The organism is Stenotrophomonas sp. SrG, assembly GCF_050031795.1.
Taxonomy (GTDB): Bacteria; Pseudomonadota; Gammaproteobacteria; order Xanthomonadales; family Xanthomonadaceae; genus Stenotrophomonas; species Stenotrophomonas rhizophila_A.
Genome location: NZ_JBNBBE010000001.1, coordinates 55,472 through 286,157, shown reverse-complemented (window position 1 = coordinate 286,157; position 230,686 = coordinate 55,472). Strand labels below are relative to the sequence as shown.

Here is a 230,686-nt window from a genome sequence, read left to right as displayed (position 1 = left end):
GATGGTCGGCGCCGCCTACGATTTCGGCAATGGCCAGGTGCGCTGGGACAAGGAGGGCACCCCCACCTACGTGAAGGTGTTCTACGGGCGTGATTCGGACGACGGCTGCCACCTGGTCAAGATCATGACCTTCAGCTGCGTCAGCCTCAACGATGACGATCCCACCGACATCTGGGGCATACACGTGGGCCGCCCGTTCGTGTCAGGCCTCAACGGCTGGCCGCTTGACCTGGTCGGCTACGTGGGCGTGCTGCGCCACGACGAGAAGGGGCACCAGCCGGATTCGTGGCAGATCGATGCCTACATGAAGGGCTTCTATTACGGGTTCCCGTGGTCGCACCGGGTCAAGACCCGGCTTGGCTTCGGCTTCGGCGTGTCCTACGCCGAACGCGTGCCGTATGCGGAAGTGCAGTCGCAGGCGCGGCGCGAGCGCAACACGTCCAAGGTCCTCAACTATCTGGATCCCAGCATCGATGTGAGCCTGGGCGACATCTTCGGCAGCGAGCGCTGGCACGAGCTGTATTTCGGCTTCGGGGTCTCGCACCGTTCCGGCATCTTTGGTTCGGCGCAGATGCTGGGCACGGTCGATGGCGGCTCCAACTACATCTACACCTACCTGGAAGGCGCGTTCTAGCGCCGCGCAGGGGAGGCTGCAGGATCCCGGTCCTGCCGGAACAGGAGGGCGATGGCGATGTACGCCACGCCCATGGCCAGCAGCGCCAACCCCACGCCCCAGGACGCGGAGGCGCGCCCGGCCCAGGCCACGCCGCTCACGCACACCACCGCGGCCACCAGCGCTACCAGCCCCGACACCAGGGAGATCCAGCGCTTGCCGCCCGGTGCAAACCGGAATGCCAGGCTGATCTGCGCAATGGCCTGCACCACCAGTACCGCGGCCACCGTGGTCGCCACGGCGTACGCGGCCCACTCGGGGTGCGTGTAGATGGCGATGCCGCCGATGATCTGCGCCGCCCCCAGCAGGATGGTCATGGCAAAACTGGGCAGGCCATGCAGCAGGAACGCTTCGGTCAGCTGCAATGCACCGGCGATTACCAATAGGCCGGCCACCAGCACCGTCATGGTGCGGACCATGAAGGAGGAGGCGTAAATGCCGAACGTGCCCAGCACCAGCAACAGCACGCCCACGATCAACAGGCGCTGCCAGCTGGACTTCATTGCCACGCCGATGGAGCCGGGGTCCTTGCCAAGTCGGGAAAACACGGTCATGACAGGCCACTCCTGGGAGATCGTCCAATTACCCGCCCGGCACGGTTATGCAGCAGTGAAACCCGGACCAGTATTTTCCGCAAACACATGGCCCTAACGTGTCCGCTCCTATACCAGCGCAACAACCGCCACGGGGGCGCAGTGCCATGTCGCAACGACTGACTGTCCGGATTCTGGGTGCCTTGGTTTCGATCGGCCTGGCCGCGTCGGCAGGCGCGCATTCGGCATTGCAGCAGGCACCGGAGGGCGATGCTTCCGCGCCGCCGGCGACCGGCGCGGCACCTGCCGCCACGCTGTTCACCAACGTGCGCATCTTCGACGGCACCCACGGCCGCCTTTCCGCACCCAGCAACGTGCTGGTGCAGGGCAACACCATCGCGCGCATCTCGGCCGGTGCGATCGACGCGCCCGGCGCGCGCCGCATCGACGGGCGCGGCCGCACCCTCATGCCCGGGCTGATCGACATGCACTGGCACAGCATGTTCGCCGGCATCCCGATCCAGACGTTGATGACGGCCGATACGGGTTACATCAACATCGTGGCCGGGGCAGAGTCCCGCAAGACGCTGCTGCGCGGCTTCACGACCGTGCGTGACGTTGGCGGGGCGGTGTGGGGCCTGAAGGCCGCCATCGACGCCGGCCATGCCGACGGGCCGCGTATCTGGCCTTCCGGCGCGATGATCACCGTGACCAGCGGCCATGGCGATTTCCGCGAGGCCTCCGACCTGCCACGCACCGTGGGCCAGCCCGGCTCACGGCATGACGTACTGGGTGACAGCGCCATTGCCGATACGCCGGACGAGCTGCGGGTGCGGGTGCGTGAGCAGCTGATGCGGGGCGCCAGCCAGATCAAGCTCACCGCCGGCGGCGGCGTCTCTTCGCCGCACAGCCCGCTGGACGTGGTGACCTTCACCGAACCGGAAGTCCGCGCGGCGGTGGAAGCAGCCACCGACTGGGGCACCTACGTCACGGTGCACGCCTACACCCCGGAAGCGATCCAGCGCGCCATCCGTGCCGGGGTGAAGTGCATCGAGCACGGCAGCCTGATGGACGACGCCACCGCCCGCCGCATTCGCGATACCGGTACCTGGCTCAGCACGCAGCCGTTCCCGCCGGAGCTGGCCAACGCCTTCCCGAAGGGCTCAGAGCAGTGGGAGAAGGCGCAGGAGGTGTTCGCCGGCACCGACCAGACCTACCGCTTCGCCATCAAGTACAAGCTCAAGACCGCCTTCGGCACCGACGTGCTGTTTTCCAGTGCGTTGGCCTCCCAGCAGAACCGCATCCTGGCCAGCCTGACACGCTGGTACACGCCTGCCGAGGCGCTGGTGATGGCCACCGGCACCAACGCCGAGCTGCTGGCGCTCTCGGGCAAACGCAGCCCTTATGCCGGGCGCGTGGGCGTGGTGGAAGAGGGGGCGCTGGCGGACCTGTTGCTGGTCGACGGCGATCCGCTGGCCGACATCAACGTGATCACCAATCCGGATGCCAACTTCAACGTGATCATGAAGGACGGCAAGATATTCAAGGACGAGCGCTGAGCGGATCAGCCACCGGTGTTCATGCTCATCCCACCGCCCGCCTTGAAGTACAGCACCAGGTACACCACGCGCCAGAAAATGAAGGCGTAGGCGCCGCACAGCAGGATCTGCAGGAGCAGGTGCGACTTCATGCGGCTCAGCCGCCACAGGCCGTCGCCCAGGTTCAGCAGCAGCAGGCTGACCCCGATGGTGACCACCACGTAGCCGGCCACGGTGGGGTTGACCAGGTCGAGGTCGCCCGGCCCCGCGCGAACGACCTCCAGCCCGGCCGCAGTGATCAGCGAGGACACCGCCATGTTGCGCGTGTTCTCGAAGATCAGCCGCAGCACGCCATTGTCGAACAGCTGAACGGCGATACGTCGGAGCAGGGCGGGCAGCATGGGGCATTCCTCGCGACGTGAACCGGACTCCGCACAGGGTTGTACCGGGCGCATGAAAAGCGCGTGGACGAACGGGCCAGTAGATTTACTGAGCGTGCCTGGCGGCAATGGATGTTCGCGCACGCGTCATCGTTGCTGTTAAGTAAGAGTACGCACGATGTCCCCGCGGCTTTACTGATGCGCCGGAACGGGCCCACCGCCAGACTTTGGTCAGGTGATCGCTAGTGGGGCAGGCCCGATGTCCAGAATGACTTCCAACCGCTCCTCCGCTGGCATGGTGCAGCTGCGTGGCCCGCGCCCGCCCGAGCTGTGCGGCATCTCCGATGTGTCCTCCGGCAGGTACAGCCGCCTGCCAGCCGCCCGGCTGGTGCGCTTCGGGGCCGAGGTGCGCGATCCGGAGCAGGGAACCCAGGCAGGCGATGTATGGGGCGACGCGTCGCGACAGGCCGGGCAGGCCACTGTCGCGAATGCCACGCTGGATGCGTCGTATCGTGGACAGGACTACCATGTGACCGCGTGGCAGCCGCAGGGCAAGCCTGCGTTCGTGTTCGTGGTCGCGTTGAGGGACCAGCGCTGGATCCAGCCCGATGTGGCCGAAGCGGCCGACTTCGACGAGGTGCTGCGCAATGCGGTGGCGTTTGTCGAACGTGTCCTGGATGCCCAGGCGGGATCCTGAGCAGCCCGACACGCCTGGCCGGGCTGAGCGGATTCGATACACTCTGGCGACGTCATGGCGCGGAGTCACCCATGCTGGCAGATGCACCTGGTGCGGTAGCGCGGGAGCTCCTGGCGCAGGACGGCGCCCGTGTCCTGGCAGCGTTGGCTGCCCCCGGCGACCAGAACGAAGGCATCCATGCGGCACGCAAAGCCATCCGGCGCATGCGGGCGGTGCTGGCGCTGCTGGATGAGGATGAATTCGAGCTCGAGCGGGAGGATCGCTCGCTCAGACGGCTCGGCAAAAGCCTTTCAGCGCTTCGGGATGCGCATGTGGTGGTCGAGGCGGCCAAACGGCTTCAGGCCTTGCACCCCGGTCCCGCGTGGGCAGCGGTAGTGGGCACGCTTGAGGAGAGGCGCGCGGGCATTCTGCAGCGCGCCGCGGCCGTCGACCCCCAATTTGCGCGCAGGCGCAGGACGATCGTGCGCGTTCTGCAGCGGCTTGAGGCCCAGCCATGGGAGCGCCTGCGACGGCGGCACGTTCGGGCCGCGCTCGCACGCAGCGAGCGACGGGTGAAGCGGGCCGCCTCCCGCGCGGCTTCGGACGGTGATGCCGAAGCCATCCACCGTTGGCGACGACGTGTGCGACGACTGCGCATGCAACTCGACGCCGGGCAGGCGCTGGGTGCGTTGGGCAGAGATGCCGAGGGCCACGTTGCCGGGAACGGGAAGGCGAAGGCACTGCACAGGACCAGTGACGAGCTGGGCTGGCTTCAGGACCTGCAGATGCTGCGGAACCTGGTCCGGCGGATGCCTGCGGAAGAGGGCAAGGCCGACGTGCTGCTGCTGATCGAGCGGCAACGCGACGAGGTCAGCCCCTGATCTGCGGTTCCCGCGCATTTGCGTGACGCATCACGCGAGCCACCTGCTGAACGCCTGAAAGGCGTAAATCGACCGCCGGTAGCTGCAGATTTCACCACAATGTCACCCATGTCACCTCAATGACATCAATTTTGGCGTCAATGTCACGACGGCGTCATGCACGGCGGCGGCGGATGGGGCGTTCTAGTGGCTTCTCACCCTGAGCCCGCCCATGCTTCCGACCTCACGCACCCTGCATCGCAAAGCGCTGACCGCTGCGCTTCTGTCCGTCCTCACCCTGCCGGCCTACGCCGGTGTGAACTGCCAGCTGGTGGATGGCAGCGGCGTTCCCCTGCCTCTCGACAGCACGGCAACCGGCGACCAGGCACTGGCCTGTGGCACCGGCGCCAACGCCAGCGGCACGGGCAGCACCGCGCTGGGCAGTTGGGTCGATCTGGACGGCGATGGCCTGGTCGACGCCAACGAAGTCACCTGGGGCAAGGGCGTGAACGCTACCGCCGTGGGCGCTGCCGCCCAGGCGCTTGGCGCCAACAGCACTGCCATAGGGGTACGCGCGCTCACCGTCAGCGATGGCAGCGTGGCGATCGGCAACCAGGCCGGCGCGGTGCATGCCGGCGCGGCGACCACGACCACCTCGCTCTACACCCAGGGCAGCCCGCAGCAGCAGTCCAGTACGACGGTCGCCACCACCCCGACCGGGAGCAGCGTCAACTCCGTGGCAATGGGCAGTGGCGCCCTGGCCAACGGCAGCAACAACATCGCGCTGGGTACCGGCAGCCGGGTGCGCGCCATCAACGGCAGCGTGACGGTCAGCCAGGACGCCAGCGGCGTCATCACCAAGATCGAGACCCGCAACGAAACGCCGGCACAGAACTCGATCGCCATGGGTAACAATGCCACCGTCAACGGCAACGGCTCCATCGCCCTCGGCAACGGTGCTACGGTCACCGGCGACAAGGGCAACCAGACCAGTTTCGTCAGCGACTGGGGCGGGAGCTTCGCGCAGCTCACCGCGGTCGAGTCGGCGGTCAACTCCATCGCCATCGGCAATGGCGCCACCTCCAAGGGCAACAACAACGTGGTGATCGGCGCCGGTGCGGCCACCGGGGGCGACACGCTCTATACCCCCTTCAGCCCGAACTGGCTGCCCGACCAGAACTCCACCGTCATCGGTGCCGGCGCCCAGTCGGTCCGCACCAATGGCACCGCCATCGGCTACACCTCCATCGCCTACAGCCCGTATTCCAGTGCGTTGGGTTACATGTCCTACGCCCTGGGCACCGGTTCGGTGGCGGTAGGGGGTTGGCTGGACTGGGGGCAGGCCTTCGGCAGTGCGCCGCGTGGTCCGGGCAACATCTCCAATGCCTACGGCAAGGCGTTCGCCACCAGCTTGGGCACTGCCGCGTTCGGCAGCGGCACCTATGCCTTCGGCAACTACGCCACCGCGCTGGGCCCGGCGGCCAGCACCGGCGACCGCGACACCGAGAACCCCGGCCCGACCAGCGTGATCCGCAACTACGACAGCACCGATGCCAAGGTGGTGTCCGGTTCGTTCGCCGGTGGCTTCTTCGCCCAGGCCGCCGGGCGGTCCAGCGTTGCGGTGGGCCGTGAAGCGGCGGCCGCCGATGCCGACGCCATTGCCATCGGCACCCAGACCATGGCCTACGGCGTGGCCAGCATCGCGCTCGGCGACCAGGCCACCGCCACCTGGCATCGCAATATCGCCATTGGCGAAAACGCGTATGCCGACGGTTACACCGGCACCGGCAACATTGCGTTCGGCCAGGATGCCAAGACCGCACCGGGTTCGAGCGGCGAGTCCAGCAACGCCATCGCCTTCGGCACCGGCGCGCTGGCGTCGGACACCTCCGCACTGGCCATGGGCACCGCGGCGCAGGCGGTCGGCCTGGGCAGCACGGCGCTTGGCTCCAACGCGCAGGCATCGGGCGTGTCCAGCGCGGCGGTGGGCGAGGGCAGCCAGGCCAGCGGCGATTCCGCTACCGCGCTGGGTACCTATGCCTACGCTGCGGGCGAATCGGCGGTGGCGGCCGGCACCAATGCATTCGCCACGGGCCAGTACGCCGTGGCCACCGGCTACAACAGCTACGCCGGCGGCGACGATGCCGTGGCGATCGGCAGCTACGCGGTGGTGGAAACCGCCGGCAGCGTGGCCATCGGCAGCGGCGCCACCGTGTACGGCCTCAACAGCGTGGCCATCGGCATGAATGCGTCCGCCGAGCAGGACAACGTGGTGTCGGTCGGCAGTGTCGGTGCCGAACGCCGCGTGGTAAACGTCGACAATGCCGTGGACGCGACCGACGCCGTGAACAAGCGTCAGCTCGATGCCGTGGTGGCCGATGTGGGCGGCACGATCGGCTCGCAACTCGATACCGTGGCCACCGCACTCGGCGGCGGCGCGGCGGTGAATGCCAGCGGCATCAGCGCGCCAAGCTTCGGCTTCCAGGGCGGGGCGTACACCAGCGCCGGCGCCACGTTCAACGCCATCGACGCCGCGTTCAGCGGGTTGCAGGGTCGCGTGACCGTTCTGGAAACCGCGGCTTCCGCAGTGCCGGCGCCGACGGCGTCGGAGGTGCCGATGGGCACGGGCGATGGCCTGGCCGTAGGCGCCGGCTCCAGCGCCGCGGACCCGAACGACACCGCGGTGGGCAGTGGTGCCCGCGTCGCTGCGGCCAACAGTGTGGCGGTCGGCAGCAATGCCATGGTCGACGCCAGCGCCGACAACGCCGTTGCCGTGGGCGCCGACAGCCATGCCAGCGCCAGCGGTGCGGTCGCATTGGGGCAGGGCGCCGTGGCCGATCAGGAGAACACCGTGTCGGTCGGCAATGCCAGCCAGCAGCGCCGCATCACCCAGGTGGCTGCCGGCACCGCAGGCACCGATGCGGCCAACGTCGCCCAGATGCAGGACGCCGATGCGGCCACGCTGGCCTCGGCCAACAGCTACACCGACACCACGGCCACCCAGACCCTCACCCGTGCCAATGCCTATGCCGATTCGCGACTGCAGGGCCTCAACGACAGCTTCGACCTGCTCCGCAATGACGTCAATGCGCGCCTGAACGCACAGGACAAGCGCCTGGACCGCCAGGGCGCGATGGGCAGCGCGATGATGAACATGGCCATCAACGCCGCCAATTCGCGCAGCCCGCGTGGACGCGTGGCCGCCGGCGTGGGCTGGCAGAACGGCGAGAGCGCGCTGTCGGTGGGCTACTCCAAGGCCCTGAGCGAACGCGTTTCGATGAGCATCGGCGGCGCCTTCAGCAGTGACGACCGTTCGGCCGGCCTCGGCTTCGGCGTCGATCTGTAATTCCCCTTTCCAGACTCCGCATACCAGGAATCCACTCATGCATTTCCGTCGCTCCGTTCTCAGCCTGCTGGTGGCCGCTGCCTGCGCGCCCGCATTCGCCGGCACCGTCGACCTGGCCTCCATTGAAGATGCAACGCTGTCGCCTCGTTTCATCGTGACCTACAAGCCCGGCACTGCCGAGCGCACCCAGCCTGCGGCCCGCCAGCGTTCGCTGGACGCCGCTGCCAGCCGTGCCCGCCCGCAGCTGGGCGCCCGCCTTGCGACCCAGCAGGGCAGCGCCGCACTGCAGGTGAAGAGCCTGCGCGCCACCTTCAGTGGCCAGCATGTGGTGCGTGCCTCGCAGCGGCTCGACCGCAGCCAGGCCGAAACCCTGATGCGCGCCATTGCCGCCGACCCCAACGTGGCATCAGTGCGGGTGGACCGCCTGATGCACGCAGCAGCCGTGCCCAACGACCCGGTGCTGAGCAGCCACCAGATGTGGCATTACGGCACCGGCGCCGGCGGCGCACGGGTCACCACCGCATGGGAATCCGGTGCCACCGGTGCGGGGGTAGTGGTGGCGGTGATCGACACCGGCGCCACCCACCATGCCGACCTGGAAGCGAACCTGCTGCCGGGTTACGACTTCATTTCCGATGCGTTCGTCTCGCACCGCGCCGACGACAGCCGCGTGCCGGGCGGCTGGGATATCGGCGATTACAGCGCGATCAACGAATGCGGCGACGGCTCGCCGGCCAGCAACAGCAGCTGGCACGGCACCCACGTGGCCGGCACGATCGCCGAAGTCACCAACAACAACGTGGGCGGGGCGGGCATCGCCTACAACGCCAAGGTCCTGCCGGTACGCGTGCTGGGTCGCTGCGGCGGCTATACCTCCGACATCAACGACGCCATCGTCTGGGCCGCGGGTGGCCACATCGACGGCGTGCCGGACAACACCACGCCGGCCGAAGTGATCAACATGAGCCTGGGCGGTGCGCACGCGTGCGACGCCGATACGCAGGCGGCGATCAACGCGGCAGTGAGCCTTGGCACCGTCGTGGTGGTGGCTGCGGGCAACGACAACGCGCCGGTCACCGACCACGCGCCGGCCAGCTGCGCCAACGTGATCACCGTCGGTGCCACCGGCTATTCCGGCCAGCGCGCCAGCTATTCCAACTATGGTGCCGGCGTCGACCTGGCCGCGCCCGGTGGCGCCGGCACTGAGGGAAGCCCGAACGGCTACATCTGGTCCACCCTCAACAACGGCACCACGGTACCGGGCAGCGACATCTACGCCGGTTACACCGGCACGTCGATGGCCACGCCGCATGTGGTGGGCGTGGTGGCATTGATGCAGAGCGTGGCCGCACAGCCGTTGACGCCCTCGCAGGTGGAGGGGCTGCTGAAGGCGACCTCGCGCGCGTTCCCGGTCAAGCAGACCCAGCCCAACGGCGCCGGCCTGCTGGATGCGGCCGCGGCGGTCGCGCGGGCGCGCAGCTTCGGTCAGCCGATCGACGGCATCCCGACCAGCCCCGGCACCGCGATGCTGCTGCCGGCCATGGACGCCGGCCAGCGGGATCTGTACGTGATCGACGTCGCCCCCGGCAAGGCACGGCTGGAGATCACCACCTACGGTGGTCGCGGCGAGCTGCAGCTGCTGGCCGGGTATGAAATGGACCCGCTGCCCAACCAGAATGCGGGCGCGTCCGCACGCCAGGGAGTGAACCAGGCGATCACCGTGCTCAACCCGGCGCAGGGCCGCTATTACCTGGCGGTGAGTGCGACCCAGGCAACCAGCGGCGCGCGGCTGCTGGTCAAGGTGAACTGATTGAAGCGGCGTGCGTTTCCCGCGCTGCTGGTTGGCGCGCTGCTGGGATGCAGTGGAGGCGTGCAGCCACCGGCTGGGGGTAGCGTGGCACCGACAACGTTGGCGTTGCCGGTGATCGCGCTGGACCAGGCCGATGATGGCCGGGTGGTGACAGTGGCACCCGGCCAACCGCTGGAGGTACGCCTTCCAGCGCATTCAGCCAGCGGCTACCGATGCTGGCTGAGGACGACGCCGGCAGCGGTTCTCGACCTCGAATGGGAGCCGGCCCGCGTGGCCGGCCCCCACACCTGGCGCTTTCACGGCCTTGCAGCGGGGCAGGGCGAGCTGCTGTTCGAATGCGGCCAGGAACTGGCCACCCGAAACCGCCGCATCTACGCGTTCCATGTGCGGATCGACTGAGCATCGGCGGCGTCTGCTGTCGTAGGATGGGGATCCCCCTTACGTAGACGAGGCAGGCCAGGTAGATGCGCCTTATCCGGTACCGATTTGGCGAGTTCGTGCTGGACCCTGCCGTACGCGAACTGAGCCGCGCCGGGCATCGGCTGCCGTTGCCACTCAAATCGCTGGAGTGCCTGGTCTATCTGGTGGCCAACCGCGAACGCGCGGTCGGCCGTGATGAGCTGGTGTCGGCGGTATGGGGACGTGCCGACGTGAGCGATACCGTGATCACCCAGACCATGCGCCGCGCGCGCAAGGCGCTGGACGACGCCGGTGACCGCCAGACGATGATCCGCACCGTGCCCGGATTCGGCTACCGCTGGGTAGCCGAGGTGGAAGAACTTGATCCGGCCGCGCCGGCCGTGACATCGACATCTGCGCCCGAGGCGATCGCCGACGTCGAAAGCGCCGATGCGCCCGCGCCCGTGGCGGTTGCCCTTGAGCCTGAAGCGGGCTCCGTCTCCCGGCGCCGCCGCATCTCACGCTGGCTGATCGTGCTGGCCGTGGCAGCCGTTGTCGTGTTGCTGGGCTTCGTAGCAGCGCGGATCATGCGTCCGGCGCCATCATCCACCGCTTCCACGGCTGCAGCGCAGATGCGCGCAACGGTGCTGCCGGTGCGGGTGGCCGAAGATGAGGCCGATGCAAGCTGGGTCCGGTTGGGGGCCATGGAATATGCCGCCGACCGCCTGCGCGGTGCGGCGCTGCAGGTGACCCCGACCGAGCAGACCCTGCATCTGGGTGCAGGGCTGGCAGAGAGCGGGGCGCTGGACACCGACGCCTTGAAACAACTGCTCGCGCGCAGCGACGCACGCTGGTTGATCGTGCCGAGCGCGCAGCGCAGTGGCACGCAGTGGCGGGTGCAGCTGCGCGTGCTCGACAGCGACAGCGACGTATCGGTCGAGGCGGTGGGGGATACGCCCCTGCAGGCCATGGCCGTGGCCACCGATGCCTGGCTGCACCGCATCCAGCGTGCGTCCCCCGACCGCGCCGCGCCCACCGCACTGCAGGAGCGCCTGCGTCGCATCGATGCCGAGCTTGATGCCGGCCAGCTGGACGCGGCGCGCGCGCAGATCCAGGCCACGCCGGCATCGCTGCGGGACAGCGCCGCGATGCAGGTGCGCGAAGGCCAGCTGGAATATCGTGCAGGCCGCATGGCCGACGCGGCGCGTCTGTTCGAGCGCGCCCTGGCGCAGCAGCCGGCCGCCCCGGCGGGCGTGCGCGCCAAGGGGCTGATGGGGCTCGGCGGAGTCGCGCTGCGCATGGGTCACCCGGACCGGGCCCAGGCGCATTACAGCCAAGCGCTGGCTGTGCTCGCCGACGACGACAGCAACCGCGATACCAGTCTGCTCGGCAACGCCTACAACGGTCGCGGCGTGTCCCAGGTGCAGCAGGGCAACCTGGAAGCCGCCGTGGCCGATCTGGGCCAGGCACGGATCGCCATGCGACGCACCGGCGACGTGGTTTCCGCGGCGATGGTCGGCGCCAACCTGGGGCGCATGGAGGGCATGCGCAACCATTGGCCGCAGGCGCTGCAGGAGTTCGACAGTGCCATCGACGTGTTCGAGCGGTTCCAGGTCAATGATTACCTTGCGGCCACCCTGGCAGCAAAAGCAATGGCGCAGCTGGAGCTGGTGCAGCCCGCACAGGCGCGGGCGACCCTCGCGCGGACCGACGCGCTGCGCGGCGCGCTGGAAGACCCGCAGTTGATTGCCGTGATCCAGAACGCGCGCGCCACCGTTGCGCTGGCCACGGGCAAACTCGGCGACGCCGAGGCCGCCATCGATGCGCTGGCGGCCACCACAACGCAGGACCCGTCGGTAACGCGCCTGCGCATGGCCTTGGCGGTGGCCCGTGGCGACGTGGCGGGGGCAGGGCGCTGGGCAGGCGATGCAGGCGCGCGACCGGAGGGCCAGGATGCAAGCGTTGCCACCATTGCCGTGCAGGCAGCGGCTACCTCGACAGACGCAGGTCGCTGGTTACGGCCGGAAGGTGCGGGCGGTGCTGCCGCACGACCGGACCCGGCCGACGCCTTTGCCCGAGCGTTCGTGCAGCATCGTTTCGGCGACCGCGCGGCGGCATTGCGTGATGCGCAGGCTGCGCTGGCCATCGCAAATCGCGATGGCAGCCCCAATGACCGGGTCAGGGCCAACCTGTTGCGGGCCCGCGTCCTGATGGATGCCGGCCAGATGGACCAGGCCACTGCGGTACTCGGCGAATTGGATGCCTACGCCGCTGTCGACTACCGCGTCGCCTGGCTGGCGGCTGCGCTGTATGGCAAGCGCGGTGACGCCGGTTCCGCACGGCAGGCCCGGCAGGAAGCGAAGACGCTTGCGGGTGAACGTGCTCCTGGCGTTGTTCCGCTTTTGTAGCGTCAGACGCAAGCAGCCGCCAATCCACGTAATTTTACTGGGTCGGGCTAGGTATTTAAACGCTGGTTGCCCTGTCCGAACCTCCTCAGGCTAGACACTCGCAAGTTGCGGCTGGATTGCAAACGCTTGCCGATTCGGCGCTCGCTGAGGGCGTCCAGTCGCCGTGGAAACACTGACTTTCCGGAGCGTTGTCATGCTGAGCGAAGAGGCTGCGATCCATTGGGTTGAATGGTCGGCTCTGGCGATCGAGTTGCTGGCGATCGCGCTGATCGTCGTGACCATCGTGGTGTCGACAGCGGTTTACGTGGTCGCCTTGGCCGTGCACCACAAGGACCGCGTGGAGAGCTACGAACGGTTCCGTCGCAGGCTCGGACGGGCGCTGTTGCTGGGTCTGGAAATACTGGTGGCGGCGGACATCATCCGTACGGTTGCGCTGGACAGCACCATGCGCGCGATTCTTTCCCTGGGCCTGCTTGTCATCATCCGCACCTTCCTCAGCTGGTCGGTGGTCCTGGAAGTCGAGGGGTTTTGGCCATGGAAGCGCCCCTTGGATCGCACGCCTGCGGGAGAGGAGAAGTAGCCATGGCGTGGGGCGAGCATGGGGATTGCTGGGAGCCTTTGGCTCCAATGTGCGTTCCTTATGAGCACAGTGCGCATCTTACATAATATACATTATGCGAAATACAGTGTATGGCGTAGTGTGCGCCCACGCGTCGCCGAACTCTCAGTTTTCTTGATCCTTGTCCTTTTGCTTAGGACCCTGCCCCTACTTGATTTAATTGGGAATTTTGGGGCGTTCAGGGACAAAATCCCACGCAAGTTGGCGTCGGGCGTGAGGCGCGATGTCAGCGATCAAGCCAGCGCTTTCTGAACGCCTCGCGCCCCGCAAGCTTGCGAGCGTCCGCACGACGGACGGCGCGCAGGTCCCACCGGTAGCAGAGCACTGCCAGCGGAAAGCAGGTGAGCAGGTAGACCCCAAACCCTAAAGGCTTTGGGACTGACACAGCGGCGAGCGCCTTCACCAACGGCGTTGCGTACAGCAGCGAAAGCGCCGTTATCAGAAGCAGCCAGCACTGGAAGAACATGTAGCGCGTCGTCCATCGGGTAAAGCGATCCGGGCTGTCAATGGATTCTGTCGAGATGCTGAGTGCCGCAATCCGCAGCCGCGTATAGCTGCCGAGCAGGCCGCAGATAACCATGTTGCCGGCATACACCGCATAGAAGTAACCAATGCTCATTTGGGCAGACCCGTTCTGGTTCAGCGTTCGCGCATGGACTGCGTGGTGTGCTGCTGCAGCGTGACTTACATCCCCGAGCCCGCAGCCGCGCTTCCATAAAGTATCTCAAAATACTTGAGCGGGCGACCGAGACAGTTCGGATTAACGAACAATGGGCGTGAGCCTGCGAGTCGACCCATTTCCAATCTTTAGGGCAATTCCCAGAACCAAGCAGTCCACGGGTGGTGCCGGCCGTGCGCAAACTGCGCTTCTACAGTTGATCTAGTGAAGAGCTTTGACCGTCCCTGCCCGCGCCAATTGCGCATCGCGTTGCAGCGCACGCCTAAGGCCCTGTGGTGGGCATGTCGTGGTGCCTACCGAGCATCCATATTCGTGTCCTCCGTCGAAGACGCGGCGGCACGCAAGCTGCGCACATTGAAGGCGATCACCCACAAACGGCAGCGCCAGGCGCGTCGATGGACGGACGCCCGGCCCTACCTGCACCTGGCGTTTTTCCCGCTGTGGGGCAACCCCCGCGCTTTCCCGGTCACCTCCGCAGTGCCGCTGTCCAAGCGTTTTTTGGCTGGCCTGGCGCTGGTCACGGTCGCAACTGGGCCATGGGTTGCCGCCTCCAGCCAGTTACAGTCCCTGTTCGTAGATATCAATGAAGCCAGGGCCGTGGCTGAAGTTGGCTAGATCGCCTTCGATCAACTGAAGTTCGCGCTTGAATTCAGCCCGCTGCTCTTTGCGGCCCTGGGTTGGCTCTTGATCGCCGTGACGGCCGCAATGGCCGTGCTGATGCACCGCCTGGAGGTGATGGTTACCCACCTGGATTGGCGGGCTCGGCCCCGCGTAGGCTACCGGTTCCATGTGGTGCAGATCAGCTCGCTGGCCTTGTATCTGGGTCTGCCGCTCCAGGTCATTGCGTGGTCGCTGAATCATCGCAGCGTTGCCGAACCTTTGTTCCATCATGTCTTCAGCTCGCCTTGGATCTGGTTACCTGCAGGCATGTGGTTGGCGGTGCGTCCGCTCGTGGCCAAGAACCGGGATGCCGTGCACCGACACCTTTACGGCAACGCGGGGCGGGCGCTGCTGGCGTCAGTGCTCTCCACACTGGTGTGCATCGGCGTGTTGGTGTTGATCCAGCTGTCGTTGCGGTAACTGCCGTCTCATCACCTTACGCTACTGGTCGCGATATCTCAGTCCGCTTTGATCTACACGCCGCTTCCAGCTGATCTCAGCCGATCTGTCCGCCCTCGGACAGAAGCGGACACGCACCCTTCCCTTGATAACGATCCCTTATCGCTGCACTGCAGATCATTACGGCCCTAGACGCTGAGGCTAGCGCTGGCGGCAGGCTCATATTGACAACGGCTCTTCGGTAGCGTGAATATCTTCACAGTAGCGGCGCCATCAGAACTGGCTGGTGAGCCCAAACGGGTGTCCAATCAGTCTTCAAGTTGATGCGGCAGTATTCTTGTCGGGGTACGACGGCTCAAGATCTTGTCAACCAAGGAAGGTAGGCACTTACATGGGGCGTAGAAGGGCTTCATCTGGCATGGACGCCCTGGTCGAGGTGCCGTGGGCAGTCGGCATCTTCGTTGGCATCCTCCTCTTCAGTGGCATTCGCTACGCCATCCCTTGGTGGTTCACGCGGCAGGACGGCGGGCTGGCTCATCGCCTCGCCAGCAGCTTCTTGCACTGGCTGTCGCCCTTGGCCTGGTTGTTGCTGGCAATGTGCTGGACGGCCGCCCTCCTCTCTTACCTCGGCGCACGACGTCGCCGCATCCTCCTGGACACGCGTACCACGCTGGAGAGCTTGGCTGCTACCGGTTGGCGCCAGTTCGAGCAGCTGGTGGGTGAGGCATTCCGGCGCCAAGGGTACGTCGTCGAGGAAGCGGGCTTGGGCGGTGCAGATGGCGGAATTGACCTTGTGCTCCGCAAAGATAGCCAGCGCGTCCTGGTCCAGTGCAAGCAATGGCGGCGGCGACAGGTAGGTGTGAGTGTTGTACGGGAAATGGCAGGGCTTCTTGCCCACCACCGTGCCGATGGGGTCAAAATCGTCTGCGTGGGCACATTCACACGCGGCTTAACTCAAGGTATTAGAAGGGCTTCGAACATTGCTGATCACCGAGGACGCTGAATGACAAAGAACGCACTTCCACAGTTTCTCGTTGATCAGATGGGAGATCTTGTTGAGCGGTTCACTACTGCTATCACCTCAATTCCTGTGGGAGACGACCGGCTTCCACCTGGCGATCACCACGGCACGGGGTGGCTCATTGATATCGATGGCCATCCTTTTATTTGCACATGCGAGCACGTAGCAAATTTTCAGAACGAGGGGGTGCTCGGCTATAGCTGTTACGGCTCGGCAAATGGCATTTCTGTGGGAAAAGAGTTTGAACTTCACCCGTTACCTCTGGACTTTGCCATCGCTTCACTGAATAGCTCATGGGGCATCATTTCCCATCAAGGCGTCTGCATTCCCCAAAGTATGATCGCCGCAGTGCACAGCCCAGTAGAGGGCGAGTACCTTTACTTCTATGGATTCCCGGGGAGCGAAGCTAAGGCGCTTTTTGAAGAGCATTACATTCAAGGAACGGGCGTGTTCATGCATGAGATCGAATTCGTTCAAAAGACCCTTGAAGAAGAGCCTAGAGCTGATCCGGAAATGCATATCTGCATGTCACTAAGTCCAGTGGACGCAATTCCATTGACCCCTGGCACACGGGAATTGCCACTTCCCCAAGGAATGAGCGGATCAGCTCTTTGGAATACGCGTTATCGCGAAGTCACGGATCAAGGAAAGAAGTGGGCTCCTGAAGATGCAAGGCTAACTGGCATAGTTTGGGGTGCCTCCCAAAAGACGGGAGTCGCAGTTGCGACTCCAATTGAACACTTTAGGCACCTGATGCGTATGCCCGTCTAGCTATTCGCCCAAGCAGACGCCGCTTCGCGGCGCGGCTTAACTCAGGTGTTGAACGTCCGCTCTTGGCCGCTTTGAGTCGGAAGCCGCCCTCACCTACCCACGATAAATCTTCCTAATCCCCTGCCCCGCCGATGTCCGCTTCCGGCCAGAAGCAGTCATTCAGCCGTCCCCTGATAGGTGACAACTCCAAGCTGAATTTAGCCACCCAACACTATGACTGAATGATTGTTCTTCCCGGCCTGAGTATTCACGATTGTGAGCTAATCGGTTACGCGGCGGTGAGTCATCAGACTGTGCGCTGCGTTTTAGCGGCCGGATACACATCCCTGTTTCCCAATCAACGCAGTTGAGAATTCCGCAATATTGTACGTTATGCCCCCTCGCCAAGCCCGAAAACTAAGATGAATAATACCAAGGAGAAGAAATTGAAACCCAACACATCAGCCAAAAAAAGGGCAGTTCGTAGCGATAAGTTCAAAATTCCGTTTGAGCTCAACGAGCAGCAGATCGGCATGAAACTCGAGCACTATTTCGGGATTCTGGAAATCTGTCTGGAGAGAAATCTTGAGCTTGAGTCGTCGATAGAAGCCAGGACCGGTGCAGATTACGAGTATCAAGGGCTACAAGCGCGCTATTATCTACAGGCTAAGGCCCCGGTTGCGCTTAAGAGCACCGAGATTGTGCCGATCGCGAAGGGGAAAGAGAATGAGGGGCTGAATGCGATCCGTGCATTCCGAAAAGACAACGACCTCGCCGAATTTCCGCATTCGTTTTGCTTCGGTCTGAGAAAACCAGCGAAGCATGCCAAGGTTCCCGACGAGTTACAACACAACTTGCTCTACGCCATGAATGCCCCAGGCAATAACAGTCACGCCATGTACGTTGCGCCGACCGTCCATAGCAAGGAAGAATATATGGCGCTACTGCGGGATGGCTCACATTTTAGTTCGCTCTATGACGGTCCGTTCTGGCGATTTAGAGACGAAAGAATAGTACTTGAAAAGTTGGCATCACATGTCATGATGAACATGCCATTTCTTCAAGCGCACATCTGCATCACCCCGCATGATAAGGTGACCACGCATGAGCATCATTATTCCTACTCGGCCCACGCGAACGACGTAGCATTTCATTCTCCAATCGTGTTAGAGAGTGCTTCACGGAGTCTCGCGGACTTTCTTGCGTCACAAGCTCGACAGATCGCGGGGTTCGAAACGCAATCGACTGAGTCAGTGCTTAATGAAATGAAGGAAGCTCTACCTGAGTCCGTCGTCCGAGCGCTGGGGGATTCGTCCCAACAGGATCAGCGACCGCTTGGCGCAATAAGGGAAATCGGCAAGATGCTTTGGGAGCAGTACGGAATCGTTCAATACTTGGTGATGAAACGCCGAGATGAATAGCGCTTACCAGTTGGCTCAGGCCCGAAAATTGGAGTAACGCAAAGGCACAGTTAGCACTCACACGACCCAATGAAGATGGCGACAACGCTGCCAATCAGTAGCGATTTCCGCACCGATCTAGTGTGAGGAGAAAGGGGTTCAGATACGCGGATGACGTTCGCTTCAAATGGATTCACCGCGACGCGCTCCAGCGCCTAACACCTGAGTTGAGCAGCGCCGCGGAGCGGCGTCGGCTTGGACGAATTGTTAGGCCAAGACGTGACGGCTATGGATTTGCAAGACGCCGTCCTTGTCTTCCCCTGCATTGATCAGGTCTTCCGCGATGCTCTGCAACGAGAGCTGATTGGCGAGGAACTGCTCCTCCGCCGTGTCTGAAGCATTCGCCGGCTGGATGTCTTGGAGCGCCTCGGTAGAGACCATGCAAATGATGCGGTTCTTGTCATTGCGCGCCTCGAAGTTGACTCCAAACGTGACGGGGTTGGTTGCCCATTTGCCGCTAAACGTGACTGCCATTGTCTCTTCCTGTTGCATCGGAAACGGTGATGTTTGATTAGGGCCTAACACCTGAGCTAAACCGCGCCGCGAAGCGGCGTCAGATTGAACGAATTGTTAGGCGCCAGCCCAGCTGAAGTAGGCGCCTGAAAAATTGTACGCCAATTGGAACATTGCCTCACGGTCCTGTTGGGATACCCCGAAGACAACGTGTTCAGCAATAGCGCGGCCGGATGGTATGGCTGCGCTAGCCGACCGCCCGCTTGGGCAAGAAGTGCGCCGAAGTGGTCTAGAAGAGCCGGAGAGTTGACCTGACCGCTCGTTAGAAGCACTGCGTGGAAGAGGGTTATGCCAGAGACGGCAAACGAGCACATGCCAGGAGCACACTCGATGCTGAAGCGTTCGAGAGGGCTGCCCAGCACCCGCGCTAAGATGGGCCCGCCACTGGCCTCTATTAGGTTCGAGCAAACCTCAAGCCATCGAGTGGAGAGCTGCGCGAGGCTAGACTCGGCGGAGTCCAGCAATTCTCCGTTTGGTGCTTAGTGGGCGAGCAGAAATGTGACCAAGGTGCCTAACTACTGATAGACCCCAATGTGGGTCGTATTTCGGATTCTGGGGACGTGGCCATGGTGTCCGTCAGCCGGATAATTCCTAAACGCAGCGCGTGTTTACGCACATGTTCGCGATCCAAGGAATTTGAAAGATTGAGGGTGTTGTCCGGCAGGGACGCCGCGCTCTCTTAAGGCCCTCGGAGACGTCCGCTTGGGGTCGAAAGCAGAGAATAGCACCGGGCCGAGCGCCGACGCAGTGATGATGTCTGCCTCCGGCCAGAAGAGGTCATCCGGCCTACCCTTGATAAACATCCCAAATCACACCCCGACCCCGGCTGCAACTTTCGGCTGGGTTCAGATGCGTGCCGTGGGTTCGTCATTGCAGAAGGTCGCTGCGGCGCCAGCGCAGCCATGGCCCGCGCAGACGCTGTCGCTGCTGCTCCTTCGCCGTGCATTGGTGCGCGGTGAAGCGTCCAAAAAAGTCATGGTCGCGCCCCGGGCGAGAGGCACCTGCTCTGCACGGGCAATGACACTTCTGTTGCCACCTACCGATTCTTGCTCCGCAAGTCGAATTCGCTGTGGGATGACAAATGAAGGATGTTTTTAGAGCGTATTAGCGCCACGCTCAAGGTCTCTGTGCGTGTGCCTGTTCCGCGTTGGTATTTGGCTGGGCGCATGTTGTCGTCGCGCCATCGGTACCGGCAATCGACCTTTGAATCGCACGACAGCACGTACAGCAAAGCTGGGTGATGAAGTCGGTCAGATTGACTGAATCATCAGAGGTTGCGAAAAGCCTGCTTACCATGAAGGTGGAGATACGTTTTGTACCTCTGTTTTGTGCTCTGCTCAGTCCCTTCGATCAGCAGAACGCCATCATCTTCATCAAAGCTCATTTCCTGCCAGGCAACCGAGAACTCGCCATGGAAGTCATGATCGGCGAGGTCGTCGATCTGAACTTTGTGGTGGTTCGTATCGTGAACGAATCGCACCAGGCAGGACTCGATGTCGATCAACACCTTCCCGCCGATCGACACAGAAACCGGCACCTGCGCATAGCAGATCTTGCCTCCAAACTTCAAGCCGTCTAGATAGCGCAGGGCGTCAATCAAAGCGTCCCTACTCATTTCTATCGCATAGTGGTTCAGCATGCTGGCCAGTGCCTCGAAGGAAATCGCAATCATAGCCAGCAGTCGTGAACGCTCGCAATTGCCCACTCGGCCCACAGCGCGCCACGCCTCACCGGCCAGCAACGGACCACTGCCCTACCCCCGATAACGCCTCCTTATCGGCACGTTGAAGGATGGCGCAGGCCCAGAAACGCGCATCCGCACTAGCAGCGTGGAACCCCCACTGCTGTTTCGCCGGGTGTGGGGAACGCGGGTTGGCCCGGCACTGAGTGATCGCGCGATCGCCCTGGTTATCCAGCGGCGAGCCGCGCTAGCTGGCCTTGAAGGCGATTTCGGCGGGCACAGCCTGCGCTCGGGCTTCGTTACCGAGGGTGCCAGGCAGGGCGTGGCACTGCCTGCGCTGATGGCCATGACCGATCACCGCTCGGTCGCCAGCGTCGTCGGCTACTATCAGGGAGGCAGCGCGAAGGACAATCCTGCGTCGCGACTGATGGAGTGAATATTGCCTCCTCCAAGGCGGCAGCGCGCAGGCGTCCAAGCACTGCGCAGCTCAGGGCGGCGCGGCGGCCTCCGTATGCACGCCGCGTGCAATCTGCCATCGGGCGACCCCATCGTCATCGAATGAGTACAGGGCTAGCCCGTCGATGCCTGGGGCTCTCCCTTGAATCAACATGAGCAGCGTGCTCACTCGCGTCTGCGAGGCGGCGCGCAGACGCCTCATCGCCTCCACATCGGTCGTCGACGCGTTTGGAGCCGTCTCGGGGTGGGTGTGCCACTCGCCCAGGTACAGCAAGCCCATTTGACCGTGCTCGTCGATGCAACGCTGTGCTGCATCCGGGTTAGAGCGATAGGAATAGCGACTGCGCGTATCCCCGGCGTGGGGCCCGGCGGCTCTGGTGATCAGCACTTCCCCGCCGGCAACGGTGCCAAACAGCTGGCCACCCGCCTCGGCCGCGCGCCAGTTCAGCTGGCGGAACTGGACTGTATGATCGAGCACGTTTTGCGCGATGCGCACGCACTGCGCATAGCCCGCAGTTGTCGCGAGATACATCAGTTACCACGCCCACGCACGCGAGATCTCCCCGTAAGACCTGTCAAACGCTGGATCAATGGTGCAGCGCGCACCGAGGGCGACCTCGCGGTTGCCGAGCCACGAGCGAACTACATTGCGCTCCACCTTTCCGAGAAGAACGTCCAAAGCCAGGCGGTGCGCGACGTTAATGGTCCCCATCATGTCAGCAGCGCTGTAGGGCTGGAATGCGACGCCGCAGCCCACCTCCACCGCCTGGCCCTCCCCGGGTGGCCAGTTCGATGTCAGTCGCATCCGAAACTGCGCATCGGCGTCGAGTGCGGGGGTGATATCGGTCGCATCGACGATCCCCACTGCGTGGCCGGCCACGGCCATTTCCTCAAGCCAGGTCCACAAAAACGCTGGTGGGCGTTCCAGTCCAATTCGCCAACGGTTCAGTGCGAGTTCGCCCGCGATCCCGATGCCGGCCGCGATGACCAGATCGCAACGTGACAGGGCCTCCAAATGCTCAGCATTGGCGTGCTCGATTGCGCCCATCCACGGGTCAACAGCCACCGCGCTAGGAAAGTCCCTGAGCAACTGCTTGGCCAGCGCAACCGACTTGTACTGACCTACCGCTTGCATGCCCAGGATGTGACGCCCAGTATTGCTTGAACTCAGGCGATCCATATCGACCAAGTGCAATGAACCGATGCCCGCCTGGACCAAGTCTCGCGCCAGATAGCCGCCCAGTGCGCCACAGCCTACGACGGCTACGGTCTTGCCACGCAAGGCTTCAGCATCCGCCCGCTTTCCGCGACCGTGTACTGCGCGGTAGTCCGCACGCTGGACGCTCCTGCGAACTGCAGGCTTGGCATTGAAGCTCCTCGCCAGCCACGCGGGAGGTCGAGGCCGGGACGGACGGAAGCCATTCTTGGCGGCCGCCGCGCTGATCCCTTCGATCTCCGCACATACGTAGACCGGCTCGCCTCCAATCTCGCAACCCAGTACCACAGGAAGCACACTGCCGGCTCGCATATGACGGGCAAGCGCGCCGGCCGCATCCAGCGCAATGACATCCCTGCCCGCCGCCGGAAACGCCGTAGGTACCATCGGCTGGTCCAGCCAGATCAGACGGGTGGTGGCCACCACATTCGGCGCTGACGTGCCTGTGCGTGACAGCCACTTGCGCAGCTGCTCGGGCGACTCAGCGTATACCAAGCCGCGCTTCGCATCTCCATAGTAGACAATGTCTCGCGACGTCGGCGCGTCTTCCAGGAGGGATCGGTAAGGCATTGATGACTCCTTACCGAGCTGGGACCAGTAGGCGATGAACTCTCGCCGGTGCTCGGCGTCGCGCTCCTCCTCACTCATGCCCAAGACCTGCAGCGCATCCTGAAGGGTGGTCAGGATCCGCGTCGCAGCACTGGACGAGTAGCGAAGTCGGCCCAGGCACAGAGCGCCCCTGGGGTCGATGTGGGGCCAATACGGCGCCGCAGGAGGGGTTCCCTGCAAGGCAACTGCGACAGGATCAGCAAAAGGGAACTGTGCGGTGATTCCGACAATCAAATGATCGATCGTCGGATGAGAGTGCCAGGCCTTCGGCACATTCACTCGCCACGCGGCAACCAGGCCAAAATGCGCCAAGGCGGCCTCTTCGCTCGGCTTGACCCGGCGCCATTCGTCCGCCCTTGCCTCTGCAAGGGCGGACTCGATTTGCTCGACGACGTTGGCAGAAAAGTCCAAGCCGCTGGCCTTAGCCGAACCGACCATTGCCGTCGTTCCTCACGTCAGAGCGCGCCTCAGCCGCAATGAAGAAGCCGCGGCTTGCCTCCGCTTTCTGCACGGGCTCAGGCAGCGCCTGGAAGTAGCTGCTGGCATAGACCTCATCCCACGCTTCGCGGGCCTCGCTTCGCGTGCAGTCATCCTCAAGCACCGCCAGTTGCTCAATTGCCCAGCCCAACTTGTCCCGGAAGAACCGCACCTTGGTATTGCCAGCCTCGGCGAGCTTTGACGCATTTACGGGATGGGCTACCTCTGTGGACCAGTCCAGCTGGGCCTTGATCGCCTTCCAGGTTTCAAGCAGCGCCTCGTCGTCACGGCCATCGAAACCCACAAAGTGATCGGAAACGAGTTTGGTGATGACAATGCCGCTGGTGGTCTCATCCTTCCAATCAGACCGGCTGCGCGCATACAACTTGGTGAGTCGGATGACCCGACGCATCTGATCGCCAGCCCCTGCACTCTCACCATTTCGATCGGCAACCTGCTGCTTGAACCAGCGCGTGGTGGCGCGCGCATCCGAAGGATCCCAGCTGCCATCGCCTGCCAGTTCGAACACCTCGCGAGTACCGCCCCAGCCATCGTCTTCCTTGCGGATGCGATAGACCGGCATGTCGATGTGGTAGCCCTGGTGATAAGCCTGCCGGACGCACTTGGGAAACACCTCTGCCGGATTGGCAAACCGCCTGTCGCGTGAGAGTGCCGTACAGACGCGCTCCTTGGCCTCCAGCGGCGTCAGAGCGAAGCCATGCTGATCGACAAGTGCCGCCTCGTCGAAGTACACCCCGTCGTCGATGTCGTAATCAAAGTCGGGGTCTTGGACCATCGTGTGCATCGCGTAGGAGCCTTGAGTGCACACCATCTTCGGCTGGGCATGCTCCTCTTCATCCAAGCCAATCTCAAGGCGACGACGCCCAGTATCCCGGCGCTCCCGCATCTCCGTACGCTCGTCGTTGCTGAGCGTTACTTCGTCGGCATGGAACTTGCTCATATCGCTACCGCAGTCAAACACGCTCATTTTCCTTCTCCTTGCTGCTCACAGAGGCCATCGGTCAGGGCGGCGCGGAAACGCGCCATTTCGCTGTCTTGCGTGAACGCCTGAGCCCACGCGTAGTCCACATCGGAAACCGCTTGGCGCCTGAGGGCATTCAGCACCTTGGGGCGAGCGTCATCCATGTTCTGGATGTACTTCAGCAGCTTCTCTGAGGGGCATTGCGCCGGCATGCGAAATGCCATGCTTCCATCCTTGCGCAACTGCAGGATCTTCTTGCTGATGTAGTCGTAGCCCACCGCCTGCGAGTTCAGGCTTGCCGATATCGCGCGGACGCCTCCGCGCCAGCCCAAGGCACCTCGATAGCGCTGGCGGTCGGTAATTTCTTCACCGCCTTGCGCGGGCAGCGCCCCGAGCATGAAAAGGTGGACGGGACGGTTCTCGCCAAGGTCATCCAGAATTTCCACAGCCTCTAACGCGCCAAGCGCTCCAGGGTTGTTGGCCCACAGCCCCCCGTCCGTGTACACGACCCGCGCCTGCCCATCTGGCTCATCCAGCTGCGCGAGGGCTCGCAGGATAGGGGCTGCCGTGGTCGCCATGCAGGCATCGACAAGCGTCCGTTTGTCATCGCGTCCATTGAGCCGGGCCAAGTGTCGTGTTTTGAACACCACGGCAGCGTGTCGCGCCATATCGATGGACGTCAGCGCCAGCCGGATGCCGCGCTCGTCATGCACGTCCCGGAAGGTCTTCTGGCCAAAGGTGTGCTCCAGCGCCGCCCGGAGCGCGGCTTCACCCCGGCGGATGCCAAGACCAAACAGCGGGACAGTCTGCCCCAGGACGGGAATGCGCCTCAGCCACTGAAGCGGAAAGATTTTCCCGCCGTGCTCCTGGTAGAGCTGGTCAACCTTGGACAGCGACTCACCTGCTGCCAAAGCGGACGCCACGATCCCGCCGGTGCTGGTGCCAACGATAAGGTCGAAGCAACGGCCTACGTCCAATTCCTCACCGACTTGGCCGCAAACGCGCGCGGCGAAGGTGCGCAGGTAGGCCGCCTGATAGACCCCGCGCATCCCACCACCGTCCAGGCACAAAACTCGAAATGGCTTCATTGCGTCCTCCGATGTCCCCTAGGACACAAGATGTGGAAGTCTTTGGCTGCCCCACCCCCTATGGGTAGTGGCTTCAGGGAATTTGCCGACGTGGTAGGCAAGCTAACATCGAGATGAATCAGAAGCAAGAAACTTTTCTAGGTGGTTTGGGGGATACTAGTCCTTTGGCCGGAAAGACGACCATGTCTGAACAAGTACCACCCCCATTCAGCTCAAAGACATGGAGTCAGCGGCAGCGCTACGCGTTCATAGAGAATCGGCTGTACTGGGAGGGAGAGCTAACCCGGTCGGCCCTGATGGAGCGCTTTGGCATATCAGGCCCCCAAGCATCCGACGATGTCGCGCGATATCTCGAACTGGCTCCCCAGAGCATTGAGTACGATCGGGTCCGGAAGGCGTACATCCCTACTCGCCACTTCCAGCCACGGGTTACCTTCCCTGATGCACGTCAGTACCTGACCCAGTTGCTCCTGCTGGCCGATGACGCGATTGCCTCAGGTGACTCCTGGCTTGGCGATGTACCCATCCATGCCGTCATGCCTCGAGTGCGCAGGCGGCTGGACACAGAAACGCTAAGGCCAGTTGTGTCTGCCATCAGGCACCGGCGAGCTATTGAGATTCGCTACCAGTCGATGTCGACACCGGATCCCGTGCTTCGATGGATTGCTCCTCATGCACTGGTCTACGACGGCGCCCGCTGGCACATCCGGGGCTGGTGCTTCAACAAGTCCCGCTTCACCGATTTCGTCCTGGCCCGAATTCTTCAGATCGGTGACAGCCGGGTGTCGCCGATGGACCCTAGCCTGGACCGTGAGTGGGAAGAATTTTTCACTATTGAGTTGTCGCCTCATCCAGACCTGTCCGAATGGCAACGTCAGGCCATCGAGATGGACTACGGAATGGCGGACGGAGTGATCGGAATACGAATGCGCCTGTGCATGACCTGGTACTTCGAGCGTCACTACGGCTTGGACATTCCTGTGGAGTGCCTTCCTGCGGCTCGCCGGCAGATTGTCATTCGAAATCGCGCTGAGCTTGATGCGCTTCGTCTGTCCTGCGCTACTTCAGACGACTGAGGTCAGGGTACCGGCACAGGCGCGATAGCCCCTGACGACGATAAGCGTCATGCGATGGCTGGGTACGTATCTCACCCCCTTCGGAGTATCTACGCCCACGGCAAATATGATGTCCGCCGCGTGCTCATCAGCTTCCACAATCTCAAGCGGGGCGAACGCGTTGGGGCTGTCAACTTCTCCGCCGGGCCTCCTTGAGCGCATTCTGCACTCTTCCCCGTATTGTAGCGACGCAATCCGCTCATGATTCGCGGAAAAGAAGTTCTGTACGTACGTCGAAATCGCTTCTCTGCCTCACCTATCAACACAGAACGGCCATGAATTCTTACCAAGTCCAACACGTCGACAGAGCTCGAGAAATTCTTGGTGCGCACGCTTCTTGCTCACTCGCCCTTTCTTGACTCCGTCTGGGGCAATACCGGTGGCGAGGTACTTCTCCAGCGCCATCTGAACATCAGGATGAGAGGAAAAAAGCGCCGAGAGCGCGCCGGTATATCCACCGACAGACTGAGCTGGCATCGCGCATACTGGCTTCGATCGCACAGGCTTCTGCTTGCGAAAACCCTTGAGGACGCCAGCCCAGCCCGCAATCCGACCGTCGCCCATAACCGCGATGCATCGATTGAGGTATCGCAGAACCTCAGCATTCTCAATGCCGAACCGAGAGGAAATCTCTGCAGTCGTGCAGCCACTCAAGTAAGCAACGAGAGCGCTCTTCCTTCGCTCGAACAGAGCTAGATTCGCCTGGTCCAGTTGGCTGGTATCGCAAGGCGGCCACTCATCGTAGTTCGCGAGGTCCGCCGGAAGCGTACTCCGATTGAAATTAATGCCCGTCGTCACGTTGACACCTGTAGAGCCTAGTGTGCACAGACCATGGTTGAACATCCATGTCTGACTCAAGCGATCGTGCACGCAGAGCCAGCACGGCAGCCCCTATTGCCACCGCCGGGTGCCATTGACGATAGGCTTGGATGATCTCCCCGAGTGACGCCTTGCCGCGTCGTCTGATCATCGATTCAACATCCTCTGCCAAGGCAGCGAGACCGGCGTCGCGACTGCGGTGGAATGCAGAGATTGCAGCTTGCCAGTTGCGGATTCGCATCTCGACTGGGCCAGATCACGTGTAGTGAGCACAGCGACTGAATGACCGCACTCGGCAGTCATTGCGTCAATATCTCGCCTGGCGCGATCCGAACCGTCGTCGATCATTCGCGCCTGAATGGATCCGTCCGTCAATGTAACAAATGCGTCAACGACGTATGGGCCGCCATCTAAACGCACCTCTAATCGCGGCTCGCAGTACTCTGCTTCTCGAACTTCCGCGTCACCCTCACAGTAGAAGAAGAGCTTCATCCTCAAGTCACCGCTCAGGGTGACCGGGCACTCAGCTCTCGGTGACTGCAGTGTCCAGAGGTTTGCCGAGTTGCTTGTACGAGCTTGACGCACCCCCAGCCGGCGCTGCATGGCATTGGTAGTAAGACTCATGCCCCTGCTCCAAAGAGACCTCCCTATGGGAAGAGCCCAGGGATCCAGACGATCCAAGCGAGGTTAATCCAGGTCACTTGCATAACGTCCGCTGAGGCCATCGCTTCAATGCAGCGTCGGCCAGGGCCCACAGCAGACGTTATGACGCTACTCCCGAAATACACATGCCGCAACCGCCCTACCTGCGTTGCCGCTGAACAACTAACAGATATACATGTGGATGACGAAGGGCGTACACATATACTTGTTTGCGACCCCTATTCAGTTTGTTAGGAATCTCAGCTGTGGATCGATAAGCTGTTGATATGAAAAGCGTCCCAGGTAACACCAATACGTGCTCCGCCAGTTGCCGCTGGAAGCCCATCCATGTCCAATGGATGGGCGCAAATGATCTTCATCCCCTGGTGTGGCAAAGATCGCCTGCTTACCTATGCCCACTACGCTGTCCCGCTTCACGGAAGTATTGGAAAGCCCTCATCCACGCGAAAGCAGCGAGGCTTTGATCGCACTGAGCACGACAGTAAGGATCGCAGAATAGGTCACCACTACTGCAATAAAAAACTCCAAAAAAGTAATCTTGCTGTGGCTGGCGAGCGAGCAGAAAAGCTTCCACGCTCGCTTAGCAGCGTTCTTCTCCACCAGTCGTATCCGCTTTCTTTCTGCCTTCATGAAATCGGAATCCGAGATGGCGTGTTGCATAAAGCTCTCAAAGCTTGCAATGAATGCCAGTAGCCAGATCACCACAAGGCACACTGCAAGGCCATAAAGGGCTAACGGCATGTTCGTTTTTGGTTCCCCAGCGGCCGTGAACAGTAAGATCGCAGTCGTCAGGAGAACAATCTGAGGCGTTAGGTTCCTGAGAAAATCGAGGAGGGCCTTTCCTCCGCTCGCTGTTAGCAGATTCATTGCGGCGACGTGATGGATGGAGCGTCATTAAAGCAGCTGCTAGTCGCATGAGCTGCGACTAGGCTACCGCGACCCTCCCCCGTAACGCATCCTCGCTGGTGACGGTTGCCCGTTGCTTGTGGCGCACGCGCCTAGGGTTGTCGGGTCGGATACCCTCGGCACGGCGCCGGCAACTCCGTTCCCGGACAGGTGCTCCCCCCTGCTCCGCGGATGCTGCGCCCTGCCCGCCCGATCTTCTGTGAACGAAAAGGGCGAAAACTAGGTAGGAAACTGAAATTCTGGACTATGCTTGCACTGACTTTTGGCGAACATGTTGGGGATGAACGGCACGCATCTCCAGGCGGCACACACATACCACTTGAAGCATCGAACGGGGTGCAGGATGTACCTGAAGAAACTGGATGTCCGCAATTTTAGGCGTCTCAAGACGGTTGTCATTGACCTAGCCTCAGATATCTCAATCTTCGTAGGCTCCAACAACAGCGGAAAGACTTCTGTTGGCCATGCACTGGAACTATTCTGTGGCCGAGGCCGCTTAAATATCCACGACTGAGGTAGAGCCTAGGATCGTGCGACCGCCGCCCCGGGCACTCGCCAGATCCCCCTGAGCCCTGCCCCGCCGATGTCTGCTTCCGGCCATAGTCGGAAGTTGAACGCATGAATCTAGCCGCGCCGCGTAGCAGCGTTGGCGCAAACACATTGCAAGCCCGGCCGTAGCCGGTCAAGAACGCGTCAGTTCAACAGCCAAGTGACACGCGGTGCCATTGTCTAGGTGGCTATCCAGGTTGTTGAAACTCTCAACCATGGATTGCGCAGTCGGCGGGGATCGGCGTACATCAAAGCTCTTCGATAGATTCAGCGTGAACACGTCGATATGCGGTGGCGCGACGTGGCGAAGGAAGGTGATCCTGCTGAAGCCGGCGTCAGATGGGGACGCGCAGATGTGTGCCATGACATCAATGTCACTCGGGTTATCTTTTGCGGTAAGAAAGCTCCCATAGACGAGCAATCGATAGACACTAAAGTTCTCATCTAGAATATCACGAAAGGCTTTAAGCTCAGACAGCAAGTTTACGCGGGTCTCATTGGTGCCATATTCGGCGCTTAATTCGGTAAGTGACATTGCTTTAATCATAGGGTTCAACGCCTGAATTAATCCGGCCCGCGAAGCAGGTTCGGTTTTCATGATTTATTGGACGCGAGTTCGGCGTGCACGCATCTACGATAGAGAGTCGAAGACAACACGATCGCCGCTTGAAGATGCAATGACACGCAGGTCGGAAACCGGGAAGCGAGATACGTTGCCTAGGGCTGGTTGTCCACCACCAGAATTTGCAGAAGACGCTATTGCCCACAAATCCGATGTGGTGAATCCGCTGGCACCGAGGATCATCCCGCTGCCGGATGATGCAATCGCCCTTAGATCTAAAACGGTATGCGACGTTTTCCTCCGTATCCAACTACCTAATTGCAGAATTACTCGCTCCGGGTACGCGCCTTATCCACAGCACGCCACATGGTGCGTTATTCCCTCGATACGGCCGATCTTAGTGCGATTGGGATCGGCCAACAAGCGTGCGTAGAGCCGAACCCTGCAGGGCATACAGCGGCGCTCCAGCCCAAGTCCACATTGGGTCGGGATCTGCCCGCCCCCACCAAATCAACGATCCCTGACCTTTAGAGCCCGATGATTGCGAGTATGGCTTGAAGTCGCGTTAAGTAAGGCCTTTCGCCCACCTATATCGCCCTGCAGCGCTGCCAGCCGCCAGACGGCGACGAAACCTGCACCCATCCATTGGAGAGCTTGCGCATCGCCTGCCCGCCAACACAAGCGCGCCCTGAGCGGGCTGCCTCATCAGAGCCAAGTGCGGGCAGTGATATGACGTCGTCGGATGGTCCGGGGCGACCTGCGCGCCGGGCTTCATCTTGCAGGGTTCGAGCTTCGATCCGGTCGCAGTATGGCTTCACGCCCGGGTGCGGGTGGCTCGGCCACCGGTAGTGCTGGCAGTTGAAAGGCGTGGTCGCGCTCGCCATTGAGTTGCGCGCCGCCTTCTTGGCAGCGGGCTGTGGTCGGGGTGCAGGACCCGTGGCCGTGTGAATCTGTGCAGCCGCAACCGACGACATCAACAACCCAGCCGTGAGCCCCAGCAAACGAACGTCCATGTTGCGTCCTCGCTTCTCCCGTACCGATTCTGCACGGATTCGGGCGACGCTCCTATAGGGTGTTCCCCGACACGTATAGACGCACTAGCAGTTGGTTTTCCAGGACGTTGAGATCGACTTGAACTGGTCGGAACTCGTGCGCCAAAGCATTTCCTTGTACTGCTCTCGGACCAGGCCCGATTCTCCTGTCGGCCGAATGTGGGTCAGCAGATTCGCGCGCCTGCCGACCAGGCTCGGTTGCAGGGGCATGACTCGCCACGCTTCCCCGCCAACCGAGATGTACTGCACGTATGGCGAGACTGGGCGACCCATGTTGTACCAAGTGCTGCACCACATGTAAGTGGCTGCGATCGACCACGTCGATGAAGCCGGGTCGTAGTCCATGACGACCGGGATCAGGAACGAGCGCCACACAGGAGGCCTGGCAGCGCCATCCACCTGCGCGATCCGCAGTGTGGTCTCCTTTGGTTTCCAGCCGGTTGCACGCATCGCGATATCGCGCGTGATGGTTCCCTTCGCGGTGCGCTTCACCACGATCAGCCGGCCGTCTGACAGCCGCACTTCCTCCTTCCACGACTCACTCATGCGACTGCAGCCGACTAATGTCAGCACCAGCGTGCATAGCACGATCACGCACAAAGCGTGGACCACCGCGGCGGTTGCCCTTGCAATATTCATCCTGAAGCCTCCTTGCATTGTCAGAGATCCCTCATCTGGCCATCGCGGACCGCAGGGTTCACGGTCAGGACTTCCGGTTGCGCGAACTAGAACTCCGCTTCCTTGCTGGCAGCAGGCTGCAGCACTTGCTGCCCCACATCATTGCCGATGCTTAGGAACCCGATCCCGCCCGACAGCCCTTGCGCTCGCATGGGTTGCGATTGGACGACCGAAGAATAATCCGCAAAGAAATCAGGCTTGCGCCATTGCGCGGAGATCGATTCGCGGCTGCCGCCCAGATCGTTGTTCCAAGTTACCGCTTTTTCCGCACTGGGTGAACCGAACTTGCGCTTGAGCAACTCCATCACACGCGGCTGCGCCTCGAACCCGGTGGTGTTGAAGCGCAGGGCGATCACTCGCCCGTTGCGCAGCAGAACCAAACCGCCCGCACCTTCCAGAGAAAAAGCGTCGCCTGCGCCCGCGCCGATCGCCATGCCGATGGGCGCCACCCACGCCGGGAACTCCTCCGTGGCGAAGACCAGGTAACCGTATTCGCCTGCCGCGAACTCGGTGTTGCCTACGGCCATGTTTGTCGTGCCGGGCGCGACGCACAACCCTGTTGCCGGCGGGGTGGCCTTCGGGGGTTCCGGCGGCGGGGTCATCAGCTTGTTGAACGCCCTCGCCCCTATCCCTTTGTTGCTTCTGGGGGCAGCTGGAGCAGGCACGGATATCTGGCAAAGGGGCAGCGCCAATGGTGCCCCTAATTTGATTCCGAAAATGTCAGGTTCCGCCGCAGAGACCGGGACGGTAGACGCCATGGACAGTAGAACGACAAGCGAACTGGCTGCTGCAGTGAAACGCATAGGGCAAATCCATCCTGGATCATGGTTGAGGGGGAGTATATCCCCTATGGGAGGCCTGATCCTGGCGACAAGCTTGGGATGGCCTCACCCCCAAGCTTCGAAGGGGAGAGCCCGGCTCTACGCTGCGCCGGGTGGCATCGCGCGCAGGATCGCCTCGACCCGGCGGTCCAACGCTTCGCGTTCGGCATCGGATCCCAACCGTCTACGTGTGGCCTGCTCGAAAGTGCCCTCATAACACCAGCCCTGCAGCAGACAAAGCCTGCTGGCAGGCGGGCTCTCTGGTCCGCACTCAAGGCCCATGCGGCATGCCGCGACCTGCCAGGCGCGACCCGCGAGCTCGCCGTCGGCTAGAGCCGTGTAGGGCTCGGCAACTTGCATGCCGAAGAACTCACCCATGGCATCACCCAAGGCGAACATCGCCGCAGGATCGTTGGACGCCAGCACCTCTTCCAGCAGGGCAGCCGCTTGCACCTTACTCAGTGGTGGCTGTGGATTGAAGACGGTCTCCGCGACCCGTGCAGGCAGATCGCCGCCTTGTGCCGCCTGCGCATACAGTAGGCGCATGTCTTCCCATTCGATCGGTGCCCCGTCCTCCACGGCAGCGCACTCCTGCAGAGCGTGTTCCAGCAGGTACCCCAACACGGTCGCCTTTTCTTCGGTCTCCGCGCTCCGGATGCTGCGCTGGATCCGCTCCTTGTACTGTCCGACGTTTGGATTGATGTACATGCACCTGTCGTAGGCCTGCGCGAGCAGACGCTGAGAGGCTGGGTCGCCCGCGTCAGCGCGCTGCTTCAGGGCCAGGAACCAGGCGCGCTGGGGGCTGGTCTTGGTGGAGTCAGGCCTTTGCGAGGAACCGGCTGTAATTGGCGGTGCGGGCTCGTGGGCCGGCGTCTCCGCTTGGGCGGTATGGGGGGGGAATGAGGTGGGCTTCCAAGTCAGCCACACGACCAAGGCCAGGGATGCTGCCGCCAGTGCCGGGAAAATGCGCTTTGCTGCCATGAACCCAGGTTCGTCCGTCGATCGTCCCTCATCTTAGCGTTTCACACGGAACGCCATTACGGCAGCCGGGGCGTCGCTGCCGGCGCCCCGCTTGTTGCCCTCTCACCCGGCCGGCCCCAGGCTCAATGCCGAGCCCGCGCATCCACAGCTAACCGCTTGGTGCCTACACTTGGCCCATGCCTCCATCCACGCACAACTCCACGCCCGTTATGAAGCTCGACTCGTCGCTGAGAAGGAACAACGTCGCAGAGGCGACTTCGGCGGGCTTGGCCATTCGACCGAGAAGAATCGGGGCGACGATTGATCTACGCATCTCATCAGGGACTCGCTCCATCATCTCGGTATCTGTGGGCCCTGGGGCCACCACGTTGATGCGGATTCCGCGGGGGGCCAGTTCTGCCGCCCATGTGCGTGCATACGAGCGAAGGGCAGCCTTCGTTGCGGCGTAGGTTCCGTAGTTTGCGATGCCGAGTGAGCTTGCTACCGACCCCATCAGCACCACCGCTGCGCCCTCTTGAAGCAAGCCAAGGGCTTTCTGAAGGCCAAAGATCTGGGCGCGTACGTTCACGGAGAAGTGTCGGTCAAAGTGTTCTTCGGTCACTTCGGCAAGTGATGCCGGCTCACTCAGGCCTGCATTCAGTACGAGGGCGTCGAGACGAGTGAACTGGCTGCCAACCTCTTTCATTACCCGATCGATGTCTTCACGGACGCTTGCATCGGCGACGATGCCACGGCCACCTGGACCTATCGCTGCGACGCCCTCCTCCACCTGTTTGCGGTCACGCCCGGTGATGAACACCGTTGCGCCCTCCGCGGCGATCCGAGCAGCCACGGCTAAGCCAATGCCCCTGGCGCCGCCAATGACCAGGGCAACCTTTCCTTCCATCTTCTTCATTCGTGAGCACCAGTAAAAACCAAGAGTGCTGCTAAGATATACGCTGGATATCAAGTATCAAGAACGCACCATGGCTAGCCTAGATATACCCGGTGATACCTGTTCGGCTGAGAGCTCTGCGAAAGTCCTCTCTGACATGGCGCAGGTTCGACCCATGCTGGAGAAGATCGCGGACAAATGGACGATCATGATTCTTACCGTGATCTGCCCAAAACCGTCCCGCTTCAACGAGATCAAGCGCCGATTGGACGGAATCACGCACAAGTCTCTCGCAGACGCGCTTAAGCGCCTCGAGCGACATGGTCTGGTAACGCGGACCGTAATGCCGACCGCACCAATTGGCGTCGAGTATGCGATCACCCCTCTTGGTCACTCTCTGAAGCAGCCCTTTGAAGCGCTGTGTAGCTGGGCCTTGAAGAACGGCAGTGAGCTTGAAGCCGCATGCACACGGTACGACCAAGGCAAGCATTGAACTTGCGTAAGCCTGCGGCTCCCATTGGCGTGTTGGGCCTGAACGCATTCGGGTCGGTAGCAATCTTGCTTAGTGCGCGCTCGCTGCATCAACGAATGCAGAGAGATCTCGGTTGAAGCGTGTGGGCTTCTCGAAGAAGGGCGAATGGCCTGACCCTGCATACAGTTCAACTGTGGCCCTGGGATAAAGTTCCTTCGCCCGCGCTGCGGAGGCGCTTGGCTGAACAAGCGCATCCTGCTCACCGTAGATGAGCAGTAGCGGCTTATGCATCGAACCAAGTCCTTTGGCAGCATCGATCGACATGCCGTGGACGGCGCTCTGCATCTCGCTTGATGCCATGGCCGCAGCGGCGATCGTGCGCTGGAACGTTGCGTCGTCAGGCGCCGTACTGAAACATAGCGCGACGAATTCCTTCTCGCCTTCAAGATGCAGTCGCAGGTCCGATGACGCCATGCCGCTGTAAACGGTGGGTTGAGCGACGAGTTGTTCCGGCTTGAGTTCGATGACCCCGCCTACATACACCGCGCCCGCAATCTGTCCGTCCCCAAACGCAGCCAGATAGTTGGTGATGACAGCAGCCCCGAGCGACCACCCTACCAGCACAGGCTCGCGTGCGCCGGAGTCCCTGATTACGGCCGCGAGGTCATCCGCCCAGCGACGGCCCTCGCGGTAAGCGCCCAGCTCCACTGGCTTGTCGGACAGGCCGTGTCCGCGCAGATCAAAGGTGATCAAACGATAGCGCTGCAACCCAGGACTATTAACCTGTTTGTCCCAACTGAGGTGACTACCCAGCAGCCCGTGCACAAAGATGATGGGCTGCCCCTGAGGATTTCCCGCCTCTTGAACAGCGATTTTGACTCCGTCCGGTGACTCAACTGTGTAAGCCCGGTTTGCGCCGTGCGCAAGCAGTGGTGCCAGCAACAGAGCGATGCAATAGAGCCAGGTGTATCGAATGGATGAGCCTGGGGAAAAGACCATGGATAACGAACCTCATTGAGCGGAACTCAGAGGCTAAACGCTGACACTAGTGTTAGAGTCAAGTAGACGTTTCCAGGATTTCGCGATGTCCAAGCAACCCAGTAATGACCTGATGAAGATTGGTGAGCTAGCCGAGGCTAGCGGCGTCAGCGTGCGTTCGATCCGCCACTACGATCAGCATGGGATGTTGGCATCTTCCCGATCGGGAAATGGCTACCGCGCGTTTCAAACGGTGTCGGTCAACCAGGTGAAACAAATACAGCGCCTTATTGCGGCAGGCTTCAGTTTAGAGGAGATCCGTAGCTTCCCGGAATGCATGCTATTGATCGAAGGTGCCTTGGCGTGCCCAGAAACCAGCGAGACACAGCGCAGGAGGCTGGCGATTCTAGATAAGCAGATCGAGATGCTGGACAAGCAGAGGTCTCGCTTGCGTGCCATGCTTGTAGCTTCTACGTAAGAGCCTGCGATGTCCGTCTTGGACGCCGCCGTTACAAGTCTGTTCCACGCCCGATACGCCCGCCCTTGCTGATTGACAGCCCTCCACTGCCCACTCGCCAAGGACATGGATCACACGCGGCGGCGTAGGGCATCCCGGCGTCTGGGCGATATGCCGTGCAGGATGGCGGTAAGTACACTCACGTGGACGCTACCGCCGCGCCGCTCGATCTCTCCAGATGTTGCACTAGCAGATGGTTTTCCACGACGTTGAGATCCACTTGTACGGCACGGAGCCCCGGCGCCATAGCATTTCCTTGTCCGATTCCCGGAGCAGGCGCGGCTCCCCTGTCGGTCGAAACGCGTGGGCCCTGCCGGCGGTTGCCCTTTCAATCTTCATGCTGAAAGCTCCCATCAACGTCATAGCATCACCATCTGGCTATGCGAACACGGGCCGGAGCCCTTAACGCTCCCGCAAAGCCTCTTGCCCGTGCTGTTGCAGCGGGCTCAGCAGGTAGTCGATTACCCGCCGCTTTCCGGTCTTGATTTCAGCGCTCAGCGTCATGCCTGCGCTCATGGCCACCACCACGCCGTCGATGTCCAAGGTACTGCCGTCGAGGCGAATGCGGGCAGGAAATACCAGGCCCAGTTGCTCATCCTGCGCCGCATCATGCGATACGCTGACGACCTTTCCGGTGAGATATCCATAGCGTGTGTACGGGAAGCTCTCGATCTTCACCGTTACCGGCTGGCCGGGACGCACGAAACCGATGTCCTTGTTGAGGACGCTGGCTTCGACTTCAAGCGCTTCCTGTGGTACGACGGCCAGCAATTCCTGCGCTGGCGTCACCACCCCGCCTACGGTATGAATAGCCAGTTGCTGCACAGTGCCGTCGACGGGCGCACGCAGCGTCATCAGCCGATCACGCTGGTCGGCCTTGGCAAGCTCCGGCGTGCCCTGCGCAACCTGCTGCTCGGCTTCGCGCAGTTCGTCCCGGGTCTGACGGCGGAAATCGGCAACCAGCACGCCCAGCTCTTCTTCGGCGGCGCTGAGTGCGGACTCGATCTCCCGCAGCCGATTTCGCTGGGTGGCCAGGTCGCGCTCGGCCGCAATGCGTTCCTGCTCGCGCAGCAGGTACTCGTGGCGGCCCACGTACCTGCCCTCGACCAAGCGACCGTAGTCCTCTGCCCGAACCTTGGAAATGCGTGCCGACTCGGAAAGCGGCGCGATTACATCGCGCGTGGTCTGCAATTCGGCGCGCCGCTGGCCGATCGTGGCCAGCAGGTTGTGGCGTTTGGCTTGCAGTGCGTCGAACTGGCTGTTGGCCAAGGCCTGCTCGGCGGCGAAGCGCTCAGCCGGCACGTCTGTCGCCGGGGCCAGCTGGGGCGTCGTGCCGGTGTCGATCGCCTTGTCCAGCGCCGACAGGCGCAGCGAGGCCAGGCGTGCCTCGGTCAGGGTCTTACGCACCTGCAGAAGTTCGGCGCCTGTCGCGGTGGCATCGAGCTCAATCATCGGCTCCCCTGCCCTCACCTTCTGGCCGTCACGCACGAGGATGCGACGTACGACCGCGGTTTCGGCCGGCTGCACGATCTTGGTCCGTGAATCGACCACCATCCTGCCGGGCGCCACTGCGACGATGTCGAGCTTGCCGATCCCTGCCCACAGCAGCGCCACCACGAAGAACGCGATGATGACCCGCATGGTCCAGCGCGCCGTCGGAGAAACCGGGGTTTCAATGAGTTCCAGGTGCGCCGGCAGGAACGCACGCTCATCTGCATGCCGCACCGGCGTGTCCATTTCGCGGCGCGACTCCCATGCAGCGCGAAACACGCCGAGATAGCGTTGCGCGAACGCCTTCCATCCTGCAATCGCATGCTTCATGGCGTTCCCGCCTGCAGCCGGTGCAGCCGTGCATAGTGGCCGTCGGGCCGATCGACCAGCTCGGCGTGCGTCCCAGTCTCGACAATGCTGCCTCTCTCGACGACCACGATCCGGTTGGCGTGGCGTACGGTGGAGAGCCTATGCGCGATGATGAGCACGGTGCGACCCTTGCATATCGAACGCATGTTGCTCATCACTGCGTGCTCGGACTCGTAGTCCAGTGCGCTGGTGGCCTCGTCCAGGATCAGGATGCGCGGGTCGGTGATCAGCGCCCGCGCGATCGCCACGCGCTGCCGCTGTCCGCCTGACAACCCTGCGCCGTGCTCGCCCACCACGGTGTCATAGCCCTCGGGCAGTTCGGCGATGAAATCATGCGCGCCGGCCAGTTTGGCTGCGTGGATCACCCGCTCCAGCGCCATGCCCGGATCGGCCAGGGCGATGTTCTCGCGAATGCTGCGGTTGAACAGGAAGTTTTCCTGCAGCACCACGCCGAGCTGGCGTCGTAGCCAGGCCGGGTCGGCCAACGCAAGGTCATGTCCATCGATCAGCACCCGGCCGCGCTCCGGCGTGTAGAGCCGCTGCACCAGCTTGGTCAGCGTGCTCTTGCCCGAACCGGAGCGGCCGACGATGCCAATCACCTCGCCTGCCTTGATCTCCAGCTCAATCCCGGCGAGCACTTCCGGCGCCTCCGGGCGGTAACGGAAATGCACGCGTTCGAAACTGACCCGGCCCAGGATCGGCGGAAGCGCCATTCGACTTCCCGGCACTTCGGTGCGGGTGTTGAGGATGTCGCCCAAGCGCTCGACCGAAATGCCGACCTGCTGGAAGTCCTGCCACAGTTGCGCAAGACGGATGATCGGTGCCGCCACCTGCCCGGAGAGCATGTTGAAGGCGATCAGCTGCCCGAGCGACAGCTTGCCCTCAAGCACCTGCTTGGCGCCGAAGAACAGGATCGCCACGCCCACCAGCCTCTGCACCAGTTGCACGCTCTGCTGGCCGATGGTTGCCACACGCGTGACCCCGAAGCCGGCGCTGACATAGCCCGCCAGCTGGTTGTCCCACGTGCGGGTGGCACGCGGATCGACCGCCATCGCCTTGACCGTACCGATGCCGCTGATCGTCTCGACCAGGAACGATTGGTTGTCCGCTCCGCGGGCGAACTTGTCTTGCAGGCGGCGTCGCAGCACCGGGGTAATGCCGGCCGAGATCAGGACGTACACTGGCAACGACAGCACCACGACCATCGTCAGCCAGCCGCTGTACCAGAACATCACTGCCAGGAAGACCACGGTGAACAGCAAGTCCAGCACTGAGGTCAACGCCTGGCCGGTGAGGAATGTGCGGATGTTCTCGAGTTCGCGCACTCGCGCGATCGTGTCGCCGACGCGGCGTGATTCAAAGTAGGCCAGCGGCAGCGCCAACACATGCCGGAACAGGCGAGCACCCAGCTCCACATCGATCTTGCTGCTCGTGTGCGCGAATACATAGGTACGCAAGCCGGTAAGTACGACTTCGAACACCGCCATGCAGACCAGGCCGATGGCGATCACGTCCAGCGTCGTCAGCCCGTTGTGCACCAGAACTTTGTCCATTACCACCTGGAAGAACAGTGGTGTCACCAGCGCAAATAACTGGATGAACAACGAGACGATAAACACCTCCAGCAGCATGCGCCGGTACTTGATGATCGCCGGGATGAACCATGTAAAGTCGAAACGTGCCAGCTGTCCCAGAACCGAGGCGCGCGAAGCGACCTGCAGCAGGCGTCCGTTGTAGCGATGCCGAAGCTCATCCAGCGAAATCTGCCGGGGACGGCGTTCAGCCAGGTCATGGATCAGCGCCTGCTCACCCTGGATACGGGCGATAAGGAAAGCGTGACCGCCAGTGTCCCATGCCAGCGCCGGGAAATTGGCCAGCGACAGGCGCGATGGTGCCAGCGTGGAGACCTTCGCCTTCAGCTCGAGCTTGCGCGCAGCAAGCAACAACGTGGTCTCGTCGAAGGCCTCGCCATTGCGGCCAAACTCATGCGCGAGCTGTGCGGCATCGGCAGCGACGCCGTGGAACTGCGCGAGCAATACCAGGCCGCGCAGGCCCAGATCGAATTGCGATTGGTCGGATGCAGCGCTATCGCCTTCGGCGCCCACGACCTTGAGTGCAGCGGTCCCCTGTTGCATAACGTCCCTGCTATGCGGGCCCGGCTGGGCCTTGTCTTTCAAGCATCCCTATAAATGGCGGCCCGTGTCAACACATGGCCGCAAACTGCGATCGACCGCTCACTTTCACGGCTCGCCAAGCCGCAACCTGGTACTCCGCGCCCTTGCTGGGAGCAGGCTGCAGCACTTGCCGCCCCATATTACTGCCTCCGCGAAGGCCCTCAAAAAAAGTACGTGACGTGCCAAGCCATGACCCGTAGCCGTTTGTATAGGTCAGGACAAGAATTGCACGAAACTACCGCGGTAGCCGCCTCGCCTGGCGGCTACCGGGTCCTGGGCCCCCAAGGGCCCTCCTGCACCAAGCGGCTAGAGCTCCATCACCGCAACCCCATACTTGTTGGTTCGTTGGCTCGCCGACCCGCTGTGTAGCCACGGTGCTGCGTTAACGAGCGAATCTGCACCAGCGTCGTTGGCCGGCGGCAGCACCGCGGCCTCGCTGCCAAAGCTTCCCATGCTGTCCACCAACTGCTGCACTTCTGAGCGCGGGTGTGGAGGTTCGCTGACGCGCGGAGGAGTGGGCGGCGCTGAGGCGACCAGGCGCGAATCCAGCGAAATTGGCTGGGCCTGCGGCGCGGTGAGGCTTGGCGCGGCTACGGCGAGTGCCGGGACTTCGCCCCGGTCGAAGGCGTCCATGGCCAGGCTCAGCGCGGCAGACTCCTGGATCGGCAAGGCAGCAGCGGCGCCGGCAGCCGCTGCCGCATCCAACGTGTTTGCTGCCTGCGTGCCTGCCGGCAACGGAGTAAGCTGCCCGGCTATCGTGGCGGCGGTGATGGCATACCCGCCATCACCGGGCTGGACGTAGCTGATGGCACGCTCACCTCCCAGGAAGTGCCCCAGCACTCGCATCTGCTGGTTCGCATTTCCATCCACCCGCACGATCAGGTCATCGCCGTCGCGGTGATACGCAATCCGACCGCGTGCGATTCCGTCCAGATAGAGCCAGTCGGTACCGCCACCGGTGTTGTCGATGGTGTCGGCACCCGAAGAGGCATTGTAGAAGTAGGTGTCATCTCCGGCGCCGCCGAACAGCATGTCGTCGCCGTCTTCGCCTACCAGCTGGTCAGCCCCCGCCCCACCGATCAGGATGTCTTTGCCCGAACCGCTGAAGCTGCCATTGCCGCCGGACAGGTAATCATCGCCATCGCCGCCCTCGAGCTTGTCATCGGCACCCATGCCGAACAGCGTGTCGTTGCCCGCCAGGCCCTTGATCAGGTCCCTACCGCTGGTGCCGACGATCTGCTCGCCTGCAGTGGTGCCGGTCTTGACCGAAGGATAGTCTGCATCGTTGCCCGTGCCTGGCGTACCCCCACCATTGTCGCCACCGCCGCCATTGTTGCTGACCAGGGCGTTGATGGCGGCCGTGTTCAAGGCCGAGCCGCTGGCAGGCTGCAGATAGTCGAGCGCGAGGTCGCCGCCAAGGAAGTGGTCGGTAATCGTGACGCGCTGGTTGGCACTTCCACCTACGGTGATCAACAGGTTGTTGCCCTCGCGGGTCAAGGCCAGCTGTGCAGTGGTAATGCCGTTCTGGAAGATCAGCCAGTCGGTGCCGCCGCCCACGTTACTGATGACGTCGGTGCCGCCGCCGTATACATACTGGTCGTCACCGGCGCCGCCGGTGAGAGTGTTGCTTCCATCTTCACCGCGAAGCGTGTCATTGCCGAGGCCGCCCTCCAGTACATCATTGCCCGAGCCGGTTCCATTGCCATTGCCGCCGGACAGGTAGTCGTTGCCCTCGCCACCACGCAGGGTGTCGTTGCCGCCCATGCCGAACAGCGTGTCTGCACCACCCAGGCCTTCGATCAGGTCCTTGCCGGCGGTGCCGACGAGCTGCTCGCCTGCGGCCGTGCCCTGGATGACCTGGTCGAAGCCGCTGCTGCCACCGGCGACGATCTGGTTGATCTGAGCCCCGGTCAGGGTAGTGCCGCCATTGGGTTGGACGAAATCGATGGCGGCATCGCCGCCAAGGAAGTGGTTGCGGACCCGCACGGCCGGCGTAGTGGACTGGTCGACGGTGATCAACAGGTCATCGCCATTGCGCGAGAAGCTCAGCCGCTCGCGCGTGACGCCGGCACCGAAGAAGATGGTGTCGCTGCCGCCGCCGGTGTTATCCACGATGTCGCTGCCGCTGGCGGCGTCCACCAGGTAGGAGTCGTTTCCGGCGCCGCCGATGAGTGTGTCATCCCCTGCTCCGCCACTGAGCGTATCGTTGCCACCGGCGCCGTTGAGCACGTTGGCCGCTGCATTGCCGGCCAGGTAGTTGGTCAATGCGTTGCCGGTGCCGTTGATGGCGCCGGTCCCGGTCAGGAACAGGTTTTCCACTTCCGCAGCCAACACATGGCTCGCCGACGCCTGCACCTGGTCGGTGCCGCCGCCCGCGGCTTCGACGATGCTGTCGTCGGCGTGGTCCACGATGTACACGTCATTGTCCGCGCCGCCTGCCATCAGGTCGCCGCTGGTGCCGCCGTCAAGGTAGTCGGCTCCATTGCCGCCATTCAGCTCGTCCTGGCCGTTACCACCCCACAACTGGTCGTCGCCGTCCGCGCCGATCAATGTGTCATCGCCGTCTTGGCCGGAGAGCCGGTTGGCTGCCGCGTTGCCGGTGATCTGGTTGGACAGGTCATTGCCATTGCCGGTGACGATGCCGTTGGCGAGTATCAGATGTTCTACGCCTGCCGACAGAATCAGGTTGCTTTCGAAGCGGCGCTCGACCGTGTCGATGCCCTGGGCTTCCTCTTCGATCACCCTGTCCTGCGCGGATTCGGTCACGTAATAATCGTTTCCATCGCCGCCGTATAGCCAGTCTGCACCACCACCGCCTTCGAGGCGATTGTTGCCGGCATTACCGCGAAGATCGTTGTCCAGCGCATTGCCGGTGGCGTTCCAGTCACCAGATCCGGTTAGTTCCAGGTTTTCGATGTTCTCCCCGAGCTGCCAGCTGAGCCCGGCGAGCACCGTGTCGCTACCCTCGTTGGCTTCCTCGACGGTCTGATCAAGGGCGGTGTCGACGACGTAGATATCGTCGCCGAGGCCACCCACCAGTTGGTCGGTGCCCGCGCCACCGTCGAGCCGGTTATCGGCGCTGTTGCCGGTGATCAGATTTTCCTGCTCGTTGCCGGTGCCCTCGACGGCTTCGACCAACAGGGTCAAGGCTTCCACGTGCGCGCCGAGCGTATAGCTGTAACCAGCGCTGTGCACCGTGTCGTAGCCCTCGCCCACGTACTCGATGATCTGCTGGGAGTCGTCGGTGACCAGGTAGGTGTCATTCCCCACGCCGCCGTACAGGCGGTCGTAGGCGCCGGCTCCGGTCAGGGTGTCATTGCCCTCTCCGCCATGCAGGTCGTCGCGGAACTCGCCACCCAGCAGTTGATCGTCGCCTGCGGTTCCCGACACTACATTGCGCAGATAGAGCGTCAGGCTGGAGTACGCACGCTGACCCCAGCTATCCACGCCCTGGATCTCGACATAGAGCTCGTTCCCGCCATTGGGCGGCGTGCCGGTGAGTTCGCCGGTGACTGCATCGATGTTGAGCCAGGCTGGGGCGTTGGCGCCCAGTGCGTAGGTCAGCGTGTCGTCAGGACTGTCGCTGAACATGCCGGCCGGCAAGGATGCGGCGAAGGCCGTGCCCCCGACCATCTCGAAGTCCAGATAATGAATCTGGGTCTGCGGCGGGTTGTTGGTGTACGGCAGCTGATGCAGTTCGCCCCTGCGAACGGTTCCGTCCGCGAATAGGAAGAAGAACCTGTCGGTGTTGCGGCGCAATACAAGTTGGTCACCCTGCTCCATCCAGTAGCTGCTGACGATCAGCTGATCGTTGGGGTCATCGCCCACCTGGACCACCAGGTCCAGCCCGTCGCGACTGAAGGTCACGTCATCCGGGTCAATACCGGCGGCGAGCCGTATGCGATCGATGCCGGATTCCTGCCAGGCGTCGACCGTGTCGCGCCCGTCTCCTCGCGCATAGTGGAAGTCATCATTGCCGTAGCCGCCGATGAGCAGGTCATTGCCCGTTCCGCCGTACAGATCGGCACCGCCGCTGCCTGCGCGCAACTGGTCGTTACCCTCTTCGCCGTACAGGTAATCGCGGCTGGCATTTGTCGAGGTGTTGGGCTCGCGTTCTCCACCATCGAGAGTGTCGTTGCCCGCACCACCTCGAAGTTCGTTGCTGAAGCCATTGCCGGTCAGCACATTGTCGCCGGCGTCGCCGCGCAGGTTGGCGTGGAAGGTGCCACCGCTGTGGGTGCCTCCGGTGTTCGCGTCGTACACCAAGTTGTTGCCCAGCTCGAGGTTCTCGATGTTGGTGTAGTCGGAGAGCTCGTACCACTGGTTCTGCGGCGTGCCGGGCTCTGGTGCTTCGATCACCACGGTGTCGCTGCCCTCGCCTGCCAGCTCTACGGCGGTGTCGTTGGCACTAAGGATGTAGCGGTCATTCCCCAAACCGCCATACAGCATGTTGGCGCCAGCCGACGTGCGTCCGTTCAATGTGTTGTTGGCTGCATTTCCCCAGCCGGTCCAGTCGCCATCCCCTACCAGCTCGAGAATTTCGATCTGGGACAGGTTTGCGATGGAGTAGGACAGGCTTGCGCGCACGGTGTCGATCGAGCGTGGCGCATCCAATCCCCAGTCAGCTTCAACGATGACATCGCCAAGGCTGTCGACCACATAGGTCTCGTTACCCTTTGTGCCGATCAGGGTGTCATTGCCGGCGCCGCCATCGAGCAGGTAGTAGTGCGAGTAATGGTCACCGTAATACGGGAGCGTGCCGAACTGGATGACGTTGTCGAGGTCATTGCCGATCAGCCTGCGCGGGATCTGGACGATCCACCCCGGGTACTCCGGGTTGTTCCAGTGCCACCTGTCAAAATTGAACACCGCGACGAGGTTTTCTACGTTGTCCGGGAGCGAGTACGAGTACGACTCGGCATAGACGGTGTCGATGCCTTCGTTTGCAAACTCGATGACGTTGTCGGGGGAGTTAGAGTATTGGTAGCCCTCCGAGATGTAGTATCGGTCGTCACCAGTTCCGCCCCTGAGGACATCGACCTCCTCGTCGGTATTCGAATTCGAATACAGCTGGTCGTTGCCCGCGCCTCCGTCGAGCACGTTCACCCCGCCCCCGGCGTCGAGAACGTCGTTGCCTTCGCCGCCGAACAGTTGGTCGTCGCCTTCCTGACCGAAGATCCGATCATTGCCGCCCAGCCCGTACACGATGTCGTTGCCGCCGCCGGCACTCAGGTTGTTGTGCGCGTCTGTGGCTGTGTAGGTCTCAGCATCGGCGGTACCGATCCAGGAGTGCTGGTTACGACGGAAGTCCTGTGCAGACAGCCAAGTGCCGTCATCGAACTCGATGATGTGGCTTCCGTTCTGGGAAGAGAGGAAGCCGTCCAGGACCAGTGCCTGGTAGGCACCGCCAACGAAGAACCCGATGATCAGGTCGTCACCTGTGATCTGGGTGCTCTGGATCATTGCGCTCGTCAAGCCGCCGCCTATGCGGATGATGTCACTGCCGGAGTCTGCAGCGCCGAGGTTCAGGATGCGGTCGTAGCCTCCATCGAAACCATAGTGGTAGATGTCATTGCCGAGGCCGCCATCCAACGTATCTGAGCCAAACCCGCCGTGGAGAACGTCATCGCCCGCTCCACCGAACAGCCTGTCGTTGCCGGACATGCCAATGAGCACGTCGTTTCCAGCACCGCCATACAGGCTGTCCCCACCTTCTCCACCGGTCATGGTGTCGTCGCCGCTGGTGCCGTGCACCAGCACAGGAATGTCCAGCAGCTCCTCAAGCGAAGCGCGGTCGGCCACATTGATTCCACCCACCGCAATGCCGCCGGCTCCGGTTGAGGCGAAGTAGTCGTGCACCACCACTGCGTCGGCGCCACGGTAAGTGATGATGAGGTCCAGCCCGTACGCCTCGTAGTGGAGGCCAGCCTGGTCGATGGTAGAGCCGAACGTGATGGTATCCGCGCCGGGGTTACCCGGCTCAAGGTAGATGTGATCGACGCCGAACCCGGCTTCAAAGTGGTAACGGTTGGTGCCGCTACCACCGAGCAGGACGTCATTGCCTGCGCCGCCGGTCAGCAGGTCGTCGCCCTCACCGCCGGCAAGTCGGTCGTCGCCCTCGCCGCCCTGCAAGTCATCGTGGCCGTCGTCGCCGTTGAGGATGTCATTGCCGAGGCCACCCAGGACCAGATCGTCCCCCTCCGCGGCGGAAACGACGTCATCGCCATCCTCGCCGTGCAGTGCGTCATTGCCGGTGCCGCCGTAGACGGAGTCGTTGCCCGATCCGGCGTAGACACTGTCGCTGCCATCGTCACCATCGATGGTGTCGTTGCCCGCTCCGCCGTAGATCGTGTCGTTGCCCGCTTCACCATCCAGGGTGTCGTTGCCATCACCGCCGTCAAGCACATCGTTGCCGATCCCGCCGAGCAGCAGGTCCACGCCCGCGCCGCCACTCAGGCGATCATTGCCGGCGCCGCCCTGCAGCTCGTCGTTGCCCAGCTCTCCCGCCAGCAGGTCATCGCCATCTTGGCCGAACAGGCGGTCGTCATGGTTTCCGCCAAACAGCGCGTCCTGTCCCACGCCGCCCTGCAGCTCGTCTTCGCCGTCTCCGCCGTGCAGGGTATCGTTGCCATCCTGTCCCCACAGCAGGTCATTGCCGGCACCGCCATCCAGATAGTCGGCTCCACCATTGCCCACAAGCTCGTCATCACCGCCTTCGCCGTAGATAGTGTCATTACCGTGGAACTCCGGGGCCACATCGCCGTTGGAACCGTCACCGAACAGGAGGTCGTTGCCCGAACCACCGCGGATGACATCATTGCCGCCGAGCCCGATGACAGTGTCAGCGCCGTCGCCGCCGTCAATAGTGTCATTGCCGTGCAACGAGCCATCTAGGCCGATGGAATCGCCGACGATGACGTCTACTCCATTGCCGCCCCGCAGGGTGTCATGGCCGCCGTCGCCATAGATCTGGTCGTCTCCGTCGCCGCCATCGATGAAATCGTCGCCCTCCACTCCGGTACTGGTGTAAGAGAAGCCCAAGCCGTAGTCGACGCGGTCGCCCTGCAGGATGTCGTCCCCTGCGCCGCCGTCGATGACGTCGTTGCCGCCTTGCCCGTAGATGCGGTCGTTGCCCGAGCCGCCTACCAGGGTATCGTTGCCCGATTTGTTGGCTCCGCTTGAGACCCGGGTGGAGAGGTACTGCCAGATGCCGCCGGCCGCCGCAAAGTCGTCCCCAAATATGAGGTCGTTGTCTTCATCGCCGCGGATGTAGTCGTTGTCAGCGCCGCCGATGAGCAGGTCGTTGCCGGTGCCGCCACCGATGATGTCATCGCTCTCGCCGCCGTAGGCGATGTCTGACCCGTCGCCAGCGTCGATATCGTCTTCACCACTAGGCAGCAGCTCAGGGTTGGTTTCCACCCATGGGGTTTGCCCCGTGTTGTACGCCGCACTCACCTGGAAGTTCATAAGGTTCTGCGTTGCATCACCGATGACGGCGGTTCCACCGTCGACGTGGGTGAACCAGCCTTTGCCGTAGCTGAGCACGTCGGCGCGTGCTCGGGTATCGTCGTACCACTTGTCCAGGTCGGCCGGTACGGTCCACGCCGCAAGCAACGGCTCACCGAGGATGACATCGTCGCCCAAGCCGCCGATGAGGCGGTTAGTGCCCGGGCCGCCCAGAATCAGGTCGTTTCCGTGACCGCCGTCGACCCAGTCGTCACCGTAGCCGCCGTCCACGGCGTCGTTGCCGCCCAGCGCGCTGATGACGTCGTTGCCGCTGGGCACCTCGTCCGGGTCCCCGTCGTGACCAACCTGGTCATCGTCGTTGGAGAGGGCGTACGGATTTTCCGGCGTGCCTGGCTGGCCAAGTCCGGGAAGCGTAATGGCGAGGTCGCCGTTGGACCAGTTCCGGACAATGATGCGCGCGCCGGTTTCGCGATGGGTCAGGATGAGTGACGAGGTGTCGCCGGTCCCGACCACCTGGAGACGGAATGCCCTGTCCTGCGTTTCCCAGCCGAGGCCGTCGCGGGAGACATGGTTCACCGAGAGGTCGCCGATCGCCACGTTGTCGAATGTGATCTTGCCGAGGCCGTCGGTGTCTACGATGACATCCTCCCACCCACCGATGAAGTCGGTGGAGTGGAACTCGTAGGTATCGAAACCGATGCCGCCCTCGAGTCGATCCGATCCGCGGCCGCCTTCCAGCGTGTCATTCCCCGCACCGCCGTTCAAAATGTCGTAGCCCTGGTAGCCACGCAGGGTGTCGTTGCCTGCACCGCCGCTCAACCTGTCCACCAGTTCGGCGCCATTGAGGGTATCGTTACCCGAGCCGCCGATCAGCAGGCTGGCGTAACTCTGGAGGTACTGCGCGCTCAGTTGGTCGTCGCCGGAGGTGCCGAACCTGAGGTAGTCGCCCATGGCCGGCAGGTAACTGCCGCCGCCATGCTGGATCTGTGCAACGATGGAGTTGTAGGCATCTTCGCGGAGATCATCGGGCTCCTTGGCGAACTCGAAGAAATCTTCGATCAGGTCATTGGCAATGGTGCCGCCTAGAATGCCAGCCAACGCACCGATCACCGCGATGCCGGCAATCACGGGCCAGGTGACTACACCCGCGGCGACCGCGGAGGCGGTGAGGACGCCGGTGACGACCATGTTCACGTTACTGGCCGCAAGCACGGCTGCAGCGGCGGACAGGTCACCCTCGGCTACTTTCTGACCGATTTCGATATAGTCGAGCCCGTCGCCGATGATGCCAAAGACCTTCTCGGCGCCCCCCAGTGCGACCTTCTTGGCCTGGTCGTCCAGTGAGCTGATCACACCACCGGCGAAATCCTTCAGCGATACCGCAGGATCCGCGTCCCGGTCCAGCACGGCCAGCTGAGCCTGCGCGTTGGAGATCATGCCCTGGCACCACGCCTGCAAGTCTGTCCTGCCCTCCGACCCGAATCGGGCCTCGTAGGTCTGGAGCAGCTCGATGTTCTGCTCCAGCACTTCTACGTAGAACGAATACACGTCCGCTGGCGCCAGGGTCTGGGCGCCATCGGCAGGCGTTGCACGGTCCAGTGCAAGCTTCAGGGTGGCGGCCAGCGCAGCGGAAATTTCCGTCAGCAGCATCGCCGTGACGTCATCGGGTCCTTCAGTTGCCATCATCGTTTCCTTTCGGTGATTGAACGTAGGGTTGCGCGCAGTCGCCGCTGGGCTGCGTCTTTCATCCAGGCACGCACTTTGCTATTTCGTAATGCGGGCATTCACGGGTTGCGCCCCACCGGCAACCGAATGGTCTGGCTCAAAGGAGCGGCCGATGCGGCAGTGTTCGCGCATCGGTTGTCGGGCATCATCCTCAACGCCCTGCCAACCCCTGATACATAACATCCGTGCTATGGAGCCCTATGCTGGGCCCGCCGCGGAGCATCTCTTGAGGCAAGGGAGAATGTCAATCGAGCGCAGCAGAATGTGATGGAGTGCACACCTTATCGGTGCCCCAGTGTCCTTTGCTTCCCCAGCGAACAATGAAAGTCTGATTGTTATGGTTCCGTGAAGCCTAGTCCGACCGTTCCAACTGCGCTCTACCGCACCCATACGGCGGGTTCGCCCATGGCCCGTCGGCTTCAGTGACTGGCATGTCTTTCTAGCAGTTGGTTTTCGACGACGCTGATATCCACTTGTACCGGTCGGAGTCCTGGCGCCAAAGCATTTCCTTGTACTGCTCCCGGATCAGACCCGATTCGCCCGTCGGTCGAATGTAGCTCAGCAGATTCCCGCGCCTGCCGACCCAGCCCGGCTGCAGGGGCACGACACGCCACGCTTCTCCGCCAACCGATATATACTTCACATATGGCGACGTTGGGCGACCCATTTCGTACCAGGTGCCGCAGAACATGTGAGTGGCCACGACTGACCAGGTCGATGAAGCCGGGTCGTAGTCCATGACGACCGGAACCAGGGGAGATCGCCACACGGGTGGCTTGGCAGCACCTTCCACTTGCGCGATCCGCAGCGTGGTCTCCTTTGGTTTCCAGCCGGTTGCACGCATCGCGATATCGCGCGTGATGGTTCCCTTCGCGGTGCGCTTCACCACGATCAGCCGGCCGTCGGACAGCCGCACTTCCTCTTTCCACGATTCACTCATGCGATTGCAGCCGACCATCGTTACCACCGGCATGCACAGCAGGATCAGGCGCAAAACGTGGACCCAGGTAGCGGTCGCCCCTGCAATCTTAATGCTGATAGCCCCCGTCATCGTAGAAGAGTCGTCTGGACGCGTGAATGCCGGCTTGGGTCGGCATTTTCGACACTTAGCCCCTATCGCCGGCGGAGACGAGTGCCAATGCGGATTGATCAACGGCCGCTCGCACACAGGAGTCTCCCCGTTGCCTTGGAGAGGGTCACATTCCACTTCCGTACCTATTGCAGGAATCTCGGCAGCACGAGCGGGCGCCCTGCCCCAGCATTCAGAGGTCCAGCTCCAAGACGTAGTCACCTGTAGCGCTATCGTAGGAGCGAAGCGAAAGCGTGACGCCGTCGGTGAGCGGCGGCATCGTGGTGCAGCCGGCCAGCACATACACTGCCGCGAAGATCAGATACTCCTTCATGGCGCTCATCCTGCTAACGGGGACGCTCAGGATTGCTCTTGGTTGCCTTGGATTCGCCGTGGTCGCGAAAGCCTGGCGCCCGGTCAGGCATCTTTACGTCTTCAGCGCCCCGATAGGCCAATGCTACAAATGCCAGGCCCGTGGTTGCAGATACGGCCAACGGTATCATGTAGATACTCGAGTCGGGCCAGTCGCTGAACCATATGTACAGCCCAGGTAGCATGGAGATTGCGAACGCTGTCGCCGGCCCGGCGAGGCGGACTTTCAGCGCCAGCCAGAGTGCAGGAAGTCCATACACCAGAAGCAGCGGCACCATGACTATGTAACCGAGTAATGAGAATTTCAAAGCACTGGCGATGAGCGCCAATGTCCGCGAAAGTGAGGCGTACTCGAACAGGTCGATCAGGACGATTGGAAGTGACCCCATGAGATATCCGGCGGGGACACCAACCAATGCTGCGACGAACAGGTTGCGATAAGGGCGATTCGGCGGACGGGATAACAGGTTCATCGGGCTTCCATGCGTCGATTGGGCGGATCCCCGCGGTCGACTATAGCCATCTGTGCCGGGGTCGGCCAGCGGTGGGGTTGTATCCCGATCAACCGCCGGGCTGGTGATCATCCCTTTGGGGCATGACCTTGAACGCAAGCAGCGAGTTTCTATAGTTGATTAATGCAACGTCCCCTATGGGCCGGGTTCGGGCCACTGCAGCCACGTGCCCTGCTCCATTATCTGCAAAGCGACATCCCGCTTGCTTGCGCCCTTGAGGGTCCGGGGCGACGCTGCCGCCACCCCGCCTCGACGCTCACCTATCCAACCGGCCCCAGCTTCCAGCTGCCACCCGTCTTCTCAAACCGCACCATCGCCTTGGACAGCGCTTCAGGCGACGGGTCTTTCGCGAGGACGAACAGCTCGCGCCCGACACCCAGGTACATCCGCGTTCCGGGCTCGACGCCCAGCCCACGCATCCACAGCCCCCGCGCTTTCAGACAGGGAATCGTCGGGCAGCCGGGATAAGTTTCGAGTCCGTCGTGATGAAGCGCATTGATCATTACGCTCTTCGGCGCGCGCCAGAAGCCCCGGAGAAGGGCGCGTTGTTCGGGGGTCAAGCTCGTCCAGTCGTCGTGCATGATGGTTCTCCTCTGTGTTCTCCCTCGCCGGGATGGCGAGGGAGTCGGGAGGTTCAGAACCGTGAAATGCACAAAACGGTGCGACGTGTTTCCGCAAGGGTGTTTTATTCCGCCACCCTCCCGACACAGAACGTGCAACTGACAATGTGCATTCCGGGTTCTGACACCCAAGACACACCATGCGACAGACGTGAGGGTACTGGAACTCGACGTCGTCCGGTCCCGGTTCACGGCATCAATTGGTTCGCGAAACGGCATGTGCCGGGCAAATCATTTCGTGCGAATCCGTGCACCGTCACGCATTTACCGAGGCACCCGGTCTCAGTTCCAGAGCTACTTGCGCTAGCAATAAAAGTTCAACCAACGACCCGTGACCTTGTCGCTCCCAACCTACACCGCGCACCCACAGCAAGATCCCGCAAACGCCCTCCCCCGCCCTGCGCTACGCTGCCACCCAGTCACTGGCACGGAGCAGGCGTCATGGGAGCGGCACGCAAGTCCTTGTGGTACATCGAGAGCCACTTCGCCGAGAACCCGTCGCTTGCGCAGATCGCGGAGGCGGTTGAGCTCTCGCCGTTCCACCTCTCACGCCTGTTCCAGGTCAGCACCGGCACCTCGATGGCGCGCTACCTTCGCGCGCGCCGCCTGACCGAGGCGGCTCGCACCCTGGCCGCGGGCAGCGTACCCATCCTGGATGTCGCCCTGGCCGCTGGCTATGCCTCGCATGCGGCCTTTACCCATGCCTTTACGGACCAGTTCAAGCAGGCGCCGGAGCAGGTGCGCCGGGAAGGCCTGCACGGACTGGCGCTGGTGGAGGCCATCAAGCTCGACGCCCCACCCCTGCCCTGCGAGGTGGAGCCGGTACGCCGGCGGCTGGGCCCACTGCGTGTGGCAGGCATCCGCGCCCGTCATACCGCTGCGACCGTGGCGTCCATTCCCTCGCAATGGCAGCAGCTGGCGTTGACCCTGGAGCTGGGCAAGGACATCGCCTTCGGGGTCTGTTGCAACCGCGATGGCGAGGGTGCCTTCGACTACATTGCCGGCATGGAGATCGGTGCGAGCGCCGCCGTGCCGTCGGCCTGGCATGCCGTTTCCATCCCGGCCGGGGACTATCTGGTGGCGTGGCACGCTGGGCACATCTCCAAGATCCGCTCCACCTGGTTCTGGCTGTTGAACGACCACCTGCCCCGCTCCGGCCTGACGTTGGCAGACGCACCTGATTTCGAACGCTATGACGCCCGCTTCGACGACCGCACCGGACACGGTGGCGTTGAGATCTGGCTGCCGCTGTCCAACCTGAGTTGACCCAAGGAGATTCTTCCGTGCGAGTACTGCCACACGCCTTCGTCCTGTTGTCTTGTCTGTTCGCGCCAGTGGCATGGTCGGCTCAGCCCTCCCCTGTTGTTGGGGAAACCCATGGCGTGGCGCACACAGCCAGCGCAGCGGTGCGCGATGCCGGGCACAGCGACCGCGTGCGCTACACGGTGTGGTATCCGGCGCAGCCAGGCACGAAGGAGCAGCCACTCACGATAGGGCCGCCGGGCGCGCCGCTGTTCCAAGAGGGATCTTCTGCCGTGGATGCCCCGGCTGCGCCGGGCCGCTGGCCGCTGCTGCTGGTGTCGCATGGCAACGGCGGCAGTGCCCGCATGATGGGCTGGTTCGGTACTGCCCTGGCGCGCGAAGGGTATGTGGTGGCGGCGGTGGACCATCCCGGTAACAACGGGGTGGACCCGATGACGGACGTGGGCAGCATTCTGATGTGGAACCGGGCGGACGACCTCATTGCCGCGCTGGCGGCGGTGCAGGCTGATCCCGTGCTCTCTCCGCATGTGGATGCGGACCGGTTGGGCCTGGTGGGGTATTCGGCTGGTGGGTACACGGCGCTGGTGGCTGCCGGTGCGCGTCCGGACATGGGCAGGCTGGTCGCCTTCTGCAGGGCGTCGCCGAAGGATGGGGTCTGCGTGCCGCAGGCCGAGAATCCGGAGATGACCTTTGAACGGCGGATGGCAGCGGTTACTTCGCCGGAACTGGCGCCGTGGGTCGCCAAGTCAGCGCAGGATCGCCGCATTCCCAACGTTCGCGCGGTATTCCTGATGGCGCCGGCGATTGTCCAGGCGTTCGAGCCGGGTGAGCTGGCGCGGTTGGAGGTCCCGATGTCGGTGGTTGTGGGTGAGGCCGATGCGATTGCCTTGCCCGACACCAACAGCGAGGTCATTGCGGAGGCGAATGGGAAGGTGCGCCTGCAGGCGTTGCCTTCGGTGGGCCACTACGACTTCCTGGCCGATTGCACGGCGCTGGGCCGTGAGCGGGTGGGCAAGCTGTGCGAGGTCGAGGCTGACAAGGCCGCTACGCATGAAGCGGCGATTCAGAATGCCAAAAAGCTCTTTGATTCCGCGCTTTGGTAGTTGCACGACATATCTGCTTGGGTTGGTATGCAACGAATCCGGGTTCCAGTGAGCGTTGCATTGAGTAAGCGTCGAAGCGTACTTCTTCATGTCAACGTCGGCTGGGCAGAGCAGACTGGACAGTCAGGCGGATTGACCGCCGGCACAGGGCTGGAGGTCGCGCTGCAGCCGGCATGGGATCTGTTGGCGGAAATTTATGACGATCAGCGCGGGCCCACGACAATTCAACTTGGACTGCGTTGATCGGTGGGCCAAGCAGCCTCAGTGGACGTGCTCGTCGGGGCGGACCGGGGCCACGACAATCATTGGTTGACCGTTGGCTTCAACGTTCCTTTCTGACGCGTCGACCTGACGCTCCAGCCACGATGGATCGTTTCCAGCGGGCCCACGCAGAACGGCCGTTGAGGTTGCCTGATCTGTGATCAACGTTGCTCAGCCTGCGCGGCTGAACTCCCTTGGCGCAGGCCTGACAGACGCGCCAGCACGTCCGCCCGGCAGACGTTCAGGATTTCGTCCGCCAAAGGCGACTCGTCCGGGCAGGACCTGGACAGCACCATCGCGCCGACGGCTTGGGCCATCAAGGCGATGCGCCGCGCACGCGCCTGTTCGGAGGGGGTGTCGTCCGCCTGGCCTTGCGGCGAAGGTGATGAGGCCAGCTGCGCCTCGATCCCGGCCGCAAAGGCCGCCTTCACGGTTCCCGGCTGGCGCGAAGCGTCGGTGCACAGGGCTGCAAGCGTGCAGCCTTGGCCTGGCGCGTCCCGATGCTCCCGGGACAGGTAGTAGCTCATGAAACCCAGCACATCCATCTCGGCAGCGGCATCTGCAGATTTCGCCAGGCCGCAGCTCGCAGCCTCGGCCATCAGGTCGGCCTTGGACCCGAAGTGCTTGTAAAAGCCACCGTGGGTGAACCCGGCGGCGGCCATCAGGTCTGCCACGCCAACGCCGTCGTAGCCCCTCTCCCTGAAGAGCGTTGATGCGGTGTCGACGATCTGCGCTCGGTTGGCCTGCGCCTGTGCCTTGGTGACTTTCATGACTCGATGTCTCTTTTCGCCCTGGTGCGATCGGAGCGCAGTCTACCACGCAAAGATGATACCCATCATCAAACCATTGACACCTCGGATGATGGTCATCATCATTAAGCACTGCCGCATGCCGGTCCGCCCCTCCCCGCCCCGCTCACCCCATCCGAAACAACGCCCGCGAGACATTCCATGAACGTGCTTCCTACTGTCCTCATAACCGGCGCCTCCAGCGGCATCGGTGCCGTTTACGCCGAACGTTTCGCCCGCCGAGGTCACGATCTGCTCCTGGTCGCACGAGACAAGGCGCGGCTGGACACCCTGGCCGAGCGCCTGCGACGCGATACCGGTGTTGCTGTCGAGGTACTTCCGGCCGATCTGACCCAGCGCACCGACCTGGACGCCGTTGAAGCGCGTCTGCGCGATGATGCCCGCATCGGCATCCTGGTCAACAATGCAGGCATGGCCCAGTCGGGTGGTTTCACCGAGCAGACGTCGGACGGCATCGAACGACTTGTCACGCTGAACACCATCGCGCTTACCCGCCTGGCCGCGGCCGTCGCGCCACGGCTGGCCGCTGCCGGCGAAGGTGCGATCATCAACATCGGCTCGGTGGTTGGACTGGCGCCGGAGTTCGGCATGAGCGTCTACGGCGCGACCAAGGCCTTCGTGCTGTTCCTGTCGCAGGGCCTCACACTGGAACTGTCGCCCAAGGGCGTTTACGTGCAGGCCGTGCTGCCTGCGGCCACGCGCACCGAGATATGGGAGCGTGCCGGCATCGACATCACCACGTTGCCGGAAGTGATGGATGTGGGCGAGCTGGTGGATGCAGCGCTGGTCGGTTTTGATCGCCGCGAGGCCGTCACCATTCCACCGCTGCATGTGGCCGAAAGTTGGGATGCGCTGGAGGCCTCGCGTCTCGGCGTGCTCTCCAATATCCGGCAGGCGCAGGCGGCGGACCGCTACCGCAGCGCTGGATGACGGCGTTTATCAACGACGGTAACGAAGGACCCATCTACACCCTGCCCTGGCCTGCACTCCAAGGGCATCACACAGCCGGACACACACCGCCATGAAAGCCTTCCTGATCGACCGCTATGGCAAGAAGGAAACGGGTCACATCGACGATGCGCCAACGCCGGCGCTACGCGATGATGATGTGCTCGTCCGCGTGCACGCGGCCAGCGTCAATGCTCTGGACACCCGGATCCGGACCGGTGAGTTCAAGGTGATCCTCCCCTATCGCCTGCCGTTGGTTCTTGGTAATGATCTCGCCGGCACGGTCGAGCGTGTCGGTGCCGGGGTGCACGAGTTCAAGCCGGGCGACGAGGTGTATGCCCGCGTGGAGGATGACCGCATCGGCACGTTCGCCGAGTTCGTCGCCGTCAAGGCAGCGTCTGTAGCGCGCAAACCCGGCAACCTGGACATGATGGAGGCCGCCTCGCTGCCACTGGTTGCGTTGACCGCGTGGCAGGCGTTGGTGGAAACCGCGCGGGTGAAACCGGGGCAGAAGGTCTTCATCCAGGCCGGCTCCGGCGGTGTCGGGACGGTAGCGATCCAGCTGGCCAAACACCTTGGCGCCTTTGTCGCCACGACGACCAGTACCGCCAACGTGGCATGGGTGAAGGATCTTGGCGCGGATGTCGTCATCGATTACCGGCAGCAGGATTTCGCGAAGGAGCTGCGCGACTACGATGTGGTGCTCAACAGCCTGGGCAAGGATGAGCTGTTCCGCTCACTGCAGATCCTCAGGCCGGGTGGACACCTCATTTCCATTTCGGGGCCACCCACCCCTGCGTTTGCCACTGCGCGCGGTCTCGCCTGGCCGGTGAAACAGGTCATGCGTCTGCTCAGCCGTCGGATCCGCAGCAAGGCCAGGCAGAGGGGGGTGGACTACACGTTCCTGTTCATGCGCGCCGACGGGGACCAGTTGGGCGAGATCACCGCGCTGGTCGAATCAGGTGCGCTTCGCCCGGTCATCGACAGGGTGTTCCCCTTCCAGCAGACCGAAAGCGCCTTGGCTTATGTCGAGAGCGGTCGGACGAAGGGCAAGGTGGTCATCGAGATGCGGTAGCGGGCTGGCATACCTGCCCGCGCAGAAATGCCAGAGCACCGTTATGTGACACCTCTCGGTTGAGCTCGGCTTCGTTCGGGGTCATGCGTTAGCGGGTGTTGATGGGTTCCGGGCGGTCGTCTGGCGACCGACCCTACCCGGCCGCGCTGCGTGTTCGTTGTATGTAACAATCGCTGTTACATATCAAGAGATCCCACGGGCTGAGTATCCATGTCGACGTTCAAGGACCCCTCCGCAGTCAGCAGCTATCAGCAGACCGCCCAGGCCAAGGTGCCTGGCATGGCTGCACTCCACCGCATGGCCCACATCCTGCTGGCGGAATCCGTTCCGCCCGCGGGCGAGGTGCTGGTGCTGGGCGCCGGCGGCGGGCTGGAGCTCGACGCCTTTGCCAAGGCGCAGCCAGGCTGGCGATTTGTGGGTGTAGACCCCTCACTTCCGATGCTCGAGCTTGCACGGGGGACCCTCGGTGCGAACGAGTCGCGCGCATTGCTGGTGGAGGGCCTCATCGAGGATGCGCCGGTGCGGGAGTTCGATGGCGCCGCTTGCCTCCTGACGCTTCACTTCCTTGACCCTGATACGCGGCTGCAGACCCTGCGTGGGCTGTTCCAGCGCCTTCGGCCCGGAGGTGTGCTCGTGGTAGCCCATCACAGCTACGCACCTGAAGCCCGTATTCGCTGGCTGCGCCGCTCAGCCGCGTTCGCGTCGATAGACGGTGTTCTGGACGAGCGCGACGAAGCGTCGGTTGCGGTCATGGCGGACAAGCTCCCGGCCATCTCAGAAGAGGACGAGGTTGCGCTGCTGGATGCGGCCGGCTTCACTGATGTGGAGCTGTTCTACGCTGCGCTCAGCTTCCGGGGTTGGGTGGCGCGTCGGCCGTAGTAGCCACCCAAGGCACGCTGGCCATAGCCTCGGCTTTGTTTGGCAGCTTCCAATCGATCATAGGCGTATGCGATCACGAGTACTCGACGACACCAGCGCTTCACACCATCACTTCAGTACCGTCCAGAGAGCACGAGCCGGCGGCAATCGTAACTCTGCCTCCCGATTGCATTTCGATGTCAACAGAGAGCGTCTGCCCCTCATTCTTCCATGTAACTTCGTTAATTGAACTACTTACACCCCAAGGCTCACTCCGATCAACCAAAACGTCGGTCACTCTTTCAAAAACAAGGCGACGCTCTGTCGAAGTCTCATCCAACGCACATATCTGGATGGATGCGCTCGCCCAGTCCACTCGAATACCCAACAATGTCCAATCATGCATTCTCCACCTCACTGCGTTGGCGCTCTACAACACACATGACGAAATCGAGACGTTAAATCCGGCGTCGAACAAGGTGCACAAGCCGCTGTGGTTGATCGGCGCCATTGCGCGACAATGCGCAACGCGACGGGAAAAGGCGCCGCAGGCCACTGCGACGCCTCATCAATTCAGGTGCATACCGACAGAGGCTTAGCGGAACCCTCGAATTAGTCGGTTACATCCGCGACGCGGCAGACGCCCCCGCCGATCTCTGCTTCAGCGACGACGTAAATGTTACCGGTGAAGTAAACGTCACCATCGCATGAAACAGCCCGCCGACCATCTACGTAGAGAATCCGAACAGCTGAGTCCGCCTTGATCTCGGGTCTCAGCTTTACTGATTCCCCTACCCCAAGCTGCCCAACATCGACAATCGCCCCACCAACTTCCACCTGCAGTTGATGGAGCGGGCTAGCGCCCACGTTCTTCACAATAACAACGGCTCCACCAACCCAGTGGCAGCCGCTCATGCAGAGCATCATCAAGACCGCCCAGGTGGCCCACCGGAGCTGCGTCTTTGCGCGTTTGGCTCTGGCAAGCCTATTGAGCATCTGTGCCTCGCGTGACCTTGGGTGCGATCTGAGTCGATAGCTGACGTTAGCATCCGATCAAGCGTAATGGTGGAAGTTCGTGAGCTTCTTTGTACGTCTTCGTTTCCAGGTCATGCGTTACCGGGTGTTGCAGGTTTCAGGGCGGTCGTCTTGCGACCGACCCTACCGGGTCCGTGCCAGTCCGTACCTGTGAGCCGCTGGATCACCCAGCTACCACGCTCCGGATCACTGACACCGTTCTATCAACGGCTTCCCGATCGATCTGCCAATGGGTCACCAGTCGCATCTTGCCGCCGTAGGCGCCGTTGGCTCGTATGCCTGCTGCTTCAAAGGCCTGCATCAGTCGAGGCATATCCACTCCATCGGGCAGCGCGAACCACACCATGTTGATGTGGACGTCTTCCATGTCGACCTCGATGCCCGGCACTTCAGCCAGTTGCTGCGCCAGGTACGAGGCATTTTCGTGATCCACATCCAGCCGCTGCGTCATCTCGGTGAGCGCGAGAATGCCCGGGGCGGCAATGACCCCCGCTTGCCGCCACCCTCCTCCCAGCAGCTTGCGGTTGTAACGGGCGCGCTTGATGAAGGCCGCCGGCCCCGCGAGGATCGAGCCGACGGGGGCGGCCAGGCCCTTGGAGAGGCAGCACATCACCGTGTCCACATGCTGGGTGATGGCTTTCACGTCGCACCCCAGGTAGGTGGCGGCATTGAACACGCGTGCACCGTCCAGGTGGATGGGAACGCCGTGCTTTCGGGCGATGGCGGCGGTGGCTTCCATCGTGGCCAGCGGGATCACGCGGCCGTTGCCGTGGGCGTTTTCCAGGCAGATCAGCCCAGTGCGGGGAATGTGGATGTCCTCCCCCACCCGGATACGTGACGCGATCTCGCTGGGCTCCAACAGGCCCTGCCTGCTGGCAATCGTGCGCAACTGCACGCCACTGATCACCGCCGCTGCGCCGTTTTCGTGCCAGACCAGGTGCGAGTCATCGCCGGCAATCACTTCATCGCCGCGGCGGCAATGGGTGAATACGGCCAGCTGGTTGCCGAACACCCCTGTTGGCACGAACAGCGAGTCTTCCTTGCCCAGCATGTCGGCGGCGAGGCGCTCGAGCTGGATGACCGTCGGGTCGTCCTGATAGACGTCATCCCCTACTTCGGCGGTGGCCATGGCTTGGCGCATCGCGGGGGTGGGTTGGGTGACGGTGTCGCTGCGCAGGTCAATCCACGGCATTCCGGAACTCGCTGAGGTGGAGGCGTGCGCCCATTCTAGAACGTGGTGAAAGCGCCGTGAGTGTCTGGCTGAACGTGTTTGCTTTCAAGGCGATCTGCAAAGGCCAGGGACTGCATCCGAACCCCGCCTCGCTGCGTAGCTATAGAGGCACAACGTTGTGCGCCAAGATCAGAGGACCTACCCATGTACAACTCCATTCGGCGTCTCGCTATCGCTTCGTGCATCGCAGCAGTTCTTGCAACCGCCAGCGTATCGGCTGCCACCAATCCGACCGTGGGCGGCGCGGCCATGTATCCCACCAAGACCATTGTCGAGAATGCGTCGGCTGCAAAGAATCTCTCCACGCTGGTTGCGGCCGTCAAGGCGGCTGGGCTGGTTGATACCTTGTCGGGCACGGGGCCGTTCACCGTCTTCGCGCCGACCAACGACGCGTTCGCGAAGCTGCCCAAAGGCACGGTTGATACGCTGCTGAAGCCGGAAAACAAGGCGAAGTTGACCCAGATCCTGACGTATCACGTGGTTCCCGGCACCCACACGGCGGCGCAGCTCACGGCAGCAGCCAAGAAAGGCGGTGAATCCAGCATGCTGACTACGGTCGAAGGCGAGAAGCTTACGGTCAAGCTTGCCGACGGCAAGGTGTGGGTCGTGGATGCCAAGGGCGGCAAGGCCGCTGTGACGACTGCGGACGTGGGGCAGTCTAACGGGGTGGTGCACGTGATTGATGGCGTGTTGATGCCCAAATAAGCGTGCGCGGGTGCTGCCGGCCGTCCGGTTGACGGCCGGCTCGCGTCCCAACCTCAACGAAAGCATTTCAAAACTCTAATCAAAACTCTAATGGCTACTTGACCACCGCCCAATTCAGCCTTGATCCAGGCCGGCCTGCATGCCTGCCATGTCCCGGATCCCCACCTCCCTCGCTGCCACGTTCCCGTCGATTCGAAAGTGGCACTGAGGGCTGCGGATTAGGCTTGTCCATCGTCCATGACACAGTAGAAGCACACGACGGAACGATCACGCTTGGCACTTCGGAATGCCTTGACGCGCTGAAGGTGACGGTTGAACTGCCTTCCCGCCGGTGACCGGGCGCGTGATCGCGATTGCGCTGGAGTTCACCGGCACGCGGGGTGACAGGTTGCAGATCACCCCGCGCCCGGTTCGACCAGAGGACAAGGGGGGCGCTGCCATGTCCCGCCCCTCATCAAATTACTTGACGCGTCATCTATCGTTCGCAACACTAGCTGGACCGGCGACCACACGGTCGCGAAACTCAGGAGATGAACGATGGGTAGATTGCAGGGCAAAGTAGCTATCGTCACTGGTGCCGCACAGGGCATGGGTGCATCACATGTGCGCAGTTTTGTTGCGGAAGGCGCAAAGGTCGTTTTTACTGACATCAATGCCGAGGGGGGCCAAGCACTTGCCTCCGAGCTGGGTGAGAGCGTGCGCTTCGTCCAGCAGGACGTTACAAGCTGGGACGCCTGGCAGAATGTGGTGGCCGAAGCTGAGGCTGTATTTGGCAACGTCAGCATTCTGGTCAACAACGCAGGCATTCTGGGGCCCATCGCCAAGACTGCTGACATATCGGAAGCGGATTTCCTCAAGGTCTGTGCGATCAACCAGACGGCCGTTTTCCTTGGCATGAAGGCCGTTATCCCCTCCATGCTGAAGGCTACGGTGGGGTCGATCGTCAACGTTTCGTCGATCGCTGGAATGGCGGCCAATTACGGATTTCCGAGCCTGGCGTACGTAGGCAGCAAGTTTGCCGTGCGAGGAATGAGCAAGGCGACGGCGATCGAGTATGGCGCCGATAACATTCGCGTGAACTCGGTCCATCCTGGCTTCATCCAGACCCCGATGATGGTGGAAGGTACGGACGAAAACGGCGGCGACGCCGTGTCCCTGATTCCCCTCGGGCGCATCGCCCAAGCCGACGAGGTCAGCAATCTGGTCCTGTTCCTGGCATCCGATGCATCGTCTTACATCACCGGGCACGAGCACGTCGTCGACGGCGGGTTGCTTGCACAGTAACGCGCGCTGTTACGCGTAGGGCCCGGTCAACACCGGGCCTTGTGCGGAGGCATGGATGGCTCACCAGCAGGCCTGGCATGTCGTTCAAGATATCGAAGCCATCATGACACTTGAGCGTTTCAGGCGGACGTTCGGCAATTCGTCAAGTATCAGCTTAAAGTATCGTGGGCAGTACGCGAACACGGGACAGGTTGTCCCGGACCGTCAACATTGGATTTACCGGGATATGTCAACTCACGAAGGCGAAGATTGGCGGACGACCCTGACCTGGACCGTGTTGCCAGCCGGGCGCGCGTGGCAACGCGCAGCGGGTATCGCCCTGGCGCAGTCGGGTGTTTCCCTCTCCATAGCGGCGGTGATTCTGGTGATTGCCAGGCTGGGAGATGGCATACGCCAGAAGGACGTGGCCGAGGAATCTGCGCTGGATCCAGCAGCCATCGCGCGGTCGGTCACGCAACTTGAGCGGGAAGGTCTGCTGAAGCGCCACAAGGATCCCTCCGATGGCCGCGCCAAGACCCTGCACCTGACCAAGCGCGGTCGTGCGATGGCACTAAGCCTGGGTGAGACCTTGGACGGCCTGCGGAACGAACTTATCGCCGGCATGGACGATGCCGAAGGTCGGATCGCGGTGCGCGTACTCCGTAATCTGGAGAGCCGATGCTTGGCGTTCTCCAGTGGAGACGCGCAGTCCGGGGTCCCTTGGCCTCCCGAGGCCTGACCGGTGGCGTTGCATCAGGCTCACGAGTGCCGTGGCAGCCGCAACGGCGGGCGTCGGCTGCGCTCAGCCGTTGAGCAGGCGCCCGCCATCGACCACCAGTTCCGATCCCACCGTCCAGCGTGATTCGTCCGAGGCCAGGTACAGCACGGCTTTGGCAACCTCGTCCGGCGTGCCGAAGCGGCCCATCGGGATGCTGCCGACGATCTCCTCATTGAGCTTGGCCCGGTAGGCGTCGGGGATGCCGAGCTTGTCATACAGCGGCGTTTCCACCGGGCCAGGGCTGACGGCGTTCAGGCGGATGCCGCGACCGAGCAGCTCGCTCGACAGTGTGCGGGTCATGCTCAGGAAGGCGGCCTTGGTAGCGGCATATACCGACGAGCGGGCCATGCCCGCATGGACGTTGACGGAAGTGTTGAGCACCACCGAGGCGGGATTGGCGAGCACTGGCAGCAGCGCCTGCAGCAGGAAGTAAGGTCCCTTGACGTTGATGGCGAAGGAGGCGTCAAAGGCCTGCTCGGTCCACTCCTCGATCGGGACCCAGACCGAGACGCCGGCGTTGAGGAAGGCGACGTCGAGCTGGCCGTAGTGGGCCTGCACCGCCTGGGCCAATGCCTGCTGCGCGGCGACGCTGGCAGAATCGGCGCGCAGCACCGGCACGTCGGGGCCCAGTATGGCCCGGGCGCTTGCGATGGACTCGGGGTTGACGCCGGTTACGATGACGCGGGCACCCTCGGCGAGGAACTGTTTTGCAGTTTCCAGGCCGATGCCGCTGGTGCCGCCGGTGATAAGGGTACGTTTGCCTGAAAGACGTGACATGGGATGCTCCTGAAGATGCGGTGCGGCCGCCGCCCGGCGGCCTTCGGTGAGGGATGATCCCCCTATTCATTCGCTGCTATAAGATCCACCATGAACATAACCTTCATGCGATGTACGCATGGATCGAGGATGCATGGACCGGTTTTTGCTTATGACCTGCTTTGCCCGCGCCGTGGAGACAGGCAGCTTTTCCGCCGCCGGGCGTGACCTGGGGCTGGGCCAGCCGAATGTCAGCCGCCATGTCGCCGCACTGGAGCAGCATCTGCAGACACGGTTACTCAACCGCTCCACACGAAAACTGGTGCTCACCCCGGAAGGCGAGCGCTATTACGCGGAGGTGCGGCGCATTCTGGATGCGGTGGGCGAGTCTGAAATGTCGCTACGCGATGACGTCCAACCTTCCGGGCTGCTACGGGTAGCCTGCCCCACGGCGCTCTCGCACGCGTTTGTGCTGCCGCTTGTGCCGGCGTTCCTGCAGCGGTTTCCGGCGCTGGAACTGGACCTGCAGATCAGCGACCGATACGTGAACCTCCTCGATGAAGGCGCGGAGCTGGCCATCCGTATCGGCCACCTGGACAGTAGCGCGCTGCGCGCGCGCCGCGTTGGCTTGTTCACGCGGGTGACCGTGGCCAGCCGCGCCTATCTGGACACGCGCGGGGTGCCGGCGGTGCCTGAGGACCTGCGCCATCACGACTGCGTGCTGTACACCCTGCTCAGCACCGGAACGAGCTGGCGTTTTCGCGATGCCGACGTGCCGGTGTCCGGCCGGTTGCGGGTCAATTCCCCGGACGCCATGCGCGCGGCGGTCAGCGCTGGGCTGGGCATCGGGCAAGGCCCAGCGTGGCTGTACGAGGACGGCCTGGCCTCAGGCGTACTGCAGACCGTACTGGAGGCCTTCGCACCGCCGCCTGTGCCGGTGCAGATCGTCTACGCCGCCAATCGCCTCGTGCCCAAGCGCGCGCTTGTGTTCATGGACTTCGTAGCAGAGGCGTTTGCAAAGATCCCGCAGCTCAACCGCTGAGCCAAGCGAGAAGTCAGAGGCCAGGCCAGTGAAAGGCACGGCGAGAGAGCCTCCCGCCGTGCGTGATACCTAACATCAAGCGCGGGCGGTCTGTGCCGAATCGCCGCAGTCAGTGGAGCGCAGGGATCTTGATGGACTTCACGTTCACGAATTCCTTGAGGCCTTCCGGGCCGTGCTCGCGGCCGTAGCCCGACGCCTTCACCCCGCCGAAGGGCAGCGACGGAGAGGCAACGTCGAAGGTGTTGATGAAGACCATTCCGGTATCGAAATACTTCGTGGCCAGCTCACGGGCGCGCTTCACGTCGCGACTGAAGATACCGCCGCCCAGGCCGTAGCGGCTGTGGTTGGCGATGCGCAGCGCATCGTCATCGTCCTTGGCGCGGATGATGGCGGCCGCAGGGCCAAACAGCTCGTCCTCATACGCCACCTGCCCCGGTGACACATCGGCCAGCACGGTCGCGGGATAGAACCAGCCGGTACGGTCGGGGACTTCACCGCCCACCAGCAGGCGGGCGCCCTGCGAGACACTCTTTGTCACCTGCTCGTGCAGTTTGTCACGCTGCGCCTCGGAGACCAGTGGGCCCAGCTGGGTATCGGCGACGTTCGGGTCGCCCATCTTGATCGCTTCGAACTTGCTGGCGTAGGAAGCGACGAAGGCGTCGTAGTTCTTCTCCGTCACGATGAAGCGTTTGGCATTGACGCAGGTCTGGCCGTTGTTGAACAGGCGGCCCTTGACGCAGGTCTCGACGGCCAGATCGAGGTCGGCATCGTCAAGCACCAGATAGGCGTCGTTGGAGCCCAGCTCCAGCACCGTTTTCTTGAGCGCCGCGCCGGCCTTCGCAGCCACGGTACGGCCGGCGGTCTCGCTGCCGGTCAACGTCACGGCCCGCACCAGATCGTTTTCCACGATGTCGTTGGACTGGTCATGGGTGATCAACAGCACGCCGAACAAGCCCTTGGGCAGACCGGCACTTTCGTAGATGTCACGGAGCAGCAGACCGCTGCCGGTGCAGCTCTCCGCATGCTTGAGCAGGACGCCATTGCCTGCCATCAGGCTGGCGATGGAGTAGCGGATCGCCTGGTAGGCCGGGAAGTTCCAGGGCTGGATGCCGTACACCACGCCGATCGGCGAATGGGTGACGATGCCGGTCGCACCCTCGACATCGCGCTCCTCGTCGGCCAATGCGGCAGGCCCCTGCTTGGCGGTGTAGTCACAGATGGCGGCACACAGCTCCACCTCCGTGCGGCTGTCTTCGATAAGCTTGCCGACCTCGCGGGTCATCAGCTGGGCGAACTCTTCCTTGCGCTCGCGAAGCGCCTTGGCGATGGCGGCGACCACCTTCGCCCGCTCGTCCAAAGAGCGCAGGCGCCATTCCAGGAAGGCCTTGTGGCTGGATTCGACTACGGCTGCCGCTTCGTCGTCAGACATGTACGAATAGGTGGCAATCACCTCTTCGGTCAATGGATTGATCGTCGTGAGCTGCTTGTTGGTCATGGAGAACCTGCACTTCGTGGGGGAAGAAGGGGACGGAAGAGCGTTGCACCGTCACGGTTCCCACGCAGTGAAGTCTTGAGTGGCGCGCATCACCTGGGATTCACCGCATGCGCCGGCAGCCCGCATGCCACCTTGCTGAGCAAGAACGCTTCGTTCGCCTACCTTGAAGCGGCGAGTAAACGTCATCGGGACTGGGCTGCGCCTTTACCGCCCAGAAAGCCAGTGCCACTGCGACGACGCTGGCGGCGCACTGCGGCTTTGTTTCGTTCGGGGTCATGCGTAACCGGGCGCTGATGGGTTCAGGGCAGTCGTCTGACGACCGACCCTACCCTTCAGGCGTAGTGCCACCAACGGTTGAATCTGGCGAAGGCAACGTATAGCAGCCACGCAAGTGGAAGCGGCATCACCAACAGAAGCGCGGCATCCATCAGGTCCGGACCTGCGACCAACATGCGTGCCAACGAGTCGTTCAGCAGGCTTTTGAGCAGCAACCCCGTGACCAACAAGGACAGCATGTTGCACATAAAGAAGGCCATGATGCGGTTGAAGGTGCGCCAGCCCTTGCTGGGATCGTCGATCCACGCCTCGGGCATCAAGTGGTTGCTCGATTGTGTGCATACCATGCACCCGAGCAGGCCAGCGCCAAACTGGACGATTGCTACGAAAGCAGAAGGGGACATTGGGGGCGGGCGTCCTTCAGATGAGGCACGGCGAGAGGACTTCCCGACGTGCCTCTTGCTTTACATCAGGTGCGGGCGTTCGGTGCCGAACAGCAACCGCTTGGCCCCCTCGCGCCAAACCGCTGGGCACGACTTGCCGCGTACCACGGCCGCAACCGTATATGCATAGCCACGATTGATCGGGCTGACCCGACCCAGCACTTCCTCGGCTTCCTGCACGCTCGCATTGGCGCGCACGGCGTCGACGAATGCAACCATGCGTGCCGCTTCCTCGGGATCGGTAGACAGCAGCACCGCCTTGCGCCAGGTTGCCTCGTCGCGGCCGTGCCGCAGCGCCAGCGCCCATGTGGCCCATACCGAATCCGGGTCGATCCCCTGGTCTGCCGTCATCGCCAGTGCCTGATCGGCGTACTCGCTCGACGCGCCGTCGGAAGCGGCGACCATGCGAATCATGCGCGGCAGCATGTCGGCGTATGGCTGTGCCAGCTTCAGTGCCACTTCGTACTGGGCCTCGCCGAGCATCAGATAGGCTGCGTCGGGTGAAGACACGGCTTCCTCGCTGTCGATGGCCAGCATGTTGGTCAGCAGTGACGACTGGCCAGCCAGCGCCCTGATCTCCGCATTGCTGGCGCCCAGCATGCGCTTGACGCGTGCCAGTTCCAGCGCCGCGTACTCCGACGTCGCCGGCGCGGTCGCCGCCCTCGACCAGGCTTCGCTGGCACCCGCCCAGTCGCTGCGTCCAGCGAGCACGTAGCCGGCAGCATGGGCGAACCAGGGCTCCTGCGGCCACCGGCGTTGTCCAGCGAGGAAGGCCTCGTCCTGCTCCGGGCCATCAGCCATGCAACGCACGGCAAGATAGGCCAGCGACGACGATTCGGGCTTGCTCGCCGCCATCTGCTTCTGGCGTTCGCACGCCGCGCCAAGGTTCTGGCCGATATGCAGGTCCTGCTCCAGTCGCAGCGCTGCAACGTCTTCGGGGTAGCGCTTCAGCCGCTCTTCGATGAGGCCTGGCAGGGAGTCCGGGCCGTGCGCCGCCATGGCGAGCCAGGTGGTCAGATTCCGCGTGTTCGGCGCATCCCAGCGCGCATGTGCCAGGATCATGGCCTTCATCTGCTCGTCGTCGCCCACCATCTCGATCTGCCGGCGCGGCGCGCGGTCGCCCATCGCCGACACTACCGAGCGCGTGCTGCCATTCTCGTAGCTCTGGGTCTGGATGGTGCTGGGCGGTTCCTCCAGAACGAAGTCGGCATCGGTGGCTGACCAGCGCTGCGTACCCAGCATGCGTTCCGGGTCGCCCTTTGCGCCGCCATATTCGGCCGTCCACTGGACCAGCGGCGCTGCACCGGCGACGTTGTAGGTGAAGTGGGAGCGACCGGTCATGCGTTCACTGTCGAAGGACTCGATCAGCTCCCCGTCTGCGGTGTGGGCGGCCACCCTGTGCGCGGAACCGGGCTCCACGTCGATGCTGCCGCTCTGCAGCGGCTCCAGGGCGACGGTGTTGCCGTCGATGGTGACCCGCACCGGAATCGCCAGCCCGTTGTACATCGAGACGGTTGCGGCACCCGTGTGCATGCCGAACAGCAACACGCCCACGACGATCGCCACCGCCGCAGTGGCGCGCATGGTGCTGGCGACCCAGCCGTCGGCGGTCTGGAATCGATCCCACCAGCCGAGCTGGGTCTGCAGCTTGCGTTCCTGGCCAGGAAGCAGCAGCGGATAGCCCCTGGGTACCTGCGAGGGCGTTGGCGCGGCGGGCGCCACTTCGCCCGACCCCAGTCGCGCTGCGACGGCGTCCTCGTTTGCCAGCAGGGCCTCGAGCGTGGCAGCGCGAAGCTGCGAGAGCGCACCGCAGGTCAGGTTGACCCAGCCGCCTGAATGCTGGATCCAGCTGTCGATGTTGGCCTGTGCAGGGGCGGTCAGGCGCAGGTCTCCCAGCGCCTGCGCCAGCGGCGTGCCACGGTGCTTGATCACGGTTTCGTCAACGACGCAGTTACGGGCGCTGTCGTAGATGAAAACCAGCGCCTGCTGCACCCTGCCGGCGGCGCTGATCAGACGGCGCAGCTCGCTCTCGGAAACGCGCTTGTCGGCCGTCACCACGTGCAGCACGTTGACGAAGACCGCGTACGTGTCGCGCAGGTCGGCCTCGGTGTGTTCGCAGAAGTGCAACACGGCGACCTGCGCTTCCAGCAGCGCCTCCCACCCGTCCCCGCCCCGCCGGGCGGCCAACCGATGCAGACTGCGGCATTCTTGGTCGTGCTGGAACACGGCCTGCCGCAGGGGTGCGATTTCCGCATCCAGGGTGGCGATGGCCGGGCCGAGGCGCTTGACGTCCAGTACCTGGTCACGCCAATGCACGCACTTGCCCGATGCGCCCAAGTGCCCGGCGCGGGCGGCTTCCAGGGTGGCACGCTCTTCCTCCAGCGCCCGAAGCTGCTGCAAGGCGTTGCCATGGGCCGGCGCGTACAGGGCGGCGATACGCTCGCGCAGCTGCTCGTCGTCCAGCGACATGAGTGCAGGCAGGAACAGCTCGGCCGGCGTGGCGACACTGCGTACGAAGGAGCGGCGCAGATAAGTGCCCTGGTAGCGCTGCTGCATGGAACGGATGTCGAACTCGGCGTCGAGGCGGCGCAGTGACTCCTCACCGTCCGCGAACGCCTCAGGCGTTTCGCGCAGCATGCCGCGGGAGAGCTGGTGCTTCAGCGCGTCTGCATCACGGAACAGCAGGATGGCCGGCCGCTCGTCAATGGCCGCTTCCACATAGCGGCGCTTGAGGTTGTTCTCGCGATCGGCATTGGCCGGGTGCGTGGACCACATCTGCGGCACGCGCACCATGGCGTTGCGGAACACGCGATGCAGCTCGCGCTCACGCTCGGGCAGTTGCGGTGGCTCGGCATACAGGGGGTCGGGCGATACTCGCCGCAGGTTGGCGAGCATGCGCGTCTGCACAGCGAAGAGGTCAGCTACGGCATGGCCGGCTTCGAACTCATGCGAGGCGAAGGCGAGCGTCCTGTCCCAAGCATCGTCGGCCGCGCCCAGGCGGTGCAAGGCGTGCACCAGGGCATCGCTGCCAGCCAGCGAGGCGGCCACCAGGTCGGCCTGGTATTCCATCTCACGCGACAAGGCGCGCTCGGACAGGGCGACCACGCTGAAGGCGGTATCCACCAGCGAACGGATGGCCCAGACAATGATCGACAGGGTCCAGCCAACCCAGGCGATACGGAAGTCCATGCGCGAGAGGCCGGCCAGGAGGCTGTCCAGCGCGTCGCGCCGCGCGACCAGCTGGCTGGCGATCTGGTGGGCCACGTACACCCAACGGCCGACGGCCATGGTGCGCTGCGCGAAGTGGCCGAATTCGTGGGCCAGTACGGCCTTGAACTCGCCCAGGTTCAGTGCGTTGACCAGCGGCAGGCCGATGTCCAGGTTCTTGCGCGAGGGAAACAGCAGGTTGAACAGCGACAGGTCGTAGAAGACGCTGGCATTGACCCGCGCCGACAGGTAGACCCGCTTCGGGCGCGGCGCGCCGGCTTCGTCCGCCAGACGGTGCAGGAAGGCAAACAGCTCGGGCTGCTCGGCCTGCTTGAGCTCCAGTTCCCTGGAAGCCTGCCCACGCTTGAGGAACACCAGCCCCTTGGCCATGAACACGGCAAGGAACAGCGCGAAGGTGCCGACGATGATGTTGAGCAGGGTATTGCCGCCCTCCCCTGCCAACAGGGTGCGGAACACGCGGTAGGCGGTCCAGCCGAACCAGCCCATGAGAGCGAAGTAGGCGGTGGCGAAACCGAGCAGGCCGGCTACGGCCAGCCATGCATGGCGGCGGTAAGCGGAACTGGGTGCGGTGAGCTGCGCGGGCACGGCCGAAGGCCCCGCCGGATAGAGCGAATCCATTATGTATATCCCCCTGTTGTCCTGCTCCGCGCCGTCCCCCCGGACGTGGCATGGAGCTTACCTGGCGTCATGCCCGGTCCCGGGGGGGATTGTGCACATTATTGGGCGGGTGTGCATCTGCCGCTGCAAACGGTCCAGACCGCCCTTCGGTAGGGTTGCATCCCAATCAACCGCCGGGGTGGTGATTACTCATTAGGGCATTATCTGGAACGCAGCAGTGCGTTTCGATTTTGGGTCATGCGTTACCATGCCGATTATTGTTCTCGGCGGTCGTTTGGGAACCGGCCCTACGGTGTCTCAGACGTTTCGGGGAAGCGCGATTCCATCGAGTTCCCTGTCATTCCGTTGGTCAATCGTTGGCGGTCGGCCTCATTGCAGCCCGGATGTCATCCGGGATCGTGCAATCAGTGCCCTGGCGTCGCGCTGGCCCTGTGAGTGGTTCAATCACACCGCCATCGATCTCCCGCGAGCCGCGCTGGCAGTGGAGTGACAGGAACAGGGTGCGGCCGTTGCGGTCTACCCATTGCTGGCCGAGGTATTCCCCGTCCGGCCTTTCGAAGGTTGGGCCGATCAGTTCGGTCAGCGATCCTTGATTGGGTAGGCTTCGGAGGATCGGGCTGTCATTCATTGAGGCATTGAGCCAGCTGGCGACGACCGAGCCGTCCATGCGATGCAGGGTCGTGATCCTGCCCGGCGCGTCATTGTCGAGGTAGCGCGACGTCCACAAGCGATCTTCGCCCCAAGGGGTGATCGCAGTGTAGCGAGGCGGCAGCCGTTCGATCCCGTCAGCATCGATGAAGCCGTAGTAGCCATCGCGCAGGAACACGACGCCGCCAGGCAGCAGCGCATGCGCAGATCCGATGGTGCTGCCCACGAAGCGGCCTTGCTTTACGTGATACATGCGGGACCCCTCCGCGTCGCTGCGTACGAGGAGCAATGCGCCATCAACACTGACCTGGTCGATCCAGCTGCCGTTGGGCAGCAGGTGCTGGCCAAGCGCGTCGTCGAGCCACAGCCGGGGCTGGGATTCGCCGTCCAGCGTGCCGAAAAAGCCTGTGGCCTCTGCGCTTAGTTGCCTAAGCGGCGGTGTCTGGACCAGTAGCTTTCCCCTGCAGTCCACCAAGGTTTCCTGCCCGTCTTCCGCTATCGCCTGGCGAAGCTCGGGACGCCCCTCAACCTCCTTCCACGCGTAGGCGTTGAATGGCCCCAGAATCTGTCCATTCGCATCAACCAACTTGTCACCGGCGTCGCCCATGCGCGCGCGCCATATGCCTGGGCAGACCTCCTCGCCGGAAGTCGCCCCTGCGATCGCGAGAAAGCGCCCATCCGGGTACATGAGACCGTCCACGGCGTCGGCTTCATCCGCAAAAATGCCTTCTGCGCCTTCGCGGATGACATGGTATTCGGTTGCCCAGCGCGGCCAAGTGCCCACGTCTTCAGAGGCGGGGCTACGCGACCGCGCCGATGAGTAGCCCACCACGTAGATGAGCGCGCGATCTCCGGTCAGTTGGCCGCCGGCATCCAGCCGGCGCCAAGCCCTGCCCTGCAGCCCCAGCCAGCCGCCGTTGTTGAGCGGAATCAGGTTGTCGATGTGCTCGGTCCACAGCGTCTTTCCTGCCTCGTCGCGCAGCGCGCAGGGAGTGCCCGGATCGAGGTCGCAGACCAGGTATTGAGTGCGTTCCGGGAACGGACCGGCAGCCCGGAGTTCACCCTTGGCCAGCTGCATGCGCAGCTGCCCACGTGCATCGAAGATGCGCTCCCCCGTTTCCCGCGAGCGCCAGCTGTAGCGTTGCGGGTGCGCCGTGATGGCCCACTCGCCGCTGCCGGGCTGCCAGTCGACGAAGGTGCTTCCATCGGCACGCGACAGGGCGGTCCCTGCCCTGGACCATGTGCTGAAAAGTGGGGTTGGGTCCGGATCGTTCGGGTGACGTTCGAACGCCGCATCGGATCGGAGCTCGACATATGGGCCCTTCAATGAAACCCGGCCAGCGTCATCGAACCACACGCTGCTGCTCCTCTCAAAATCCACGGCGAGCCAGCGATCTGGGGCGATCTGCTGCGGCCGCCCTGGCCACTCCTGGACCAACCGACCCTGATCGTTGGCGACCAGGCCGCTATCGAACCCGCTGGCCTGCAGGACGAATGTCTGGGGTTCTTCCGCCCATGCCGGCGCGATGCCGAGGGCGAGTGCCAGGAGCGCTGGCTGGACGATGCGCTGGATACGCTTGGTGGGGCCGATGCCAGTGGCGTCGAATGGCTGCGTGGCGTCCGTGTCGTGCTTTGTCATCCGTCCATCTTGAGCGTACTGGAAGGCGCCTATGGTACCCGCCAACCTGTACTCCCCGATGGCTGACAGCTGTCACTTGTTCCGTTTCGGCCCAAAGCGAGAATTACCCCATTCCCGCACGGCGCTGCACAGCCGGCACCTACCTCAAGTCAAGGACCCTCCATGAACATGCTGCAGCAATTCGCTTCGCACACTCCGCTGTGGGTATGGGCGATTCTGATCTTCCTGATCACGCGCGGTGTCGCCGCGATGAAGCCGGGTGAGATCACGCTGGGGAGGTTGGCGGTGGTGCCTGCGCTTTTCACCGCGTGGGGCCTGTGGTCGATCAGTGCGCGTTATGGCACGTCTTGGCAGGCGTGGGCGCTGTGGCTGGTCGGGATCGGCGCGGGCACGGGCATCGGCTGGATGATGCTGCGCCGTGCAGTGCTGACCGCGAACCGGGCAACCGGGAAGCTGTGGCGCAGCGCGGATTACAGCCTGCTGCCGCTGCTGCTGGTGACATTCGTCGTGAAGTACGGGTTTGAATCCGCGCTGGCGATGTCGCCGACGCTTGCGGGGGATGTTGGTTTCCGGGCCGCCTATCTGCTGCTGTCGGGTGGTTTCACTGGCATTTTCATCGGCAAGTACATCCGGTACGTGGCCGCCTGGCGCCGCGCCACGCCGAGCGATGACCTGCAGGTGACTGGCTGAGGTACTGGCCCGCCTGAATCTTGGATGCCGGCTGCCGGTAGGGTTGCATCCCAATCAACCGCCGGGGTGGTGATTACTCCTCTAGGGCATGACCTCGAACGCAGGCGGCGCGTTTTCGATGTTGGGTCATGCGTTACCGTGCCGATCACCGCTATCGGCGGTCGTTTGGGAAGCGACCCTACCAGCTCAGCTCAAAGCGTAGCTCGAGTTGCTGGCCTGGCTCCAGTGTCTTGGGTGCGAGGGTGAATGCGTCTGGTGGGCCGGTTTGGGGTTCTACGCAGGTGGCGTGTGGGGCAGCGTCGTAGACCACCCAGTGGTCGGTGTCGGCTCGCATCCTCAGGCGTCGGACGCCGGATACCAGGGTTATGTCCTTCTGGTTGATGAAGCAGTCGTCCCATGGGCCTGGGGATGCGCTTTCCAGTGGCAGCTTGGCTATGCCCTCCTCGTCTCGCCGATACATGGCGTCGGGCGCGAACAGCAACTCATCCGGCTTGCGGAACCACGGGTGCCAGCCGATTACGGCGGGCATCGGTTGGGTGCCTGCCTGCACTGCCAGGCGTAATTCCAAGCTGTTTGGCGTTAGTTGAATGATCTGCGTTGCTGTGCCGCCGAAGGGCCAGTGGTCGTCCTCGGGAAGCTCCAACGACAGTGTGGCGCTGTCTGCTTCGATGCTGTCGATCTGCCAGGGCAGTGCGAACCCTACCCCGTGGATGGCGTGTCCGCCGAAGTTTGTTGGCAATGCATACGCCCTGCCATCGAAGTTGAAGCGCCCGTGCCGGATCCGGCCGGCCCACGGCACCATGGGGTAGCAGCCCCAGGCGATGGCAGCTGCGCCGCCCTCCTGCTCGTCTACCAGCCACTCCACGCCTTCATGGCGGATGCGGGCGATGCGTCCGCCGGCCTCAGGGGCAAGTGCCACCTCCAGCTCCCCCGCCCGCAACCAGTGCAGGTGGCCAGCAGGCAGTGGCGCCTGCGCGTCGTCGATGGGCAACGGGCTTTCAGTTGCCATAGGGATCAATGGTCCGGATGCTGCCGTCCGCTTCCATGTGCAGCGGGGTGCACTTGACCGAACGCAGGTGGGTGACCCCGCCCGACAACAGGGAGTCGTGATAGAACAGGTACCACTGCCCTTCGACCTCGCAGATGGAGTGATGCGTGGTCCAGCCCACAACCGGCTTGAGGATTACGCCGGCATAAGTGAACGGGCCGTACGGGCTGTCGCCGATGGCGTAGCAGAGTAGATGGGTATTGCCGGTTGAGTACGACAGGTAATACCTGCCCTGGTACTTGTGCAGCCACGGACCCTCGAAGAACCGCCGCTCATGGTCGTCGGCGCGCAGTGGCTGGCCGTGCTCGTCCAGGATGATGACTTCCCGCGTGGGCTCGGCCAGCTGGGTCATGCCTGCGTCCAGTCGGCCGACGCGCGGGCCCAGTGCCGGCGCATCGCCGGTGGGCTCTGCGTGCGCGGCGTCGTAGCGGTTGTCGCGGTACGTCTGCAGCTGGCCGCCCCAGATGCCGCCGAAGTAGAGGTAGTGCGCGCCGTCGTCGTCCTCGTATACGGCCGGGTCGATCGAGTACGTGCCGGCCATCGGCTCCGGTTCGGCGGTGAACGGACCCTCCGGGCGATCGGCCACGGCGACGCCGATGCGGAACCGCCCCTCCCCGTCCTTGGCCGGGAAGTACAGGTAATAGCGGCCGTCACGGTGGGCCGCGTCGGGTGCCCACATCTGCTTTGCAGCCCAGGGTACGTCACGCACATGCAGCGCCATGCCGCAGTCGGTGGCCTCGCCGTTGGGGCTGTCCATCCGCAGCACGTGGTAGTCCTCCATGCCGAAGTGCCCGCCGTCATCGTCGAACGGCGCACCGGCGTCGATGTCGTGCGAGGGATAGATGTACAGCCGTCCCTCGAACACATGGGCCGACGGATCGGCCGTGTAGATGTGGGTCACCAGCGGCTGGGAGATGGCATGTGCCGCAAGGTGCGCCAGGTTGTTGCCTTCGCGGCGCTGCTGCAGGTCCTGCTCGATGCGGGTTTCCGTGCGCTTGTCGATCTTGTAGAGGAACAGCATCGCCACGGCGATCAGGAACGGGAGGGAGCAGTACACGCTCACCGTCAGGCGGATGCCGTTGACCACGCCCTCCGGCTGCTGGTCTGCGCCGGCCTGGTAGCCGTAGTACGCCAGGATGCCGGCGACCAGTGCGCCACCAATGCTGAGGCCGATCTTCAGGCCGCACAGCATCGCGGAGAAGATGATCGCGGTGGCGCGGCGGTTGTTCTTCCATTCGGAGTAGTCGGCGACGTCGGCGATCATCGCCCACAGCAACGGAATGGTGATGCCGTAGAAGAAGCCGTGCAGCATGAAGGACACGAACGCCACGGCCACGGCGGTGGGCGGGAAGAAGTAGAACACCAGCAGGAACACGGTGGAGACCAGCAGCGCGCCACCGAATACATCGCGCTTGCCGAAGCGGTCGGCCAGCCGGCGCGATACCCCGATGCCCAGGATCATGCAGATGATGCCGCAGGCGTTGAACAGGCTGAACGCTGAAGTTGCCGGATCCTCCGGCCAGGCGAAGCCGGACAGCCCCATGCCATTGAGCGTGGCGTTCAATCCGCCGATGAAGTGGTTGAAGCCGGTGTTGTCGAGGAAGCCTGCGAGAGCGGGCTCGCTCATGTAGTACTGGAAGTAGTAGATGTAGGTGCCGCCCTTCAGGGCCAGGTTGATGAAGACCAGGATCGTCAGGGCCAGCATCACCTGCCACGGGCGGTTGCGCAGCAGGTCGGCCAGGTCCTGCAGCACGCCGCCGGTCTGTTCCTTGGCCGGCACGATGCGCTCGCGGGTGGTGGCAAAGGTGATCAGGAAGAACACGGTGCCCACCACCGCGAACACGGTCATGACCCGCTCGAAGCCCAGCACGCGGTCACCGTCACCGAGGATCAGCACCAGCGGCAACAGCAGCACCTGGATGATGAACTGGGCGATCATCACCGCCACGAAGCGGTAGGCCGAGAGGCTGTTGCGCTGGGCCATGCTGCCGGTGAGGACACCACTGAGCGCGGAGTACGGCAGGTTGTTGGCTGCGTAGACCAGCATCAGCAGGCCGTAGGTGCCCATGGCGTAGATGATCTTGCCCTGCGCACCCAGCTGCGGGGTGCTGAAGGCCAGCAGCGAGAGCACGCCGAACGGTACCGCCGTCCACAGGATCCACGGCCGGAACTTGCCCCAGCGTGTTGCGGTGCGGTCGGCGGCGATGCCGATCAGCGGGGTGAACACGAAGGCGCCCAGCAGGCCGATCACGAAGATGATCGTCGCCGCGGTGGCAGGGGGCAGGCGGTACACATCGGTATAGAAGAACGCGAGGTAGGTGATCAGCGTCTGGAAGATCAGGTTCGCCGCGAGGTCGCCCAGGCTGTAGCCCAGCTTTTCCCGTACCGACAGGACGTGCTCAGTCACGGGCAGCCTCCACGGTGAAGCGGGCCTGCACGCGGGCGTCGGCGCTGGAGCTGCCTACCCTGACCTCGTACGCGCCCGGCGGGACGACATAGGCCGCACGCGCTTCGTCGTACTGGCGCAGGGCCTGCGTTGCATCCAGATCGAACGCTACGGTACGCCGCTCGCCCGGGGCCAGCTGCACGCGCTGGAAGCCGCGCAGCGCCTGCTGCGCATCACCCGCCGCCGCATCCACCCGGCGTACATACAGCTGCACCACTTCATCGCCTGCGCGCTTGCCGGTGTTGGCCACGTCCACCTGCACCTTGAGTTGTCCGTCCGCGGCGATGCGGGGCGCATCCAGGCGGAGTTTGTCGTAGTCGAAGGTTGTGTAAGACAGGCCGTGCCCGAACGGGTACAGCGGCGTGCCCCGGAAGTAGCGGTAGGTACGGCCTTCCATGCTGTAGTCGTCAAAGGCCGGCATTGCCTGGTCTGCCTTGTAGAACGTTACCGGCAGCCGCCCGCCGGGGTTGGTATCGCCGAACAGCGCCTGGCCCACGGCGGTACCGCCGCGTTGCCCGGGGTACCAGCTCATCAGGATCGCCGGCAGGTTCGCCTGCGCCCATTCCACCGCCATGGCCGAGCCGCCGGTGAGCACCATCACCACCGGCTTGCCGGTGGCGTGCAAGGCCTCAAGCAGCGCACGCTGCGGCGCGGGCAGGCGCAGGTCGGTGCGGTCCCCGCCGGCGAAGCCCGGGTAGTTCACCTTCATCTCCTCGCCTTCGACGTCGCCGGTCAGGCCGCCGACGAACACCACCACATCGGCATTGCGCGCGGCATCCAGGGCCTCCTCGAACGGCGGCTTGGCACCAGGCATGCGCCAGCCAAGCCGCACGCCGGCGTCGCGCTCGGCATCGAAGTATTCCAGCTTCACTTCGTACGCGCGCCCGGCCTCCAGGTCCAGGTCCACGCCATCGCCATGCAGGCGGTCGCTGCTGGTCCAATGGTCCAGGACGCGCTTGCCGTCCACGTACAGCCGGTAGCCGTCGTCGGCGGCGGCCTCGATGCGGTAGCGCCCTGATACGGGCGGCAGCAGCTGTCCGCTCCAGCGGATGCTGAAGCCATCGTTGGGGATGCCCTGCCCCGGTGCGGCTTCGCCGCGGGCCAGCAGGTTGTCGGTCGGCGAGCCGCGGTCCCAGCGGAAGCCGATCTGGGCATCGGTGCGCACCAGGGCCGGTGTGCCGGAAAGATCGGCGGTGCGGAAATACTCACCACGCAGGCCACGCTCGGGCGAATCCACGGAAGGACGCAGGTAAGTGGCTTCGATCAGGGGCGTCGCACTGGGATCATCGCGCCCTTCCACCAGGTCCACGCCGCGTGCGTAGCGTACCTCGGCACCCTTCGCGGCATCGCGGATGCCCTGCAGGATCGTCACCGGTGCGGCCGGGGTACCGAAGTAGTTGCCCAGCAGCGCCATGGTGTCATCGGCGGTGGGGCCCACCACGGCGATACGCTTGAGATTGCGTGACAGCGGCAGCAGGCCATCGTTCTTCAACAGCACCAGCGATTCCTGCGCCGCTTTGAGGGCCAGCGCGTCGTGTGCGGGGGCCTGGTTCACCGATGCCGGGATCTGTGCCCACTTCACGCGTTCCGGTGGATCGAACATGCCCAGCCGCATCCGCGCGGTGAACAGCTGGGTGACTGCTTCGTCGATCTCCGCTTCGCTGATCAGGCCCTGCTTCACTGCTGCGGGCAGCGTAGCGTATTCCTGGCCGCACTCCAGCTCCGTGCCGTTCTTCACCGCCAGCGCGGCGGCGGCTTCGCGGGTCGGCACGATTTTGTGATGCTTCCAGATATCGACGATGGCCCAGCAGTCGGAGACTACGTAGCCCTTGAAGCCCCAGTCGCGGCGCAGCACGTCACGCAGCAGGAAGTGGCTGGCGCTGGCCGATTCGCCGTAGACCCGGTTGTAGGCGCCCATCACGGCATCCACCTGGCCCTCCTTCACCAGCGCCTCGAATGCTGGCAGGTAGGTGTCGTACAGGTCGCGCTTGCTGGGCCGGGCGTCGAAGTGGTGGCGGTCGGCCTCGGGGCCGCTGTGCACGGCCAGGTGCTTGGCGGTGGCGTCCAGCTTGCGGTACACCGGGTCGTCGCCCTGCAGGCCGTGCACGAAGGCCACGCCCATGCGCGCGGTGAGGTACGGGTCTTCGCCGTAGGTTTCCTGGCCCCGGCCCCAGCGCGGGTCGCGGAAGATGTTGATGTTGGGCGACCAGAAGGTCAGCCCCTGGTAGCGGCCATGCGAGCCCTCGCGGATGAACTGGTGGTGCTTGGCGCGCGCTTCATCGCTGATGGTGGTGGCCACCTGCCCCATCAGCGGTACGTCGAAGGTGGCGGCCAGGCCGATGGCCTGCGGGAACACGGTGGCCTGCCCTGCCCGGGCCACGCCGTGCAGGCCTTCGTTCCACCAGTCGTACGCGGGAACGCCCAGCCGTTCAATGGCGGGCGCGGCGTTCTGCATCTGGGCGGCCTTTTCCTCCAGGGTCATCTGCGCGACCAGCGCGGCGGCGCGGGTCTCGAAGCTCGCCGAGGTGTCGAGCCACGGCTGCGGCGCGGCGGCGTGGCCGACGGTGGCCAGGCTGATGGCGGCGCAGAGCGCCAGCGTGCGGAACAGGGGCCTGCGCGTCATCATTTGCTCCTCAGGGCGCGCTCGTCGCGCGCGAATGGTCCCAGCAGGGCGCCGACGAAGCCGCCTGCACGATCCGTACTCAATACCGTTCCGTCCACGTCATCGGCGAGCGTCTGCCAGCCTTGGCCATCGCGTGTGTCGAAGGCGAAGGCATAACGTCCTCCGTCCCCTTTTATCTGCAGGCGCAGCGGGGCTGCCGCTGCCACTTCGCGCGATGCGAGTGTTTTTGTTGCGCCGCCGCCGTCGCGCGCTTCAAGGAAGACCGCCACGCGGTCTTTCCCAACGCTGCGGACGCCGAGGAAGTACCAGTAGGCTTCGCTCTGGAAGGCGGCCAATCCTGCCGCGACGCCTTCCGCTGGCTGCGTCATCTGGGTGCTGGCCTCGAAGCGCAGGTGCTGCTGGCGGCGGCCCAGGAACGCGGGGTTACGTAACGTGTCGAGGTCTTCCGGCAGCGGGTGCAACGCGAGAGAGCCGGGGCGCTCGCGCAGGTTCGCCCAGGCTTGTTTGGGTACCCGCACGCGCAGCCAATCGTTGCCGAGCGTGGGGGTGTCGAACTCGTTGCGCTCCATGAAATTGCCGGTCGAAGGGGCCTGCTTCGCTGCGCCCTGCATCCACGATGGCGCTTTGACGATGTACGGAATGGTCTGGCCCGCCGGCAGGATCACTGGCCAGCCGTCACGCCACTCCACCGGCAGCAGGTAGGTCTCGCGCCCGGTGTTGTAGTGGCGTGTGTCGTAGTTGCGGCTGGCAAGGAACACGGCCCACCAGGTGCCGTCCGGGCCCTCCACCAGGTCGGCGTGGCCGGCGTTGGTGATCGGCAGTGGCCGGTCTTGCGCCAGGTCGCGCTGGGTGAGAATCGGGTTGCCCGCATACGGCACGTACGGCCCCCACACCTCGCGGCTGCGCAGCACCACCTGCGAATGCTGCGGGCCGGTGCCGCCTTCGGCGTCCGAGAGGTAGTACCAGCCATCGCGCTTGTAGATGTGCGGGCCCTCGATCCAGATCGGGTTTTTGGCCGGTTCCACGCCGCCGTCGATGAGCACCTTGCGTGGGCCTACCGGTTTGAATGACGCCAGGTCGAGCTGCTGCATCCAGATGGCGCGGTGGCCTTCGTAGCGCGCCGGGCCGGGCGGCACGTCGTTGTTGAGCAGGTAGACCTTGCCGTCTTCGTCGAAGAACAGCGATGGGTCGATGCCCTCGATGCCCGGCAGCCAGTGCGGGTCGGACCAGGGGCCGGCCGGATCGCGGGCGGTGGCGATGAAGTTGCCGCCGCTGTCCACCGCCGTGGTGACCACGTAGAAGACTCCGTCGTGGTATGAGATGGCTGGCGCGAAGATGCCGCGTGACACGCTGAGCCCATCGAAATCGAGCTGCGAAGGGCGGTCGATCACGTTGCCGATCTGCTTCCAGTGCACCAGGTCCACGCTCTCGAATACCGGGATCCCCGGGAAGTACGTAAAGCTGGAATTGACCAGGTAGAACTTCCCGTTGGCGTGGGTGATGCTGGGGTCTGCGTGGAAACCGGCCAGGATCGGGTTGCGGTAATGCCCGGCGGGCAGCGGCGGTTCGAACGCGGCGTCATTGCCGGCGTATTCGAACCAGTCGAAGTAGACCGGGGCTGCGGGCGTGGCCGCCTGCACCCGAAACGCGGCGGACAGCAGCAATACCGTGGCAAGCAGCAGGCGCATCAGAGCGTCCCTGAAGGGGTGAGGGAGAGCTCGAACGGACCGACGGGCGCACCGCTGCTGTCACGCAGCGTGCAGACCGGGCCGTCTGCCCAGCAGTAGCGGACGCTGGCGGCGGCTGCTGCCTGCAGGCTGTTCAGCACTACCGCGTTGCCGTCCAGCGTGGCGTCGGCGTAGGTGCAGTGCTTGGCCTCGGCATCGCATAGTTCGAAGCCGATGGGGCCGTTCGCACCGGTTGCGACCAGCGTTCCAGTGACATCGTTGAAACTGATGCGCACCTCAACCCTCGTGCGGGAAACCCTGCTTGCCGTCGGGCCGGAGGCTGCCAGCGCCTGTTCGCCATGGACCACATGGCGCGCCACGCGGGCCAGGCGCCGGCCCAGTTCCTGTTTGTTCGGCGGATGGATGTCGTAGGCATCGCCGATGTCGATGGCGAGTGCCAGCCCGGAATGCGGGTCCTCTGCGGCAACGCGCCGCTGCGCCTCGCGCACCTGCGCCCAGCCGCTTTCCACCGGGGCCACGGGCGGCTGCCCATAGCCGGCCAGCTGCACCACCAGCAGCGGCATTTCCGCGCCGAACTGCCTGCGCCAGTCATCGCGCAACGCGCGCAGCCTGTCGGCGTAGGCAGCGCCATCGCCGGTATTGGATTCGCCTTGGTACCAGAGCATGCCGCGCAGGCCATAGCTGCCCAGCGGCGCGATCATGCCGTTGTACAGCGTCGAAAGGCCGCTGGCCGCATGCCAGGGGGCCAGTGGCGGTGTCGGGTCTCCGGGCGCTGCGCGGTACCACCAGGGAGCATCCAGAACGATCCGGGTGCCATCGTCCAGCTGCAGGGCGTGGGCTTCTGCGGGGCCGGCCAGCCCGCCGTCGCCCCAGGTGTCCAGCACGTTGACGACCACGCTGTTGGTGCCGGCTTTCAGCAGGCCGGGCGGCAGCGGATAGGATCGCGGATCGCCCGGGGCGTTCTGGCTGCCGACCGCCACGCCATTGACCCAGGTCACGTCGGTTTCGTCGGCAGGCGCCAGCTCAAGGCGCGCGCCCTGCCCGGCCTGTGCGGCGCTCAGCTTCACCTGGGTGCGGTACCAGACCATGCCGTTGTACGCGGACAGCGCCGGGATGCCCCAGCGCTCCCATGCGCCGAGCTGGGCCGGGGCCTGGCGCCACCCGGTGCGGTCGGCGTCGGGCTGCCAGGGGGCATCGCCGGGTGTGGCGCCCTCGCGCTGCTCCCACCACTGCTGCCAGTGCTTGCCCCAGGCTGCGTTTGCCGCCACGGGGTCGCTGGCATACAGCGCGAATACATCCAGGGCGTCCTCCATGCCACCCTGCGCGCGCAGCGCATCCGCGCTGGTCCAGGCTTCTATCCGCGAACCGCCCCACGCCGACTGGATCAGTCCCATCGGCACGTTGACGGTCTTCCGCAGCTCACGCGCGAAGAAGTAGCAGGCGGCGGAAAAGTCGCGCACGCTTTCCGGTGATGCAGGCTGCCATGACACGGGGCCGGAGAAACCCTCCCGAGGCGTCACGGCCGGGGCCTTGGGCACGGTGAACAGGCGGATGTCCGGCTGCGCCGCCGAGGCGATTTCACTGTCGGCGTTGAGTGCGCGCCGCACCGGCAGCTCCATGTTCGATTGGCCGGAACACAGCCAGACGTCGCCCATCTGCACGTCGCTCACGGTCTGGACCTCCTGCCCTGCCCGTACGCGCATTTCGTAGGGGCCGCCGGCGGCAAGGGGCTTGAATGTGACGCGCCAGCGCCCCTCTGCATCCGCCTGTGCCGTGGCGGTCTGGCGTGCGAACGTCACCGATACGGTGGTGTCCGGCGCGGCATGGCCCCACACGGTAATCGGCTGGTCGCGCTGCAGGACGGCATGGTCCTGGAAGAGCGGGTGCAACAGTGGCGTCACGGATTCCTGCGCCATGGCCGGTGCGGCGAAGCACGCCAGAAGGCTGCCCAACATCCATCCCATCCTCGGTTTACCGCTCATCGCCCATCTCCCGGTGCCGACGGAAACTGCAGCGCTTGGTAGTACGCCAGCGGGTGCGGTGGTGGCGCTTCACCCGCTGGTAATGGCCTGCCGCTGATCGATTGGAAGTAGGCAACGCTGGCATCGCGCCACCATTGCGCTTCGCGCAGCTGGATCTGGAGGAAGGCGGCGACCTGTTCGTGCCGGTCTGCATCCACCCTTCCACGCAGGTTCGCCCAGGTGTCCTGCATGGCCTGGACCTGGCGTACGCCCAACGAATAGCGACCCACCAGCTCGTCCCACAGCGGCCGCCCGGAGACCATGCGGTGATCCCATGGCACATGGTGGAACCACAACAGCAGCGCCTCTGGAACCTGGCTCAGGTCCGCATAGGTTGCGGCCACTTCCGGGGCGTACTGGGCCACGGCGTTGCTGCCCGTCGCGGTGCGGTCGAAGCCGATGCCGTTGCGGTCGGCACGGTGGTAATAGACCGACGTCCAGTCCGCACGCGGGCCGCCGTCCACCCAGGGTCCGGGGCCGTAGTGGTGGCCGCGCGCCATCAGGTGGTGCAGGCCCAGCGGGGTCATGTAGTTCACCGCAGCCTCGCGTGAGGCCATCATCATGCCGACGATCGGCTGCACCACTGCCGGCTCTGGCGAGAAGGTCATCGCCGCCCAGTCCGCCGCGATGTCACGGGACGATTGATCGGGATTCCAGGCAAGCCGACCGAACGCATACCAGTTGGCCTGATCGAAATGCGAGCCACTCCAGGTGCGATCGGTACCGATGTTGGCAACGCCGGCGATGCCGCTCAGTGACTGCGCCACGGTGAAGCGCTTGCCGCCTGCGCGGGTGTCGGCCTGCAGCACTTCTTCGAACAACGGCCCCAAGTACACCAGGTGCGTGGCGAAGCCCAGGTACTCCTTGGTGATCTGGAACTCCATCATCAGCGGCGTGCGCGGCATGGCGCCGAACAGTGGATGGAACGGTTCGCGCGGTTGGAAGTCGATGGGGCCGTTCTTCACCTGCAGCACCACGTTCGGGCGGAACGCACCGTCCAATCTGGCGAACTCGGCGAAGGCCTGGGTGGCGCGGTCGGCGGGCACGTCGTGCGCATACACGAAGGCACGCCACATCACCACGCCGCCGTGCGGTGCCAATGCATCGGCGAGCAGGTTGGCGCCGTCGGCATGGCTGCGGCCGTAGTCCTGTGGGCCGGGCTGTCCTTCAGAGTTGGCCTTGACCAGGAAGCCGCCGAAATCGGGAATGCGCTGGTAGATCTCGTCGGCCTTGTCGCGCCACCACCGCTGCACCGCCGGGTCGAGTGGATCGGCGGTCTTGAGCCCGCCCAGCTCGATGGGGGCGCTGAAGCGCGCGCTCAGGTACACGCGGATGCCATAGGGCCGGAACATATTGGCCAGTGCGGCCGCCTTGGCCAGGTACTGCGGCGCGAGGCTTTGTGCGTTGGCGTTGACGTTGTTCAGCACCGTGCCGTTGATGCCCAGCGAGGCATTGGCCCGTGCGTAATCGGTGTAGCGAGGGTCGCGCCATTCCGGCAGCGTCTGCCACTCCCACAGCGAGCGGCCGGCGTAGCCGCGTTCGACATACCCGTCCAGGTTGTCCCAGTGGTCCAACACCCGCAGCCGCACTCTGGGCGATTCGTGCAGATCAAGGTGGTCCAGTGAAGCACCGGTCTGCAGCAACCTGAGCAGATGGAACGTGCCGTACAGCACGCCGATATCGCTGCGCGATGCCACCAGCAGCATGTCGCGCCCATCACGCCGCGTGCGCTTCAGCAGGTAGCCCTCCTCCCCCAGCGACTCGAGCTCTTCGCGGAACGGCGCGATCAACGCCGACGACTGGGGCGTACCAAGCGCAAGTACGCGACCAGCGGAACTTTCGTTTTGGATCCGGGGTGCGGTGCCCAACAGACCGGTGAGGCCGCGGACCAGCTCATCGCGTGCGGCACGCAGGGTGGGTGTCTGATCGGGAACGACAACCTCGCCCAGCTGTGTGGCGTAGTCTGCAGCAAGCACAGGTTCCAGCGGGGCGTAGCGCAACCAGAGGTTGTAGCCATCCTCCGCGCGCGCACCCGCGCTGCAGGCCATCAATGCCACCGCAGCAAGCAGCATCCGATGACACCGCTCGACACGCGTGCGGTGTGCCAGTGCGGCCGGCAAACCTTGTAAGCTCAGCCGGTGCTTTGTACGCCACAGCGTCACAAAGAAGAACGGGAGTGCGCATTGGACAAACCGAAGAAATCGGTCCGCCGCAAAACCAGTGGCGTGACGATCGACGAGGTGGCGGCGCTGGCCGGGGTGTCGCCGATGACGGTGTCGCGGGCGATCAACCAGGGCAAGGTGCGCGATGACACCCGCGAGCGCGTGATGCGCGCGGTGCAGGCCCTGGGCTACACGCCCAACCTGGCCGCCAGTACGCTGGCCGCGGCGCAGCACACGCGCATTGCGCTGATCTACACCAACCCCAGCGGCGCCTACCTGCGTGAACTGCTGGTGGGCCTGCTGCGGGGCGCGTCCAACGCCGCCATCCAGCTGGTCATCCACTACTGGGACAACCTGGACCCCGTTGCCGAGCGCAGGGCCGCGCGCGCCTTGGCCGGCCGCGTGGACGGCGTGATTCTGCCGCCCCCGCTGTGCGAATCGCCGGTGGCCGTGACCGAGCTGGTCCAGGCGGGCATTCCGGTGGTTGCCATCGCATCGGGACACCTGCGTGACGATGTTTCCTGCGTGCGCATCGATGACTTCCACGCCGGCAAGGAAATGGCCGAACACCTGATCCAGCACGGCCACACCCGCATCGGCTTCATCCGCGGGCGCAACGACCTGAGCGCGAGCGCGCGGCGCTACGACGGCTTCGCCACCGCCCTGCACGAGGCCGGGCTGGAGGTCGAGCCCAGCCTGGTCCAAGAGGGCGACTACACCTACCGCTCGGGGCTGGATGCCGCCGAAAAGCTGTTGTCCCAGCCCCAGCCGCCCACCGCGATCTTCGCCAGCAACGACGACATGGCGGCTGCCGCCATTTCCGTGGCGCACCGGCAGGGGCTCGAGGTTCCGCGTGACCTGTCGGTGGTGGGTTTCGATGACACCTCCGCCGCTACCACGGTGTGGCCCGAACTCACCACGCTGCACCAACCCATCGCCGCGATGGCCGACGCGGCCATCGACATCCTGCTGCGCACGATCCGCCAGCGCACCGACGACAGCCGCGTGCTGACCGACCACGTGCTGCCGCACCGCCTGGTGATGCGCGATTCGGTCGCGCACCCGCCCAAGCGGTGATGGCATCGGGCGCATGGTTACGCGCCTGGGCATGCGACGGTGGCGTCCGCTTCGTTCAGGGCACCCAGCGCGATGCGTGACACCGAGAGCGTCATTGCGCCGGCGGTGCCGATCGACCAAGGCCGATCCAGCTTGCCCACGTCCGCCCCTGCGCCTGCAAGGCACTTCAACGGCACACCCACGCGCTTCCATTCGCCCACCGGCAGCTTGGCCAGCGCAGGTGCGAGCGGAACGCGTGCGGTACACCCGGCGCCGCAACCGACCGACAACCAGGCGTCGCCCTTGGGCGCAGCATCCACCCGCAGCGTGGTGATCAGCATCAGATCGCCATTGCTCTCGCGCTGCAGGTCGAGCGGGACGTGCGATTGCACGGCAACCGTTGCCTCACCCGTGCCCGACCATGCCAGGCGGCGGCCATCTTCCTGCACCAAGTGGTCCACGCCGGTAACCTTGAGCAGGTCGCCATCGAGTGATTGCGGCACCTTGGTGACGGTCACGCCCTGCCCCGTGCTGCCTTCCAGGCGCAGCGCCATGCCGGAGCCGGCGTCACCGCGTGCGAAGAACACACCGGCCGCCCCTTCGTTGCCGGTCACGCCGGAGACTTCCGGCAGCGGGGCCAGGTCGCCCTTGTCGGCGTAGGTCAGGCCGAAGCCGAAGGCGAACTGCGGGTCGTAGTCTTTCTGTCCCACGTTGTTGGCGTACTGGATCGCGGTGCGCGGCCAGCTGAAACTGAGCTTGCCCTTGAAATCGTGCTGCACGCTGCCATCGGGCTTGCGCAGCAGCACATCGGCAATGCCGCCGCCTTCCGAACCGGGCAGCCACGCCGCCACGAAGGCATCGGACGCATTGATCTCGCGGTTCACCCACAGCGGACGTCCGCTCAGGAACACCGCGACCACCGGAATGCCATCGGCCTTCAGCTTGCGGATCAGCTCGAGATCCGCGTCGTCGCCCGGCTTGTAGGCCAGGGTCGCCAGGTCGCCCTGGAATTCGGCATAGGGGTTTTCGCCGAACACCACCACGGCCACGTCCGGCTTGGCGGTGTACTTGCCATCCACCGCCAACAGCGCTTCGCCGCCTGCCGCCTTGGCCTGCTGGGCGATGCCTTCGAAGATGCTGTCCGCGTTCGGGAAGTCCTTGCGGGTGGTACCGGTGCCCTGCCAGTTCAGCGTCCAGCCGCCGGCCTGTTTGCCGACATCGTTGGCTCCATCACCGGCTACCAGGATGCGCTGCTTGGGCGCCAGCGGCAGCACGCCGCCCTGGTTCTTCAGCAGCACCAGCGATTCGCGCACGGCCTGGCGTGCCACCGCACGATGCTCCGGTGCGCCGATCAGCGCGAACTGGCCGCCGACCGCGCGCGATGACGGCTTGCCTGCTTCGAACAGGCCCAGCCGCATCTTCACCCGCAGGATCCGGCGCACCGCATCATCCAGGCGTTCCTGGGTGATGGTGCCGGCCTTCGCCGCCGCCAGCGTGGTCTCGTAGAAGCCCTTCCAGCTGTCCGAGGCCATGGCCATGTCCAGGCCGGCATTGATGGTGGCCGGGCAATCGGTGGTGGTGCAGCCCTTGACCTGGCCGTGGCCGTTCCAGTCGCCCACCACGAAGCCGCCGAAGTTCATGCGGCCCTTCAGCGCGTCGGTGAGGTAGGCCTTGTGGCCATGCATCTTCTCGCCGTTGACGCTGTTGAACGATGCCATGACGGTCTGCGCGCCCGCCGCGATCGCGGTCGGGTAGCCGGCGGCGTGGATGCGCACCAGCTCGGCTTCGCTGATCTTGGTATCGCCCTGGTCCTTGCCATCGGTGGTGCCGCCGTCGCCGAGGAAGTGCTTGACCGAGGCGATCACGTGGCGGCCATCCAGGAAGTTGGGCGAACCCACTTTGCCCTGCAGGCCCTCGACCACGGCGCCGGCGTAGCTGGCCACTACTTCGGGCGATTCGGAATAGCCTTCGTAGGTGCGTCCCCAGCGGTCGTCCTGCGGGACCGCAACGGTGGGGGCGAACGCCCACTCCATGCCGGTGGCGCGGGTTTCCAGTGCGGTGATCTCGCCGATCCGCCGCACCAGGTCCGGGTTGCGTGCCGCGCCCAGCCCGATGTTGTGCGGGAACAGGGTGGCGCCGACGATGTTGCTCTGGCCGTGCACCGCGTCGATGCCGAACAGCACCGGGATGGCCTTGCCGCCCTGCGCGGTGTCCATCGAGGCTTCGTAGAATGCATCGGCCAGCGCCAGCCATTCGGCGGGCTTGGCGTCATAGCGGCCGCCCGGATCGGAGTTGCCGCCGGCAAGGATGGAGCCCAATCGATACCTGCGCACGTCATCCGGCGTGATGCTGGCGATGTCGCCCTGCACCAGCTGGCCGACTTTTTCCTCGACCGTCATGCCGGCCATCAGCTCGGTGATCCGCTTTTCCATCGCGGGCTCGTCGGGCAACGGCCAGGTTACCTGGGGCCAGGGGTTGGCATCGGCCTTCGCGTCGGGCTGGGCGGGCGCAGCCGGCGTGTCGTCGCCCTTGCAGGCCGCAAGCGCAAGCAGCAGCGCGACCAGGAGGAAGCCGGTGCGGCGGGTGGCGTGGTAGTGGGTCATGGTGCTCATCCTTGCCGGTGGGCTCAACGCAGCAGGTACTGGTTGATCAGGTTTTCGTAACGTTCCTGCTTGCCGCTGATTTGCTTCGGCTCGCCGCCCTTCGCGCCCAGTGCCGCCAGCTCGGTGAGGCTGAGCGCGCCGCGCTCGAAGTCCTTGCCGGCGCCGCTGTCGAAGCTGGCGTAACGCTCCTTGCGCCACTGTTCCCACGGCGAGTCGTTCAACAGCCCATGGGCCACTTCCAGCCCGCGCGCGAACGCGTCCATGCCGCCGATGTGGGCAATGAACAGATCGTCCAGATCGGTGGATTCACGGCGCACCTTGGCGTCGAAGTTGAGGCCGCCTTCCAGGCCGCCCTGGCGCAGCACCACCAGCATCGCGCCCACGGTGTCGTACAGGTCGCTCGGGAACTGGTCGGTATCCCAGCCGTTCTGGGCATTGCCGCGGTTGGCGTCGATGCTGCCCAGCAGGCCGTGGTCGGAGGCGACCTGCAGGTCGTGTTCGAAGGTGTGGCCGGACAGCGTGGCGTGGTTGGCTTCGATGTTGAGCTTGAAGTCCTTCTCCAGGCCGTGTTCCTTGAGGAAGCCGGCCACGGTGGCGCTGTCGAAGTCGTACTGGTGCTTCATCGGCTCCATCGGCTTGGGCTCGATCAGGAAGTTGCCCTTCAGGCCGATGCTGCGGCCGTAGTCGCGCGCCATGGTGAGGAAGCGCGCGAAGTGGTCCACCTCGCGCTTCATCTGGGTGTTCACCAGCGAGGCGTAGCCTTCGCGGCCGCCCCAGAACACGTAATGTTCGCCGCCCAGTTCAACGGTGGCTTCCAGCGCGGCCTTCACCTGCACGGCGGCGCGCGCCACCACGGCGAAATCCGGATTGGTCGATGCACCATTCATGTACCGCGGGTGCGAGAACAGGTTGGCGGTACCCCACAGCAGCTTGACCCCGGTGGCGTCCTGGCGCGCCTTGGCCAGGCCGACCATGTGCTTGAGGTTCTTTTCGTACTCGCCCACATCGTCGGCATCCGGCGACAGGTCGATATCGTGGAAGCACCAGTACGGCACGCCCAGCTTGGTGAAGAATTCGAACGCGGCATCCACCTTCGCTTCGGCGCTGGCCAGCGGCGAGCCGGCGTCCCACGGGAAATGGCGGGTGCCCGGGCCGAACGGGTCGTGCCCGGCGTTGCAGAAGGTGTGCCAGTAACAGACCGCGAAGCGCAGGTGCTCCTGCATGGTCTTGCCGCCGATCACCTTGTTGGCGTCATAGACCTTGAACGCAAGCGGGTTGTCCGAACCGCGGCCTTCGAAGGGGATACGGCCGATCCCGGGGAAGTATTCCCTGGCGCCAATGTAGGGTTGGGTGCTCATGGTGCAGTTCCTTTCGTTGTGCGAGGTGTCGCGTAGAGGAATCAGCCGCGCTGCAGCGGCGTGACGGCGTCGAGATAGCGCAGGAAGCGCGCATAGGCGGTGGCATAGGCAGGTGCGCGCGCCGGCTCCGGGCGCGCCGACAACTGCGGGTCGAGCGCCACGTGGCGCTCGGCGATATCGGCAATGCTGGCCTCATCGCCGCGTGCATGGCCCAGCGCCCACAGCGCCTGCAGGGCCGCGCCGAACGCCGCGCCTTCGGACTGGGTCGGCACGTCCACCGGCAGGCCGAACACATCGGCCACCAGCTGCCGCCAGGCGACGCTGTTGCTGCCGCCGCCGGTGAGCACGATGCGGTCGAACTGCATGCCGGCGCGGACGAAAGCGTCGTAGCCGTATTTCAGGCTGTAGGTCGCCCCTTCCATGGCCGCGCGGTAGAGGTGGGCCGGGGTCATGTTGGTGGTGTCCAGGCCCGCCAGCACGCCTTTGCCGTGGGGAAGGTCGGGCGTGCGCTCGCCATTGAGGAACGGCAGCATCACCAGGCCATCGGCCCCGGGTGGCGTGGTCCGCAGGTGGCCATCGCCGAAGCGGGTGCTGAAATCGAACGCGTCAGCGACCTGCTCGGTCACCACGGTGCAGTTCATGGTGCAGATCAACGGCAGCCAGCCGCCGGTGGACGAGCAGAACGCGGCCCAGGCCCCGTCGGGGTCGACCACGGGGGTGTCGGAGTAGGCAAACAGCGTGCCCGAGGTGCCCAGGCTCATCGCCAGGCGACCGGGCACTACGCAGCCGGTACCGATGGCCGCCATCATGTTGTCGCCACCGCCAACGGCCACCTTCACGGTGGCAGGCAGGCCGAACGATTTCGCGGCTGCCGGTGCGATATCGAACAGCGCTTCCGGTGGCGCGATGGGCGGCAGGCAATCGGCCAGATCGCGTTCCGGATCGGTCGCGCGCAGCAGCTCGGGCGACCAGGTGCGGGTGCGCACGTCCAGCCAGCCGGTGCCCGAGGCATCGCCGTATTCGCAGAAACGCTCGCCGGTCAGCACGAAGTTGAGGTAGTCGTGCGGCAGCAGGATGGTGGCCAGGCGCGCGTACGCGTCGGGACGGTGCGTTTTGGTCCAAGGCAGCTTCGAGGCGGTGTAGCCGGTCAGGATCGGGTTGCCGGCCAGCGCAATGGTCTGCGCTGTTCCGCCGGCCGCGTCCATGATCTGCGTGCACTCGGCGGCGGTGCTGGTATCGCACCACAGCTTGGCCGGTGCCAGCACTTCCCCTGCGGCATCGAGCGGCACGAAGCCGTGCTGCTGGCCGGACACCGCCAGCGCAGCAATGCGCGAGCGCACCGACGGCGTGATTGCAGCGAAGCAGCTGTGCAATGCGGCCACCCAATCGGCCGGGCGCTGTTCGCGGCTGCCATCGGCGGCGCTGTCCAGTTCAAGCGCCGCGCTGGCGCTGGCCACCACGCTGCGCTTGGCGGGGTCGTAGACCAGCACCTTCAGGCTCTGCGTACCTGCATCGATTCCCGCAACCAGATCCATCCCATGTACCCCGTGTGTTCTTGAAAGGTAGCGCTACCAATTTTGTGCGGCAAAGCGTGGCCCCGCTAGGCGGTGGCCAGGCTCCGCGGCCAGACCTCTGCCGGCGCCTTGCAGTAGCGTTCAATGAACTCTGCCTGCGAGGGCATCGCTGCCGCGGCCTGCTGTATCGGCTGCTGGATCCGCGCCAGCAGCGTGCGCAGGTCGGCATCGCTGAGCGCCCGCGCCAGCGGGTGCGGCGGCCCCGGCAGGATGCCCTGCCCCATCAGCACGCTGGTCCAGGAGTCCACGCGGAACAGTTCGCCGGGGTCCTGCCAGGCGTGTGCGCGTTCGCGCCAGGCGCGCAGCCGCACCGCCAACGATTCGGGCAACTCCATCTCGCGGCACGCCTTCCACATCGGCTCGTCGCGCTGGGTGGCGTGGTAATGCAGGATGATGAAGTCGCGCACGTGCTCCATTTCCTGGCGGCTGACATCGTTGTACAGCGCGGTCAGCGTCGGGGTGATGCCATCGAACGGGAACAGCTGGATCAGCCGCACCACGGCGCTGATGGTGAGGTGGATGCTGGTCGATTCGAGCGGTTCGATGAAGCCGCTGGCCAGGCCCAGCGCCACCACGTTCTTGTTCCAGGCCTTCAGGCGGCGCCCACTGCGGAACGGCACCAGCCAGGGATCACGCAGCGGCTGGCCTTCGACGTCACGCAGCAGCTTGGCCTGCGCCTCATCGTCGGACATATGGCGGCCGGAGAACACCAGCCCACACCCTACCCGGTGCTGCAGCGCGATGTGCCAGCGCCAGCCGGCCTCGTGCGCGATGGCGCGGGTATACGGCACCGGCGGCTTGACCGACTCGGTCTGCACGGCCACGGCGCGGTCACTGGGCAACCACTGGTTCCAGTCTTCGTAGCCGCTGTGCAGGGTCTGCTCGGTCAGCAGGCCGCGGAAGCCGGTGCAATCGATGAACAGGTCCCCTTCGATCACCTGCCCGTCTTCCAGTACCAGCGCCGCAACGGAGCCGTCGTGGGCGTGCTGCCGCACTTCGCGGATCTTGCCTTCCACCCGGCGCAGGCCCTGCGCTTCGGCCCGGCGGCGCAGGAATCTCGCGTACAGCCCGGCGTCGAAGTGATAGGCGTAGTTGACCTGGGGCTGGGTCTGCAGCGAGAACCGGTCACCGCGCGAGGCCACGCTTTCCAGGCAGAAGTCGCCCAGGTCCGAGGGCATGCCGCGGCGCAGGCTGTCCAGCCAGAAATGATGGAACGGGGTGGCCCAGGTGCTTTGCCCGATGCTGCCGAACGGGTGGATGAAGCGCTCACCCGGGCGGCGCCAGTTCTCAAACGAGATCGAGAGCTTGAAGGTACCGGCCACCGCCTTCAGGAACTCCTGCTCATCGATCTGCAGGTAGCGGTGGAAGGTGCGGATCGGCGGCACGGTGGATTCGCCCACCCCGACGGTGCCGATCTGCTCGGACTCCACCAGGGTGATGTCCAGCTGCTCGCGGAACTGGTGCGACAGTGCGCAGCCGGCCAGCCAGCCTGCGGTACCGCCGCCGGCGATGACCACCTTGCGGATTCGCCCTTCTGTTGTGTTCGCAGCGTTCAAAGCGATGCTCCCATCAGCGGTTCAGTCGACCGAGCAGCTGCGCGCGGGTGCGGCGCGCTTGCATCTCGTCGAACGGTGCAAGCTCTCCCCGGGCGGCGTCGGGCAGGTGCTGCCCTGCGCGCTCGCCAGGACCGAACACGTAGTACTCGAAGATCTTCGCCCAGGCCTTCTTTTCGCGCTCCGGCAGATCGCGCAGCGCCCACATCGCATGCTGCAGGGCCGGCAGCGGCGAGGACAGGAAGCTGGGCACGCTGCGCCACCAGTAGTTCACCAGCACGTTGAACGGTTCCAGGCTGCGCACGTGGTGCCACCACATGCTGGGAATGAAGATTGCATCGCCCGGTTCCAGAACGGCGGTCTGCGCGCTGGCCAGCGCGTCACGGAACCGGGGATGGCGGTCGAAATCCGGGCGGTCGAAATCGACCACGCTGACCACCTGCCCGCCCGGGGTGGGTTCCAGCGGGCCCGGATAGAGGTTGTCGATCTGCTCCGGCGGGAACAGGGTGAACCGGCGCCGGCCCACGGCGCAGCAGGCCAGGTTGTCCGGCGTGTCGTAATGGCAGGACGCGGTAACGCGGTTGCCGATCCAGATGCTGGCCGAGGCCTCGATGCCCTGCCCAGCCAGGCCGGCATCATTGGCCTGCGCGAACCCGGGCAGCGCACGCTCGATCAGCAGCGAGGCCACGTAATAGGTGGGCGGCTTCGGGGCATCGAAGGTGTCGGCGATCTCGTCCAGCACCTGCGACAGCAGTCCGCGCCGGACCTCGAAGTTCAACTGGGTGAAGTCGTCGTTGTAGAACGGGCGCCCTTCGATCTCGGGGCCGCCGAAGGAGTACTGCACCGGCAGCCCGGCATCGAAACCGCGAAGGTAGGCCAACGCCTCCTGGGGGGACCGTAAGCCGGCCTGCACCAGTGCCCAGTCGCGCGCGATGCCGCGCAGCACCACTGGCTCGCCGGCGGCCACCAGCGCCGCCAGCGGCAGCGCATCGGGCTGCAGGCCTTCCAGGGTGCGCATGGCAACGCCATCCCCCATCGGTCAGTTCCTGCCCGTCGCGGTGGCGGCATCCTGCGCGCGCAGGCGACGCTGCTTTTCAGCAATCAGCCGCCGCATGTTGTGCAGTGACGCCAGCATCAGGTACGCGCCTTCCAGGTAACCGGCGCGGTTGAGTTCGGCCAGCGCGGCGCCGTCCAGCTGGGCCAGGCGGTCGCGGTCGATCGCGTGCAGACCGTTCACGCCCACCCGGTTCTGCGGGTCGATCTGCACGTCGAGCGTGATCGGTTGAATCAGGCCTTTCGTGTCCAGCATGGCAAACATCTCGGCGCCAAAGGCATGGCCGTCGTGGATGCCGCGCAGTACGTTGGCAATGTGGTCCAGATAGGGGCTGTTGCCACCCTGTGGCAGGAACACCAGCTCGCCGGCGCTGCTGCTCACGCGGGGGTGGTCCAGGTCCACGTGCAGCACCGGCTCCCGGGTGAGCGCTCCGTCGATGCGGTTTTCCTGGAACCCGATCAGGAACGGCCCCTTCGCCGCAGCCCCCGGAAGGTAGGACGCATTCCAACGGCCGTCGTCCAGGTACAGATTTTCGTGCTGTTCAAAGCCCAGCAGAACCACCGACTGCCACTCCCCGGTGGCGGCGTCTTTGCGCAGGAAAATAGGGTATTCCCGCTGCAGCTCGGCGTACTCGCTCGGGTAGGCCGGCACCATGCCTACCGCGTCGCCAAATTCGGGCCCGAAACCGGTCGCGACACGCAGCTCCCGGTGGGCGATGTTGTTGAGCATTTCGTAACGCGGCATGTGTAGTCCAATCCCTGCAGGAGCCTGCACGGGTGCCGCTGCCGGAACAGCGGCACCCGTGGCCTGTTCAGAACCTGTAACGAACGCCAAGCATGTAACGCGGATCCTGGTCAGCCAGTTTCACCATCATCTGCGAGGTGCGCGAACGCCAACGCACGTCCTCACCGGTCAGGTTGATGGCTTCGAGGCTGAACGACCAGTTGTCATTCAGCGTGTAGCCCACGCTGAGATCCCACTGGTCGTACTCTTCCACATAGTACGGGTTTCGGCTGGAACCCTGGTTGGCCAGGATCAGGTACTGGTCGCGCCAGTTCCAGGCCAGGCGCACCGACCAGCCGTACTTTTCGTACATCAGCATGGCATTGGCGGTGTCGCTGAGACCCGTGAGCGAGAACTGGTCGACGTTCGGGTCGCCCGCGTCGTTGTAGCCCACGTCGCCGTTGACGATGGTGTAGTTGGCCAGCACGCCGAAGCCGGTGTCGCCGAAGAAGTACTGCCCGCCCAGTTCCCAGCCATGCAGCTTGGACTCGTTCTGGTTGATGGGGCGGTTGACGTTGAACTGGTACAGCGGGTCGGCCGCGGTGCCATACAGGTCGTAGGCCGCCTCGGTGGCCAGTACCTGCGCGCCGGTGCCATCGTATGCGCCCAGTCCGGCCGGGTTGTTGCGCAACAGCGCCAACGCGGTGAACAGCGAGGTGTCGTTGGCCGAGCAGGCCGCCGCGTTGGCCGGGCCAACCTGGGCGATACAGGCCCCACTGGTCAGGAAGCCAAGCGCCGCCTGCGCGTCCGGTCCTGAGGTGGGGTCGCGCAGGCCGTACAGGTTCTCCTGCACGATGGTGTTGCCGATGAAGTTGGCGACCTGCTTGTTCCAGTACGTCACCGACACATAGCTGGCATCGGCGAAGTACCACTCCAGCGCCAGGTCCAGGTTGTCCGATTCCAGCGGCTTCAGGGCCGGGTTCTGGGCGGTGCCACTGGCCCGCGAGGACGGGTCGATCAGCACCGAGCCGAACGGCTGCTGCGCGGTCGGGCCGGCGTAGAGATTGCCGATCGGCGCACGGGCAATGCTCTTGCCGAACGAGATGCGGCCCTTCAGGTCGTCCAACAGGTCGATGCTGAAGTCCAGGTTCGGCAGGATGTAGCTGTAGCTGGTCTTCTCGGTGAAGGGCTGCTGCTCGTCGGACAACAGCACGCGGAAGTCATTGTTCGCCTGCCACTGGATGCCTTCGGGAATGGCGATGATCGAGGTGGACACGACATCGGTGGTTTCGTAGCGGACGCCCAGTCGCGTATTGGTGCGGTGGCCACCGAGGTCACCGTCCAGCTCGATCTGCATGTACGCCGAGTTCGTCTTCTCTTCCACCCGGTTGTCGGCAGCATTCTGTGGGCTCACGCCCAGGTTGGCGCCGTAGTACTGCCCCGCCCACTGCGCCAGCCGGCCGGCGTCGCCGCGCCAGGCGCTGAAGCTGTTGATGTTGAAATCGTCGAACATGCCGACGATGTTCACCGGCTGCAGCAGGTCCATCAGGCCGTTGGCGACATCGCCGTTGACATTGGCCACGCCCCAGTCGCCCAGGGTGTTGTAGTTCTCCGCGGCCTGGATGCGGTGGGTGGTCTGCTTGCTGGTGTCCACGCCGAACTGGAAGCGGCCTGCGTCAAAGGCCCACTCACCGTCCACGCGGCCCTGCTTGATCTCGCTGATCTGGGTCTGCGAATTGATGCGCAGTACCTGCGAGCCGATCTCGCCCGGCACGAACCCGCCGTTGACTACGCCATTGGTCTTGGCGATGGCATCGGCAGCGGTCGGGTACCAGACCTGGGTGCCCACCGGCAGGCCGTTGTTCCAGACCATTTCCTGCACGTAGGTGCCACCGCACTGCGGCCCGGTGGTGCAGTTGTTGGTGCCGGCGATACTGGAGAAGATGGAGCCGCCGCCGGTGAGCGGATCGTTCGGCCGGCTTTCGTTCTTCGAATCGTGGCCGTCGAAGCTCAGCTTGAAGCGGTCGGTGATGTTCCAGGTGGCATTGAAGCCCAGCGAACCCAGCTTGTACTTCTGCATGCTGCGCTGCTGTTCAAGCCCGAAGTCCTTGGTGCCGGCGATTTCGCGGATGTAGATCGGCGTGGCCACCGCACCGCTGGTGTCGAAGACCACATCGGTGTAGTTGCTGTTCTGCAGCCACATGCCCTGCTCGCCACGATTCTCTTCGATCTCGTTGGTCGAATACGTGTAGTCCAGGGTCAGGGTCACCGCATCGGTCGGGGCGAACTGCAGCACCGCCTGGCCATTGATGCGCTCGCGCTCGAAATCGGCGAACGCATAGCGCAGGTCGTTCGGGCGCCCGTACAGCGCGCCGATCGCCGGTGCGTTGGTCACGGTCGGATTGCCGGGCATGGTCCCGGTCCACGGCTGGATGTTCCAGTAGTTGTTGGTGGCCTGCACCGAGCCACCCTTGCGCTTCTGGTAGCTCGCGCTGACACCCACGCCCCAGGTCTTGTCCGGGTTGGTGTAGCTGAAGATGCCGGAAAGCTCCGGGGTGATGTCGTTGTCGAACGGCTGGCTCTGGTCGGAGACGATCTTCGCCCCGGCACTGGCCACCGTGCCCTCATGGTCGAACGGACGCCCGGTGAGGATGTTGATGGTGGCGCCGATACCGCCGCTGGGCACGTTGGCCTGGCTGGTCTTGAAGACCTCGATGCCGTTGACGGCTTCGGCCGCCAGCTGCGCGAAGTTGAACGCGCGGGTACCGCCGTCCACACCGCCGATGGCGACCTGCCCCGCCGCGCCGAACGCGTCGGCGCCGGGCATCTGGCGGCCGTTGAGGGTCACCATGTTGAACTGCGGGCCAAAGCCACGCGCGGTGACCTGTGCGCCTTCACCATCACGGCGCTCGATCGAGATGCCGGTGATGCGCTGCAGGGATTCGGCGAGGTTGGTATCGGGGAACTTGCCGATGTCCTCGGCACTGATCGCGTCCACTACGCCGGCCGAGTCGCGCTTGATATCCATCGCCTGGCTGAGGCTGTTGCGGATACCCGTTACCTGCACCGTATCCAGCTGGGTCGGGGTGGACTGGGACTGCGACTGCTGCTGCGCGGCAGGTGCCGGTGTTGCGGCGTCCTGTGCGAATGCGGGATTGATGACCAGGACGCCGCCCACGAAGGTGAACATGGCCCGGGACGTAAGTTTCGCCAGCTTCCGGCTCATGCGTGAGCCCTCAGGTCTGGGGTACGACGGAAAGCACAAGCGCTCATGACTCTCCCCTCTGACATACGATCGAATGGATGTACCGCCCCTCCAAGGGGCACGCACGGGCGATGCCCGTCTTCCACACCGAACATCGCAGTGCGTTTTCGCTGCACTGCGACTCAAACTCGCTTTCAGGCTTGCCAGAACACGCGTTTGGTATATGGGGGGTCCCCGCTGAGCCTTACCTTGGCTGAGTGGTAGCGCTACCATCGCGTCAGGGCGCAGACTAATCACCCGGTCACACGGTTGTCATCATGCAGCGCAGCAAAGGAAACGCTTCCTTGAAAAACAGCCAGAAAGTGGTGCGTCGCAGAGGCAGTGCAATCACCATTGACGAAGTCGCCGCGCATGCCGGCGTATCGGCCATGACGGTTTCGCGCGTAATCAATGGCCATTCCAGCGTGCGCGAGGAAAACCGCGAACGGGTCATGCGCAGCGTGCTTGCACTGGACTACCGGCCCAACCTGGCGGCAAGCGCCCTGGCGGCGGCGCAGCACACCTGCATCGCGCTGATCTACACCAACCCCAGCTCCAGCTACCTGCGTGAGCTGCTGGTCGGCGCGCTGCGCGGGTCTACCCGGTCTGCGGCGCAGTTGGCGATCTCCACCTGGGATGGGTTGAGCGCCACCGCACGGCGCGAGGCGGCACGGCAGCTGTGCGACAGCGTGGCCGGGGTGATTCTTCCGCCGCCGCTGTGCGAATCCAAGGCGATCGTCGACATTTTCGTCAATGCCGGGGTCCCGGTCGTCTCCATCGCATCCAGCCAGTTCAGCGACCGGGTTTCCTGCGTGCGCATCGATGACCGCCATGCAAGCCAGCAGATGGTTGCGCATCTGATCGGCCACGGGCACACACGCATCGGCTACATCACCGGTGATCCGAACCAGACCGCCAGCGCGCAACGCTGGCAGGGATATCGGGATGCATTGGCAGAGGCCGGCATCGGGTACGACGAGGCGCTGGTACAGCCCGGGCTCTTTACGTATCGTTCCGGACTGGAGGCGGCCGAGCATCTTCTGGCCCTGCCCCACCCGCCCAGTGCGATCTTCGCCAGCAACGATGACATGGCGTCGGCGGTGGTTTCAGTGGCACATCGGCGCGGGCTGGACGTGCCGCGTGATCTTTCGGTGGTGGGCTTCGACGATACGTCAGCGTCGACCATGGTGTGGCCGGAACTGACCACCATCCACCAGCCCGTGGCGGACATGGCCGACACCGCCATCGACATCCTGCTGCGGGAGATCCGGCGCGCGCCTGCCTCGGCGCGCGCCACCGTCAATCAGGTGCTTGCGCATCAGCTGATAACGCGCGATTCCGTATCCAACCCGTTGCCGGGGGCATAGGGCTGTACCGCGTCTACGGCTTCGCCATCGAATACGAGCCCGCACAGACGTCGCCCTCCTCCGTACCGACAATCCAGGCGTTGAGCTGTTTGATGCGTTCGCGCGTCAGTTGCTCGTACTCCCCGCTCTGGCACATCGGCAGGACACTCCCGTAGTCCGCCGGGTTCGGGTAGCGCGCCGCGATCTGTGCATCACGGAACACGACCCAGGCGCGCTGCGCCGCCTTGAATTTCTCGATGAACGCCTTGTCCTGGGCGTTGACAGCCAAGACCTTCGCATAGACGCGGTTGAGCTCGGCGTCCGCAGTTTGTGCGCTGTTGCTCGCACATTGATTCAGACCCGCCTGGGACTGGTTCGGGCTGTCGCACGCCATGCCATCGGAGGTGTGCGGCGGCGCCGCCGGCTTGGCGGCGCTCCTGGCGGGTACCTGCGCATGGGCCGTGGTGGCAAGGCATGCAACCACGAGAATGGCCAGCAAGCTTCTCATCGGAACCGCTCCACAGGGGTTACACGGCGCCGGTTACTCGGGTGCGGTGCGCTGCTCGTTTCCGCGGCTCTGCACGAAATCCGGGAAGGTTTCCGCAAGCGACTGCTTGTCCGGCAGGATGTAGAACACACCGCCCTTCTCGAACGTGGGCTGGATCACCCGAGCGTAAAAATCGGGATTGACGTTGATGCAGCCGTGGGTGACACGGTTGTCGTCCGGCGTCGGCGTAGCGAGGCGCTCGGCGCGCTTTTCGGCGGGAACGCCAGTTGCGGTTGGATGGATCGACACCGCCGTATCGTAGTCCACCCACAGCACGCGCCCGGCATCGAGCGACGGGCCGTAACCACCAATGAAGCGGCCTGCTGGCGTGGTACGGTCACGGCCCGGAATTTCCTTCAGCGCCAGACCGGCCACGCCCGGGGCCGAATGGTCGCCGACCGCTGAGCCGAACAGGCCCGGCGCGGCACCAAGAAGTTTGCCCTTGCCATCAAATACCAGGATCTGGGCTGCGGCCTTGTCCATCACCGCGAACGGATAGCCTTCCGTATCCCGGCTCGCTTTGATCCAGCCGGCGAGTTGAATGACCGTGTCGGACACGGGCTGGTCCGGCGGCAGCTGATCGTTCGACACGACCGGTTGCTCGGGGGATTCCTGGGTGGGTTCCTGCGCTGCTTGCTGGGTGCGGGCGACGGCGGGCCCGGCGAACGCCAGGGACAATGCCAGTACGCTGCACGTAGCGCGGATAGCGGGAGGGATGTGCATGGACGTGGGGATTCCTTGAAGCAACTACGGGTCAAGCAAGGAAACCGGCGGCCCGCAAAGGCCACCGGTCTCCATGTTCCAGTCGTTCGTTACAACGTGTGCAACAAACAATCAGCCGCGCGGCTGACGCTTGGCCGGGACCGACTCAAGGCGCTGGACGCGGCTTTCGATCTGATCCAGGCGCTGGTTGGCCTGCTGGGCCGACTGGTTGGCCGATTCGGCGCTCTGGGCTGCGCCCTGCACCTTCGTGTCCAGCGAGTCGAGGCGCGAGTTGATGGTGGCAAACTCGTCCTTATAGGTGGCGCAACCGCCAAGGCCCAAGGTGGCAACGAGCGCCACGCCCAACACCACATTCTTCTTGGTCATCATCATTTCCAGTACTCCTTCTTGGGTCTTCAGGTAAATAGAGCCCCCTCTGCCGGACCAATCATGACGCTGCGATACGTACATGGATTGTGAAGACCTGAACCGGCGTTCGGACTCTGTTCTGCCAAGCCGCCACTTGACCATCCAGGCCGGAAAGTCAACCCTTTCCAGCATTCCGCCAGCGAGCGATCGCGCACTCCTTTCACCCTTGCGGTACTTGCCTCCTACTTGGTGGTGCCTGCCGTGCCAGCCTGTCCGCCCGCGGCTTCCCCGCTGCATGCGCCCTCTCACGGTCTATGGGGTGACGTCCCCTGCCTTCTCCACCGGCGGGGTTTGCCAACGGTTCTCGAGCAATTCAGGCTTGGGCCGGTAGTAGCGCATGAACATCACGAACGGGCCCTCGGGCGCCGGCAGCCAGTTGGCCTGTTTGTCCTTGCCAGGGGACTCGTTCTGGATGTAGATCGTCAACCCGCCATCGGCATCCTTCTTGAGCTCCGGCAACATCGGTGAATTGATCAGATAGCGATTGATCGGATTCTTGACCAGCAACTGCTGGGGGAGTCCGTACATGGTGACAGACCAGAATGCGTCGACCGGCGGCAGCTCGCCCTTAGCGAAGTGCAGCGTGTATCGGCCTTTGCTGCCATCGAGCGGCTGGCCGCTGGCATCCTTGTCAAGAATGGGGTACATCGCTTCTTCACGCGAGTTGGCGCCAATACCCACCTGGGTTCCGGTGGCGCGCGCGACGTAATCGTTTTTGAGGAAATCCCGGTTGCCAAACAGCGTATCGGTCTTACCACCCAATGATGCGCGCTTGGCGTCGATCTGCTTCTGCCCCTCGGCCATCCCCTCTTTGAGTGCTGCCTGCATCTCCGGCGACAGGCTGCCAGCGTCGAACGGCTGTCCGGGTTTGATGCCCAGCATGGCGAAGCGCTCGCGCAGTGCGGTCTCGCTTGGGTGCGCCGGTTGTGCAAACTGCAGGAGAAATGCCAGCTGGTTGAAGAACTCGAGGGAGGTTCGGTCCTGCGCCGGGGGCGTCGGCTTGATCCATTGGATTTCCGGGGCAGCCGGTGGCGCAGCGCCCCCGGTAAATGCCGACAGCGGCTGAACCCTGTAGCCGGCCTGTATCTTCTTTACGTTGTCGAGGTCGCCGGGATTGAACAGCTGCGTGCGCCCGACCACGCTGACCAGGTCGGTCTCGGACCGGATCACTTTGGTGATACCAGCCGGTGCTTCGCCCTTCCAGCCGGGCCCGGCAATGAGGAAGCTTCCTCCATCGTTGCCGGTTGCACGGCTCCCGATGTAGTCGAAGTTGAAGGTGTACAGATCCATCAGCTGGAAGACGAAGTATCTGTCCTTTTCCATCTTGGGCACGGTAATGACCACCGGTTCCGCCCGCAGGTCCAGCATGGCAAACGAGTAAGGCGTGTCCGAGTTCGGCGTTACGAACGCGGTGTCTTCGGGCGTGAACACACGGGCGATGTTCAGAATCGAGTTGAACGGACCTTTGTACTGGGAATTACCCTTGTCGACATTGAACGCGTACACCGTTTTGTAGGTATCCACCATGGGTACCCCATACACATAGGCGTCACGGGCAATCTCTCTTGCCTCATCGGCTGAAGGGGTCGCAGAGGGCGTGGTTGACGGTTGCGCCGGGGATGGCGTAACCGTTGCACCTGTCTCCTTTTCGGGTGATTTTCCGCCGCCGCACGCGGTGAGGGACAGGCAGCAGGCCAGGGCCATGCCGAGCAATGTGGCAGCGGAGTGTATTTGACGGATGTGCATGGGATCCAGCTCAGCCTCAGGCGCAGGGGAACAGTCCCACTGTCGTCGTCAGGATCTTTGCCGGCAAGAGGAGTTACACGCAGGCCGGCTCGGTATTTCTACCGAGCGACGTCGCTGCCATTAAAGTGCCGGCTGCTCGGCATTCAGCACCTGCAATGCCGGCCCCGTGGTGTCGGGCAGCACATGCTGGTCGGTTACGAGCAGTACCACCCCCGGGCTCATCAGCGGCCGCAGCGCGGCACGGAACCCCTCGGGCAGCAGCACGCGCTGCTCGTCGGCCTGGCTCACCACGGTGCCACGGGCCGCTTCCTCCCCTGGGATGCCAACCTCTACCCATGAGGGTTCGGTTGCCGGCGCGTTGCTGCTGGCAACCATGTACGCGCGCGTTCCTTCAGGCGCTGCGCCATCGCGGAAATCCACGCGCGAACGGCCGATTTCCTTGCCGTCACGGTATGCGAACAGGCGGCGGTCGCTGGTGCTGAGCAACAGCGACACAATGCCGGTGGGTGCAACCTCCGGCTGCCAGCGGAACGCCTCCTGCGTGCCCAACGGTACGGACAGCACTTCCTTGCCGGTGCCCGGGTCGATCGGGCTGGCCACGCGGGGGTGCACCAGCGTCGGATCGGACACGCCCTCCTTGGCGATCACCACCACCATGCCCATGTTGGTCGCCCCGAACAGCCGCCGGGCAAACTCGGTGGGCAGGTGCACGCAGCCATGGGATTCCGGGTACCCCGGCAACCCGCCGGCATGCAGTGCAATGCCATCCCAGGTCAGGCGCTCCTGGTAAGGCATGGCGGCGTCGTTGTACTTGCTGGAATGGTGGTCCTTGTCCTTCTGCAAAATGGTGAACACACCCGTGGGCGTTTCGTGACCGGGCTTGCCGGTACTCACCGTGGACACGGCTTCCAGCAGGCCGTTGCGGTACACGTAGGCGCGCTGCTCGGTGATGCTGACCACCACCGCCATCGGGCCCATCGCTTTGGAATCCCCGCCCCATACCCACTGGCCCGGCCTGAGTTCGGCCGGCGAGGTGTTGGCCGGGCTGGAACTGGGCGCTCCCCATGACGGCGTGGCCAGGGCCTGCCCGGCAGACATCATCAGCGCAATCAGCAACAGGCCAGATTTCATCATGAGCTGCGTCCAGCAATGGGTTCAGGCCGATGGTAACGCGATAACCGAACCTCCCAGCACCTGCCAGCCGCTCGCCGTCTTTACCCAGAAGCGGCAGTACCTGAAATGCCCGGCGAACGCAGCGCCGTCGAGTGTGCCTGCCAGTTCGGCTTTTACCGAGGTTACAGCGGCCTGCCCTTGCGCGGAGATCTCTACAGATCGCCACTCTGCCAAGGTGAGCTTCTGGCGTCCGGAACGATGCAGCGCCAGATCATCCTGCTTGTGAAAAACATCGCCTGACGGCCCCACGAAGATCAGTTCGTCGGCGATAAGGGATTCCAGGGCCTCTACGTCGCTGGTGAGCATCGCAGCGCGCAGGGCTTCTTCGTGCTGCCGGATTTCAGTGTGCATGCGAACTCCATTGAAGTGGATGGCGTCACTGTTGTGCTGCTTCTGGTGCCAGCGTATGGATCACCTTGCCCCGTGCATCCGACCCGAACGGCAGCCCGCCATGCGCCAGTCAGCGAGTGAGCCGCGCTGACGCCCTGCAGGCAGGCACGGTCGCTGGCGCCGGGCTCATGTAAGTAACACTTCCCGCGCACACCTGATAAGCGAAGGAAACACTGGCGAGGCCAGCATCCGGTACGCGAGCCGTGTGCATGACCTCTCCCTTGGACGACAGCAGCCTGATACGCGCCCCATCTGGACTGGCGGGATTGCCCGGCGTTGTCAGCTCCAGATTGAAGCCGCTGGAGAGTTGAACGGTTGCCGCTTGCCTGGATGGTAGCTGGAGATCCAGTGCGACAGGGGCCAAGGCATCCTGCTGTACTACGCCCGTGAATTGTACGGATGCGGGTGTGGCAGCGGATACGGAAAGAGATGCGCAGCAAAGCGACAGGACAGCGGTTACAGCCTTCATCGTTCACCTCCAATGTGTCGGATTTACAGATTCCGGGCCCAGACTGGCCAAGGTAAAGAAAAACGCCACAGTACCCGCACCGAGAATCCCATAGGTCGCCCATAGCGGGCTGCCTTGGCCAAGCGCGAATGCAACATAGGCTTCTTTGAGGTTGCGGCCAGAAAGAAGGGAAACGACGGCGAGCGCAAGGAGCGGCAGTACAGATGCCAGTCCGAACCCCAGGAGCAACGGTCGCCAGTCAGTATTCGCGAAACCACCCATGGGGTAAAGCGCGATTCCGGAACAGAGCCCGATGAAGAACAGCGCGTTGGCCGTCCAGATTGCCGGACGGTGCCGGCGCAGCAGGTAGTCGCGGGACCAACCTTTGTAATGCGAAGGCAAGTTCCGGGCCCATCGGCTGGTCAACCAAGTCGCGATGATCCCGCCAATCGCCCCGCTGATGGCGGGGCGAATCGAATCGAACTCCATTACCAGCCCACTCCCTGATCCTGCCTCCCGGCATCATGCCAGAGAGGCACCCGCCTACCTACCATCATCTCAATGCAGCTTCGGGCGCAGAATCACCTGCTGCCGGGCCGACAAAGCACCCATAACCGGCACTCCAGGCCAGCGACCGCAGTGCGGCGGATCGTGTGTGTGTCTGCATGGACCACTCCCTGACAAGGGGTCAGGAGAGTCCAAGTGACGGGATTGATCGAAAAAGCGCAGGAGCGGCATGTCACTAATGCATGAGGGATATATATGACCTTCACAGCGTGCACGTCCCCCCAAATGCAACGATGCAAGGCGCAACCTGCCTCCCCCTCCCCGGTATCCTATGCCCCACCTTCGCCGTCTTTTTGGCCGTTGGCTTCGCCTGCGGCGGCTTGTTCGTTGGCGCTGGCGTGAGCGCCAGGCCTCGGCTCCGGCCATTGAAGCCACCGAGGGCCCGCTGCGGGCCGCGCTCTACAGCGTTGAACAGATGGAGGTCTACGGCCGCGCGCTTGCGCGCCAGCACCGCGTGCGGATGCGGCCCAGCCCGGAGCGCCTGCTGGAACGTCTGCAGGCCAACGAACGCGTCCTTCAGGATGCCAACACTCTGCTCAGCAGCGTGGTGCGCGAACAGCGCCCGGTCACCCCGGCCGGGGAATGGCTGCTCGACAACTATTACCTGGTCGAAGAACAGATCCAGACTGCGCGGCGCCACCTGCCGCGCGGCTACAGCCGGCAGTTGCCGTCGCTTGCCACCGGCCCTTCGGCCGGGTTGCCGCGCGTGTATGAACTGTCGATGCAGGCGATCGCGCACGGTGATGGCCGGATAGACGGCGATACGCTGGGCCGCTTCATCGCTTCCTACCAGTCGCTCGCGCCGCTGAGCCTGGGCGAATTGTGGGCCGTCCCGATCATGCTGCGCCTGGCCCTGCTGGAGAACCTGCGGCGCATGGCCGCGCGGGTGATGCGCGACGGGGAAGACCGGCGGCTGGCCTCGCAATGGGCGGATGACCTCAATCGCGCGGCCTCCGACACCCCCACCGACGTGGTGCTGGTGGTGGCCGACATGGCGCGCTCCGAGCCGCCGTTGACCGGCGCGTTCATCGCCGAGCTGACCCGTTCGTTGCAGGGCCGCGGCGGCGCGTGGGCCATGCCCATCGCCTGGCTCGAACAGTGGGCAGCGGCATCCGGGCAGCGTATCGAAGAGCTGGTTGCCGCCGAGGGCCAGCAGCAGGCCTCCGACCAGGTGTCCATCAGCAACAGCATCGGCAGCCTGCGATTCCTGTCCACCATGGATTGGCGCACCTTTGTCGAAGACATGAGCGTGGTCGAGCAGCGGCTGCGGGAAGATCCCATGGCGGTCTATCCGCAGATGGATTTCGGTACCCGCGACGCCTACCGCCACGTGGTGGAGAAGATCGCCCGGGGCAGCCGCATCGCCGAAGAACGAGTTGCCACCATCGCGCTGGACCTGGCACGGGCCGCTACCCCGCCCGACGGGCCACGCACGCATGTGGGCTACTGGCTGGTCGGCGAAGGCCTTCATGCCACCGTTGAGGCGGTGGCCGACGCCGCGCCACGGCACCGCAAGGCGCGGCGACTGGCACACCGCGTGCCGCTGGCGCTGTACCTGCTGCCGATCACCCTGCTGGCGGTGCTGGCCACCTGGGGCCTGCTGGCCACCGGCAGTGGCGAGGTTCCCACCTGGCTGGCTGCCCTGCTCGGGCTGCTGGTGTTCAGCGAGCTGGGCATCGTGCTGGTGAACTGGACCGCGACCGTGCTGGTTGCTCCCAAGCCGTTGCCCAAGCTGGATTTCAGCGAGGGCATTCCTGCGGCCTGTGCCACCGTGGTCGCGGTACCGTCGATGCTGTCCAGCACCGACGGCATCGACGTCCTGGTCGAAGCGCTGGAGGTCCGTTTCCTCGCCAACCGCGATCCCCAGCTGCGTTTCGTGCTGCTGACCGACTTCCTCGACGCTGCAGAAGCGCAGTTGCCGACCGACGACGCCCTGCTCGCGCACGCGGTGCTACGGATCGAGGGATTGAACCAGCGTTACGCGTCCGAACGTGGCGATCGCTTCTACCTGCTGCATCGGCCCCGGCAATGGAACCCCAGTGAAGGTGTGTGGATGGGGCACGAGCGCAAGCGCGGCAAGCTGGCCGCACTCAATGCCCTGCTCCGCCATGGCGATGGAAGCGCGTTCATGTGCATCGTCGGTGACGCGGAGGTCCTGCGCGGCGTCCGCTACGTCATCACCCTGGATTCGGATACGCAGCTGCCGCGCGATGCGGCGCGTGCGTTCGTCGCCACCCTGGCCCACCCGCTCAATCGGCCGCGCTTCGATCCAACGCTGCAACGCGTGGTGGAGGGTTACGGCATCCTGCAGCCCAGCGTGGGCACCAGCCTGGGCCGGCGCCGCACCTCGCGGTTTGCGCGGATGTTCGGCAGCGAACCGGGCATCGATCCGTATACGCGCATGGTCTCGGACGTCTACCAGGACCTGTTCGACGAAGGCTCGTTCGTGGGCAAGGGCATCTATGACGTAGACGCCTTCGAGCATGCACTGGAGGGCCGCCTGCCCGAGAACCGCATCCTCAGCCACGACCTGCTGGAAGGCTGCTATGCCCGTGCAGGCCTGGTCAGCGACGTGCGCCTGTACGAGGACTACCCCGAACGCTACGCCGCCGACGCCAAGCGCCGTGCGCGCTGGATCCGGGGCGACTGGCAGCTGTTGCCCTGGCTGATGCCGTGGACCCCGCGCCCGGGATCAGGCTGGGAACGCAACCGGCTCAGCCTGCTGTCGCGCGGCAAGTTGCTGGACAACCTGCGCCGGAGCCTGGTGCCCCCCGCCGCACTGGTCCTGCTGGTGGCGGGTTGGCTGTACGCCGAAAACCCGGCCGCATGGACCGCGTGGGTACTGGCCCTGTGGTTCGCGCCGCCGCTGATCGGCATGCTGCGCGATGCCCTGAGCGTGCCGGACGACACACCGCTGGAAGCGCATTACATCAAGGTCGGGCGCGGCACGCTGCAGTCGTTGCTGCGCGCTGCCACGCAGATTGCCTGCCTGCCCTACGAAGCACTGCTGGCTGGCGGCGCGGTGCTGCGCACGCTGTGGCGCATGGCCATCACACGCCGCCATCTGCTGCAGTGGAATCCCTCCAGCGAAGTCGAGCGCCGCCTGGGCGGCGACCGTGGCGCGGAATGGCGGGTGATGGCGCCCGGATCGTTGCTGGCGCTTGCGCTGGTGGCGGTAGTAGCCGTCCTGCGTCCGCAGGCGCTGCCACTCGCCCTGCCCTTCCTGTTGGCGTGGACTTTCGCGCCCGCGTTGATGGCGTGGCTGGGCCGGCCGCCGGCCGAGATCGTCGCCGAATTGTCCGGCACGCAGCGGGCGTTCCTTGGTCGGCTGGCACGGCGCACCTGGTCGTTCTTCCAGGCCTGGGTGCGCGAACAGGATCACTGGCTGCCGCCGGACAACATCCAGGAGCATCCGGCGCTGGTGGTCGCGCGCCGCACCTCGCCGACCAACATCGGCCTGTCCCTGCTGGCCAACCTGTCGGCGTGGGACTTCGGTTACCTGCAGCAGGGCGCGGTCGCTGAACGCACGGCGCTGGCGTTTGGCACGCTGGACCAGCTGCCGCGTCATCGCGGCCACTTCCTGAACTGGTACGACACCGAAACCTTGGCGCCGCTGCCGCCGCGTTACGTCTCCACCGTGGACAGCGGCAACCTGGCCGGGCACCTGCTTACCCTGCGCCAGGGGCTGCTCGCACTGGTGGACGCGCCGGTACTGGCGCCGCACACGTTCGATGGCCTGGCCGACACCCTCGGCGTGCTGGACGAGGAGCGGCAGCGCCTTCGCCCCGGTGACGCGCCGCTGGCCGAAGCGCTCAACCACCTGCGCCAGCGCCTGGTGGCAACACGGGCCGACCTGCCGCGCGGTGCTGCCGAAGCACTCGCCCGCCTGCAGGAGCTGGCCGGCCTGGCCGACACCGTGCTGGGGCAGTGGCCGGCACCGGTATCGCCCCAGGACGGTGACCTGCACTGGCCGGCACTGTTCGCGGCCGAATGCCATGCCGCCTGTGCGGCGCTCGCCGATATCCCGGTCGATACCAGTGCGGATGCCGATGCGCCCGTACCCAGCCTGCGCCAGCTGGCCGCCCTGCCCGGTAAGGCCGGTGCGGACGCACGCGCACGCATCGAGCAGCTGCAGGACCTGGCGCACCGCGCCGGGCAGTTCTCGCTGATGGAATACGGGTTCCTGTTCTACCGCTCCCGCAAACTGCTCTCCATTGGCTACAACGTAGACGACCACCGCCTCGACAACAGCTTCTACGACCTGCTCGCTTCCGAAGCGCGGCTGTGCGCCTTCGTGGCCATCGCCCAGGGGGAGCTGACGCAGGAGAGCTGGTTCGCCCTTGGCCGCCTGCTTACCGAGGTCAACGGCACGCCGACGCTGCTGTCGTGGAGTGGCTCGATGTTCGAGTACCTCATGCCGCAGCTGGTGATGCCCAGCTACCCGGACACCCTGCTCGACCAGACCGCGCGGCATGCGGTGGAAGCGCAGATCGTCTACGGCCGCAGCCTGAACCTGCCATGGGGCGTGTCCGAGTCCGGCTACAACGCCGTCGATGCGCGCCTGAACTACCAGTACCGCGCGTTCGGCGTGCCGGGGTTGGGGCTGAAGCGTGGCCTGGGTCAGGATCGGGTCATCGCGCCCTACGCCAGCATGATGGCGCTGATGGTGGCGCCGGAAGCGGCCTGCCAGAACCTGCAGGCGCTGGAAGGATTGGGGTTCGCCGGGCGCTTTGGCATGTACGAAGCGATCGACTACACCCCCGCCCGGGTGCCGCCGGGGCACGACCACGTGCTGCTGCGGTCGTTCATGGCCCACCACCAGGGCATGGGCCTGCTGTCGCTGGATTACCTGTTGCGCGACCAGCCGATGCAGCGCCGCTTCGTGGCCGATGTCGAGTTCCAGGCCACATTGCTGCTGCTGCAGGAGCGCATCCCGCGCATCGGCGTGTTCCATCCGCATGAGGTCGAAGCGCTGGGCGAGCACGCCGACATGGCGCATCACGAGACTGCCTTGCGCGTGCTGCGCAAACCTGGCGGACCGCGCCCCGAAGTGCAGCTGCTGTCCAATGGTCGCTACCACGGCATGCTCACCCACGCCGGCGGCGGCTACAGCCGCCACGGCGACCTGTCGCTCACGCGCTGGCGCGAGGACGGTACCACCGATGCCTGGGGCACGTTCTGCTACCTGCGCGACGTGGACAGCGGCGAGTTCTGGTCGGCCGCCCACCAGCCCACCTGCGTGCCGCTGGACAACTACGAGGCCATCTTCACCGACGCCAAGGCCGAATTCCGTGGCGCGCTGCATGGCTGCGAGAGCCACCTGCAGGTGGCCATCTCCGCCGAGGACGACATCGAACTCCGGCGCCTGCGCCTGACCAACCGCAGCCGTCGCACGCGCACCGTGGAAATCACCACCTATGCCGAAGTGGTGCTGGCACCGGCGGCGGCTGACGATGCGCACCCGGCCTTCAGCAACCTGTTCGTGCAGAGCGAGATCGTGGCCGCCAAGCAGGCCGTGCTGTGCACCCGGCGGCCGCGCTCGCACGACGAAGTGCCACCGTGGATGTTCCATCTGGTCGCCGTGCATGACGCCGACGTGGCGTCGATCTCCTACGAAACCGACCGGGCGCGCTTCCTCGGGCGCGGCAACACGCCGCGCACGCCGCAGGCATTGACCACCGACACCGACCTCTCCGGTTCGGACGGTTCGGTGCTCGACCCGATCGTGGCCATCCGTGTGCGCGTGGTGCTGGAGCCCGAGCAGACCGTGCAGCTGGACATGGTTTATGGCATCGGTGCCGACCGCCCCGGTTGCGAGGCATTACTGGACAAATACCGTGACCGCCGCTTGGCCGACCGCGTATTCGACCTGGCCTGGACGCACAGCCAGGTGGTACGCCGGCAGATCAATGCCACCCAGGCCGAGGCGCAGCTCTATGAGCGACTGGCCAGCCACGTGCTGTATGCCAATCCGCTGCTGCGCGCGGGGGCAAGCGTGCTCCAGCAGAACCAGCGCGGACAATCCGGGCTGTGGGGCCATGCCATCTCGGGCGACCTGCCCATCGTGCTGCTCAAGGTCACCGACGCAGAGAACGTGGAGCTGGTCCGGCAGCTGGTGCAGGCGCATGCCTATTGGCGCCAGAAGGGCCTCAACACCGATCTGGTGATCTGGAACGACAGCAAGGCCGGCTACCGGCAGGAGCTGCAGGACCAGATCCTGGGCATGGTGGCCGCCAGTTCGGAGACAGGCCTGCTCGATCGCCCCGGCGGCATTTTCGTGCGGCCGGTGCAGAACATGACCCACGAGGACCGCATCCTGTTGCAGGCCGTAGCGCGTGCGGTGATCAGTGACGAGGATGGCACCCTGGTGGCACAGGTGGGGCGCCAAGCCACTCCCGCGAAACGGATTCCGGCGTTGGTGCCGCAGGCTGTGCAGGAGGAACTGGCACTCTCGATGGAGCAGACGACAGGGTTGCCCATCATCGCCGAGCCGGGTCCAGAGCCCGGCCTGCCCCCGCCCCCAGCGCACGACGAAGACATGGACGACCCGTGGCCGTTCCTGCCCTACCGTGGCGCCGGCCAGTTCGACAACGGCACCGGCAGCTTCAGCGAGGACGGCCGCGAATACGTGGTGGTGCTGCGCGAAGGTGCCCCCACCCCGGCACCTTGGGCCAACGTGATCGCCAATGCCCGCCTGGGCACGGTGGTCAGCGAGAGCGCGCCGGGCTACACCTGGTTCGAGAACGCGCACGAATTCCGTTTGACGCCTTGGCTCAATGACCCGGTGTCCGACACCGGCGGCGAAGCCTTCTACGTGCGCGACGAGGATACCGGCCGCGTCTGGTCGCCGATGCCGCTGCCACGCCGGGGTACCGGGGCGTACCGTACGCGTCACGGATTCGGCTACACGGTGTACGAACACTTCGAGGACGGCATCGTCAGCGAGCTGTGGGTGTTCGTCGACGTCGCCGCGCCGCTGAAGTACTCGGTGCTGCGGCTGCACAACCTGTCGGGCAGGCCGCGGCGGCTGTCGGCCATCGGTTATGTGGAATGGGTGATGGGTGACCTGCGCGCGAAGTCGCGCATGCACGTGGTCACCGAACGCGACCCGCAGACCGGCGCGCTGCTGGCGCGCAATACCTACAGCACCGATTTCGGCGGCCGCATGGCCTTCTTCGATACCGATGCCGAGGGCTGTGGCTGGACCTGCGACCGCCTGGAGTTCATCGGCCGCAACGGCGGCCTGCATGCACCGGCGGCGTTGCGCCGCGAGCGCCTGGGTGGGCGTTCCGGCGCCGGCCTGGATCCCTGCGCGGCGCTGCAGGTGCCGCTGGAACTGGCGCCGGGCGAGCGCAGTGAAACCACGTTCCGCCTGGGCGCCGGCCGCGACCGCGACGAAACGCTCGCGCTGGTCCGTGGCCGCCAGGGCGCCCACGAGGCCAACGATGCGCTGGACGCCGTGCGCATCCACTGGCGCCACGTGCTGGCCAGCGTGCAGGTGCGCACCCCGGACCCGGCGCTGGACGCGTTGGCCAATGGCTGGCTGGTCTACCAGACGCTGGGCAGCCGCTACCTGGCGCGCAGTGGCTACTATCAGTCCGGCGGCGCGTTCGGTTTCCGTGACCAGCTGCAGGATGTGCTCGCACTCATCCACGCCCGGCCGGATCTGGCCCGCGAACACCTGTTGCTGTGCGCTGCCCACCAGTTCGCCGAAGGCGATGTTATGCACTGGTGGCACCCGCCGCAGGGGCGTGGCGTGCGCACCCGGTGCTCGGACGACTATCTCTGGCTACCCCAGGGCGCATGCCGCTACCTGGAGGTCACCGGCGACGCCACCGTGCTGGACGAAATGGTCGGCTTCATCGAAGGCCGCGCAGTCACGCTGGAAGAGGAAAGCTATTACGACATGCCGACCCCTTCGGCTCTGCGTGGCACGATGTATGCGCACTGCGTGCTCGCGCTGGAGCGCGGTTGCCGGTTGCTCGGCGAACGCGGCATTCCGTTGATGGGCAGCGGAGACTGGAATGACGGCATGAACCGCGTCGGCGACCAGCAGCGCGGCGAGAGCGTGTGGTTGGGCTTCTTCCTGCATGACACGCTTCGCCGCTTCATCGCCCTGGCAAATGCGCGTGGCGATGAACACCGTGCGCACTGGTGCCAGGAGCAGGCTCACACCCTGCGCCAGAACCTCGAACAGCATGCCTGGGACGGGGAATGGTATCGCCGTGCGTGGTTCGACAACGGCACGCCGTTGGGATCGAAACAGAGCGAGGAATGCCGCATCGATTCGATCTCCCAAAGCTGGTCGGTGCTGTCCGGCGTTGCCGCGCCCGAGCGTGCCGAGCAGGCGCTGGATTCGCTGTATACGCATCTGGTGAAGAAGGACGCCCAGCTGATCCAGCTGCTGGATCCGCCCTTCGACAAGACGTCGGAAGACCCGGGCTACATTCGGGGTTACGTACCCGGCGTGCGCGAGAACGGCGGCCAGTACACCCACGCAGCCGTGTGGGCAGCGATGGCCTTTGCACACCAGGGCGATGCGGCACGCGCTTGGGAGCTGGCTGGCATGATCAACCCCCTGAACCACGCGTTGGACCCGGAGGCGGTCCAGACCTACCGCGTTGAACCCTATGTGTTGGCCGCCGATGTGTACGCGGTATCGCCGCACGTCGGCCGAGGCGGATGGACCTGGTACACCGGTTCGGCCGGTTGGATGTATCGCCTGCTGGTCGAATCCCTGCTCGGCATCCGGCGCCAGGGCGACCGGCTGTCGCTGGCGCCCTGCCTCCCCGACCACTGGCCGTCGTTCGAGCTGAGTTACCGGTTCGGTCGCAGCCGCTACGAGTTCGTGGTGACCCGCACTGCGCGGGGGCAGCCCACCCTGCATGTGGATGACGTGCTGCAGCCGGACCTGACCGTCCAGCTCCGCGACGATGGTCACCACTACCGTGTGACGCTTGATCTGGAGGCGCCGCCGGGATGAGCCTGCGACCCGAGATCCAGGAACGGCTGGATGCGCTGGATGAGATGCTGGCGCAGTGGTTGGCGCACACGCGCCATCCGGCGCAGTTCTGGCCGCAGTTTGAACAGCTTGCAGCGGAGATTCTCGACCAGTGTGCGGACACGGAAAGAAGCCAGATGTACGCGCGCATCAAAGCCATGCTCAAGGGCCACGCGTTGGAGCTTCCGCCGTGGTATGAACGGGGCGACGGCCCGCCGCCCGAACAGTGACGCGCAGAGGGCTGTGTAGAACACTTCACAGACCTGCGCGCGGAGCTCACGGAAAGGGGCATAGGTTCGGTGCTTCACTCAGCACCCACCCGGAGAACCATGATGGCGATCAAAACCGCAGAAGACCTGTTCATCCACGAGCTGTCGGACATCTACAGCGCCGAAAAGCAGCTCACCAAGGCATTGCCGCGCCTGGCCCGTGCGGCGACCAACCCGGACCTGGCAACCGCGTTCGAGACCCACCTGGAGGAAACCCAGGGCCAGATCGAGCGCATCGATAAGGTGGTCGAACTGCTCGGCATCCGGCTCAAGCGCATCAAGTGCGCTGCCATGGAAGGTCTGGTGGAGGAAGGCAAGGAGGCCATCGACAGCATCGAGGAAGGCCCCGTGCGCGATGCCGCCCTGATCGGCGGCGCCCAGAAGGTCGAGCACTACGAGATCGCGTCCTATGGCACGATCGCCGCGCTCGCCAAGCAGCTTGGGTACAAGGACGCGCTGCCGCTGCTGCTGGAAACCCTTGCAGAAGAAAAGGCAACTGACGAGAAGCTGACGATGATCGCCAAGTCCGGGGGCAACGCCAAGGCCGCGCAGGCTGCCTGAACCGGTAGCGCATCACGGGGGAGCGGCCTGACTGGCCGCTCCGCAATGCCGTTCACTTCATTGACTGCGGGCGCGGCGCAATACCCACATTCCCGCTGGCCACAGCAGCAGGTGTGCAGCGGCGGAGATGGCAACTGCCAACAGCCCGAACAGAGTGGGCAGAATGGAACCGAAGACGAAGGTCATACCCAGCACGAAGCCGAACAGGTACTCGGCCCGATAAGTGGGAAACACCAGTCCAGAGAGCAGCACGCCCAGGAACACCGCTCCCGCGGCCGACTCGCTGCCGGCGACGAAGGCCACCGACAATGCGGAACCTGCAGCCAGCGCGCCAAGAAAGCCTGCCAGCGCCTTGCGTGCCGCCGAGGGTGCCGCCGACGCCCTGCGCGCGACGACGCTGCCAGCGAGCCAGCCCAGCACAGGTAGCACAAGCAGGCCCCATGCATTGGAAATCGTCGGCAGGTCCGCTCGGTTAAGTAAATGGTGGCTGCGGATGCCGCCGTGAGTGTATTCCCAGCCAAGGTGCGCGGCGGCCGCGATGACAGCCAGGCCGAGAGCGGCGCTGGGGAGCAAGCGGTATGTATGGTTTGCCAATGTTCTTCCTTGCCCTTGGATGCTTGGCGACAACGACTGCCTGACTCAGTTGTCAGGGGTCACACTCAGCTCTGCCCTGCTCTGGCGCAGCTTCTGGACACGAAGTTGATGCGCCTTGTCTGTCCTGAACTTGAAGAAGAAGTAAGCAGCAACCAAGGCGATGATGAGCGGTGGCGTGATGTTGCGACCGAGGGCGTATCCCATCTGGAATGAATCAAGGGTGGAGTTCCACGACGTGTAGATGCTCCAGATTGCGAAGGCTGCAAACAGTGCAAGGTAGAGGCCTGCGCCGTTGAACACCAATCGGCGCGTCATCATGTTGATGACCTTGCCAATACCCAGGCATACGAAAAGTACGATAGCGAAACCGATCAATTCCATGACTTCCCCTGCGCGGTCAAGTTACTGAAACAGGACGAGCCGCGACGCGGCTTCGACTCTCATGAACTACCAAGGAAACACGCTGCGGCAGGATCCCCCCCGGCCGTTCCGCGATCTTAGAGCAGCTGCGACCGGCCAACAAGCGAGCGCAGATCGCCCGCTCCAAGCGACATTCTCAAGCCGTTACTCAGGCGACATCACCGTTTGTCATCCCTGTCCCTAACTGCAACAGATCTGGCTGACCCAGTTCCGCGTAGCTGCATCAGCTTGAACGCATTCCCGGACCTATCCTCCGGTTCAACGCCCGTTGGGCCGGATCCTACTTCAACATATCCAACAATTCCTTGTCTTCATGAGGCTGCGCCCACGTGGACAGCCAGCAGAAGCTAACCCCGCTGCGCATGGCGGCAGTTTGGAACGCAGCGAGCCCTTCCTTCGTGATCGGGTACTCGACCGGATCAAAGTGGAGAAGCGCCCACGGCCTGACGAATGCGAAGCCGGTCTTGAGCTCCGAGAAGATTGCTTTGAGCTCAACTCGGATGGCGGAGAATTCCCTGGCCCGACCCGAGCGGTCGCCAAGGGCGTAGCACTGGCGACGAATTGCTCTGTCTCCACCGACTGCGCGAGCAACGAAGTGGTCTTGGTGCACCTGGACATAGAACAACTGACGGCGAAACATTCTCATCCCCTGCCCAACTCCGGATTCAAGCCGAGCCGCAAAGCTCATTTGCTGCGAGCCTAGTTCAGCCGCCAGTGGCCCCACAACTGGCCCCGCCAACAGGCCCTCCTGATCCCCTGCCCCGCTCGGCTCAGGCTTCACCCCCGCCACACACAGGCACCATCAGCCGCCCATGCGGGCGGGTCAAGCTCGCTGCTGATCACCAACAACTGAATCGATGTCTTCCATCGCCGCCCATGCCTCGGCAGGACTCACAATGTACCTGTGCTGCAACTCGCAGCAACGCGGTTCGTCGCGCTGGGCGGCGGTTCCTTTCGTTGCCTTGGCTGTGGGGCCAGATCTGGACTACTTCGCTGTCTGGTTTTTCGACTACGCGGCAGATCCCCGGTTCAGTCATAGCCTGCTCTTGGCGGTAGGTGCCGCGCTTTTCGTCAAACTCACCCTGGCGCGATCTGTCACCGCGAACCTCAAGCTCAGGTGGTTGCTGGCCGCCGGGATGTCCCACCCGCTGCTCGACCTGCTGGTGGGTGCTCACCCTGTTCCGCTATTCTGGCCTCTCGATGGCGGAGTCAGCATCCCGGCCGGCGTTCTTCCAAGTGCAGGATCGCTGGCGTTCGACAACTTCTATCTCTGGCGGAACCTGTTGATCGAGATCGGCGTGCTGGGTCCAGTATTCGCGCTCCTGATCGCTGTGTCCGGCCGCCTGAGGTTCCGGGAGCTTGCAGGGTGGATGCTGCTCGTCCTTCCGGCCTGGGCCGCATTTCTCACATGGTCGATTGCGCTGGGGAGATAGCCGGCTGAGATGTTCCTGATGGGCGTCAGTCACTCGATCGAAACAGCAAACGGTGTGGGGCTGAGCGACTGCTCGCGTCTGCGCGCGCTTTGCGGGGCCGCTCACCGCACCGGCGCCTCCACGCCGCTATAGTCTTCCGGCTATCTCTTTTTCATGACTGAGAAGACAGCACTGATTCGCTGTGCTTTGGTCAGGCTGCATCCATAGACGCGGAATTTTCTCAGCGGGAACGTGCTGGTGCGTCCTCGCACTGGCCCGGCCAGTGCAAGTGAGGATTTCGGCGCCGAGGTCTTTCGCCTTGACGCCGGCGCTTCCGCCCCAGCCTTGGCACCAGCCGTGGAAGGTGTTGCGGTCGCTTCGCGTGCAGCGTGCTCTGCTTTGCGGGCAGTTGCACTCGCAGATGAGGATTGGGTGGTCGGACTACCTGATGTCTTTGTCATTGTTCGCCCTGCTTCGGCGTGTAAGCCGAGGTTCTTCGTTCCGAGAATTGTACGTTCACCTGTAGCATTCCGATCGCGAGATCGCTGTAATGTGCTGCTAGTCTCAGCTATGAACGACGCTGGTAGTGTTCATTGCCTATCAAGATGGACTGGAGTGCGCACAGCCTTTCGATACGCCACTGAAGGCATGTCGGTTACGCCAGCTTGTTCAACCGAGAGGATGATGACGCCCGGCTTTGTCTCAACATACAACCGGGTACCCGGCTCGATGCCGAGAGCGTGAATCCATAGCCCGCGCAGCTTCAGGCAAGGAATGGGTGGACAGCCGGGAAACGTAACAAGGCCGTCGTGGTGCAGCGCGTTGGTCATGACGCTCTTGGGCTTGCGCCACCAGAGCTTTTGGCTGGCGACTGCGCTAGAGGATGCGTCGGTGGAATGGCTGGACATGGTGGAACCTCCGTTAGGGAACTTCCCTCGCCGGGATGGCGAGGGAGTCGGGAGGTTAAGAACCGTAAAGAGACCGGCGCGACGTATTTCCAAAGGGTGTTGTATTTCGTCACCCTCCCGACGCGGGGAGTTCAACGTGTTGCATCTCTTTAGGAGTTCTTACGCTCCGAGGTTCAACCATGTCGCGGGCATGAGCATAGCGGAAGTTGTTTTGATCTTTCGATTGGCCGCGTTTGATCGACGCCATCTATGCGTGGTGTGGAACGGGCCGTTGGTACGCAATTCCGTGCGTTGTGGCGTGTTTTCGTTGGCACCCGGTCACGAGTGAGGTGTTCGCCGCGCTAGAAGTGTTCGACTCGGCGAATCCGAACGCGTGACGCATTCGACACACGGTGCGCGATCAAGCGCGCGTCAGCGCAACCCAGCGGTAGCCCACGTAGATGCCGACCGCGACGACCGGCCCCAGGCTCATCCACAGCGGCAGCTTGAGCACGAAGACCATGATGCTGCCGACAGCCAGGGCCAGGATCGACAAGCCGATCACCCAGGCATTGAACACAGCCGTATCCGCCGCATCCTCACTCCACGAGTTCGCCGCCCGGCCATTCGCGGCGCGCTGCCGGCGAAGCACCCAGATGTCGGTCACGAAATCGACAATGCCTTCCAACAGGGCACCGATGAAGCCAGACATGGTCAATCCTTGGACGGCAGGCTGAATACGCCGATCTTCAAGGCTGCCCCACTGGCCCGTCAAGTGCCCCACCGGGGCAGGCGTACACCCACCTGCCCCGGGCCTCCCCCGCCGTTGTGTCAGGGGCTGTCGCGGCGGATGCCCAGCGCGACGGCTTCGGTATAGGAAATCTTGAGCAGGTCGCCGCGCTTTACGCTGGGGAGCTTGGCTCGCAGGTCTTCGCGCTCCACCGCAATGATCTGGGTGTTGCCGCGCGGCCCTCGCAGCGCAATGGTGTTGGCCACCGGGTCCACGGCCGCCACCTCGGTGACGATCTCGATGGTGTTCGAACGCGCCCCACCCGGCGTGGCGCCGCGGATCGGCACGGTACCGGCCTGCGATCTGGTCACGCCGACCGGCGCGCTGCCTGCCGGCTGCAGGTCCAGGGCGACGGCGGCCTGGTAATCCAGGGTGACCTTGTCGCCCACCTTCAGCTGGTTGAAGTTGCGCACGTCGGCGCCGGCGATGAAGTCCAGGCTGCCTCCGTCGGCACCGGTGACCGTCACCGCGCGGGTGCGGGTATCGATGGCGGTGATCTGCCCCTGCAACGTCACCCCGGCAGAAGCCGCTGTCATGGGGCCCGGCAACGCCCGGGGCGCAGGCGCTGAAGGTTCAGCAGGCGGCGGAGTGCTTTGGCACCCGCTGGTGGCGAGCGCTGCAACGATGAGCGTGACGGAAGACGAACGTGCCAGGAAGCGCATGTGACTCTCCAGGACAGGGCGGGCGGCGGATGCAGTGCTATTGCATCAGCTGCCCTACCCCTGCGCCCCCGTACAACTACTGTGCCCCACCCAGAAAACATACCGTTTCCGGGCGCGGGCTCAGCTCCTGCGCATCAGGATCATCTTCTCCTGCGACATGTCCCGCATGGTGTACGGAATGCCGCCGGTGCCATAGCCCGATTCCCGGCGGCCGGCAAACGGCATCCAGTCGGTGCGGAACGCGGTGGGGTCGTTGATCATCACGGCCGAGGCATCCAGGCGGTTGGCCGCGCGCATGGCCACGTCGATATCCTGGGCGAAGATGCTGGCCTGGAACGCGGTGGGCAGCGAGTTGGCGCGTGAGATGGCCTCGTCCAGCTCGCTGTAGCGATACACCGCCACCACCGGCCCGAAGATCTCCTGCGTGGTGACTCGGGCGTCATCGGCGGGATTGAGCAGCACGGTGGGTTGTAGCGTGGTTTCGGAAAGGCGCTTGCCACCGGTGGCGAGCGTGGCCCCACCCTTCACTGCCTCGTCGATCCATTCGGCCACCCGGTCGGCTTCGCGCGGCTGGATCAGCGGGCCTACTTCGGTGTCCTTCAGGGTGGGGTCGCCGGTGCGCAGCTTCTCCACACGTGCGATGAGGGCTTCGGTGAAGTCCTCGGCAATGTCGTTGTGCACGAAGATGCGCTGGGTGGACACGCACACCTGCCCGGCGTGGTAGTAGCCGCCCTTGACGATGGGCTCGATGATCCTGGCTAGGTCCGCGCTGCGGTCCACGATGGCAGGTGCCACCCCGCCATGTTCCAGCGCCGAACGCGCACCATGGGCCAGCTTGGAGTGCAGCGACCAGCCCACCCGCGCCGAGCCGATGAAACTGAGGAAGGCCACGCGCTTGTCGGTGGCCAGTGCTTCGGCCAGTTCGTTGCCTTCCGGAATGAAGCTCTGGCACCACGGCTCGGGCAGGCCGGCCTCGTGGACCATCGCCACGAACTCCAGGCAGGACAGTGGCGTGGTCGAGGCCGGCTTGATGATGACCGGGCACCCCACCGCGATGGCAGGGGCAACCTGGTGGACGATGAGGTTCAGCGGGTGGTTGAACGCCGAGATGGCGGCGACGATGCCGAGCGGCTCTTTGGTCGTGAACGCCCAGCGGTTCTCGGCCGCTGCCGACAGACCCATCGGGATTTCGCGGCCGGCGAAGTTGCGCAGTTCATCGGCGGCGTTGTGCACGCCATCGATGGCGCGGTTGGTTTCGACAATGGCATCGGGCAGCGGCTTGCCGCCTTCGCGCGCGATCTGCATGGCCAGGTGGTCACGCTTGGCTTCCATCAGGGCCGCCAGCCTGCGCAGGATGGCAATGCGCTGATGCGGCTTGAGCCAGCCATCGCGGTCCTTGAACACGCGTTCGGCATTGCCGAGCTTGCGCTCCAGCGCGGCGGCGTCATCGAACGGAACGTCCTGGATGGGGGCGCGGTCGAAGGCTTGTACTACGGTCAACATGTGGGGTTCCTTGTATTCAGTGGTCAACGGTGGCGGTTACGCACAGCCCACATCGGGGGTGCGGTTGCGCAGCTCGTCGACCAGTACGCGGGTGTTTTCGGAGTAGTCGATCGGCACGTCCAGCAGGTGCACGCCACCGCCGGCAAAGGCGGCTTCGATCGTGGGCACCAGCGCTTCCACCGAGGTCACCCGACTGCCCTTGGCGCCGTAGGCTTCGGCGTAGCGCACGAAATCCGGGTTGCCAAAGCGCATGCCGAAATCTTCAAAGCCATCCACCGCCTGCTTCCAGCGGATCATGCCGTAGGCGCTGTCATTGAGGATGATCACCACCAGGTTCAGGCCCAGCCGCACGGCGGTTTCCATCTCCTGCGAGTTCATCATGAAGCCGCCATCGCCGCACACGGCCAGCACGCGCCGGTTGGGGTACAGCATCGAGGCCATCATTGCCGACGGCAGGCCCGCGCCCATGGTCGCCAGGGCGTTATCCAGCAGCAGCGTGTTGGCCACATGGGTGCGGTAATTGCGGGCGAACCAGATCTTGTACATGCCATTGTCGAGACAGACGATGCCGTCTTCCGGCATGGCCTCGCGCACGTCGTGCACCAACCGCTGCGGGGTGACCGGGAAGCGGTCCTCCTCGGCACGGTCGTTGAGGCGCGACAGGATCTTCTGGCGCAGGTCGACCATGCCCTGGTCTTCGGACACCTTGCCTTCCAGCCGCTCGGCGAGGCCATCCACGGTGGCGCCGATGTCCCCGATCACCTCGATATCCGGGTGGTAGACCTGCTCGACCGTGGCGGATTGGAAGCCGACATGGATGACCTTGGGCCCGCCCTTGCCCTTCATCAGGAACGGCGGCTTCTCAACGGTATCGTGGCCGATGGCGATGATCAGGTCGGCGCGCGCCACGGCCTCGTGGACGTAGTCGCCTTCGGAAAGCGCAGCGGTACCCATGTACAGGTTGGAGCCGCCGGTCACCGCGCCCTTGCCCATCTGGGTGTTGAAGAACGGCAGCCGGGTGCGCGCCACGAACGTGGAGAGCGATTCGGTCAGCCACGGCCGGCTGCAGGCCGCGCCGATCATCACCAGCGGCCGCTTGGCGGCCAGGATCGCTTCTGCTGCGCGGTCGAGCGCAGCGGCGTGGGCGATGGGGCGCTCCAGCGGGTGGACCGGAATGACTGGAACGTCGTCCACTTCCTCGCCGGCGATGTCCTCTGGCAGCTCCAGATGGACCGGGCCCGGCCGCTCTTCCATGGCCACGCGGAAAGCATCCCGCACGGTGGCCGGGATGGCCGCTGCGCTGACGATCTGCCGGGTCATTTTCGTGAGCGGCTTCATCGAGGCCACGATGTCCACGATCTGGAACCGGGCCTGTTTGGCGCTCATGACCGCCTTCTGGCCGGTGATCAGGATCATCGGCCAGGCACCCAGGTGGGCGTAGGCCGCGCCCGTGGAGAAGTTCAGCGCGCCGGGGCCGAGGGTGGCCAGGCAGACGCCCGGTCTGCCAGTGAGGCGGCCGTGGGTGGCGGCCATGAACGCGGCCGCCTGTTCGTGGCGGGTGAGGACCAGCTCGATGCTGGAGTTGCGAAGGGATTCCAGGAAGTCGAGGTTTTCCTCGCCCGGAACGCCGAAGATGCGGTCCACGCCCTCGTTTTCGAGTGCGGCGACCAGCAGGTCTGAGCCCTTGGGCATTGCGTCGATCCTTGCGGTGATGAACTCCGGAGAGCTCGGTGCCATGGGGAAACGTAGTGTGGATCGACTATACGCCCGGGGCCGTGTACGGCCATCTGAATGACAGCCTCAGCTGGCAGGACGGTGCGGTCCATGCCAGGGGGGTTGTTATGGCGCAAGGTACAGGGGGTCAGACAGAACGCGCCTGTGGCGCCTGTGGATGATCAAACCTGACCCTCCACAGGCCGTGATCCCGTCAGCCGCCCGGCTGCTTGCCAAGCAGATACTTCAGCCCGTGCGTCAGCCCGCGCGGGGCCACGCTCAGGTGGTCCTCGTCGTTGAGCACATCCAGCTTCAGGCGCAGTGACGGGTAGTTGTGCGCGCGCAGCGCGGCCTGCATGTTCTTCGCATCGGCCACCATGTCCGCGTCGTTGCCGAAGGCCGGCGTTTCACGCTCGCCGACATACATGTACACCGATGCCTTCAGATCCTTGTGGCTGCCTGCGTAGTCCCTCTCGAACCGCGACATGACATTGCGGTCATACCAGAACGATGGGCTGCCCATGATGTAGCCCGCAAACATGCCCGGATCGGTAAACAGGATCTGGCTGCCCAGCAACGCGCCGTAGGAATGGCCCAGCAGCAGGCGCCGGCTTTCGTCGGTGCGGTAGCGGCCGGCGACGAACGGCAGGGCCTGCTCCCGCAGGTACGTGATGTAAGGCGCAGCGCCCCCATGCACCGCGTCGGCCGGTGCGCTGCTCGGGCCGTTGGGTGTCGGGGTGTAGTCGCGGCGGCGGCTGGGCATGCCTTCGTCACCCACCGAATAGGACAGGCCCACCAGGATGAACTCTTCCAGCTTGGGGCCTTCCACGTTCAATCGACGGCCGATCTGCCGCGCCAACGGAAACGCGTAGTCGGCATCGGTGACATAGAGGACCGGGTATCTGCGCTCCGGACTGTCCGCGTAGGACGCCGGCAGCGCAACGAACACCTGGTACGTCCGCCCGGAAACCGGGTCGGGAACATTCCAGACTTCGCTTCCCACCACTTCATAGGGAGCGCCGTCACCACGCTGGCCGCCCAGGGCCGAGGCCTTGGTCGGTATCGTCGGGGCCGCCAACGGCGCTTCGGCGAGCGGCTTGGAGTCCGGGGTCTCAGGCGTCTTGGCACACCCGGTGAGAATCAGTGCAAGCAGCACGCCTGTAACAAGTTTGTTCAACGCTACCTCTCCATGGTGATCGAACGAAAATCATACAACGTGCACCTAATCGCACCATCCCTTCGCGCGCGCCGCCGTGCGTTCCTGCGCCTTGCGCAGCATGGCCTGGTTCTCCGCTTCCAGCCTCACGAAATCATGGTGGCGGGCAAAGTACGGACCCAGCCAACCCGCTTCGTGGGTGAATGCCATGGTCCAGGCAAGATTGGGTGGGAACACATAACAGTCCGACCAGGCTGGCTTCACCGGAAGATCGCCGGTCAGGTAGGCGGCATTGCGGTCGTTGGACAGCACGACGAACGCCACCCCGGTCTGTTGCTGGTACTCCGCCTTGGCCTCGGCATCAGCGAGGCTGGGATAGCGTCCCGAACTGAAGACATGCCACATGAAGGCCTTGTTGTTGATTCCCTGGCGGTCGCGTCCGAAGACGGCAAGCCAGTCCCGGGCCAGTTCCTTGGCCTCTGCTTCGGTGTACTGGCGGATGATCTGCGTGGCGCTCACGCCAACGAGTGTATTGAATGGCCATTGGTACACACAACAAGGGTCTTGCCATGTCCAACCCCTCTTCCGCGCAGGGTCCCGCCGCTGCCGCCCGCGCCTTCGATGCCATCATCATCGGCACCGGCCAGGCGGGACCCTCACTGGCCGGGCGGCTGGACGCGGCCGGTATGCGCGTGGCCATCATCGAGCGTCACCTGGTGGGCGGCACCTGCGTCAACACCGGCTGCAAACCGACCAAGACGCTGGTGGCCAGCGCGTACGCCGCACAGATGGCGCGGCGTGGTGCTGAGTACGGCTTCAGCGCCGGACCGGTCAGCGTGGATATGACCGTGGTCGAGGCCCGCGCCCGCAAAGTGATCATGGACTCGCGCAAGGGCAATGAAGACTGGCTTGCCGGGATGGCCAACGTGGAGCTGATCCGCGGCCATGCCCGCTTCGATGGGCCCGGCGCCATCGTGGTCAACGGCGAGCGGCTTACCGCGCCGCGCATCTTCATCAACGTGGGCGGGCGTGCAGCGGTGCCGGAGATGCCCGGCCTGCCGGACGTTACCTACCTGACCAACAGCAGCATCGTGGCGCTCGATGCCCTGCCCGCCCATCTGATGGTGGTGGGCGGAAGCTACATCGGGCTGGAGTTCGCACAGATGTACCGGCGCTTCGGCGCGCAGGTGACGATCATCGAGCGGGGTGAACGCTTGATCGCGCGCGAGGACGCCGATGTATCGGAGGCGGTACGCGGCATCCTGGAGGATGAGGGCATCGAGATACATACCGGCGCGGACAGGATCGCGTTCGAGCGCGTGGACGATGACATCGCCGTTTCCTTCCAGGCCGGCGGCAAGGACGCGCGCATGGTCGGCAGCCACGTCCTGATGGCGATCGGGCGCCGGCCCAATACGGAGGACCTGGGCCTGGACACCGCCGGCATCGAGCGCGACGAACGTGGGTACATCACGGTGGATGACCACCTGCAGACCTCGGCGCCCGGTGTCTGGGCGCTGGGTGACTGCAACGGCCGTGGGGCGTTCACCCATACCGCCTATAACGACTTCGAGATCGTCGCCGCCAACCTGCTGGATGGCGAGGACCGCCGGGTCAGCAGCCGGGTGCCCGGCTACGCGCTGTACATCGACCCGCCGCTGGGCCGTGCGGGCATGTCCGAGGCCGAGGCGATGAAGTCCGGCCGCCCCCTGCTGTTCTCCAAGCGGCCCATGACCCGCGTCGGCCGTGCGGTGGAAAAAGGGGAGTCCAAGGGCTTCATGAAGGTGGTGGCCGATGCCGAAACCCGGCGGATCCTGGGCGCGGCGATCCTTGGCACTGGCGGCGATGAGGCCATCCACGGCATCCTCGACATGATCAGTGCCGACCGGCCGCTGGATGAGCTGCGCTGGGCGGTGCCGATCCACCCCACGGTTTCCGAATTGATTCCCACGCTGCTGGTCGATCTTGCGCCGGCACCTGACCGAGGATGATCTGGATGCGTACTGCTGCGACCGTCTCGCTGTGCCTGGGGCTGTGCACCGCCCTGCTGCTTCCGCCGAGCTGGGCCAAGGCCCCGGTAACGCCGCAAACCCACAGCGAAACGGGCACGCTGCAGGGCGCCCCCTGGCGCATCGACGTGCCGGCCCACTGGAACGGCGAACTGGTGATGTACGCCCATGGCTTCGAGCCGGTCGGAACGCCGCGCCCGGACCCCTGGCCGGGCAACCCGTGGAGCGAGGCGCTGGTCAAGGCCGGCTATGCAGTGGCGCAGAGTGGGTACGCCGACCAGGGCTGGGCCGTGCGCGAAGCCATCGATGACCTTGAGCGGCTGCGCGCGCAGTTCATGGCCCGCCATCCAGACACGAAACGCAGCTGGATCCTGGGCTTTTCGATGGGGGGCGCGGTGGCGATCGGAACGTTGGAACGGATGCCGGAGCACTACAGCGGTGGCATCTCGATGTGCGGCGCCAACCTGCCCGGCGATGTGCTGGCCGCCGAAGTGCTCACCTCGCTGGTGGCGTTCGAGTACTTCTTCCCTGGCGCCAACGGCCTGCCCGAGGATGGGTTGAGCTCGGCTGCCGCTGCGACGTTGCCGCAGGGGGAGATGGTCGACGCCATCACCGCTGCCGTGCAGTCCCGCCCGGAGGCAGCCGCAGTACTGGCAAAACGCCTGGAGCTGAAGGTGGATGAGCTGGCTGGCACCCTCAGCCTGCATGCCCTGGTGTTCCAGCAGCTGGTCAAGATCAGCGGCGGCCTTCCGGTCAGCAACAAGGACACGGTATATGCCGGCTTTGGCGACGACAAAGCGTTCAACGCCGGCGTCCGGCGCATTGCCGCGGATCCCGAGGCAAACGCGAAGCTTGACCGCGACCTGCGCCTGACCGGTGCGCTGCGCCGGCCGCTGCTGCTGCAGTACAACCTTAACGACCCGTCCGTGACGCCCCGCTTCGAGCCGGTCTACCCGGCACTTGCCGCCAAGGCTGGCGCGACGCCCCAGCCGAGGACGCTACCGCCCACCGGCGAAGGACATTGCGCGTTTACGCCCGAACAGATTGTGGAAGCGGTGTCGATTCAAAGCCGCTCGTTGCCTGCGCGCCCCACTGGCGAAGCGCGGCGCCCCTGAGCGACTGCTGGCCGCAACCCGAGGGGCAGCGCAGCACGCGTGCGGCCGAGGTGCTGACGAAGCCCTCGCCTTCCTGCGCCTTGAACACCACTTCGCACGACAGGCAGCGCGCCACCATCGAGTACAAGTGCACGATGCGCCCACTGCACGGGTCCTGCAACGCGTTCACATCCAGTAGTTCGAACTGGCAGCTGTCCGGCAGCGGGCGGCGCGGAAGCGGGAGGGGCATGGAGGTCTGCAGGTTCACGCTATGGGCGCCGTCGGGGAATGGCAGTCACTGTAGGCAGCGCGGTGTGGAGCGCGCGTGCAGCCGGCATGCAGTGCGCGCGAAAGGCGTGCCGGTACTACGCCTCTCCCAATGCGCCCTTGCCTGCAGGGGTCAGGTCGATATCGCTGTCTTCGGCCTGCACCGCCAGACCTTCGGCGACGGCCCAGGTGGCATCGTCGGCTGACACAGGGTCGGTCGCCTCGATGGCCCGAAGAATGGCAAGTTGCTTGTCGGTCAGTGGCATGGTCGGCGTTCCGTAAGGGGGTGAGCCGACTCTACTTCGGGTAGAGCAACGTGACCGTGAACCGGACCCCCCAGTCCGGCCCGCCACGCGGGCCATCCAGGTAGGCGCGCACGCCGCCCTGGTAGCTGATCATCTGGCTGCCCAGCTTGCTCACCTTGGAGTACTGGATGTTGAGCGGCACGGTCCACTGGCTGGCCTTCCAGTCGTAGGTGGACTCGATGTTGAAGGCCAGCGTGCGGCCGCCCGGGAAGGCCTTGGCCAGGAACGGCTGGACAAAGGTGTTGCTGATGTCGCGCCGGCGCGAGCCGCTGCCGGCGATGTCCGAGATGTGGTTCACCAGCGCGCCCACGGTCCAGCTCTTGTCCTGCTTGAGCAGCACGAAGGTGGGACCGGCACCCCAGGTATCGGCGCCCAGGTCATCGGTACCGGTTGGCAGCAGCAGCGCTGGCCCGATGCCCCAGACCACGCCGGACGGGCCGGTTTCCTTCGGCGAGAAGAAGAAGCTTTGGGTCACGTCGCCCAGGCCGGCCTGGTCGGTGCCGGGAATCACATCCTTCTGGTAGGCCACCGGCAGGATGGTGCGCGAGATGACATTCCATTCTTCGGAAATGGCAAACGGTGCCACCGGCTGGATGTTGAGCGTATGCCGATAACCGCCATTGGCGTAGCCGTCGTCGTAGTTGTACTGAAACGGGACGCTGATCAGTGCCGCGACGGGGTTGGACAGTTTCTTGGCCAGGGCATCGGCATCCTGCGCCCACGCCGGTTGGCACAGTCCTGCCAGCGCTGCCGCCAGGAACAGCGACACAAAACCATGGCGCCGGCGCAGCGGGCGGGTGCAACGTGGTGAAACAGGCATGGCAAACCCCCAACAGCAACAAGGTGATGGAAGTGCGCTGGCGCACCTGCTCGTAAACGAGCAACCCCGCCGCGAACAGGGCGAACGGGAACAGCATCCGCAGTGCGCGAACGTGCGTTCGAGGATGGCCGATGGCCCCCGGATCTGCTTCGGTACTTCTACCGACCCCCGCCCAGTGATTGATGCATGCCGGCACTGGCACCGGCACCCCGCCCCCACTATCGTAGGCGCCTTTCCTGCCCGGCTCCGCGCACTGATGCACTCCGCCCTTGCCCACCCTGCCGCCTGCGAGAACTGCAGCACCCCGCTGCAGGGCGATTTCTGCCATGAATGCGGCCAGTCCGCCCACAGCCCGGTGCGCAGTTTCGGGCACGCGGTGGAAGAGGTGTTCGAATCATTCTGGCACTTGGATGGGCGCATCTTCCGCACCCTGCACCAGCTGCTGCTGCCCGGCCGGCTGGCGGCCGCCTACCTGGCCGGGCACCGTACCCGCTACATCCCGCCGATCCGCCTGTTCGTGATCCTGAGCGTGCTGACTTTCTTCGTGGCACGGGTGGCGGTGCACGTGGACGCAGGTGCCCTGGTAAGCCAGACGCCCCGCCCGCCGGAAGTGCCGGGTGCGTTCCGTGATGCCACCACCCACGACGAGGTCCAGCAGGTCCGCCGCGCGCTGCTGGCGCCGTTGCAGCAATCGCGTGAGGCAATGCCCGAGTCCCTTCGCGCGCCGATCGACAGTGCCATTGCCAAGGTGGACAGGCAGGCCGCAAAACGCGAGCGCGAACTGAAGGAGCATCCACCGGTCGCGTCCGCGCGCAAGCCCGCCGCGGCCAAACCGTTCACCGTGCAGGACATGGCGACACAGAAGTCAGACCCGGTCGAGATCGGTTTCCTGCCCGGGTTCGCCAACCGCTGGCTGACCGGCCAGGCCGAGATCATCCGCAACAACCTGCCCCGCATCAGCGAACGGCCGCAGCTGCTGGTCAACGCGTTCTTCGGCTCGGTGCCTTCGGCGTTGTTCGTGCTGGTGCCGTTGTTTGCCGTGCTGCTGAAGGTGTTCTACCTGGGCAGTGGAAGGCTGTACCTGGAGCACCTGGTGGTGGCGTTGTACAGCCACGCGTTCCTGTGCGTGGCGCTGCTGGGCATCCTGCTGCTGTCGATGCTGGGTGGGCAGCTTGCCGCCGTGCCTGGCGCGGGGGGTGTCATCGGCCTGCTGATCACGGCACTGCTGCTGTGGATGCCGCTGTATCTCTGGCTGATGCAACGGCGGGTGTACGCACAATCCCGGCTGGTGACCACGCTCAAGTTCGTCGCGCTGGGATGGCTGTACTTCACCGTGGTCACCACCGCGACCGTCATTCTCGCCATTGCCAGCCTTGCCCGGGTCTGATCCGGGCTAAGTAGTTTTACCCAGCCTGCCTGCACCTATTTCGGTGGAGTGCGGATGAGCGCGCCGTCATGCTCTCCGCATCCCTTGCCGCAGGAGGCGAACAATATGGCCATGCCCCGTAACCAGACGCGATCACCGTTCCTTGCCGGCCTCCACCTGGCTGCCCTGTTGATCAGCTTCTGCGCGCTGGTCGCCTGCGGCAAGCGCGAACCGGAAAGCGCCGCCCCAGCGCCCGACCCTGCCTCGACAGCGCAGCCCGCCGCCCCGGCCGCGGCTGATGCCACCCGCGTCAGCGAGCTGCGCGCGACCGCCAAGGATGCCTACATCTGGGGCTACCCGATCGTGGAAGGCTACAAATCCATGTACCAGCAGGCCGTGGATGCCAAGGGTGCGAACTTCCACGCCGGCTTCAACCAGATCGGCAACGTCGCGCAGGTGGCCACCCCGAAGGACACCTCGATCATCACGCCCAACTCGGACACGCCTTATTCGTTCCTGTGGATGGACCTGCGCGCCGAACCGCTGGTCATCAGCGTGCCAGCGATCGATGCCAAGCGCTACTTCTCCGTGCAGCTGATCGACCTGTATACCTATAACTTCGCCTACATCAACCGCGCCGCGACCGACGGCAAGGCCAGCGTGTTCATGGTCGCCGGGCCGGACTGGAAGGGCGAGACACCCAAGGGCGTGCGCGAGGTGTTCCGCGCCGAAACCCAGCTGGCCTATGGCCTGTTCCGCACCCAGTTGTTTTCGCCGTCGGACCTGGACAACGTCAAGCGCCTGCAGGCGCAGTACAAGGTGCAGCCGCTGAGCGCGTTCCTGGGCACGCCGGCACCGCCGCCGGCCCCGCCGATCACCTTCCCGCCGTATGACCCGGAACAGGCCAATGGCCTGGGCTTCTTCTCCTACCTCAACTTCCTGCTGCAGTTCGCGCCCACCGTGGACAGCGAAGCCGCGCTTCGCCAACGGTTCGCGGGAATCGGCATTGAGGCCGGCAAGCCCTTCGATGCAGCCGCGCTGCCGCCGGCCGACCGCGAGGCCATCACCGCAGGCATCGCAGATGCCAACCAGGCACTGGAACAGTTCATCGCCACTGAAATAAACACCGAGAAGGTCTCGAGTGCGGATATGTTCGGCACCCGCGCGGCGCTGAAGGACAACTACCTGTACCGTTTTGCCGGCGCCAAGCTGGGCATCTACGGCAACTCCGCTTCAGAGGCCGACTACCAGAGTTACTTCGTGGATGCGCAGGGCAGGCCCGCCGATGGAAGCCAGCACGACTACGTGCTGCGCTTCGCCAAGGACCAGCTTCCGCCGACCAACGCGTTCTGGTCGGTCACCCTGTATGACGGCAAGAGCAAGCTGCTGGTGGACAACCCGCTGGACCGCTACCTGATCAACTCGGCCATGCTGCCCACGTTCAAGCGGGATGCCGATGGCGGCCTGACCCTGTACATCCAGCAGGCGTCGCCCGGCAAGGACAAGGAATCCAACTGGCTGCCGGCGCCGGCCGGACCGTTCTACGTCATCCTGCGCAACTACAGCCCTGGCCAGACCGTGCTGGACCGCAGCTGGCAGAAACCGGCATTGACGCCGGTTGAGCGCAAGGCCGATTAAGTCCCGGTCAGTGCAATGGCGGGCATCGTCCGGTTGGCATGCCGCCAGCCGGCCGACTGCTGCAGCTGCTGCACCATGTGGCCAAGGAACGCACGGACCCGGGGTGCGACCTGCTTCCCGGGGGCGTACACGGCACTCAGCGGCGAAGTCGCCAGCGCGCAGTTGGGCAGCACTTCTTTCAGGCGCCCTGCGTCGAGGTCATCGGCCACGTCCCAGATCGACTTGCGGGCGATGCCGGCGCCCTGCACCGCCAGGATCTGCGCCGCCTCGCCATCGTCGCAGAGCGTACTAGCGTCCAATGGAAACGCGATGGTGCCGCCGGGCTGCGCGAACACCCATTGCGATACCGGCGGGCTGCCCGAGGCGATCAGATCGTGGCCGTGCAGGTCGTCGATGCTCGACGGCGTGCCACGCCGTTGCAGGTAGTCCGGTGAGGCGCAGAGGATGCGCCGGTTCGGCGCAAGTTCGCGCGCCACCAGACGGGAATCGTCCAGCGCGCCATAGCGCAGCGCCAGCTCCACGCCTTCGCCGACCAGGTCCACCAGCTCATCGCGCAGCGACAGGTGCACGCGCACCCCGGGATGCGCCTGCTGGAAGCTGCGCACCGCCGGCACCACATGACGGCGTCCGAATCCATTGGGCGCGGTGAGCTTGAGCACGCCGGCCACCACGTCCTGGCGCTGTTCCAGCGCCGCCTCGGCCGCTTCCACCGCATCCAGCACGCGGCGGCAGTGCAGGTGGAACAGGCTGCCCTCATCGGTGAGCGAGGCGCGTCGCGTGCTGCGATTTAACAGCCGCACCTGCACGCGACGCTCCAGTGCGGTGAGCCGCTTGCTGACCACGGCGAGCGAGATGCCCAGGTCGCGCGCGGCGGCGGACAGGCTGCCGCCATGCACGATGCGGTCGAAGGTGCGCAGCTCGTTGAGGTCGTCGATCACGCCGATGTTTCCAGTTTGGCAAGAGTTCCTTTCCCATATTGCCATTACGGAAACAGTCGCACATCCACACAATGGTCGCATTCATGCCAGCCGCGGAAGGGCCGGCCGCATTCGGCGAGCACGCTGCCGCGACAGGACCCGCGCCATGCTCAGCCACAGCCACCCGCCAGGTAGCCACACAATGAAAGATGATGCCGACCAGAACCGGCCGACGCTGACCCGTCGCCGCTTCTTCCAGGGCCTTACCCTGCTCCCCGTCGCCGCCGCCCTGCCCGGCTGCGCCCCCGGCACCCCCACCGGGACCGGCACCGGGAGCGGCACCCCGGCTACCCCGGCCGCCAAGGACTACACCCCCGAATTCTTCAACGCGGCCGAGTGGGCGTTCATCACCGCCGCCTGCGACCGCTTGATCCCCTCCGATGAAACCGGCCCCGGCGCGGTGGAATCGGGCGTGCCCGAGTTCCTCGACCGCCACATGCAGACCCCCTACGCGGCCGGCGCGATCTGGTACATGCAGGGTCCCTTCCTGGAGGCTCCCAGCGAGTTCGGCTACCAGGGCAAGCTGGCCCTGCGTGACATCCTGAAGGTCGGCATCGATGCCTTCGATGCGCACTGCCGCAGCCAGTTCGATGGCAAGACCTTCGCCCAGCTGAGCCACGAACAGCAGGAAGCCCTGCTCAAGGCGGCCGAGGGCGGCAAGCTGGAGCTGGAGGCGATCTCCAGCAAGCTGTTCTTCTCCAACCTGCTGGGCGAAGTGAAGAACGGCTACTTCGCTGATCCCAAGTACGGCGCCAACAAGGATATGGCCGCCTGGAAGATGATCGGTTACCCAGGCATGCGCGCGGACTACATAGACTGGATCAGCGTCCGCGACAAGGCCTACCCCCTGCCGCCGGTGGATCTGTCCGGGCGGAGGGGCTGAGGCATGGCAATCACGAAACCGAAAGTGGATGCGGTCATCGTCGGCATGGGCTGGACCGGGGCGATCCTGGCCAAGGAACTTACCGATGCCGGCCTGCACGTGGTGGCGCTGGAACGTGGCGGCGACCGCGATACCCAGCCTGATTTCGCCTACCCGAAGGTGGTGGACGAGCTCGAAGGCTCGGTGCACCGCAAGTACCTGCAGAGCCTGAACCAGGAAACGGTGACGGTGCGGCACACCCTGGCCGATACCGCCGTGCCCTACCGGCAGATGGGCTCGTTCAAGCCCGGCACCGGCGTGGGCGGCGCGGGCAGCCACTGGTCCGGCGCGCACTTCCGGCCGCTGCCGGAAGACCTGATCCTGCGCACCAACGTGGAAGAGCGCTACGGCAAGAACTTCATCCCGGCGGACATGACCATCCAGGATTTCCCGGTCACCTACGCCGAACTGGAGCCGCATCTGAACATGTTCGAGCTGGTGTGCGGCACCTCCGGCAAGGCCGGCGTGATCAACGGCGTGGTGCAGGAAGGCGGCAATCCGTTCGAAGGCTCACGCTCGGGCGAGTATCCGCTCGGCCCGAACCCGAACTACCTGGGCGGCGAGCAGTTCTACAAGGCGGCCAAGGAAATGGGCTGGCACCCTTACCCGATTCCGGCCTCCAATGCCTCCGGCCCGTATGTGAACCCGTACGGCTGCCAGCTGGGCCCGTGCAATGCGTGTGGTTTCTGCAGCGACTACGGCTGCCTCAACTACTCCAAGGCCAGCCCGAACGCCTGCATCCTGCCGGTACTGCGCCAGCGCCCGAAGTTCGAGCTGCGCACGCATTCGCAGGTGCTGCGGGTGAACCTGGACAGCACCAAGGCCAAGGCCACCGGCGTGACCTACCTGGATGCGCAGGGCCGTGAAGTGGAGCAGCCGGCCGATATGGTGCTGCTGTGCGCGTTCCAGCTCTACAACGTGCACCTGATGCTGGTCTCCGGCATCGGTGAAGCCTACGACCCGCAGACCAACACCGGCACCGTGGGGCGCAACTACTCCTACCAGAACCTCAACCGGGTGGTGCTGTTCTTCGACAAGGACGTGCAGGCCAACGGCTTCATCGGCATCGGGGGCGCGGGTACCACCATGGACGACCTCAACGGCAACCAGCTGGACAACGCCAAGGCCGGCTTCGTCGGTGGCGGCCTGGTCTGGGCGCGGCAGCCCGGCGCCGGCCCGGTGCGCGGCATCAACGTGCCCTCCGGCACGCCGAACTGGGGTGCGGCGTGGAAGAAGGCGGCGGCCGACAACTTCCGTCACAACTTCTATTACGAGGTACAGGGTGCGTGCATGTCCTACCGGCAGCACTACCTGAGCCTGGACCCGAACTACAAGGACTCCTTCGGCCGCCCGCTGCTGCGCATGACCTTCGATTGGCACCCCAACGAGATCAAGGCATCGCAGTTCTTCGTGGACCAGGCCATGCAGATGAGCCGCACGCTCAATCCGCTGTCGATGAGTGGTGACGCCAAGAAGAACGGCGAGCACTACAACATCACCAAGTACCAGAGCACGCACACCTGCGGCGGCGCGATCATGGGCGCAGACCCGAAGACCTCGGCGTTGAACCGCTACCTGCAGAGCTGGGACGTGCCGAATGTGTTCGTGATCGGCGCCAACGCCTTCCCGCAGAACAACGGCTACAACCCCACCGGACTGGTGGGCGGGCTGGCGTACTGGGCGGCCAAGGCCATCCGCGAGAAGTACCTGCCCGATCCGGGCCCCCTGGTCCAGGCCTGAGGAGGCGCGCATGAAAAAGCTTCTTCTCTGGATCGTGGTGATCGGCCTGGTGGTCCTGCTTGCGGCCCTGGCCTATGCCTTCATTCCCACCAAAACCCGCGTGCTGGCCGATGGGCCTGCGGCCGATGCTGCCCTGATCGAGCGCGGGCGCTACCTGGCAGCGGCCGGTGACTGCACCGCCTGCCACACCAAGCCGGGCGGCAAGCCGTTTGCCGGCGGGCTGCCGGTGGCCTCGCCGCTGGGCAACATCTACAGCACCAACATCACCCCGGACAAGGAAACCGGCATCGGCGCGTACTCGCTGGACGACTTCGACCGCGCGGTGCGGCACGGCATCGCCCCCGACGGCCGCACGCTGTACCCGGCCATGCCGTACCCCTCCTACGCGCGTATCACCGATGACGATGTACGGGCGCTGCACGCCTACTTCCTGCACGGCGATATCGCGCCGGTGCATCAGGAAAACCGGGGCGTGGACATCACCTGGCCGCTGTCGATGCGCTGGCCGCTGGCGATCTGGCGCAAGACCTTCGCCCCCGACGCGGAAGCGGTGGCATTTGATCCGAGCCACTACAGCGACCCGCAGCTGGCACGCGGTGCCTACCTGGTACAGGGCCTGGGCCACTGCGGCAGCTGCCACACGCCGCGTGGCTTCGCGCTGCAGGAAAAGGCACTGGACGAATCGGGCACGGCGTATCTCTCCGGCGGCCAGGTGATTGACGGCTGGAACGCGGTGAACCTGCGCGGCAACGCGGCCGATGGCCTGGGCCGCTGGTCCGAGCAGGACATCGTGGACACCCTGCGCACCGCCCGCAATGCGCACAGCGCGGTGGTGGGCACGCCGATGGCCGACGTGGTCCGGCACAGCACGCAGAAACTCACCGACGAGGACCTGAAGGCGATCGCCGTGTACCTGAAGCAGTTGCCGGCCCGTGCGCATGATCCTTCTGCGTACACCGCCAGCGATGCCACCGCGCGCAAGCTGCAGACCGGCATCAACGACAGCCGCGGCGCCGAGCTTTTCGTCGACAACTGCGCGGCGTGCCACCGGACCGATGCCAAGGGCTACACGGATGTGTTCCCGGCCATCGCCGGCAACCCGACCGTGCTGGCCGATGACCCGACCTCGGTGATCCGCCTGCTGCTGGCCGGCAGCGAACTGCCCTCCACCGCCGTGCGTCCGTCCAACCTGGGCATGCCCGGGTTCGCCGAGCGCCTGTCGGACACCGAGATCGCGCAGCTGGCGACCTTCATCCGCCAGGACTTCGGCAACAAGGCCGGCGCGGTGACCGCTGACCAGGCCAAAAAGGTCCGCCAGCACCTGCAGGACGAAGCCAAGGCGGCCAAGGACGCGCACGATCCCACTGCGGCCCGTGGCGGCGAAGACGCGGAATAACCCGGCGGTTCAGGCCCCGCCTGCACGAATCCCCCGGATCGGGGAGAATAGCGGCCCTCCGAGCGCCCCTGCCCTGCAACGGCAGGGGCCGCTCCCCCGCGGTTGACGGCCTTGCCGGCCGCCCTCCCGCCGCTACCTCCGGATCCAACGTGAACGCCATCGCTTCTTCTCCCGCCGACGCCCTGCCCCAGGACGAGCCGCCCCTGACCGACCGCCTGCGCGCCGCGCTGGACCTGCTGGAGGCGATCGAGGCCGACCGCGCCGTGCTGGATACGCTGCCGGAAGACGACCGCGTGCGTTTCCACCAGGTCGTGGCGAAGGTCTACCACCCCGAACCCAAGGCACGCCGGGCGATGCTCAAGCAGCAGGCCAAGGTTCGCCACCAGGAAAAGGTCCGCAAGGCCGAAGCGCTGCTGGAACAGACCGGCATCCGCGCCCTGCGCCGCAAGCCGGTGTTCAGCACGCCGAACTACTTCCCGCCGCACAAGGCCGGCCTGCACGACGCGCACAACGGTGAGAACGCAGAAGCCACGCCCGAGCCGGTGCATTCGCCGGAACTGCGCCACTGCTATGTGTGCAAGCAGAAGTTCACCCAGCTGCACCACTTCTACGACCAGATGTGCCCGGCCTGCGCCGAGCTGAACTTCATCAAGCGCACCGAAACCGCCGACCTGCGCGGCCGCGTTGCGCTGCTCACCGGCGGCCGGGTCAAGATCGGCTACCAGGCGGGCCTGAAGCTGCTGCGCGCCGGCGCCGAACTGATCGTGACCACGCGCTTCCCGCGCGATTCGGCCGCACGCTATGCCGAAGAGCCGGACTTCGCCGAATGGGGCCACCGCCTGCAGGTGTACGGCCTGGACCTGCGCCACACCCCCAGTGTGGAAGCGTTCTGCAACGAGCTGCTGGCCACCCGCACGCGGCTGGACTTCATCATCAACAACGCCTGCCAGACCGTGCGCCGCCCGCCGCAGTTCTACGCGCACATGATGGCCGGCGAAACCGCCGCCCTGCACGACCTGCCGGAAACGATCCGCAAGCTGGTGGGCCAGTACGAAGGGCTGCGCAGCCCCGAGATGCTGGGCCTGGGTTCGGATGCCAACGTGCCGTCGCTGCAGGAGCAGGCGCTGGTGGGGGCCGATGGCCTGACCCGCGCCGCCGAACTCTCGCAGGTGCCGTTGCTGGCCGACGAACTGCTGGGCCAGCAGCACCTGTTCCCCGAAGGCCGGCTGGACCAGGACCTGCAGCAGGTGGACCTGCGCGGGCGCAATTCTTGGCGCCTGCTGATGGCCGAAGTGCCGTCGGTGGAACTGCTGGAAACGCAGCTGGTCAACGCCATCGCCCCCTTCATCATCAACGCGCGCCTGAAGCCGCTGATGCTGCGTTCGCCCGAGCGCGACAAGCACATCGTCAACGTGTCGGCGATGGAGGGGCAGTTCTACCGCAACTTCAAGACCACCCGCCACCCGCACACCAACATGGCCAAGGCCGCGTTGAACATGATGACGCGCACCTCGGCGGCCGATTACCAGAACGACGGCATCCACATGAATTCCGTGGATACCGGCTGGGTCACCGACGAGGATCCGGCAGAGATCGCCGCGCGCAAGGTGGAGGAAGAACGCTTCCACCCGCCGCTGGACATCGTTGATGGCGCCGCGCGCATCGTCGACCCGATCATCCACGGCTTCAACACGGGTGAGCACGTGTGGGGCCAGTTCCTGAAGGACTACGCGCCCACCGATTGGTGAGGCGCGCAAAGGCGCCGGCAGGATGCTGGCGTCTTCATGTCGCAATGTATCTGATGCGAATGATTCGTGATACGATTGTTAAAGTTGTTTGAACAACGCACACGGACGTCCCAGCCATCGCCAGCGGACCCTCTTACTCAGGAGTTTGCTCGATGCACGTTTCCTCCCCCCGTTCTGCTCACGCCGCCGCCGTTCTGGCCGCCGCGATCACCCTCGCCCTCTCCCCCCAGGCCCATGCGGCCGCTGATGCCGCGGGCGACGCCAAAAACATGGACACGGTAGTGGTCACCGCCACCGGTGCCCAGCAGTGGATCAAGGACGCCCCGGCCAGCATCAGCGTGATCACCCGCCAGGAAATCGAGCGCAAGCCGGTGACCAGCATCGGCCAACTGCTCAGCACGGTGCCGGGCGTGACCGGTGGCTACGCGCTGTCTGGTGCGCAGTCGAAGATCCGCCTGCGTGGCCTGCCCGAGCAGTACACCCTGATCCTGATCGACGGCCGCCGCCAGGGCAATTCCTCCGGCGTGAACTACCGCGATGACCTGGGCCCGCAGGATCTGAACTGGCTGTCGCCGGACATGATCGAACGCATCGAAGTGGTGCGTGGCCCGATGTCGTCGCTGTACGGCTCCGACGCCATGGGCGGGGTGATCAACATCATCACCCGCAAGATCGCCCCGGAATGGGGTGGCTCGGTCACCTTCAACTACAGCAAGCCCGATTCGTCCACGCGCGGCAACACCACCCAGATGGGCGCGCTGTTCAGCGGCCCGCTCACGGAAAACCTGGGCCTGCGCATCGGCGCAAACGTGACCGATCGCGAATCCGATCGTGGTCGTGGCCAGACCCCGGGCACCAAGGCCGAGAACGCCAACGCACTGCTCAACTGGGCGATCAACGGCGACCACACCATGGGCTTCGAAGCCATCCATGGCGTGCAGCGCAACAGTGGGGGCGGCGATGTCGGCGCATGGGGCCTGTCCAAGCTGGTGCACACCGGTTACGCGGTAACCCATGACGGCCGCTATGGCGATGCCAGCACTTCGAAATCCACCCTGACCCAGAACGATTACGAGGACAAGGGCAGCCAGGTCGGCAACCACGCCAAGGAAACCGTGTTCGATACCGCGTTCGCCACCGGTTTCCACCTGGGCTTCGAGCACCGCTTGAACGTGGGTGGCCAGTGGAAGCGCGAAGAACTGCAGAACACCGACACCATCGGCACCGTGCCGGTGACCTGGAGCGGCAGCGGCCGGATCAGCCCGACCAACGAGGCCGATTCGTGGGCGCTGTTCGCCGAAGACCACATCACCCTGCATGAGCGCTTCACGCTCACCCTGGGCCTGCGCTGGGACAACACCGAAAACTACGACGACAACCTGAGCCCGCGCATCTACGGCGTGTGGCACCCGTCCGATGACTGGACCGTGCGCGGTGGCGTATCGCAGGGCTTCCGTGCGCCGAACCTGAAGCAGGGCAGCGCGGGTGCCGCCACCCAGTCCGGCGGCAACGGCTGCCGCAGCCTCACCGTGGAAGGCTGGACCAACCGCTCGGTCAGCGCCGATGGCACCACCGGCTGCTACATGGCCGGCAACCCGAACCTGGAACCGGAAACCAGCACCAACTACGAGCTGGGCGTCGGCTTCGACCGCGGCGGCTGGTCGGCCTCGGCCACTTACTTCCTCACCGATTTCGACGACAAGATCGAGCAGGTGCCGCTGCGTGAGATTGCCGGCTACGACTCCAGCTTCGTCAACGGTTTCTGGTGGACCGTTGCGCAGAACATCCAGAAGGCGCGCACCCGCGGCGTGGAAGCCAGCCTCACCGTGCCCCTGCACGAGCGCCTGAGCTGGACCACCAACGCCACCCGCATGCTGGAATCGAAGAACCGCACCACCGGCGCGAACCTGCTGGTGGTGCCGAAGATCACCGCCAACACCTCACTGGACTGGCAGGTGACCGAGGCGTGGTCGTTGAACCTGAGCGCGCAGCACATCGGCGAACAGCTGGTCTCCAGCACCAGCTCCACGTTCGCCAAGGCGTACACCACGTGGGACCTGGTGACCGGGTTAAACGTCAACGAGAACCTGACCCTCCGCGCAGGCGTGCTGAACGCCGGCGACGTCTCCACCATCGACGAAGGCAACAACTACGACGGCGGTGCGCGCACCTTCTTCGTGGGCGCTACTGCGCGGTTCTGATCCCGCGCCGAGGACGCGGCCACCCCGAGGTGGCCCGTCCGTCCCATTCATCAGTGCCGGGCTACTGCCTGTCGAGTCCGCAGATGTCCACGGAAGCAACGCCAGTCACGGCGTTGACAGTAGTTCGCGCAATCACGCGTGCATTCTCTCTTTGCTCGCCAGGAACATAGAGTACAAAAACACGATCATCGCCTTCGAAGAGCGTGGTCAAGGCCAGCGAATTCCGCATTTCATCCGGAATCACGTACGCCTCAAGCTCCTTCTGCGTCAGGCGTCGCGCGATCTCTCGCAACTCGTCGACATGAATGGGCTTGATCGGAGCTCTCCTTCTTTGGGGCGCTACTGCGCAGTCCCGATCCCGCTCCGGGGCCGAGGCCACCCGCTGAGGTGGCCCGTCTTCCATCGCCACAGGGCATAGGCCAGGAAGGCAAATACCACTGCTACGCTCACCAGGTCCATCCGGCCACTGGTTCCGTACGTGACCAGGTACTGGATCAGGTAGGCGGCGAAGAATACGGCCGAAAGCTTGCGCCCGAACGCCAGGAAGATGCCGCCGAGCGCCAGTGAGAATGGCATCACCAGCTTTCCGCCAAGTTCCACCAGGGGCGAATTCGCAATACCAACGTTCTTCACCATCTCCAGCACCGCCAACCACACCGCCAGGAACTGCATCGCGCAGAACAGCGCGATGAGGATGGCGATGGTCAGGTGTGCCCTGCCCGGCCACGGTGATGCCCGCACGACCTGCTCGGTGCCCGGCACCTGATACGGATTGCTCATGGAGTCCCTCCCCTGTTTGGCGGAGCGTACCACGCCGAATGGGGAGTAAATCGTCAGAGCTTCATGTTGAATCCAAGGTACAACGAACGCCCCGCAGCCGGTGAGAACATCGGCTGCGGCTGCTCCCAGAAGAAGCTGTCGTACCACGCATAGTCGTACTTCCGGTCGGTGGCGTTCTTCATCTGCACATCCACGCTCCAACGAGGGTTGATGTCATAGCGGGCACTCAGGTCGAGCACGGCGAAACCGCCGTACTTGCCGGCCACATTGCGCTCTTCCAGGTAGTAGTCTCCCTGCGCCCTGCCCTGCAGCCCGAACTGCAGTGCTTCGGTAGCCTGGTAATCCAGGCCGATGTTGCTGATGTAACGTGGGGTGGCGGCGACTTCGCGGCCCTCCAGCGACACGCTGGCATCGCGACCATCGCGCTCGATCTTCGCCTCCTGGTACGCGTGGGACGCCCATACCGTCCACTTCTCGCCCACCTGCGCGCTGATCTGCGCATCCACGCCACGGCGGCGGGTCTTGCCCAGGGTCACGGTGGTGCCGGTGGCGGGCATGTTGGAGACCTCGTTGGCCGCATCCTGCTGCCATACCGCGATGCGTGCCTGGCTGCCGGCGAACGGGCTGAACTTCATGCCCAGCTCCATGCCGGTGTTGGTGGACGGGCTCATGGCGCCCTGCCCCGGCGTGAGGTAAGCCGGCGCCGTGGAGCCGGTCAGCACCTGGAAGGTGCGGCCCCAGTTGGCGTAGACGTTGGTGCTGTCGGTGAAGGCATAAACCACGCTCAGCTTGGGCTGCTCGATGGTGCCGTAGCGCTGCAGCGGGCCGGTGATGCCGCCCGGCAACCGGGTATCTCCATCAAAACGGTCCACCCGGTAGGCCGGCACGATCTTCAGCGCCTCGATGGGCTGGTAGATCCCCTGCACATACGCGCCGTAGTTGTCGAAGGTGTGGCGGTCGTTGTTCTGCACGCGTGCCGGGGTAGCGCTGAAGTCGGTGGGCTCGGCGTAGCTGAATCGCTCGCGGACGTAACCGTTGTCCTGGCGCTCGACATTCACCCCGCCTTCCAGCGTAAGCGTGGCGCCGGGCTGCCAGGTCAGCGTGGTGAGCATGCCCGTCTGCTTTTCGTCCCACACACGGCGCTGGCGCGGCGCATTGCCGGTGCGCAGGTCGCTGAAGGTTACCCGGCGGTCATCTTCGTAGCGGTTGTAGTAGAGCCTGCTGCCCAGGAACAGGGTGTCGGCCAGCTTGAGGTCCATGTGCACGCCGATCTGGCGCATGTCGCGGTCGTCGCCATCGCTGGCGTTGCGCAGCTGCGAGCCACGGCGGTCGGTACGGAGTTCTTCAGCCGTCATGAAGCCCGGCTCCTCGGCTTCGTGGTGGTAGGCGCGTGCGGTGAGGCCGATGCGCATGCCGTCGTCGAGGTTTCCGTAGAACCACTTGCCGCCGATGGCGTACTTGCGTGAGCTGTCATGGTCACGGTACCCATCCGAAGCCTGGGTGCCGATGAAGTAGTTCTGCGCAAACCCGTTGCTCTCACGGCCAACGGCCAACTGCGCATCGCGGGTCTTGTAGCTGCCGTAGCCGAACCGTCCGTCGATGTAGTTGCCGCCTTGGCGCGTGCCGAAGTTCACGTTGCCGCCAATGTTGTGCAGGCCATAACGCGGGTCGTTGGTGCCACGCACCACTTCGATGAAACTGATTTCGAGCGGAAAGAGCATGTCGATGAAACGCTGGTTGCCGCTGTTGACGTTGCTGGGCACGCCGTCGATCAGCGTCTTGATCGCATTGAGATAGCCCTCGCCATTGAAGGCGCGGAAGCTGACCTTGCCCGATTCGGCACCCTGGCGGGTTTCCGTGAGCTGGATGCCGGGCATCTGGCCGAGCAGTTCCCAGCTGTGCGAGACGTTCTTGTCTTCGATCTGGTCGGCGCCAAGCACGTCCACGGAGGTCAGCACCTGGTGGGCGGTGAGCTGGCCTTCGGTGTGCTGGTGCACATCGACCTTGCCGAGGGTGAGTGCGGAATCGGACGACTGGGCGCGGGATTCGGGGGCAAAAACGACGGCAGCGACGGCCGTCACCAAGGCAAGGCGTTTCATTTAGAGGAAAGCGTCACAAATCTGGAGGGGAGGCCTGATGCCGGCCTGGGCGCGTAATGTGACACTATAACATTACATCCTCGTAATTCTGCAGCAGCTTCACCAACCGCTTCCGGCCCGATGCCTACGATGGCGGCAGATGCTGCGGAGGAACCCATGACCGAACGTGCACGCCTGCACCAGGAGTTGCTGAGAAGCCAAGCCTTCCTGGAGCAGACCAATACACTGGCCAAGGTGGGCGGCTGGGAGCTGGCGCTGGACACCAATACGCTGTCCTGGACCCGTGAGACCCATTTGATCCATGGCGTACCCGAGGACTTCGATCCGAATGTGGGTGCCGCCCTGTCTTTCTACCCGCAACCGGGCCAAGAGCAGCTGGAGGCAGCGATCGCCGCATGTGCCGCCGATGGCTCGCCCATCGACCTGACGCTTCGCGCAATCACCGCTGCTGGCGAACGCAGCTGGTTGCATATCGTAGGAAAGCGCGTTGAGGACGCGACCGGCGCACGCTTGATCGGCGCCATCCAGGACGTTACGGAACAACGCTCCGCCGTCGATGCACTGGCGCAGAGCGAAGCGCGTTACCGCCGCCTGTTCCAGCACAGCCTGGGCCTGATCTGCACCCACACGCTGTCCGGGGAGATCACGTCCGTGAATCCTGCAGCCTCGCTGTCACTGGGCCGCCCCGAAGCCGAGCTGTTGGGTCGTTCGCTGGCAGAGATCATTCCGCTGGAACGCCAGGATCAGCTCCAGTACTACCTGCAACGCGTCGCGGAGAACCAGAGCGACTCCGGCCTGATGGAGCTGGTGGCAGACGATGGCTCACGCCGCTATTGGGCGTATCACAACGTACTCGACACCGAAGCTGACCCGCCGTACGTGCTGGGCCACGCGCAGGACATCACCACCCAGCACCTGCAGGAGCGCCAGCTGCTGGAAATGGCGATCCGCGATCCGCTGACCCGCTCGTTCAACCGGCGCTACCTGGCCGAACTCGCGCAGCAGCAACTGGAAGCGTGGGGCTGCCTGGTGTTCGACCTGGACCACTTCAAGGAAATCAACGACACCCAGGGGCATGCGCACGGCGACTCGGTGCTGGTCGAGTTCGTGGCGTTCCTTTCCAGCCCGCTGGAAGAGAACGAGGTGGTGGTACGACTGGGCGGCGATGAGTTCCTGGTGTTCGTACCCGGCGCCAGGATGGAGCGGCTGCAGGTACTGGAAGAGACCTACCAGGCGCGCGCCCACCTCGCACCGGTCCGCTTCTCAGGCGGCTGTGCCATCAGCCGCCCCTCCGAGACCGTCGCCGACACCATCAACCGCGCAGACATGAAGCTTTACGAGCGCCGCCGCCGCGAACGACCGGAGTGAATCGAGGCCGAAAACCTACCGCCGACCGACGCCCGCTGGTCACGACTTCAGGTCGTGACCAGCAGTGAGCTTACTGAAACTAATCTTCGTCACGGCTCACCAGTGCCTAAGCGATCACCCTCGACGATGAGGTCGCCGCCTTCACCAACAAGCCTCACTATCGCCGTAATACCGTGATTAAGCTGCTGGAGACTACGCCTCATCACCTCAATGCTTGCTACTTCCAGGGAGACGGACCTCACATTGATGGGCGCTGAGAGCGGACGGCCCATACGTACGTCCTCCACTGTCCGCGGTATGAAGTAAGCAACGCGGAACATGTCCCCAAGCGAAACGGATCCGCCCGCGTTGACGTAGCCGACGAAATTTCTCTCACCATTGCGCCCCGACGTAATGGTGTCAACGAAGAACTCCACGCCCTTCTCCATACCAGTACCCCTGCCTTGATGGGCGCACGATTCCGGAAATTTTATGATGGCGCCGCCCCGCTTCCGCGCACATCGCCCGGTAGATCACGACCGTTGGTCGTGATCCGCCGGCCGACCCCAAACAACCCCGACGAACAATACCGCAGTCCAGGTCCCAAGCCAGCCCACGATCCCCCACCCATCAAATATCTGCTCCATCGGGAATACCGAAATCCAGAAACCGATAACGGCCCAGCAAACCACCAGCAACGGCGCCACGACCTGACCCCGCCACGCCATGAACGCAGCGGCTGGCAGTGAAACGATCGGGAAGAACACGCCGCCACCGAACGGCGCGGCTCCAACCATCGCGAAGAATGCCGCCGCCAGCACCAGCAACCACGCCATCGCCTTGATAAGCATCCTGCATCACTCCTTCCGTCCCATACCGACCACGAAGCCTTAACCTGCCTTGCTTATCCTATCAGCGCGCTGCAGGAACAACGCCCGGCGCATCAATCATTCCGCTCGGCTTGATCGAGGGAAGCAATCGAACACTGCAAAGGAGTCGCAATGAAGAAGCTGTACGCTGCCGTTCTTGCCGGATGCCTGCTGGGCATGAGTTCCCTCGCCTTCGCGGAAGTCGCCAACCTGACCAACAGCGCCGACGGCGCCAATCGCGACGCGGGCATCGCCGCGGTCAAGAAGAAGCTGCAGGACGCCTGCACCGAGCGCAAGGGCACGCCGGATGCAACCTCCTTTGAGGTGGTCTTCGAGAAGACCAGCGAGAACCCGAACGTGCCCAAGCCGTATTACGTCGACGGTAAGATGAAGTGCGATTTGCCATAAGCCATTCAGCACTGCGACAACGCCATCTTTAGTCCCGCCAGCGCCGCGCGCCTTACCTTCCGGGCAGCGGCTGACGGCCATTCCCGCAGTTCATGGATTGCGTCGGCAGCAACCCCTAGCCACATTCTGGATTACCTCAAAGTCCGCGCAAGGTATCGTTGTAGGCACCGCAACTGCATCTCATGAACATTGCGGACTGATTCGGCGCAGTGATCTCAATCAACCCATCGCATCGCTCGCAACGAACCGTAGAAACAGAGCCATCCTTCATAAATTCAGCGAGCGCGGATTCAAACGTCTGGAACGCAGGAACGACCACGTCAGTCATCTTATTGATTCTCCATCCTGTCCATCACGCGCCCAGAGAGTGGGCTTCCAAGGCCGTCATGTCAGCCGAGGGCATCGTTACGCTTTCAATCGCAAATTCCGGAGCGAGTGGCTTTTAGCACTTTAGCGTGCGAGCCGAATGCCTCCTGGTCCTGCAGCGTGTCCAGCCGCTCCTGGTAGCGCTCGCTCGCCTGCCCCCTCAGGATGGCCCGCAACCCGTTGAACACAGAGCCGCGCACTCGCGCCATGGCATAGGCCTGGAACGCTATGCCACGGCCGGGGTCATAGCGGTCGATGGCTCCAGCAACCCCATGTTGGCGTTCTGGTCGATGGCTCCAGCAACCCAATGTTGGCGTTCTGGATGAAGTCATCGCGGTCAGCCGCCAGACGCGGAAAGCGGCGGTCTCGGCCCGCGCGGCGGCGATCAGCGGTGATGAGAGGTGGGTGCGGTCGATCGGCACAGAAAGCTCAATATCGAGGGCTAGTTGGTTCGACCATAGCCGATCAGGAACATCGCTGCCGGGGTTTCGTTGATCGCGACAACTTCACTGGCTACCTGCGAGGTGACGGCGCCGAGCTGTTCCCTGAGCCGACGCATGTCAATGGTAAGCGCGGGGATCGACTGAGGCAGTTCCAACCCTTTGTCCAGTTCACGCAGGCTGTCCTGGATCCGATCCTGGCCTGCGGCACTCAGTGCACGGGCATAGGCTCCCAAGTCATCGACCTGCTCAAGGATCGGTGCAAGCATGTCAGTTGCCTCTTCGTTACGACCTTGACCCATCAGCAACTGGCTGTATTGGAAGCGGGCAATAGAAAGCCCTGGGGCGCTTTCGACCACCTTTCGGAATCCCTGTTCGGCGCGATCGGCCATACCCAGCTGGGCGTGTTGGGCTGCCAACAGATAGATGGCGTACGTGTTCGTCGCGTCGCGCGCCAGCAATGACTTGAGGAGTACCACTGCGTCAGCTTGGAGACCCTTCCCAATTGCATCAACCGAGAGCACCAGCAGTTCATCCACATCAGGAAGTTGGTAGTCCATCTCAGCATTACTTTGAGTTTTTATCGCTGCAGGGATTGGTGCAACCCGGTTGAATCGCACGCATCCTGTCCGCGCAGTCGGTAAGAATGAGTCACTCCACAATTTTTTGCAAAAGATAGACCTGCTCCTTACTGCATGGGAAGCGAGGCGCTGTTAAGGCAGGCGCCGGAAGCATTTACAAATCACGATCCAGGCGCAGGAACTGCAACTACCACTTATGCGACTGCACCCTTTACGCGTACCGGCTTCAACACCTCCTCAAGCGCCTGAAGCTTGTGGCAAGCCGGATTTGTCTCACCTAGATCAAAAAGCGCACGGGACTCCCGCGCCAGCTCTCGCATGTGCACCAGCGCCTCTATAAGCGCCGGGCGACCGTCACCCTGCTCCAAGAGTTGAAACCCGTCTTCAAGATCACTGAACGCAATATCAAGCGTCATGGCAGCGTCATCACGGAAGTCCGGGGCGTACACAATCATGTAGGAGAGCAAACGTAGGACGTCGCGCTTACCCTTACACTTGTAACTCATAAGTGATCTCGGCATAGCAGGATTGGAATTTTGTTGGGTTGCACAATGACGATTGCATTACCGTTCGGGTAAGAGATGAAGTCGCTAATCTGGGGCGTGCTCATTGTCTTGCTCCCTCTCGCCCCATTGATAATAATCCTCTCTGAACGAATCTCAATGTCAGTCCGGCGGTACTTACCACTGACAGACGGATCTCTCAAACGGCGATTGAGCCTGACATCCGCGGCCAGCCCCCTCCTGCTCCACTCACTTCATCAAACTGCGGGTTGCAATGCTGTCCGCGCGGTTGCCGATGGCTGCGTCCACATTTAACTTGGGTGAAATGGTGAATCGACCTGCGTCGTAAGCGGCCTTTGTGTCATTGCATGCGTTGTCGTCGAACCCGCCGAAGCCCTCATCACTCGGCCGGTCACCGAATTGTTGCCGTGCCTGGGCAATACGCTCACACCGACTCTTAAGACAGGCTTGAAGAGGGGCGCAGCCCGCCATTCGAGCGGAATCGCACCCAGCATCAGCTCGCCGATGCCTTCGTACAGCCTGGTCATTTCCTCGCAGCCAGCATTGCGCCACGCTGCCTCGGACGCGACGTAGTCCGCCAATCTCCTTGACCCCAAGGTCAGATGCCTTCAGTGCAACCCCAACGCGTTGCGCAATACGCTACGGGATCCGCGCGTCGATTTCACCTGAAAACTCCCTAAACGGCTCCCTATCGATTATCGTTTCAAATCTAAGCGGGAAGAGGGAAGAGGCTTCAGGAAGACCGAGCTCTGGATTATCAGAAGAAAGTCTCGCCATACTTTCAATCGAGAACTTTGGGAAATTTGCGTTAACGGCATACATCTTCCCATTCGCGAAAATCCCCATTCCAACTCGACCCAGCCCCGAAACATAGCCGTCGAAAGAAAAGCCTTGAGGTGTTGTTACCTTAACTCTGAAGACAAGATCATCGATACTCTCGATCTGTTCATTCAGGTGGATAATAGGCGAAAACTGTTCCGTATCTGGGTCCTGCATCCAGACGGGGAACGCCAGAAAATCGCCATGCTCAATAATTGACTTTGACACTTTCATCGTTCATCTCACCTTATCAATCCAGCGTCTCGCAGTCGCGCTAGAACGCCATTTCGTTCCGCCTTCGTCGCAATCTCAATCGTTCGGCGTTATCCACCGATCGGATTCATTCGTCCATCTTTTGCCAGCATCTGCATAACCAACGCGTCTCGGTCTACGATCTCTACCGGGACATCGTTGAGGTTGGCTTGCTGGAGTGCGTAAAGACGCCGGTTATCCAAGGTGAAATACTTGTCATCAAGATATACTAGGCGGATGGGCTTGCCAATGGAGTCGGGTGACTTCCCGCCCACCAGTTCGGCAATGGTTTTCCGCAAAGTCTGTCCAGTAGAGAAGTTTGGACTGATCGTCGGCTGCCCGAAGCGGATATGCCTGGAGTTTCCCCGATACAGGTCCGGAGCAAAGCCCGGGGCGACGCTCGGGTCTACGTACGAACCAGCGATAAGCGGACGGCGAGTCCTCTCCAGGTCTCCAACGCCTCCTCGAGCTGGAGGCGCCTGCTTTGAAACCACCGGACGAGCTAACAGGCATTACGCTACTGAGCTTCGTCACACCCTTCGGAAAAGAGAGGATAGCCGAGCCACCGTATCGGAGCCGATCTTCATAGGACAGTGCGCTCAACTGATCACACGCTGCGCCCATGGTGGTCAAGGGGTTGGTGGTTAGAAGCGTGTCCATGCCTAGAGCAAACTCCCGCCTCTCCTCGCCGTTGGTGACAATACGCAAACCGTCAACCGCATCCGACACAACCGCATCAGTCAGGCTATTCACTGCATAGATACCAGAAGCGAATCCGGCCTCAAAGCCTGAGCTTGAGTTCGCTACTGCGTCTCGAGAACTTTCCGTATGGAGTTCATACCGTTCTTGATCGCCACCAAGGCGAAGTCTTGACCCTGCATATTGAAGCCGATGATGCTGGTGAGCGGTCGGAAGTAGCCAGAGATCGCCTCTCGAGCAACGCCGCCAATTTTGGATGCGATCGAGGGCTCGATCGGCCCAGAAACTACGCGGCTGGGTCCCTGGCTGGGTCTTTGGGTGTACGTCGCATGGTGACTTGGGATGTCGCCGCCAACATCAAATGCGCTCACATCAATCTCGTTCCCGCGCCCGCGATCCTGTGCGGCCATCGCATGGCTGGCGATTGCCCATCTCAGCTCTGCAATCTTCTGCATGGTCAGGCCCTGCGCCATCCACTCCGCGTCGGACACGCCCACTTGAACTGCGGGAAGGTTGGTGATGTGGTCGGTTGACCGAACGTCCGGACTGCCGCGCCACCGCCGATCCGATCATCGCCCACCCCGCCTATTACCGGATCGTTGCCTTCCCCGCCGTAGACCTGGTCATCTCCTTCGCCACCATCCCCAACGTCGTCGCCGGTCCATCCATCGATAGTCATCACCGCCACCTCCATTAATGGCATCCGCTCCCGTGCTGGGCTGGTTCATCTGGTCGATCATGGCCATCCGACCCCAGAAGGTGCCATCTCCGAATCTTATTCCCGCGCGCTCGCCATCGAAGTTCCAGCGCTGCCAGTTTTCAACCCGAATTGAGTTGCCGGGCATGCCTTCAATGGTGATGATCAAGTCCCAACCGCTCTTCTCCATCCGCACATCGGATTTCGAGATGCTGCCATCGAACTCGATGATGTCACCCGCGACCACGCCTTCGTCGTAGCCATAGATACTGTCATTCCCAAAGCCTGCGCTGAAGCGATACACATCGGCACCGCTACTTCCATTCAGCACATCATTGCCAGCGCCGCCAATCAGGATGTCGTTGCCGCCACCTGCGTTGATCGAGTCATCGCCGTCACCGCCGTAGATGATGTCCTCACCGAGAGAGCCGTACAGGGTTTCATTCTGTTCTGTGCCGTAGACGACGTTTGGATCGGGCATAGCGCTTGTCCTTGGAGAAATCCAGTGGTGGGTAGCGGGCATGCCGGCAGCAGTTGAGCCGTGGACAGTCCCCTTTGCGGGATATCCCAGGTTCCGGCTGAAGGTTTAGGCCTTACCAAGCTGAGGCGAGACCTGCCGTAAGGCCGCCCCTGCCGGAAACGCCCATCCCCGGACCATGCCCCGCTGCTATAGTCCCTCCATCGTGACGGGCACCCCGCCCGTCGTTGGATCTCAGGGAGCGGGTCATGGGTCTCATCCAGGCAGTGAAAGGTGCAGTGGGCGGCGTGCTGGCCGACCAGTGGAAGGACTTCTACACCGTCCCGGCAGGCCTGCCGGCCACTGCGGCGCTGTTCGCCGCCGTGCCGCAGGGCACCAACGCCGGGCGCGGCTCCAATACCAGCGGCTCGTCCAACATCATCACCAATGGCTCGAAGATCGTGGTGCCGGAAGGCTACGGCCTGCTGCTGTTCCAGGATGGCGCCATCACCGGCTTCGTCGCCGAACCGGGTGGCTATGAGTGGCGGTCGGATGACCTCAACTCGCAGTCGATCTTCGCCGGCGACGGCATCGTCACCCCGCTGATCAAGCAGAGCTGGGAGCGCTTCAAGTTCGGCGGCCAGCCGGGCGGCCAGCAGGCGGCGTTCTTTGTCTCGCTGAAGGAGCTGCCCGACAACCGCTTCGGCACCCAGTCGGAAATCTATTGGGACGACGGCTTCCTCAACACCCAGGTGGGCGCGGTCACGCGTGGCTCGTACACGCTGAAGATCGTCGACCCGATCCTGTTCGTGAAGAACTTCGTGCCGGCCAGCTACCTGCAGCCGGGCAAGGTGTTCGACTTCACCGACCTGGACAACGCCGCGGCCAGCCAGCTGTTCAACGAAGTCGTTGGCTCGCTCGCGCCGGCCTTCAGCCTGTACACCAACGATCCCGGCAAGGGCAACCGCATCACCAAGCTGCAGCAGGATTCGCTGGGTTTTGCCCAGAGCCTGTCGGCGGCGGTTGAGCAGGGCTACCAGTGGAAGTCCGACCGTGGCCTGGCCATCGTCAAGACCGCCATCGTTTCCATTGAATACGACGCCAACACCCGCGAGCTGCTCAAGACGGTGCAGCGCGCCGATGCGCTGTCGGGTGGGCGTGGCAATTCCAACCTGCAGGCCAGCGTGGCCCAAGGCATCCAGTCGGCCGGTGAGAATGGCGGCGCGGCAGGCCTGGTCGGTGTGGGCATGGCGACCGGCATGTTCGGCGCCGGCGCGATGCAGCAGCCGGTCGCCCCGGCGGCCCCTGCGGCCGATGACCCGGTGGCCAAGCTGCAGAAGGCCAAGGAGATGCTGGACCTCGGCCTGATCACCCAGGACGACTACAACGCGCTCAAGGCCAAGGCACTGGGTCTGTAAGGCGGACACACGATAACCATGTCCGACCCCCGAACCCCGCCCCCGCTACCCGGGGGCCCCCCGCCGTTGCCGGACGCCGTGACCGGCCCCGGCTCGCCGCGCGATGTGCCGCCGCTGCCGGGCAGCTTCCCGCTTGACCCAGCTACCCTGCCCGACCCGATCCGCGCCGAGATCGAGGCGCCCGATCCGGTCGCGCTCGATACCCGTGCAGAGGAGCTGAAGGACGGCCTGAACCGCTGTCCCAAGTGCGGCTCCACCGATGTGCGCCTGAAGCTGGGCACCGATGTGCTGGTCTGCCAGTTCTGCCGGAACGAATGGCATGGCGCGCTGGTCGAGCAGGAGTTCGGGCTGGGCGAAGGCCTGGACCAGCTGCGCGGCACCATCATCGCGTCGGGCGCGCGCGACATCGAGGCCGGCACCGCCAGCCTGATGAGCTTCAAGTGCACCGGCTGCGGCGCCGAAGTGACCATCAACACCGAAACCACCATGACCGCGCGCTGCCACTGGTGCCGCCATGTGTTCGGGGTCAATGAGCAGGTCGCCAACGGTGCGGTGCCCGATGCAGTGCTGCCGTTCCGCATCACGAAAGACGATGCAGTGGCGCGCATCCGCCAGTTCGTGGACAAGCGCCGGCTGTTCGCGCTGAAGGCCTTCAAGGACCAGTTCACGCCCGAGAACGTGGTGGGCGTGTACATGCCCTACATGATCGTGGACAGCAACGTCAGCGCCAGCGTGTCCGGCAAGGGTGAAATCAAGACCCGCCAGTACACCCGCGGCGAAGGTGACAAGAAGAAGACCTACTACGACGCCGATGTGTACCAGGTGGACCGTGCGGTGGACTTCACCGTGGATGACCTGCCGCTGGAATCGTCGGCCGAGCGCGGCAACCTGGATACCAAAGCCAACACGAACAACATCATCAATGCGATCCTGCCGTTCGATACCAAGAATGCGCTGAAGTGGAACGCGTCGTACCTGCTGGGCTTCTCGTCCGAGAAGCGCAACCTGGACGTGGAAAAGATGAAGCCACGGCTGGAAGACCAGCTGCTCTCCATCGCCCGCGCGCAGGTGGAAGGTTCGGTGCGCCGCTACGACCGCGGCGTGCGTTGGGAGCAGGAACGCGTGGACCTGCACGGCTCGCGCTGGGTCTCCATGTACCTGCCGGTGTGGCTGTATTCGTACCACCAGCCTGGCCGCAACGGCGGCATGCTGCATTACATCGCGGTCAACGGGCGTACCGGTGAAACCATGGGCAGCGTGCCGGTGCAGCAGTGGAAGCTGCTGCTGGCCGCGCTCACCACCGGCACCATCGTTGAAGCCATCACCCTCTGGTTCCTGGTAGCTGCCTCATGAGCGATGAAAGTGGTCTCTGGTTGCTGTTGGCGGGTCCCGCCAGCGCAACCGCCTTGTACTGGGGCCTGTACCGGTACTACCGCAACACCGACAAGTCGCATGCGTTCGAGCGTGAGACCACGGTGGAGGCCAAGCCGGTGACCGGCTCGGACCGGCAGGTGGATACCATCACGGGCACGCAGGAAACGCGGATCCGTGGCGACAACGTGCGCGAGTACCGCAAGCGGGTCGTGCGCAACAGCGGGTGAGGTAGAATGCCGCCACTTTCTACCCTTCAGATTATGGATAGCCATGAAGAAGCTTGTCTTCCTTGCCCTGCTGCTCACCTCGCTGAGCCTTCTCACCGCCTGCGCCCGTGGCGGCGACAAGGCCGCGGAGACGAACGACCCGAAGGTCGGTGACCTGTATGCAGCGGTGCTTTCGGAGTTTGCCGAGTTCCAGCAGCCGGGCGAGAAGGCCTACGGCCTGCTGAAGGTCATCAAGGTCGAGCCGGACGCCGTCACCGTGGTCACCGACAGCAGCGCCTGGGATGACGAAATGTCGGCCAAGCGCGAACTGCGTGGCGACCTCAAGGAGGTCGTGTGGGATATGGACGACGAGATCGTGGTGGCCCGCTCGGAGCTGGCGGAGATGCACCGCAAGGAAATCATCTTTGCCGTGCGCCATGGCGACAGCGCCAACTGACGCGACAAGCGTGACTTGAAGTCTGCTTGAAGGGCGCGGTGCATGCTCTAGATCACCATCCGATCTGGAGTTGCCATGCACCGCTTCCTTCCTGCCCTGCTGCTGGGCGCTGCCCTGCTGTTCCCGCCCGCCGCACTGGCGGCCGACAAGGTCCTGATCGTCCTCAGCGGCGAGGGCCGCGATGCCGGCAAGACCCGGCCCGGGTATGAATTCGACGAGCTCTCGCAGGCCTGGCTGGTCTTCAAGGCCAACGGGCTGGCGGTCGAGGTGGCCAGCCCCCAGGGTGGCCCGGTCGAGCCCGACAAATACAATCCCGACGAACCGTTCAACGCACAGCTGCTGGCCGATGGCGCTGCCATGGCGCAGCTTGCCGCCACCCGGCCCATCGCCGGGCTGCGTGCCAGCGATTACCGCGCGGTCTATGTGGTGGGCGGCAAAGGTGCCATGTTCGACCTGCCCCGCTCGCAGCCACTGCAGCAGTTGATCGGCGCCGCATGGGCCAACGGCGCGGTGATCGCGGCGGTGTGCCACGGGCCTGCCGCACTGGCCGAGGTGCGGCTTGCGGACGGCAGCCCGTTGGTCGCAGGCCGGCAGCTGACCGGCTTCACCAACGAGGAGGAAGCTCTGTTCGGCAAGAAATGGGCGAAGGAATTCCCGTGGCTGCTGGAGGACGCGCTTCGCCAACGCGGCGGTGAGTGGAGCGAAGCGCCGCTGATGATGCCGCACGTGGTCGTCGATGGGCGCCTGGTCACGGGCCAGAACCCCTACTCCACCGTCGGCGTGGCCGAGGCGATAGTACGCGGGCTGGGGCGGACCCCGGTGGCACGTACGCCCGGGCGCGACGAGCGTTCCATGGCGCTGGTCGAGCGCCTGCGCGGCGGTGATGCGGCCGGTGCGGCCCGCACGCTGAAGCAGGATCCTGCGTCCTACCACGTCGAGCTGATCGGCATGCTGGGCTTCTACCAGGCGAAGGCGGCGGATGTAGACCTCGCGGCACTGCGCCCTGCATTGCAGACCATGGAGCTGGCCATGCCTTACATGGCCGAGCCGCAGCTGAAACTGGGCATCGCCGAGGCGCACCTGCGGTTGGGCGACCGCAGCCGGGCACGGACACTGGTGCTGGAGGTACTGGACGCCTCGCCCGGCATGCAACAGGCTGGTGACCTGCTGAAACGGATCGACAGCTGACATGACAACCTGCCCTGCCCTGCGCGTACTGGTGATCGAGGACAACCCGGTGCTGCGCGCCAACCTCGAGCTGCTGTTCGCCGGCCAGGGCATCGACAGCCGCTTCGCCGCCGATGGCCTTTCCGGGCTGCAGGAGGCACTGGCAGAGCCGCCCGATGTGCTGGTGCTGGACCTGGGCCTTCCCGGCCTGGATGGCATGCGCGTGTGCGAGCAGCTGCGCGCGCGCAGCGACCGGCACGTGCCGGTGTTGATGCTGACCGCGCGTGATGCGTTGGAGGACAAGCTGGCCGGGTTCCGAAGTGGTGCCGATGACTACCTGGTCAAGCCGTTTGCCGGTGCCGAACTGGTGGCGCGGTGTGTGGCCCTGTCGCAGCGCCACCGCGCAGGCACCCCGCACCTGCTGACGGTTGGCAGCCTCAGCATTGACCGGCGCAGCAACCTGGTGCAGCGACACGGGCAGACACTGGTGCTCCACCACACCGCCCTGCAGCTCCTGCTGCTCCTGGCCGAAGCATGGCCACGAACGCTGACCCGAAGCGAGCTGGTCGAGCGGTTGTGGGGCGCCAGCCCGCCCGAGTCCGATCCGCTGCGCACGCACCTGTACACCCTGCGGCAGGTACTCGACAAACCGTTCCCGGTGCCCCTGCTCAAGACCGTGCATGGCGTGGGCTTCCGCCTGGAGGCGGACACGTGAGCGCCGCACCGCGTCCGCGTCGTCGCCTGCGCCGCCGCCTGATGCTGGCCTTCTCCGGCTTCGCGCTGCTGGTGGCGGTGCTGTACGGCTTCTACGTGGTGCTGTTCGTCTATCTGGTCGAGGACGAGATGTTCAATGGGCTCCTGGAGCAGGAAGCCAAGGTGCAGCTGCATCATCACGCCAGCCAGGGGGGATGGGCGCGACCGGCATTGCCGGGCATGTCGGTGCATGAGACTGCTGCAAGCCTGCCCGAAGGGCTCGGCGCGCGGTTGGTTGAGGAACCCTGGCGCCGGGAGTTCGCCGGTGACCAAGGTCGCCACTACCATCTGCGGCGGCTGGAGCCAACGGATGCGTGGCTGGTGGCGGAGGTCAGCCAGCAGTTGGTGGTGCGGCCGATGCGGGGCGGCATCCTGCAATGGTTGGGCTGGTCGAGCCTTGGCGTGCTAGGGATCGCCCTGCTGCTGGGCGCATGGCTGGCTCGACGGATGACCGCGCCGCTGTCACGGCTTTCCGACGTGGTCGCCGGCGCCAGTCCCACGCATCTGCCGACCGGGTTCGCCGAGAGCCTTCCCGACGATGAAGTCGGCGCACTGGCTCGCACACTGCAGGGGCTGCTGGTACGCATCGAGGCCTTCGTGGACCGCGAACGCGAGTTCACGCGGGATGCCAGTCATGAACTGCGCACGCCGCTGGCTGTCATCCGCAGTGCGTGCGAGCGCATGCAGGCCCGTGCCGATCTGGACCCTGCGCTCCACCTGCAGCTCGGCCACATGAACCAATCGGTGCTGCAACTGGAACACACCATCAGCGCACTGCTGATGCTGGCCCGCGAACAGCATCTGCAGGAAGCCGCCGAATCTATCACCCTGCTGCCACTGATCGAGCGGGTGATCGTGGACCAGACCGGCCTTCTTGGCGATCGCCCGGTGCACCTGGCGCTGGACGTGGCGGGCGATGCAAAGGCCTGCCTGCCGCCCACCGCACTTCGTGTCATCCTGTCCAACCTGATAGGCAATGCCTTCGCGCACACGCTGAAGGGAGAGGTAAGCATTACGGTGGAAGCGGGCTGGTTGCAGATCACCAACCCGGGTGCCGGCATCGATGCGGACGCCCTGCAGCCCTTCACCAAAGGCGCGGCGAGCAGCGGTTACGGTCTGGGGCTGTCGATCGTCCATCGGCTGTGCGAACGCCACCAGATCGACCTTCGATTCAACCCCGACAAGACCCGTACCATGGTGTCCATCCTGCTCGATCCTGCTGCACGCACGTGCACTTGAGAACGCTTGTTTGCCCAATGCCGATCGTTCAGCCCAGTGGAAGGCTCAGTAAATCTACGTGAGGGCAGCCAACTGCATCTTCGCGTGTACTGCACTGCGCCTCCACCCCCGTTGGACGCGGCATGGCGCACGGTGGGACGCATCGCCCCAGCCGGAACTGCCATGAGCGAGTCTGTCGCCCCCCTGCTTGCCGCCACTCCCCCACGCCCTGCCCCCCGAACGCGCGTGCTGTACCCGCTCAGCCTGACCGTCAATGGGGCCCCGCATGCGCTTCAGGTCGAATCCTCGATAAGCCTGCTTGACCTGTTGCGTGAACGCCTTCAGCTGACCGGCACCAAGAAGGGCTGTGACCACGGGCAGTGCGGCGCGTGCACCGTGCTGGTGGATGGGCGACGAATCAACAGCTGCCTGACCCTGGCGGTGATGCAGGATGGCGCACAGGTGCAGACCATCGAAGGTCTCGCCGACGGCGACGACCTGCATCCGCTACAGCAGGCCTTCATCGCCTGCGACGCGCTGCAATGCGGCTACTGCACGCCGGGGCAGATCTGCTCGGCGCAGGGCTTGATCAACGAGGGCAAGGCGTGCAGCCGCGACCAGGTGCGCGAGCTGATGAGCGGCAACGTCTGCCGCTGCGGCGCCTACCCGCAGATCACCGACGCGGTGATGTCCGTGCTGGAGACCGAACAACCACTGGCGGTCGAATCCCCGGCGTCTGAATGGGTTCCGGGCACGGTGCCCGCATGATTCCCGCCACCTACCAGCGACCCGATTCGATCGCCTACGCCCTGCAGGCCTTGGCCGGCTCCCTCGGAAGCAACGATACCCGGCCCATCGCAGGCGGCACCAACCTGCTGGATCTGATGAAGCTGCAGCTGGTCACCCCGGGCGCTCTGGTCGACGTGAACCGGCTGCCGCTGGATCGCATCGAAGCACGCGATGACGGCGGCCTGCGCCTGGGCGCCACGGCGCGCAACGCTGACACCGCCTGGCACCCGCTGGTCGAGCGCGACTACCCGTTGCTGTCGGCCGCCATGCTCGCAGCGGCGTCGCCGCAGATCCGCAACATGGCCAGCAACGGTGGCAACCTGCTGCAGCGCACACGCTGCACGTACTTCTATGACCGGGCCACGCCCTGCAACAAGCGTGAGCCGGGCAGCGGCTGCTCCGCCATCGGCGGGTTGACCCGCCACCACGCCATCCTGGGCGCGAGCGAGCACTGCATCGCCACCCATCCGTCTGACATGTGCGTGGCGCTGGCCGCCCTGGACGCAGTGGTGCACGTTGCCAGCGTGCGCGGTGAGCGCGAGATTGCGTTCGCCGATTTCCATCGCCTGCCGGGGGACACGCCCGACGTCGACACCTCGCTCGCCGCTGATGAACTGATCCTGCGCATCGAGCTGCCACCGGCCACCCGCTTTGCCGCCCACAGCGCGTATCTCAAGGTTCGCGAGCGCCTGTCCTACGCATTCGCGCTGGTCTCGGTCGCGGCCGCACTGGATATCGCGCCGGATGGCACCATCCGCGCGGCGCGCCTGGCCTTGGGCAGCGTGGCGCACAAGCCGTGGCGCGTGGCTGCCGCCGAAGCGGTACTGGAAGGCGCGAGACCTGGACCCGAGCCCTTCGCTGCCGCCGCCGAGGCACTTGTGGAGGGCGCGGTGTCGCAGGGCCAGAACGCCTTCAAGATCCCGCTGGCCCGGCGCACGGTGATCCGCGCGCTCGAAACCGCCGCACACGGCACCGTCGACAACCAGGGCAGCTCGCGCCCCCAACCGGAGACGCCGGCATGAATCTTCCCAACCCGCTCCATCCGCCGGTGGCCCCGGCAGGCACCGGACACGTGCCCACCGGCACCGGTACGCCGCGCATCGACGGGCGTGCGAAAGTCACCGGCCAGGCGCGCTATGCCGCCGAGTGGCCTGCACCGGACCTGGTATACGGCGTGGCGGTCAACAGCACCATCGCGAAGGGGCGCATCCTGGGCTTCAGCCTGGATGCCGCCGAGGCGGTCCCCGGCGTGCTGCGCATTCTCACCCACGACAACCGCCCGCGGATGCGCAGCGCAGGTCTGTTCTACAAGGACATGACGGCGCCCGCTGGCAGCCCGTTCCGCCCCCTGTACGACGCCACCGTGCTGTACAGCGGCCAGCCGGTCGCGCTGGTACTGGCCGAGACGTTTGAAGCCGCCCGCGAGGCTGCCGAACGCGTGGAAGTGCACTACGAGGTCGACGAGCACGACACCAACCTGGTGGCCGCCATGGCCCGGGCACGCCCACCGAAGAAGCTGAAGGCAGGCTTTTCGGCCCCGCCCAAGGACAAGGGCCAGCCCGACGACGCATTCACGCAGGCGCCCTTCCAGGTCACCGCCGATTTCTACCACGGCGTGGAACACCACAACCCGATGGAGCTGTTCGCCAGCACGGTGATCCGCGGCGACGACGGGCACTTGACCATCTACGACAAGACCCAGGGGTCGCAGAACAGCCGGTGGTACGTATCGCATGTGTTCGGCCTGCCCAAGCGGAAAGTGACAGTGCGCAACCCGTATGTGGGTGGCGCTTTCGGGGCGGGGCTGCGCCCGCAGTATCAGCTGCCGCTGGCCGTGATGGGCTCGCTGGCGCTGGAGAGATCGGTGCGGGTGGTGCTGACCCGGCAGCAGATGTTCACCTTCGGCCACCGCGCCGAGACCGTGCAACGGGTGAAGCTGGGCGCGGACGCCGACGGCACCCTGCACTCGATCTGGCACGAAGCCGTGGGCGAAACCTCGCGCATCGAGGATTACGTGGAAGTGGTGGTGAACTGGAGCGGGCAGTTGTACACCTGCGACAACGTGCACCTGGGCTACAAAGTGGTCGACCTGGACCAGTACACCCCGATCGACATGCGCGCACCCGGTGCCGCACACGGCGTGCATGCGCTGGAAGTGGCGATGGACGAGCTTGCTGCAGGCCTCGGCATGGACCCGCTGGCACTGCGCCTGAAGAACTATGCCGAGGTCAACCCGGCCGACGGCAAGCCCTATTCGAGCAAGGCGCTGCGTGAATGCTATGAGCAGGGTGCAGCCCGCTTCGGCTGGGCCGACCGCCCGCAGCAGCCGCGTTCCCGCCGCGAAGGCAATGAGTGGGTCGGCTGGGGCATGGCCACCGGCCAATGGGATGCCATGCAGATGTTCGCCCGCGCGCGCGCCGTGCTGCACGCCGACGGACGGCTGGTGGTAAGCAGCGCCGCCAGCGACATCGGCACCGGTACCTACACCGTGATGAGCATGATCGCCGCCGAGGCGCTGGGACTGCCGCTGGAGCAGGTGAGTTTCCAGCTGGGCGATTCGACGCTGCCGGTGGCGCCCATCGAAGGGGGCTCGTCACACGTAAGCACCGTCGGCTCGGCGGTGGAAGGCGCCTGCACCAAACTGCGTCGCCGGTTGCTGGCACTGGCGCGGCTGGCGCCGGGAACCGCGTTCGCGCGCGCCCGCCTGGAGGATGTGGTGTTCCGCGATGGCACCCTGGCGCTGCGCGACGACCCCGCCAGCGCGGTTCCGCTGACCGCGCTGCTGGCCGGCGCTGAGCGCGCCAGCGTCGAGGCCAGCTACCTGCTGCTGCCCAACCTGCTGGAACAACGGAAGTTCACCCGCGCCACCCACAGTGCGGTGTTTGTGGAAGTGCGGGTCGACGAAGACCTGGGCACCGTACGGGTGATGCGGGTGGTCAGTGCCATTGCCGCCGGGCGCATCCTCAACCCGACCACGGCACGCAGCCAGATCATCGGCGGCGTGGTCTGGGGCATCGGCGCGGCCCTGCACGAGCACACCGAGGCCGACCATCGGTTCGGCCGCTTCATGAACCGCGATTTCGCCCAGTACCACGTGTCGGTCAACGCCGACATCCACGAGGTGGAGGTGCTGTTCGTCGAGGAGGATGACCGCGTGGTCAGCAGCCTTGGCGCAAAGGGCGTGGGCGAAATCGGCCTGGTGGGGGTCTCCGCCGCGATCAGCAATGCGATTTTCCACGCCACCGGCAAGCGCATCCGCAGCACCCCGATCACCCCGGACAAAGTGATGCGCTGACGTGAAATGGCGATCACGCCGGAATCGCCAGACTGGACCATCCCCCGCCACCCACACGCACTGATGAGGCCGTTGATCAGCGTAGAGGAAGCCGATGCCGTGCTTCGTTCCAGCACCCCCGACGTTGTCACCGAACAGATCGCCCTGCCGGATGCGGTCGGCCGCGTGCTGGCACAGCCGGTGGTAGCTGAAGGCGCGCAGCCGCCGTTCGACCGGGTCATGATGGATGGCGTGGCCACGCGCTGGCAGCCGGTGATGCCCGCCATGCTCCAGGTTGCCGGTGCGCAGATGGCCGGCATGCACGGCCAGATGCTGGAAGACGCCGGCAGCTGCATCGAGGTTTCCACCGGCGCCGTCCTGCCCGAGGGGTGCGACTGCATCGTGCCGATCGAACAGCTGGAGCGCACCGCTGGCGGCTATGCGCTGCGCGCCACCGCCGTGCCGGTCGCCGGCCAGTTCATCCACCGCCGTGGCAGCGATTGCGCTGCCGGCACGCCGGTGCTGGCGCCGGGCATCCACATAGGGCCCCCACAGATGGCACTGCTGGCTGCCAACGGCGTGGCCCGGGTCACCGTGGCGCGGTTGCCGAAGGTGGCCATCGTCGCGACTGGCGATGAACTGGTGGACGTGGACGCAGCGCTGCCGCCCGGACGCATCCGTCGTTCCAACGACCTGGCCTTGATGGCCGCGCTGCAGGCGGCCGGCCTGGGCCGCGCCTCCCTGCACCACCTCGCAGACGATCCCGCCCTGCTTGCCGAGGCGCTGGGCCGGCTGCTGGCGTCGCACGACACGCTGGTGCTGTCCGGCGGCGTTTCCATGGGACAGCGCGACTACCTGCCCGGCACGCTGGAGGCGCTGGGCGTGCGTTGCCACTTCCACGGCATCGCACAACGGCCGGGCAAGCCCATGTGGTTTGGCGTGGGGCCGCAAGGGCAGCGGGTCTTCGCGCTGCCGGGCAATCCGGTTTCGTCGCTGGTCTGCCTGATCCGCTACGTGCGCCCGGCGCTGCTGGCGGGCATGGGCGCTGCGCCCGCTGCACCGGAGCAGGCGTCCCTCGCTACCGCCCTGCCCGCCTTTGCCCTGGCCCAGTTCATTCCGGTCCATCTGCGTGACGATGGCGCCGGCAATGCGGTGGCCGAGCCCGTGGCCTCGCGCAACTCCGGTGACTTCACGGCATTGGCCGGCACCGCCGGCGTGCTGGAGCTTGCTGCCGGCAGCGCGGGTAAAGCAGGCCAGCCATTGCGGCTGCACCGGTGGTGAGATGAGCGTCCACGCACCCCTCCTGGATCGCCGCAACCGCCCCCTGCGCGACCTGCGCATCTCGGTCATGGACCGCTGCAATTTCCGCTGCACTTACTGCATGCCGGCGGCGACCTATGGCGAGGACTATGCCTTCCTGCCGCCGGCGGCGCGGCTGAGCTTTGATGAGATCGAGCGCGTGTGCCGCCAGGCCGCCTCGCTGGGGGTGAGCAAGCTGCGCCTGACCGGCGGCGAACCGCTGCTTCGCCCGAAGCTGCCCGACCTGATCCGGCGCCTGCGTCGCATCGACGGCATCGACGATATCGCCCTGACCACCAACGGCGTGCTGCTCGATCGGCAATCGCAGGCATTGGCGGATGCGGGCCTGGACCGGGTCACGGTCAGCCTGGACACGCTGGATCCCGCGCTGTTCCGCCAGATCAGCGGCGGGCGTGGCGACGTGGACGCCGTGCTGCGCGGGATCGACGCGGCCTGCGCCGCTGGCTTCCGTGACGGGGTCAAGATCAATGCCGTGCTGCAGCGCGGGCTCAACGACGCCGGCGCGCTGGCGCTGGTCGAACGCTTCCGCGGCAGCAGCGTGGTGCTGCGCTTCATCGAGTTCATGGACGTGGGCAACCGCACCGCCTGGTCAGTGGACAGCGTGGTCAGCTCGCAGGAACTGCACGCGCGCATCCACGCCCGCTGGCCGCTGCTGGCGTTGCCGCCCCGCCATCCGGGCGAAGTCGCCTCCCGCTACCGTTTCGTTGATGGGGGCGGTGAAATCGGCCTGATCTCGTCCATCTCCACGCCCTTCTGCGGCGACTGCACGCGGGCGCGCCTTTCCTCCGAAGGTCAGCTCTACACCTGCCTGTTCGCCACCCGTGGTACCGACCTGCGCGGCCTGCTGCGCGCCAGCGCGGACGACGCCACCCTGCGCGCGGTGCTGGCGGGGGTGTGGTCGGCCCGCAACGACCGCTACAGCGAACTGCGCGGCCGCCCGGCGTCAACGCCAGGACGCCGCATCGAAATGCACTACATAGGTGGATGATGGAACCCAACCCTCCCCTGCTCTCGCACCTGGACGCCGATGCACGGCCGCGCATGGTCGATGTGGGCGGCAAGACCGCCACCGACCGCGTGGCACACGCCCAGGCCCGGGTGCGCTTCCCGCCCGAGGTCGCCACCCAGCTGCGCGAGGCCGGCTTCGTGCTGCCCAAGGGCGCGGTGCTGACCGTGGCCCACATTGCCGGGGTGATGGGCGCCAAGGTCACCTCGCAGTTGATTCCGCTGTGCCACCCGCTTGCCCTGCAGCGCTGTGATATCACCATCGACATGGAGGGCGACAGCGCGGTGATCGACTGCACGGTTGCCTGCCACGGCACCACCGGCGTCGAGATGGAGGCCCTGACCGGGGCCAGCATTGCTGCGCTCACGCTGTATGACATGTGCAAGGCGCTGTCGCACGCCATTGTGATCGAGCAGGTGCGGCTGGTGGCCAAACGCGGCGGCAAGTCCGACCTGGCGTACCCGTCATGAGCGCACCGCTGTCTGCCCTGCTGCTGACCGGCGGTGCCAGCCGCCGCATGCAGGCCGACAAGGCACTGCTCGACTACGCCGGACAGCCACAGCTGCTGCGTGCCTGGGCCCTGCTCAGGCATGTCGAGGTGGTGCAGGCCTTCGTCTCGCTTCGCCCGGACCAGTGCGGCGAAACGCTGCGCGGCAGCCTGCCCAGCCTGTTGGACAGCGTCGACAGCGTGGGTCCCGTCGCCGGCATCCTCTCCGCGCAGCAGGCGTTCCCCGGTCATGCATGGCTGGTGATCGCCTGCGACCTGCCCCTGCTGGATGCGCGCACGCTGCGCGCGCTGGTGGCGGCCCGGCAACCCGCGAAGGACGCCACGGCGTTCGTCAGCCGCCACGACGACCTCCCCGAGCCGCTCTGTGCGATCTGGGAACCCTCCTCCGCGCCGCTGCTGCGCGAGCGCTTCGACGCGGGGAACTACTGCCCGCGCAAAGCGCTGCTGCAGTTGCAGATCCACGCGCTGCCCTCGCCTGGCAGTGCCCTGGACAACGTCAACACCCCCGGCGAGCTGCTGCAGGCACGCCAACAACTGGAAACCAGCTGATGCCCCAGGTCGAACTCAATTACTTCGCGCAACTGCGCGAACAGGCCAACAGGGGCGCCGAACGCGTGGAGACCGACGCCGATTCGCTGGGCACGCTCTACGCGCAGCTGCAGGCCAGGCATGGCTTCACCCTGCCGGCGTCCACGCTCAGGGTAGCCGTGAACGAGCGCTTCTGTGGATGGGACCACCCGCTGCAGGACGGCGACACCGTGGTGTTCATCCCACCGGTCAACGGCGGATGAGCGGGTTCTCGGTAAGCGCGGTGGGGCTGGATGTGCCGGCGCTGCGCTCGGCCCTGCAGAATCCCGCGCACGGCGCGTTCTGTGCGTTCGAAGGCTGGGTGCGCAACCGCAACGACGGCCGCGATGTGGAAGGCCTGGAATACGAGGTGTACGCCGCCCTGGCGCAGAGCGAGGGCGAGACCATCCTGGCCGAAGCCCGCGAGCGCTTCGGCGATATCGATGCGATCGGGGTCCACCGCAGCGGACGCCTGGCGGTAGGCGAGCTGGCCGTGTGGGTCGGCGTTTCCTCGCCCCACCGCGACGCCGCCTTCGGTGCATGCCGCTACATCATCGATGCGATCAAGCACCGGCTTCCGGTCTGGAAGAAAGAGCTGTACGTGGAAGGCGACACCGAGTGGGTGGTCTGCTCGCACGGCGGCGACCCCCATTCACATGGCGCTTCACCGCATGCCGACCGCCCCTGAATCATCATCGTCGTACCGATCCCGTGAGCCAGGCTGCAGCAGCCAACGAGGAGCCACCCCATGAGCACGCCCCCCCAGCTTTCCCTTTCCCGCCGCGACGTGCTGAAACTCGGCGCCGGCTCGGCCACCAGCATGGTCATCCCCACCGTGGTCGCAGAAGCCCAGGGAAACACCGCCGGCGCACGCGCACCGGTGACCGCCGAGGTGGCCTTCGAGGTCAACGGCAAGCCGCGCACGCTGCAGCTGGACACCCGCGTCACCCTGCTCGATGCACTGCGCGAGCACCTGCACCTGACCGGCACCAAGAAAGGCTGCGACCACGGCCAATGCGGTGCCTGCACGGTGCTGGTGGACGGCCGCCGCATCAATGCCTGCCTGACCCTGGCGGTGATGCACCCGGGCGCGAAGATCACCACCATCGAAGGGCTGGGCGCCCCGGACAAACTGCACCCGATGCAGGCTGCGTTCGTCAAACATGATGGCTACCAGTGCGGCTACTGCACCCCCGGGCAAATCTGCTCGGCGGTGGCGGTGCTGCAGGAAGTGCGCGACAACATTCCCAGCCACGTCACCGATGACCTCGGCGCCCGCGCCACGCTCAGCGCCGATGAGATACGCGAACGCATGAGCGGCAACATCTGCCGCTGCGGCGCCTATTCCAACATCGTCGAAGCGATCGAAGACGTCGGAGGAACGCGCGCATGAGGGCCTTCACTTACGAACGTGCCACTACGCCGGCCGAAGCGGCCGCTGCGGCGGCCCGCACCCAGGGCGCGCGCTTCATTGCCGGCGGCACCAACCTGCTGGACCTGATGAAGCTGGAGATCGAAACGCCGGCGCACCTGATCGACGTCAACGGGTTGTCGCTGGACACCATCGAAGCCACCGCCGAAGGCGGCCTGCGCGTCGGTGCGCTTGTACGCAATACCGACCTGGCGGCCGACCCGCGCATCCGTCGCGACTACACCCTGCTCACCCGCGCGCTGGTCGCCGGGGCCTCCGGCCAGCTGCGCAACAAGGCCACCACCGCCGGCAACCTGCTGCAGCGCACCCGTTGCCCGTATTTCTACGACACCGCGCAGCCGTGCAACAAGCGCCTGCCGGGCAGTGGCTGCGGGGCCATCGGCGGGATCAGCCGGCAGCTGGCAGTGGTTGGCGCCAGCCCGGCCTGCATCGCCACCCATCCCAGCGACATGGCGGTGGCGATGATGGCGCTGGACGCGGTGGTGGAAACCATCCGCCCGGACGGCTCCAGCCGGCGCATCCCGCTCAATGACCTGTACCGCGCGCCCGGCACCACGCCGCAGGTGGAAACCGTGCTCGACAAGGGCGAATTGATCGCCGCTGCGGTGCTGCCTGCTCCGCTTGGCGGGACCCACATCTACCGCAAGGTGCGCGACCGCGCCTCGTACGCGTTTGCGCTGGTGTCGGTGGCCGCGGTGGTCCAGCGCGACGGCAGTGGTCGGGTCGCCCTGGGCGGTGTGGCGTACAAGCCCTGGCGCACGCTGGAAGCCGACGCGCTGTTGCCGCAGGGTGCGGCTGCCGTCATGGCCTCGCTGCTGAAAGGCGCGACGCCCTCGTCACAGAACGCCTTCAAGGTGCAGCTGGCCGAACGCACGCTCGCCGCCGTGCTGCTGGAGGCGAAGGGATAAGCCATGAAATTCGACACGCCTGCAGGAAAGAATCCGATCGACCAGCTCAAGGTGGTCGGCCAGCCGTTGAATCGTATCGACGGTCCGCTCAAGACCACCGGTCATGCCCCGTATGCCTACGAACGCCACGACGCGGTGGCCGCGCCGGCATACGGCTACGTGGTCACCGCCGGCATCGCCAAGGGCCGGGTCAGCAGCATGGAACTGGATGCCGCACGCCGCTCCCCGGGGGTGCTGGCCATCGTCACCGCCGACAACGCCGGGCCATTGCAGAAATCGCAACGCAATACCGCTGCGCTGCTGGGCGGGCCGGAGATCTCGCATTACCACCAGGCGCTGGCGCTGGTGGTGGCCGAGACCTTTGAACAGGCGCGTGCCGCGGCCGGCCTGGTCAAGGTTCGCTACACCACGCAAAAAGGCGCTTACGACCTGGCCGCGGCGAAGAAGGCCGGCACCAACTTCCAGAAGACCGACCCGGACGCCCGCGTGGGCGATTTCGAGAAGGCCTTCGGCGAGGCACCGGTCACCTTGGACGCGCTCTACCACACCCCCGACCAGTCGCACGCGATGATGGAGCCGCACGCCACCCTTGCCGCGTGGGAAGGCGACAAGCTCACGGTGTGGACCTCCAACCAGATGATCGACTGGGGCAAGACCGACCTGGCCAAGACCTTGGGACTGCCGAAGGAGAACGTGCGCCTGGTTTCGCCGTACATCGGCGGCGGCTTTGGCGGAAAACTGTTCGTCCGTTCGGACGTGCTGCTGGCGGCATTGGGTGCGCGCGCAGCGAAGCGCCCGGTCAAGGTCGCGCTGTCGCGCCCGCAGATCGCCAACAACACCACCCATCGTCCGGCCACGCTGCAGCGCATCCGGCTGGGTGCCACCGCGCAGGGGACGCTCACCGCGATCGGTCACGAATCGTGGTCGGGCAACCTGCCCGGCGGCTCCCCCGAAGAAGCGATCCAGCAGACCAAGCTGATGTATGCAGGCGCAAACCGGCTGGCCGGGTTGCGCTTGGCGCACCTGGACCTGCCGGAAGGCAACGCCATGCGCGCGCCGGGCGAAACCCCGGGGCTGATGGCGCTGGAAATCGCGATGGATGAAATGGCCGAGAAGCTCGGCCTGGATCCGGTCGAGTTCCGCATCCGCAATGACACCCAGGTGGACCCGGCCAATCCGGAACGACCCTTCTCCAAGCGCCAGCTGGTGCAGTGCCTGCGTGACGGTGCGCAGCGCTTTGGATGGGACAAGCGCAATGCGCGCCCCGGCCAGCAGCGCGATGGCCGCTGGCTGGTGGGCATGGGCGTTGCCGCCGGCTTCCGCAACAACCTGGTGATGAAGTCGGGTGCGCGCGTGCGCCTGGATGCCACGGGCCAGGTCACGGTGGAAACCGACATGACCGACATCGGCACCGGCAGCTACACCATCCTGGGCCAGACCGCCGCAGAGATGCTGGGCGTGCCCCTTGAGAAGGTGACGGTGAAGCTGGGCGATTCCAGCTTCCCGGCCTCGGCGGGTTCCGGCGGCCAATGGGGCGCCAACAGTTCCACTGCCGGCGTGTTCGCGGCGTGCACCAAGCTGCGCGGGGCGGTAGCGACGAAACTGGGATTGGACCCGGCCACCGCGACCTTTGCCGACGGCCAGGTCAGCGCCGGCGGCAAGCGCTTCGCGCTGGGCAAGGCCGCAGCCGACGGCGAGCTGGTGGCGGAAGACACCATCGAGTTCGCCGAGCTGGAAGAGAAGTTCCAGCAGTCCACCTTCGCCGCGCATTTCGTCGAAGTGGGCGTGGATGTCGCCACCGGCGAAAGCCGCATCCGCCGCATGCTGGCGGTGTGCGCCGCCGGGCGCATCCTCAACCCCAAAACCGCGCGCAGCCAGGTGATCGGCGCGATGACCATGGGCGTGGGCGCGGCCTTGTCGGAAGAGCTGGCGGTGGACACGCGGCTGGGCTTCTTCGTCAACCACGACCTGGCCGGCTACGAAGTGCCCGTGCATGCCGACATTCCCCACCAGGAGGTGGTGTTCCTGGACGAGACCGACCCGGTGTCGTCGCCGATGAAGGCCAAGGGCGTGGGCGAGCTCGGCCTGTGCGGTGTCAGTGCGGCGGTAGCCAATGCGATCTACAACGCCACCGGCACCCGCGTGCGCGAATATCCGATCACGCTGGACAAACTGCTGGCCGGGCTGCCCGCGCTGGGATGAGTGCCGGCCTGGCCAGTACGCCCCTGGATGCCGAGGACGGTAACCCCGGCCTCGTGTTCGAGGCGACCCTCGATGCCCTGCGCGAGGGTCGCCGCGCGGCGCTGGCGGTGGTGCTGGAAACCGAAGGTTCCACCTATACGCGCGCCGGCACGGTGGTGCTGTTTTCCGATCACGGTCACGTCGGCTGGCTCAGCGGTGGCTGCCTGGAGCCGGAGATTGAACGCCGCGCCATGCAGGCCGTGGACGAGAACACCTTGGCATGGATGGAGATCGATACCCGCGACGATGACGCGTTGTTTGCCGGCAACGCGGTGGGATGCCGCGGGCGGCAACGGGTGGTGTTGATTCCGCTGGCGTCGCTTGCCGGCATCGACAGCGTGCTTGACCCGTGGCTGCGGGGAGAGGGGACGCTGGACCTGACGCTCCAGGCCACGGGTGCGCTGCAATGGCGTTGTGGCGACATGGGCCTTTCCCATGACCTCGCCAGTCCGCCGGTCGACTGGGAAGCGCCTCGCCGGGAGTGGCAGCTGCAATGGCGGCGTGCGCCGAGCGTGGTCGTGTTGGGCGCGGGCCCCGAGGCCGCGCCGTTGCTGCCCCTGCTGGTGGGCCTGGGATGGCGGGTTGAGGTGCGTGAGCCGCGCCCGCGGTGGCAGGGGCGGCTTGCTGCTGTCGTGCCACCCGACCAACGGTCGGGTGCTGCCGCGGGTTCGTTTACCGATTGCAGCACGCGGTGGACCAACGGGCCGTTTCCGGATGCGGTGCTGGTGATGCACCACAATTTCGAGCTGGACCGGGAAGCGTTGGACGCGCTGGCGGCTACCTCGATTCCCTTCATCGGATTGCTGGGGCCGGGGCGAAGGCGCGACGACCTGTTCAAACTGCTGCCCCCGCAAGCACGGGCAGCGCTGTCCCCTCGCCTGCGATCGCCGATCGGGCTGGGGCTGGGTGGCCGGGGACCGGAGGCCATTGCACTGAGCATTGCCGCCCAGCTGCAGGCATGGCGGCACGGCGTGCCGGAAGTGCCGTGATCAACGCCCATGCCGCCGTGGTGCTCGCCGCCGGCGCAAGCACGCGGCTGGGCCGCCCCAAACAGCTGCTGCGCCGCGAGGGCGAGACCCTGCTGCACCGGATGGTCCGGTTGGCAGCCGGCACCGTACCTTCGGTGCTGGTGGTGGTGCTGCCCGAGGCGTCTGGACCGCTCACCGATGCGGTGGCCGACCTCGAATGCGTGCAGGCGCTCAATCCACAGCCGCAGCGCGGCATGGGCAGCAGCCTGGTGGTCGCCGCGCCGATGGTCCAGGCCTCCGCACGGGTGCTTGTGCTCGCCTGCGACCAGCCCGCGCTGGACGCTGCGCATCTGCAGGCGTTGCTGGACAGTGCCAGCCAGTCAACCTCAGGCTGCGCGGGCACCCTGTTGCTGGGCACGCTCGGCGTGCCGGCGGTGGTGCCCGGCGCATGGTTCGCCGATCTCGCCGACGGCCAGGGTGACAGCGGCTTCCGCGCACGGCTGCGCGCGCTCGAACCCGGAACGGTCGGCGTGCTGCACGCCCCTGCCCTCGCGCTGGATATCGATACCCCGGACGATCTGCGCGCCGCGCACGAACTCGGCCTGATCGACGACTGACGCCGGTGGCTTCAGGGTTGCCAGTCGAGGCCGCGTGGCGCGCTGGAGAAACCCGCCGCACGCAGTGCCTCGGTCACCGCATCGCGCTGGATGGGCGCATCGTCGATCAATTCCAGGGTGAACGTCATGCGCCGCCCGCGTCGCAGTGCGATGACCAGCGCCTGGGCGGCCGCGGTCAGCGCCGCGTCTTCGCCAGGCGCGCCCGGCTCGAACCACGTCAGCAGTTGCCGCCCGCCCTGGGCCAGGTACATGCGCAGGCGCCCGCCGCCGATCACCACCAGTGCACCGGGCCGTCGTACCGGCCGCTGTGACACGCGGTGCGCCGGCCATGGCAGCACCGGACCGAACGGATTGGCAGGGTCCGCCGCGGACAGTCCCACGCTGAACCCGACCCGCCCGGGCTGCTGCGCCTCGGCTACCTCACGCAGGGCATCGACCATGCCACGCTCAGCGAACTGTGCGCCGCCCATCCCGTCCACGAACCGCCCGCGCAGCACCCGGCCGGCATCCTCCATGCCGCGATAGACCTGCACCAGCGCGGGGAAACCCCCGGCGATGCCTTCGGCAATGGCCGCGCCGCGCGTCACGATACCGTGGCGCTCCAGCAGCCCGTTCGCCAGCGCGACCGCACGCACCGTATCGCTGACCAACGGCCGCTGCAGCAGCGACCATCGACCCGCGAGCGTAGGCGTGGCCAACGTGGTCGCCATCGGCTGCAGGCCGCCCGCAGCGCCGAGCGGATCCATCATCGCCCTGCCCCGCGCGTAGCGGTTCTGTCGCGCAGAGGTCGTCGCCCGCGGGCGCGCGGGTCGCGAGGCCGACAGGTGCCGCAGCGGCGTCCACAGATCGGTGGTCACCCGACCGGCCCATGCCAGTTCCCACAGCGCGGTGTGCAGCGTCTCGGCATCGACCACGACATCGTCCACGCCGGCAGCAGCCAGGCGCGCCTGCACCGCAGTGGCCAGTTGGCGTGCAAAGAACGCACCGCCATCGGACATTACCGTCAACAGCGCGGCCTGCAGGGGCGAAGGTTCGATCGCCTGCACGACAGGCAGCGTTTCGCCCATGCCCTCCTGCACGTGAAGCGACACCAGACCGTCATCCTCGCCCAGGCGGCCATGACCCACCCACGCCACCGTGCCGGTCGCCAGCAGCTCGTCCAGCATCGTCGGGGTGTAGTCGGCTACCCGTGCCGACAGAATCTGGTGCTCCCACGCCGACACCGGCATCGGAACGCCGGCCAGCAGCTCGATCACGCGCAGGACGCCATCGCCACCTTCCAGTGCGCCGTGCGCAGGTACCGCGCTGGAGCGCGATGCCACCGTCGCGTCGGCCACCAGCCCATGCCGCTCCAGCAGCAGCGCTGCATACGCCTCACGGCTGGCCGGACGGGTCGCTTCACGCGCGGCCTGCAGCGAGCGCAGGCGCAGGCGCTGGAACACCGCTTCGCCCACCCATTCGCGGCGCGCCAACGGAACCGTTGCAGCATCGGCGCCGTCGTCGCGCGCGTTCCCCGCGCCGAAATGACCACTGAGCACCTTGCCCTGTCCGGCCAGATGCTCCAGCGCCGCATCCACCACGGCCACGCCCAGCCCCCAGTGGCGGGCTGCATCGCCCGTGGTGAACGCCGCATGGGTGCGCGCGTAGCGTCCAAGCAGCTCGCCCAACGGGTCGCTGGAAGGCTGCAGGAACACGGCGGGTATGCCGCCTGGCAGTTCAACGGCGAGCGCATCCCGCAAGCGGGCGGCGTCCTCCACGGCGGCCCAGACCGGCCGCCCGGCCACCTGGACGGAAACGATGCGCTGCTCGCCCTGGAGCGAACGCACATGCGTGCCGACGCTGTCTGCATCGATGAGGCGCGCTGCGATGTCCGTCGCGCTCAGCGGGCCCAGCTCGCGCAGCAGGTCGGCAAGCCCTTCCCTGCCGTTCGCCTGCCGCCCCGGTGCCAACCGCTGCAACTCCAGCGTCACCTGTTCCACAACGGCGGGATCAAGCAGTTCACCCAGATCCACCTGGCCGAGCAGGTCACCCAGCAGCCCGGCATCCAGCGACAGCACCGACGCGCGGCGCTCGGCCAGCGGCACATCGGTGCCATACATGAACTCGGCCACGTAGCCGAACAGCAGGTTGGCGGCAAACGGAGACGGCACCTCGGTGGTGACCTCGGCAATCTCGATGCGGCCATCGGCCAGACGCTGCATCAGCGTGTCCAGCGCATCCAGGTCGTAGACATCCTGCAGGCACTCGCGCGCCGCCTCGATCAGGATCGGGAATTCCGGATAGCGCTGCGCGATGGCGAGCAGCTCGGCGGCGCGCAGGCGCTGCTGCCACAGCGGTGAGCGCTTTCCCGGCTTGCTTCGCGGCAGCAACAGGGCCCGCGCCGCGCACTCGCGGAACCGTGCGGCAAACAGCGCTGAACCGCCCACGGCCAGCGTCACCTCACGGCGCAGCCGTTCGGGCTCGAACAGGAACAGCTCGGCGCCGGGCAGCCGCCCAGACGAATCGGGAATGCGCACGATGATGCCGTCATCGCTGGCCACCACCGCCGGGTCCACGCCCCAGCGCTCCTGGATGCGCCCTGCCAGTGCCAGCGCCCAGGGATCGTGGATGCGCCGTCCATAGGGCGAATGCAGCATCACCCGCCAATCGCCGGATTCGTCACGGCACCGTTCCACCACCAGCCGGCGGTCGGTCGGCAGCACGCCGGTTGCCGCGCGCTGCTCATCCAGCAGGCCAATGATGTTGGCGATCGCATTGGGCTGCAGACCCGCACCCTGCAGCCGCGTGAGCAACGCCGGCGCAAGCGTGTCGTTCCCCGCTTCGGCGTCCAGCGCGGCCAGGAACGCGCCCACCGCCTCACCCAGTTCCGCCGGGCGGCCCACGCCTTCGCCCCGCCAGAACGGCAGCCGTGCCGAGCGCCCGGGCGCGGGCGTGACCACGACCTGGTCATGGGTGATCCGCTCGATCCGCCAGGAAGTGGCGCCCAGCGTGATCACGTCATTGACCCGTGATTCGTGGACCATTTCCTCGTCCAGCTCGCCGACCCGGCGCGAGCCGGCACGTTCTTCGCCTTCGGGCAGCATCACGCTGTACATGCCACGGTCGGGAATGGTCCCGGCGCTGGTCACCGCCAGCTGCTTGGCCCCCGGCCGTGCGCTCAGTTCACCGCTCTGCCGGTTCCACACCAGGCGCGGGCGGAAGCCGGCGAAGTCGTCGGACGGGTAGCGCCCGGCCAGCATGTCCAGGGTGGCATCGAACGCACTGCGCGGCAGGCTGCGGTACGGCGCCGCGCGACGCACGCGCGCATACCAGGCGTCGACATCCAGCGGCTCCATCGAGGCCGCCGCCACGGTCTGCTGGGCCAGCACGTCCAGCGGGTTGCGCGGCGGATCCACCGCTTCGATGCGCCCTTCCAGCATCCGCTCGATCGCCACGGTGGCGTCGATCAGGTCACGTCGCGTGCGCGGGTAGACCAGCCCGGTGGAGGTGCCGCCGACCTGGTGGCTGGCCCGGCCGATCCGCTGCAGCGCACTGGCCACCGACGGCGGCGCCGCGACCTGGATGACCAGGTCCACCAGCCCCATGTCGATGCCCAGCTCCAGGCTGGAGGTCGCCACCACGCAGCGCAGCGAACCGTCCTTGAGCGACTGCTCGATGTCGCGCCGCTGTTCCTTGGAGACCGAGCCGTGGTGGGAGCGCGCGATCAGCTCTGGGCTGGCCACCACCCGCGACACCGTGCTGCCGGTGAACGAGCCGTACTGCTCGGGTACGGGCGCGACAGGCGGCTGGCCGGCCGCGCGTGCGGTGCGTTCGGCATGCAGTTCGTTGAGCCGCGCGGTCAGCTTCTCGGCCACCCCGCGTGAGTTGGCGAACACGATGGTGGAGCGCCGCGCCAGCACCTGGTCGAGGATGCTTGCTTCCACGTGCGGCCAGATCGAGCCCACCCGTCCGCTCGGCTCCCGTTCCGCGCCGGGTCCCGCGTGCGGTGGCAGGTCGGCCATGTCCTCCACCGGCACCACGATGCTGACGTCCAGCTTGCGCGGACTGGCCGGGTCGACCACGGTGACCGGCCGGTCGCCACCCAGGAACCCCGCCACCTGCTCCACCGGGCGCACCGTGGCCGACAGGCCGATGCGCTGCGCGGGCACCTGCAGCAATGCGTCCAGCCGCTCCAGGCTGAGCGCCAGATGGGTGCCGCGTTTGCTGCCGGCCACCGCATGGATCTCATCCACGATCACGGTATCGACTTCGCGCAGGGTCTCGCGCGCCTTCGAGGTCAGCATCAGGAACAGCGATTCGGGCGTGGTGATCAGGATGTCCGGCGGCCTCCGCAGCAGTCGCGCACGTTCAGCCACGGGTGTGTCGCCGGTGCGGATGCCGACCGTCAGCGCGACCGCGGGATCGCCCCGCCGTTCCCGCTCGGCGTCCACGCCCTGCAACGGCACCTGCAGGTTGCGCTGGACATCGGCGCCAAGCGCCTTGATCGGCGACAGGTAGAGCACACGGGTGCAGCGCGGCGGCTTCGACGCGCCGGCGCGCGCGGCCTCCTGCTGCCGTGCGCGGTATAGCTGGTCGATGGCGTGCAGGAACGCCGCCAGGGTCTTGCCCGATCCGGTCGGCGCGATCACCAGCGTGTGCTCGCCCGCACCGATGGCGCGCCACGCCGCGGTCTGTACCGGGGTGGGCGTGGGAAACGCCGAGGCGAACCAGGCGCGGGTGGCGGGTTCGAACAACGTCAGGGCGGCAGCGGGCGAAGGCGTCATGGCTGCCCACCTTACCTGCCGCTGCGTAGAAATACCGATCACGGCCGCGCAGATTTTCCGATGCGGCCGACCGTTTTTCATGCAAGGCTCACGCTGGGTTGTTCCCTCGGCCAACAGCGGAGCGTCCAGCATGAATCCGCAGGCGATCAGAAGCACCCTGGCGGTGGTGTTGATCGCCCTGTGCGCGCTGCCTGCCCCGGATGCGCCTGCGTATGCGCAGTTTGCTCCGCTCCTCATGCCGAACGCGAACCAGGCACCGCGGCCGGAGCCGGCCGAGCGCTGGCGGCTGGAGTTCCACGACGCAGCCGATTCAGACGGCATCATCAGCTTCCGCCTGTGGGTCCAGGAAGAATCGCCGATGCACGTCGATGTTCCCATCCGCAAGGGCGAGTCAGACCGCGAGATCGCGCGTGCCGCCCGCGATGCACTGGCGAACCGGCTTGGCGAACGCTATGCGGCCGTCGTCGTGGACGGTGAGGATGTCGTCATCACGGCGCAGCGCGGCTCACCGCGCTTTACCGTGGAACTGCTGCGCGATACCGCACGGGATGTCGATGTCGACGTGGACCGCGACTGACTGATGCCTGGGCTATCCTTGGCGGGCACCCGTCCCAAGGTTTTTCGCCATGCGCACGCTCTATCCGCCGACCACCCCGTTCCGGGAGCACCACCTCCCGGTCGATGACCTGCATACGCTGTATGTGGAGGAGTGCGGAACCGCAGGCGGCATCCCGGTGGTGTTCCTGCATGGCGGCCCCGGCGCAGGCGTATCGCCGACGCACCGGCGCTTCTTCGATCCGGCGCGTTACCGGATCGTGCTGATCGACCAGCGCGGCAGCGGCCGGTCCACTCCGTTCGGCGAACTGCGCGACAACACCACCGCGCATCTGGTGGCCGATATCGAAACCGTGCGTGCCAGCCTGGGGATCGAACGCTGGCTGGTGTTCGGTGGTTCGTGGGGTTCCACGCTGGCACTGGCGTATGCGCAGGCGCACCCCGACCGTGCCACCGGCGTGATCGTACGAGGCGTCTACCTGGGCCGTGCCGAAGAGAACCGCTGGTTCAATGAAGCCGATGGCGGTGCGCGCTGGGTGTTTCCCGAGCGCTGGGCGCGCTATGCCGCCCATCTGCCGGAAGAAGAGCACGGCAACATGATTGAAGCCTATTGGCAGCGCATGGACAGCGACGACAGCGCCACCCGCATCGCGGCCGCGCAGGCCTGGCTGGGCTGGGAGGACTTTGCCGCCACGCTGGTGCACGAGGTGCATGCCGTGTCCGACGCCGACCCGCTGGAGACCCTGGCCAAGGCGCGGATCGAGGCGCACTACTTCCGCCACAACGCCTTTCTCGAACACGGCCAGCTGCTGCGCGACATCGACCGCATCCGCCACCTGCCCGGAGTGATCGTGCAGGGGCGCTACGACATCATCTGCCCACCGCGCAGTGCCTGGGACCTGTCCCAGGCATGGCCGGAAGCGAAGCTGGAGATGGTGCTCTCCGGCCACAGCGCGACCGAGCCGGCCACGGTGGACGCGCTGGTGCGCGCCACCGATGCGTTCGCCGATCAGGCCGCGGCGTACGCAGGGTAATCGGTGTAGCCCTTTGCGCCACCGCCATAGAACGTGGCGCGGTCCGGGGTGTTGAGCGGCCAGCCGTTCTGCAGGCGTGCCACCAGGTCCGGGTTGGCGATGAACGGCGTGCCGAAGGCCGCGAGGTCGATCAGGCCGGCGTCGATCAACTGCTCGGCGCGTGCACGGTCCAGCCCACCGGCAAGGATCAACGCGGTGTTGGGCAGGTTGCCCTTGATGGTGCGCAGCAGGCCCTGGAAGCCACCTTCGGCGCCGGGGTCGACCACCACATCGCCCACCTTGAACCCGGACTGGTCCATCAGGTGGACGAAGGCCAGCCCACGCTCGCCGATGGCCTTGCTCAGCACGCCGTAGGTTTCGTCGATGGCGTCGTGCAACGGCATGTCGAACAGCTGCCCGTAGGGCGACAGGCGGATGCCGGTGCGCGCCGCACCGATGCGGGCCACCACCGCGTCGATCACCTCCAGGGTGAAGCGCAGGCGGTTTTCCATGGTGTCTGCCGCGTACTGGTCGGTGCGGTCGTTGACCAGCGGGTTCATGAACTGCTCGAACAGGTAGCCGTTCGCGCCGTGGATTTCCACGCCGTCGAAGCCGGCGTCGATCGCATTGGCCGCCGCCTGCGCGAACTCACCCACGATGCGTGCGATCTCGTCGGTGGCCAGCTGGCGCGGCGCCGGCGGCGCGATCAGCGCGGGGTTGCCGGCATCGTCAAGGCCGAACGCCTGCGCGCCCACCGGCTGCTTGGAGCTGGCGCTCACCGGCAGGCGGCCGTCGGCCTGGATGGTCGGGTGCGAAACCCGGCCCACGTGCCAGAGCTGGGCCACGATGCGGCCGCCCACGGCATGTACCGAGTTGGTCACCAGGCGCCAGCCCTCGATCTGTTCCGGGCGGAAGATGCCCGGGTTGAACAGGTAACCCTGCCCTTCCTGCGAGATGGGGGTGCCTTCGCTGACGATCAGGCCGGCGGTGGCGCGCTGGGCATAGTAGAGCGCGATGCGCTCGTCGGCGATGTCGTTGGGCGCGCGGGCGCGGGTCAGCGGGGCCATCACCACGCGGTTGCGGAGCGGCGTGCCGGCGAGATCGAACGGGGTGAACAAGGACGTCATTGCGGTGTTCCTGGGGAGGGGCCCGCCAGTGCGGGCAGGCGGCCATCGTAGGTAGATGCCGATACAGCTACAATCCCGCCACACGGCAAATCACAATTGCTGAAACAGCATTAGCGGAGCATTCCCATGCAGCTCAAGGCCCTGCGCTACTTCCTGATGGTGGCCACCACACGCAGCTTTCTCGCGACCGCCCGGCATTTCCAGGTACCGGCATCGTCGGTGTCCCGTTTCATCGCCACGCTTGAAAAGGATCTGGGCCGGCAGCTGTTCTACCGGAGCACCCGTGCGGTGCGGCTGACCGAGGAAGGCGAACGCTTTTACCAGCAGGCCCGCGAAGCGGTTGAACTGCTGGATGCGGCCGTGGACGACCTGGGCCGCGACGACGGCGCGCTGCATGGTCGCCTGCGGATCAATGCCCCGGAGGCATTCGGTCGACTGCACGTGGCGCCGCTGGTCAACCAGTTGCAAGCGGCGCATCCGGCGCTGGAGGTCGAGCTGCAGCTCACCGATGCGTACATCGACCCGGTGCAGGAAGGCGTGGATATCACGGTCCGGATAGGGCCGCGGGTCGATTCCGGGTTGATCGGCCGGACCCTCGCCGCGCAGCAGCAGATCGTCGCAGCCAGCCCCGCCTATCTGGCCGAGCACGGCACGCCCGAAACACCGGCCGACCTGCTCGACCACCGCTGCCTGCTCTACAAGGGACAGTTCGGCAGGCAACGCTGGTACTTCCGCGAGTCACCTTCACAGCCGTTCGAAGGCATCAACGTAAGCGGTCCGCTCTGCAGCAACAACGCCGAAGTGCTGCTTGCCGCGGCCCTGGAAGGCCACGGCGTAGTGCTCTTCCCCAGCTGGCTGTACCACCGCGAAAGCTTTGCGAAGCAGCAGCTGGTGCCGCTGCTCGGGGCGTGGGAAGGCTCGGTCGCGACCGAGACCTCCTACATCCAGCTGCTGTCACCTGAGAACAAGCTGCGCTCGCGCAAGGTGCGCGAGGTGACCGCTTTCCTGCTGGAAGGCTTCGGCACCCCACCCGCCTGGGATCTGTAGAGACGCTGCGGGAATTACTGTGGAACCGGGTCCGGGTGGATGCCACGCTGGGCGCATGGATGCGATCCATGCCTACCGCCGCCTCCCGCTTCTGGCCGCTGTCCTGGCGGTGTGCCTGCTGCTCGGCGGCTGCGCCACCCTGCCCCGCACCCCGGTGCCCGCCGACCAGATCGCCTGGGCCGTGGTACCCGGCATGCCGGACGTGCGTGCCTGGGCCGGCCGGCCGAACCGCGACATGGAGCTCGACTTCGAGCAGTCCATCCGCGATGAGCGCGCGGATCAGTTTCCAGTGGCCGCCGACGGGCGCATCCACTATCCACATCTGGCCCTGTCCGGCGGAGGCGCGAATGGTGCCTTTGGCGCGGGCTTCCTCAACGGTTGGACCGCGACCGGCACCCGCCCCACCTTCAAGATCGTCACCGGCGTATCCACCGGCGCCTTGATGGCGCCCTATGCGTTTCTCGGCCCGGACCACGACCAGGCCCTGCGACGCTTCTACACCACCACCTCCGACGCCGACGTGTTCGCCGCCGGAAACCCGCTGATGGCGCTGCTTCGCCGCGATGCACTGGCGAACACCGCGCCGCTGGAGGCACTGATCGCACGCGCCATCGACGCGCCGTTGTTGGCCAGGATCGCCGCCGAACACCGCGCCGGGCGTCGTCTCTACATGGGGACGGCAGACCTGGATTCGCGCCAGTTCGTGGTCTGGAACATGGGCCTGATCGCCACGCGCGGATCGCCCGAGGCGCTTGCGCTGTTCCGACGGGTGATGCTGGCATCGGCCTCGATCCCGATCGCCTTTCCGCCGGTGCTGATCGAGGTCGACGTGCTGGGCAAGCGCTACGACGAAATGCATGTGGACGGCTTCGTTGCCGCCAACATCTTCCTGCACGCGGGCATCATCGATCCGCAGCGCCTCTACAACCGGCTGTCGCGCGCACCCGCCACCTACGATACTTTCATGATCCACAACGGCCAGCTGGCCGCGGCGTCGGACCCGGCGGAGCGTTCGCTGCGCGGCATTGCCTTCCGTTCCATCGACGTCGCCGGCCGCGCCGGGATGATCGGCGACCTGTTCCGCGAGTACGCCTACGCCCGGCGCGACGGTGCGCGTTTTGCCTGGGTCACCATCGATTCGCGGCTTGCGCTGGCCGACGCCGCCAGCTTCGATCCAGCGCGCATGACCGTGCTCTACCAGGTCGGCTACGACCGGGCCCGCGAAGGCCCGGTGTGGCTGTCGCGCCCGCCCGGAATGTCGCCCGCCGACGAGCCCTGAACTTTTCCGTGCGGATCACGCCGGCGGGAACACCGCCTTGGCGTCGCGCACGAACAGGGCGCGCAGCTTGTCCCAGAAGTCGCCGCCCAGGATGAACAGACTGACGATCAGCAGCAGGTCGCCGCTCATCGCCATCAGGTGCGGGTGCTGCATGCGCAGCGACCCCGACTCCGGCACGACGTACGGGCCTATCGAGCTGAGCACGATGACCGCGATGAACAGGATCAGCCCGATCCGGTAACGCAGCGGACTGACCGAGGCCGGCGGCGCGAACCGACGCAGAAGCGCGCCAATCAGCGACTTCAGATAGGCGAAGCCGGGCTTGCCCATGATCGCCACCGCCAGTACCAGGAACAGCTTGGGGAAACCGAGCAGCAGCACGCCGTTGAGCGTGGTCTTCAGGCCTTCGGACAGCGACGAGGCTTCGACCACCGGCATCAGGCCCAGCCCGAGAATCCAGCCGACGACCCAGACCGCGACGCCCAGCACCAGCCGCTTCTTCTGTCGCGGATCGTTGGCCGCGGGGTTCAATTCGGGTGCGTCTGCGGAACGAAGCGTGGTCATGGCAGGTCTCCTGGCACTCAGGGCGCGTGGGTTGAAGGCGAAGGTGACGCCGCCGGGCGTGCGGCGACGGTGGCAAAGCGCTGCCAGAGCAGGTGCATCATGCCGAGCGCAAATGCACCGGCCAACGCGAACTGGGTCAACCGGGTCAGCCACACCATCACCGACGCCGGGCCGGTGGCGAGCGCGGTGCCGAAGATGATCAACGCTGCGTTGCAGGCGACCAGCGCCACCGCACCGACCGCGCCGCCGGCCGCGATGCGCTGGGCGAATCCGATCGAGACCAGGAACAGCAGCAGCGCCAGGAACGGCAGCGTCGGCGTGGTCAGTAGCGCCAGGTGCATGCACCAGCCGAGCAGGCCACCGGCAAGATTGCCCAGGATCAGGGCGAGCGCGTGACGTGCGCTCTGCGCTGGGTCGAAATTGATGACCAGCATCACCGTGGTCACGATCACCGGCAACGCATCCACCAGACCGAACAGCAGGTACACCAGCAGGATCGGCAGCATCACTCCCGTGGCGAGCAGCGCGAGGCGCCAGGGCGCCGCGCCCGGTGGCGCGTGTGCAGGCGTGGCGCGCGGTGGTGGCAGCGCAGGCCATGCCGCCCAGGTCACCAGGATCAGCCCCAGTGCCAGTGCCATGCCGCGGACCAGGGCCCACGGCAACGCGGCCGCCTGCGCCGGTGCGGTCAGCACCACCACCGGTATCACCGCCAGGCAGATCAGCAGCAGCATGGCCGGCAGCTTGGGACGCCCCAGCAGCAGTGCATGGAACCCCAGCAACATGCCCAGCGCGACGAGCCCGAACAGCACCACCGGCACCCCGCGCAGCAACGACGCCAGCAGGTACGGCAACCACGCAACGACCGCCATCACCGCTACCAGCCCAACCGCCATGCGCAGCGTCGGGCGTACCGGCAGGCTCGCCAGCAGTACCGCTGCCAGCACGGCGGCGAGGAAGCTGGGCCACCAGCCCAGCACCTCACCCATCACGAATGCCGCCGTCACCGCGACCGCGAAGCGCAGCACCGCATGGGTGGCTGCGCGCTGCACACCGGGGACCGGCGCGTTCATTGCAGGTAGCTCAGCTGCGCGACGACCCAGATCCAGGCCCGCGCCAACGGATTGAGCAGCGAGCGGTCCGCGGTCAGCACCACCACGCTGGCCTGCGCGCCACTGCGCCCCGGCGACAACGCGGCTGAATTGCCGGCCGCACCCTCCAGCGCGATGCGGACCGGGAAGCGCTGCGGTTCGCGCAGCCAGCCGGTCGGCGCGTCGACCGTCGGCAGCTGGCCGGTGGGTGATTCCCCGCCGTTGGCGATGCCCCAGCCGACGCTGTCCACGCGCGCGGGGAACACGTCACCGGGCTGGTCGTCGAAGGTGACGTACGCACGCGCACCGGGGCGGATCCGGCCCAGCTGGTTCTCGCGCATCGCAGCGGTCACCCAGCGCGGACCGTCGGCCATGAAACCGAGTACCGGCTGGCCGCGGCTGACGAATTGCCCCGGGGCCAGCCGCAGGTTGGTGATCGCGCCGGCACCGGGGGCCAGCACGGTGGTGTGGCGGAGTTCGAGCGTGGCCTGCTCCACCGCCGTCATCGCCTGCAGCACCTGCGGATGCCCACCCGCGCCATCGCCCAGCCGGATCCGCGCACGCTCGGACTCGGCGCGGGCGCGCTCGATCTCGGCACGGGTACGGGCGATGTCGCTGCGCGCACGAATCGCCGAGGTCTCCGACAAGGCGCGTTTTGCCGACAGGTCCAGCACGATCTTCCCCAACTGCTGGCTGGTGGCAAGCTCCACCTGCTGCCGCTGCAGCTGCGCGGCAGCCACCCGCACGTCGGCCGCGCTCGAATCCACGCCCTGCTGCGCCACGGCCAGGCTGGCCTGCGCCGCGCGCAGCGCGATGTCGAAGGGCCGTGGGTCAATCCGGAACAGCGGCTGCCCGGCCTTCACCGGCTGGTTGTCGCGGACGTCCACGGCGACGACCGGGCCGCTTACTTCCGGCGCGATCTGGACAAGGAAGGTCTGCACTGTCGCCTGCGAGGTGTACGGGGTGAAGCGGTCGGCGATGAGGTGGTACACGAAGACCAACAACAGTGCCGCCAGCGTGACGCGCACGATCCGGCGCACGGGCGCAGGTCCGGCGGGCGCTGCTGCGGTCTGCATCGGCGGCTCCTGGGTGGGCGGCAGGGTCATTGCGCGGCCTCCGTGGCCCAGTCGCCACCCAGCGCCTGGTACAACGCGACCAGTGCCCGATAGCGGTTGCCCCGTGCGCTGCTCAACGCAAGTTCGGCCGAGAACAGGCCACGTTCGGTATCCAGTACTTCCAGGTGGTCCGAGTAACCGTTGTCGTAACGTTCCACCGCCAGGCCGACCGCACGCCGCAGCGCTGCCACGCGCCGCTCCAGCGACGCCACCAGCGTGGTGTTCGACTGGATGGCCACCAGGGCGTCATCCACGTCACGGAACGCATCCTGGATCGCACCCTGGTAGGCCAGCACGGCCTGCTGGTTGCGTGCCTCGGCCTGCTGGTTGGCGGCGGCGATGCTGCCGCCGGCGAATATTGGCCCCAACAGCTGCCCGGCAAACGACCACGTCCGCGCCGGCCCGGTGAACAGCCGGTCCAGCTCAGCGCTGGCCGAGCCGGCGTCCCCGCTCAACGACAGACGCGGAAAGTAGAGCGTGCGGGCCACGCCCACGCGCGCGTTGGCCGCCACGAGGGCCTGTTCGGACTGCAGGATGTCCGGGCGCCGCGCCAGCAGGTCGGAGGGAAGCCCGGGCGGAACGGACGGCGCATGCAGGGCCTGCAGCGTGCCCGCACGTGCGATGGCGCCGGGGTTGCGGCCAACCAGCACCGACAGCGCGTGCTCCTGCATCGCCAGTGCCTGCTCCAGCTCTGGAATGGCCGCCGCCGCGCTTTCGTATTCGGCGGTCACCTGCAGCATTTCCAGTTCCGACAACGCCCCGCCGTCCAGCCGCTGCTGGAACACCGCTACATTCTGGCCTCGGCCTGCCAGCGTTGCGCGTGCGATCTCCAACTGGCGGTCGAGGTCCAGCAGCGTGATGTAGCCGGTCACCACCGCCGCCACCAGGGTCAACGCGACGCCACGTCGCGCCTCCTCGGTGGCCATCAGCTCGGCACGTGCGGCCTCGCGCTCGCGTCGCAGGCGCCCCCAGAGATCGAGCTCCCAGCTGGCCGACAGCAGGCCTGCGTAATTGCCACCGGTGCCGACGCCCGGGGTGCGCTGGCGTCCGGCAGCCGCGCCATAACCGAGCACCGGCAGCGCCTCGGCGCGGACAGCCGCCGCGCGCGCGGCGAATTCGTCCACCCGCGCCGTGGCGATGCCGAGATCATGGTTGGCGCGTAATGCCTCGTCGACCAGCGCGTCGAGCTGCGCATCACCAAAGTGGCGCCACCAGCGCGGCACCTCCGCCAGCGTTGCGACCGGATCCGGTCGGAGTGGCGTGGAAGCAAAACGATAGTGCGACGGTACCTGCACCGTGGGTCGTACATACGCCGGCCCCTGCACGCAGCCGGCGAGCAACAAGGCGGGCAGCAGCACCCCTGCAGCCGGGAGACAGCGTCGCGCGCACCGCAGGCACTGCATGGCGCCACCCTGGCGTTGGGAAGTCTGTTGTCTGAACGCAGGGCGCACCGCCAAGCGGCCGCCCCCGTTCATTCCCATCATGCGCGCTGCGGCGCAGCGCGGGCCTCAGTACTTCTACTGGCGGTGCAACGCGGTTAGTGCGTGCTGCTGCCCCGGCTGGCCAGCAACGCGATGGCGCGGTCCGGCAGGTGCCAGTGCCCCTGCTCGTCGGCCTGCACCGGCGCGTCGTCGACGGAGGTGATCAACAGCCGCCAGGGCGTGTTGTCCAGCGGCGGCGGCACGAAGGCCTGTGGCTCCGCCGCAGCATTGACCAGCAGCAACAGCTGGATGCCCTCCACCCCGTTGCCGTTGCCGTCGCCGTCGGCGGGCATCGCCGGCAGCTGCAGCATCAAGGCCCGCTGCTGCGGTGCGTGCCAGTCGCCTTCCTGCATCGGCTGGCCGTCCGGCCGGATCCAGTGCGCGGCGTCGGTGCCGTGGCCGTCGCGGGCGTCGAGGAAGCGGCTGCGACGCAGCTGCGGGTAGCGTCGGCGCAATGCCAGCAGGCGGCGTACGAACAGCGACTGCTGCTGGCCTTCTTCGCTCGCCGCGCGCTCCCAGTCGATCCAGTTGATCGGGTTGTCCTGGCAGTACGCGTTGTTGTTGCCATTCTGGGTGCGGCCGAACTCGTCCCCGGCCAGCAGCATCGGCGTGCCCTGCGCGAGCAGCAGGCTGGCCAGCAGGTTGCGCATCTGCCGGCGACGCAGCGCCAGGATGCCGGGGTCGTCGGTCGCCCCCTCCGCGCCGTGGTTCCAGGAAATGTTGTGGTCGGTCCCGTCGCGGCCTTCCTCGCCGTTTTCCAGGTTGTGCTTGTCGTTGTAGCTCACCAGGTCGTGCAGGGTGAAGCCGTCGTGCGCGGTCACGAAATTGACCGACGCCGACGGCCGGCGCCCGTTGTGGTCGAACAGGTCCGCCGAGCCCATCAGGCGCGTGGCGAACTCGGAGAGCTGGCCTTCGTCGCCCTTCCAGAACGCGCGCAGGTTGTCGCGGAAGCGGTCGTTCCACTCGGCCCAACCCGGTGCGAAATTGCCGAGCTGGTACCCGCCGGGCCCGATATCCCAGGGTTCGGCGATCAGCTTCACCTGGCTCAGCACCGGGTCCTGGCGCACCGCGTCGAGGAAGCTGCCGGACGGATCGAAGCCGGCGCGTTCGCGCCCGAGGATCGTGGCCAGGTCGAAACGGAAGCCGTCCACGTGCATGTCCTGCACCCAGTAGCGCAGCGAGTCCATCACCATGCGCAGTGCGCCGGCGTTGGTCAGGTCGAACGTGTTGCCGGTGCCGGTGTCGTTGATGTAGTAACGGCGGTCGTCGGCAAGGCGGTAGTAACTGGCGTTGTCGATGCCCTTGAACGACAGCGTCGGACCCAGTTCGTTGCCCTCGGCGGTGTGGTTGTAGACCACGTCCAGGATCAACTCCAGTCCGGCGTCGTGCAGGCTGGCCACCATCTGCTTGAACTCGGCGATGGTGCTGGTGGAGAGGAAGGACGGATCTGGCGCGAAGAAGCCCAGCGTGTTGTAACCCCAGTAGTTCTTCAGTCCGCGCTCGACCAGGTACTGGTCGTCCACGTGCGCATGCACCGGCAGCAGCTCCAGCGCGGTCACGCCGAGCTGGCGCAGGTGGTCGGACAGCGCGTCGGAACGCAGCGCCGAGAAGGTGCCGCGCATGGCCTCGGGCACGGCCGGGTGCTGCATCGACAACCCGCGCAGGTGCGCCTCATAGATGACCGTCCGGTCCCACGGCGTGGCCGGGCTGCGGTCGGCGCCCCAGGTGAACGCCGGATCGACCACCACGCAGCGCGGCACGTAGGCCGCGCTGTCGCGCCGGTCGAAGCTCAGGTCCTTGTCCTTGTGGCCCAGGGTGTAGCCGAACAGGTGCGGCGCCCATTTGATCTGCCCGACCAGCTGCTTGGCGTACGGGTCCATCACCAGCTTGTTCGGGTTGAAACGATGGCCGGCCTCCGGCGCGTACGGGCCGTGGACGCGGTAACCGTAGCGTTGGCCGGGCCGCGCGTCCGGCAGGTAACCGTGCCAGATCTCATCGGTGTATTCGGGCAGGCGGATCCGCTCTACCTCGCGCCCGCGTTCATTGAACAGGCACAGCTCCACCTGCGTGGCGTGCCGGCTGTACAGCGAGAAGTTGACGCCCAGCCCATCCCAGGTGGCGCCCAGCGGGTACGGCCGCCCTGCCCTGACCCGGGTATGTCCTGCGCCGTTGCCGGTACTCATCGCGGCACCTCTTGGTCGTGCAAGAGCGCTTCGATCTCGGCGGCGACCAGCCGCTCGGCCATCTGCCAATGACGTGCCGACTGTCCTTCCGGGCGGCCTTCCGCCTCCCAGATCTGCCGGGCCAGTTCCCGGGTGCGTTCGGCTTTCTGTTGCTCGTCCATCGTCGTATCTCAGCAGGTTGAATGAATCGCGACCGGGCTGCCGTCGAACAGCTGCCGCAGGCGCAGGGGAGTGCCATCACTGACCAGCGCCGCGCCGGTCAGGAGGTTGCGGTAATGCCCGGGCGGGACCGTCAGGGTTGCCCCGCCCCAATGCGAAGCGGACAGCGCGGCGCCCTGCCGGGCAGGCTGCGCCGCGGTGTGGCGCGCAACCGCCACCAGCAGCCGCTGGCCGGCGTGTTCGCGCTGGAACGCCAGCATCGCCACCTCGCGGTCCGCATGCAGGGGTTGGTAGGTGCCTTCGGCAAACAGCGCCGGCTGTTCGCGTCGCAGGGCCAGCACGTGCCGCAGCAGGCGCGCCTTGACCGCGCCGTCCTGCCACTGCGCCAGCAGCTGCGGCCAGCGGCGTGCATCGTCGAGCCAGGCGCGGCGGCGCGCGTAGTCCACCTCGCGGCGATTGTCCGGATCCACCAGCGACAGGTCCCAGCCCTCGGTGCCCTGGTACAGGTCAGGCACGCCCGGCAGGGTCAGCCGCAGCGCCAGCTGGGCCAGCCCGTTGCGGGCGCCGGCGGCACCGACATGCTCGGCCGCCTGCTGGAGGGTGCCGCGCAGCGAGACCGTGGCCGGATGCAGCAGCAGCTGTTCGATGAAGGCCTGCGTGCGCGCCTCGAAGGCGGTATCCGGGTCTGTCCAGGAGGAAAACAGATCGGCCTCACGCAACGCCTTCAGCTGCCACTGCACGACCCTTTCCGCGAAACTGCGCGGATCGTGCAGGCCCTGCATCGGCCACGCGCCGAGCAGGGTCTGCCACAGCATGTGGCGCACCGCCGGCGGCGGCAGGGCCATCCCGACGCGTGCAGCGCGACGATCCAATGTCCGCACCAGCCTGCCCCACCACTGCGGCTGCTCGGACAGCACCGCCAACCGCGCACGGCTGTCTTCACCGCGCTTGTGGTCATGGGTGGCCGTGGCCAGCATGGCCTGCGGGTGGCGATGGGCGCGCATCAGCGTGCGCGTATGCAGGGCACGCGTGGACAGGGCGAAATGGTCGGGACGGCTGCCCACCTCGTTGCGCGAGAGCAGCACGCCGTAGCGGTAGAACGCGCGGTCCTCCACCGCCTTGGCGTTGAGCGGCGCGCTGAGCTGCTGGAAGCGCCGCCGCAGCGTGGCGCGTGCGCGCGCATCACCGCCGTCGTCGCGGAAGCAGGCGGCGATCCAGCCCGCCGCCAGCACTGTATCCGCCGGTTCCTCGCGCGCCACGCTGTCCAGCACCGCGTCCCAGCGACGCTGGTCGGGTTCGTCGAAACAGGTTGGCGTGGCATACGTCCGATAAACCGGGAACCGCACCAGCAGCGCGGTCAACGCACGCGACAGCAGCGCACGCCCGAACCGGGCGCTGGCCGGCAACGCGGCGCGCTCCATGCGCAGCAGGTGTCGCAGCAGTGTGTCGAACTCGCTGCGCAGGCCACGCGCCAGCATTTCATCGCGCGCCCGCCGTTCTTCCTCGCCGAACGACGTGGTGCGCCCCGTGGCCTGCTGCCACTGCCGGGCCAGCGGTGCCTCGCCCGACGCGTCGTGCAGCCAGGCCGAGACCTGGTCCATGAAATCGTAGCCGGTGGTCCCGTCGCAGGCCCACGACGCCGGCAGTTCCTCGTCCGGCGCCAGGATCTTTTCCACCCACAGCAGGGGCGCAACGCCGTGCGTGGCGCAGGCGCTGTCCATGGCGGTGCGCAGTCGCTGCAGGTAGGCCTGCGGGTCGGCAATGCCGTCCACGTGGTCCACGCGCAGGCCGTCCACCAGCCCCTCGGCCAGGAACGCCAGCGGCAGGCGGTGCACGGTGTCGAACACCGCGTCGTGGTGCACCTGCAGGGCGACCAGGCTGGAAATGGTGAAGAAGCGCCGGTAGTTCAAGCGGTCGTCGCCCAGCCGCCACCAGATCGGGCGGTAGGCCTGGGACCCGATGACGCCGCGCAGCCCGGCAGGGGCGGCATCGGGCACCGTGCCGGGCGCCAGCGGCAACCGCGCCTCGTGGTGGCGCAGCACCGCAACGCCAGCCTCCTGCTCCACGCGCAGCACGCCGTCCTCGATGGCCGCGTCCAGCGGTCGATCCAGGATCGGCAGCTGCAGCGCGCCGCCTGCCAGCGGCGCCTTCCAGTTGATATCGAACCAGTGGGCATACGCGCTGCCGCGGCCGTGTTGAAGCACGTCCCACCACCAGCGGTTGTCTGCGTGCGCGGCCATGTGGTTGGGCACGATGTCCAGCACCAGCCCCATGCCACTCGCCCGCGCCCGGTTGGCAAGCGCGCGCAGGGCACGTTCGCCTCCCAGCTCGGGGTTCACTTCGGTCGGGTCCACCACGTCGTAGCCATGGGTCGACCCGGGCACGGCGCGCCAGATCGGCGACAGGTACAGGTGACTGATCCCCAGCGCGGCGTAGTAATCCACCTGGCGCGCGGCATCGTCCAGGGTGAATCCTGCATGCAGCTGCAGACGCGCGGTGGCGCGCACCCGGCTCATGGGCCCACCTGCGCGCGGGCGGTAGCGAAACGTTGCATGGCGTCCTCCAAGGTGTGCTCGACCCCTTCGGTGGGCAGGCGCTGGCGCCAGTTCGGGTGGACCCCTACCGTCCCCGGCAGGTTGACCTGCTCGGCCATGCCCAGCGCGTCTTCCACCGGCAGCAGCGCCAGCGCCGATGGACTGGCGCCGACGTATTCCAGTGCCGCGCGGCGGCCGGATATTTCATCCAGGGCACGCCCTTTCATGGCTTCATCGAGGCGCGCGATATCGGCGCTGCGCTCGGCGGCCTGTTGCCGCAGTCCCTCCTCGTCCAGCTCGCCGAGCCGGTGCCGCCAGCCAAGATCCAGCCCCCGTCGCCAGCCGACCAGGGTCGGCAGGTCGTGGGTGCCGGTCATCGCCACGGCATCCGCCCGCCATGCCCCGGGCGACAGGAAACCGCCGTCTTCATCGCGGGCGAAGGGCAGCACATCCATGCCCAGCACGCCGCGTGCGGCCAGCGTCTGGCGGATGCCCGGGGGCACCACGCCGAGATCCTCGCCGATCACGATGCAGCGGCTGCGCCACGATTCGATCGCGGCGATGTTGAGCAGGTCCTGCAGCGGATACCGCAGGTAGGCGCCCTGTCCTGCCCCGGCGCCATCGGGCACCACCCACAACCGCTGCCAGCCCAGGATGTGGTCGATCCGGATCCCGCCACGGTCGCGCATTACCGCACGCAGCAGCGCGATGAACGGTGCGAAGCCCTGCTCGGCCAGCCCGTGCGGCGAATAGCTGGTTACGCCCCAGACCTGGCCAGCGGCGCAGAATCTATCGGGCGGCGCGCCGAGCACCAGCCCGCGCAGCAGTGCGCCGCCGGCGGCATCGGCTTCAGCGCCGGCGGGATCGAAGCCCACCGCGAGGTCGGCGATCAGGCCCAGCCCCATGCCGCTCGCGCGCGCCTGCGCCTGTGCACGCTGCCAGCCGCGGCTCACCATCCATTGTCCGAACAGGTACAGCGACGACGACAGTCCCAGGCGCGGATGCATGAACGCCACATGCCGCGCCAGCGCCGGGCCACCGTCGCTGACGAAACGCTGCAGGTCGCGGGTCGCATCTGCGTCATCTTTCACCGCACCGCGCACCGCACCCAGCCATGCCCATTTGGCCATCGCCGCCGCCGGCCAATCGATCAGGGGTGCGGCGCGCAGTGCGGCGAGCTGCTCGCGCAGCGCGGGGTCGCGCTCCAGCACCTGCAGCGCCGCATCACCGAACTGCTCCACCGGTGCGGCGTACACCGCCTCCAGGAAGCGCCGGTCGCCCGGGAAATAGGGACTGTAGTCTGCGTCCATGCCGCCGCCGGCGTGCACCGGCCCGAGTGCCAGCGCATCCGCGCCGGCCGTGCCCGCCTGCCGCGCCCACGCCGCGCAGGCAGCGGTATCGCCGGTGCCGCCATCGTGTGGGCCACGGGCCGCATACGGTTGCAGGACCAGTCCCCACGGATGCGCGCGGCTCACCGCATCGTGGACCCCGAAACACCGCAGCGGCGCCACCGCAACACGCTGCGTGTGTGCACCACAGGCCAGGGTCCAGTAGCCCGGACGTGCCGGCGCCGTCGCCTGCCCCGCCGCGTTGGTGTGGCCGTCCTCCCGGCTGCCGTCCTCGTGCTCCCACACGCAGGGCGCATCTGCGGCGCCGGCATCCACCGGCGTCCCGACCACGGCAGTGCGCAGCAGCGGGACCTGGCGGCGCGACCCCAACGCGGACAGCGCCTCGCGACGCTGCGCGGGCGTGGCGTTGGGAATCTCCAAGGCGTCGAGGATCGCGCCAAGTACCGCGTCATCCACGCGTTGCGGACGCCCGGCGATATCCACCCAGTCCACGGCGAGGCCCACCGCCTCCGCCAATGCGCCCAGTGCCGGTTGCGTGCTCATGCTGCAGCCACCACCACGGCGTACAGGCTGTCGGGCGCCAGTCCATCCTCTTGGGCCGGCGGGCCGAGCCGGAATACTTCGCGTCCGGCCGGCAACGTCACCGGCACGGTGGCATCGCTGGCATTGAACGCGATCCACCACTGCGCTCCGGGCAGCTGCCAGCCAGCGCGCAGCACGCCCGGCGCCAGCACATCAGCACCCAGCGACTGCGCGCTGGCGGCGGGACCCAGCCAGGCCGCGCGCACCTCAAGCAGATTCCGGAACCAGGTCAGCCAGGCCGCGGCGTCGGGATCGTCTTCCGTCGGCCACGGGGCACGGGACATGGCCAGCGTGGTCGGCGCATTCGGATCCGGAATCAGCGCACGTCGGTGCTCATCCTTGAAGCTGCTGAAGTGCGCGAATTCGGCGCGGCGGCCCTCGCGCACCTGCTCGTCCAGCGGCGTGCGGTGGTCGGTGAAATACAGGAACGGTGAGCGCGCGCCCCAGGGCTCGCCCATGAAGAACATCGGAATCATCGGCGTCAACGCGGTCAATGCCATCGCCAATGCGGTCCGGCGCGGCCCCACCAGCTGCAGCAGGCGCTCGCCCTGCGCACGGTTGCCGGTCTGGTCGTGGTTCTGGCAGAACACCACGAACTGCTGCGGCGGAATGCCCGCGCTGGGTTCGCCCCGCGCACGCCCACGGCGGGTGGTCTCGCCCTGCCAGGCAAAGCCCTCGGCCAGCACCCGGCGCAGGCGGCCGGAGGGGTCGTCGGCATAGTCGCCGTAGTAGCCTTCATGCTCCCCGGTCAGCAGCACGTGCAGGGCGTTGTGGAAGTCGTCATTCCACTGCGCGGTGAACCCGCTGGCCAGCAACGCCGACTGGTTGTTCTCGTTCTCCAGCACCAGCAGCACCTCGCGGCCGGGCAGCGCCGCGCGCACCCGGTCACGCAGCAGGTTCAGGAACGCCAGCGGGTGGATGGCGTGCACCGCGTCGAGGCGGACGCCATCGAACCGGTAATCGCGCATCCACATCACCGCGTTGTCGATGAAGTAGCACTGCACCTCGGGGCGGCGGAAATCGACCGCATTGCCCCACGGGGTGCACAGGTCGCTGCGGAAGAACGCCGGCGCCAGGGTCGGCAGCGGATTGCCGTCCGGCCCGAAGTGGTTGTACACCACGTCAAGCAGCACCATCATCCCCAGGCCATGGGCGGCATCGACCAGTGCCTTGAGCTCGTCAGGCGTGCCGTAGGCGGGCGCAGGCGCATACTGCAGTACGCCGTCGTAGCCCCAGTTGCGCTCACCCGGAAAGGTGGCCACCGGCATCAGCTCGATCGCGGTGAACCCGAGGTCCGCCAGTTTCGGCAGCTGATCGCGCACCGCGTTGAACGACCCGCCGGCGGCGCCCACGTGCACCTCGTAGATCACCGCCTCGTGCCACGGCCGGCCGGACCGGTCCGGTTGCTGCCAGTCGAAGTCGTCGGCCACCAGCGCGCTGGGTCCGAACAGGCCGTCAGGCTGCTGACGCGAGGCCGGGTCGGGCACTGCGTCGCCGCCATCGATGCGGTAGCGGTAGCGCATGCCGGGCGCACCCGGCGCCGTCAGCGCGAACCAGCCGTCGTCGCTGCCCTGCATGGGCAGCACCTGGTCTTCCAGCAGCAGGTCCACCGAGGTGGCCGCCGGTGCCCACAGTGCGAAACGCCAACCGCCGTCCGTATCCTGCCAGGCTCCCCACCGCACCTGCGCTGCACTCATTCCCTGGCCTGCAGGTAAAGCACCGACAGCGGCGGCAGGGTCAACGGCAGCGACTGCGCGTGGCCGTGCATCGACTGCGCAATGGTCGCCACGCGACCTTCATTGCCCAGGTTGCTGCCGCCATAGAACGCGCTGTCGGTGTTGAGGATCTCCACCCAGTCACCGGCGGACGGCACCCCCAGCAGGTAGCCAAGCCGCGCCACCGGGGTGAAGTTGCAGACCACCAGCGTCGCCCGGCCTTCGCCGCGCGGCGGATGGCGTACGAACGCAAGCACGCTGTTCTGGTGGTCATCGCTGACGCTCCACTCGAATCCGGCATCGTCATCGTTGGCCAGGCGCAGGCTCGGTTCCTGCTGCAGCAAGCGGTTGAGGTCGCCGACCAGCCGGGCGATGCCGGCATGTTCGTGCCGCGCCGCACTGTCCCAGTCCAGCGCAGCGTCGTGGTTCCATTCCGCCGGCTGGGCGAACTCGCCGCCCATGAACAGCAGTTTGCTGCCCGGGTGCGCCCACATGAACCCATAACAGGCCCGCAGGTTGGCGAACTGCTGCGCACGCTCACCCGGCATCTTCGCCAGCAGCGAGCCTTTGCCGTGCACCACTTCGTCGTGCGACAGCGGCAGGATGAAGCGCTCGCTGAAGGCGTAGATGGCGCTGAACGTCATTTCACCGTGGTGGTGGCCCCGGTGGATCGGATCGCGGCGCAGATACGCGAGGGTGTCGTGCATCCAGCCCATGTTCCATTTGTGGGTGAACCCCAGGCCGTTCGCGTTGGCCGGTGCGGTGACGCCCGGCCACGCGGTGGATTCCTCGGCCATGACCAGCACCTCCGGGAAGCGCGTCCGGATCGCCTCATTGAACTGGCGAAGGAAGGCGACCGCCTCCAGGTTTTCGCGACCGCCGTTGACGTTCGGCAGCCATTCGCCTTCGGCGCGGCTGTAGTCGCGGTACAGCATCGAGGCCACCGCATCCACGCGCAGCCCGTCGATGTGGAAGCGTTCGATCCACTCCAACGCGCTGCCGATCAGGAACGCGGCCACTTCGGTGCGCCCGTAGTTGTAGATCAGCGTGTTCCAGTCCGGATGCAATCCGAGCCGCGGGTCTTCGTGCTCGTACAGCGCGGTGCCGTCGAAGCGCTGCATGCCGTGTGCATCGCTCGGGAAGTGCGCTCCCACCCAGTCGACGATCACGCCCAGCCCGGCCACGTGGCAGCGGTCAACGAACGCCGCGAAGTCTTCCGGGCCGCCGTGGCGCGCGGTCGGCGCGAACAGGCCCAGCGGCTGGTAGCCCCAGGACCCGCCGAAGGGATGCTCGCTGACCGGCAGCAGTTCGATGTGGGTGAAACCGAGGGCCTTCACGTACGGAATCAGCGCATCGCCCAATGCGGACCAGCCGAGCGGCTGGCCGTCCGCATCGCGGCGCCAGGAACCCGCGTGCACTTCATAGACTGAAATGGCCTGGCCCCCGGCCACGCCGCGTGCGGCCATCCACGCGCCATCCTGCCAGGCGTGCGTCGCCGGACCGAAAACGCGGGAGGCGGTGTCGGGCGGCAGTTCGCAGGCACGCGCCATCGGGTCGGCCTTGAACGCCACCGAGCTTCCGTCACCGGCAGTGACCGCGAACTTGTAGCGGGCACCGACCGCCACGCGCGGCACGAACCCTTCCCAGACCCCCGCCTCGGGATGCAGGCGCAGCGGGTGCCGCTCCGCGTCCCAGCCGTTGAAATCGCCTACCACGGCCACCCGGCTGGCATTGGGGGCCCACACGGCGAAGCGCACACCGCCGCTTTCGGTGGCCACCGCGCCCAGCAGCCGACGGGCGGCGTCCGGGTCCCCGCTGCGCAGTGCGTCGAGCTGCGCCGGGGTGAGCGCGGTGTCGTCCGTAGTGCCGGGTGATTCGGTCGGATCGGATGCGAGGCTGGCGTCGCGCGCAACGAATGCGTGCTCGCTCATGCCTGCAGCTCCGGCACGCGCGCATCCAGTACACGCTCATACAGCCTCAGGTACTCCGTACCGGCCAGGTCCCAGCTGCTCGGCCGCAGCATGGCGGCGCGGCGCATGGCCGACAGCAGCCCGGGGATGCGGTAGGTGCGGAACGCACGCTGCACGCAGCGGCGCAGCGAGTCGGCGTCGGCCGAGTTGAACAGCAGGCCGGTCACGCCGTCCTCCACCGTGTCGATCAAGCCGCCGGTGGCGTGCGCGATCGGCAGGCAGCCGAACCGCTGCGCATACATCTGGCTCAGCCCGCACGGCTCGAAGCGGGAGGGCATGAGCAGGAAATCGGCACCGGCGAACATCTTGCGGGCGAGGCCTTCGTCGAACCCGGGGTACACGCCCACGCTGGAGGGGAACCGCCGCGACAGCGCGGCCACTTCCGCTTCGATGCGCGGTTCACCGCCGCCGATGATGGCCAACTGGCCCCCGGCGGCGGCGATCTGGTGCGCCACCGCGCAGCTCAGGTCCAGGCCCTTCTGGTGGACCAGGCGCGAGACCACCGCGAACAGCGGCCCGTCGCTGTGCGGCAGCCCCAGCGCACGCTGCACGCGCCGCTTGTTGGCGACCCGGCCTTCCCAGCGGTGCAGGTCGAAGTGTTCGCTCAGGTGCAGGTCGGTGCGCGGGTCCCAGCTGCTGTCGATGCCGTTGACGATGCCGCTCAAGCGACCGCTCGCCGCGTGGCCGGACAGCAGCGCGTCCAGCCCACAGCCCTGTTCGGGGCCGGTGATCTGGCGCGCGTAGCTCACGCTGACCGTGTTCACATGGTCGGCATGCACGATGCCCGCCTGCAGGAACGAGAGCCGGCCATGGAAGGTGATGCTCTCCGCCTGCTCGGGCGAAACGCCCAGCACGGCGGCGTCTTCAAGCGGGAACAACCCCTGGTAGGCCAGGTTGTGGACGGTCAGCAGCGCGGGCACGTCCGAGCCGTACCAGCGCAGATAGGCGGCGGCCAGTGCGCACGGCCAATCATTCAGGTGCAGCAGTTCCGGCTGCCATTCCATGCCGGCATTGCCACAGGCGATCACCGCCGCGGCGCGCGACAGCGCGGCAAAGCGCACCGCGTTGTCGCTCCAGTCCTGCCCGCTGCCATCCACGTATGGACTGCCACCCCGCTGGAACAGCCCGGGGCACACCAGCACCAGCACCGGCACGCCACCCGCAAACGTCTCCCCGATGTCGCAGGCGGGAATTCCGGCCCGTGCCGGCACGCGGCCCACCAACCGCAGGTCCGGCGCCCCGGCAATGACTTCGTCGTAGCCCGGAATCAGCACCCGCACATCCGATCGGGTGCGCAGCGCACGCGGCAGGGCCGCGGCAACGTCGCCCAGCCCGCCGGCCTTGACGTAGTCCGCCATCTCGGAGGTGACGAACAGGACGCGCCGAGCCGGATCGACACGACCGAGCGGCGGCGGGGTGGTCTCGACGGCGCGCAGCCGGGGCGTGCGACGAACGCGTGCGCCGCCTTCCTCGCCAGCGGGAACGGGCAAAGCCACGGGAACAGCGATCTGACGCAGATGCGACATGGGGGGAAATCTCGAAGGTGGTACTGCGGTGGGGGTGCCCTCGGTATTGCGCCAAGGGCGGGGGTTTCTGCGGCGCCGGAAACGTCGCGCGCGAACCTTGGTTGGAATCTACCTGTGTGCGGAATAAACACCGCGTGAACTTGATGCGACAACATCGTGACCCCGCCACGCTTCACAGGCGCAAGGTGCCTGCAATGCAGCGCTTGTCGCAGGCTGTCGATGCTTGTACGGCATGAGCAGATGCGTTCGCATCATGACCTTCGCGTCTGCCGCCGCCCGCCTGAATCCTTCATTCTCGGCCGCGTACTGTCACGCCTGCGTTGCAGTCATTGCGGAGCGAGCGCCTCGATCCAGGTCGGCGCGTGGTCACTTGCTTTCTCCAGACCACGAACCCAGCGGTCCACACCGGCGTCCTTCAGTCCGTCGGCCAGCACCGGGTTCAGCAGCAGGTGGTCGATGCGAAGCCCACGGTCGCGTTCGTAGTGCTGGCGGAAATAATCCCAGAACGTGTAGATCGTCTGCTCGCCGTAGACGTGGCGGAGACTGTCGGTCCAGCCCTGTGCCAGCAGATCGGCGTACGCCTCTCGCGCCTCCGGCTGCAACAAGGCATCCCGCCGCCACGACTTGGGGTCGTAGATATCGGCGTCAGTCGGCACCACGTTGAAATCGCCGATCAGCGCGACCGGATGCGGCAGGCCGACCAGTCCCAGCGCGTGCTTGTTCAGGCGCTGCATCCATTTCAGCTTGTACTCGAACTTCGGGCCGGGCTGCGGATTGCCGTTGGGCAGGTACAGCCCTCCCACCAGCACGCCGTGCGCCGCCGCCTCCAGGTAGCGGCTCTGGTCGTCGGTGCGATCGCCAGGTAGCCCGCGCCGGCTTTCGATCGGGTCCTGCCCACGCGCCAGCAGCGCCACGCCGTTCCAGGCACGTTGCCCCTGCCACAGGCAGCCGTAGCCTGCGTCACGGATCTCGGTTTCAGGAAACCCATCCTGGCTGGCCTTGAGCTCCTGCAGCGCCACGATGTCCGGTTTCTCTTTCTCCAGCCACGCCAACAGGTGCGGAAGCCGGGTCTTGATTCCGTTGACGTTGAAGGTGGCAATCCGGAGGCGCCTGCGACGGGCCATGGCGTGCTCCAGCAGGAGGGAGTCGCCAGTATTCCCGGCATTGCGCTGCGTGCGCGTCAAGAGTCCGCTCACGGGGCCATCGCACCCAGGCTTCTGCCTGCTTCACTCCGCGCAACCTGGGCGGGCGCATGCTTGCGTTTCCCTTCCCTGGTGCCGCTTCCGATGCCCATCCTGTCCTCTCGTCCGCTGCTGCTGGCCGCCGTGCTGGCGTCTACCGCCTGTACGCCTTCGCCCGACGCGGAGGGACCGCCACAACCTACCGGCGGGGATCCGGGTGCGGCGAAGGCGGCAGTCACCCACGAGGCGCGTGCAACGTCGTCACCGCCCGCCCATGCCTTCAGTGAAACGCGGCCCGGCATCGCGCTGGCTGCAGTTCCTGGCATGGCGCTGCGCAGGGATTTCACCCGCAGCTACCTAGCGCTGGATGGCTGGAAGCTGTTCGATGCCTCGGGCAGCACCGGTTCGCCACTGGCTGCCTTGGTGCTGGACGGGTCCAACGAGGTGACGGCGGCCGAGCTTCGCGTCGGACGCAGCGACGACGCCGGTGCCGTCGCCGACTGCCTGGCGCCTCCCGCAGAAGCTACGGGGCCAGCCGACACGGTCGACATTGGCGGCGTGAGCTTCACCCACTTCCCGGTGGGCGACGCAGCGATGAGTCACTACGTATCGGCCGACAGCTATCGCGCCGTGCAGCATGGGCGTTGCTATGCGATTGATCTGGTCGTGGCCGGTACGCGGCCGGAGGTCTACGACCCGCCGCGCGAGCCGCCTTTCAGCAATGAACTCGCCAAGCAGAAACTGCGTGACGCGTTGAGTTCGATTCACTGGGTTACATAGAGTTCCCCGATTCATTTCACACTATTTATGTGAGCAGTTACTCAGTTTGACTTCGCCTAAAACTCGGTTCACCGTAATCACGCGGCCAATCCCGTCTCCCGGTGTCGCGTTCGCTTTTCCTGATGCCAAGGAGTGGCCGTAGACCAAAGGCGCCCGTGTACCGGCGCCTTCAACGCCTCATGTTGAAACAACAGGAGAAAGCGCAATGCAACTGCAGGAGAAAGCGCAATGCAACTGAATGACGACGTCGTTTCAGGCTGGCTCAACGGTGCCGACAGCGTGGATGGCTGCGACAACCCGGCCGGTTCGCTTTTCATCTACGGACAGAACGCTACCGATGCGGCGCTCACCTGCGCAGCGCCCACCATGATCACCGGCGGTGGCGGTGAGTGCACCACCACCATTTCCGTGGTCAACCATTGCCTGTGTTGCTGATCTAGCCTGTACCGGCGCGCAGCTGCCATGGCTGCGCGCCGCCTGGATGCATTCCGGACGCTGGGCAGACTGCAGGGGACGCAATGGCCACTACCGCCGCCGCTTCATTCGCACGCATCGTGCGCCACTTCCTGGCCGATATCCTTACGCGCCTGGACCATTCGCTTCTCGATCTCGCGCCTGGGTTGGACCTGGGCGAGATCGACGTGATCCGTGCCGAGGCCGACCTGGCCCTGCATGGCAATGCGCAGTTGAAACTCAATCGCCTGCTGCTGCTTGAACTGCATGCCGCGATCCGCGGCGGTGCAGTTTCCGCGAGCGATCCCATCCTGCAGCTGCAACAGTTCGAGGCTGTCGCCCGCACCGACGCATTTCGGCTGCACCTGGACCAGCGCTACCCGGTGCTGTGGTCGCGCTTCGAGCGCATGCTGCAGGCGCAGAGCGCCGCCATCAGCGAACTGGCCGAACGCATCCGCGCCGACCGCGACCTTCTGCACGGCCTGCTCGAACGCCCCGCCGGCCGCCTGCTCGGCCTTTCGCTGGGCAAGGGTGACCTGCACGCCGGGGGACGCACCGTGGCCAGGCTCACGTTCGACGGTGGCACGGTGATGTACAAGCCGCGCTCGCTGCGCGTGGATGCCACTCTGGATGGCTTCCTCGCCCGCGTGTTCCCCGATGACCCGGACCGGGTGCGGGTGCCCCGCGTGATCGATCGCGGCACCCACGGCTGGGCGGAATTTGCCGCCCATCGCTACTGCGCCGACGACCAGGCACTGCAGACCTATTATCGCGGCCTCGGCCATTGGCTGGCCGTTCTACGCCTGATCGGCGGTACCGACATCCACCTTGAGAACCTGATCGCGGTGGGTCCGGTGCCGGTGGTGGTGGATTCGGAAAGCGTTTTTTCCAAACCTGTCGAGATCGCCGAGACCGGCTACGGGCAGGCGTACGACATCGCGGTGCGGCTGATGCGCAACTCGGTGCTGCGTACCGGGATCGTGCCCTTCCGCACGGCCGGGCTGGGCATGGAAGGCGTCGATCTCTCCGCAGCGGGCGCATTGCCGGGCGAGCAGCCCAAGGTACAGGTGCCGGTGATTGTCGACGATGCCGGCGCCGCGCCCCGCCTCGGCCTGGTGGAAGCCGATTTCGCCGTGGCCCAGAACCACCCGAGCCCGGCGCCGGATGTCTCACGCTTCTGGGACTACATCAGCACAGGCTTCATGCAGGCCAGCCGCCACTTGCGCGCGCTGGATGCGAGCGGCGAACTGGACACGCTGCTGCGCAGCTTCGTTGGCTGCGAGGTGCGTGATGTACGCCGGCCGACCATGGCCTACGCCGAACTCGGTCGCATGCTGTGGCACCCGGCATCCCTGCATGACGAGACGCGGGCGGTGGCCACCGCGACGGACCTGCTGGTCAGGAACGCCGCCGTGGCGCCGGCCGCGTCGGCCGACCCGGAGACGGTGCGGGGCGAGATCGATGCGATGCGCCATGGCGACATTCCCATCTTCACTTCAGTGCTGGATGCCGCACGCATCGACACCGTCGTCGCAGGCTGGCGGGACATGCGGATCGATCTGGAAGAGGTGACCATCCGCAGCACGCTGGTGGCCACGGACCTCAACGAGCATGCGCTGGCGCGCGCCGAAGCCCGCGAGGGCTATTCCTATGCCGCCACGGCAGCACACGCGCGCGACCTGGAAGCGCGCCGCCGCCAGCAGGCCGCCGCCGCGGTCGACAACCTGATCCGGCTGTCGATTCGTGGCGCTGACGGCAGCATGACCTGGATCACTCCGGAGATCACCCGCACCGGCTGGACCGTGCAGCCGGTGCAGCCCGACCTCTACTTCGGGTTGGGCGGCATCGCGTTCAGCCTCGCAGGCTACTGGCGCGAGGTGCAGGCCGGCCGGGCCGACGCCGTGGCGGGCCTGGAGCAGGCCATGCACGGTGCCATCCAGGTGTTCGTGACCATGTGCCGCCGCGACCCGGCCGATGCGGGCGGTGGCCTGGTCGGCGCCGGCTCGCGGATCTGGACGCTGCTGGCGCTGCACGACCTAGTGCAGCGCCCGGACCTGCTGGAGCTCGCGCGCACAACGGCCGAGGGACTGCGTGCAACCGGATTCGAGGCTGTCCCCAAGGCCGAACTGCTCGACGGGGTGGCGGGCGCGATCGTGCCGCTGATCGGGCTGAGCGAAGCCACTGCCGAGAACGCTTGGCTCGATATTGCCGCAGACGCCGCGCGCCGCCTGCAGGCCACCGCCATTGACGACGCTGACGGCGTGCGCTGGCCAACGCCGCAGTTCGAGCAGCCCATCGGCGGCTTCGGGCACGGTGCGATGGGCATCGGCTGGGCGCTGGCACGGCTGGCGTTGACCGACGCGGGCAGCGCGCAGGAGCGCCGTGAGTGGCAGTCGCTTGCCGATGGCGCGTTTGCGTTCCAGGACGCGCTCTACGAGCCCGGCACCGGGCGTTGGCGCGATATCCACCTCAAGGAGGGGCAGAAGAACTTCCCCACCTGGTGCCACGGCAGCGTGGGCATCGGGCTGGCCGCGGCCGACCTGCTGGCGCGGACCGGACACTCCGGGTTCCTGCGCATGCTGCGGCGCGCGGTGGCCGATGCCAACGGCAAATGGGGTTTCAGCCATACGCTGTGCCATGGCGATCTGTCCACGCGCGAACTGCTGGTGCGTGCGGCGGCGCTGGACCCGGAAGGATGTCCCTACCCGGTCGACACGGCTGCCGCGGAGATCATCTCTTCCATCGAAGAGCACAACGGCATGGTCGGCGGGCTGACCCGCGCCGCGTTCACGCCCGGGCTGATGATCGGGCTGGCGGGTGCCATCTATGGTTTCAGCCGCATGCATCCGGCGTGCGCGCTGCCCTCGCCGTTGTTGCTGGAACGCGGGAATGGTGCTGCGCCGGCGATTGCCGTGCGCCAGGTGCGGGAGCAGGCGGCGTTGGATGCCGCCTGATTGATCACCATCGCGCCTGCGGCGTTGGGCCGCAGGCGCATTTCAGGGTCGAGCAGGCGCGCAGGGCGTGGCTTTAAGGCGCCGGGGCCGAAGGCGTCGACGGAGTTGCCGAAGGCGGTGCGGCTGGCGTGGCGGGAGCTGCGGTTGGCGTGATCCGCCAGATGGTGTTGGCCAGGTCATCGGCCACGATCACCGCACCGCGCGGATCGACGCTGACGCCCACCGGGCGGCCGCGGGTCTTGCCGTCATCGCCGCGGAAGCCAGTGGCGAAATCGATCGCTTCGCCGGCGGGCTTGCCATCACGGAACGGCACGAACACCACCTTGTAGCCGACCGGCGGATTGCGGTTCCAGCTGCCGTGCTGGCCGACGAAGACACCGTCGGTGAAGTTGCCGCCCACCGCCGGGTTGGCGAACGCCACGCCCAGCGCGGCCACGTGCGAGCCCAGCGCGAAGTCCGGGGTCAGCGCGGACGCCACCTTCTCCGGGTTCTGCGGCATCACCCGGCGGTCCACGTGCTTGCCCCAGTAGCTGTAGGGCCAGCCATAGAAGCCGCCGTCGCGCACCGAGGTGAGGTAATCCGGCACCAGGTTCGGCCCGATTTCGTCACGTTCGTTGACCACCGCCCACAACGTGCCGGTGCCGGGCTGTACGGCCAGTGCCGTGGGATTGCGGATGCCGCTGGCGTAGGTGCGGTGCGCACCGGTCTGCGCATCGATCTCCCAGACCTGGGCGCGATCGATCTCCGCCGCCATGCCGCGTTCGGTGATGTTGCTGTTGGAGCCGATGCCCACGTACAGGTGGCTGCCATCGGCGCTGGCGGCCAGCGACTTGGTCCAATGGTGGTTGATGGCCGACGGCAGGTCGGTCACCTTGGTCGGCGCACCGCTGGCCTTGGTCTGGCCTTCGGCGTAGTCAAAGCGCACCAGCGCATCCTGGTTGGCCACGTACAGGGCGTTGCCCACCAGGGCCAGCCCGTACGGGGCATTGAGCTTGTCGGCAAACACCGTCTTCAGCTCATACACGCCGTCACCATCGGCATCCCGCAGCAGGGTCAGGCGGTTGCCGCTCTTCACCTGCGTATTGCCCTTGGCCTTGATCTTGCCGGCAATCACATCCTTCGGCTTGAGGTTGGGCGCGCTGCCGCCCCGACCTTCGGCCACCAGGATATCGCCGTTGGGCAGCACCAGGGTCTGGCGCGGAATGGCCAGGTCGGTGGCGATTGCCGCGACCTTGAAACCGGCCGGCACGGTGGGCACGGTATCGCCCCACGCCGTCGGCTGGGCAATGGTCATGTCTGGCATCACGCCGCGATGAGGCTTGGGCAGTTCCGGGTTGGCGCCGAGCTGCTGCAGCTCCGGGGCCTTGCCACTGCAAGCGGCCAAGGCCACGGCGAGTACGGAAAGTGCGACTACCTTCGGGGCGCGGTTCACAGGACACCTCCCACGCGCACGCGCACACTGGAGAAACCAAGCCAGGTGGCAATCAACGCCAGCACCGTGACGATCACCGACCACAGCAGCGCAGCCGGCATGATCGCCCAGGCATCGCGTGCGTGGTGCAGCGAGTTGATGAAGCCCACGATCCAGGTGACCGCCAGCACGATGACGTAGACGCCGTTACGGCTGCCGCGCACCAGGCCCACCAGGCCGCACAACAGCGCCAGCGTGGTCATGACCATCGCCCCGACCAGCAGCCAGGAGGCGAAGTTGCTCCACTGGATTTCGTAGGTGTTCCAGTACGCGTAATCGGCCAGCAGCGCGCCGAGGAACAGCGGCAGCACGCCGCCGAGCACGGCGGCATGGAACGGATGGATGACCCAGTGGCGGGTCACGACGGCGGTTGTGGACACGGCTGTCTCCTGAGGGGAATGCAACCGATATCCTGCCACCGCCTGCGTGACGGGCGGTTGATGTGCTCAGCGCCAGTCGGCGGGCAGCTTCCGCGTGCGGGTGCGGTACTTCATTGTTCCGTTGCGCAGCGTGCCCTCCGTCGTCTGCAGGTGTTCGCCATCGGGCGACAGCGATTCCTCCCAGCTGGCCACCTGCTGCAGCTGCCCGTCCACGTAACGGTAGGTTTCGGTGGCGTGCGAGCAGCAGCCGCCGCGCGAGGCGGAGATGAGGGTGCGCGTAGCGGGGTCGATGGCCAGCTGTGGCAGGCTCGACAGCGTTGGCTCGAACACGAAGGCCTGGGCCGCCGGGTCGAACAGGTACAGGTTCCGCGTGGCGTTCGGGCCTGCCCCGCCGGCGTAGCCGGGTACGCTCAGGTCCGGCCAGCCGTCGAAGTTGGCGTCCACCAGCTGCACCACGTCCGGGCCGGCGCTCAGCGGCTCGGCATCGATGTCGCGCAGGATCTGCCGGCGCAGGCCGGTCGTGGCGTCCAGGATGTCAATGGCCTGCAGCACTGCTTGATCGTCGTCGGCGGGCGCAACGACCAGCACGAAACGCAGGTGGTCGGTGGTTGCCTGCTGGGGAATACGCACATCCCCGGCGGCAAGATCATCCCGACGGATCCAGCCGGGCGTCGCCGCGCCGTCTGCCGCCACTACTTCAATGGCGATCCACTCAGCGCCCCTGCTGAGCACACCGGCATAGCGCCCCGCGGCAAGCGTGCCGGATGCCATGCCGTCCCCGTCGCTTCGGTAGACCGGGGTGTCCACGGTCGCCGCGAAAACGTCGATGTAGGGTCGTGGCGCCTGCAGGGCGAACCCGTCGCGATAGTGGGTGACCTGGTAGTGGTGAACAGACCTGCCGTAAGCGTCGGGCGCACACACACCGCCCACCGCGCAGGCGCCGATCTCATCCGGGGTGGGCTTGCGGCTGGCGGGAACCTGCTCGGTACGGATCAGCGTTTTCTGGTCGGCCCAGCGCAGCGTGAAGCCGCGTTCGGTCCAGGCCAGCGCCGCTTCGCTGTCGGCGCTGCCAATGTTGGTGCGGCAGAACGGCTGCGCCTCGGAACGTTCGTTCCAATCGGGAAAGGCATAGGCCGGGCACAGCCGGTTGGCGCTGTTGATGTCGTAGCGGTACGCCGCATCGGTGACGAATACCAGCTTGCTCAACGCCTCGCCCGGATCGCGCGACACGAAGGCGTAGCGCACCTTCGCCGCGTCGGGAATCGCGGTGGCAAGCAGGTCCTGCTGGATTTCGCCTGCGGCCGGCGGTGCTGCCGTTTCTGCCTGGGGCGCCTCGGGCGAAAGCTGGTAAATGCCGGGCTCCAGCAGCGGTCCCGCTTCGGCATGGGTCGTCAGGATGGCAAGCAACAACGCGGCGTAGCGGATTCTCATGCCGCCATCATGCGTGATGTCCCTAACGCGACGATAGTGGTCCCTATCGCGCGAGACGGCAGCGTGCGTCCGGCTTACCCTCGTGCTCCGCTTGTCCCCCACCAGGTCCAGGCTGGAGCACGCGCCACACCCTGGCGGCGTGGCCGGCCGGGACCGCAGCTGTAGTTCCAATGGTCCCATGAGCACAGAAACCCCGCCGTCCGCTTCGCCCGCCGTCCCTGCTTCGCCGGTACTGCCCGCCGCTTCCGATCCCGCCCACCAGGGCTTTGCGATCCGCATCGTCGGTGCCGCCGCGTTTGCGCACCTGCTCAACGACATGATCCAGGCCGTGCTGCCGGCCGTGTACCCGATGTTCAAGAGCCAGTTCGCGCTGACCTTCGGCCAGATCGGCACCATCGCGCTGGTCTACCAGTTCACCGCCTCGCTGCTGCAGCCGTGGGTGGGCATGTACACGGACAAGCGCCCGCTGCCCTACCTGCTGCCCTCCGGCATGATCGCCACGTTCGTCGGCATCGGCATGATGGCCATGGCCAGCAGTTACGAAATGCTGCTGCTGGCCGCCGCCGTGGTGGGCGTGGGCTCGGCCACGTTCCACCCGGAAGCCTCGCGGGTGGCGCGCATGGCCTCAGGCGGGCGTTTCGGCACCGCGCAGTCCACCTTCCAGGTCGGCGGCAATACCGGCTCGGCCATCGGCCCGCTGCTGGCCGCCGCCGTGGTGATTCCGCACGGCCAGCGCGCCATCGGCTGGTTCCTGCTGATCGCCGCCGTGGCCATCTTCGTGCTGTTCCGGCTGACCGGTTGGACCGTGCGCCACGGCCAGGCAAAGATGAACAGCTTGGCGCGCTCGCATGGCATCGGCCTGAGCCGCGGCAAGGTGGTGCAGGCCATCGCGGTGATCGCGGTGCTGATGTTCGCCAAGTTCGTGTACATCGCCTCCATCACCAACTACTTCACTTTCTACCTGATCGAACGTTTCCACCTGAGCGTGCAGCAGAGCCAGATGTACCTGTTCGTGTTCCTGGCGTCGATCGCGCTGGGCACCTTCATCGGCGGCCCGGTGGGTGACCGGATCGGGCGCAAGGCAGTGATCTGGATTTCGTTCCTGGGCGTGGCGCCGTTCGCGCTTGCCCTGCCCTATGCCAACCTGATGGGCACCGCGGTGTTGGCCGTTGCCGTCGGGCTGGTGATGTCGTCTGCGTTTGCCGCGCTGGTGGTGTATGCGCAGGAAGCGGTGCCGGGGCGTGTCGGGATGGTGTCCGGGCTCATGTTCGGGCTGATGTTCGGTATCGGTGGGATCGGCGCGGCCGGGTTGGGCAAGCTGGCTGACATCCATGGCATCGTGTGGGTGTACCACCTCACCTCGTTCCTGCCTTTGTTGGGGTTGGTTACTGCGTTTCTGCCAAAGACGTCCGTGCGCTGACGGGGGTTGCCGACTAACAGTCGGCACTACCGTCGGCACTACCGTCGGCATTACCGTCGGCAGTATCGTCGGCAGTATCGTCGGCAGTAGCGTCAACAGGACCGTCGGCAGTAGCGTCGGGACCACCGTGGGCAGTACCGTTTCGCGTCAGACGTTTCGTGTTATTGGAAGAACTGGCTGGGCAGCTGGCCGAAGCGCTTCTTGAACATGGCGGTGAACGCGCTGGGGCTGGCGTAGCCTTGCGACAGCGCTACGTCGATGACCTTTTCGCCATGGGCGAGGCGTTCGAGGGCGCGGACGAGCCGGATCTGCTGGCGCCATTGACCGAACGTCATGTGCAGTTCGCGCGCGCACAGGCGCTGGATCGTCTTGGCGTCCACACCGAGGCGAACGGCCCAGTCCTGCAGCGTGGAAGCGTCGTCGGGCGCGGCGTCCCAGTGCTGCGCGATCTGCTGCAGGCGCGGGTCGACCGGTTCCGGAACATGCAGCGGCAGCACCGGCAGCGCCTGCAGTTCGTCCAGGATCAGCTGCATGAGATGGCCGTCGCGTGAGTCCGGAACGTAGGGCTGCTCCACGATGGCCGCCGCGCCGATCAGTTCGGCCAGCAAGGGTGTGATCGACACGGTCGCTGCGCTGGGCGGCGCATCGGCGATGGCCTGCGGCAGGATGTACAGGCTGCGCATGCGCACCGCGCCGATGCAGCTCACCTTGTGGCCGATCCCGGCCGGCATCCAGATCGCGCGCGTGCTGGGCACCACCCATCGCCCTGCGCCGGCCTGCACCACCAGCACGCCGGAGGCGGCGTAGACCAGCTGGTGGCGGTCCGGATGGTGGTGCAGCGGAATCACCGTGCCGGCGGCGTAGTCGCGCGCCCGGCACAGCACGGCGGACTCGGGGCCCAGCGGCAGGCGCTGGCCCGCGGCGTCAACCGGCGGGATGTCTTTTTTTCGATGAGGCATGGGAAGATACTGCGAAACAACCACCCCGCAACTCTAGCCCCGCCCGCGCCGCCACTCAACCACACGCTCACGGCACGCGCCCTACCCTGCACCCATGCGTCGTTTCGCCCAAGCCATTGCCGAGCCGGAATCGGTCCCCGACGGACTGCCGCGCGAGCTCGCCACTGCCGTGGCCGCAGCGCCGGACCGCTACAACATCGGCAAGGGGTCCACGGCATCGGTGCTGGCCCGCAATGCCGATGGCGAGTTGATCGTGACCGACATGGCCTGGGGCCTGGTGCCGCGCTGGTCGAAGACGCCGGATACGCCCTACACCACCGTCACCGCCCGCCTGGACCGGGCGCCGGGCAGCCGTATCTTCTCCAACGCCTGGACCGAACGCCCGTGCGTGATTCCGATGACCGGGTACTACAAGCTGGACCGCCAACGCCGGCCGCCGTGGCCGCTGTTCGTGCAGCGGCGCGATGGCCTGGCCCTGCTGGCCGCCGGCCTCTGGGAGCATTGGGAGGACGGCGACGGCCACGCGATGGATTCCTTCAGCGTGCTCACCGCACCCAACCGCGCCATTCCGGAACCACTGACGCCGGATGGGCCGGTGTTCCTGCCCGCCGAGCTGGCACTGGCATGGCTTTCCGGTGCCGCCAAAACCCCTGCCTCGCTGCGGGTACGCTCGCCGGCACTGGAGGCGTATCCGGTCGGACGCGCCTTCCGCGACCTCAAGCGCGACGACTACACGCTGCTGGAACCGGTCGACCCGGACGTGGAAACGACATCGCCGCCCCCGGTGGACGGGGACGGCGATGGCTGGGACGAGGACGGCTGAGCGGCGTCAGCGCGACATCGAGTACGGCTGTTCCGCGCCCTGCCCCGGCCATGCCTTGTTCGGCGTTGCCTGCAGGGTGAAGTGCAGTTCGCCGCCGGCCAGGATTTCCGCATGGCGCAGGAACGTGCGGTTCAACGGCTTGCCGTTGAGCGTCACCGAACCCACGTACTCGTGGCCCTTGCCCATGCCGTCGGTGGTGATGCGGAAGGTCTTGCCGTTGGGCAGGTTCAGCACCGCCTTGGGCAGGAACGGGCGGCCGATGATGTACTCGGCGCTGCCCGGTGCCACCGGGTAGAAGCCCAGGGCGGTGAACACATACCAGGCAGACATCTGGCCCAGATCGTCATTGCCGGCCAGGCCATCGGGGCGGTCGGCGTACTGGGTGTCCATGATCTGCTTCAAGCGCGCCTGCGCGCGCCACGGCTGGCCCGCGTACGAATACAGGTAGGCCACGTGGTGGCTGGGTTCGTTGCCGTGCGCGTACCAGCCGATCAGGCCGGTGATGTCTTCCATGTGTTCGAAGATGGACGGATCGACCTTGGCATCGAATACCGCATCCAAACGCGCCAGCAGCTTGTCTGCGCCGCCGTGGACCTCGGCCAGGCCGGCCACGTCCTGCGGCACGTACCAGGAATACTGCCAGGCGTTGCCTTCGGTGTAGTCGGTGCCGTAGCCGCTGGCGCTGGGATCGAACGGGGTGCGGAAGCTGCCGTCACGCTTGCGTGCGCGCATGAAGCCGGTTTCGGCGTCGAAGGCATGGCGCCAGTTGCCGGCGCGCTTGTCGAACTCGGCCGCCACATCCGTCTTGCCCATGGACGTGGCCATGCGTGCGATGGTCCAGTCGTCGAAGGCGTACTCCAGCGTCTTGCTGGCCGCTTCGCCCTCTTCGTCGATCGGCACCCAGCCCAGCTCGCGGTACTGCGCGATGCCATCGTACGGGCCGTAGTTGGCGGTGGCCACCATCGCCTGCAGCGCCTTGTCGGCGTCGAAGCCACGAATGCCCTTGACGTAGGCATCGGCGATCACCGGCACTGCGTGGTAGCCGATCATGCACCAGGTTTCCTGGCCATGGAACGCCCACACCGGCAGCATGCCGTAGGCACTGCTGTGCTGGTGCGCGAGCAGCGAATTGACCATGTCGCTGGTGCGCTGCTCCGGCTGCACCAGGGTCAGCAGCGGGTGCAGGGCGCGATAGGTATCCCACAGCGAGAAGGTCGAGTAGTTGGTATAGCCCTCGGCGCGGTGCACGGCGTTATCCGAGCCACGGTACTGGCCGTCCACGTCCATGAACAGGGTCGGGCCGAGCAGGCTGTGGTACAGCGCGGTGTAGGCGCTGCGTTTGTCATGCGCGGGGGCCTCGATGTCCAGCACCGACAGCGCCTGCTGCCATTGCGTGCGGGCGTCGGCGCGGATGCGGTCGAAGTTCTGGTCTTTCGCTTCGGCGTCGAGGTTGGCGATGGCGCCGGCTTCGCTTACCGAGGAGATCGCCACGCTGACCACCAGCGGGGCATCGAGCTTGCCGAAGTCGAACGTACCGACCAGCTGGCGGCCTTCGATCTGCGGGCGCTGCTCCGGGTGGTTCTGGCCCGGCGGCGGGAAGCCCTTGTAGGCGATGTCGGTTTCCGTGTTGTGCAGCGCGTGCCCGGTGAGCGGGCGCGAGAACCGCATGGCGAAATACAGCTGGCGTCCCGGTGCCCAGCCGCGGGTTTCGCGGAAGCCGGTCACAGTGCCGTCCTCGCGCAGCCGCAGGCGCGACCACAGGATCTTGCCGGGGTAGTCGTACAGGCTGGTGCGCAGGTCGAGCAGCAGCTTGGCCTCCTCGCCCTTCGGGTAGGTGTAGCGATGCACGCCGGTGCGGGCACTGGCGGTGAGCTCGGCGCGGACCTTGTAGTCCTGCAGCGTCACGGCGTAGTAGCCGGGCTCGGCTTTTTCATCCTTGTGGTCGAAGCGCGAGGCGTAGCCGCTGCGCGGCTTTTCCGGATCGCCACGCTCCAGGCCGGGGTCGCCGGTGAACGGCATCACCAGCACATCGCCCAGGTCGGAATGGCCGCTGCCGGAGAAATGGGTGTGCGAGAAGCCGACGATGCTGCTGTCGTCGTGGCGGTAGCCGGCGGCCCAGTCGTAGGCCTTCTCGCGCGGCTGGATGCGGGTGTCCGGGCTGAGCTGGACCATGCCGAAGGGCACCGTCGCGCCGGGATAGGTATGCCCTTCGCCCCCGGTACCAATGAATGGATCCACGGCGGCGTAGGCGCGTTCGCCTGCGCTCTGCGGCGCCGCTGCTGCGGTGCCTGCCACCAGCATGGCGCCCATGGCCAGTGCCACCAACCCCGACTTCCCCGCTCTGCTCATATGGATTTAGATCGATTCAAGGTGAACCGATCCTAGCATTGGTTGTCCCCGCGCCGCATGTTGCGGCGCGGGGGTGTCGCTTGGGGTGGGTTGGCTGGGCCAGGCTTCGGGCGGCGTCGGTGGTTTTAGATGGCGCCAGACACGCGTGGCGTGTCGCTACGGTTCGCTTCCGGGAGGGTGGGATGAGTGGCGTCCACCGTTACCGGCTCGTCGCTGCGCAGCAGAGCGTGGGCTTCGGCCTCGCTGGCCACCGCCGGCGGCGAACCGCGCAGTGGCAGGTTGGCGGTTTCGTTGACGAACAGCATCGTCACCAGGCCGATCACCGCCGCGCCCATCAGGTAGTACGCCGGCACCAGCGGGTCGCCGGTACGCTCCACCAGCCAGGCGGTGATCAGCGGCGTGGTGCCACCGAACAGCGACACCGAGACGTTGAACGCGATCGACAGCGCGCTGTACCGCACCGGGGTGTAGAACAGCGCCGGCAGCGTGGACGGCATGGAACTGGTGAAACACACCAGCGCCAACCCGAGCAGCATCAGGCCGAGGAAGATCAGCCCGTCGTGGCCGCTGCCCACCAGCAGCAGGCACGGAATGGCCAGCGCGAACAGCGCGATGCACGCGCCGATGATCATCGGCCGACGGCCCAGGCGGTCACTGAACAACCCGCCCACCACGTTGAGCGGCATCATCACCAGCATCACGATGATGATCAGCAGCAGGCCCTTGCTCTCTGCATAGCCCATGGTCACGCTCAGGTAGCTGGGCATGTAGGTGAGCAGCATGTAGTCGGTGACATTGAATACCAGCACCAGGCCCACGCACTTGAGCAGCTGCGGCCAATGCACGCGCAGCAGCGCTCCCAGCCCGGGGCGTTCGAGGTCGCGTTTGTCGGCCTCTTCGGCATAAACGCGGAACGCCGGGGTCTCTTCCAGCTTCATGCGCATGTACAGGCCGAGCAGGCCCAGCGGGCCGGCGATCAGGAACGGCAGGCGCCAGCCCCAGTCCAGCATCTGCGTGCTGCTCAAGGCCATGTGCAGCACGGTCACCGTGGCCGCACCGGCGATGTAGCCACCCAGCGTGCCGAACTCGAGCCAGCTGCCCATCAGGCCGCGGTTGCGGTCGGTGGAATATTCGGCGATGAACGTGGCCGCGCCGCCGTATTCGCCGCCGGTGGAGAACCCTTGCACCAGGCGCGCAAGCAGCAGCAAGGCCGGGGCCCACATGCCGATGCTGTCGTAGGACGGAATCATGCCGATGCTGAAGGTGCCCAGCGCCATCAGGATCATGGTGAACGCCAGCACTTTCTGGCGGCCGTATCGGTCACCCAGCGGGCCGAACACCAGCCCGCCCAGCGGGCGGACCAGGAACGCCACGGTGAAGGTGGCGAAGGTGGCGATCAGCTGCGCGGTCGGGCTGCTGGCGGGGAAGAACACCTGGCCGAGCGTGACCGCAAGATAGCCGTACACACCGAAATCGAACCATTCCATCGCATTGCCGAGCGCGGCGGCACCCACTGCTTTCTTGAGCATGGGGCGATCGACCACGGTGACTTCGTCGACCTTCATCTGGCGGCGGCGCTTGAACCACCCGAAATGGGCATGTGCGGCATGCAGTTCCTGCATCTGCTTTCTCCTGGAAGCAGGGTCATCAACGCACCCGAGGTCCCGCGCAAGGCACAGGTAAACACCGCCTCTGGAAGAACGCGGCACGAGGCGCGAAGAGGGGTAGCAACAGGCGTTCCCGGACGGCCGCGTGGTACACCACGGCGCTGCAGGAAGGATGACCGAGAGACGGGCAATGGCCCGAGGCAATGATCAAGCGCACATGTTAGCACAGTGTGTGCATGTGGCCTTTATCGAATCTTCACATGCTGTCCAAACGCCTTGTTTCAAGGCGTTTTGCAGCCATCGGTAAAGTTGGGGCAATCGTTGACGTCCATTGGTAGAGTCGGTTCCCGAACGACTGCCCTCAGCGCTTCCGCGTTCGGTAACGCATGGACTGTGCCGAGGCAGAAGCGTGATGTCGCCGACGGTCATGCCGTAATCGAATGTTGGCAATTCCACGGCGGTCGATTGGGATGCGACCCTACCGCTCTGCATCAGGCCCCGCTTTGCAGTTCCATCGCGCGCATCACGATGGGCTTGGCCCAATCGGGCGTCTGCAGCAGATCGATCACCGTGACCGGAAAATGCAATCCATCGCGATCCAGCTGCAGCAGCGGCAGCGGTGCGGCCCTGCCCTTTGCATCGGCGGGCGCGCTGTTGTCGTACACATGCAGCTCGGCAAGATGCGGCAGCAGTTCGATCAGGTTTTCGCGCGCGGAATCGAAACGTGCGCGGATCTTGTCGTGCGGAATATCGTGTCCGCCCTGGCTGACCCGATCAGCCACGCGTTCGATGTGCAGCGCCACGCTGTGCAGGCCGCAGAACCAGATCGCCACGTCGTGGGTCTGGCAGGCATCGCGCAGCAGGCGTGGAATGGTGTTGCCGCCCAGCGTGGTTTCAAACGCAAAGTCGGTGCCATCGGCCATCGCCTGGCGCAGCCGTCGGGCGCCCTCGCTCCATGCTGCGGCGTTGGCCTCGTCCAGCGGCCAGCCCTGTTCCACCAGCCGCCGGGTGAAGCTGTCCGGGTTGAACCAGGTCAGCCCCGCGTCGCGCAGCCATGTGCCCAGCAGCGAACTTTTACCGGCGCCATTGACGCCGGCCAGTACCAGGATCCGCGCCACCGATCAGAGCGACGGGCCAAGGGCGGTCCTGCGCCCGCGACGGATCGGCTGGCCCATCACCTTGCCCAGCCCACCGTCGGTATTGAGACTGGCCAGGGTGGTATCGAACTCCGCACGGAGGCGATCCAGCTCCCCCTGGCGCGCGTCATCCGGGTTGCCGGCCGCGCGGGCCAGCAGCTCCTGGTAGGCCTTGATGTCCACGATCACCGCTTCGGGGTGGTTGTGGTTGGTGATCACCAGGGCCTGCTTTTCGCGCACGGTGCGCATCAGGCTCGGCCAGCCCCGGGTCTTCACCGATGACGCAGTGGCCTTTTCAAGGCCGGGAACATCCAGGGGCAGGCTCATGACGGACATCCAGCGGAGGGATGTGGCCACTATACCCCTTTTGGGTAAATTGGGAATAAAGGGATATTCATCTACCCGAGGGCGCGGTCGAGGGCATCCAGATCTCCTTGGGCGGTCGGGCGGACCACCCGCGCCACCTCCTGCCCGTCGCGCAGCAGGACCAGCGTGGGCCAGAGCTTGACCGTGAAGGCGCGCCCCAAGGGGCGCCCCTTGCCGTCCTCGACCTTGCGGTGGTCGAGGCCGTGTTTTTCAACAAAGTCCCTGACCACCGGCTGTGCCGCCGCGCAATGCCCGCACCAGTCCGTGCCGAATTCCAGCAGCTGCCAGCCCGTGCCTGCCTCTACTTCGGCACGGGCAGGCTCCAGCAGATCGGTAAACCTGCGTGCGTAGGCCATGGCTCAGGCCGCCAGGGCGCGCTGGATGTCGTCCAGCGTGGAATTGGTGTAGTCCTTGGCGATCTCCTTCAGCATCCGGCTCTGTACTTCCTTGTGCAGCTGCGGCCGGATGTGGCCCAGCGTGGTCGGGTCGGCGATCAGGATCAGGTGCTCATAGCGGTGCTTGAGCGCGTGATCGTTCAACTGCTGCGCCAGCTGTTTGGCGAAGGTGGCTTCATTGAGCTGGGAAAGGCTCATGTCCTTGGGCACTGCGCCGGAGGGCCCCTGGCCGGAGACGCCTTCGGCGCTGATGTCCTTGACCTCCAGTTCCTCCTCCTGCTTCAGCTGCAGCGTGCGGCCGTCGCCCACATTGGTGAACACGCGGGCCGAGCCGCCATCAGCCACGATGACGAGGGTACCTTTGGGGATCTGCAGGGTGGACATGGTTGAACTCCTTGGATGGAAAAACGGGCGATGTGTTGGCCCGCCCCCACCGTAGGCAAACGGATGTAAGCGCGGTGCATAGGCGCGTGTTCACCGTGTATGCAAGGGCATTCAGGGAGTCGGTCGGTCATTACAGTGTAAAATTCGCGGTTTTTGACCGGAACCATGGCGAAGAAGCAGCACCGCACGCCTGTCCCCGGCCCGCCCTTCATCCGGTTGCTGGCGGCGCTGGCCGACCGCAATGCCCCGCGTACCGGGCCCGACCTGTCCGATCGGCTCAGCCAGTGGATCGACTGGACCCGGGCCGTGGCCCTGTCGCGCGCGCTCGACGGGCGGCTGCCGGCCGGGGCCGACGCCGCACCGGGTTCTGTCGAGGCGCTTGACGCGGAATGCGCGCGGGTACGCGCCAGCCTGGTCGAAAGCATTACCGCCCCGCCGGCGGCAGGCAAACCGGCCGCGACCGACGCTACCGCCTACCGCCAGCGCTGTCTCACCGTGCAGCGCGCCATGCTCACCGCGACCGGGCGCCTGCGCGGCCTGCTGCGGGACCGGCTCAGTGCCGGGCCCGGCGAGCTGCCCCGGTTGGCCGAGGTGGACGCCGCCATGGAGCAGGCGCTGAGCCCGCGCGAGCAGCAGCTCCTGGCCAGCGTGCCGGCCCTGCTCGGCACCCATTTCGAGCGTCTGCGCGACGACGCCGGCAGCGCTGAGGTCGATCCCGACAGCAGCTGGCTGCACTTGTTCAGGAACGACATGCAGGCCGTGCTGCTGGCCGAGCTGGATGTCCGTTTTCACCCCATCGAAGGCCTGCTTGCAGCGCTTCGCCCCCACTAACCGGGCTGTCATGTTCAGAACTCCTCTCTACCTCGTTGTTTTCCTTGCCGGCCTGCTGGCGGTGTGCTGGATCGGTGCCGGTTACGTGGGCAGCAACCCGGTCGGCCTGGCCGTGGCGCTGGTGATTGCCGCCTGCTATGTGGCCGGTGCAGTGGAACTGCACCGCTACCGGGCGGCTACCGCAGGGCTCAGCGTCGCGGTGGCTGAGGCGGCGACGGCGCCGGCCAACCTGGCCGAGTGGCTGGAGAAGGTACCGGCAGGCCTGCGCAACGCGGTGCGCCTGCGCGTGGAGGGCGAGCGCGTGGCGCTGCCGGCGCCGGTGCTGACCCCGTATCTGGTCGGCCTGCTGGTGCTGCTCGGCATGCTCGGCACCCTGCTGGGCATGATGGCCACCCTGCGCGGCACCGGGCTGGCACTGGGCAGCGCCACCGACCTGCAGTCCATCCGCGGTTCGCTGGGCGCGCCGGTGGAAGGCCTGGCCGTGGCGTTCGGCACCTCGATTGCCGGCGTGGCCACCTCGGCCATGCTGGGCCTGCTGTCGGCGCTGTGCCGGCGCGAACGCCTGTTGGGCGTGCAGCAGCTGGATACCCGCATCGCCACCACCCTGCACCTGCACTCGCAGGCGTGGCAGCGTGCCGAAGCCTTCCGCCTGCTGCAGGCGCAGGCAGGCCTGATGCCGGCGCTGGTGGACCGCCTGGAAGCGATGAGTGCCGCGATCGAAGCGCAGAGCGGCGCGGCCGGCGAACGCCTGTCGGCCAACCAGGACGCCTTCCATGCCCGCGCCGAGGCCGCCCATGAGCGCCTCGCCGGTTCGGTGCAGGAGGCATTGCAGGCCAGCGTCGCGCAGAGTGCGCGCGCGGTCGGCGAGGCCCTGCAGCCGATCATGGCCGAAACCATGGCCGGCATCAGCCAGCAGACCACTGCCCTGCAGGCCACGGTGGGCGATGCCGTGCGCGCGCAGCTGGACGGCCTGGCCAGTGGCTTCGAAGCCAGCCGCGCCGCCACCAGCGAGACCTGGAACGCTGCGCTCAGCAGTCAGAAGCAGGCGCACGACACCCTGTCGGCAGAACTGCGTTCTACCCTGGCCACGCTCAGCGAACAGCACGACCAGCGTGCCGTGCAGCTTCTGGAAACCCTGGCCGCCCGTCTCGACGCCAGCGTGGATGCATGGACCGGGGCACAGACCGAACAGGCGCAGCGCCATGCCGCCCTTACCCGCGATCTGCGCAGCACGCTTGAGGATTTCAGCCAGCTGCAGGGCGAGCACGGCGTCCGCCTGCTCGATTCGGTGGGTACGCGTCTGGCTGCCTGGGTCGACACCCTCGCCGAGCGCATGGACAGCAGCGCCAGCACCCACGCGCAGGCGTGGCGCGATGCGCTGCAGGGCCAGCAGTCGGTGAACGCCGAACTGGCCGAACGCAACCAGCAGGCACTGGTCGCGGCCACCGCCAGCTTCGATGGCCATGCGCGTTCGCTGGTGGATGGCCTGCAGGCCTCGCACAGCGGCCTGCAGGATCGTCTGGAAGCCCGCGACGCGCAGCGCCTGGCCACCTGGAGCGATGCCTTCACCCAGCTGTCGGAACAGCTCGGCCAGCAATGGGCCGACAACGGTGCGCAGGTTGCGGCCAGCCAGCAAGCGGTCTGCGAAACCCTGTCGCGTACCGCACACGAGATCGGCACGCAGGCGCAGGCGCATGCGGCCGAGACCATCAGCGAGATCTCGCGGCTGGTGACGCTCGCCTCGGAAGCCCCGAAGGCGGCCGCCGAAGTGGTCGCCGAACTGCGCCAGAAGCTGTCCGACAGCATGGTCCGCGACACCGCCATGCTCGACGAACGCACCCGCCTGCTGGCCACGCTGGAAACGCTGCTGGATGCAGTCAACCACGCGTCCACCGAACAGCGCACCGCCGTGGACGCGCTGGTCAGCACCTCGGCCGATCTGCTGGAGCGCGTGGGCACGCAGTTCACCGACCATATCGCTGCCGAGACCGGCAAGCTGGATGGCGTGGCCGCGCAACTGAGCGGCAGCGCGGTGGAGGTGGCCAGCCTGGCCGAGGCGTTCGGCACTGCGATGCAGAGCTTCGGCACCGCCAGCACCGGGCTGGGTGAGCAGCTGCAGCAGGTGGCCGGCGCGCTGGATGCCTCGATGACCCGCAGCGATGAGCAGCTGGCCTATTACGTGACCCAGGCGCGTGAAGTGATTGACCTGAGCGTGCTCTCCCAGCAGCAGATCATCGAGGAACTGCAGCAGCTGGCCGGCCGCCGCCGCAGCGCCGGGGCCGCCACCGCATGAGCGACGAGATCGAGCTGGAAGGCGAAACCGGCGCGCCGATCTGGGCCGCCTTCGGCGACCTGATGTCGGTGTTGCTGGGCGCGTTCGTGCTGATCCTGGTCGGCGTGGTGGCGCTGCAGCTGGAGCTGTCGCATCGCCTCGATGAGGAAGTGGCGCAGCGCCAGGCCGAAGCCAAGCGGCGCCAGACCCTGGAACAGGCCCTCGCCGGCCCGCTCGCCGCCGGGCGGGTAACGCTGGTGGATGGCCGCATCGGCATCCGCGGCAGCGTGCTGTTCGCGCTCAATTCCGACCAGCTGCAGCCGGAAGGCCGCGAGCTGCTGCGCAGCCTGGCTGCGCCGCTGGCCGGGTATCTTTCATCGCGCGAAGAGATCCTGATGGTCAGCGGGTTCACCGATGACCGTCCGGTACGCGACAGCAACCGCCAGTTCGCCGACAACTGGGAACTGTCGGCCGAGCGCGCATTGACCGTGACCCGGACCCTGATCGCCGAAGGCGTGCCGGCCGGTTCGGTGTTCGCCGCCGCGTTCGGTGCCGAACAGCCGGTAGGTTCCAACGCCGACGAAGAAGGCCGCGCACGCAATCGCCGTGTCGAAATGGCGCCGATTCCACGCCCGAAGCCGACCGTGGCGGGCGATGGACGGTAACCGTACCGCCGCCAGCGACCGGCTCGCGCACTGGCGCGGGCAGCAGCTGGATCGCCACGATCCGGTGCAGTTCGCGTTCCTGGAAGCGCTGCAGCGCCGCGCGCAGCAGGCCAGCGGTTCGCTGCGCGGCGTGCTGGACGCCCGCCTGGAGACGCTGCTGGCTGCCTACGCCGAACGCGTGACTGCCGCGCCGGTTGCCACCGCGCTGCCGAAGACCGCCGGAATGCCGGATACGCTCGCCGCGCTGGGCCAACCGCGCGCCACGCACAACCCCGACTACCCTGCACTGCCGGCCCTGGCCGAATTCCGCAGTGCCTGGGCTGCGCTGCGCACCGCCGGCCAGGTTCGGCAGACCCTGGCGCAGACGCCAAGCGATGGCGGTCCGTTGAACTCCAGCGTGCTGGTGCATCGTGCCATCGGCTGGATGGGCGAGGTCTCGCCCGCGTACCTGCAGCACTTCCTTGCCTACATCGACAACCTGGCCTGGCTGGAACAGATGCAGCAGCGCGGAACCCTGCCCAGCCGCGACAGCGTGCCCGGCCGCGCCCCGGCCAAGCCGCGCCGCAGCCGCAGCGCACGCTAACCGCGCAGGGTCGCGCCGCCGTCCACGTACAGGTCGCTCATGGCAATGTGGCCGGCCTGGTCGGAGAGCAGGAACATCACCGCCTGCGCGATGTCATCCGGGGTGGCCAGCTTGCGTAACGGAATGCCCGCCTTGTAGGTCGCCGGACTGCCATCGATGACCCGCTGCGCGCCGTGGTCATCGGCCCACATGCCGGTCTGCATCGGGGTCAGGGTCGACCCCGGCGCCACGATGTTGCAGCGGATGCCGTGCGGCGCCAGTTCCAGGCCCAGGCAGCGGGTGAACATGGTCGCCGCCGCCTTCGACGCCGCGTACGCGGCCATGCCATGGCGCGGCACGCCGGCGGCATTCGAGCTCACCGTCACGATGGCACCCTGCCCGCGCGGGATCATCACCCGGGCCAGCGCACGGGATAGATGGAAGACGCCGCCGGCATTGACCGCGAACACACGGTGCCATTGGGCGTCATCGGTGTCGGTGACCTCGCCGACCTGCAGCACGCCGGCAACGCTGATGCCGAAGCCGATCGGGCCGAGCGTGGCTTCAACCGCTCCGACCAGTGCGTCAACCGCCGTTGAATCGGTCACGTCCAGTGACCGCGGGTGCAGTCGCGGATGGGGCGGCAGCGCCGGTGCGGCCAGGTCGGTGGCGACCACCTTGCAGCCGCTATCCAGCAGCTGCTGGACCAACGCAGCGCCAATGCCGCCACTGGCGCCGGTCACCAGTGCAATCGTGTTCTCGAATCCTGTCAGCTTCATGTCCTGTCCTGTCGTTCAAGGCCGTCCCAGTGCTGCAGCCGCGCCGACAGCCACGGTGCCAGCTGCGCCACGGCATCGCGGCCGGTCAGCTCGGCATGCAGGAACGGCAGCGGCAATGCGTCCACCCGCGAGGCGTGCGCCTGCCACAGGGCAGACTGCAGGTGCGGCCGCTGCGCGTGGTCATTGCCGGCGCGCACATGCACCAGGGTGCCGGCGAAGTGGCGATGGTGATGCTCGCGGATCAACCGGTTGGTGCCGGTCACCGCGCGCACCACGCCGTCCAGCACGTGCCCGGGCAGGTTGCCCAGCGCGCTCTCGCCGCGGCGCAGGAACGCCACGATGCGCTCGCGGCTGTCCAGCTCGGGGTGGCGCTCCGGGTCGTAGCCGGCAATGGCCAACAGCGCACGCAGCGCCGCCACCGGATCCGGCTCGGGTTCCGCGCGCCAGCATTCGCTGGGGTAGGCATCCAGCAGGACCAGCGCCCCAACCTCACGCTGCATCGCCTGCAGCTGTACCGCGATGGCCTGGGCGATGATGCCGCCCACCGACCAGCCCAACAGATGCACCGGCCCCTGCGGCTGCAGCGCGAGGATGCGTGCGGCGTAGTCGGCGGCCAGCGCATCGATCCCCGCCGGCAGCGGCTGCGCGGGGTCGAGTACCGGCGATTGCAGGCCGTGCACGTCGCGTGCCGGGTGCAGCGCACGGCCCAGCTCGCGGTAGTTCCACGCGATGCCGCCTGCGGGATGGATCACGAACAGCGGCACCCTGCCCGGCTCACCGCGCGCGAGGGTGATCACTGGCCCCAGGCCGTGGTCGGTGTCCTGCAGCGGCACCTCCAGGCGTGCAGCCAACCCCGCCACCGTCGGCGTGGCGAATACCGCACCCAACCCCGGATCCTGCTGCCAACGCTGCTGGATCGCCAGCAGCAGGTGCACGGCCGACAGTGAATCGCCGCCCAGCGCAAAGAAGTCCGCGTCCGCTGCAGCCGGCGTCGCCAGCCCGAGCACCTGCTGGAACAGCGCGGCCAGTGCCTGTTCCGTGGGCGTCTGCGCGCTGCGGCCGGCCGCATGGGTGTCCGGCAGCGGCAGCGCGGCGCGGTCGAGCTTGCCGTTGGCCGTCACCGGCCACGCCTGCACCACCACGATGGCCGCCGGCACCATGTACTCGGGCAGTTGGGTGCCGAGCACGCCGCGCAGGCTGCCTGCGTCCAGTGCGTCACCGGATACGTACGCCACCACACGTGCCGGCATGCCCGGGTCCTGGTCGCGCAGCAGCACCTCGGCGCGGGCCACGCCGGGCAGGCCGCGCAACGCGGATTCAATCTCGCCCAGCTCGATGCGCAGGCCGCGCAGCTTGACCTGGTGGTCACTGCGGCCCAGGTACTCCAGCGCCCCGTCATCACGCCAACGTGCCCGGTCGCCGCTGCGGTACAGGCGTCCTCCGGGGACGTGCGGGTCGTCGAGGAAGCGTTCGGCGGTCAGGTCCTCGCGCCCGAGGTACCCACGCGCGAGCTGCACCCCGCCGAGATACAGGTCGCCGGGCACGCCCGCCGGCAGCGCCCGAAGCTGTGCATCCAGCACGTACAGCCGCGTGTTCCAGACCGGATGGCCAATCGGCACCGGGTCCGAACGGTCCTCACGGGACGCCGGCCAGTAACTGACGTCGACCGCTGCTTCGGTGGGGCCGTAGAGATTGTGCAGCTCCGCGTCGACACGCGCGTGGAAGCGGTCGCGCAAGCCGGCGTCCAGCGCCTCGCCACTGGTGAACACCTGCTGCAGCGGCAGGCCGCGCAGATCCGGCACGGCCAGCCAGGCATCCAGCATGGACGGCACGAAATGCAGCGTGGTGATGCGCTCGGCCACGATCAATCGGGTCAGCGCCTGCGGGTCGCGGTGCAGGCCGGGCGATGCGATCACCAGCGTGGCACCGCTGATCAGCGGCAGGAAGAACTCCCACACCGAAACGTCGAAGGTGGCCGGCGTCTTCTGCAGGATGCGCGCCTCCGGCCCGATCCGGTACTGGCTGCGCATCCATTCGAGACGGTTGACGATGGCGCGGTGTTCCACCACGACGCCCTTGGGCTCGCCGGTGGAGCCGGAGGTGTAGATCACGTAGGCCGCGTCACCCGGTTGCACGGTATCGGGGAGAGCCACATCGCTGCGGATTGCCCATTGCGACGGCGACAGGACCGGCGCGCCCACGAAGCGATGTGCATCGCCTCTTTCGGCCAGCACGCACTGCGGCTGCGCCGACGCCAGGATCTTCCGTAGCCGCGCATCCGGATGATCCAGGTCCACCGGCAGGTACGCGCCCCCGGCGCGTACCACCGCCACCAGCGCGATCACCAGCGACAACGAACGCGGCAGGGCCACCACCACGCGCGACTCGCGGGTAACGCCCATTGCCTCGAGCTGCAGCGCCAACGCACGGCTGCGCTGTTCCAGCACGTCGTAAGTCAGTGCCTCGCCTTCAAACAGCAGTGCGGTTGCGTCCGGCGCGGCGACCAGCCGCTGGTTCAGCAGCGCTGCAAGTGACACATCGGCAACCGCATGCTGCGTGGCATTGACGGTGTGCAGCCAGTGCTGCGCTTCGTCAGGCGTGCACAGCGCAACGTCTGCCAGCAGGCCACCGCGTGCCTGCACGTCGAGCGCGGACGACACGAAATGCAGCAGCCGTCGGGCATGCGCGGTGATCCCCGACCGCGTGTACTGCTGCGGGTTGGCCTCGATCTCCAATGCCAGCGACGTCAGTGCATCCCCGCGGAAACCGAAGGTGATGTCGTCCACCGGTCCGGTGCACAGCACCTCCAGCTGCGCCGTGACCCCCGGCCACGGCAGCGGCCGGTAGAACGGCTGCACGTTCACCAGGGCGCCGTGCAGCCGATGCTGCTGGCCGCTCCAGCCCAGGTCGCGGCGGATCTGCTCGCCCCGGTAGCGGCCATGCCGGCGGCCCCGCACCAGTGCCCGCGCGGTATCGCGCACCCTGGCCTCAACGGTTTCATCTGCGGTCGCGGCTACGCGCAGCGGCAGCACGTTCATCACCATCGCCGGGACCCGTGCCGAGGCGCTGCCCAGCCGCCCCATGTAAGGCACACCGACGGTCACCTCATCGCTGGCCGTCATCCGTCGGCAGTACTCGGCAGTCAACGCGGTGAGCAGGTCCGGCCAGGGCTGGCCCATGGCCTGCGCAGCGGCCAACAGCTGTTCGCGCAGCGGCACGTTGATGGTTTCGGTCACGCGCAGCGCATCGGCTGTTGCCGCTGCCATGCCACCACCCAGTCCCTCTGCGGGTGCCGCGTCCTGCATGTAGGCCCGCCAGTAGCCCGAATCGGCCACCCGGCGCTCACCGGTGCGGTACTGCGCATCTTCGTCCAGCACCGGCCGCAGCGGCTGCAGACCATCGCTGGCTTCGCCGGCGTACAGCGAACACACCCGGGCGCTGAACTGCGCCATGCCATAGCCATCGGTGGCCAGGTGATGCACCCGCAGATACCACGCGAAACGCCGCGGACCGAGCACGAACAGGCGCTGCTGGGCCATGCGGTCGCGGCCGGGATCGACCGGCTGCAGGCGGTCGGCCTGCATCACCTCGCGCGCGGCGTGCAGCGGATCGGTCTGGACAGAAAGATCCACCACCTGCACACGCGGAATGTGTTCCGGGTCCAGCCGCTGCTGCGGCACGCCCGCTTCGTTTTCGGCCACGCGCAGGCACAGTGCCTCGGCTTCAGCGGCGGCTGCATCGGCAGCCGCACGGAAACGGTCGACATCCAGCGCGCCTTCAAACCACACGACGTGTGCGGTATTGAATGTTGCGGGCGCAGGCGACAGGCGCTGCGCGTACCACAGCCCGGTCTGCGCCTCACTCAGCGGATACCGTTGCCGCCCTGCGCCCTCGGCGCTGGCCATCTGCGCGCTCATGCCCCGGCGCTGGCCCTGGCCTGCAGCTGCTGCACCACCTGCCACCAGCCGGCCAGCGTGGTGTGCTCGGCCAGGTGGCCGAACTCCAGGGCGATGCCGGTATTGCTCCAGGCCAGCACCAGCCCGAGCACCCGCATCGAATCCAGGCCCAGGTCCATCAGGTGGTCGTCATCGCCGACGGCGTCGGGCGCTTCGCCGAGCATGCCGGCCACATCGGCGCGCATCCGTTCCAGGGTCAGGGGCGCGGTGAGGGTGTCACTCATGCCAGGCGCTCCAGCAGCTGATCGGTGGTCATCGGCACGCCGCAGGTGCGGGCGATCCAGTGCAGCGCCTGGTCATGGTCGGCACGCGAGAAATCGGCCACCGCGTCGGCCGCGATGAACGCTTCGATATCGCGCTGGAATGCTTCGGCCACGGTGGCGGTGCAGCCGATATGCGCGTACACCCCGGTCACCAGCAGCTGGTCGCGGCCGCGTGCGCGCATCATCGTCTCCAGGTTGCTGCGCTGGAAGGCGCTGTAGCGGTGCTTGACCAGTACGTGGTCGCCTTCGGCGGGTGCCAGTGCAGCGATGATCGCCTCGTGTTCGCGGGTTGCCTGCATGCCCGGCCCCCACAGGTCTGCCTGCAGGCCGCGGTCACGCCGGTCCTGGTTGCCGCGCTGGGCGGTGTAGAACACCGGTATGCCCTGCGCCCGGCAGTGCGCGACCAGCCGGACGATGTTGGCGGTTGCCGGGGCCAGCGGCGCGGCATCGGCGCCGAACGCGGCCAGGAAGTAGCGCTGCATGTCATGCACCAGCAGCGCGATGCGCGCCGGTTCAGGCTGCCACGGTCCGCGCGGCGCCGGCAGTTCGGCTGCCGTGGGCAGCGCGTAGGAGGGAATGGTGGGCAGCGCCATCAGCGCGGTTCTCCTGTCTGTTCGATATGGCGCGCACGCAGCTGCGCACGCAGTTCGCGGCGGCTGACCTTGCCCACCGCCGTGGTGCCGAAGGCGTCCACGAACACCACCTGGTCCGGCACCTTGAAAGCCGCAAGACCGCGGCTGCGCACCCACCCCTTCAGGCTGGCCGCGGTCGGGCGCTCGCCGCGCGTGATGACGAAGGCACAGCTGCGCTCGCCCAGGTACGGATCGGGCATGGACACCACCGCCGCGTCGAAGACGCTGGCGTGCGCGAGCAGGTGGTCTTCGATCTCCTCGGCCGAGATCTTTTCGCCGGCACGGTTGATGTGGTCGCCGGCGCGACCCTGCACCACCAGGTAGCCGCCCGGCAGCTGCTGGACCCTGTCGCCGGTGCGATAGAAGCCATCTTCGGTGAACGACCGCGCGTTCGCGCCGGGGTCGTTGTGGTAACCGCGGATCGTGTACGGGCCCCGCGTCAGCAGGTGGCCCACCTCGCCCGGCGCGACCGGGTGGCCGTGGTCGTCCACCACCAGCACTTCATCGTCGGGCGAGATCGGGCGGCCCTGGGTGTTCAGCACGCACTCCGGCGCATCGTGCAGGCGGGTGTAGTTGACCAGGCCTTCGGCCATGCCGAACACCTGCTGCAGCTGGCAGCCCAGCCCGTCGATGACCCGGCGCGCGGCTTCCGGCACCAGCTTGGCCCCGCCGACCTGCACCACCTGCAGGCTGGACAGGTCATGCGGGGTACGGGCTGCGGCCTGTGCCCACAGCAGCGCCAGCGGCGGCACCAGGCCCACGCAGGTCACCCGCTCGCGCGCGATCAGCGGGAACGCGGTGTCCGGGCCTGCGCCGGGGCTGAGCACCACCCGTGCCCCGGCATACAGTGCGCCGAAGAAGCCCGGCGAACTCATCGGGAAATTGTGCGCGGCCGGCAGCGCCACCAGGTACACGCTGTCGCGGCCGATGCCGCAGATCGCGTTGCTGGCGCGGAACGAATACAGGTAGTCGTCGTGGGTGCGCGGAATCAGCTTGGGCAGGCCGGTGCTGCCACCAGAGAGCTGCAGGAACGCCACCGACTGCGGGTCGGGATCCGGCGGCAGCGCGTCCTCGGGTCCGGCCAGCCCGGCGACGGAAAGGAATTCCGCTGCATCGCCGACAATCAGCACGTGGCGCACACTGGAGATGGACGCCTGCAGTTCGCGCGCGAGCGTGCGGTAGTCGAAACCCTCGTATGCCGACGCAGCAATGTAGGCGCTGGCTTCGGCCGTGCGCACCACGTGCGCTATCTCGGTCAGGCGATGGGCCGGCAGTGCATATACCGGGATCAACCCGGCGCGGAACAGCCCGCAGACCACGCTGACGAATTCGACCGTGTTGCCCAACTGCACCACCACCCGGTCACCCGGCGCCAAGCCAGCGGCCAGCAGGCCAGCACCGATGCGCCCTGCCTCCTGCCACAGCTGTGCGTAAGTCAGGCGGGTCTCGCCGCCGACCACGGCCACGTCGTCGGCGAACTGTCCGGCACGCTCGCGCAGGAAGCCGGGGAACGTTTCGCCACGCCAATAGCCGGCGGCGCGGTAGCGCGCGACCAGCGCCGGCGGCCAGACCTGGCGCAGTGGCACACGCGCCGGAGAAACGACTGCATTCATCAGAGTGTCCATCCTTCAATCCGTGGGGCGGCGTCCGCGCCCAGCGCGGCCAACAGGGCCCCGAACTTCACCCCGGTCTCGGCAACCTCCGCGGCCGGTTCCGAACCGGCGACGATGCCGGCGCCGGCATGGATGCGGGCCTGGTGGCCCTGCACGCGTGCGCAGCGGATCGCCACGTACCAGTCACCGTCGCCGTGCGCGTCCATCCAACCCACCGCGCCTGCATAGAAGCCGCGCTGCACCGGCTCAAGGCGGCGAATGGTATCCAACGCCAGTGCGGCAGGCGTGCCGCACACCGCCGGCGTGGGATGCAGTGCAGCCAGCAGCGTGGCCACCGAGGTGGACGGATCGCGCAGGCGTGCTTCGATGCGCGTGCCCAGGTGCCACAAGGTGGTGGTGGCGTGCAGGGTCGGCCGCGCTGCAGCGTCGATCCACTCGCAATACGGACGCAGCGCCGCCACGATGGCGTCGACCACATAGCGGTGTTCGTCATGGTCCTTCGCCGAGCCCAACAGCTCGCGGGCCGCCTGGGCGTCCTCATCCCGATCCGGGCGACGCCGGGCCGAGCCGGCCAACGGATGCGAAAACACCTGCGGTCCACGGCGCGACACCAGCAGCTCCGGGCTGGCACCCACCAGCCACGCTGGCGCATCGCCGGCGGCTACCGGCAGCGGGCACAGGTAGGTGACCGCGTCCGGGTCATGGCCCAGCCGCGCCACCAACGCACGCGGGTCGATCGCCGCGCGGCTGTGCACACGCAGCGTGCGGGCCAGCACCACTTTCTTGAGTTCTCCGTCGCGGTCGTGCAACCCTGCCAGTGCTTGCCGCACCGCGTCCGCGTACTGCGCGGCGTTCGGCTCGGCGTGGATGTCACCGCTGAACGGCAGTGCCGGCGTCACCACCTCCGCCACCCCCTGCGCCAGTGAGGCGGGCTGGTACAGCGCATCGTCACCCTTCGGATCGAACGGCACCGCGCCGACCAGCAGTGCCGGTGTGCGCCCTTCGCACGCGAAGAAGGTCCGCGCGCGGGCATCCAGCGTCGCGGTGCCGCCGGACGGAAGGGTGGCGTGGCAGCCACGTGCATCCAGCGTGCGCCCAGGCAGGCGCAGCAGGAAGTGCTCCGCTGCTTCGCCGGCACCGGGATCGCTCGCCTGCGCGATGGTATCGCTGTCCGCGCGCACTGTGTCGTTCATGCCGCGCGCCTCCCATCCAGGGTAGCCGCAGCCGCCAGCCCCAACAGCACCAGACCCACCAGCAGGTACGGCGCACTGGGGGCCGCGCGATACAGCAGCGTGCCCACCATCGGCCCGATCACCATGCCCAGGCCCTGCACGGAAGCCACCGCACCGGCAGCCGCGCCCTGCTCGTGCGCCTGCACCGAATCGGCAGCCAAGGCCTGGAACGAGGGAAACACAAACCCCATGCCGAACGCCGCCAGCGCATAGGTGGCCAGCAGCTGCCAGGGCGCCTGCACCAGCGACACCGCCGCAAAACCAACGCCGGAGATCACTGCACCCAGCGCTATCCAACGGCGTGGCGGCATGGTCTTGAAGGTCATCACGAGCATCTGGGCCACGATCAGCCCAGCCCCGACCGCCGTCAGCGCCAGGCCGGCCATGCGCGCGCCGGCCGCCGGCGCCAGCTGCAGGCGGTCGATGGCGAAGAACCCCACCGTGACCTGCGCAATGGTCACCGAGATCATCGCCGCGAACACCGCCATCACCGGCAGGCGCAGGCGCCGGTCATGCCACGCCAATGCCGCACGCGGGCCGCTGGCGGGCGCCGCCGGTGGTGGCGCCGACGGCAACCGCCAGGCGATCACCAGCAGCGCGAGCACCGGCAGCAGGGCGGCCACGTACAACGTGAGCGCAAGATCGTGGAACGCGACCCAGCCCGCTGCGGCGGGCCCGATCACCATGCCCAATGCATTGGCGCTGCCCAGTTTGGCCATCGCGCCGGCACGCTGCCCGGGAGCGGCTTCGTCGGCCACCAGCGCCGCGGCAGTGGGCGGCACGGCCGCATAGAACAGGCCGACCAGGGCGCGCGTGCCCACCAGCACCAGCACCGAAAGCCACACCGCCGGCGGTGCCTGCAACGCAGTGTCCACGAACACCGCCATCACGATATAGATCACCGCATACGCTGCCAGTGCGATCAGCAGTACACGGCGGCGCCCGATGCGGTCGCTCAGTGCGCCCCACCGTCGGGCCGACAGCATCCACAGCACGCCGGCCGCGGTAACCGACAACCCCGCATGCCATTCGGACATCCCCAGCAG

The 230,686-nt window shown here is 65.7% G+C and carries 188 protein-coding genes and 3 pseudogenes (2 of these 191 cut by a window edge); 80 read left to right on the top strand and 111 right to left on the bottom strand.

Annotated elements, in window-relative coordinates; genetic code table 11:
* Positions 1–634, top strand: the end of a protein-coding gene (locus tag ACQG3P_RS01220) for a MipA/OmpV family protein (RefSeq protein ID WP_426803965.1). It extends 749 nt beyond the left edge of the window; the window shows 634 of its 1,383 coding nt (coding positions 750–1,383); the start codon falls outside the window, past its left edge; its stop codon occupies positions 632–634.
* Here the strand turns inward: ACQG3P_RS01220 and ACQG3P_RS01215 are convergent.
* Positions 631–1,227 carry a DUF308 domain-containing protein gene (locus ACQG3P_RS01215; RefSeq protein WP_426803964.1) on the bottom strand — a complete coding sequence of 199 codons (597 nt, stop codon included), beginning with the start codon at positions 1,225–1,227 and terminating at the stop codon, positions 631–633. The genes ACQG3P_RS01220 and ACQG3P_RS01215 overlap by 4 nt on opposite strands.
* 146 nt (positions 1,228–1,373) lie before the next feature.
* Between ACQG3P_RS01215 and ACQG3P_RS01210 the strand changes: the two genes are divergently transcribed.
* Entirely contained in the window at positions 1,374–2,765 is a 1,392-nt protein-coding gene (locus ACQG3P_RS01210) for an amidohydrolase family protein (protein ID WP_426803963.1), read from the top strand.
* A 5-nt stretch (positions 2,766–2,770) separates the two neighbouring features.
* On the opposite strand, the gene ACQG3P_RS01205 is transcribed toward ACQG3P_RS01210, so the two are convergent.
* Complete coding sequence (locus tag ACQG3P_RS01205; RefSeq protein WP_320458676.1) at positions 2,771–3,145, bottom strand: hypothetical protein; 375 nt, start codon at positions 3,143–3,145, stop codon at positions 2,771–2,773.
* Between the two features lie 247 nt (positions 3,146–3,392).
* On the opposite strand from ACQG3P_RS01205, the gene ACQG3P_RS01200 reads away from it, so the two are divergent.
* From ACQG3P_RS01200 to ACQG3P_RS01170, 7 genes are all read left to right on the top strand, one after another.
* The gene (locus ACQG3P_RS01200) at positions 3,393–3,821 is read left to right on the top strand and encodes a hypothetical protein (RefSeq protein WP_426803962.1); all 429 of its coding nucleotides are present in this window, start codon (positions 3,393–3,395) and stop codon (positions 3,819–3,821) included.
* Positions 3,822–3,892: 71 nt separating this feature from the next.
* Entirely contained in the window at positions 3,893–4,681 is a 789-nt protein-coding gene (locus ACQG3P_RS01195; RefSeq protein ID WP_426803961.1) for a CHAD domain-containing protein, read from the top strand.
* Positions 4,682–4,892: 211 nt separating this feature from the next.
* A complete protein-coding gene (locus ACQG3P_RS01190) occupies positions 4,893–8,006 on the top strand; it encodes a YadA-like family protein (RefSeq protein WP_426803960.1) in 3,114 nt (1,037 codons plus the stop codon).
* A 37-nt stretch (positions 8,007–8,043) separates the two neighbouring features.
* Positions 8,044–9,816 (top strand): S8 family peptidase, encoded by a 1,773-nt coding sequence (locus ACQG3P_RS01185; protein ID WP_426803959.1) that lies wholly within the window; start codon positions 8,044–8,046, stop codon positions 9,814–9,816.
* Between the two features lie 111 nt (positions 9,817–9,927).
* Positions 9,928–10,215 (top strand): hypothetical protein, encoded by a 288-nt coding sequence (locus ACQG3P_RS01180; protein WP_426803958.1) that lies wholly within the window; start codon positions 9,928–9,930, stop codon positions 10,213–10,215.
* A 65-nt stretch (positions 10,216–10,280) separates the two neighbouring features.
* On the top strand, positions 10,281–12,623 hold the full coding sequence (locus ACQG3P_RS01175; RefSeq protein ID WP_426803957.1) for a winged helix-turn-helix domain-containing protein: 2,343 nt from the start codon (positions 10,281–10,283) through the stop codon (positions 12,621–12,623).
* 193 nt (positions 12,624–12,816) lie between these two features.
* Positions 12,817–13,203 carry a DUF1622 domain-containing protein gene (locus ACQG3P_RS01170; RefSeq protein ID WP_426803956.1) on the top strand — a complete coding sequence of 129 codons (387 nt, stop codon included), beginning with the start codon at positions 12,817–12,819 and terminating at the stop codon, positions 13,201–13,203.
* A gap of 265 nt (positions 13,204–13,468) precedes the next feature.
* Here the strand turns inward: ACQG3P_RS01170 and ACQG3P_RS01165 are convergent, their stop codons facing one another.
* Positions 13,469–13,861 carry a hypothetical protein gene (locus ACQG3P_RS01165; RefSeq protein ID WP_426803955.1) on the bottom strand — a complete coding sequence of 131 codons (393 nt, stop codon included), beginning with the start codon at positions 13,859–13,861 and terminating at the stop codon, positions 13,469–13,471.
* Between the two features lie 372 nt (positions 13,862–14,233).
* Between ACQG3P_RS01165 and ACQG3P_RS01160 the strand changes: the two genes are divergently transcribed.
* The 5 genes from ACQG3P_RS01160 to ACQG3P_RS01140 all read left to right on the top strand — a co-directional run bounded on the left by ACQG3P_RS01160 (position 14,234) and on the right by ACQG3P_RS01140 (position 18,172).
* Positions 14,234–14,536, top strand: coding sequence for a hypothetical protein (locus ACQG3P_RS01160; RefSeq protein ID WP_426803954.1), 303 nt, complete (start codon positions 14,234–14,236; stop codon positions 14,534–14,536).
* 69 nt (positions 14,537–14,605) lie between these two features.
* Positions 14,606–15,001 carry a hypothetical protein gene (locus tag ACQG3P_RS01155; RefSeq protein WP_426803953.1) on the top strand — a complete coding sequence of 132 codons (396 nt, stop codon included), beginning with the start codon at positions 14,606–14,608 and terminating at the stop codon, positions 14,999–15,001.
* A gap of 370 nt (positions 15,002–15,371) precedes the next feature.
* Entirely contained in the window at positions 15,372–15,983 is a 612-nt protein-coding gene (locus ACQG3P_RS01150; RefSeq protein ID WP_426803952.1) for a restriction endonuclease, read from the top strand.
* Complete coding sequence (locus tag ACQG3P_RS01145; protein ID WP_426803951.1) at positions 15,984–16,772, top strand: hypothetical protein; 789 nt, start codon at positions 15,984–15,986, stop codon at positions 16,770–16,772.
* A gap of 401 nt (positions 16,773–17,173) precedes the next feature.
* Positions 17,174–18,172 carry a hypothetical protein gene (locus tag ACQG3P_RS01140; RefSeq protein WP_426803950.1) on the top strand — a complete coding sequence of 333 codons (999 nt, stop codon included), beginning with the start codon at positions 17,174–17,176 and terminating at the stop codon, positions 18,170–18,172.
* Between the two features lie 246 nt (positions 18,173–18,418).
* On the opposite strand, the gene ACQG3P_RS01135 is transcribed toward ACQG3P_RS01140, so the two are convergent.
* Entirely contained in the window at positions 18,419–18,685 is a 267-nt protein-coding gene (locus ACQG3P_RS01135) for a DUF1488 family protein (RefSeq protein WP_426803949.1), read from the bottom strand.
* A 1,306-nt stretch (positions 18,686–19,991) separates the two neighbouring features.
* Complete coding sequence (locus ACQG3P_RS01130) at positions 19,992–20,396, bottom strand: hypothetical protein (RefSeq protein WP_426803948.1); 405 nt, start codon at positions 20,394–20,396, stop codon at positions 19,992–19,994.
* A 172-nt stretch (positions 20,397–20,568) separates the two neighbouring features.
* Here ACQG3P_RS01130 and ACQG3P_RS01125 point away from each other — a divergent pair.
* A pseudogene (locus ACQG3P_RS01125) lies at positions 20,569–20,841 on the top strand (tyrosine-type recombinase/integrase); the annotation flags it as partial.
* A gap of 51 nt (positions 20,842–20,892) precedes the next feature.
* On the opposite strand, the gene ACQG3P_RS01120 reads toward ACQG3P_RS01125, so the two are convergent.
* The 4 genes from ACQG3P_RS01120 to ACQG3P_RS01105 are packed head-to-tail and all read right to left on the bottom strand — an operon-like array spanning position 20,893 to position 25,233.
* Positions 20,893–21,393, bottom strand: a complete 501-nt coding sequence (locus ACQG3P_RS01120; protein ID WP_426803947.1) for a Mov34/MPN/PAD-1 family protein — start codon at positions 21,391–21,393, stop codon at positions 20,893–20,895.
* Positions 21,394–21,396: 3 nt separating this feature from the next.
* Complete coding sequence (locus ACQG3P_RS01115) at positions 21,397–23,124, bottom strand: ThiF family adenylyltransferase (RefSeq protein WP_426803946.1); 1,728 nt, start codon at positions 23,122–23,124, stop codon at positions 21,397–21,399.
* The gene (locus ACQG3P_RS01110; protein ID WP_426803945.1) at positions 23,108–24,151 is read right to left on the bottom strand and encodes a cyclic GMP-AMP synthase DncV-like nucleotidyltransferase; all 1,044 of its coding nucleotides are present in this window, start codon (positions 24,149–24,151) and stop codon (positions 23,108–23,110) included. Before ACQG3P_RS01110 ends, ACQG3P_RS01115 begins: the two co-directional genes overlap by 17 nt.
* The gene (locus ACQG3P_RS01105; protein ID WP_426803944.1) at positions 24,148–25,233 is read right to left on the bottom strand and encodes a patatin-like phospholipase family protein; all 1,086 of its coding nucleotides are present in this window, start codon (positions 25,231–25,233) and stop codon (positions 24,148–24,150) included. Before ACQG3P_RS01105 ends, ACQG3P_RS01110 begins: the two co-directional genes overlap by 4 nt.
* A 182-nt stretch (positions 25,234–25,415) precedes the next feature.
* Between ACQG3P_RS01105 and ACQG3P_RS01100 the strand changes: the two genes are divergently transcribed.
* Positions 25,416–26,309: a helix-turn-helix transcriptional regulator gene (locus ACQG3P_RS01100; protein ID WP_426803943.1), complete on the top strand. Its 894-nt coding sequence runs from the start codon at positions 25,416–25,418 to the stop codon at positions 26,307–26,309.
* A gap of 291 nt (positions 26,310–26,600) precedes the next feature.
* Here ACQG3P_RS01100 and ACQG3P_RS01095 read toward each other — a convergent pair whose 3' ends face one another.
* The 3 genes from ACQG3P_RS01095 to ACQG3P_RS01085 all read right to left on the bottom strand — a co-directional run bounded on the left by ACQG3P_RS01095 (position 26,601) and on the right by ACQG3P_RS01085 (position 28,697).
* Entirely contained in the window at positions 26,601–27,146 is a 546-nt protein-coding gene (locus tag ACQG3P_RS01095; RefSeq protein ID WP_426803942.1) for a hypothetical protein, read from the bottom strand.
* Between the two features lie 168 nt (positions 27,147–27,314).
* A complete protein-coding gene (locus ACQG3P_RS01090; RefSeq protein WP_426803941.1) occupies positions 27,315–27,791 on the bottom strand; it encodes a hypothetical protein in 477 nt (158 codons plus the stop codon).
* A gap of 474 nt (positions 27,792–28,265) precedes the next feature.
* The gene (locus ACQG3P_RS01085) at positions 28,266–28,697 is read right to left on the bottom strand and encodes a hypothetical protein (protein ID WP_426803940.1); all 432 of its coding nucleotides are present in this window, start codon (positions 28,695–28,697) and stop codon (positions 28,266–28,268) included.
* 310 nt (positions 28,698–29,007) lie between these two features.
* Here ACQG3P_RS01085 and ACQG3P_RS01080 point away from each other — a divergent pair, with 310 nt between their 5' ends.
* Entirely contained in the window at positions 29,008–29,250 is a 243-nt protein-coding gene (locus ACQG3P_RS01080) for an AAA family ATPase (RefSeq protein ID WP_426804029.1), read from the top strand.
* Between the two features lie 168 nt (positions 29,251–29,418).
* Here the strand turns inward: ACQG3P_RS01080 and ACQG3P_RS01075 are convergent, their stop codons facing one another.
* The 5 genes from ACQG3P_RS01075 to ACQG3P_RS01055 all read right to left on the bottom strand — a co-directional run bounded on the left by ACQG3P_RS01075 (position 29,419) and on the right by ACQG3P_RS01055 (position 34,274).
* Complete coding sequence (locus tag ACQG3P_RS01075) at positions 29,419–29,883, bottom strand: DUF6932 family protein (protein WP_426803939.1); 465 nt, start codon at positions 29,881–29,883, stop codon at positions 29,419–29,421.
* 1,061 nt (positions 29,884–30,944) lie between these two features.
* The gene (locus ACQG3P_RS01070) at positions 30,945–31,538 is read right to left on the bottom strand and encodes a hypothetical protein (protein WP_426803938.1); all 594 of its coding nucleotides are present in this window, start codon (positions 31,536–31,538) and stop codon (positions 30,945–30,947) included.
* A gap of 86 nt (positions 31,539–31,624) precedes the next feature.
* Positions 31,625–32,104: a hypothetical protein gene (locus ACQG3P_RS01065; protein ID WP_426803937.1), complete on the bottom strand. Its 480-nt coding sequence runs from the start codon at positions 32,102–32,104 to the stop codon at positions 31,625–31,627.
* A gap of 393 nt (positions 32,105–32,497) precedes the next feature.
* Positions 32,498–33,379: a hypothetical protein gene (locus ACQG3P_RS01060; protein ID WP_426803936.1), complete on the bottom strand. Its 882-nt coding sequence runs from the start codon at positions 33,377–33,379 to the stop codon at positions 32,498–32,500.
* Between the two features lie 163 nt (positions 33,380–33,542).
* Positions 33,543–34,274 (bottom strand): SDR family NAD(P)-dependent oxidoreductase, encoded by a 732-nt coding sequence (locus ACQG3P_RS01055; RefSeq protein ID WP_426803935.1) that lies wholly within the window; start codon positions 34,272–34,274, stop codon positions 33,543–33,545.
* 154 nt (positions 34,275–34,428) lie between these two features.
* Here ACQG3P_RS01055 and ACQG3P_RS01050 point away from each other — a divergent pair, with 154 nt between their 5' ends.
* Positions 34,429–34,746 (top strand): winged helix-turn-helix transcriptional regulator, encoded by a 318-nt coding sequence (locus tag ACQG3P_RS01050; protein ID WP_426803934.1) that lies wholly within the window; start codon positions 34,429–34,431, stop codon positions 34,744–34,746.
* A gap of 69 nt (positions 34,747–34,815) precedes the next feature.
* Here the strand turns inward: ACQG3P_RS01050 and ACQG3P_RS01045 are convergent, their stop codons facing one another.
* On the bottom strand, positions 34,816–35,724 hold the full coding sequence (locus ACQG3P_RS01045; protein ID WP_426803933.1) for an alpha/beta fold hydrolase: 909 nt from the start codon (positions 35,722–35,724) through the stop codon (positions 34,816–34,818).
* Between the two features lie 85 nt (positions 35,725–35,809).
* Here ACQG3P_RS01045 and ACQG3P_RS01040 point away from each other — a divergent pair, with 85 nt between their 5' ends.
* Positions 35,810–36,181, top strand: coding sequence for a MerR family transcriptional regulator (locus ACQG3P_RS01040; protein WP_426803932.1), 372 nt, complete (start codon positions 35,810–35,812; stop codon positions 36,179–36,181).
* Between the two features lie 441 nt (positions 36,182–36,622).
* On the opposite strand, the gene ACQG3P_RS01035 is transcribed toward ACQG3P_RS01040, so the two are convergent.
* The 7 genes from ACQG3P_RS01035 to ACQG3P_RS01005 all read right to left on the bottom strand — a co-directional run bounded on the left by ACQG3P_RS01035 (position 36,623) and on the right by ACQG3P_RS01005 (position 51,980).
* Positions 36,623–38,041, bottom strand: a complete 1,419-nt coding sequence (locus ACQG3P_RS01035) for an HlyD family type I secretion periplasmic adaptor subunit (RefSeq protein ID WP_426803931.1) — start codon at positions 38,039–38,041, stop codon at positions 36,623–36,625.
* Positions 38,038–40,215, bottom strand: coding sequence for a type I secretion system permease/ATPase (locus ACQG3P_RS01030; protein WP_426804028.1), 2,178 nt, complete (start codon positions 40,213–40,215; stop codon positions 38,038–38,040). The genes ACQG3P_RS01035 and ACQG3P_RS01030 overlap by 4 nt, the downstream gene beginning before the upstream one ends.
* Before the next feature lie 345 nt (positions 40,216–40,560).
* Positions 40,561–49,404, bottom strand: coding sequence for a putative Ig domain-containing protein (locus tag ACQG3P_RS01025; RefSeq protein WP_426803930.1), 8,844 nt, complete (start codon positions 49,402–49,404; stop codon positions 40,561–40,563).
* Positions 49,405–49,885: 481 nt separating this feature from the next.
* Positions 49,886–50,440, bottom strand: coding sequence for a hypothetical protein (locus ACQG3P_RS01020; protein ID WP_426803929.1), 555 nt, complete (start codon positions 50,438–50,440; stop codon positions 49,886–49,888).
* A gap of 268 nt (positions 50,441–50,708) precedes the next feature.
* Positions 50,709–50,849 (bottom strand): hypothetical protein, encoded by a 141-nt coding sequence (locus ACQG3P_RS01015; RefSeq protein ID WP_176472679.1) that lies wholly within the window; start codon positions 50,847–50,849, stop codon positions 50,709–50,711.
* Positions 50,850–50,862: 13 nt separating this feature from the next.
* Positions 50,863–51,360 carry a DUF4175 domain-containing protein gene (locus ACQG3P_RS01010; RefSeq protein ID WP_141236273.1) on the bottom strand — a complete coding sequence of 166 codons (498 nt, stop codon included), beginning with the start codon at positions 51,358–51,360 and terminating at the stop codon, positions 50,863–50,865.
* Positions 51,361–51,659: 299 nt separating this feature from the next.
* A complete protein-coding gene (locus tag ACQG3P_RS01005; protein WP_426803928.1) occupies positions 51,660–51,980 on the bottom strand; it encodes a hypothetical protein in 321 nt (106 codons plus the stop codon).
* Positions 51,981–52,460: 480 nt separating this feature from the next.
* On the opposite strand from ACQG3P_RS01005, the gene ACQG3P_RS01000 reads away from it, so the two are divergent.
* Both ACQG3P_RS01000 and ACQG3P_RS00995 read left to right on the top strand, forming a co-directional pair.
* Positions 52,461–53,285: an AraC family transcriptional regulator gene (locus ACQG3P_RS01000; protein ID WP_426803927.1), complete on the top strand. Its 825-nt coding sequence runs from the start codon at positions 52,461–52,463 to the stop codon at positions 53,283–53,285.
* Positions 53,286–53,425: 140 nt separating this feature from the next.
* Complete coding sequence (locus tag ACQG3P_RS00995) at positions 53,426–54,385, top strand: alpha/beta hydrolase family protein (protein ID WP_426803926.1); 960 nt, start codon at positions 53,426–53,428, stop codon at positions 54,383–54,385.
* Between the two features lie 422 nt (positions 54,386–54,807).
* On the opposite strand, the gene ACQG3P_RS00990 is transcribed toward ACQG3P_RS00995, so the two are convergent.
* Positions 54,808–55,416, bottom strand: a complete 609-nt coding sequence (locus ACQG3P_RS00990; protein ID WP_426803925.1) for a TetR/AcrR family transcriptional regulator — start codon at positions 55,414–55,416, stop codon at positions 54,808–54,810.
* 180 nt (positions 55,417–55,596) lie between these two features.
* On the opposite strand from ACQG3P_RS00990, the gene ACQG3P_RS00985 reads away from it, so the two are divergent.
* From ACQG3P_RS00985 to ACQG3P_RS00975, 3 genes are all read left to right on the top strand, one after another.
* Positions 55,597–56,385, top strand: a complete 789-nt coding sequence (locus tag ACQG3P_RS00985; RefSeq protein ID WP_426803924.1) for an SDR family NAD(P)-dependent oxidoreductase — start codon at positions 55,597–55,599, stop codon at positions 56,383–56,385.
* Between the two features lie 91 nt (positions 56,386–56,476).
* Entirely contained in the window at positions 56,477–57,478 is a 1,002-nt protein-coding gene (locus ACQG3P_RS00980; protein WP_426803923.1) for an NADP-dependent oxidoreductase, read from the top strand.
* A gap of 210 nt (positions 57,479–57,688) precedes the next feature.
* Entirely contained in the window at positions 57,689–58,357 is a 669-nt protein-coding gene (locus ACQG3P_RS00975) for a class I SAM-dependent methyltransferase (RefSeq protein ID WP_426803922.1), read from the top strand.
* A gap of 591 nt (positions 58,358–58,948) precedes the next feature.
* Here the strand turns inward: ACQG3P_RS00975 and ACQG3P_RS00970 are convergent.
* Both ACQG3P_RS00970 and ltaE read right to left on the bottom strand, forming a co-directional pair.
* Positions 58,949–59,251, bottom strand: a complete 303-nt coding sequence (locus ACQG3P_RS00970) for a hypothetical protein (protein WP_426803921.1) — start codon at positions 59,249–59,251, stop codon at positions 58,949–58,951.
* A gap of 283 nt (positions 59,252–59,534) precedes the next feature.
* Positions 59,535–60,563 carry a low-specificity L-threonine aldolase gene (ltaE, locus tag ACQG3P_RS00965; protein WP_426803920.1) on the bottom strand — a complete coding sequence of 343 codons (1,029 nt, stop codon included), beginning with the start codon at positions 60,561–60,563 and terminating at the stop codon, positions 59,535–59,537.
* Between the two features lie 183 nt (positions 60,564–60,746).
* Here ltaE and ACQG3P_RS00960 point away from each other — a divergent pair, with 183 nt between their 5' ends.
* The 3 genes from ACQG3P_RS00960 to ACQG3P_RS00950 all read left to right on the top strand — a co-directional run bounded on the left by ACQG3P_RS00960 (position 60,747) and on the right by ACQG3P_RS00950 (position 63,309).
* On the top strand, positions 60,747–61,307 hold the full coding sequence (locus ACQG3P_RS00960; RefSeq protein WP_426803919.1) for a fasciclin domain-containing protein: 561 nt from the start codon (positions 60,747–60,749) through the stop codon (positions 61,305–61,307).
* A 537-nt stretch (positions 61,308–61,844) separates the two neighbouring features.
* The gene (locus ACQG3P_RS00955) at positions 61,845–62,591 is read left to right on the top strand and encodes a glucose 1-dehydrogenase (RefSeq protein WP_426803918.1); all 747 of its coding nucleotides are present in this window, start codon (positions 61,845–61,847) and stop codon (positions 62,589–62,591) included.
* Positions 62,592–62,646: 55 nt separating this feature from the next.
* A complete protein-coding gene (locus ACQG3P_RS00950) occupies positions 62,647–63,309 on the top strand; it encodes a MarR family winged helix-turn-helix transcriptional regulator (RefSeq protein ID WP_426803917.1) in 663 nt (220 codons plus the stop codon).
* Between the two features lie 63 nt (positions 63,310–63,372).
* Here the strand turns inward: ACQG3P_RS00950 and ACQG3P_RS00945 are convergent, their stop codons facing one another.
* Positions 63,373–64,125, bottom strand: a complete 753-nt coding sequence (locus ACQG3P_RS00945) for an SDR family oxidoreductase (RefSeq protein WP_426803916.1) — start codon at positions 64,123–64,125, stop codon at positions 63,373–63,375.
* A gap of 133 nt (positions 64,126–64,258) precedes the next feature.
* Between ACQG3P_RS00945 and ACQG3P_RS00940 the strand changes: the two genes are divergently transcribed.
* Positions 64,259–65,146, top strand: a complete 888-nt coding sequence (locus ACQG3P_RS00940) for a LysR family transcriptional regulator (protein ID WP_426803915.1) — start codon at positions 64,259–64,261, stop codon at positions 65,144–65,146.
* 109 nt (positions 65,147–65,255) lie between these two features.
* Here ACQG3P_RS00940 and ACQG3P_RS00935 read toward each other — a convergent pair whose 3' ends face one another.
* The 4 genes from ACQG3P_RS00935 to ACQG3P_RS00920 all read right to left on the bottom strand — a co-directional run bounded on the left by ACQG3P_RS00935 (position 65,256) and on the right by ACQG3P_RS00920 (position 73,493).
* Positions 65,256–66,641, bottom strand: coding sequence for an aldehyde dehydrogenase family protein (locus ACQG3P_RS00935; protein WP_426803914.1), 1,386 nt, complete (start codon positions 66,639–66,641; stop codon positions 65,256–65,258).
* 332 nt (positions 66,642–66,973) lie between these two features.
* Entirely contained in the window at positions 66,974–67,234 is a 261-nt protein-coding gene (locus tag ACQG3P_RS00930) for a hypothetical protein (RefSeq protein WP_426803913.1), read from the bottom strand.
* A gap of 147 nt (positions 67,235–67,381) precedes the next feature.
* On the bottom strand, positions 67,382–71,206 hold the full coding sequence (locus ACQG3P_RS00925; RefSeq protein ID WP_426803912.1) for a M48 family metalloprotease: 3,825 nt from the start codon (positions 71,204–71,206) through the stop codon (positions 67,382–67,384).
* Positions 71,207–71,555: 349 nt separating this feature from the next.
* The gene (locus ACQG3P_RS00920; protein ID WP_426803911.1) at positions 71,556–73,493 is read right to left on the bottom strand and encodes a hypothetical protein; all 1,938 of its coding nucleotides are present in this window, start codon (positions 73,491–73,493) and stop codon (positions 71,556–71,558) included.
* Between the two features lie 162 nt (positions 73,494–73,655).
* On the opposite strand from ACQG3P_RS00920, the gene ACQG3P_RS00915 reads away from it, so the two are divergent.
* Positions 73,656–74,183: a DUF6622 family protein gene (locus ACQG3P_RS00915; protein ID WP_426803910.1), complete on the top strand. Its 528-nt coding sequence runs from the start codon at positions 73,656–73,658 to the stop codon at positions 74,181–74,183.
* A gap of 178 nt (positions 74,184–74,361) precedes the next feature.
* On the opposite strand, the gene ACQG3P_RS00910 is transcribed toward ACQG3P_RS00915, so the two are convergent.
* The 7 genes and pseudogenes from ACQG3P_RS00910 to ACQG3P_RS00880 all read right to left on the bottom strand — a co-directional run bounded on the left by ACQG3P_RS00910 (position 74,362) and on the right by ACQG3P_RS00880 (position 86,081).
* Complete coding sequence (locus ACQG3P_RS00910) at positions 74,362–75,192, bottom strand: aldose epimerase (RefSeq protein ID WP_426803909.1); 831 nt, start codon at positions 75,190–75,192, stop codon at positions 74,362–74,364.
* The gene (locus tag ACQG3P_RS00905) at positions 75,182–76,198 is read right to left on the bottom strand and encodes a glycoside hydrolase family 43 protein (RefSeq protein WP_426804027.1); all 1,017 of its coding nucleotides are present in this window, start codon (positions 76,196–76,198) and stop codon (positions 75,182–75,184) included. The genes ACQG3P_RS00910 and ACQG3P_RS00905 overlap by 11 nt, the downstream gene beginning before the upstream one ends.
* Positions 76,184–77,644: pseudogene (locus ACQG3P_RS00900) on the bottom strand (MFS transporter); the annotation flags it as partial. The pseudogene ACQG3P_RS00900 and the gene ACQG3P_RS00905, both read right to left, overlap by 15 nt.
* On the bottom strand, positions 77,631–80,303 hold the full coding sequence (locus ACQG3P_RS00895) for a glycoside hydrolase family 3 C-terminal domain-containing protein (protein WP_426803908.1): 2,673 nt from the start codon (positions 80,301–80,303) through the stop codon (positions 77,631–77,633). The gene ACQG3P_RS00895 and the pseudogene ACQG3P_RS00900, both read right to left, overlap by 14 nt.
* Positions 80,300–81,988 carry a glycoside hydrolase family 43 protein gene (locus ACQG3P_RS00890; RefSeq protein ID WP_426803907.1) on the bottom strand — a complete coding sequence of 563 codons (1,689 nt, stop codon included), beginning with the start codon at positions 81,986–81,988 and terminating at the stop codon, positions 80,300–80,302. Before ACQG3P_RS00890 ends, ACQG3P_RS00895 begins: the two co-directional genes overlap by 4 nt.
* Positions 81,988–83,943, bottom strand: a complete 1,956-nt coding sequence (locus ACQG3P_RS00885) for a sialate O-acetylesterase (protein WP_426803906.1) — start codon at positions 83,941–83,943, stop codon at positions 81,988–81,990. The genes ACQG3P_RS00890 and ACQG3P_RS00885 overlap by 1 nt, the downstream gene beginning before the upstream one ends.
* A 23-nt stretch (positions 83,944–83,966) precedes the next feature.
* The gene (locus ACQG3P_RS00880; RefSeq protein WP_426803905.1) at positions 83,967–86,081 is read right to left on the bottom strand and encodes an alpha-glucuronidase family glycosyl hydrolase; all 2,115 of its coding nucleotides are present in this window, start codon (positions 86,079–86,081) and stop codon (positions 83,967–83,969) included.
* Positions 86,082–86,192: 111 nt separating this feature from the next.
* Between ACQG3P_RS00880 and ACQG3P_RS00875 the strand changes: the two genes are divergently transcribed.
* Positions 86,193–87,248 (top strand): LacI family DNA-binding transcriptional regulator, encoded by a 1,056-nt coding sequence (locus ACQG3P_RS00875; protein ID WP_336443021.1) that lies wholly within the window; start codon positions 86,193–86,195, stop codon positions 87,246–87,248.
* Positions 87,249–87,265: 17 nt separating this feature from the next.
* Here the strand turns inward: ACQG3P_RS00875 and ACQG3P_RS00870 are convergent, their stop codons facing one another.
* The 8 genes from ACQG3P_RS00870 to ACQG3P_RS00835 all read right to left on the bottom strand — a co-directional run bounded on the left by ACQG3P_RS00870 (position 87,266) and on the right by ACQG3P_RS00835 (position 99,727).
* Positions 87,266–89,830 (bottom strand): glycoside hydrolase family 3 protein, encoded by a 2,565-nt coding sequence (locus ACQG3P_RS00870; protein ID WP_426803904.1) that lies wholly within the window; start codon positions 89,828–89,830, stop codon positions 87,266–87,268.
* A 23-nt stretch (positions 89,831–89,853) separates the two neighbouring features.
* Positions 89,854–91,188, bottom strand: coding sequence for a xylose isomerase (gene xylA, locus ACQG3P_RS00865; RefSeq protein ID WP_426803903.1), 1,335 nt, complete (start codon positions 91,186–91,188; stop codon positions 89,854–89,856).
* Between the two features lie 41 nt (positions 91,189–91,229).
* Positions 91,230–92,723 carry a xylulokinase gene (xylB, locus tag ACQG3P_RS00860; RefSeq protein ID WP_426803902.1) on the bottom strand — a complete coding sequence of 498 codons (1,494 nt, stop codon included), beginning with the start codon at positions 92,721–92,723 and terminating at the stop codon, positions 91,230–91,232.
* A 65-nt stretch (positions 92,724–92,788) separates the two neighbouring features.
* Positions 92,789–94,318 carry a tryptophan halogenase family protein gene (locus ACQG3P_RS00855; protein WP_426803901.1) on the bottom strand — a complete coding sequence of 510 codons (1,530 nt, stop codon included), beginning with the start codon at positions 94,316–94,318 and terminating at the stop codon, positions 92,789–92,791.
* 13 nt (positions 94,319–94,331) lie between these two features.
* Positions 94,332–95,351 (bottom strand): cupin-like domain-containing protein, encoded by a 1,020-nt coding sequence (locus tag ACQG3P_RS00850; protein ID WP_217538793.1) that lies wholly within the window; start codon positions 95,349–95,351, stop codon positions 94,332–94,334.
* A 3-nt stretch (positions 95,352–95,354) separates the two neighbouring features.
* The gene (locus ACQG3P_RS00845) at positions 95,355–96,113 is read right to left on the bottom strand and encodes a SapC family protein (RefSeq protein ID WP_426803900.1); all 759 of its coding nucleotides are present in this window, start codon (positions 96,111–96,113) and stop codon (positions 95,355–95,357) included.
* A 67-nt stretch (positions 96,114–96,180) separates the two neighbouring features.
* On the bottom strand, positions 96,181–99,318 hold the full coding sequence (locus ACQG3P_RS00840; RefSeq protein WP_426803899.1) for a TonB-dependent receptor: 3,138 nt from the start codon (positions 99,316–99,318) through the stop codon (positions 96,181–96,183).
* 280 nt (positions 99,319–99,598) lie between these two features.
* A complete protein-coding gene (locus tag ACQG3P_RS00835; RefSeq protein ID WP_426803898.1) occupies positions 99,599–99,727 on the bottom strand; it encodes a hypothetical protein in 129 nt (42 codons plus the stop codon).
* Between ACQG3P_RS00835 and ACQG3P_RS00830 the strand changes: the two genes are divergently transcribed.
* The gene (locus tag ACQG3P_RS00830) at positions 99,726–100,703 is read left to right on the top strand and encodes a LacI family DNA-binding transcriptional regulator (RefSeq protein ID WP_426803897.1); all 978 of its coding nucleotides are present in this window, start codon (positions 99,726–99,728) and stop codon (positions 100,701–100,703) included. The two genes, ACQG3P_RS00835 and ACQG3P_RS00830, sit on opposite strands and share 2 nt — an antisense overlap.
* A gap of 13 nt (positions 100,704–100,716) precedes the next feature.
* Here the strand turns inward: ACQG3P_RS00830 and ACQG3P_RS00825 are convergent, their stop codons facing one another.
* From ACQG3P_RS00825 to ACQG3P_RS00795, 7 genes are all read right to left on the bottom strand, one after another.
* Positions 100,717–101,190: a lysozyme inhibitor LprI family protein gene (locus ACQG3P_RS00825; RefSeq protein ID WP_426803896.1), complete on the bottom strand. Its 474-nt coding sequence runs from the start codon at positions 101,188–101,190 to the stop codon at positions 100,717–100,719.
* 33 nt (positions 101,191–101,223) lie between these two features.
* Positions 101,224–101,913 (bottom strand): hypothetical protein, encoded by a 690-nt coding sequence (locus ACQG3P_RS00820; RefSeq protein WP_249834361.1) that lies wholly within the window; start codon positions 101,911–101,913, stop codon positions 101,224–101,226.
* A 150-nt stretch (positions 101,914–102,063) separates the two neighbouring features.
* Positions 102,064–102,324, bottom strand: a complete 261-nt coding sequence (locus ACQG3P_RS00815; protein ID WP_068852137.1) for a hypothetical protein — start codon at positions 102,322–102,324, stop codon at positions 102,064–102,066.
* A 288-nt stretch (positions 102,325–102,612) separates the two neighbouring features.
* The gene (locus ACQG3P_RS00810; protein WP_426803895.1) at positions 102,613–104,106 is read right to left on the bottom strand and encodes a DUF1254 domain-containing protein; all 1,494 of its coding nucleotides are present in this window, start codon (positions 104,104–104,106) and stop codon (positions 102,613–102,615) included.
* Between the two features lie 120 nt (positions 104,107–104,226).
* Complete coding sequence (locus tag ACQG3P_RS00805) at positions 104,227–105,237, bottom strand: L,D-transpeptidase (protein ID WP_426803894.1); 1,011 nt, start codon at positions 105,235–105,237, stop codon at positions 104,227–104,229.
* 24 nt (positions 105,238–105,261) lie between these two features.
* Complete coding sequence (locus ACQG3P_RS00800) at positions 105,262–105,630, bottom strand: nuclear transport factor 2 family protein (RefSeq protein WP_426803893.1); 369 nt, start codon at positions 105,628–105,630, stop codon at positions 105,262–105,264.
* A gap of 511 nt (positions 105,631–106,141) precedes the next feature.
* Positions 106,142–106,606 (bottom strand): hypothetical protein, encoded by a 465-nt coding sequence (locus ACQG3P_RS00795; protein ID WP_426803892.1) that lies wholly within the window; start codon positions 106,604–106,606, stop codon positions 106,142–106,144.
* A 349-nt stretch (positions 106,607–106,955) separates the two neighbouring features.
* On the opposite strand from ACQG3P_RS00795, the gene ACQG3P_RS00790 reads away from it, so the two are divergent.
* The 3 genes from ACQG3P_RS00790 (at position 106,956) to ACQG3P_RS00780 (ending at position 116,515) form a co-directional block, all read left to right on the top strand.
* Positions 106,956–115,667 carry a GH36-type glycosyl hydrolase domain-containing protein gene (locus ACQG3P_RS00790; protein ID WP_426803891.1) on the top strand — a complete coding sequence of 2,904 codons (8,712 nt, stop codon included), beginning with the start codon at positions 106,956–106,958 and terminating at the stop codon, positions 115,665–115,667.
* Positions 115,664–115,915, top strand: a complete 252-nt coding sequence (locus ACQG3P_RS00785; protein ID WP_426803890.1) for a hypothetical protein — start codon at positions 115,664–115,666, stop codon at positions 115,913–115,915. The genes ACQG3P_RS00790 and ACQG3P_RS00785 overlap by 4 nt, the downstream gene beginning before the upstream one ends.
* Before the next feature lie 102 nt (positions 115,916–116,017).
* The gene (locus tag ACQG3P_RS00780; protein ID WP_354277258.1) at positions 116,018–116,515 is read left to right on the top strand and encodes a ferritin-like domain-containing protein; all 498 of its coding nucleotides are present in this window, start codon (positions 116,018–116,020) and stop codon (positions 116,513–116,515) included.
* 57 nt (positions 116,516–116,572) lie between these two features.
* On the opposite strand, the gene ACQG3P_RS00775 is transcribed toward ACQG3P_RS00780, so the two are convergent.
* The 3 genes from ACQG3P_RS00775 to ACQG3P_RS00765 all read right to left on the bottom strand — a co-directional run bounded on the left by ACQG3P_RS00775 (position 116,573) and on the right by ACQG3P_RS00765 (position 118,217).
* Positions 116,573–117,109: a hypothetical protein gene (locus tag ACQG3P_RS00775; protein WP_426803889.1), complete on the bottom strand. Its 537-nt coding sequence runs from the start codon at positions 117,107–117,109 to the stop codon at positions 116,573–116,575.
* 45 nt (positions 117,110–117,154) lie between these two features.
* Positions 117,155–117,490: a hypothetical protein gene (locus ACQG3P_RS00770; protein WP_426803888.1), complete on the bottom strand. Its 336-nt coding sequence runs from the start codon at positions 117,488–117,490 to the stop codon at positions 117,155–117,157.
* A gap of 319 nt (positions 117,491–117,809) precedes the next feature.
* Complete coding sequence (locus ACQG3P_RS00765; RefSeq protein ID WP_426803887.1) at positions 117,810–118,217, bottom strand: hypothetical protein; 408 nt, start codon at positions 118,215–118,217, stop codon at positions 117,810–117,812.
* Between the two features lie 169 nt (positions 118,218–118,386).
* Here ACQG3P_RS00765 and ACQG3P_RS00760 point away from each other — a divergent pair, with 169 nt between their 5' ends.
* Positions 118,387–118,962 carry a metal-dependent hydrolase gene (locus ACQG3P_RS00760; protein WP_426803886.1) on the top strand — a complete coding sequence of 192 codons (576 nt, stop codon included), beginning with the start codon at positions 118,387–118,389 and terminating at the stop codon, positions 118,960–118,962.
* A gap of 569 nt (positions 118,963–119,531) precedes the next feature.
* Here the strand turns inward: ACQG3P_RS00760 and ACQG3P_RS00755 are convergent.
* From ACQG3P_RS00755 to ACQG3P_RS00725, 7 genes are all read right to left on the bottom strand, one after another.
* Entirely contained in the window at positions 119,532–119,849 is a 318-nt protein-coding gene (locus ACQG3P_RS00755; protein ID WP_426803885.1) for a hypothetical protein, read from the bottom strand.
* Positions 119,850–120,249: 400 nt separating this feature from the next.
* Positions 120,250–120,540, bottom strand: a complete 291-nt coding sequence (locus ACQG3P_RS00750; protein ID WP_426803884.1) for a hypothetical protein — start codon at positions 120,538–120,540, stop codon at positions 120,250–120,252.
* 119 nt (positions 120,541–120,659) lie between these two features.
* The gene (locus tag ACQG3P_RS00745; protein WP_157771735.1) at positions 120,660–121,154 is read right to left on the bottom strand and encodes a hypothetical protein; all 495 of its coding nucleotides are present in this window, start codon (positions 121,152–121,154) and stop codon (positions 120,660–120,662) included.
* 246 nt (positions 121,155–121,400) lie between these two features.
* Entirely contained in the window at positions 121,401–122,783 is a 1,383-nt protein-coding gene (locus tag ACQG3P_RS00740) for an aldehyde dehydrogenase family protein (RefSeq protein ID WP_426803883.1), read from the bottom strand.
* Between the two features lie 36 nt (positions 122,784–122,819).
* On the bottom strand, positions 122,820–124,475 hold the full coding sequence (locus ACQG3P_RS00735; protein ID WP_426803882.1) for an acetolactate synthase large subunit: 1,656 nt from the start codon (positions 124,473–124,475) through the stop codon (positions 122,820–122,822).
* Between the two features lie 235 nt (positions 124,476–124,710).
* On the bottom strand, positions 124,711–125,673 hold the full coding sequence (locus ACQG3P_RS00730; protein WP_426803881.1) for an alpha/beta hydrolase: 963 nt from the start codon (positions 125,671–125,673) through the stop codon (positions 124,711–124,713).
* A 45-nt stretch (positions 125,674–125,718) separates the two neighbouring features.
* The gene (locus ACQG3P_RS00725; protein ID WP_426803880.1) at positions 125,719–126,171 is read right to left on the bottom strand and encodes a DUF4275 family protein; all 453 of its coding nucleotides are present in this window, start codon (positions 126,169–126,171) and stop codon (positions 125,719–125,721) included.
* Between the two features lie 50 nt (positions 126,172–126,221).
* Here ACQG3P_RS00725 and ACQG3P_RS00720 point away from each other — a divergent pair, with 50 nt between their 5' ends.
* Together ACQG3P_RS00720 and ACQG3P_RS00715 are read left to right on the top strand one after the other, a co-directional pair.
* Positions 126,222–127,643 (top strand): FAD-containing oxidoreductase, encoded by a 1,422-nt coding sequence (locus ACQG3P_RS00720; RefSeq protein ID WP_426804026.1) that lies wholly within the window; start codon positions 126,222–126,224, stop codon positions 127,641–127,643.
* Positions 127,644–127,648: 5 nt separating this feature from the next.
* Entirely contained in the window at positions 127,649–128,776 is a 1,128-nt protein-coding gene (locus tag ACQG3P_RS00715) for an alpha/beta hydrolase family protein (RefSeq protein WP_426803879.1), read from the top strand.
* On the opposite strand, the gene ACQG3P_RS00710 is transcribed toward ACQG3P_RS00715, so the two are convergent.
* The 3 genes from ACQG3P_RS00710 to ACQG3P_RS00700 form a co-directional block, all read right to left on the bottom strand.
* Positions 128,691–129,023, bottom strand: a complete 333-nt coding sequence (locus tag ACQG3P_RS00710; protein ID WP_426803878.1) for a hypothetical protein — start codon at positions 129,021–129,023, stop codon at positions 128,691–128,693. The genes ACQG3P_RS00715 and ACQG3P_RS00710 overlap by 86 nt on opposite strands.
* 97 nt (positions 129,024–129,120) lie before the next feature.
* A complete protein-coding gene (locus ACQG3P_RS00705; RefSeq protein ID WP_320458983.1) occupies positions 129,121–129,288 on the bottom strand; it encodes a hypothetical protein in 168 nt (55 codons plus the stop codon).
* Positions 129,289–129,319: 31 nt separating this feature from the next.
* A complete protein-coding gene (locus ACQG3P_RS00700; protein WP_320458984.1) occupies positions 129,320–130,147 on the bottom strand; it encodes a transporter in 828 nt (275 codons plus the stop codon).
* A 256-nt stretch (positions 130,148–130,403) separates the two neighbouring features.
* Between ACQG3P_RS00700 and ACQG3P_RS00695 the strand changes: the two genes are divergently transcribed.
* Together ACQG3P_RS00695 and ACQG3P_RS00690 are read left to right on the top strand one after the other, a co-directional pair.
* Positions 130,404–131,534 (top strand): DUF3667 domain-containing protein, encoded by a 1,131-nt coding sequence (locus ACQG3P_RS00695; protein ID WP_426803877.1) that lies wholly within the window; start codon positions 130,404–130,406, stop codon positions 131,532–131,534.
* Positions 131,535–131,639: 105 nt separating this feature from the next.
* Entirely contained in the window at positions 131,640–133,151 is a 1,512-nt protein-coding gene (locus ACQG3P_RS00690) for a DUF1254 domain-containing protein (protein ID WP_426803876.1), read from the top strand.
* On the opposite strand, the gene ACQG3P_RS00685 is transcribed toward ACQG3P_RS00690, so the two are convergent.
* A complete protein-coding gene (locus ACQG3P_RS00685) occupies positions 133,148–134,089 on the bottom strand; it encodes a LysR family transcriptional regulator (protein WP_426803875.1) in 942 nt (313 codons plus the stop codon). The two genes, ACQG3P_RS00690 and ACQG3P_RS00685, sit on opposite strands and share 4 nt — an antisense overlap.
* A gap of 181 nt (positions 134,090–134,270) precedes the next feature.
* Here ACQG3P_RS00685 and ACQG3P_RS00680 point away from each other — a divergent pair, with 181 nt between their 5' ends.
* The 5 genes from ACQG3P_RS00680 (at position 134,271) to ACQG3P_RS00660 (ending at position 142,135) form a co-directional block, all read left to right on the top strand.
* Positions 134,271–135,011 carry a gluconate 2-dehydrogenase subunit 3 family protein gene (locus tag ACQG3P_RS00680; RefSeq protein ID WP_426803874.1) on the top strand — a complete coding sequence of 247 codons (741 nt, stop codon included), beginning with the start codon at positions 134,271–134,273 and terminating at the stop codon, positions 135,009–135,011.
* Positions 135,012–135,014: 3 nt separating this feature from the next.
* On the top strand, positions 135,015–136,790 hold the full coding sequence (locus tag ACQG3P_RS00675) for a GMC family oxidoreductase (protein ID WP_093536449.1): 1,776 nt from the start codon (positions 135,015–135,017) through the stop codon (positions 136,788–136,790).
* Positions 136,791–136,800: 10 nt separating this feature from the next.
* Positions 136,801–138,186 (top strand): cytochrome c, encoded by a 1,386-nt coding sequence (locus tag ACQG3P_RS00670; RefSeq protein WP_426803873.1) that lies wholly within the window; start codon positions 136,801–136,803, stop codon positions 138,184–138,186.
* A 149-nt stretch (positions 138,187–138,335) separates the two neighbouring features.
* Positions 138,336–139,934 (top strand): SDR family NAD(P)-dependent oxidoreductase, encoded by a 1,599-nt coding sequence (locus ACQG3P_RS00665; RefSeq protein ID WP_426803872.1) that lies wholly within the window; start codon positions 138,336–138,338, stop codon positions 139,932–139,934.
* Positions 139,935–140,086: 152 nt separating this feature from the next.
* A complete protein-coding gene (locus tag ACQG3P_RS00660) occupies positions 140,087–142,135 on the top strand; it encodes a TonB-dependent receptor domain-containing protein (protein ID WP_426803871.1) in 2,049 nt (682 codons plus the stop codon).
* 339 nt (positions 142,136–142,474) lie between these two features.
* On the opposite strand, the gene ACQG3P_RS00655 is transcribed toward ACQG3P_RS00660, so the two are convergent.
* Positions 142,475–142,915, bottom strand: coding sequence for a hypothetical protein (locus ACQG3P_RS00655; RefSeq protein ID WP_210132609.1), 441 nt, complete (start codon positions 142,913–142,915; stop codon positions 142,475–142,477).
* Positions 142,916–142,968: 53 nt separating this feature from the next.
* Positions 142,969–145,014: a TonB-dependent receptor gene (locus ACQG3P_RS00650; protein ID WP_426803870.1), complete on the bottom strand. Its 2,046-nt coding sequence runs from the start codon at positions 145,012–145,014 to the stop codon at positions 142,969–142,971.
* 156 nt (positions 145,015–145,170) lie between these two features.
* Here ACQG3P_RS00650 and ACQG3P_RS00645 point away from each other — a divergent pair, with 156 nt between their 5' ends.
* On the top strand, positions 145,171–146,382 hold the full coding sequence (locus tag ACQG3P_RS00645; protein ID WP_254622176.1) for a sensor domain-containing diguanylate cyclase: 1,212 nt from the start codon (positions 145,171–145,173) through the stop codon (positions 146,380–146,382).
* An 89-nt stretch (positions 146,383–146,471) separates the two neighbouring features.
* Here ACQG3P_RS00645 and ACQG3P_RS00640 read toward each other — a convergent pair whose 3' ends face one another.
* Together ACQG3P_RS00640 and ACQG3P_RS00635 are read right to left on the bottom strand one after the other, a co-directional pair.
* Entirely contained in the window at positions 146,472–146,798 is a 327-nt protein-coding gene (locus ACQG3P_RS00640; protein ID WP_320458991.1) for a hypothetical protein, read from the bottom strand.
* Between the two features lie 96 nt (positions 146,799–146,894).
* On the bottom strand, positions 146,895–147,212 hold the full coding sequence (locus ACQG3P_RS00635) for a hypothetical protein (protein ID WP_426803869.1): 318 nt from the start codon (positions 147,210–147,212) through the stop codon (positions 146,895–146,897).
* A 150-nt stretch (positions 147,213–147,362) separates the two neighbouring features.
* Here ACQG3P_RS00635 and ACQG3P_RS00630 point away from each other — a divergent pair, with 150 nt between their 5' ends.
* Complete coding sequence (locus ACQG3P_RS00630; protein ID WP_426803868.1) at positions 147,363–147,638, top strand: hypothetical protein; 276 nt, start codon at positions 147,363–147,365, stop codon at positions 147,636–147,638.
* 136 nt (positions 147,639–147,774) lie between these two features.
* On the opposite strand, the gene ACQG3P_RS00625 is transcribed toward ACQG3P_RS00630, so the two are convergent.
* The 7 genes from ACQG3P_RS00625 to ACQG3P_RS00595 form a co-directional block, all read right to left on the bottom strand.
* The gene (locus ACQG3P_RS00625) at positions 147,775–147,966 is read right to left on the bottom strand and encodes a hypothetical protein (protein ID WP_426803867.1); all 192 of its coding nucleotides are present in this window, start codon (positions 147,964–147,966) and stop codon (positions 147,775–147,777) included.
* 85 nt (positions 147,967–148,051) lie between these two features.
* Positions 148,052–148,426, bottom strand: coding sequence for a hypothetical protein (locus tag ACQG3P_RS00620; protein WP_426803866.1), 375 nt, complete (start codon positions 148,424–148,426; stop codon positions 148,052–148,054).
* Positions 148,427–148,446: 20 nt separating this feature from the next.
* Entirely contained in the window at positions 148,447–149,004 is a 558-nt protein-coding gene (locus ACQG3P_RS00615) for a tetratricopeptide repeat protein (protein WP_426803865.1), read from the bottom strand.
* Positions 149,005–149,219: 215 nt separating this feature from the next.
* Positions 149,220–149,441, bottom strand: coding sequence for a hypothetical protein (locus ACQG3P_RS00610; protein ID WP_426803864.1), 222 nt, complete (start codon positions 149,439–149,441; stop codon positions 149,220–149,222).
* A gap of 747 nt (positions 149,442–150,188) precedes the next feature.
* On the bottom strand, positions 150,189–150,602 hold the full coding sequence (locus ACQG3P_RS00605; RefSeq protein WP_426803863.1) for a hypothetical protein: 414 nt from the start codon (positions 150,600–150,602) through the stop codon (positions 150,189–150,191).
* Between the two features lie 821 nt (positions 150,603–151,423).
* Complete coding sequence (locus ACQG3P_RS00600) at positions 151,424–151,774, bottom strand: hypothetical protein (RefSeq protein WP_426803862.1); 351 nt, start codon at positions 151,772–151,774, stop codon at positions 151,424–151,426.
* Between the two features lie 168 nt (positions 151,775–151,942).
* The gene (locus tag ACQG3P_RS00595) at positions 151,943–152,497 is read right to left on the bottom strand and encodes a calcium-binding protein (RefSeq protein WP_426803861.1); all 555 of its coding nucleotides are present in this window, start codon (positions 152,495–152,497) and stop codon (positions 151,943–151,945) included.
* A 245-nt stretch (positions 152,498–152,742) separates the two neighbouring features.
* Here ACQG3P_RS00595 and ACQG3P_RS00590 point away from each other — a divergent pair, with 245 nt between their 5' ends.
* From ACQG3P_RS00590 to ACQG3P_RS00490, 21 genes are all read left to right on the top strand, one after another.
* A complete protein-coding gene (locus tag ACQG3P_RS00590) occupies positions 152,743–153,891 on the top strand; it encodes an SPFH domain-containing protein (RefSeq protein WP_068852230.1) in 1,149 nt (382 codons plus the stop codon).
* A gap of 18 nt (positions 153,892–153,909) precedes the next feature.
* The gene (locus ACQG3P_RS00585) at positions 153,910–155,244 is read left to right on the top strand and encodes a TFIIB-type zinc ribbon-containing protein (protein WP_184123450.1); all 1,335 of its coding nucleotides are present in this window, start codon (positions 153,910–153,912) and stop codon (positions 155,242–155,244) included.
* A complete protein-coding gene (locus tag ACQG3P_RS00580) occupies positions 155,241–155,492 on the top strand; it encodes a hypothetical protein (protein WP_068852233.1) in 252 nt (83 codons plus the stop codon). The genes ACQG3P_RS00585 and ACQG3P_RS00580 overlap by 4 nt, the downstream gene beginning before the upstream one ends.
* A 43-nt stretch (positions 155,493–155,535) precedes the next feature.
* Positions 155,536–155,928 carry a hypothetical protein gene (locus tag ACQG3P_RS00575; protein WP_426803860.1) on the top strand — a complete coding sequence of 131 codons (393 nt, stop codon included), beginning with the start codon at positions 155,536–155,538 and terminating at the stop codon, positions 155,926–155,928.
* A gap of 75 nt (positions 155,929–156,003) precedes the next feature.
* Positions 156,004–157,116, top strand: a complete 1,113-nt coding sequence (locus tag ACQG3P_RS00570) for a DJ-1/PfpI family protein (RefSeq protein WP_184123448.1) — start codon at positions 156,004–156,006, stop codon at positions 157,114–157,116.
* A gap of 1 nt (position 157,117) precedes the next feature.
* Positions 157,118–157,810, top strand: coding sequence for a response regulator transcription factor (locus ACQG3P_RS00565; protein ID WP_426803859.1), 693 nt, complete (start codon positions 157,118–157,120; stop codon positions 157,808–157,810).
* The gene (locus ACQG3P_RS00560) at positions 157,807–159,087 is read left to right on the top strand and encodes a sensor histidine kinase (RefSeq protein WP_426803858.1); all 1,281 of its coding nucleotides are present in this window, start codon (positions 157,807–157,809) and stop codon (positions 159,085–159,087) included. The genes ACQG3P_RS00565 and ACQG3P_RS00560 overlap by 4 nt, the downstream gene beginning before the upstream one ends.
* 162 nt (positions 159,088–159,249) lie before the next feature.
* Positions 159,250–159,834, top strand: coding sequence for a (2Fe-2S)-binding protein (locus tag ACQG3P_RS00555; RefSeq protein WP_426803857.1), 585 nt, complete (start codon positions 159,250–159,252; stop codon positions 159,832–159,834).
* Entirely contained in the window at positions 159,807–160,877 is a 1,071-nt protein-coding gene (locus ACQG3P_RS00550) for an FAD binding domain-containing protein (protein WP_426803856.1), read from the top strand. The genes ACQG3P_RS00555 and ACQG3P_RS00550 overlap by 28 nt, the downstream gene beginning before the upstream one ends.
* A complete protein-coding gene (locus tag ACQG3P_RS00545; RefSeq protein ID WP_426803855.1) occupies positions 160,874–163,150 on the top strand; it encodes a xanthine dehydrogenase family protein molybdopterin-binding subunit in 2,277 nt (758 codons plus the stop codon). Before ACQG3P_RS00550 ends, ACQG3P_RS00545 begins: the two co-directional genes overlap by 4 nt.
* Before the next feature lie 63 nt (positions 163,151–163,213).
* Positions 163,214–164,410 carry a molybdopterin molybdotransferase MoeA gene (locus tag ACQG3P_RS00540; RefSeq protein ID WP_426803854.1) on the top strand — a complete coding sequence of 399 codons (1,197 nt, stop codon included), beginning with the start codon at positions 163,214–163,216 and terminating at the stop codon, positions 164,408–164,410.
* 1 nt (position 164,411) lies between these two features.
* Positions 164,412–165,437: a GTP 3',8-cyclase MoaA gene (gene moaA, locus ACQG3P_RS00535; protein WP_426803853.1), complete on the top strand. Its 1,026-nt coding sequence runs from the start codon at positions 164,412–164,414 to the stop codon at positions 165,435–165,437.
* A complete protein-coding gene (gene moaC / locus ACQG3P_RS00530; RefSeq protein ID WP_184123441.1) occupies positions 165,437–165,925 on the top strand; it encodes a cyclic pyranopterin monophosphate synthase MoaC in 489 nt (162 codons plus the stop codon). Before moaA ends, moaC begins: the two co-directional genes overlap by 1 nt.
* Entirely contained in the window at positions 165,922–166,512 is a 591-nt protein-coding gene (locus tag ACQG3P_RS00525) for an NTP transferase domain-containing protein (RefSeq protein WP_426803852.1), read from the top strand. The genes moaC and ACQG3P_RS00525 overlap by 4 nt, the downstream gene beginning before the upstream one ends.
* Positions 166,512–166,754, top strand: coding sequence for a MoaD/ThiS family protein (locus ACQG3P_RS00520; protein ID WP_068852256.1), 243 nt, complete (start codon positions 166,512–166,514; stop codon positions 166,752–166,754). Before ACQG3P_RS00525 ends, ACQG3P_RS00520 begins: the two co-directional genes overlap by 1 nt.
* Positions 166,751–167,218, top strand: a complete 468-nt coding sequence (locus tag ACQG3P_RS00515; RefSeq protein WP_426803851.1) for a molybdopterin synthase catalytic subunit — start codon at positions 166,751–166,753, stop codon at positions 167,216–167,218. The genes ACQG3P_RS00520 and ACQG3P_RS00515 overlap by 4 nt, the downstream gene beginning before the upstream one ends.
* Positions 167,219–167,278: 60 nt before the next feature.
* Complete coding sequence (gene paoA / locus ACQG3P_RS00510; RefSeq protein ID WP_093535663.1) at positions 167,279–167,923, top strand: aldehyde dehydrogenase iron-sulfur subunit PaoA; 645 nt, start codon at positions 167,279–167,281, stop codon at positions 167,921–167,923.
* Positions 167,920–168,870, top strand: coding sequence for an FAD binding domain-containing protein (locus ACQG3P_RS00505; protein ID WP_426803850.1), 951 nt, complete (start codon positions 167,920–167,922; stop codon positions 168,868–168,870). The genes paoA and ACQG3P_RS00505 overlap by 4 nt, the downstream gene beginning before the upstream one ends.
* A 3-nt stretch (positions 168,871–168,873) precedes the next feature.
* A complete protein-coding gene (paoC, locus tag ACQG3P_RS00500; protein WP_426803849.1) occupies positions 168,874–171,072 on the top strand; it encodes an aldehyde oxidoreductase molybdenum-binding subunit PaoC in 2,199 nt (732 codons plus the stop codon).
* Positions 171,069–172,100, top strand: a complete 1,032-nt coding sequence (locus tag ACQG3P_RS00495; RefSeq protein WP_426803848.1) for an XdhC family protein — start codon at positions 171,069–171,071, stop codon at positions 172,098–172,100. Before paoC ends, ACQG3P_RS00495 begins: the two co-directional genes overlap by 4 nt.
* Positions 172,070–172,696 (top strand): nucleotidyltransferase family protein, encoded by a 627-nt coding sequence (locus tag ACQG3P_RS00490; RefSeq protein ID WP_426803847.1) that lies wholly within the window; start codon positions 172,070–172,072, stop codon positions 172,694–172,696. The genes ACQG3P_RS00495 and ACQG3P_RS00490 overlap by 31 nt, the downstream gene beginning before the upstream one ends.
* A gap of 11 nt (positions 172,697–172,707) precedes the next feature.
* Here ACQG3P_RS00490 and ACQG3P_RS00485 read toward each other — a convergent pair whose 3' ends face one another.
* Positions 172,708–177,459 (bottom strand): ATP-dependent helicase, encoded by a 4,752-nt coding sequence (locus ACQG3P_RS00485; protein ID WP_426803846.1) that lies wholly within the window; start codon positions 177,457–177,459, stop codon positions 172,708–172,710.
* Between the two features lie 130 nt (positions 177,460–177,589).
* Here ACQG3P_RS00485 and ACQG3P_RS00480 point away from each other — a divergent pair, with 130 nt between their 5' ends.
* Together ACQG3P_RS00480 and pip are read left to right on the top strand one after the other, a co-directional pair.
* Positions 177,590–178,036 carry a hypothetical protein gene (locus tag ACQG3P_RS00480; RefSeq protein WP_217538453.1) on the top strand — a complete coding sequence of 149 codons (447 nt, stop codon included), beginning with the start codon at positions 177,590–177,592 and terminating at the stop codon, positions 178,034–178,036.
* 49 nt (positions 178,037–178,085) lie between these two features.
* Positions 178,086–179,048 (top strand): prolyl aminopeptidase, encoded by a 963-nt coding sequence (pip, locus tag ACQG3P_RS00475; RefSeq protein ID WP_426803845.1) that lies wholly within the window; start codon positions 178,086–178,088, stop codon positions 179,046–179,048.
* Here pip and ACQG3P_RS00470 read toward each other — a convergent pair.
* Positions 179,024–180,154, bottom strand: a complete 1,131-nt coding sequence (locus tag ACQG3P_RS00470) for an alkene reductase (protein ID WP_426803844.1) — start codon at positions 180,152–180,154, stop codon at positions 179,024–179,026. The two genes, pip and ACQG3P_RS00470, sit on opposite strands and share 25 nt — an antisense overlap.
* 126 nt (positions 180,155–180,280) lie before the next feature.
* Here ACQG3P_RS00470 and ACQG3P_RS00465 point away from each other — a divergent pair, with 126 nt between their 5' ends.
* Together ACQG3P_RS00465 and ACQG3P_RS00460 are read left to right on the top strand one after the other, a co-directional pair.
* Positions 180,281–181,201 (top strand): LysR family transcriptional regulator, encoded by a 921-nt coding sequence (locus ACQG3P_RS00465; RefSeq protein WP_249832562.1) that lies wholly within the window; start codon positions 180,281–180,283, stop codon positions 181,199–181,201.
* A 55-nt stretch (positions 181,202–181,256) separates the two neighbouring features.
* Positions 181,257–182,480: a patatin-like phospholipase family protein gene (locus tag ACQG3P_RS00460; protein ID WP_426803843.1), complete on the top strand. Its 1,224-nt coding sequence runs from the start codon at positions 181,257–181,259 to the stop codon at positions 182,478–182,480.
* A gap of 15 nt (positions 182,481–182,495) precedes the next feature.
* On the opposite strand, the gene ACQG3P_RS00455 is transcribed toward ACQG3P_RS00460, so the two are convergent.
* From ACQG3P_RS00455 to xth, 12 genes and pseudogenes are all read right to left on the bottom strand, one after another.
* A complete protein-coding gene (locus tag ACQG3P_RS00455; RefSeq protein WP_426803842.1) occupies positions 182,496–183,044 on the bottom strand; it encodes a hypothetical protein in 549 nt (182 codons plus the stop codon).
* 17 nt (positions 183,045–183,061) lie between these two features.
* Positions 183,062–184,114 carry a DUF2955 domain-containing protein gene (locus ACQG3P_RS00450; RefSeq protein ID WP_426803841.1) on the bottom strand — a complete coding sequence of 351 codons (1,053 nt, stop codon included), beginning with the start codon at positions 184,112–184,114 and terminating at the stop codon, positions 183,062–183,064.
* Positions 184,111–185,238 carry an HlyD family secretion protein gene (locus ACQG3P_RS00445; RefSeq protein WP_426803840.1) on the bottom strand — a complete coding sequence of 376 codons (1,128 nt, stop codon included), beginning with the start codon at positions 185,236–185,238 and terminating at the stop codon, positions 184,111–184,113. Before ACQG3P_RS00445 ends, ACQG3P_RS00450 begins: the two co-directional genes overlap by 4 nt.
* Entirely contained in the window at positions 185,235–186,605 is a 1,371-nt protein-coding gene (locus ACQG3P_RS00440) for an efflux transporter outer membrane subunit (RefSeq protein WP_426803839.1), read from the bottom strand. Before ACQG3P_RS00440 ends, ACQG3P_RS00445 begins: the two co-directional genes overlap by 4 nt.
* 179 nt (positions 186,606–186,784) lie before the next feature.
* Entirely contained in the window at positions 186,785–188,911 is a 2,127-nt protein-coding gene (gene glgX / locus ACQG3P_RS00435) for a glycogen debranching protein GlgX (RefSeq protein WP_426803838.1), read from the bottom strand.
* Positions 188,908–189,072 (bottom strand): DUF2934 domain-containing protein, encoded by a 165-nt coding sequence (locus ACQG3P_RS00430; RefSeq protein ID WP_083214152.1) that lies wholly within the window; start codon positions 189,070–189,072, stop codon positions 188,908–188,910. The genes glgX and ACQG3P_RS00430 overlap by 4 nt, the downstream gene beginning before the upstream one ends.
* Positions 189,073–189,081: 9 nt before the next feature.
* Positions 189,082–191,586: a malto-oligosyltrehalose synthase gene (gene treY / locus ACQG3P_RS00425; RefSeq protein WP_426803837.1), complete on the bottom strand. Its 2,505-nt coding sequence runs from the start codon at positions 191,584–191,586 to the stop codon at positions 189,082–189,084.
* Positions 191,583–193,496 carry a 4-alpha-glucanotransferase gene (locus ACQG3P_RS00420; protein WP_426803836.1) on the bottom strand — a complete coding sequence of 638 codons (1,914 nt, stop codon included), beginning with the start codon at positions 193,494–193,496 and terminating at the stop codon, positions 191,583–191,585. Before ACQG3P_RS00420 ends, treY begins: the two co-directional genes overlap by 4 nt.
* The gene (gene treZ, locus ACQG3P_RS00415; RefSeq protein WP_426803835.1) at positions 193,493–195,232 is read right to left on the bottom strand and encodes a malto-oligosyltrehalose trehalohydrolase; all 1,740 of its coding nucleotides are present in this window, start codon (positions 195,230–195,232) and stop codon (positions 193,493–193,495) included. Before treZ ends, ACQG3P_RS00420 begins: the two co-directional genes overlap by 4 nt.
* Positions 195,229–197,136 (bottom strand): annotated as a pseudogene (gene glgB, locus ACQG3P_RS00410) (1,4-alpha-glucan branching protein GlgB); the annotation flags it as partial. The gene treZ and the pseudogene glgB, both read right to left, overlap by 4 nt.
* 41 nt (positions 197,137–197,177) lie before the next feature.
* Positions 197,178–198,746 (bottom strand): glycogen synthase GlgA, encoded by a 1,569-nt coding sequence (gene glgA / locus ACQG3P_RS00405; protein ID WP_217538956.1) that lies wholly within the window; start codon positions 198,744–198,746, stop codon positions 197,178–197,180.
* Positions 198,747–199,072: 326 nt separating this feature from the next.
* The gene (xth, locus tag ACQG3P_RS00400; RefSeq protein WP_426803834.1) at positions 199,073–199,930 is read right to left on the bottom strand and encodes an exodeoxyribonuclease III; all 858 of its coding nucleotides are present in this window, start codon (positions 199,928–199,930) and stop codon (positions 199,073–199,075) included.
* 102 nt (positions 199,931–200,032) lie between these two features.
* On the opposite strand from xth, the gene ACQG3P_RS00395 reads away from it, so the two are divergent.
* The 3 genes from ACQG3P_RS00395 (at position 200,033) to ACQG3P_RS00385 (ending at position 204,114) form a co-directional block, all read left to right on the top strand.
* Positions 200,033–200,707, top strand: coding sequence for a hypothetical protein (locus tag ACQG3P_RS00395; protein WP_426803833.1), 675 nt, complete (start codon positions 200,033–200,035; stop codon positions 200,705–200,707).
* A gap of 228 nt (positions 200,708–200,935) precedes the next feature.
* On the top strand, positions 200,936–201,142 hold the full coding sequence (locus ACQG3P_RS00390; protein ID WP_093535704.1) for a DUF6229 family protein: 207 nt from the start codon (positions 200,936–200,938) through the stop codon (positions 201,140–201,142).
* Positions 201,143–201,225: 83 nt separating this feature from the next.
* Complete coding sequence (locus ACQG3P_RS00385; RefSeq protein WP_426803832.1) at positions 201,226–204,114, top strand: type 2 lanthipeptide synthetase LanM family protein; 2,889 nt, start codon at positions 201,226–201,228, stop codon at positions 204,112–204,114.
* Positions 204,115–204,187: 73 nt separating this feature from the next.
* On the opposite strand, the gene ACQG3P_RS00380 is transcribed toward ACQG3P_RS00385, so the two are convergent.
* From ACQG3P_RS00380 to ACQG3P_RS00370, 3 genes are all read right to left on the bottom strand, one after another.
* Positions 204,188–205,546: a PQQ-dependent sugar dehydrogenase gene (locus tag ACQG3P_RS00380; protein WP_426803831.1), complete on the bottom strand. Its 1,359-nt coding sequence runs from the start codon at positions 205,544–205,546 to the stop codon at positions 204,188–204,190.
* On the bottom strand, positions 205,543–205,965 hold the full coding sequence (locus tag ACQG3P_RS00375; RefSeq protein ID WP_184123419.1) for a DUF2231 domain-containing protein: 423 nt from the start codon (positions 205,963–205,965) through the stop codon (positions 205,543–205,545). The genes ACQG3P_RS00380 and ACQG3P_RS00375 overlap by 4 nt, the downstream gene beginning before the upstream one ends.
* A 66-nt stretch (positions 205,966–206,031) precedes the next feature.
* A complete protein-coding gene (locus tag ACQG3P_RS00370) occupies positions 206,032–207,396 on the bottom strand; it encodes an XAC2610-related protein (RefSeq protein ID WP_426803830.1) in 1,365 nt (454 codons plus the stop codon).
* A 178-nt stretch (positions 207,397–207,574) separates the two neighbouring features.
* Between ACQG3P_RS00370 and ACQG3P_RS00365 the strand changes: the two genes are divergently transcribed.
* Positions 207,575–208,816: an MFS transporter gene (locus ACQG3P_RS00365; RefSeq protein ID WP_426803829.1), complete on the top strand. Its 1,242-nt coding sequence runs from the start codon at positions 207,575–207,577 to the stop codon at positions 208,814–208,816.
* A 161-nt stretch (positions 208,817–208,977) separates the two neighbouring features.
* Here ACQG3P_RS00365 and ACQG3P_RS00360 read toward each other — a convergent pair whose 3' ends face one another.
* Complete coding sequence (locus ACQG3P_RS00360) at positions 208,978–209,775, bottom strand: AraC family transcriptional regulator (protein ID WP_210132648.1); 798 nt, start codon at positions 209,773–209,775, stop codon at positions 208,978–208,980.
* 94 nt (positions 209,776–209,869) lie between these two features.
* Here ACQG3P_RS00360 and ACQG3P_RS00355 point away from each other — a divergent pair, with 94 nt between their 5' ends.
* A complete protein-coding gene (locus ACQG3P_RS00355; RefSeq protein WP_426803828.1) occupies positions 209,870–210,598 on the top strand; it encodes an SOS response-associated peptidase in 729 nt (242 codons plus the stop codon).
* A gap of 6 nt (positions 210,599–210,604) precedes the next feature.
* Here ACQG3P_RS00355 and ACQG3P_RS00350 read toward each other — a convergent pair whose 3' ends face one another.
* The 6 genes from ACQG3P_RS00350 to ACQG3P_RS00325 form a co-directional block, all read right to left on the bottom strand.
* Complete coding sequence (locus tag ACQG3P_RS00350) at positions 210,605–212,947, bottom strand: GH92 family glycosyl hydrolase (protein ID WP_426803827.1); 2,343 nt, start codon at positions 212,945–212,947, stop codon at positions 210,605–210,607.
* A gap of 125 nt (positions 212,948–213,072) precedes the next feature.
* A complete protein-coding gene (gene proP / locus ACQG3P_RS00345; protein ID WP_426803826.1) occupies positions 213,073–214,569 on the bottom strand; it encodes a glycine betaine/L-proline transporter ProP in 1,497 nt (498 codons plus the stop codon).
* 476 nt (positions 214,570–215,045) lie between these two features.
* Entirely contained in the window at positions 215,046–215,672 is a 627-nt protein-coding gene (locus ACQG3P_RS00340) for a hypothetical protein (RefSeq protein WP_426803825.1), read from the bottom strand.
* Between the two features lie 3 nt (positions 215,673–215,675).
* Complete coding sequence (locus tag ACQG3P_RS00335; protein ID WP_068852335.1) at positions 215,676–216,017, bottom strand: type II toxin-antitoxin system prevent-host-death family antitoxin; 342 nt, start codon at positions 216,015–216,017, stop codon at positions 215,676–215,678.
* Positions 216,018–216,088: 71 nt separating this feature from the next.
* The gene (locus ACQG3P_RS00330) at positions 216,089–216,412 is read right to left on the bottom strand and encodes a thioredoxin family protein (protein ID WP_426803824.1); all 324 of its coding nucleotides are present in this window, start codon (positions 216,410–216,412) and stop codon (positions 216,089–216,091) included.
* Between the two features lie 3 nt (positions 216,413–216,415).
* Complete coding sequence (locus tag ACQG3P_RS00325) at positions 216,416–216,835, bottom strand: host attachment family protein (RefSeq protein WP_426803823.1); 420 nt, start codon at positions 216,833–216,835, stop codon at positions 216,416–216,418.
* A gap of 165 nt (positions 216,836–217,000) precedes the next feature.
* On the opposite strand from ACQG3P_RS00325, the gene ACQG3P_RS00320 reads away from it, so the two are divergent.
* Genes ACQG3P_RS00320 through ACQG3P_RS00305 form a run of 4 tightly spaced genes read left to right on the top strand, consistent with a single transcriptional unit; the run spans position 217,001 to position 221,186 of the window.
* Positions 217,001–217,666, top strand: coding sequence for a DUF3348 domain-containing protein (locus ACQG3P_RS00320; protein WP_426803822.1), 666 nt, complete (start codon positions 217,001–217,003; stop codon positions 217,664–217,666).
* A 10-nt stretch (positions 217,667–217,676) separates the two neighbouring features.
* Positions 217,677–219,959, top strand: a complete 2,283-nt coding sequence (locus ACQG3P_RS00315; RefSeq protein ID WP_426803821.1) for a DUF802 domain-containing protein — start codon at positions 217,677–217,679, stop codon at positions 219,957–219,959.
* Positions 219,956–220,603, top strand: coding sequence for an OmpA family protein (locus ACQG3P_RS00310; RefSeq protein WP_068852349.1), 648 nt, complete (start codon positions 219,956–219,958; stop codon positions 220,601–220,603). Before ACQG3P_RS00315 ends, ACQG3P_RS00310 begins: the two co-directional genes overlap by 4 nt.
* Complete coding sequence (locus tag ACQG3P_RS00305) at positions 220,593–221,186, top strand: DUF2894 domain-containing protein (protein ID WP_426803820.1); 594 nt, start codon at positions 220,593–220,595, stop codon at positions 221,184–221,186. Before ACQG3P_RS00310 ends, ACQG3P_RS00305 begins: the two co-directional genes overlap by 11 nt.
* Here the strand turns inward: ACQG3P_RS00305 and ACQG3P_RS00300 are convergent.
* The 7 genes in view from ACQG3P_RS00300 to ACQG3P_RS00270 are tightly spaced (at most 8 nt apart) and all read right to left on the bottom strand, a layout consistent with a single transcriptional unit that may run on beyond the window.
* The gene (locus ACQG3P_RS00300) at positions 221,183–221,944 is read right to left on the bottom strand and encodes a 2,3-dihydro-2,3-dihydroxybenzoate dehydrogenase (RefSeq protein ID WP_426803819.1); all 762 of its coding nucleotides are present in this window, start codon (positions 221,942–221,944) and stop codon (positions 221,183–221,185) included. The genes ACQG3P_RS00305 and ACQG3P_RS00300 overlap by 4 nt on opposite strands.
* Positions 221,941–225,849: an amino acid adenylation domain-containing protein gene (locus ACQG3P_RS00295; protein WP_426803818.1), complete on the bottom strand. Its 3,909-nt coding sequence runs from the start codon at positions 225,847–225,849 to the stop codon at positions 221,941–221,943. Before ACQG3P_RS00295 ends, ACQG3P_RS00300 begins: the two co-directional genes overlap by 4 nt.
* Positions 225,850–225,857: 8 nt before the next feature.
* Complete coding sequence (locus tag ACQG3P_RS00290) at positions 225,858–226,124, bottom strand: phosphopantetheine-binding protein (protein WP_426803817.1); 267 nt, start codon at positions 226,122–226,124, stop codon at positions 225,858–225,860.
* The gene (locus tag ACQG3P_RS00285) at positions 226,121–226,756 is read right to left on the bottom strand and encodes an isochorismatase family protein (RefSeq protein ID WP_093535748.1); all 636 of its coding nucleotides are present in this window, start codon (positions 226,754–226,756) and stop codon (positions 226,121–226,123) included. Before ACQG3P_RS00285 ends, ACQG3P_RS00290 begins: the two co-directional genes overlap by 4 nt.
* Positions 226,756–228,408, bottom strand: a complete 1,653-nt coding sequence (locus ACQG3P_RS00280; protein ID WP_426803816.1) for a (2,3-dihydroxybenzoyl)adenylate synthase — start codon at positions 228,406–228,408, stop codon at positions 226,756–226,758. The genes ACQG3P_RS00285 and ACQG3P_RS00280 overlap by 1 nt, the downstream gene beginning before the upstream one ends.
* A complete protein-coding gene (locus tag ACQG3P_RS00275; RefSeq protein WP_426803815.1) occupies positions 228,408–229,601 on the bottom strand; it encodes an isochorismate synthase in 1,194 nt (397 codons plus the stop codon). Before ACQG3P_RS00275 ends, ACQG3P_RS00280 begins: the two co-directional genes overlap by 1 nt.
* Positions 229,598–230,686, bottom strand: the 3' portion of a protein-coding gene (locus ACQG3P_RS00270) for an MFS transporter (protein WP_426803814.1). The gene runs 108 nt beyond the window's last position; only the last 1,089 of its 1,197 coding nucleotides appear in the window; the start codon falls outside the window, past its right edge; its stop codon occupies positions 229,598–229,600. The genes ACQG3P_RS00275 and ACQG3P_RS00270 overlap by 4 nt, the downstream gene beginning before the upstream one ends.

What these genes read in the sequence shown, in the direction of transcription:
- ACQG3P_RS01200 (WP_426803962.1), top strand. Translation starts at nt 3,393, where the DNA reads ATGACTTCCAACCGCTCCTCCGCTGGCATGGTGCAGCTGCGTGGCCCG.
- ACQG3P_RS00570 (WP_184123448.1), top strand. Translation starts at nt 156,004, where the DNA reads ATGCACCGCTTCCTTCCTGCCCTGCTGCTGGGCGCTGCCCTGCTGTTC.
- ACQG3P_RS00885 (WP_426803906.1), bottom strand. Translation starts at nt 83,943, where the DNA reads ATGTTGGGCAGCCTTCTGGCGTGCTTCGCCGCACCGGCCATGGCGCAG.
- ACQG3P_RS00295 (WP_426803818.1), bottom strand. Translation starts at nt 225,849, where the DNA reads ATGGCCAGCGCCGAGGGCGCAGGGCGGCAACGGTATCCGCTGAGTGAG.
- ACQG3P_RS01060 (WP_426803936.1), bottom strand. Translation starts at nt 33,379, where the DNA reads ATGGCAGCAAAGCGCATTTTCCCGGCACTGGCGGCAGCATCCCTGGCC.
- ACQG3P_RS01055 (WP_426803935.1), bottom strand. Translation starts at nt 34,274, where the DNA reads ATGAAGAAGATGGAAGGAAAGGTTGCCCTGGTCATTGGCGGCGCCAGG.
- moaA (WP_426803853.1), top strand. Translation starts at nt 164,412, where the DNA reads ATGAGCGTCCACGCACCCCTCCTGGATCGCCGCAACCGCCCCCTGCGC.
- ACQG3P_RS00360 (WP_210132648.1), bottom strand. Translation starts at nt 209,775, where the DNA reads ATGCCTCATCGAAAAAAAGACATCCCGCCGGTTGACGCCGCGGGCCAG.
- ACQG3P_RS00565 (WP_426803859.1), top strand. Translation starts at nt 157,118, where the DNA reads ATGACAACCTGCCCTGCCCTGCGCGTACTGGTGATCGAGGACAACCCG.
- ACQG3P_RS00540 (WP_426803854.1), top strand. Translation starts at nt 163,214, where the DNA reads ATGAGGCCGTTGATCAGCGTAGAGGAAGCCGATGCCGTGCTTCGTTCC.
- xylB (WP_426803902.1), bottom strand. Translation starts at nt 92,723, where the DNA reads ATGGATCTGGTTGCGGGAATCGATGCAGGTACGCAGAGCCTGAAGGTG.
- ACQG3P_RS00660 (WP_426803871.1), top strand. Translation starts at nt 140,087, where the DNA reads ATGCACGTTTCCTCCCCCCGTTCTGCTCACGCCGCCGCCGTTCTGGCC.
- ACQG3P_RS00830 (WP_426803897.1), top strand. Translation starts at nt 99,726, where the DNA reads ATGACGGTTTCGCGCGTAATCAATGGCCATTCCAGCGTGCGCGAGGAA.
- ACQG3P_RS00720 (WP_426804026.1), top strand. Translation starts at nt 126,222, where the DNA reads ATGTCCAACCCCTCTTCCGCGCAGGGTCCCGCCGCTGCCGCCCGCGCC.
- ACQG3P_RS01110 (WP_426803945.1), bottom strand. Translation starts at nt 24,151, where the DNA reads ATGAGCGTGTTTGACTGCGGTAGCGATATGAGCAAGTTCCATGCCGAC.
- ACQG3P_RS00630 (WP_426803868.1), top strand. Translation starts at nt 147,363, where the DNA reads ATGAAGAAGCTGTACGCTGCCGTTCTTGCCGGATGCCTGCTGGGCATG.
- pip (WP_426803845.1), top strand. Translation starts at nt 178,086, where the DNA reads ATGCGCACGCTCTATCCGCCGACCACCCCGTTCCGGGAGCACCACCTC.
- proP (WP_426803826.1), bottom strand. Translation starts at nt 214,569, where the DNA reads ATGCAGGAACTGCATGCCGCACATGCCCATTTCGGGTGGTTCAAGCGC.
- ACQG3P_RS01090 (WP_426803941.1), bottom strand. Translation starts at nt 27,791, where the DNA reads ATGAGTCTTACTACCAATGCCATGCAGCGCCGGCTGGGGGTGCGTCAA.
- ACQG3P_RS00795 (WP_426803892.1), bottom strand. Translation starts at nt 106,606, where the DNA reads ATGGAGTTCGATTCGATTCGCCCCGCCATCAGCGGGGCGATTGGCGGG.
- ACQG3P_RS00735 (WP_426803882.1), bottom strand. Translation starts at nt 124,475, where the DNA reads ATGCCCAAGGGCTCAGACCTGCTGGTCGCCGCACTCGAAAACGAGGGC.
- ACQG3P_RS00740 (WP_426803883.1), bottom strand. Translation starts at nt 122,783, where the DNA reads ATGTTGACCGTAGTACAAGCCTTCGACCGCGCCCCCATCCAGGACGTT.
- ACQG3P_RS00305 (WP_426803820.1), top strand. Translation starts at nt 220,593, where the DNA reads ATGGACGGTAACCGTACCGCCGCCAGCGACCGGCTCGCGCACTGGCGC.
- ACQG3P_RS01120 (WP_426803947.1), bottom strand. Translation starts at nt 21,393, where the DNA reads ATGTATCTCGCGACAACTGCGGGCTATGCGCAGTGCGTGCGCATCGCG.
- ACQG3P_RS01205 (WP_320458676.1), bottom strand. Translation starts at nt 3,145, where the DNA reads ATGCTGCCCGCCCTGCTCCGACGTATCGCCGTTCAGCTGTTCGACAAT.
- ACQG3P_RS00330 (WP_426803824.1), bottom strand. Translation starts at nt 216,412, where the DNA reads ATGGCCTACGCACGCAGGTTTACCGATCTGCTGGAGCCTGCCCGTGCC.
- ACQG3P_RS00655 (WP_210132609.1), bottom strand. Translation starts at nt 142,915, where the DNA reads ATGAGCAATCCGTATCAGGTGCCGGGCACCGAGCAGGTCGTGCGGGCA.
- ACQG3P_RS00970 (WP_426803921.1), bottom strand. Translation starts at nt 59,251, where the DNA reads ATGAGCGGCTGCCACTGGGTTGGTGGAGCCGTTGTTATTGTGAAGAAC.
- treY (WP_426803837.1), bottom strand. Translation starts at nt 191,586, where the DNA reads ATGAGCCGGGTGCGCGCCACCGCGCGTCTGCAGCTGCATGCAGGATTC.
- ACQG3P_RS00805 (WP_426803894.1), bottom strand. Translation starts at nt 105,237, where the DNA reads ATGAAATCTGGCCTGTTGCTGATTGCGCTGATGATGTCTGCCGGGCAG.
- ACQG3P_RS00580 (WP_068852233.1), top strand. Translation starts at nt 155,241, where the DNA reads ATGAGCGATGAAAGTGGTCTCTGGTTGCTGTTGGCGGGTCCCGCCAGC.
- ACQG3P_RS00915 (WP_426803910.1), top strand. Translation starts at nt 73,656, where the DNA reads ATGAACATGCTGCAGCAATTCGCTTCGCACACTCCGCTGTGGGTATGG.
- ACQG3P_RS01215 (WP_426803964.1), bottom strand. Translation starts at nt 1,227, where the DNA reads ATGACCGTGTTTTCCCGACTTGGCAAGGACCCCGGCTCCATCGGCGTG.
- ACQG3P_RS00365 (WP_426803829.1), top strand. Translation starts at nt 207,575, where the DNA reads ATGAGCACAGAAACCCCGCCGTCCGCTTCGCCCGCCGTCCCTGCTTCG.
- ACQG3P_RS00385 (WP_426803832.1), top strand. Translation starts at nt 201,226, where the DNA reads ATGGCCACTACCGCCGCCGCTTCATTCGCACGCATCGTGCGCCACTTC.
- ACQG3P_RS00870 (WP_426803904.1), bottom strand. Translation starts at nt 89,830, where the DNA reads ATGACCCACTACCACGCCACCCGCCGCACCGGCTTCCTCCTGGTCGCG.
- ACQG3P_RS00980 (WP_426803923.1), top strand. Translation starts at nt 56,477, where the DNA reads ATGAAAGCCTTCCTGATCGACCGCTATGGCAAGAAGGAAACGGGTCAC.
- ACQG3P_RS00445 (WP_426803840.1), bottom strand. Translation starts at nt 185,238, where the DNA reads ATGACCCTGCCGCCCACCCAGGAGCCGCCGATGCAGACCGCAGCAGCG.
- ACQG3P_RS00930 (WP_426803913.1), bottom strand. Translation starts at nt 67,234, where the DNA reads ATGCCCGAGGCGTGGATCGACGATCCCAGCAAGGGCTGGCGCACCTTC.
- ACQG3P_RS00430 (WP_083214152.1), bottom strand. Translation starts at nt 189,072, where the DNA reads ATGGACGAGCAACAGAAAGCCGAACGCACCCGGGAACTGGCCCGGCAG.
- ACQG3P_RS00815 (WP_068852137.1), bottom strand. Translation starts at nt 102,324, where the DNA reads ATGATGATGACCAAGAAGAATGTGGTGTTGGGCGTGGCGCTCGTTGCC.
- ACQG3P_RS00545 (WP_426803855.1), top strand. Translation starts at nt 160,874, where the DNA reads ATGAATCTTCCCAACCCGCTCCATCCGCCGGTGGCCCCGGCAGGCACC.
- ACQG3P_RS01165 (WP_426803955.1), bottom strand. Translation starts at nt 13,861, where the DNA reads ATGAGCATTGGTTACTTCTATGCGGTGTATGCCGGCAACATGGTTATC.
- xylA (WP_426803903.1), bottom strand. Translation starts at nt 91,188, where the DNA reads ATGAGCACCCAACCCTACATTGGCGCCAGGGAATACTTCCCCGGGATC.
- ACQG3P_RS00420 (WP_426803836.1), bottom strand. Translation starts at nt 193,496, where the DNA reads ATGAGCACGCAACCGGCACTGGGCGCATTGGCGGAGGCGGTGGGCCTC.
- ACQG3P_RS00290 (WP_426803817.1), bottom strand. Translation starts at nt 226,124, where the DNA reads ATGAGTGACACCCTCACCGCGCCCCTGACCCTGGAACGGATGCGCGCC.
- ACQG3P_RS00460 (WP_426803843.1), top strand. Translation starts at nt 181,257, where the DNA reads ATGGATGCGATCCATGCCTACCGCCGCCTCCCGCTTCTGGCCGCTGTC.
- glgA (WP_217538956.1), bottom strand. Translation starts at nt 198,746, where the DNA reads ATGTCGCATCTGCGTCAGATCGCTGTTCCCGTGGCTTTGCCCGTTCCC.
- paoC (WP_426803849.1), top strand. Translation starts at nt 168,874, where the DNA reads ATGAAATTCGACACGCCTGCAGGAAAGAATCCGATCGACCAGCTCAAG.
- ACQG3P_RS01050 (WP_426803934.1), top strand. Translation starts at nt 34,429, where the DNA reads ATGCTGGAGAAGATCGCGGACAAATGGACGATCATGATTCTTACCGTG.
- ACQG3P_RS01210 (WP_426803963.1), top strand. Translation starts at nt 1,374, where the DNA reads ATGTCGCAACGACTGACTGTCCGGATTCTGGGTGCCTTGGTTTCGATC.
- ACQG3P_RS00785 (WP_426803890.1), top strand. Translation starts at nt 115,664, where the DNA reads ATGAGCCTGCGACCCGAGATCCAGGAACGGCTGGATGCGCTGGATGAG.
- ACQG3P_RS00550 (WP_426803856.1), top strand. Translation starts at nt 159,807, where the DNA reads ATGGGTTCCGGGCACGGTGCCCGCATGATTCCCGCCACCTACCAGCGA.
- ACQG3P_RS01115 (WP_426803946.1), bottom strand. Translation starts at nt 23,124, where the DNA reads ATGGTCGGTTCGGCTAAGGCCAGCGGCTTGGACTTTTCTGCCAACGTC.
- ACQG3P_RS00395 (WP_426803833.1), top strand. Translation starts at nt 200,033, where the DNA reads ATGCCCATCCTGTCCTCTCGTCCGCTGCTGCTGGCCGCCGTGCTGGCG.
- glgX (WP_426803838.1), bottom strand. Translation starts at nt 188,911, where the DNA reads ATGAGTACCGGCAACGGCGCAGGACATACCCGGGTCAGGGCAGGGCGG.
- ACQG3P_RS00895 (WP_426803908.1), bottom strand. Translation starts at nt 80,303, where the DNA reads ATGATGACGCGCAGGCCCCTGTTCCGCACGCTGGCGCTCTGCGCCGCC.
- ACQG3P_RS00370 (WP_426803830.1), bottom strand. Translation starts at nt 207,396, where the DNA reads ATGAGAATCCGCTACGCCGCGTTGTTGCTTGCCATCCTGACGACCCAT.
- ACQG3P_RS00335 (WP_068852335.1), bottom strand. Translation starts at nt 216,017, where the DNA reads ATGAGCCTGCCCCTGGATGTTCCCGGCCTTGAAAAGGCCACTGCGTCA.
- ACQG3P_RS01105 (WP_426803944.1), bottom strand. Translation starts at nt 25,233, where the DNA reads ATGAAGCCATTTCGAGTTTTGTGCCTGGACGGTGGTGGGATGCGCGGG.
- ACQG3P_RS01015 (WP_176472679.1), bottom strand. Translation starts at nt 50,849, where the DNA reads ATGAAGGAGTATCTGATCTTCGCGGCAGTGTATGTGCTGGCCGGCTGC.
- ACQG3P_RS01000 (WP_426803927.1), top strand. Translation starts at nt 52,461, where the DNA reads ATGGGAGCGGCACGCAAGTCCTTGTGGTACATCGAGAGCCACTTCGCC.
- ACQG3P_RS00585 (WP_184123450.1), top strand. Translation starts at nt 153,910, where the DNA reads ATGTCCGACCCCCGAACCCCGCCCCCGCTACCCGGGGGCCCCCCGCCG.
- ACQG3P_RS00960 (WP_426803919.1), top strand. Translation starts at nt 60,747, where the DNA reads ATGTACAACTCCATTCGGCGTCTCGCTATCGCTTCGTGCATCGCAGCA.
- ACQG3P_RS00455 (WP_426803842.1), bottom strand. Translation starts at nt 183,044, where the DNA reads ATGACCACGCTTCGTTCCGCAGACGCACCCGAATTGAACCCCGCGGCC.
- ACQG3P_RS00610 (WP_426803864.1), bottom strand. Translation starts at nt 149,441, where the DNA reads ATGACGCTTGATATTGCGTTCAGTGATCTTGAAGACGGGTTTCAACTC.
- ACQG3P_RS01190 (WP_426803960.1), top strand. Translation starts at nt 4,893, where the DNA reads ATGCTTCCGACCTCACGCACCCTGCATCGCAAAGCGCTGACCGCTGCG.
- ACQG3P_RS00890 (WP_426803907.1), bottom strand. Translation starts at nt 81,988, where the DNA reads ATGCGCCTGCTGCTTGCCACGGTATTGCTGCTGTCCGCCGCGTTTCGG.
- ACQG3P_RS00555 (WP_426803857.1), top strand. Translation starts at nt 159,250, where the DNA reads ATGAGCGAGTCTGTCGCCCCCCTGCTTGCCGCCACTCCCCCACGCCCT.
- ACQG3P_RS01065 (WP_426803937.1), bottom strand. Translation starts at nt 32,104, where the DNA reads ATGGCCGTAGGCAACACCGAGTTCGCGGCAGGCGAATACGGTTACCTG.
- ACQG3P_RS01045 (WP_426803933.1), bottom strand. Translation starts at nt 35,724, where the DNA reads ATGGTCTTTTCCCCAGGCTCATCCATTCGATACACCTGGCTCTATTGC.
- ACQG3P_RS00575 (WP_426803860.1), top strand. Translation starts at nt 155,536, where the DNA reads ATGAAGAAGCTTGTCTTCCTTGCCCTGCTGCTCACCTCGCTGAGCCTT.
- ACQG3P_RS00940 (WP_426803915.1), top strand. Translation starts at nt 64,259, where the DNA reads ATGGACCGGTTTTTGCTTATGACCTGCTTTGCCCGCGCCGTGGAGACA.
- ACQG3P_RS01170 (WP_426803956.1), top strand. Translation starts at nt 12,817, where the DNA reads ATGCTGAGCGAAGAGGCTGCGATCCATTGGGTTGAATGGTCGGCTCTG.
- ACQG3P_RS00910 (WP_426803909.1), bottom strand. Translation starts at nt 75,192, where the DNA reads ATGGCAACTGAAAGCCCGTTGCCCATCGACGACGCGCAGGCGCCACTG.
- ACQG3P_RS00835 (WP_426803898.1), bottom strand. Translation starts at nt 99,727, where the DNA reads ATGGCCGATACGCCGGCATGCGCGGCGACTTCGTCAATGGTGATTGCA.
- ACQG3P_RS00825 (WP_426803896.1), bottom strand. Translation starts at nt 101,190, where the DNA reads ATGAGAAGCTTGCTGGCCATTCTCGTGGTTGCATGCCTTGCCACCACG.
- ltaE (WP_426803920.1), bottom strand. Translation starts at nt 60,563, where the DNA reads ATGCCGTGGATTGACCTGCGCAGCGACACCGTCACCCAACCCACCCCC.
- ACQG3P_RS00700 (WP_320458984.1), bottom strand. Translation starts at nt 130,147, where the DNA reads ATGCCTGTTTCACCACGTTGCACCCGCCCGCTGCGCCGGCGCCATGGT.
- ACQG3P_RS00650 (WP_426803870.1), bottom strand. Translation starts at nt 145,014, where the DNA reads ATGAAACGCCTTGCCTTGGTGACGGCCGTCGCTGCCGTCGTTTTTGCC.
- ACQG3P_RS00595 (WP_426803861.1), bottom strand. Translation starts at nt 152,497, where the DNA reads ATGCCCGATCCAAACGTCGTCTACGGCACAGAACAGAATGAAACCCTG.
- ACQG3P_RS00390 (WP_093535704.1), top strand. Translation starts at nt 200,936, where the DNA reads ATGCAACTGAATGACGACGTCGTTTCAGGCTGGCTCAACGGTGCCGAC.
- ACQG3P_RS00755 (WP_426803885.1), bottom strand. Translation starts at nt 119,849, where the DNA reads ATGTCCAGCCATTCCACCGACGCATCCTCTAGCGCAGTCGCCAGCCAA.
- ACQG3P_RS00300 (WP_426803819.1), bottom strand. Translation starts at nt 221,944, where the DNA reads ATGAAGCTGACAGGATTCGAGAACACGATTGCACTGGTGACCGGCGCC.
- ACQG3P_RS00320 (WP_426803822.1), top strand. Translation starts at nt 217,001, where the DNA reads ATGGCGAAGAAGCAGCACCGCACGCCTGTCCCCGGCCCGCCCTTCATC.
- ACQG3P_RS00275 (WP_426803815.1), bottom strand. Translation starts at nt 229,601, where the DNA reads ATGAACGACACAGTGCGCGCGGACAGCGATACCATCGCGCAGGCGAGC.
- ACQG3P_RS00600 (WP_426803862.1), bottom strand. Translation starts at nt 151,774, where the DNA reads ATGCAGAAGATTGCAGAGCTGAGATGGGCAATCGCCAGCCATGCGATG.
- ACQG3P_RS00745 (WP_157771735.1), bottom strand. Translation starts at nt 121,154, where the DNA reads ATGACAGCGGCTTCTGCCGGGGTGACGTTGCAGGGGCAGATCACCGCC.
- ACQG3P_RS00715 (WP_426803879.1), top strand. Translation starts at nt 127,649, where the DNA reads ATGCGTACTGCTGCGACCGTCTCGCTGTGCCTGGGGCTGTGCACCGCC.
- ACQG3P_RS00285 (WP_093535748.1), bottom strand. Translation starts at nt 226,756, where the DNA reads ATGGCGCTGCCCACCATTCCCTCCTACGCGCTGCCCACGGCAGCCGAA.
- ACQG3P_RS00990 (WP_426803925.1), bottom strand. Translation starts at nt 55,416, where the DNA reads ATGAAAGTCACCAAGGCACAGGCGCAGGCCAACCGAGCGCAGATCGTC.
- moaC (WP_184123441.1), top strand. Translation starts at nt 165,437, where the DNA reads ATGGAACCCAACCCTCCCCTGCTCTCGCACCTGGACGCCGATGCACGG.
- ACQG3P_RS00750 (WP_426803884.1), bottom strand. Translation starts at nt 120,540, where the DNA reads ATGTCTGGCTTCATCGGTGCCCTGTTGGAAGGCATTGTCGATTTCGTG.
- ACQG3P_RS01100 (WP_426803943.1), top strand. Translation starts at nt 25,416, where the DNA reads ATGTCTGAACAAGTACCACCCCCATTCAGCTCAAAGACATGGAGTCAG.
- ACQG3P_RS01035 (WP_426803931.1), bottom strand. Translation starts at nt 38,041, where the DNA reads ATGAAGCATGCGATTGCAGGATGGAAGGCGTTCGCGCAACGCTATCTC.
- ACQG3P_RS01185 (WP_426803959.1), top strand. Translation starts at nt 8,044, where the DNA reads ATGCATTTCCGTCGCTCCGTTCTCAGCCTGCTGGTGGCCGCTGCCTGC.
- ACQG3P_RS00355 (WP_426803828.1), top strand. Translation starts at nt 209,870, where the DNA reads ATGCGTCGTTTCGCCCAAGCCATTGCCGAGCCGGAATCGGTCCCCGAC.
- ACQG3P_RS00490 (WP_426803847.1), top strand. Translation starts at nt 172,070, where the DNA reads ATGGCGGCACGGCGTGCCGGAAGTGCCGTGATCAACGCCCATGCCGCC.
- ACQG3P_RS00810 (WP_426803895.1), bottom strand. Translation starts at nt 104,106, where the DNA reads ATGCACATCCGTCAAATACACTCCGCTGCCACATTGCTCGGCATGGCC.
- ACQG3P_RS00950 (WP_426803917.1), top strand. Translation starts at nt 62,647, where the DNA reads ATGGCTCACCAGCAGGCCTGGCATGTCGTTCAAGATATCGAAGCCATC.
- ACQG3P_RS00690 (WP_426803876.1), top strand. Translation starts at nt 131,640, where the DNA reads ATGGCCATGCCCCGTAACCAGACGCGATCACCGTTCCTTGCCGGCCTC.
- ACQG3P_RS00850 (WP_217538793.1), bottom strand. Translation starts at nt 95,351, where the DNA reads ATGGGGGATGGCGTTGCCATGCGCACCCTGGAAGGCCTGCAGCCCGAT.
- ACQG3P_RS01175 (WP_426803957.1), top strand. Translation starts at nt 10,281, where the DNA reads ATGCGCCTTATCCGGTACCGATTTGGCGAGTTCGTGCTGGACCCTGCC.
- ACQG3P_RS00625 (WP_426803867.1), bottom strand. Translation starts at nt 147,966, where the DNA reads ATGACTGACGTGGTCGTTCCTGCGTTCCAGACGTTTGAATCCGCGCTC.
- ACQG3P_RS00925 (WP_426803912.1), bottom strand. Translation starts at nt 71,206, where the DNA reads ATGGATTCGCTCTATCCGGCGGGGCCTTCGGCCGTGCCCGCGCAGCTC.
- ACQG3P_RS00605 (WP_426803863.1), bottom strand. Translation starts at nt 150,602, where the DNA reads ATGAAAGTGTCAAAGTCAATTATTGAGCATGGCGATTTTCTGGCGTTC.
- ACQG3P_RS01010 (WP_141236273.1), bottom strand. Translation starts at nt 51,360, where the DNA reads ATGAACCTGTTATCCCGTCCGCCGAATCGCCCTTATCGCAACCTGTTC.
- ACQG3P_RS00770 (WP_426803888.1), bottom strand. Translation starts at nt 117,490, where the DNA reads ATGGAATTGATCGGTTTCGCTATCGTACTTTTCGTATGCCTGGGTATT.
- ACQG3P_RS01140 (WP_426803950.1), top strand. Translation starts at nt 17,174, where the DNA reads ATGAATAATACCAAGGAGAAGAAATTGAAACCCAACACATCAGCCAAA.
- ACQG3P_RS01030 (WP_426804028.1), bottom strand. Translation starts at nt 40,215, where the DNA reads ATGCAACAGGGGACCGCTGCACTCAAGGTCGTGGGCGCCGAAGGCGAT.
- ACQG3P_RS00780 (WP_354277258.1), top strand. Translation starts at nt 116,018, where the DNA reads ATGGCGATCAAAACCGCAGAAGACCTGTTCATCCACGAGCTGTCGGAC.
- ACQG3P_RS00695 (WP_426803877.1), top strand. Translation starts at nt 130,404, where the DNA reads ATGCACTCCGCCCTTGCCCACCCTGCCGCCTGCGAGAACTGCAGCACC.
- ACQG3P_RS00845 (WP_426803900.1), bottom strand. Translation starts at nt 96,113, where the DNA reads ATGCCGCGTTACGAAATGCTCAACAACATCGCCCACCGGGAGCTGCGT.
- ACQG3P_RS00985 (WP_426803924.1), top strand. Translation starts at nt 55,597, where the DNA reads ATGAACGTGCTTCCTACTGTCCTCATAACCGGCGCCTCCAGCGGCATC.
- ACQG3P_RS00450 (WP_426803841.1), bottom strand. Translation starts at nt 184,114, where the DNA reads ATGAACGCGCCGGTCCCCGGTGTGCAGCGCGCAGCCACCCATGCGGTG.
- ACQG3P_RS00350 (WP_426803827.1), bottom strand. Translation starts at nt 212,947, where the DNA reads ATGAGCAGAGCGGGGAAGTCGGGGTTGGTGGCACTGGCCATGGGCGCC.
- ACQG3P_RS01150 (WP_426803952.1), top strand. Translation starts at nt 15,372, where the DNA reads ATGGGGCGTAGAAGGGCTTCATCTGGCATGGACGCCCTGGTCGAGGTG.
- ACQG3P_RS01080 (WP_426804029.1), top strand. Translation starts at nt 29,008, where the DNA reads ATGTTGGGGATGAACGGCACGCATCTCCAGGCGGCACACACATACCAC.
- ACQG3P_RS00790 (WP_426803891.1), top strand. Translation starts at nt 106,956, where the DNA reads ATGCCCCACCTTCGCCGTCTTTTTGGCCGTTGGCTTCGCCTGCGGCGG.
- ACQG3P_RS01130 (WP_426803948.1), bottom strand. Translation starts at nt 20,396, where the DNA reads ATGATTGCGATTTCCTTCGAGGCACTGGCCAGCATGCTGAACCACTAT.
- ACQG3P_RS00840 (WP_426803899.1), bottom strand. Translation starts at nt 99,318, where the DNA reads ATGAGCCGGAAGCTGGCGAAACTTACGTCCCGGGCCATGTTCACCTTC.
- ACQG3P_RS00495 (WP_426803848.1), top strand. Translation starts at nt 171,069, where the DNA reads ATGAGTGCCGGCCTGGCCAGTACGCCCCTGGATGCCGAGGACGGTAAC.
- ACQG3P_RS00920 (WP_426803911.1), bottom strand. Translation starts at nt 73,493, where the DNA reads ATGACAAAGCACGACACGGACGCCACGCAGCCATTCGACGCCACTGGC.
- ACQG3P_RS00800 (WP_426803893.1), bottom strand. Translation starts at nt 105,630, where the DNA reads ATGCACACTGAAATCCGGCAGCACGAAGAAGCCCTGCGCGCTGCGATG.
- ACQG3P_RS00325 (WP_426803823.1), bottom strand. Translation starts at nt 216,835, where the DNA reads ATGTCCACCCTGCAGATCCCCAAAGGTACCCTCGTCATCGTGGCTGAT.
- ACQG3P_RS00670 (WP_426803873.1), top strand. Translation starts at nt 136,801, where the DNA reads ATGAAAAAGCTTCTTCTCTGGATCGTGGTGATCGGCCTGGTGGTCCTG.
- ACQG3P_RS00975 (WP_426803922.1), top strand. Translation starts at nt 57,689, where the DNA reads ATGTCGACGTTCAAGGACCCCTCCGCAGTCAGCAGCTATCAGCAGACC.
- ACQG3P_RS01145 (WP_426803951.1), top strand. Translation starts at nt 15,984, where the DNA reads ATGACAAAGAACGCACTTCCACAGTTTCTCGTTGATCAGATGGGAGAT.
- ACQG3P_RS00880 (WP_426803905.1), bottom strand. Translation starts at nt 86,081, where the DNA reads ATGCTGCTTGCTGCGGTGGCATTGATGGCCTGCAGCGCGGGTGCGCGC.
- ACQG3P_RS00955 (WP_426803918.1), top strand. Translation starts at nt 61,845, where the DNA reads ATGGGTAGATTGCAGGGCAAAGTAGCTATCGTCACTGGTGCCGCACAG.
- ACQG3P_RS00645 (WP_254622176.1), top strand. Translation starts at nt 145,171, where the DNA reads ATGACCGAACGTGCACGCCTGCACCAGGAGTTGCTGAGAAGCCAAGCC.
- ACQG3P_RS00480 (WP_217538453.1), top strand. Translation starts at nt 177,590, where the DNA reads ATGAATCCGCAGGCGATCAGAAGCACCCTGGCGGTGGTGTTGATCGCC.
- ACQG3P_RS00765 (WP_426803887.1), bottom strand. Translation starts at nt 118,217, where the DNA reads ATGAGCTTTGCGGCTCGGCTTGAATCCGGAGTTGGGCAGGGGATGAGA.
- ACQG3P_RS00760 (WP_426803886.1), top strand. Translation starts at nt 118,387, where the DNA reads ATGTCTTCCATCGCCGCCCATGCCTCGGCAGGACTCACAATGTACCTG.
- ACQG3P_RS00680 (WP_426803874.1), top strand. Translation starts at nt 134,271, where the DNA reads ATGAAAGATGATGCCGACCAGAACCGGCCGACGCTGACCCGTCGCCGC.
- ACQG3P_RS00935 (WP_426803914.1), bottom strand. Translation starts at nt 66,641, where the DNA reads ATGACCAACAAGCAGCTCACGACGATCAATCCATTGACCGAAGAGGTG.
- ACQG3P_RS01075 (WP_426803939.1), bottom strand. Translation starts at nt 29,883, where the DNA reads ATGAAAACCGAACCTGCTTCGCGGGCCGGATTAATTCAGGCGTTGAAC.
- ACQG3P_RS01195 (WP_426803961.1), top strand. Translation starts at nt 3,893, where the DNA reads ATGCTGGCAGATGCACCTGGTGCGGTAGCGCGGGAGCTCCTGGCGCAG.
- ACQG3P_RS00590 (WP_068852230.1), top strand. Translation starts at nt 152,743, where the DNA reads ATGGGTCTCATCCAGGCAGTGAAAGGTGCAGTGGGCGGCGTGCTGGCC.
- ACQG3P_RS00280 (WP_426803816.1), bottom strand. Translation starts at nt 228,408, where the DNA reads ATGAATGCAGTCGTTTCTCCGGCGCGTGTGCCACTGCGCCAGGTCTGG.
- ACQG3P_RS00705 (WP_320458983.1), bottom strand. Translation starts at nt 129,288, where the DNA reads ATGCCACTGACCGACAAGCAACTTGCCATTCTTCGGGCCATCGAGGCG.
- paoA (WP_093535663.1), top strand. Translation starts at nt 167,279, where the DNA reads ATGAGCACGCCCCCCCAGCTTTCCCTTTCCCGCCGCGACGTGCTGAAA.
- ACQG3P_RS00505 (WP_426803850.1), top strand. Translation starts at nt 167,920, where the DNA reads ATGAGGGCCTTCACTTACGAACGTGCCACTACGCCGGCCGAAGCGGCC.
- ACQG3P_RS00520 (WP_068852256.1), top strand. Translation starts at nt 166,512, where the DNA reads ATGCCCCAGGTCGAACTCAATTACTTCGCGCAACTGCGCGAACAGGCC.
- ACQG3P_RS01135 (WP_426803949.1), bottom strand. Translation starts at nt 18,685, where the DNA reads ATGGCAGTCACGTTTAGCGGCAAATGGGCAACCAACCCCGTCACGTTT.
- ACQG3P_RS00675 (WP_093536449.1), top strand. Translation starts at nt 135,015, where the DNA reads ATGGCAATCACGAAACCGAAAGTGGATGCGGTCATCGTCGGCATGGGC.
- ACQG3P_RS00315 (WP_426803821.1), top strand. Translation starts at nt 217,677, where the DNA reads ATGTTCAGAACTCCTCTCTACCTCGTTGTTTTCCTTGCCGGCCTGCTG.
- ACQG3P_RS00465 (WP_249832562.1), top strand. Translation starts at nt 180,281, where the DNA reads ATGCAGCTCAAGGCCCTGCGCTACTTCCTGATGGTGGCCACCACACGC.
- ACQG3P_RS00310 (WP_068852349.1), top strand. Translation starts at nt 219,956, where the DNA reads ATGAGCGACGAGATCGAGCTGGAAGGCGAAACCGGCGCGCCGATCTGG.
- treZ (WP_426803835.1), bottom strand. Translation starts at nt 195,232, where the DNA reads ATGAGTGCAGCGCAGGTGCGGTGGGGAGCCTGGCAGGATACGGACGGC.
- ACQG3P_RS00635 (WP_426803869.1), bottom strand. Translation starts at nt 147,212, where the DNA reads ATGCTTATCAAGGCGATGGCGTGGTTGCTGGTGCTGGCGGCGGCATTC.
- ACQG3P_RS01005 (WP_426803928.1), bottom strand. Translation starts at nt 51,980, where the DNA reads ATGCACGACGACTGGACGAGCTTGACCCCCGAACAACGCGCCCTTCTC.
- ACQG3P_RS00485 (WP_426803846.1), bottom strand. Translation starts at nt 177,459, where the DNA reads ATGACGCCTTCGCCCGCTGCCGCCCTGACGTTGTTCGAACCCGCCACC.
- ACQG3P_RS00515 (WP_426803851.1), top strand. Translation starts at nt 166,751, where the DNA reads ATGAGCGGGTTCTCGGTAAGCGCGGTGGGGCTGGATGTGCCGGCGCTG.
- ACQG3P_RS01085 (WP_426803940.1), bottom strand. Translation starts at nt 28,697, where the DNA reads ATGAATCTGCTAACAGCGAGCGGAGGAAAGGCCCTCCTCGATTTTCTC.
- ACQG3P_RS00615 (WP_426803865.1), bottom strand. Translation starts at nt 149,004, where the DNA reads ATGGACTACCAACTTCCTGATGTGGATGAACTGCTGGTGCTCTCGGTT.
- ACQG3P_RS00525 (WP_426803852.1), top strand. Translation starts at nt 165,922, where the DNA reads ATGAGCGCACCGCTGTCTGCCCTGCTGCTGACCGGCGGTGCCAGCCGC.
- ACQG3P_RS00945 (WP_426803916.1), bottom strand. Translation starts at nt 64,125, where the DNA reads ATGTCACGTCTTTCAGGCAAACGTACCCTTATCACCGGCGGCACCAGC.
- ACQG3P_RS01025 (WP_426803930.1), bottom strand. Translation starts at nt 49,404, where the DNA reads ATGGCAACTGAAGGACCCGATGACGTCACGGCGATGCTGCTGACGGAA.
- ACQG3P_RS01070 (WP_426803938.1), bottom strand. Translation starts at nt 31,538, where the DNA reads ATGAATATTGCAAGGGCAACCGCCGCGGTGGTCCACGCTTTGTGCGTG.
- ACQG3P_RS00470 (WP_426803844.1), bottom strand. Translation starts at nt 180,154, where the DNA reads ATGACGTCCTTGTTCACCCCGTTCGATCTCGCCGGCACGCCGCTCCGC.
- ACQG3P_RS01040 (WP_426803932.1), top strand. Translation starts at nt 35,810, where the DNA reads ATGTCCAAGCAACCCAGTAATGACCTGATGAAGATTGGTGAGCTAGCC.